This is a genomic window from Paracoccus sp. KR1-242 (genome assembly GCF_049446195.1).
Classification (GTDB): Bacteria; Pseudomonadota; Alphaproteobacteria; order Rhodobacterales; family Rhodobacteraceae; genus Paracoccus; species Paracoccus broussonetiae.
In genome coordinates this window covers 1-220,285 of record NZ_JBMSED010000009.1, presented here as the reverse complement: position 1 = coordinate 220,285, position 220,285 = coordinate 1, and the positions used below count along the sequence as shown (strand labels likewise).

Here is a 220,285-nt window from a genome sequence, read left to right as displayed (position 1 = left end):
CCGCATCGTTCCCCATGTCTGGGGCACGGGCGTTCATATCGCCGCGGCGCTGCAATTCATGGCGGCCCAGGTGCCGGACCCCGTGCGTGTGAACCCGGTCGAGCCGATCATGGAGTTCGACCGCACCCACAACCCCTTCCGCCAAGCCGTGCTGAAGACCCCGATCGAGGCGGTGAAGGGGCTGGTCGCCATCCCCTCGGCACCCGGCCTTGGCATCGAGATCAACCGCGATGCCTTGGCTGAATTCAGGATGAAAGACGCATGATCGCGCGAAAACTGACGGGCCTACCTTCGACCGCTCCCTTTCCCAAGGGGGCGGTTGACACGCAGATGCACATGTATCTTCCGGGCTATCCTGCGTTGCCCGGCGGGCCGGGCCTTCCGCAGGATCCGCTGCCCGATGCCGCGGCTTATCGGCAGGTCATGGAGTGGATGGGCGTCGACCGCGTCATCATCACCCAAGGCAATGCGCATCAGAAAGACAACGGCAACCTGCTGGCCTGTCTGGACGAGATGCGGGATTGCGCCTGGGGCGTCGCGGTCATCGACGGCACGACGGACGACCGGCAGATGGCAGAGCTGTCCGCGCGGCGTGTGGTCGGGGCGCGGATCATGGATCTGCCCGGCGGGGCACTGAACCTGGACCATCTTGAGGAGGTCGATGCCCGCGCCCATGCCGCGGGCTGGATGATGGCGGTTCAGTTCAACGGCTCGGACATCCTGACCCATCTGCCGCGCCTGATGGCACTGAAATCGCGCTGGGTTCTGGACCATCACGGCAAGTTCTTCCGTGGTGCCACGCCCGATGCGCCCCAGATCGACGCCGTGCTGCAACTGATCGACAAGGGCAACTGCTGGTTCAAGTTCGCGGGCGTCTATGAAAGCAGCCAGCAGGGCTGGCCCTTTGCAGATATCGAGGGACTGTCGCGCCGCATTGCCGCCCACGCGCCGGAACGGATCGTCTGGGGCACGAACTGGCCGCACAATGGCATCGCGCGGACTGAGGATTATCCCGACGAGATCGAATTGGCCGAGTTGGTGCTGGACTGGCTGCCCGAAGGGGCGCGAGACCGCGTACTCGTCTCCAATCCAGAGGAGCTTTACCGAATACCGCCCGTTTGAGGCGATAACGAAGCGGACCGGAGGAACGGGTCCGCAAACAAAGGGAGGAAGAAGAATGAAACTGACCCGCACATTGCTGATTTGCGGAACCATCCTTGCGGCCGGCGCCAGCGCCGCCGTCGCGGCCGATTGCGAGGTGACGCTGCGCTCGTCCGACACGCATCCCGACGGCTATCCGACGGTCGAGGGCGTCAAGGCGATGGCGGCCGAGGTCAAGGACAAGACCCAGGGCCGCATCTGCATCGAAGTCTTTCCCTCGTCCCAGCTTGGCGAGGAAAAGGACGCGATCGAACAGACCCAGTTCGGCGTGATCGACATGGTCCGCGCCAGCTTCGGCTCGTTCAACGACATCGTGCCGGTGACGCAGACCGTCTCGCTGCCCTATCTGTATCGCTCGGAAGATCACCTTCACAAGGTTCTGGACGGCCCGATCGGTGACGAGATCGCCAAGGAATTCGAGCCCCATGACCTGGTGCTGCTGGCCTATTACGACGGGGGCGCACGCAGCTTCTACAACTCGAAAAAGGCGATCAAGACGGTCGACGACCTGAAGGGGATGAAGTTCCGCGTCATGCAGAACGACGTCTTCGTGGACATGATGTCGGCCCTGGGCGCGAATGCCACGCCGATGCCCTATGGCGAGGTCTATTCCTCGATCCAGACCGGCGTCATCGACGGGGCCGAGAACAACTTCCCCAGCTATGACAGCTCGGGCCATGCCGAGGTGGCCAAGTTCTTCACGCTTGACCAGCACCTGATCGTGCCGGAACTGGTCGCAATGTCGAAGACCAGTTGGGAAAAGCTATCCCCCGAGGATCAGGCCGTCCTGCGCGATGCGGCGAAGAATTCGGCAACTCTGCAGCGCAAGCTGTGGGCCGACCAGGAAAAGGCCAGCGAGGACAAGGTCATCGCCTCGGGGGCCGAGGTCACGCGTGATGTCGACAAGACCGCCTTCATCGAGGCGATGGTTCCGGTCTATGAGAAATACGTGACCACGCCCGAGGCCAAGGATCTGGTCAAGCGCATCCAGGATACCCAGTGAGCCCAGCGGCCCGCGGCACATGCCGCGGGCCTTTTTTCAAACCCGCAATATGGGGGAAGGAATGGGACAGGGAATTGCCGCATTGTCCCGGCTGAATGCCGTGCTGGCCAGGGGAAGCCTGTGGCTGGCCGGCCTTGGCCTGACCACGATGACGGTCATCGTCTTCGCGCAGGTCTTCATGCGCTATGTCATGAATGACAGTCTGCTTTGGGTCGAGCCGACCGCGATCCTGCTGATGAGCTGGTTCATCTTTCTGGGATCGGCCGTCGGCGTGCATGAGAATTTCCACATGGGCTTCGACGTGCTGATGCATTTCCTGCCCGAAAGCTTCGGCACCTGGCTGCGGCTGGCCTCCGACTTGTCAGTGCTGGTCTTTGGCGTCGGCATGTCGGTCTATGGCTGGCAGCTGATGGCCAAGACCTGGGGCGCTACGCTGCCGGTGATCCGCCTGCCGGGCGGGATGAGCTATATGCCACTGTTCGTCGGGGGCGTTCTCATCACGCTGTTTGTGCTTGAGCAGATCCTGTTGCGCCTGACCGGCAGAAAGCTCGAAACCGAGCCGGATGCCGAAGACGTGCTGATGACCGAGGCATGAGGACGGGCACCTGACATGGAATATCTTATCCTTTTCGGTGTCTTCACCGTACTTATGCTGATCGGCACGCCGATCGCCTTCTGCCTTGGGATATCAAGCCTTGCGACGGTCGGCTATCTCGGGATTCCCGCACTGGTCGTGTTCCAGCGGGTATCAGCGGGCATTTCGGTCTTCACGCTGATGGCCATTCCGTTCTTCATCTTCGCGGGTGACCTGATGGTCAGGGGCGGGATCGCGGCCAAGATCGTGGCCTTCGCGGGTTCGCTGATCGGTCATGTCCGGGGCGGTCTGGGGCAGGTCAACATCGCGGCCTCAACCCTGTTCGGCGGCATTTCAGGTTCGGCCGTGGCCGAGGCGGCGGCGGTCGGCGGCATCATGATCCCGCAGATGAAGGCGCGCGGCTATGGTGCGGATTACGCCGTCAACGTGACGTCGATGGCGGCGCTGATCGCCCTGTTGCTGCCGCCCAGCCACAACATGATCATCTATTCGATCTCGGGCGGCGGCAAGATTTCCATCGCCGACCTGTTCACGGCAGGGATCATCCCGGGCCTGCTGCTGGCGGTGGCGCTGTCGATCACGGCCTATATCGTCGCCCGCAAGCGCGGCTACCCGACCGAGGCCTTTCCGGGCTTTGCCCGCGTCTTCCGCTTCCTGCTGGAATCGCTGCCGGGAATGCTGCTGATCGCGATCATCTTCGGCGGCGTACGCTCGGGCATCTTCACGGCGACGGAAAGCTCGTGCATCGCGGTGATCTATGCCCTGCTTGTCACGGCCTTTGTCTATCGCAGCCTCAGCTGGAGCGATTTCGTCCATGCGACGCAGCAGGCGGTCCGCACCACCGCGATGGTGCTGCTGATCATCGGCATGGCGGGGGCGTTCGGATGGTTGATGGCCTATCTGCATGTCGCACAGATCTCGCTTCAGTGGATGCAGTCGGTTTCGAACAATCCCTTCGTGATCCTGCTGATGATCAACATCGTGCTGCTTGTCCTTGGCACCTTCATGGACATGTCGCCGCTGATCATCATCACGACGCCGATCTTCCTGCCGGTGGTCACGGCCTTCGGTGTCGATCCGGTGCATTTCGGGGTCATCATGATCCTGAACCTTGGGATCGGCCTGAACACGCCGCCGCTAGGGCCGGTGCAATTCGTCGCCGCCGCTGTCGCCCGCATCAGCATATGGGAGGCGATGCGCAGCGTCTGGCCCTTCTATGCCGCGGGACTGGTGGTGCTGATGATGGTCACATACATCCCGGCGCTGTCACTTTGGCTGCCGGCGGTCTTCAGATGACGCGAAAGGCCCGCCACCCGGCGGGCCTTTCAGTTTCCGGCCAGGCGCTCTGCCTGTTCGGGTTCGTCCAGACGCATCAACCCGCCATGGCGGCTTTTCTCGATCCGGCGCATGTGTTCGCGCGGGGAAAGCCCCAGCGTCCTCTTGAACATGCGCGAGAAATAATAGGGATCGGAATAGCCGATCTCGGCGGCGGTCGCTGCGACGCTCAGGCCTGATTCCAGGTGATGCATGGCGCGCTCCATGCGGCGGTATTCTTGGTATTTTCGTGGAGTGCGGCCGACACGGCGCTGGAATTCGCGCAGGAAGTAATCCGGGTTATAGGGCGCGGCCTCTACCGCGCGGACCGCGATCCCCGGATCGATGGGATTGGCCGATATCATGGTAGCGGCCTTCATCACCGCCAGATCCAGCGCATGGGCCCCCTCTGGCAGATAGGTGGCGCTGTCCCGCCAACCGATGAAGGCGTCCTCGATGAAAGCAATCAGCAGCACCATGAACAGGTGATGCTGCCCAAGCGTCACCGATTCCGGCGGTGCGCTTTGCCGGTAATGACGCGCCATCGGCTCAAGCAGCGACCAGCGCGACAGGCGCAGGCGCGGATGCAGGTCCATCTGCCCGATCAGGTCGTGGCGGCCATAGATGTCCAGCGTGAAATGCTGCGCGACCCCCCGATAGGTGCCTGGTCCCTCGTTCCGGCCTTGAAAGCGCTGGCCGCGGCGGATCAGCATCGCGTCGCCCGGCTCCATGATCCTGGTCTCGTCTTCGATGCGATAGATGCCGCGACCCTCAAGGCAGAGGATCAGGTCGTCGACGGGGTTGATCTTGTCGATGGCCCAGGTCGTCGAATGCTCCATCCGGATCGCCGCGCGGGTCAGCGTCAGTGTCAGCGCCGAAGGAGGAATGGCGGCCAGAATGCCGCCTTCGATTTCGTCCATCTTTTTTCCCTCGTTTGTCAATTCAGTCTGCGTGCTGATTGCGGTTAAGTGATCCCCGGAGAACGATCCACGGATCGACATTAACAGGGAGGAGATCGGGACAGCCAGTGCCCGGGCCGCACTTGACGGTCCCGGTCGACAGCACCCGGTCCGGAGGAAACACTTGCACGATTCCGCAACAAGGACAGGCATGTCTGCCCGCCCGGAAAGGGGTCCGGCATGAAGTCGCAGCGCTTTCTGGGGCTGGCCTATCTGGCCCCCTATGTGATCGGGCTTCTGGTCTTCACCGCGATCCCGTTCCTGGCGTCCTTTTATCTCAGCTTCACGCGCTATGACCTGATGACCGAGCCGCGATGGACCGGGCTGGCGAATTACACGAAGCTGTTCACCCGCGACCGCACCTTTGACAAGTCGCTGTGGGTGACGCTGACCTATGTGTTCCTGACCGTTCCGCTGAAGCTGGGCTTCGCGCTTTTCATCGCGGCGATCCTGAATTACCGGCTGCGCTTCATCAATTTCTTCCGCACCGCGTTCTATGTTCCCTCGATCCTGGGCGGATCCATCGCGATCGCGGTGCTGTGGCGCTATATGTTCGCGTCCGAGGGGCTGGTGAACATGATGCTGGCAGGCATCGGACTGGGGCCGGTCGACTGGTTCGGCGATCCGACCAACGCGCTTTTCACCATCACGCTGCTGCGCTGCTGGCAGTTCGGCTCGGCCATGGTGATCTTTTTGGCCGCGCTGCAGTCCATCGACAAATCGCTGTATGAGGCCGCGGCCATCGACGGGGCCAGCAAGACGAGGGTGTTCTTCGCGATCACGCTGCCGCTGCTGACGCCGGTGATCTTCTTCAACCTGATCATGCAGATGGTCCAGGCGTTCCAGGAGTTCAACGGCCCCTATATCATCACGCAGGGCGGTCCGCTGAAATCGACCTATCTGCTGCCGCTGTATATCTACGAAGAGGCGTTCAAGAAGTTCAACATGGGCTACGCCTCTGCCATCGCCTGGGTGCTGTTCGGCATCATCATGGTCCTGACCCTGATCGCCTTCTGGTCGTCGAAAAAGTGGGTCTATTACGCCGGCGACAAAAGGAGCTGACCCATGGACGTCAATGCCATGCTGGATATGGACAGCTTCAACGAGGCCCAGGCCGCCCGTCGCGCCCGGCTTCGGCTGGTCTCGGCCACGATCCGCTATGTCCTGCTGTTCGCGGTCGGGCTGATGATGCTTTACCCGCTGATCTGGCTGGTCGGAGCCAGCTTCAAGACCAATTCCGAGATCTTCTCGGGCGCGGGTTTCCTGCCGCAAAACCCGACGCTCGACGGCTATGTGAAGGGTTGGCAGACCTCGACTCCGTATACCTTCGGCCGGTTCTTCTGGAACTCGTTCCTGATCATCCTGCCCAAGACCATCGGCACGGCGATCAGCTGCACGATGGCGGCCTATGCATTCGCGCGCTTTGACTTCCCGCTGAAGAAGCTGCTGTTCGCGACGGTGATCGGGACGCTTCTGCTGCCGAACGTGGTGACGCGCATCCCGCAATACATCCTGTTCCGCGACCTGGGCTGGCTGGACAGCTTCCTGCCGCTTTGGGTGCCCTCGGCGCTGGCGGGGGATGCGTTCTTCGTCTTCATGCTGGTGCAGTTCCTGCGCTCGCTGCCCTCGGACATGGAGGAGGCGGCGCGGGTCGACGGGGCCAACAGCCTGCAGACGCTGGTCTATATCGTGGTGCCGATGCTGGCCCCGGCGCTGATTTCGGTCTGCCTGTTCCAGTTCATGTGGACCATGAACGATTTCCTTGGGCCGCTGATCTATCTGTCCTCGGTGGACAAATATCCGGTCAGCCTCGCGCTGAAACTGTCAATCGATACAACTGAAGCCTTCGAATGGAACCGCATCCTGGCGATGTCGGTCCTGACCATCGCGCCCGCGCTGATCATCTTCTTCGCCGCGCAGCGCTATTTCATCGAGGGCATTTCCGCAGGGGGGGTTAAGGGCTGATGGCACGCGTCCAGCTTCGCAACGTCGAAAAAGTCTATGGCGGCACGGTCAAGGCCGTCCACGGCATCAACCTTGATATCGAGGACGGAGAGTTCATGGTTTTCGTCGGCCCCTCGGGCTGCGCGAAATCGACCACGTTGCGCATGATCGCCGGACTTGAGGATATCACCGGGGGCGAGGTCGTCATCGGCGGCCAGCGCGTCAACGACCTGCCGCCGGGCAAGCGCTCGATCGCGATGGTCTTCCAGAACTATGCGCTTTACCCGCATATGAAGGTGCGGGGGAACCTGGCCTTCGGGCTGAAGATCGCGGGCAAGTCGAAGCCTGAAATCGCAAGCGCGATCAACGATGTGGCCCGCATTCTTGAGATCGAGCCTTTGCTTGACCGGCTGCCCAAGCAACTGTCGGGTGGACAGGCGCAGCGAGTGGCGCTGGGGCGCGCCCTGATCAAGAAGCCGGGCGTTTTCCTGTTCGACGAGCCGCTGTCGAACCTTGACGCCAAGCTGCGCGCCTCGATGCGGGTCCGCATCACCGAGCTGCACCGGCGTCTGAAGGCCGAAGGGCTGTCCTCGACGGTGATCTATGTCACCCACGACCAGACCGAGGCGATGACGATGGGCGACCGCATCTGCGTCATGCAGGCGGGCCGCATCATGCAGGTCGCCACTCCGAAGGAGCTTTATGCCCACCCGGCGAACCTGTTCGTCGCGGGCTTCATCGGCAGCCCCGAGATGAACCTGCTGGAGGGTCAGCTTCAGGGTGGCGAATTCAGCATCGGTTCGCAGCGGCTGGCGCTGGCCGAGGACGTTCTGGCGCGGCTTGCAAGCCAGCCACGCGACGCGGTGCTGGGCATCCGTCCGCAGCATCTGGCACTGGACCCCGCGGGCTTTCGCGCGCGCCTGACCAACGCAGAGTTCATGGGACACGAGGTTTATCTTCATGCCGAGATGGAGGGGCAGAAGATCGTCGCCGTGGTCGGTGCTGGCGAATTCGAGCAACTGGGCCAAGCCGAGTTCATCGGCCTGAAGCCGGTTCCAGACCATATCCACATCTTCGACAAGGCCGATGGCAGCAACGTGTCGCTGCATCGCCGCAGGCTGGCCGCCTGAGACCGGGGCTACAGAGGAGGAAACACATGAAATCGAACCGCTTTGCGGGGGTGCTGGCCGGCACCGCCCTGGCAACGATCACGCTGGTTCAGGTCGCTTCGGCCGATGAACTGCGCATGTCTTGGTGGGGCGGCGACAGCCGCCATGTCGCGACGCAGAAGGCGCTTGAGGTCTGTGGCGCCAAGCATGGCCACGTCATCAAGGGCGAATTCACCGGCTTCGACGGCTATCTGGAAAAGCTGACCACCCAGATGGCTGGCGGGACCGAGGCCGATATCGTCCAGGTCAACTGGCCGTGGCTGCCGCTGTTCTCGCGCGATGGCACGGGCTTTGCCGACCTGCGCCAACTCAAGGGGCTGGACCTGACGCAATGGAGCGACGCGGATCTGGACTCGGCCTCGGTCAACGGCATTTTGCAGGGGATCTCGGTTTCGACCACCGGGCGCGCCTTCTTCTTCAACGAGACCACCTTCCAGAAGGCGGGCGTCGCCATTCCGACCAGCTGGCCCGAACTTGAGGCCGCGACGAAGACGATCAAGGAAAAGCTGGGCGACGATTACTATACCTTCAACGCGGTAAAAGAGACTGCACAGCTTCTTGTGACGCTGGCCGTGGTGCAGAAGACCGGAAAGGACATGGTCGATCCCAAGACCAACCGCGTCGCCTGGACACCCGAAGAACTGACCCAGGGCATCGCCTTCCTTGGCCATCTGGTCGAGATCGGCGCGCTGCGGTCGCAGAAGGAAGAGGCTTCGGACGGAAACGTGAACCTGTTCGAAAAGCCGGACTGGGCCGCTGGCAAGATCGCGGGATCCTATGAATGGGATTCGACCTATTCGAAATATGCCGACCCTCTGCAAGAGGGTCAGATCCTGAAGCCGGTGCCGATGCTGCATGTCGAGGGCGCGGTGACGGATGGCGTCTATCGCAAGCCGTCGATGCTGCTGTCGATCTCGAAGAACTCGAAACATCCCGAGGCCGCAGCGCAGATCCTGAACTGCCTGCTGAACGAACCGGAAGGGATCGACGCGCTGGGCACATCGCGGGGGCTGCCATCGTCCAAGGTCGCGGCCGAACGTCTGGCTGGGCAGGGTGAGCCGGAGGTACGCGCCGCGAACGAGATCGTGGTCGCGGCCTCGGGGCCGACAGTTTCGCCCTTCAACGAACATCCCGAGATCCGGGGCATCTTCATCGATACGCTCGAAGAATACGCCTATGGCCAGCTTGGCGCCGAAGATGCGGCCCAGCAGATCATCGACGGCGTGAACGACGTCCTGGCCGAATTCGACTGACGCATCCGCCCGCCGCGCCGTGTCGCGTGGCGGGCCTCTGAAAGGCAAGATCGTGAAACCCATCCCCCTCGCCGTGACGGCGCGGGCCGCTGCCTTGCGGCTTCCCGTCAGCGGTGCCTTGTATCATCTGCCCCGTCCGCTGGGCTGGTCCTTGATTGTGCCCGACGGTTCAGATCGCCGGGGCATCGCGGATGTCGCGATCCTGATGCTGGACAGGCTGGAGCCAGACACCCCTTACCGCCTGCGGGTCGCAGGGATGGACGAAATCGAATTTCGCACCCGCGTCTGTGCCGGGATGCATGTCGCGGCAGGCCTGGTCCCGGCGCGGGATCCGGGCGATCTGGATGCCGCGAGGGGAAACGCGTCGCGTCTTGTCGCCGCGATCGCCAATCTGCCGCGGGGCGGCACGCTGGTCGTGCCGCCGGGTGACTGGCTGGCGATGCCGGTCGCGCTTCGTTCGGACATGGTGCTGCACCTGTCACACGGGGCGGTCCTGCGCGCGCCGTCGGACCGGCGCGGCTGGCCGATCCTGCCTGCCCGCGACGGGCAGGGCAGGATGCTGGGAAGCTGGGAAGGACTGCCCGCCGCCTGCTTTGCCGCCCCGTTGCATGCGATCGGGGCCGAGCGCCTGGTGATCGAGGGGCCGGGCATGCTGGATGGCGGCGGTGCACAGGGCGACTGGTGGATATGGCCCAAGGGCACGCGGGACGGAGCGCGGCGCCCGCGCGGGCTGCATCTTGTCGATTGCTACGATGTCACGCTGCTGGGCTTTTCCATCCGCAATGCGCCAAGCTGGACCATCCACCCGCAGGGATGCAGCGATCTGGTCGCCGCCGGATTGCAGGTCGATGCCCCGCCGGACAGTCCGAACACCGATGGGTTCAACCCGGAAATGTGCCGCAACGTGCTGATCGCCGGCATTCGTTTTTCGGTTGGCGACGATTGCATCGCGGTCAAGGCGGGCAAGCGCGGACCCTTGGGCGAAGATGACCATCTACGGGAAACGCGCGGCATCCGCATCCGGCATTGCCTGATGCAGCGCGGGCATGGCGGGCTGGTGATCGGCTCGGAAATGTCGGGCGGCGTCCATGATGTCGCGATCGAGGATTGCGAGATGCGGGGAACCGATCGGGGGCTTCGCATCAAGACCCGCAGGGGACGGGGCGGCGCGGTGTCGGGCATCGCCATGCGCCGGGTGCGGATGGACGGCGTCGGGACCGCGATCTCGGTCAATGCGCATTACCATTGCGATGCCGACGGTCACGCGCATCGGGTGCAGGATCGCGCGCCCGCGCCCGTGGACGCGACCACGCCCCGTATCGACGGCATTCTGGTCGAGGACGTGACCATCCGCGACCTTGCCCATGCGGCCGGATGTTTCCTTGGACTGGCCGAGGCCCCGATCCGGAACATCCGGGTCCGGAACCTGCAGATCGAATCCCTTGATCCCGCGGCGCTGCCCGCGCTGCCCGACATGGCCGATCACATTCGTCCCATGCTTCACGAAACCCTGCTGGCCGAACAGGCCGATCTGGATTGCGACGATCCGGGCCTGATTTCGACCGCACCGATTACCCTGCAAGAGGTGACCCATGTCCCCGACTGAATATTTCGACGCCTTCTGCCAATCCTACCGTGCCTACAAGAAGGGGGCGTGGTGCTATGAGGATGGCTGCGTCTATCGCGGTCTGGACCTGCTGGCCGAGGCGACGGGGGACCGGCGCTGGCGCGGGCATCTTCACCGTCTGGCAGATGCGCAGATCGCGCCGGATGGTGCGCTTGCAGGATATCGGGTCGAGGAATTCAACATCGACAATATCCTGGCGGGGCGCGTGCTGATGCCCATGGCGCGCGAGACGGGGGATCCCCGCTACATGGCGGCGGCGCGGCGGCTGGTCGGGCAGCTGGACCGGCATCCGAGGATCGGCACCGGGAACTATTGGCACAAGCTGCGCTACCATCACCAGGTCTGGCTGGACGGCCTTTACATGGCGCTGCCCTTTCAGGTCGAATACGCGCTTGCAACCAACGAGCAGGCGCGGATCGCGGATGCCCTGTTGCAGTTCCGCACGGCGCTGGATCTGACCGAGACCGCCTCGGGGCTGCATGTCCACGGCTACGACGAAAGCCGCCAGCAGGCATGGGCCGACCCCACGACCGGCCAGTCCCCGGCCGTCTGGGCGCGTGCGATGGGCTGGCTGGCGATGGCGCTGGTCGACGTCCTGGCGATCCTGCCCCCGGGTGACGAGGTGACCGCGCTTCGCCAGCGCAGCTTGCGGATGCTGTTGAAGCTGGCCGATCTACAGGGTCGGAGCGGTCTTTGGCCGCAGGTGCTGGAGGCGCCGGGACTTGTCGGGAATTACGACGAAAGCTCGGCCTCGGCGATGCTGGCCTATGCCTTCCTGCGGGCGGCGCGGACGGGGCAGGCGCAGGGTGCGGATGCACTCCGCCTGCGCGCCGCGGGGCTTGCCGCCCTGCGCGGGCTTGAGACGGGGCGGTTGGTTGCCCATGACGGGGTTACGCGCCTTGAAGGCATCTGCCGGGTGGCCGGGCTGGGCGGGTTCGGCGGCGTCTATCGCGACGGAACGCCCGCCTATTACCTGACCGAAGAGGTGGTGGCCGATGATGCCAAGGGGGTCGGTCCGCTGATGATGGCCCATGCCGAAGGCGTGCTGCTTGCGAAATCGGTTGCCGAGACGGCCGAGACCCGGCAGGCATGACCACGGAACCGGAAATCACCAAGGAGCAAGCCATGACCCGACCCGAATATCCCGTCGCCCATCCTTCGGACGGGGTCGCCCGGCAGGTTCTGGCGGAAGATCCCGACCTGATGGTTGTGTCCTTCCGCTTTCAGGCCGGTGCCGTCGGCGCCTTGCATGACCATCCGCACACCCAATCGACCTATGTCGCCAGCGGCCGTTTCCGCTTTTTCCGCGGCGACGAGGTGCTTGAGCTGGGGCCGGGGGACAGCATCGTCATCGGCTCGGGCCTGCGTCATGGCTGCGAATGCATCGAGACGGGTGAGCTGATCGACTGCTTCACGCCGCGGCGCGACGATTTCCTGTGACCTGCCCGGGACCGCTCCGGTGGCGCGGTCCCTTTACGCGGGAATGATATGGGGCGCGGGCTGGTTGCTGAACCGGCCCCGCGCATCGATGATCAACCGCGCATGGTCGCGCAGCATCGCGTAATCCACATCGCTGTGATCGGTCAGGATCAGCACCGCGTCATACGAGGCGACGGTCTGGGGCGTAAGTTCGACCGAGGCGAGGTCAAAGGAATGTTCGCGCATGACCGGAAAGACCGGCACCTGACCATCCGCGTAATCGATATGCGCGCCCCAGTCGCGCAGCCGCTCCATCACCAGGACCGAGGGGCTTTCGCGCACGTCGTCCACGTCCCGCTTATAGGCGATGCCAAGGACCAGCAGCCGGGCGCGTGACATGACAAGGCCGCGCGCGTTCAGCGCATGCAGCGTCTTGCCGACGACATATTCGGGCATCGAGGCATTGACCTCTCCCGCAAGTTCGATGAACCGGGTGTGGATGCCGTATTCCCGCGCCTTCCACGTCAGGTAGAAGGGATCGACGGGGATGCAATGGCCACCGATGCCCGGTCCGGGATAGAAGGCCTTGAAACCGAAGGGTTTGGTTGCGGCGGCGTCGATCACCTCGAAGATGTCCAGCCCCATGCGCTGGGCGACGATCTTCAATTCGTTCACCAGCCCGATATTCACGGCGCGATAGATGTTCTCCAGCAGCTTGACCATTTCAGCCGCGCGGGACGAACTGACCGGAACCACCGTGTCGATGAAGGTCGAGTAAAGCGCCACGCCCGCGCGTTGCGAGGCTTCGTCATCCGCGCCAACGACCTTCGGGATGCGGCTGGTGTCGAAATCGGGATTGCCGGGATCTTCGCGTTCCGGCGAATAGGCAAGGAAGGCGTCCTGACCGGGGGTCAGCCCGGCCGCGACCAGCTGGGGTGCAAGCACTTCGGCGGTGGTGCCTGGCCAGGTCGTGCTTTCCAGGGCCAGAAGCTGGCCCGCGCGCAGATAAGGCCCAAGGGAATCCATCGTCGAAGTGACGAATTGCAGGTCGGGTTCGCGGTGCTTGTCCAGCGGCGTTGGCACGCAGATCAGCAGCGCGTCGCATTCTGCGGCGCGGCTGTAATCGCAGGTTGCCTCGAACCCGCGCGCGCGCATGGCGCGGATCGCGTCGGCGGGGATGTGGCGGATCGGGCTTTCCCCGGAATGAAGCTGGCGCACGCGCTCGGGCAGGATGTCGAAGCCAAGGACCGGCAGCCCGATCTCGGTGATGCGCATGGCCAGTGGAATGCCGACATATCCCAGCCCGACGATGCCGACGCGTGCCGTCCTGTCCGCGATCTTCTTCAGCAGTTCGTCAAGCATCGGGGCCTCGTTCGCAGCGTCGGACCCGACCTAGCACGGCACGCCTGACCGCACCATAGCGGCGACCGGCAGGCCGGGCGCCGGTGTCACAGGAAGCGCGCACTTTCCGCGTCTTGCAGCGGATAGACGATCAACCCGCTTTCGCGTCCACGCACCTGCACCATCTGCCCGGCCAGGTCGGCCCAGGGACGGTCCTGCGCCTGCATGACCTCTTGCGAGGCGACGATCGGGGCGTGCAGGTCCTTGGACACCCCTTCAAGCCGGCTGGCCACGTTGACCGTATCGCCGATCGCGGTTTCGCTGAGATTGCCGGAAAAACCCATGCTGCCGATGATGGCGGAACCGGCATGGATGCCGATGCCCACGTCGATGCGCACGCCCATATTCCTTATCAGCTCCTCATTCAGGGCGCCGACATTGCGCCGGATCTGGGCGGCGCTGCGCAGCGCCGACTGGCTGGCGACGTTCAGGTCGGTGTCGATCCCGAAGACGGCCATCGCCCCGTCGCCGATGAACTTGTCGACCCTGCCGCCATTCGCCGCGACGGCGTTGCCGACAATGTCGAAATACAGGTTCAGCAGAAAGACCACGTCATAGGGCAGATGCCGCTCGCTCAGCGTGGTGAAGCTGCGCAGGTCGCAGAACAGGACCGCGATTTCATGTTCGCGGGGCGGCATGGCCTGCCCTTCGGCGGCATGGGTCCGGGGCGGCTCGACCAGGCGTGCGACGGTGACGGCGGCGCGGGGGCGCAGCTGGCAGGCCAGTCGCACATCCGGCCCGGCCTGGATCCGCGCCAGCGTCGCGGCCTCAAGCGGGCTGGGCAGCGGCAGGGGCTCGTCGCTGGCCATGATCCGCACCCTGCAGGTCGAACAGCGCCCGTTTCCACCGCAGACCGAATAATGCGCGATGCCATTCGCCCAGCTTGCCTCAAGGATCGACATGCCGGGATTGGCGCGCGCCTGTTCGCCGCCCAGATAGCTGATCTCGATCTGGCCCGACCGTCCCAGGAACGCGCGCAGCTGGCGCAGGATCAGGACCATCGCGATCAGCAGGATCCATCCCGTTCGCAGCCCGGTCGAGATCATCGCGATCCGGTTCGAGCCAAGATAGGCCTCGGGCAAGGGGGGCAGAGGGGGATGCATCGACATTTCTTCTCGCGCGATGCGGTCCACCGTCTCGACCCCCGCCACGCCATAGCCGATCAGCGCCAGCACCGGCAGCAGGACCGCCGCGGCGACGATACCGGTGCGGATGCGCCGGAAGCCGGGATTGGTCGCCAGCACGCGCCCAAGACCATAGCAGCCGTGAACCCAGACGATCACCAGTGCCACGGATTGCTGGATCGACATGATCGGGTTGTCGTGCCACTGCGCTGTCAGCACCATCCGGTAGCTGGGTTCAAGCCCGCGCAGCGGTTCCTGCAGGCGCATCGCCATCGCGTGGTCGATCAGCAGATAAGGGATCAGCAGGCCCAGGATCAGAAGGATCAACTCGCCCAGCGGCATCTGCAGCGTTCGCCGCGAATACAGCGTCCAAAGCGACAGCCCGGCATGGATCAGGCAAGAGCCATAGAACAGCACCGTGCCCGGCAGCGTGCGCCACGGCATGGCCAGCCATTGTCGCGCATCCTCGGCCAGCGGAATCGAGGCGATGAGCAGCGAATGGTTCGTCAGGTGCATGATGACGAAGCACAGGATCACGCTGCCCGAGATCTGCCGCGCCAGAAGCATGGCCGGACCGCTGCGTCCCGGAAAGGCACCGCCCGCGCCATCGGGGGAAACCGCGCTCATGATCGCACCATCCGGCAGGGCCGTCGCGCTGCAGGGGCGGCGCGGCGGGAACGGGCAGCAAGCCGAGATGGCATCACGCTTTGCCGGTCCTTTCCGGATCGGGGGAAGCGAGTGCCCTGGCCGCGATAAGCTGTTCGGTCGTCCATGCCAGACGCTCCGCCAGCACGCGCATCATGTGCACGCATATGCTGCTGTCTTCCGAAAGGATCTTCAGGAAATACTTTGGTTCAATTGAAAGCACGTCAAGGTTCTCGGCGGCGCGCACGGTGGCCGTGCGGCTGCCGCCGCAAAGCAGGGCGATTTCGCCGATGATGTCGCCGACGCCAAGCTCGGCCACCTTGATCGCGCGCCCGTCGTCATCCGACAGCACATCGACCCGGCCAGCGATGATGATATAGGCCGTATCGGCATCGTCGCCCTTGCGAAACAGCACTTCGCCCTTGTCAAAATGCACCCGATGGGACGCGAAGGCCAGTTTCTTCAACCGCCCGATCTCGATGCAGGAGAACAGCGGTGCCTGTCGCAGCGCGTTCACTTCGTCACTCAGCGCCATCTCGGGCCTCATGTAAACACCATCGTGCTGTCCGACTTCTGCGCCGCTTTCAGATCGCAGAAGCTTCCGTCGAACTCGACGCTGCCGCGGTCGAAGATGATGACGCGCTGGAACAGGTGGGCCATGCGCGTGTTCGACAGCACCCAGATCACCGCCGGCTTTTCCTCGTGGCGTTGCAGGGCTTGCAGGGTCGCCCCAACGATAGCCTCGTGCTGGCGAGGGTCAACCGCGGAAAGCGCCTTGTTCAGCACATAATACTCGGATTGCCGGATCAGCGCGCGCGCCAGGCTCAGCCTTTGACGCTGCGCAAGGTTCAGGCGGCGCCCGGAAATGCCAACGTCCTCTCCCAGGCCAAGGCGCAGGATGTCCTGCGAGACGCCCGCCTGGCGCAGGTATCCCACGATCAGGTCGAACAGCTTGCGCTGCGTCTCGGGGTTGTTGCGGGCAAGCTTGCCGAACAGGATGTTCTCGATCACGCGGGCGGCGTCGTTATAGGTGTCGGGCTGATAGGGGGTGATCAGCGCGCGCAGTTCCTTTGGCAGCGCCTCGGCCAGCATGGCGCGGGCCTTGACCACCTTGTCGCTCAGCGCGTCGCTGAGCAGGCCCAGCCGCATCTGCACCTCATTATAGGACAGGCTCAGCGTCAGCATCCGGAACCGGTCGTCGGGCTTTGCATCCACCAGCCTGCCGCGATGGGTGCGGGCGACGAGCTGGCGCAGTTCGGGGATGTCCTGCGGGTTCAGGAAGGGCATCTGCGCGAAAAGCGTTTCGTCCTCGCCCTCGTCGCCGACCAGTTCCAGAATGTTCTCGGCCATTTCGTGGCCAAGGTCGAACAGATCGCCTGCCAGCCCAAGATCGTCCCCGATCTTGCGGGCAGCGTCGCTGCGCAGGATGGTCGTGCCCGCATCGGGCGAGGCAAGCTCGCCGAACAGCAGGTTCTCGCCCAGACTGGCGCGCGAGTTGTAGCGCTGGGTATCGAAATGCTCGATCGGGATCTTGGCGGCCCCGCTGGCCTGATCCGCACGCAAGCGGTGGCGCAGGCTGACGATGACGGATTTCAGATGCTCGTGCTCTCCCGGTGCCAGCCGGGCGCGCAGGCCCATGCCCATGACATCCGGCGCAAGCCCGGTCGTCTCAAGCGCGGAGACGATGGCCGCGTCAAGATCGCGCGCCCCGTCGGCCGTGGGGGGGACCAGCGCCCGATCGATCCAGTCCGCATCCACCGGGAATTCGGCATTGCCCGAGGCGCGAGCTTCGGTCAGTTCCCAGCGAGCCCGCCGGGCGGCCAGCGCATCCGTTGCCTCGGGGACGGAATAGGGCGCGTGGCGCAGGCCATAAAGCAGGTTGTCGTAAAGGCTGCCCTGAAAGAAGTAATCCTGCTGCGTGATATAGGTGATGCGGCGGCCCAGCAGGTATTCGGGCATGTCCTCGATCGGCTCGCCCGCGACGGTCATGCGGCCGCTGGTCGGCCAGACCGCGCGGCCCATGACGGCCGCCATCACCTCGGCCCCCGAGCCGGTATTGTCGATCATTGCTACCGTCTCGCCATGCGCAAAGGACAGCGACACCCGGTCCAGCAGCTTTTCGCCAGCGCCGTCCTCCTGCACCTCAAGCGCCGAGGCGGTCAGCGGGGCTCCAAGCGCCCCCGTTTCCAGGCTGAGGCAATGCAGGCGCTCGTCGATCAGCATGGGGGCACGGAACTGCTCGACCACGGTTTCGCATTTCACGCGCACATCCTGACGGGCCTGGTCCCAGTCGATCAGCTCTTTCAGGGGGCCGGGCAAGTCCTTGTAGGCGTTGATGACGGCGACAAGCTGGCCCACATCCAGCTCTCCCTTGATCGTCAGGTAGCCACCGAACGAATAGAAGACGAAGGGCGTGATCTGTGCCAGGAAGTTGTTCAGGAACTTGACCATGAACTTCCACTGATACAGGTCGTAGCGGATCTTGAAGATCCGGCCCAGCCGGGCGCTGATATCGGCGCGTTCGTAATTGGTCGTGTCCATCGCGTGGATGGTCGAGATCCCGTCCATCAGCTCGCCGATGCGGCCCGAAAGCTCGCGCGCGGTCAATTGCCGCTGGCGTCCCAACTCGATCAGGCGGCGGCGCATGCGGGGAATGATCGCGACCTGGATGCCGGCGATGAAACCCGCGACCGCGCCCAGCCACAGGTTCTGCACGCAGATGAAGATCATCGCCATCAGCGCCTGCCCGGTCAGCATCACCGGCTGCACAAAGGCGTCGCCGGTAAAGCCGCCCAGCGGCTCGACCTCGTCCTTGATCATGCTGGCGGCTTCGGCGGGCTTGATGCGTCGGAACTGCTGGGGCGGAAAGCGCAGGATGCGATCGACCAGCTGATAACGCACCCGGCGCAGCAGGCGTTCGCCCATGCGGCCCTTGAAGGTGTTGATGTAATACTTGAAGAGCCCGTTGATGATGACCAGCGACAGGAAGGTGAAGCTTAGCGCCATCAGCATCGGCATCCGCTCCAGCGGTACGCCTTCGAAAAGCACCACCTGGCCGAAGACCGGCAAGTCAGGGGCGATGCGCATGAAGATCTGGGTCGAGGTGGCGGTTTCGAACCCCTGGCCCTGGATGGGGCCGTTGACGATCTGCTTGGGCAGGTCAAACGAGATGTAATAGGGAATCATCGAGATGACGACGATGAACAGAATCCAGATCTGCGAACGTCGCGTATAGGTCCAGATGAACCGGGTGAGACCTTGTTCCATCGCTATTCCTGCCTGGCGCCCGGTCGCGACGCTGCCGGGACGGCGTCACGAGGGGTCGTTTCGGATCGTTGGCGATTGCGTCCGACGATTGCAAGTGCTTGTGTCGCATGGCTCCTTCGCCGTCCACCCGTTCCCAGCCCGACATGGCCCGACCAGATGAGGATTGCCCTTTACGCCCCGCTGAAATCCCCGGATCATCCGGTTCCTTCCGGGGACCGGACGATGGCGCGCCTGCTGATGCGCGCCTTGGCACTTGCGGGCCACGAAGTGCGGCTGGCATCGGATCTGCGGGTGTTCCTGAAGGCGCCGGATCACGGACTTCTGACCGACGCGCGCAGCGCTGCCGCGGCCGAAATCACGCGGATCGACCGGCTTTGGCGGATGCAGGGCGCGCCGGACCTGTGGCTGTGCTATCACCCCTATTACAAATCCCCCGACCTGATCGGGCCGGTGCTTTGCCGCTGCTTCGGGGTTGCCCATGCCACGGTCGAGGCGTCGTGGTCGCGCCGGCGCAATTTTGGCGACTGGGCCGTGGCGCAGTCCGAGGTCGCGGGGATACTGAAATCCGCTGCGGCGAACGTCTCGCTGACTGCACGGGATGCGGCGGGGCTTGAGGCGCTGGGCGTCGGTGTCCGTCGCCTGCCGCCCTTTATCGATGTCGCGCCCTTCATGGCCGCGCCCCGGCCGGTTGCGGGCCATCTTGTCACCGCAGCCATGATGCGTCCGGGGGATAAGTTGTCCAGCTATTGCGCGCTGGCGCGGGCACTGGGCAGGGTGCCCGGCGACTGGCGGCTGTCGATCGCCGGGGATGGCCCGGCACGCCCCGAGGTTGAAGCAGCCTTCGCGTATCTTGGTCCCCGCGTCGTCTTTCATGGCCAGCTGGACCAGCCGCAACTTGCGGCGCTTCTGGCGCAGGGGTCGCTTTACCTGTGGCCGGGGCATGGCGAGGCCTTTGGCCTTGCCGCGCTTGAGGCGCAGGCGGCTGGTCTGCCGGTCATCAGTGAAAATACCGCTGGTGTTCCCGAGGTGGTGCAGGACGGCGAAACCGGACTGCTGACGCCCGAAGGCGACGTGTCGGCCTATGCCGCTGCGGTGACCGGACTGCTGGCAGATCCTGCCCGCCGCGAGCGGATGGCCGTGGCGGCGCGGCGCTTTGCGCAAGGCGAGCGCAGCCTTGAGCGTGCGGCCGTCCTTCTCGACTCGATCCTTGAAAAGGTGCAGCGATGATCCAGGTATTTCGCCGCGCCCTTGCCGCCGCCTCCGATCAGGGCCGGGTCCTGCGCTTCTGGCTGCGCGACGATGACGCCACCCGGCCCGGACCAAGGCTTGAGCGGCTGATCTCGCTCTGCGAGCGGCATGGGGTTCCCCCGACGCTGGCGGTGGTGCCGGCGGGGCTTGACCCGGCTCTGGGAGGGCTGCTGACGGGGGATGCGCGCGTCGCCCTGCATGGCTGGTCGCACCGGAACCATGCCGGTCCCCGAGAAAAGAAGCAGGAGCTTGGCCCCCATCGTCCCGCGGCCGAGGTGCTGGCGGAACTGGCAGAGGGCAGGGACCTGCTGGGCCGGGTCTTTCCGGGCCGGGTGCTGGACCTGCTTGTGCCGCCGTGGAACCGCATTGCACCCGCCGTGGCCGAGGGGCTGCCGGGCATCGGTATCCGCGCCCTTTCCGCCTATGGCAGGATCAACGCACGGGCGCTGCCGGTCCTGAATGCCGATATCGACCCGATCGACTGGCGTGCGCGGCGCAGTCTGCGTGATCCCGCGCTCTTGTGGCAGAAGCTGGCACTTCGGGCGCAGATCGACCGTCCCATCGGCATCCTGACCCATCACCTGGATCACGACGAAGCGGTGTGGCAGTTTCTTGACCTGCTGATGGGGATGACCGCGGGACCACATTGCCGCTGGATCACCCCCGAGGAGATGATGCCCGACTTGCTCTCCAAAGGCGTTACCAGCTTTTCCAGTCGATCAGCAGACCGGATCGGTCCCTGAACCTTTGAAGTTCGGCCATGGGTGCGCGGCGGGGCAGATGCCCGGCCAGAATGTCATGCGCGGCCATCGACGCGGGGCAAAGCCGGGCGAACAGCGTGAAGATCAGCGGACCCGTCACCCACCACGCAGGCGCGCGGGGCAAGGCCGCCACGGCATCGGGCAGGGTGCGGATCAACGCGCGCAACGCTGGATGGGCCTGCGGAGTCGAGATCAGCGCATTCGTCAGCAGGACCGGCCCGCGCCCGGTGACGCGGGGCGTATCCTCGGCCAGAGAGGACAGGCCGCAGGGGGGCAGGAAGTGATCGAAATCCATGTCATCGCGCGCGGGATAGAAATCTGCATCCAGATAGATGCCCCCTTGGGCATCAAGCACCAGATAGCGGGCGACATCGACGGCACCGGGGTAATCCCCCTCGGCCAGCATTCGGCGATAGACCGGATGGTCGGTGGCGCCGATCCGCTCCAGCGCCGCTTCGTCCCACAGGCAATAGGCGCGCCCCTGTCGTGCACACCATGCCTGCCAGGCGACCAGCGACGGGGGGCGGGGCAGGGAGCCGATCCAGATCTGGTGCAGGATGCGGGGAACGGGTGCCAGGGCCATCTCTGCCGCCTGTCTGCGTTCCATCGGGTCAAGCACCGCCATTGGCAGAAGCGCGTCAAGCGCCGGTCCCTGGCTTGCCTGCCAGCCCAGCTTGTCGATCAGGCGACCCTCGGCCCGTGCAAGGTGCAGAAGTGCCGCATGAAGGCGCCGGGGCAGGCCGGCAAGTGTAAGGGGACCCATGGGTGCATCACCCGTTACAGTCGGTTCTGCCTCAAGCAGCTGGGCCAGGGTGCGCGCATCGTCGAACCGGCCGGTACGGGTCAGCTGCGCCAGCACTTCAAGCTGCGCGTCGAACCAGTGCTTGTCCCTGCCTTCCGCCATGATCCGGATGCCTTTCTGATGTCCCGCGCCATCCCTCGACGGCGCGCATCACGAACCGGCATGGACAGACCCCGGATGCTTGACTAGCATTCCCGCCAAGGATTTACAGCCGAGAACGGCCCGGCCCAGATGACCCAAAGCCGAGATCTATTGCGCATCGAGAACCTCAACGTGGGGTTCTCGTTCTATGGGGGCCGGATCGACGCCGTGCGCGGCGCTTCGCTGCGTGTGCTGCCGGGACGGATCACGACACTGGTGGGGCAGTCAGGCTCGGGCAAATCGGTGATTGGCCGCGCGATCATGGGGCTGCATCCGACCCATGCCGAAACTTCGGGACGCATCCTGTTCGACGATCCGCATCTTCAGGACCATGGGGTGGTCGACCTGGCGACGCTGCCGCCCGATGGTACCCGGATGCGGGCCATCCGGGGAAACCGCATCGGGATGATCTTTCAGGAACCGATGAGTTCCTTTTCCCCCGTCCACACCATCGGCAACCAGATCGACGAGGCGCTGCGCATCCATTCCGTCCTGTCCCCGCGCGAGCGCGCCGAACGGATCGAGCAGATGCTGGCGGATGTCGGCTTCTCGCATCCTCGGCAGGTCGTGGGACGCTATCCCTTCGAGATGTCGGGGGGGATGCGCCAAAGGGCGATGGTCGCGCAGGCGCTGATCTGCGATCCGGCCCTGCTGATCGCCGACGAACCGACGACCGCACTGGACGTGACCATTCAGGGGCAGCTTCTGAACCTGCTGCGCAAACTGCAGGAACAAAGGGGCATGGCGATCCTGCTGATTACCCATGACCTTGGCGTGGTGGCGAACCTCGCCGACGAGGTGGTGGTGATGTATCGCGGAGAGGTCGTGGAATCTGGTCCGACCGAGCCGATCTTCCGCCGTCCCAGCCATCCCTATCTGCAAGCGCTGATGCAGGCGGTTCCGCATTTCGACATGGCGCCGGGGGAAAGGCTGCGACCGCTGGTGCCGGTCAAGGTCGACGGTTCGGCGCTGGGCGTAGCGCGCCCCAAGCAAGGGGATGGACCCCTGCTTGAGGTCAGCGGCCTGACCAAGTCGTTTCGACCCCGCGATGGCGGGATGTTCCGCACGCCCCCTCCGGTCCGCGTGGTGTCGGATGTGGGCTTCACAATCCGGCGCGGGCGCACTCTGGGGCTGGTCGGCGAATCCGGGTCGGGCAAGACCACGGTGGGCAAGCTGATCGTCCGCGCCATCACTCCGGATGCGGGGCAAGTGCTGCTGGACGGACAGGACATGCTGGCCGCCAAGGGGGATGAGTTGATGGCGCTGCGGCGCCGTGTGCAGATGGTTTTTCAGGATCCGGTCTCATCCCTTTCGCCGCATATGACGATCGGCAACATCCTGACCGAACCGCTGGAGGTGCATGGTGTCGGCGACCGCGCCAGCCGCCGCGACCTGGCCCGCGACCTGATCCGTGCCGTCGGCCTGCCCGAGCGCGATCTTGCGCGCTATCCGCACAGCTTCTCGGGCGGGCAGCGCCAAAGGATCGGTATCGCCCGCGCACTGGCGCTGGGCCCCGAACTGATTGTCTGCGACGAGGCGACTTCGGCGCTGGATGTTTCTGTCCAGGCGCAGGTGCTGAACCTGCTCAAGGATCTGCAGCGCGACCTGGGGCTGACCTATCTGTTCATCTCGCATAACCTTGCGGTCGTGAACTACATGTCCGACGACGTGGCGGTGATGCAGGCCGGCCGGATTGTCGAGATCGGCCCGCGCGAGATCATCATGAAGAATCCCGTCCATCCTTATACCCGCGCGCTGCTGGCGGCGGTGCCTTATCCCGACCTGGACCGGCCGCTGGATTTTGCGGCGCTGGGCGCCAACGCCAAGCCCTCGGGCTGGGCACCCGCATTCCACGGACCGGCGCTTGAGCCGATGGACCTGGGATCGGGCCATCTGGTGTTGGTGCGCCCGGACGCGTCGCGGGCGGAGATCATGGCATGACCCGCCTGTCGCGCCGCGAAGCGCTGGCCCTGCTGGCGGCGGGTGCGACCGTGCCCGGCGCGTTGCGGGCCGAGCCGCAGATTTTTCGCGGCCCTCCCTCGCTTCACGCCCGCATTCTGTCGGGCGAGCTGCCCCCGGTCGGGCACCGGCTGCCGATGATCCCCCGCGTCATCCGCCTTGAGGGAGAGGAAAGCGCCCCCGGCCGCTATGGCGGTCGCCTGCGCATGCTGATCGGCGGCGCGCGCGACATCAGGCACGTCCCTGTGATGAGCTATTCGCGGCTGGTGGGCTATGATCGGAACTTCATCATCCAGCCGGATATTCTGGAACGCTTTCACGTCGCGAACGAGCGTATCTTTACCTTCCGCCTGCGGCGTGGGCACCGCTGGTCGGATGGCAGCCCCCTGACGGCCGAGGATTTCCGTTTCGCATGGGAAGATATCGCCCTTCATCCCGAAATGTCGCGCAGCGGTCCCCCGGCCGAGATGCGCGCCGCCGGGGATCCGCCGCGTTTCGAGGTGCTGGACGACCTGACGGTGCGCTATTCCTGGGACAGCCCGAACCCGGCCTTCCTGTCGCGGCTGGCGGCGCCGGTTCCGCCGCGACTGGTGTTGCCGGCGGCCTATCTGCGCCAGTTCCACGCGGATTATCAGACACCCGAGGAACTCAAGCGCCATGTCATCGCCGAACGTGTCGATGACTGGGTGGCCTTGATGCAGAAGATGTCGCGCCAGAACCGCCCCGAGAACCCGGCATTGCCGACGCTTGAGGCATGGATGCCGATGACCGTGCCGCCCGCCGACCAGTTCGTGTTCGACCGCAATCCTTATTTTCACCGCGTCGACCACACCGGGCAGCAATTGCCCTATGTCGACCGGTTGGAGCTGAACGTCAGCTCCTCGGACCTGATTCCGGCCAAGACGGGCGCGGGAGATTCCGATCTTCAGATGCTGGGCCTTGATTTTGCGGATTACACCTATCTCAAGCAGGCCGAGAAGCGGTTCCCGATCCGGCTGGACCTGTGGAAGCGGATCCAGGGCTCGCGCATGGCGCTGGTTCCGAACCTGAACTGCCGCGACCTGCCGTGGCGCGACGCGATGCGCGACCTGCGCTTTCGCCGCGCGCTGTCACTGGGCGTCGACCGGCACGAAATCAACATGGTCGTTTTTTTCGGGCTGGCGGCGGAAGGGGCGAATACCGTCCTGCCCGAAAGCCCGTTCTTTCGCCCCGAGCTTGCGACGCTTTGGGCCACGCATGATCCCGATCAGGCCAACCGCCTGCTGGACGAGGCGGGCTTCGTGCGTGAGGGCCGGGGCCTGCGCCGCCTGTCGGACGGGCGGCCGATGCAGCTGATCGTCGAAACCACCGGCGAAAGCAGCCTGCAGACCGACCTGCTTCAACTGATCGACGGCCATTGGCGCGAGATCGGGATCCAGCTGATCCCTCGTGTCAGCCAGCGTGACCTGTTCCGCAGCCGGGTCATGGCCGGGCAGGTGGTCATGGCCGCGTGGGAGGGGCTGGACAACGGCATCCCGAATGCCGACACGCCGCCCACGGCCTTTGCCCCGGTCTCGGACGACCAGATACAATGGCCGCTGTGGAGCGTCCATCACCTCTCGGGCGGTACTGCGGGCGAGGCGCCGGACCTGCCTGCCGCGCAGGAATTGCTGGCGCTCTACAAGGAATGGCAATCCAGCGCCGAGGTCTTTCGCCGAGAAGATGTCTGGCGGCGGATCCTGGAGCTGTGGGGCGAACAGGTCTTTACCATCGGCACGGTCAACCAGACCCTGCAACCGGTGGTGCGCCGCGCCGATCTGCGCAACATGCCGCAGAAGGCTCTGTATGGCTATGACCCGACTGCGTATCTGGGGATCTACATGCCCGATACATTCTGGCTGGAGAATGAGCCGCGGGAGGGTACGGCATGATCCGCTATCTGATCTGGCGCGTCGCGGTGATGGTCCCGACGCTGGTGCTGATCTCGATGCTGGTCTTTACCATCATCGAGCTGCCCCCCGGCGACTATTTCGAAAGCTATGTGCAGGAACTGCGCGCCATGGGCGAGGAAGCGGACCTGCAGGAGATCGAGGATCTGAAGGCCCGTTACGGCTTCGATCAGCCGATGCCTGTCCGTTACCTGCACTGGGTCACGGGAATGTTGCACGGCGATTTCGGCTATTCCTTCGAATACCGGATGCCGGTCAGCGAGGTGGTGGCCAGCCGCATGTGGCTGACGGTGCTGGTCTCGATGGTGACGATCATCGTGACCTGGGTGATTGCCTTTCCGATCGGCATCTATTCGGCGACGCATCAATACAGCTGGGGCGATTACGGCCTGACCTTCCTAGGCCTGCTGGGTATCGCCATTCCGAATTTCATGCTGGCGCTGATCCTGATGTATTTCGCCAATGTCTGGTTCGGCGTGTCGATCGGCCACCTGATGGACCGAGAATTCGTGAACCAGCCGATGAGCTGGGAAAAGGCGCGCTCGATCATGTCGCATCTTTGGATCCCGGTGCTGATCATCGGGACGGCGGGCACCGCGGGGATGGCGCGGCGGTTGCGCGCGAACCTGCTGGACGAGCTGGGCAAGCAGTATGTCGTCACCGCCCGCGCCAAGGGTCTGCATCCCTTTCGCGTGCTGGTCAAATACCCGCTGCGACTGGCGCTGAACTTCTTCATCTCGGATATCGGCTCGATCCTGCCCGCCATCGTCTCGGGGGCCGAGATCACGGCGATCGTGCTGTCGCTGGAAACCACGGGGCCGCTGCTGATCCGGGCGCTGCAATCGCAGGACATGTATCTGGCGGGGTCGTTCCTGATGTTCCTGGCCTTCCTGACCGTCATCGGCGTCCTCGTCTCGGATATCGCGCTGGCGATCCTTGATCCGCGCATCAGGCTGGCCGGAGGGGCGACCAAGTGATCGGACTTCCCCCACCCGGCGCGCCCCTGCCGCACAGCGTTTCGCAGGCGCCATTCGACCCCGTCGCCGATCAGGCGGCCGAAGGCGGCAAGCTGGCCGAGGCCTCGCAATTGCGGATCATGTGGTGGAAGTTCCGGCGGCACCGGATCGCGCTGCTATCGGCGGTGTTTCTGGTCCTGATCTATCTGTCTGCGATCTTTGCCGAGTTTCTCGCGCCTTACGGCTTGCACAGCCGAGACACCGCCAACATCTATGCGCCGCCCCAGCGCGTCCACCTGTTCCACGAGGGCAGCTTCGTCGGCCCCTTCGTCTATGGCCGCAGCATGACGCTGGACATGGAAAACCTGCGCCGGGTCTATACCGAGGATCGCAGCAACCCGCAGAAGCTGCGCTTTTTCTGCCGGGGCGACGAGTACCTGCTGATGGGGCTGGTTCCGGGCCAGCGGCATCTGGTCTGCCCGCCCGAAAACGGAACCGTGTTCCTGCTCGGCACCGACCGGTTGGGTCGCGACATCCTGTCACGGATCATCCACGGCGCGCGGATCTCGCTGACCATCGGCATTCTGGGCGTCGCGATGAGCTTCGTGCTGGGCATCGTGATCGGCGGGCTTGCGGGCTATTACGGCGGCTGGATCGACGCCATCGTCCAGCGCATGATCGAGGTGCTGCAATCCATCCCCTCGATCCCGCTTTGGATGGCGCTGGCCGCGATCATGCCGGTGACCTGGAGCCCGCTGCTGGTCTATGCCGGGATCACCGTGATCCTGGGAATGCTGGACTGGACCGGCCTTGCCCGCGCCGTCAGATCGAAGCTGCTGGCGCTGCGCGAGGAAGACTATGTCCAGGCCGCGCAGATCCTTGGCGCCAGTCCTGGCCGCATCATCGGGCGGCACCTTGTGCCGGGCTTCATGTCGCACCTGGTCGCTTCGGCCACGCTGACCATTCCGGGAATGATCCTGGGCGAGACCGCGCTGAGCTTTCTTGGCCTTGGCCTGCGCCCCCCCATCACCAGTTGGGGCATCCTTCTGACCGAGGCGCGCAGCGTCAACACGCTGGCGCTGTATCCCTGGCTTCTGTTCCCCGTGATCCCCGTCACGCTTGTCATTCTCGCCTTCAACTTCCTGGGTGACGGATTGCGTGACGCCGCCGACCCCCTGCGCTAAGAGAGCCTCATGACCACTCGCCTCAGGGACGCGCGCGTCCTGCTTTACAGCCACGACACATTTGGACTGGGCCATCTGCGCCGCTGCCGCGCCATCGCGAATGCGCTGGTCGAGGCGTATAGCGGGCTGCAGGTGCTGATCATCTCGGGCGCGCCGATCGCGGGGGCTTTCGACTATCGCGCCCGCGTCGACTTCGTGAAGATCCCCAGCGTCATCAAGCTGCGGAACGGGGAATATACCTCGCTGGCCGAGCATGTGGACCTGTCCGACACGCTGAAGATGCGCCGTGCGATGATCCTGGAAACCGCACGCAGCTTTCGACCCGATGTCTTCATCGTCGACAAGGAGCCGATGGGCCTGCATGGCGAGGTCGAAGAGACCCTGGCCTGGCTCAAGGACGAAGGTTGCAGGCTGGTGCTTGGCCTGCGCGAGGTCATGGACGCGCCCCAGCTTCTGGCGGCCGAGTGGAAGCGCAAGAACCTGATCCCGCGCATCTGCAAGTATTTCGACGATATCTGGGTCTATGGCCCGCGCGGCTTTCACGATCCGCTGGCCGGGGTGGTCGTGCCTGCCGAGTTGCGCGAGCGGATGCGCTATGTCGGCTTTCTCAAGCGGCGGTCGCGGGGGGCGGTTCCGCGGGCGGCGAAGCAGCCCTATGTTCTGGTGACGCCCGGCGGGGGCGGCGACGGGGCCGATCTGGTCCGCGACGTGATCCGGGCCTATCGCCATCATCCCGATTTGCCGCAGCGGGCGCTGATCGTCCTTGGGCCCTATATGCCGGCGGAACAGCGCAGCGAGTTTCGCGATGCGGCCGCCGAGATCCCGACGATCGAGATCATGGATTTCTCGCCGCGGATGGAAGATCTGATGGCCCATGCCGAGGCCGTGGTCTGCATGAGCGGCTATAACACCTGGTGCGAAGTCCTGTCCTTCGACAAGCCGACGCTGATGGTCCCGCGCACCGAACCCCGAGAGGAACAGCTGATCCGCGCCTGCCGCGCCAGCGAGCTGAACGCCGCGACCATGCTGCTGCCGGAAGAGGCGGCGGACCATGTGCAAATGGCGGGAAAGATCCGGGCGCTGTCGACGCAACTGCCGCCCTCGGTCGGTTATCCGCATCCTGATCTGGACGGGTTGCCGAACATCATCCGCATCGTCGGTGAATGGCTGCGGCCCAAGCGGGTCTCCGAGGCGCTCGCGATCTGATGAGCCGGGGAAAGATAGTCGTTCTGCTGAAAGGCTATCCACGCCTTTCGGAAACCTTCATTGCGCAGGAACTGCGTGGGCTGGAAAAGGCCGGGATGCAGCTTCGGCTGGTCTCGATGCGGCATCCGACCGATACCCGCCGTCATCCGATCCATGATGAGATCGAGGCGCCGGTGACATACCTGCCCGAATACCTGCATCACGAACCGCTGCGTGTGCTGCGCGGGATAGCCCGCGTCGCGGGTCGACGCGGCTTCTGGCAGGCGGGGCGACGATTTCTTGCGGACCTCGTCCGTGATCCCAGCCGCAACCGCATCCGCCGCTTTGGGCAGGCCGCTGTGCTGGCGGCGGAATGGCCCGCCGATGCGGAATGGCTGCATGTGCATTTCCTGCACACCCCCGCCTCGGTCGGCAGCTATGCCAGCAGGATCATCGGGACGGGCTGGACGGTCTCGGCCCATGCCAAGGACATCTGGACTTCGCCCGACTGGGATCTGAGCGCCAAGCTGGGCCATGCGGAGTGGTGCGTGACCTGCACGCGCTCGGGGTGGGAGCATCTGCGTTCCCTGGCCCCGGACCCGGCGCGCGTGCATCTCAGCTATCACGGGCTGGATCTTGCGCGTTTCGGCGCGACGGACCGGGCGCATTCGGACCGCGACGGCAGCGATCCCACCGACCCCGTCCGGCTGGTCAGCGTCGGGCGACTGGTGCCAAAAAAGGGATATGACATTCTGATGCGGGCGCTTGCCCAACTGCCCCCCGATCTTGCCTGGCGCTTCGAACATATCGGCGGGGGCCCCGAGGCCGAGCGGCTGAAGCCCCTGGCGCGCGAATTGGGGATCGCGGATCGGATCATCTGGCGCGGCGCGCTGCCCCAACGCGAGGTGCTGGAGCTTTACCGCGACAGCGACCTTTTCGTGCTGCCCTGCCGCATCGCCGCCGACGGCGACCGCGACGGCCTGCCGAATGTGCTGGTAGAGGCCGCAAGCCAGCGCCTGTGCTGTATCGGCAGCGCGATTTCCGGCATTCCCGAACTGTTCAGCGACGGCGAAAACGGCCTGCTGGTCCCGCCCGAGGATGCAGGGGCACTGGCCCATGCGCTGGAGCGGTCGATGCGCGATCCCGCGCTGCGGGCAAGGCTGGGTGCCGCGGCCGAGGCGCGGGTGCGCCGCGATTTCGATTCCGCCGTCAGTGTCCGCGACCTTCGCGCGCTTCTGGGTGCGGCGAAAGAGGGCTGTTCATGCGCGTGATGTTCTATGTCCAGCACTTGCTTGGGATCGGCCATCTGGCCCGGGCAAGCCGCATTGCCGAGGCCTTGGCCGCGGATGGCGCGCAAGTGACGGTGGTAACGGGCGGATTGCCGGTGCCGGGCTTCCCCGCCCCGGGCATCGCCCATCTGGCGTTGCCCGCGATGGCCGTGGGGCAAGAGGGTTTTGGCGATCTGGTCGATGCCGAGGGCAGGGCGGTCGATGACACATTCCGCGAACACCGCCGCGCGCTGCTGCTTGACGCCTTTGCGGCGCTTGACCCGGATGTGCTGCTGATCGAGGCATTTCCGTTCGGCCGCCGCCAGGTCCGGTTCGAGCTTCTTCCCCTGATCCGGGTTGCGCGGGACCGCGCGAATCCGCCCCTGATCCTCAGTTCGGTCCGCGACATCCTGCAGGCCAACCGCAAGCCCGGCCGTGACGAGGAGACGGTCGCCGCGCTAGCCGATTTCGATGCGGTGCTGGTGCATGGCGATCCCGCCTTTTCGCGGATCGAGGAAAGCTTTCCGCTGGCCGCAAGGATTGCTCCGAAGCTGCGATATACCGGGCTTGTGACACCCCCTCCGCCGGCCGCCACGGATGAGCGCCATGACATCGTCCTGTCTGCGGGGGGCGGTGCGGTGGGTGCGGATCTGATCCGCTGCGCGATGCAGGCGCGCGCGCTGCTGCCCTTGGACCTGAACTGGTGCGTCCTGACCGGGCCAAACCTGCCGCAGCCAGAGTTCGAGGCGTTCAGCGCCCTGGCCTCGGACCGGCTTGCTGTCCATCGCTTTCGCGCGAACCTTGCCGGGCTGATGGCCAGCGCCCGCGTCTCGGTCTCGCAGGCGGGCTACAATACCGTGGGCGACGTGCTGCGCGCGGGCTGCGAAGCGGTGCTGGTCCCCTTTGCCTCGGGTGGAGAGACCGAGCAGACCCTGCGCGCCGAAAAGCTGGCCGCGCGTGGGCTGGCGCTGGTCCTGCCCGAACGGGGGCTGACGGCCGAGGCGCTGGCCGACGCGATCCGCATCGCGCTGGGACGTTCGGGGCGCGCACGCCCGGCACTGGACCTCGATGGTGCCAACACCAGCGCCCGCATCCTGCGCGAGATGCAGCAGGCGCGGATCAGCGGATCAATTCGTTCAGGCGCGCCGACGCATCCGGTCCCCTGAACGAGGGGGGACCCAGCGCCACGTTCCGGCAAGGCACTTCTTCGATGATCGCATCGGGCGCGCCATGCGCATGTCCGAACAGCCATTCTCGGGGGCGATGCTTACGCATCAACCACCCCAGATCCGAGGCAAAGCCGCCCGGATGGCGGTAATCCGGGGGCAGCAGCGACGGGTGCGGCAGGTGATGGGTCACGACGGTCGCCCGCCCCTCGCAGGCGGTCAGCCGTTCGTCCAGCCATGCAAGATGGCGTCGATGGACAGCCTGCAGATCACCGATTTGCAGCGGGCCGCCCGCAGGTGATCGGATGCGGCGAAAGTCGTCCATCCCCTTCGGATCCGCGGGCAGCACGAAGTCCGACCACAAGGTTGCGCACAGGAAGAGTTCTCCGGCGATCCGCAACTCGGCCATCTGGGCGAACCCCACGCCATGCTGGCGGCACAGCTCGGCCAGCGCGGGGTCTGCTTCGGGATCCAGGTCATAGTAGTCGTGGTTCCCCGGCATGACATGGACGGTTCCGGGTGGTGCGCACTTTGCCAGTCGGTCAAGGAAGCGCGGCCATTTGCGCATCGCGGCGTTCGACAGATCACCGGCGACGATGACACCGTCCAGCGATTGCCATTCCGTTGCGTCAAGTTGCTCCAGCGGGTCCAGTCCGTCATGTTTCCACTGGTCGAGATGCAGATCCGCGACTATCAGAACGCGGGCATTGCCTGCGGTCCGGCGGCCTGGCTCGGGGATTGCGGTCAAGGTCTTTTCTCCGTCCTGCGCGGCCTTGCGTCGCCACGCCCGGCAGATTGGCGCGATTGCCCCGGGTGGTCGAGTAAGAACCTGTCGTTATGGCGAATTGACGAAAGCCACGTCTTTTTTCACGATGCCGTTACGTCAGATGAAAAGAATCGGCGGGCGCGCGTAAGCTGCCACTTGATCTCTTGGCCGCTTTCGTTTGCATCAGGCGCGAAGAATAACGTCGACATGGGAGGTAATTAAATGTCCATCTTCTCTACCCGGTTCCTCGCCGCATCCGCGCTTGCGCTGATGGCCGCTGCGCCGCTGCATGCAAAGACCTTCGTCTATTGCTCGGAAGGCTCGCCCGAGGGCTTCGATCCGGCACCCTATACCGCCGGCACGACCTTCGATGCCTCGGCCCACGCGATCTACAACCGCCTTGTCCAGTTCAAGCCCGGCACGACCGAAGTCGAACCCGCGCTGGCCGAAAGCTGGGAAGTGTCGGATGACGGGCTGACCTATACCTTCCACCTGCGCAAGGGCGTCAAGTTCCAGTCGAACGACAAGTTCACGCCGTCGCGCGACTTCAATGCCGATGACGTGGTGTTCAGCTTCAACCGCCAGGCCAACGCGGATGATCCGTGGCACGCCTATATCTCGGGCCTGACCTACGAGTATTACAGCTCGATGGAGATGGACAAGCTGATCAAGTCGATCGAGAAGGTCGACGACAACACGGTGAAATTCACCCTGAACCATCCCGAAGCGCCGTTCCTGGCCAACGTCGCGATGCCCTTCGTCTCGATCCTGTCCAAGGAATATGCCGATGCGCTGCAAGCCGCCGGCACGATGGAGGACCTGAACAACGCGCCGATCGGCACCGGGCCGTTCAAGTTCGTGGCCTATCAGAAGGACGCGGTGATCCGTTACCAGAAGAACGCCGATTACTGGGGCGAAGCGCCCAAGATCGACGATCTGGTCTTTGCCATCACGCCCGACGCTTCGGTTCGCCTGCAGAAGCTGAAGGCTGGCGAATGCCACCTGATGCCTTATCCGGCGCCCGCCGACCTGGCCGCGATCAAGGCCGATCCGAACCTGAAGGTGGATGAGCAGGCTGGCCTGAACGTCGGCTATGTCGCCTATAACACCACCGTCGCGCCTTTCGACAAGCCCGAGGTCCGCAAGGCCCTGAACATGGCGATCGACAAGAAGGCGATGATCGACGCGGTCTATCAGGGCAGCGCCGAAGTCGCCAAGAACCCGATCCCGCCGACCATGTGGTCCTATAACGACGCGGTCAAAGACGACGCCTATGATCCCGAAGCCGCGAAGAAGATGCTGGAAGATGCCGGCGTCAAGGATCTGAGCATGGAAGTCTGGGCGATGCCGGTGCAGCGTCCCTATATGCCGAACGCCCGTCGCGCGGCCGAACTGATCCAAAGCGACTTCGCCAAGGTCGGCGTCAAGGTCGATATCGTCAGCTACGAATGGGGCGAATACCTGAAGAAATCCATGGAAGAGGGCCGCAAGGGCGCCGTCATCCTGGGTTGGACCGGTGACAACGGCGATCCGGACAACTTCCTGTCGGTGCTGCTCTCCTGCGCGGCGGCGACGCCGGGCGGTGCGAACCGCGCCTTCTGGTGCAACAAGGAGTTCTCGGACCTCCTTGCCAATGCCAAGAAGACCTCGGACGTCGCCGAGCGCACCAAACTTTACGAAGAGGCTCAGGTGATCTTCAAGGATCAGGCTCCCTGGGCGACGCTGGCCCATTCGGTGCAATATGTGCCGATGGCCAAGAATGTGACCGGTTTCGTGCAGTCGCCCCTGGGTGACTATGCCTTCGATACGGTGGATATCGCCGAGTAAGGCAAAACCGGTTTGTAAGTCATGAGGCCGTGCAGGGGTTTCCCCCCTGCGCGGCCCTTAGGTTAGGGTTCTATGATCAAATTCATATTCTCGAAGCTTCTCTATCTGATCCCGACAATGCTTGGGATCACATTGGTTGCCTTCGGTTTCATCCGGCTGCTGCCGGGCGATCCGGTCCTGCTGATGGCAGGCGAACGCGGCGTCTCGCCCGAACGCTATGCCCAGATCTCTGCCCAGCTTGGCTATGACCAGCCGATCTGGCACCAGTATTTCACCTATCTTGGCGATCTGCTTCATGGCGACCTGGGCCATTCGATCGTGACCAAGAAGCCCGTTCTGGCCGAGTTCCTGACGCTGTTCCCCGCGACGGTCGAGCTTGCCATCGTGGCCATCATCATCGCGACCCTGATCGGCGTCCCCGTGGGCGTCCTGGCCGCGATCAAGCGTGGATCGTGGTTCGACCAGATTTCGATGACCGGCGCCCTTGTCGGTTTTTCCATGCCGATCTTCTGGTGGGGGCTGCTGCTGATCATCTTCTTCTCGGGCATCCTGCAATGGACCCCGGTTTCGGGCCGCATCTCGCTGATGTACTTCTTCCCCCCGGTGACGGGATTCATGCTGATCGACAGCCTGCTGTCGGGGCAGAAGGGGGCATTCCTTTCGGCCGTCAGCCACCTGATCCTGCCATCGATCGTGCTGGCGACGATCCCGCTGGCCGTCATCGCGCGCCAGACCCGTTCGGCCATGCTTGAGGTCATGGGCGAGGATTACGTCCGCACCGCCAAGGCCAAGGGCCTGTCGATGCGCCGCGTCATCGGTGTTCACGCGCTTCGCAACGCGATGATCCCGGTCATCACCACCATCGGCCTTCAGGTCGGCGTGCTGATGGCGGGTGCGATCCTGACCGAGACGATCTTCTCGTGGCCGGGGATCGGCAAGTGGATGATCGATTCGATCTCGCGCCGTGATTATCCGGTGGTCCAGTCGGGCCTGCTGCTGATCGCGGGCATCGTGATGATCGTGAACCTGATCGTGGACCTGACCTATGGTCTCATCAACCCGAGGATCCGCCACAAATGACCGATACCTCCGTCAAAATCTCGGACTCGGCCATCCGTCGCCGGATGTTCAAGGAGTTCTGGTTCTACTTCAGCCAGAACCGCGGGGCCGTCATCGGTCTTGCCGTTTTCGTGTTGCTGGTGCTGACGGCAGTCTTCGCGCCGATTCTGGCGCCGCATGACCCGACCCACCAATATCGCGACGCGCTGCTGGCGCCGCCCTTCTGGCAGACGGGTGGTCGTCCCGAGTTTCTCCTGGGCACTGACGCCGTTGGCCGGGACATGCTGTCTCGCCTGATCTTCGGGGCGCAATATTCGCTGTTCATCGGCATCGTGGTCGTTGCCATCGCGCTGACCGGTGGCATCATCATCGGCCTGCTTGCCGGCTATTTCGGCGGTTGGGTCGATGCCGTCATCATGCGCGTCATGGACGTCGTGCTGGCATTCCCGTCGCTGCTGCTTGCACTGGTGCTGGTCGCGATCCTGGGGCCGGGCCTGACCAATGCGATGATCGCCATCGCCATCGTCTATCAGCCGCATTTCGCGCGTCTGACCCGCGCTGCGGTGATGGGCGAGAAGGCCCGCGAATATGTCACCGCCGCCCGTGTCGCCGGGGCGGGAAACATGCGCCTGATGTTCAAGACTATCCTGCCGAACTGCCTTGCGCCGCTGATCGTCCAGGCGACGCTGAGCTTTTCGTCCGCGGTTCTCGATTCGGCCGCGCTTGGCTTCCTGGGCATGGGCGCGCAGCCCCCGGCCTCGGAATGGGGCACGATGCTGGCCGAAGCGCGGGAGTTCATCCTGCGCGCCTGGTGGGTCGTGACCTTCCCCGGCCTTGCCATCCTGATCTCGGTCCTTGCGATCAACCTGATGGGCGATGGCCTGCGGGATGCGCTTGACCCGAAACTGAAGCGGAGCTGAGGCATGGCACTTCTTACCATTCGCAATCTCACCGTCCGCTTCGCGACCTCGACCGGCAGCTTCACCGCTGTCGACGGGATCGATGTGCGCGTCGACAAGGGCGAAGTTCTGGCGATCGTGGGCGAATCCGGTTCGGGCAAATCCGTCTCGATGCTGGCGGCAATGGGGCTTCTGCCCGACACCGCGATGGTCACCGCCGACGAGATGACTTTCGACGGCAAGGACATGCTGCACATGTCCCCCAAAGAGCGGCGCAAGATCATCGGGCGCGAGATCACCATGATCTTCCAGGAACCGATCGCGTCGCTGAACCCGTCCTTCACCACCGGCTACCAGATCGAGGAAGTCCTGCGCTTCAATGCGGGGCTGTCGAAGAAAGCCGCCCGCGCCCGCGCGCTCGAACTGTTCCGCCAGGTCGGCATTCCCGACCCGGAAGAAAAGCTGAAATCCTATCCGCACCAGATGTCGGGTGGGCAATGCCAGCGCGTGATGATCGCCATGGCCATCGCCACCGGCCCGCGCCTGCTGATCGCGGACGAGCCGACGACTGCGCTGGACGTGACCATCCAGAAGCAGATCCTGGACCTGCTGATGGAACTGCAAGAGGAAACCGGCATGGCGCTGATCCTCATCACCCATGACATGGGCGTGGTGGCCGAGACGGCGGACCGCGTGCAGGTCCAGTACAAGGGCAAGAAGATGGAAGAGGCCGATGTCCTCTCGCTGTTCGAGGCCCCGAAGCATCCCTATACTCGCGCGCTGCTGTCGGCCTTGCCCGAAAACGCGACGGGTGACCGCCTTCCCACGGTCGGTAGCTTCCTTGAAGGCGAGGTGCAGCAATGACCGTGATCGTCGAAGGCAAGAATATCATCCGCGACTATCACGTTCCCGGCTCGCTTTTCCGGCCAGCCCGGACCGTTCGGGCGGTCAAGGGGATCAGCTTTTCGGTCGAGCGGGGAAAGACGCTGGCGATCGTCGGTGAATCCGGCTCTGGCAAGTCGACGCTGGCGCGCATCATTGCGCTGATCGACGAAGCCTCGGGCGGTGAGCTGAAGATCGAGGGCAAGCCCATCGACATCGCCAAGGACAAGCCGACGCGCGAGATGCGCTCCAAGGTCCAGATGGTGTTCCAGAACCCCTATGGCAGTCTGAACCCGCGCCAGAAGATCGGCGACGTGCTGATGGAGCCGCTGCTGCTGAACACCGACGTTCCGGCCGCCGAACGGCGCGAGCGGGCGCGCGACATGCTGGTCAAGGTCGGCTTGCCGGCCGAGCATTTCAACCGCTATCCGCACATGTTCTCGGGCGGTCAGCGCCAGCGGATCGCGATTGCGCGGGCCCTGATGCTGAACCCCACGCTGCTGGTGCTGGACGAGCCGGTCTCGGCGCTGGACCTCTCGGTGCAGGCGCAGGTGCTGAACCTGCTGGCGGACATCCAGTCCGAGTTCAATCTGGCCTATGTCTTCATCAGCCACGATCTGTCCGTCGTGCGTTACATCGCCGATGACGTGCTGGTGATGAACAAGGGCGAGGCGGTCGAGCAGGGCACGCGCGAGGAGGTCTTCGCCAATCCGAAGCACCCTTATACGCGCGAGCTTTTCGCCGCGACCCCGATCACGGATGTCGAGGCGATCCGCGAGAGGGTGGCGCGCCGCAAGGCGATGCGTGCCTCGGCAGTCTGATCTGAAGGGCCCGGTTTTGACCGGGCCTATTCATTTCCTGATCGGTCTTGGGGGCAATGCCGCGGGACATGAGATCCTATTATTCGGGCAGTGGCGGCGGGGCTTCCGTCAAGCCTATTGACGCAAGATCCGCGCGGTAAGAGAAATTCCCCACGTCTGATCGATGGTGCGACCGTCTCGGACGGGATTCTTGTCAAGGCTCCACGAAATATCGTTCAAAAATTAGGTGATACATGCGTCTCATTTCCGTTGCGCTTCTCGCCTGGCTCATGGCCGTGCCCGCTGATGCGCAGAACTTCGACTATCCCGCCGAATTCAAGACCCAGGACATCGCGACCAATGGTGCGACCATCCACGTCCGCGTCGGAGGCGCCGGTCCCGCGGTCATGCTGGTGCATGGCTATGGCGAGACCGGCGACATGTGGGTTCCGATGGCCGAGGATCTGGCCCGCGATCACCTCGTGATCGTGCCGGATTTGCGCGGGCTCGGGCTGTCGTCGAAACCAGCGGGCGGCTTCGACAAGAAGACGCAGGCGGGCGATCTGGCCGGGGTTCTGGACGCGTTCAAGGTCGATCAGACGGCAATCGTTGCCCATGACATCGGCAATATGGTCGCCTACGCCTTTGCGGCACAGTATCCCGACCGCGTTACCAAGCTTGCGGTGATCGACGCACCCATTCCCGGGATCGGGCCGTGGGAGGAGGTGCTGAAGAACCCGCTGCTCTGGCATTTCCGCTTTGGCGGGCCGGATATGGAGCGGCTGGTCGCGGGTCGCGAGCGCATCTACCTCGACCGGTTCTGGAACGAGTTCTCGGCCACGCCCGCGCGCTTCTCGGAGCCCGCGCGCGAACATTACGCTGCGCTCTATGCCATGCCCGGCGCGATGCATTCGGGCTTTGCCCAGTTCGCGGCCTTCGATCAGGACGCGATCGACAATCAGGCCTTCCTCGCCAAGGGCAAGCTCAAGATGCCGGTCCTTGCCGTCGGGGGCGAGAAGTCATTCGGCCCGATGATGGCGACGGTGATGCGCTTCGCGGCCGAGGACGTGCAGGAGGCGGTCGTGCCAGGTTCCGGCCATTGGATCATGGAGGAGAACCCCGAGGCGACCGACCAGATCGTCCGCAGCTTCCTGCAATAGTTCCTAGGCCGAACTCGACGGGTGGCCGTTCACCGGGCCGCCTGCCTCGTCGAGGTCGTGATAGTCGTGGACCCGGCCGCGCCAGTCGCGGATGCGGTATTCGCCCGGCGCGACCTCGTCGACATGGCCAAGGCCCAGGGGCGCCTTGCCGTGTCCCCCCGGCAGATCCAGCACATAGGTCGGCAGGCAAGTCCCCGACAGTCGCCCCCGCAGCGCCGCCATGATCTTTTGCCCCTCGGCGATGGTGGTGCGGAAATGGCTGGTGCCGCGCGCGAGATCGCAATGATGCAGGTAATAGGGCTTCACCCGGTTGCGGATCAGCGCCCGGAACAGGTCGGCCAGCGTCCCAGCATCGGCGTTCACGCCCTTCAGAAGCACCGTCTGGGACAAAAGGGGAATGCCCGCCTGCGACAGGCGCTTGAGGGCGGCGGAGGCGTCCGGCGTCAACTCTTGCGCATGGTTGGTGTGCAGGACGACCCAGACCGCCAGCCGGTCGCTTTGCAGCGCTTCCAGCATGGCCGCGTCGATGCGATGGGGGGCAACGACCGGGATCCGGGTGTGAAAGCGCAGCACGTCCAGATGCGGGATCGCCTCCAAGCGGCGCATCAGCGCCGCGATACGGCGGGCGGACAGCACCATCGGATCGCCCCCGGTCAGAATGACTTCGTGAATGGCAGGGGTGCGGGCGATATAGTCCAGCGCGGCGGCCAGATCGGGCTCGGGCAGGGTGCCTTCCTCGCCCACGACCTCGCGGCGGAAACAGAAGCGGCAATAGACTTCGCAGGTGCGGGTGATGTGCAAAATCACGCGGTCGGGATAGCGATGGGTCAGGCCGGGCGTCGGGCTGAAGGCTTCGTCGCTGATCGGGTCGGCAAGCTCCTCGGTGCGGATGACCAACTCGTGCCGGTCGGGCAGGAATTGGGCCGCGACGGGGTCATTCGGGCCGCTTGTCATTGCCTGCTGCATCTCGGGCGTGACCCGGATGCGAAATTCGCGCGCGACCTTTTCCATCTCCGCGGCTTCGGTGCGAGGAACAAGCCCGGCCTCGACCAGGGCCGAAACGTTCGTCAGCGGGCGGGCGGTCTGGGTCACGGCGGTCCTGCGGCTTTGGAAAGCGCAGGCTTATGCGCTCGTTCGCGTAAAAAGGCAATGGTCACTGCCGATGCAATGTATACATTGATCGCCGCCAAACATCGGAGGACCAGAATTGAGCACGCAACTTTTCGACCTGACCGGCCGCACCGCCCTTGTCACCGGCTCGTCGCGCGGATTGGGCCGCGCCATTGCCGAGGGGCTGGCTGGGGCCGGGGCGCGCATTATCCTGAACGGGGTCAATGCCGATCGGCTTGAGGCGGCAGCGGCCGAGATGCGCGGGCAGGGGCATCAGGTCCTGACCTCTGTTTTCGACGTCACCGACGAATCCGCGGTCACCGCCGCCTTCCAGGTGCTGGACCGCGACGGGGTCGAGGTCGACATTCTGGTCAACAACGCGGGCATCCAGTTCCGCCGCCCGATGCTGGAACTTGAGACTGCGGATTGGCAGCGTGTCATCGATACCAACCTGACCTCGGCCTTCGTCGTGGGACGAGAGGCGGCCAAGCGCATGGCAGCGCGCGGATATGGCAAGGTCATCAATATCGGGTCGCTGACCTCGGAATTGGCGCGTGCGACCGTCGCGCCCTATACGGTGGCCAAGGGCGGCATCAAGATGCTGACCAAGGCGATGGCCGCAGAATGGGGCGCGCTTGGCATCCAGTCGAACGCGATCGGGCCGGGCTATATGGTCACCGACATGAACGAGGCGCTGCTGGCCAATCCCGAGTTCGATTCCTGGGTCAAGGGGCGCGTCCCGATGCGCCGCTGGGGCCAGCCGGAAGAGCTTCAGGGGGTCGCGATCTTCCTGGCGTCGCGTGCGTCGGATTACGTTTCCGGCCAGATCATCTTTGCCGATGGCGGCATGATCTCGGTCCTTTAAGGCCGGGACGGATCAGGTTTTTGGGGTCTGGGCGCGAAACAGCGCCCACTCCTCGACCACGCGGCCGTCGGGCAGGTGGCAATAGCCGACTTCGCCCCCGGCCTCTTTGCGAATCTCGACCTTGCCACCCAGAGTGACGCAATGGGCCGATGCCGGGTTCGGCGTCCCGATCGCCGGAGCATTGGTTCCAATGCCGCACGCGGCCGTCAGGATCGCCAATCCGGGGGCTTGCCTTCTTCATCGGAATTGATCCCGCGCTGCGACCTGCATATGCCGAAAACTTGCGGCATCGTCACATGCCATCAACCGGCTGTCACGCATCTAAGTTTTTGGGATGACACCGAAAGAGTGGTGCCCGGAGGCGGATTCGAACCACCGACACGCGGATTTTCAATCCGCTGCTCTACCAACTGAGCTATCCGGGCGCCTTTGCTTTCGCTTTCGGCAGGGGCGTAACTAGGCTAGCTCAGCCGCCATGTCCAGAGCGAAAAGCGAGAAATTTCACTCTTCTGTTTCATGATTTCCGGCAGGCTCGCCGGGAATGCGGTAATCGCCCCGCAGCCAGCGCGCGAGATCGACATCCGCGCAGCGACGCGAGCAAAAGGGGCGGTATTTTTCAGCGGGCGGCTTGCCGCAAATGGGGCACGCCATCAGCGCGCCTCCATCCCGGCAATGCGGCGCAGCGGCAATCTGTCGCGCTTGCGGCTGATCTCGAAAAGCCCCATCGCGGTCCAGCCGATCAGCACGGTTTCGGACGATTCCGCCTTGAAGGCGGCCCGCAGCACCTGCTCCAGCGTGCCACGGTCGCGCTTCGGCATGGGCGCGAAATCGACGACCACCTGTCCGCCCAGACCACGCAGGCGCAGCTGGCGCGCAAGATCGCGGGCCAACGCGATATTCGCCTTGAGACCTGCGGCGGGGGAATGATCCGACCCGGTATTCACATCGACTGCGACAAGCGCACGCAGCGATTCGATTTCGGCCCAGGCGCCTCCGCCCAGATCGAATCGCGTCGACAGCAGTGATTCGACGGCATCGGTCGCGCCTGTCAGTTCAAAGGCATTCGGACCGTCTTCGACCGAGTCGGGCTCCGGTTCAGCCCAATCGTTCCAGGCGGCGACGGCAGGTTCGGGCGAATCAAGCAGCAGCTCGGGCTGTCCGTCGCGGTCTGCCAGGACATTCTGCGCAAGCTCAAGCAGGCCGTTCAGTTCCTCGGCCACCTCATCGGGATCGGCCGAGGCGGCGGCGCTGCGGAAAACCAGCCCCAGATCTTGCATGCCTTCGGTTGCCGCTGTGCCCAGATCCTGCAGGGTCTGGCGCAGCATCTCGTCCTTGATCCGGCGCGAGACATTGATCCCCGGCATGCCCGGCGTCACGATCACATGGCGACCGCGAAAGCTGATGCGGGACGAGACGGGGATGGCCTTGCCATCCTCGGCGCTGCCGCTGACCTGCACCAGGACCGATTGTCCCTCGCGCAGGCCGCTGCGATCGCGGAGATAGCCGCTTTCGCCCTCGGGCAGGCGCAGGAAGACGCCGCCCTGTCCCTTGACCAGCCTGTCGACGCGCGCACGGCAGACGGCGCCGGGGCCAAGCGGGGTCAGGTGGCCGGTATCGATGATCAGGTCGTCCAACTGGCCGTCCTGCATCAGGGCCGCGGCCTCGCGTCCGAAAACCTCTCCCAGAACGATCTGGCGTCCCTTCATGGATTGCTCTCCCGTATGCCGACATGGGCCAGCAATGTTGCGGTTTCGGCCAAAGGCAAGCCGACGACGCCGGTATAGGATCCCTGGATCCAGGCGACGAACCCTCCGGCCCGGCCCTGGATGCCATAGCCGCCTGCCTTGCCCTGCCATTCGCCAGAACGAACGTAATCCTCGATCTCGGCCGGGGAAAGCGGGCGCAGGCGGATGGTGGTTTCGACCAGCCTTTCGTGCAGGCGGCCAGCATGGGCAAGTGCCACGGCGGTCAGGACGCGATGACGGCGGCCCGACAGCAGGCGCAGGAAGCTGCGCGCCTCGTCGGCGTCGGCGGGCTTGCCAAGGATGCGGCGCCCCGCCGTGACCGAAGTGTCGGCGCAAAGGATGGCGCCATCGGCCTTGGTCGCCAAGGCTGCTGCCTTTTCCCGCGCCATCCGTCGGGTATAGTCGCGGGCGTCTTCCTGCCGGTGCGGGGTCTCGTCGATATCCGCGGGCAGGATCGCATCCGGAATGATGCCGATCTGCGCCAGCAGCTCAAGCCGTCGGGGACTGGCAGAGCCCAACACCAGCCGGGGCCGGATGTGGAAAACCCCGCTGGAGGTCTGCTCCGTGCGGGGATTGTCGTGGTTGGTCATGTCTTTACGCCTGCGCTGATCTTTGGCACGCGAAAGCCCGCAGCCGAAGCCAAGGGCTTACTTGAAGCGGTAGTTGATCCGCCCTTTGGTCAGGTCATAGGTGTTCATTTCCACCTGCACCTTGTCGCCGGCCAGAACCCGGATGCGGTTCTTCCGCATCTTTCCTGCCATATGCGCGATGATCTCATGGCCGTTCTCAAGCTCGACCCGGAATGTCGCATTGGGCAGGAGTTCCTTCACGACGCCGGGGAATTCGAGCATTTCTTCCTTGGCCATGTTCTCTCCTGTAAGGGTTACCCGCAGTGCGGCGGGCGCAAGCTACATGCGACCGGAAGCCCGGATTTTCAAGGGGAATCTGTATCCCGCACCCCCTTGGGGGGCATTTACCGTCGCGACAGGGGCGCTTGCGGCACTATCCTGCGGCCCGGACCGACCCCTGTTTCGCGGCTTCGCTGTCGCGAAACGGATCCTGCCCCCCGACCTCGGTCAACGACTCGGTCGCGGTCCTGATGCGACCGGTTTCCGGAATGTCCAAACGCGCGCCCATGCCCGGACCAAGCCGGATCGCGTGAAAGCCGTCGGCTTCGCCCAGCTTGCCGCGCGCGACAAGCTGACCCGTCACAGTCTCGATCCGGGCATCATCCAGCGCGTTTTGCGGCAGCGGAATAACCGAGCCGGGCACCAGCCCGCGCAGAGCGCGCAAGCTCAGCATCCGGCGACACAGGATCCCGGTCAGGTGGACCGGTGCCCGCTGGACGGAAAGCGCCAGCGAGATTTCGGCGTCAAGCCGGGGTGCTTCGGGCGCTGCTGGCGCATCCGGGGCGTTCAGCAGCGGCGCGCGGGTCGCGGAGATGGCGGGGGCTGCCGGAACAGGCATGGCAACCTGGATCCTTCCCTGCCGCTGCCCCGAGGTGCCGATCCGCAAGTCCAGCGACATGAACGACATCTGGCCATCTCCAAGCATCAGGCCAAGCGGGCGTGGATCGTCCAGATAGGTGACATAGCGAAAGCCGGCAAAGCCGGGCATTTCCTGCTGGCCACGTGCGGCAAGGTGCAGTTCCGCCAGAAGCCCATTGACGAAATCCTCTGAGATCGCCGCGTCGGTCCGGGTTGCGCGGCGCGGTGCCGCGGGACGGGACGTGACCCGGCCAAGCGCCTGCATCTCGATCAGCGAGGTCAGCAGGCCGGGGCAGATCGCGATGACGCCAAGCTGGTCGCGCGGACCCTCGATCACCGCCAGCAAGGCGCGCTCGGGCAAAAGCTCGGGCAGTTCCGGTAGCGACACCTGCGACAGTGCCAGTTTCTCGACAAAGACGGGCAGGCGGTGCGCCCGCTCGGCCGCGCGCGCCAGCGCCGTGGAAATGGCGCGTTCAAGACTGATGGTCCCGGCGGGTTCGGGCATGGGCGGGGCACCCGCGCGAAGACGGCTGCGCTCCGCGATCAATTTCCGCAGCACCCCGTCGCCCGTCTTGTCTCCCGATGCTGCGCTGTCCGTGCTGTCCATGCCCCGTCCGAATCAAGCCTCTCACTGACCCGACAGTTGCAGGATGTGGTTTCGAAAGTGTTTAGCGCGGCAGGTCCAGAGGGCCATCCAGATCCCCGCCGTCGGGATTTCCCGGCCAGCGCGGCAGGCCGATGCGGAACGAGGCGCCGCCTTGCCCGGGCAGATAGCTGATGGTTCCGCCCAGGAACTGCATGATCTCGCGGCAGATCGCCAGCCCCAGGCCCGCGCCGCCCGCCTGCGCCGTGTCCTTGAGACGAGAGAATTTTTCGAAGATCAGCGCTTCGTTTTCCGGCGGGATGCCCGAGCCGTTGTCGGTGATGTCGATTTCGGTTCCGCCATCCTTCAGGCGGCGGGCTTCAATGCGGATGCTGGGGACGTCGGCGTCGCAATATTTCCGGGCATTGGCGATCACGTTGATCAGTACCTGAAGCAGCCGGTCCGCGTCGGTCATGATCATCAGATGCTCGGCCGCGGGTTCGCGCTGCAAGGTGAATTCCCGCCGCGCCTCGGTCGCCTGGGCCGAGGCCAGCGCGCGCTCGATCAGCTCGTGCAGGTTCACGATGCGCGGGGTCAGCCGGGGGCCGCCAGCTTCCAGCACGGTCAGGTCAAGCAGATCCTCGATCAACCGGGTCAGGCGGCTCGCTTCGTCATGGATCACCCCGGCAAAGCGGGTGCGGTCGGCATCGGGCAGTTCCGGCTCCATCAGGATTTCAGAAAAGGCCCGGATCGAGGTCATGGGGGTTCGCAATTCGTGGCTGATCTGGCCAAGGAACGTGTCCTTTTGCGTCGAAAGGACGGTCAGTTTGTCATTGGTCTCGCGCAGCTTGCGGGCGGTGATCTCCAGTTCCTCGGTCGCGGATTCAAGTCGCAGGTTGTCGGCGCGTGCGCGGCTGGCCTCGCCCGCGACGTCCATCAGGTCGGCCACGGTCACGGCCCCGCGTCCGGCCACGCGGCTCATCAGCGCGGCGGCGGTGGCCGCACCCACGGTCCCCGCGATCAGGCGCTCGAATTCGGACAGGAAGCGTGGCGTCAGGTCGGGCAGGTAGCCCGACTTTCCCTGCACGGACGCGGCGCTGCGAAAGATGTCGAGCGCGCGCTCGCCACCCCACAGGCGCCCGGCCAGGGTCAGCAAAGCCTCGGCCCGCGCGCCGCCCGCCATATCGGCGGCGGATCCGTCCGGGGCGACCGCATGGACAAAGGACAGGCCCTGCATCCGTTCGACCGGGTTCGGGAAATCGGCCAGCGACACCAACGTCAGCAGCGACACGTTCAGCCCCAGCGACAGAAGCACCGCCCCCGCAAAGGCATCCAGTCCCCCGGGCATCACGGGGGGCGGGACCAGTCCCAGCGACGGCAGAAAGATCAGGCCCAGCCAGATCAGCGACCCCGAGGCGATCCCCGCCATTGCCCCGCGCCGGGTCGCGCCGCGCCAGACCAGGCCCGAGATCATTGCGGGCAAGACCTGCGCCATCCCCGAAAACGCAACGATCCCCATGACCGCCAGCGCCGACGTGCCCCCCGACAGGTGGTGATAGGTCCAGCCCGCGGCCATGATCGACAGGATCGCGATCCGCCGGGCATTCAGCATCAGGGCACGCAAGTCCTCGCGTGCGGCGCCCGGCAGGCGACGGGCGCGAAAACCGCCATGGCGCAGCCACAGCCACATCGGCACCAGCCAGTGGTTCGCCATCATCGTCGACAGCGCGATCGCACTGACCACCGCCATCGACATGGCTGAAGAAAAGCCGCCGATGAAGGCAAAGGCCGCCAGCGCGTTCTGGCCCTGCGACAGGGGCAGGGCGATGACGTAAAGGTCGGGGTTTGCGCCCGACGGCAGAAGGTCACTGCCCACGACCGCGATTGGAAGCACAAGGAAGGACAGGATGAAGAGGTACAGGGGAAAGGCCCATCCGGCCTGACGCAGGCGGTCGTCGTCATTCGCCTCGACCACCATGACATGGAACATGCGGGGCAGGACCAGAACCGCTGCCCCGGCTAGGGTGATCAGCACCAGCCAGCGTTCGGGCTTGATGACCCAGCCCGCGGCCTCGGGGCGCAGGGCCATGCGGTCGATCCGTGCCAGCACGTCGGCGGGGCCATCGGCCAACCCCCAAACCACATAGCCACCAACAGCCATGAAGGCCGTCAGCTTGACCACCGCCTCAAGCGCGATGGCCATGACGACGCCGTGATGGCGTTCATCCGCAGCAAGATTGCGGGTGCCGAAGAGGATGGTGAAGGCCGCCAGCCCGACCGCCGTCCAAAGCGGGATGTTTCCCGGCATGGGACGGCCTTGCTCGGCAAAGGCGGAGAGCGCCATCGAAACCGACTGAAGCTGAAGCGCGATATAGGGCGTCGCCGCCGTCACTGCGATCAGTGTGACCAGCGCGGCCAGACCCGCCGACTTGCCGAAGCGGCTGGAGATCAGGTCGGCGACCGACGTGATGCGATGCATCCGCGCCACCCGCACCAGATGTCTCAGCCCCCACCAGGCGCCGGCAAAGACGATGCCGGGTCCAAGGTAGATGGTCATGAACTCCAGCCCGGAACGAGTGGCGTAGCCGACCGCGCCATAGAAGGTCCAGGCCGAGCAATAGACCGACAGCGACAGCGTGTAGATGAAGGGCCGGTTCATCCATTGCCAGCGCCCCGCCGCCGCGGCCCTGTCGGCCGCATGGGCCAGAAGGAACATCGCAGCGACATAGAAGATGGCGGCAAGACCCAGCTTTTCAGGAGTCATCGTCCTCGTCCGTGCCGCCGATGGCGTGATGCAGGGCGGCGGTGACAAGGATGGTGGCCATCCAGCCGACCGCCACCCAAATCGTCCCGGTCGCAAAGCTGAACAGCCCCGGCCTCCAGATCGGGGGGATCAGCACCAGCAGGGCGAAGACGACCGGCAGGATCCGGGTCGCATCGATCATCCGCCGCCGGCGATAGGCCCTGCGGCCCAGGAACAGGCGTCGCGCCCGGAACCTCATGACCAGCCCCTCATGCCGGTCCCAGGATGGAAGGCTCGTGGCGCGCGGGGCAAAAGCCTCGGGGGCAGATGCGGCAGGCGGGGCCGACGGGCAGGGCGGGGCGGCCATCCTCATGTGGGGCGGGCAGAAGCAGCATCTGGGCGCGGCTCAGCGGCGGGCCGTCAAATCCCATCGGCAGCAGACGCTCGGCCACGGCCCAGGCAAGGAAGCGGGCGCCGCCGGGCGTCTCGATCAGGCGCATGACCGGCAGTTGCGGCTGCGCCAGCGCCTCGAACAGAGGCCAGAGCGCGCAACCTTCGCCCGGACGGGGCAGGGCGAATCCTGGGGGCGCCTGCCGGAAAAGGGTCGAGCCCGCGCCATCGCAGATGATCAGCCCCGCCTGCGCCCATGTGCCGGGGCGCAGGACGCCCAGCCGACGCAGCACCAGATCAAGCGGCTTGCCGATCTGTCCCGCCAAGACCGCCGGATCAAGGCCGAAGGAGTGCCGCTCGGCCTCGGCCAACTCGGCATCGGGCAGATGGATGCGATCTCGGGCCTGGACCGCCAGCAGATCCCCGGCAAGCTTGCGCGCCGCGTCCGAGACGAGTTCCGACGCCTCTCCCGGCTCTGGCTGGCCGGCGGCGATCCAGCTTTCGACCTCTTCCTGCGGCGACATGGGGACGGCGTCATCCTCGAACGTGTCGAGATAGGCGACCAGCGATTGCGCGGTCCGGGACAGGCGCTGGCTGTCCATGTCCAGCGTGGCGTGAAAGCGGTCGCGCCAGTCGGCCTCGATATCCGGCGTCTCGGCCAGGATCGAGGCGGTCGAGCGCACCGAGGTCACGGCCGATTGCACCTCGTGCAGTGTCGCCAGAAGATAGGGATCGCGGGTCATGCGGTCCGACAACGCGACCAGACGCCGTTCCAGCGCATCAGCACGCCGGGCCGCAGCGGCCAGGATATTGGCCCAACCCGGATAGCGGGCGGCGAATTCGGCGATCTGATCCAGTTCGACGGCGGCGACCCGATCGGGGGCCAGAGCTGCCGCTTCGCGCAGCGCTGTCACAAGACCTTCCTCGCGGTCCAGAGCAAGTTCAGCGACTTCGATCCGAAGGGCCTGGGCCAGCCGCCCCAACAGCGCCTCGCCCACGGGGCGGCGGTTGTGCTCGATCAGGTTGAGGTAGGCCGCCGAGATTTCGGCGCGTTCGGCCACCTCGGTCTGGCGCCAGCCCTGGGACAGGCGGCGTTCGCGGATCTGTGTGCCGATAAGGGCACGCTTGACCTGCGCGCGGTTGGGGATCGCATGTCCATTGGGCGTGTTCGCTGGCGATCGCCCCATCGCTAGATCCTGTCGCCAGTGTCTTCCAGATGACGGATCGCCTTGACGACCAGGTCGGCGAAACTGGTCGCGCGCAGCTTGTCCTTCAGTGTCTGGCTGACATTGGAGACGGTCTTGTAGCTGATGTTCGCCCGCTCGGCGATCTCGCGGTAGGATAGGCCCTCGGCAATCGAACGCAGGATGTCCAGTTCGCGCGGCGTCAGGCGCGGCCGGGACAGCGCGGCACCGGGGCGGTCCATCAGCGCGATCTTGCGCGCAATGTCGGCGGGAACATAATCGCCGCCTCGCGCCACTACCTCCAGCGCCTCGCAGATTTCGTCCGAGGGGGAGTCCTTCATGATGATCCCATTGCATCCGGCCTGCAAAGCCCGCCGCGCGATGATCGGACTGCGGTGCATGGTAAAGACCAGGATCGGCAGCCCCGCCCCGACCGCCCGCAGCCGCTGCACAAGGCGCACACCCGCAAGCTTCGAATCCCCCATCGTCAGGTCGATGACCATGACGTCGGGCTGCCGGGTCCGCCATGCCCGGAAGCCCATTGACGGGCGCGCGGCCGAGATCACTTCGCAATCGATCCGGCCATGGGTGATCCGGTCCCACCCTTCGGCCACGACAGGGTGGTCGTCCACGATGAGGACGCGCAGGGGCTGCGTCTGACTGCGTGCGGGCGCGGGGGACAAGGTCATCATGGGCAGGGGATCCTGAATTCGGTGCATGTGCGGCCATCCAGCCGGGTGGGAGGCGTCCAGCGGGCGCCCAAAGCGGCGGCGCGGTCCCGCATCCCGGCCTGTCCAAGGCCGGTTCGGCCCTGTGCCGGGGGACCGGTGCCATCGTCGCAGACCCGAGCCAGCAGATGATCGCCCTCGACGGTCAGGCTGACCTCGACATGGCCCGGCCGGGCATGGCGCAGGGCGTTCAGCACGCTTTCGCGCACGAAGCGATAGACGGCGATCTGCCCGGCCTCGTCGGGTTCGCAAGGCGCGGCATCGGCATCCAGCGCAAAGGTTGTGTCCCCGGCCATGTCCTCAAACTCGATCAGCAGTTCCTGGATCATGTCGGGCAGCGACACTCCCTCGGTCGGGGTCAGGCGCAGATCGTCGATGGCGCCCCGCACACCTCGGCGGATGGCGTCCGAATGGCGTGCGACGGCGGCCAGCGTCTCGGCCAGCGCGGGATCGGCCTCGGCGCGCGTGGCCTGCCCGACGGCAGCCTGCAGTGCGAAAAGCTGTGGTCCAATCTCGTCATGCAGGTCCGAGGCGATGCGCGCGCGTTCGTTTTCTGCCAGCGTCATCATGCGGGCCTGAAGATGCCGGTTTTCGGCGCGCTCGAGCGCCAGATGCGCGGCCAGCGCGTTTACCCCGTCGGCCAGCGCGTTCACCTCGGCCAGTCCGGTCTGGGGGGCGCGCTGGTCAAGTTCTCCGTCCCGCATCCGGTCCAGCGCGGCCCCAAGCTGGCCAAGGCGGCGTTGCACCAGTCCGGTGACTGCAAGGGTGACGCCGATCGCTGCCAGCGCAGTGACCATCAGCAGCGGCACCAGAACGCGAAGGTCGCGCCAGACTTCGGCAATCTCGTCCTGGGGTTCGGTCCGGATTTCAAGAACGCCAAGCATGTTGGGGTATTGGACGATCGGAAAGACATCGCGCAGGGGTTGTGGCCGCAGCAGCCTTGCCAGCCATTCCGGCGCGGGGTGATCCGGGGCGGCGCGCGGCGGCAGGTCGATGGGTTTGCCGGTCGGGTCGCGCAATTCGGCCGTGACATGGCGCTGGCTGCGAAGCTCGGTCGCGATGCGCGTCGCTTCGGCGAGAATGTCCTTGTGCCCGAACGATGTGGGCAGGCTGACGGTCGCCGCTGCCTTTGCCAGCACAAAGGCCGATTCCGTCTCGTTGCGCACCGAGTCGCGGGCGTTCCAGATCACGACCGAGACGGTGATTGCGAACATCGCGATCCACGCAAGGGTCGAGCCCGCGAACGCGATCGTTGCCAGTCGCAGTTGGCGTCGCCCCAGCATACCACGCGTCCTGCCAATCGCGCCGATCTGGCCCGTTGCGTCCATCGTTCTCCCTTGCCGCCAGCAGGCGGCATTCCCCAGAGAAAGACTAGTTTACCTGCCGGGCTTCGGGCAAGTCCCGTGGCGCGACGGATATTCAGTTGCTGGCGGGTTCGCCCTCGGGGACCTCGCTGCGACCCAGCAGGCGACGGACCAGCACGAAGAATAACGGCACGAACAGCACGCCCAGCAGGGTGGCCGATATCGTCCCACCCAGGACGGTCGCGCCGATGGTGTTGCGTCCATTCGCACCCGCGCCGCTGGACAGGACCAAGGGCAGCACGCCCAGCGAGAACGCGACCGAGGTCATCATGATCGGGCGGAAGCGCTGGCGCGCGGCCTCGACCACGGCGGCGAAAAGGGGCTTGCCGGATTCCTCGGCCTGTTCGCGTGCAAATTCAACGATCAGGATGGCGTTCTTGCCGGTCAGGCCGATCACCGTCAGAAGCCCGACCTGGAAGAACACGCCATTGTCGAAGCCACCCAGCCAGGCCCCGATCAACGCGCCAAGAACGCCGATCGGCATGGCCAGCATGACCGCGAAGGGGATCGACCAGCTTTCGTAAAGCGCGGCAAGGCACAGGAAGACCACGGCCAGCGACAGTGTGTAAAGCAGCGTCGTCTGGCTTCCCGCGTCCTGTTCCTCTTTCGACAGGCCGGTCCAGGCGACGTCGAATCCCTCGGGCAGCTTCGAGGCCAGATCCTCGACCGCGGCCATGCCTTCACCGCTGGAAACGCCGGGGGCAGGGCTGCCCTGGATCTGCATCGCGGGCACACCATTATAGCGGTACAGCCCCTGCGGCCCATAGCTCCACTTGCCCACGGCGAAGTTCGAGAAGGGCACCAGTCCGCCAGAGCTGTTACGGATCCGCCATTTGTCGATGTCGGTCGGCACGGAGCGCGAATCCGGTTGGCCCTGGACATAGACGCGCTTGATCCGGCCGCGGTCCAGGAAGTCGTTGACATAGCTTCCCGCCCAGGCGACCGACAGCAGGCTGCCGACATCGGTCGCGGAAACCCCCATCGCGCCCGCCTTGCGCCAGTCGACGTCCAGGTTGTACTGCGCCGCGTCCTCCAGCCCGTTTGGCCGGGCCGAGGCGATGCGACTGTCCTGCGCGGACATGCCCAGCATCTGGTTGCGCGCCTCAAGCAATTGCTCGTTCGTCTGACCCGCCCGGGCCTGCAGGTAGAAGTCGAATCCCGAGACGTTGCCAAGCTCGATCACCGAGGGCGGCACGATCGGAAAGACCATCGCATCCCGGATCTGGCTAAGTGCCGGGAAGGCACGCCCGGCTATGGCCTGCACGGACTGGTCGGGCCTTGGGCGGTCGGCCCAGTCCTTCAGCCGGACGAAGGCGATGCCCATGTTCTGACCCTGCCCGGCAAAGCTGAAGCCGGATACCCCGAACATGGAATCGACGTTCTCGGCCTCGGCCGTCGTGAAATAATTCTGGATCTGGCCGATCACCGCCTCTGTCCGCTCGGTCGTGGCGCCGGTCGGACCCTGCACCAGCACGAACATGATCCCCTGATCCTCGTCCGGCAGGAAGCCGGTGGGCGTGCGCAGGAAAAGGAAGATCATCGCGGCACCAAGCGCCAGATAGATCAGCATCATCCGCAGCGGGCGCCGGATGATCCAGTTCACCCAGCCGCTGTAGCTGTGCATCGTCCAGTCGAAGCCGCGGTTGAACATGCCGAAGAAGCCGCGGGTCTTGTGGCCGTGTTCGTTGCGCAGGATCGTCGCGCAAAGCGCAGGCGTCAGGGTCAGGGCGACCACGACCGACAGCCCCATGGCCGAGGCGATGGTGATCGCGAACTGCTTGTAGATGACCCCCGTCGAGCCGCCGAAAAAGGCCATCGGCACGAAGACCGCCGACAGGACCAGTGCGATCCCGACCAGTGCACCGGTGATCTGGCCCATGGATTTCTTGGTCGCCTCGCGCGGTTCAAGATCCTCTTGCTCCATGATCCGCTCGACGTTCTCGACGACGACGATGGCGTCGTCGACCAGAAGTCCGATAGCCAGCACAAGCGCCAGCATGGTCAGCGTATTGATGGTGAAACCCAGCGCCGCAAGAATGCCGAACGTGCCCAGGATAACAACCGGAACAGCAAGGGTCGGGATCAGCGTCGCGCGCCAGTTCTGCAGGAACAGCAGCATGACGAAGAAGACCAGAACGATGGCCTCGACCAGCGTCTTGACCACCTCTTCGATCGAGATCAGGACGAAGGGGGTGGTGTCATAGGGGATGACATAGCTGACGCCTTCCGGGAAGAACCGTGCGAACTCTTCCATCCGGGCCTTGATGCGTTCGGACGTGTCCAGCGCGTTGGCGCCGGTTGCCAGACTGATCGCGATCCCGCCCGAGGGCTTGCCGTTGAACCGCGCGCTGGTGGCATAGCTCTCCGAGCCGATCTCGACCCGGGCGACGTCCTTCAGCAGGATCAGCCCGCCATCGGGTTCGGCCCGCAGGACGATCTGTTCGAAATCCGCGGGCGTTGACAGCAGCGACTGCGCGGTGATCGTCGCGTTCAGCATTTGTCCCGCGGGCGAGGGTTGGGTGCCGAAGGCCCCGGCCGAGATCTGAGCGTTTTCGGCCGAAACGGCCGATACGACGTCGCCCGGTGTCAGCTGATAGGCCGCCAGCTTGGACGGATCGAGCCAGATCCGCATCGCGTATTGCGCGCCGAAAACCTGCACCGAACCCACGCCCTCGACCCGGCTGAGATCGTTGACGAGGTTCGAGATCATATAGTCCGACAGGTCGACTTCCTCGAGCGAGCCGTCATCCGAGATCAGCGCGATCACCATCAGGAAGCCGGACGAGGATTTCTGGACTGTCACCCCTTGCCGCTGCACTGCTTCGGGCAGAAGGCTTGTGGCCTGCGACAGCTTGTTCTGGACCTGGACCTGCGCGATGTCCGGATCGGTGCCGGTCGCAAAGGTCAGAGTCGTCGTCGAGGTGCCCGCAGAGCTGGAACTGGACGAGAAATAGCGCATCCCGTCCAGCCCGGTCATCTGCTGTTCGATGATCTGGGTGACGGTATTGGCCACTGTCTCGGCCGACGCGCCCGGATAGGTTGCGCGAATTTCGACCGTTGGGGGCGCGATCTGCGGGTACTGGGCCACCGGCAGTGTCATCACCGACAGGATGCCGATGCCCATGATGAGGATCGAAATCACCCAGGCAAAAACCGGACGGTCGATGAAAAAGCGCGCCATGACAGGCTCCTGTGCGAACTTGCTTGACGCGGCCTATTCCGAGGCGGGTGCGTCTTCCTGTGGCTTCTCGGTGGCGGCCGCGGGCGGGGTCTCGTTCGGGGTCGCCTCGGCAGGTGCGGCGGCGGCGCGTTCCTCGGGGGCGACGGGCATGCCGGGGGCGATGCGCTGCAACCCCTCGACGATCAGCCGGTCGCCGTCGGACAGGCCCTTGCTGACGACCCAGGTGTTCCCCTTGTCCTGCAGGATCGTCAACTCGCGCTGCTCGACCTGGTTCTGGGCATTGACCACCATCGCGATGGGTTGACCCCTGCGGTCGCGCGAGACGCCTTCCTGCGGCGCCAGAATGACTCCGCGCGCCAGGGCCTGCTGGACCACGGCCTGAACATACATGCCGGGCAACAGTATCCGGTCGGGATTGCCGAAGGTCAGCCGCAGTGTGACTACGCCCGTCGTTTCGTTCACATAGGGTTCGGCAGCGGTCAGCGTACCCTTTTGCTGATAGTCGCTGCCATCGGCCAGCCGCAGGGTCACGGTGCGGTCGGGTCCTGCCTGCATCGCCATTTCGCGCCGCCAGCGGATGATTTCGGCGGCGGATTGGGTCACGTCGACATGGACCGGATCGATGGTGCGGATCACGGTCAGGGGCGTCGCCTGGCTTGCAGTCACCAGTGCGCCCTGGCTGACCTGCGCAAGCCCGATCTCGCCATCAAGCTCGGCGCGGACGGTGGTGCGGTCCAGGTCGATGCGGGCGCTTTGCAGCTGGGCCTGCGCGACCTTCACGGCAGCGTCGGCCGCATCGCGGGTAGCAATGGCTGAATCGTTGGTGCTTTCACTGGCGACGTTGCGCTGGCGCAGGGCGCCCAGCCGCTCGGCCTCGCGGCGGGCATTCTCGGCCTGGGCGCGGGCTTGGGCGACGGCGGCCTCAGCCTGGGCGACGGCGGCTTCATAGGTGGTCGCATCGATGCGAAACAGCGGATCGCCGACCTTGACTCGCCGGCCTTCGCCGAACATGCGCTCGACCACGATACCATTGACCTGGGGGCGCACCTCGGCGGTGGCCGAGGCGGTCACGCGGCCGGGCAGGGTGGTCGTCAGGGCCACGTCCTGAGGATGCAGCGTCACCACGGTCACGGGGGTCGGTGGCGCCTCTCCCCCCGCTTGCTGGGCCATGGAAGATGCGGGGACCAGTCCCACTGCGAGCGGCAGGACAAGGGTTCGGGCAATCCGGCGCGCAAGCGCTGACATGTTCGGCTCCGGGAAAGTACTGACCAGTAACGTAATAACGACCAGTTGATCGCGATGATCAATCCCCATTCTGCCAAGCCCGGCGCGATTGTGGCCGCACGCACAAGGGGCGGGCAATGAGCGCGAGTGCTGGCGCACGCGCGCTCACTGGCTGGTCGGGGCCTCGCCTGCCGGCGGAGCCGCCCGGACATGGATCCTGTCAGATTGGGCTTGCGATCCCCGCCGGGCTGATGCTATCCGATGCGGCGACGCGGGTGTATCTCAATGGTAGAGAAGCAGCTTCCCAAGCTGATGACGAGGGTTCGATTCCCTTCACCCGCTCCAAATTCCAGCCACCCGAAATCCATAATTATTAAGATATTTCAGGCGGTAGCTAAGAATTTCTCCAGCAAGCTCAGGACGGCACGCCAGAGTTCTGTGCATCATTTCGCGCCTCTTTTTGGTCATCGCGACCATTGAGATGCTGGAGCGGTTGACACATAGCCGCCGCCATGACCTTGATTTTGCGTGGTTCCACCTGCCATTCAAAGCGCCGTGTCTCGATCCGCTATAGCCGGTTGAAGATCGGCCTTGGGTCGTTGTGTCGCTGAAGCCGGATTCGCGCAGCAGGGCCTAGCCCAAGGCGGCTGAGGTCTGGAACCAGCTGTGCCTTGGCTGGCTTGGCGCACCTCTGGTAAGCCTTTGACTGGGTCTGCCATCGGGTACCATCACCGGGTCCGACGGCGCGTCCGGCGGGTCCCTGTCCCATCTGACCGGAAGCCTCGGGGCCGCGGTCTTCGAAGCGATGCTCACCCGCGTGGTCGCCGGGGGCTTCCAAATGACAAGGCCCCCGACCGTTGGTCGCCTGTCCACTGAAGGTGCTCGCGATCCGCGCCGTCGTCCTGGTGGCGGTCATGTTCATGCACTGAGGGGGCTCAGGCAGCCGGGCGGAATCATGCGCTTACGCCGGCCTGACCGCGACCCGCACGTGGTCGGGCAGCAGCTGTCATCCAGTCCAGGCCCTGCGGCATTAGGGTTCAACCCTTCCAGCCCGATCTGTCACCCCGTCGTCGGGGGGGTGACGCGTTTCGCGAAATCCAGATACGGCATGGCTCGTTGTCTTTGGAAAACCCAACGCCTTTCGCCGCAGCAATCGAACCGCGGGTTCCGGGGGCTAACTCCGATCACGATTCTGTCGTGATCACCTGTCGGGATCCCCGCCGAACCGCCTTTGCCAGTGGCCACAGCGCTAACCGGCTCCCCGTACACGGTGCTGCCGTTGAGGAGCCGGGGAGCGCTCGAGCGGGCTCCGCCTGAAACGACCCAAACTCATTCTAGCACATGCCCGCCGTCGCGCGGGACTTTTTCATTTGGAGACCAGCATGTACCCAGCCGGGATCAAGGGCGCCGCAAGGCCGCTGACTGATATCGGCTCGGCTCGTGTCGGCCGTGTGATCGGCGTCGGCCAGGACGAGATCCGCACCGCGATCGAGGTTGAGACCTCGCGCGGCGAATTCGATAGGAAGGCCAGCCGGAGATGCGGTTCGAGCCGGACGTGTTTTATCGCGAGCTGGGGCAGGGGCCCAAGCGCACCAATCTGGCCTTCACCCTCTGACTGGAGAAGGCAGCGAGCCGGATCGCGAGGTTCATGCGGACTCTCCATCCGCTCTATCCGATCATCTTCGCCCGGCAGCGCGGCACCTTCAGCGGCGCGATACCTCGTCCCTATGCGCTGAACCCGAAGCAGGAGGGCCAGATCGCCAAATTCATCAAAGACTGGAAGTCGGCGTTTGATGCGGGCGTCAAAACTGGCGAACCGCTGAAAGCGAAGTTCTGATTGCAGTTGCCAAAATCGTGGTCTGCGGACTGGCATGACCTCGCATCGACTAACGGGGGACGGGACTTCGGTCCGCCCCCAGGGTGGCTGACGGTAAGATTTCCCTGGGAAACGCTATTTCCTTTGGTCGGGTGGTCGGGCACCATCCCGCAATCCGATTACCATTCCAGAAATTTCGCCGTCGCTTACTTCAACTCTCTGCCAGTGGCGTGCGATTCCTCATTAGGTATGGCCAGAATGAAAGGGCACCTGATTGTCGCAGAAGTTCCCGAGGTTCATAGCTTTCCAAGGACCCACACTTCTCCTCTCCGCAGCCGTCGCTTGCTTTTACACTGGCGTGCAGACGGGGCAGGCCGTGGCGCAGACAGCGCCGGAAGTGCCGGCATCCCTTTCAACGCCAGAGGTTGTCGAGTCGCCGGTCGGCAAGCTGGAATTCAGGGATGGCGTGCCGACAAAGGATACTGCGGAAAAGCTGTACGATAACCTTGACTTCACCTATGCCTACCGCGCCTTCATGGACAACATGCGCGGCGTCAGCATCCGGACCGTGCATAACGAGATGCAAAGGTTGGGGATCAAGGAAAACGAGGTTCTCGTTTTCTCGGACCTCATGGATGCAAAGTCCCTGTTCCTGACGGCCAATGCCGACACGATTTATGTGATGGGCTATCTTGATCTTGCCAAGGGGCCCGTGGTGCTTGAGACGCCGCCGGATTTTCTGGGGGCGGTGCAGGACGCCTGGTTCCGTTGGGTGATCGATATCGGGGTGCCGGGTCCGGATCGTGGCCAGGGCGGCAAATATCTGATCGTCCCGCCCGATTACGACGGACCGCTGCCCGAAGGTGGCTATTACATCTCGCGCGCGAAAACCAACACCGTCCTGTGGTTCGGCCGGTCGTTTCTTGCCAACCACTCAGATCCAAAGCCCGTCGTCGAGACCATCCGCAAATTCACCAAGGTCTACCCCTACGAGGCCGGGGGCGTGGGAACGCCGATCGCGGATTTCCTTTCCGGAACGGCGAAACTCGGGCAGATCAAGCCGCCGCCCGAGACCGTATTCCACGAGGGCAGCGGCAAGGTGATGAACACCGTTCCGCCGAACGATTGGAGCTATTTCGAACTGTTGAACGAAGTGGTCCAGACTGAACCCGCCACATCGCTTGATGCCGAACTGATGGGGCCGTTGGCGTCCATCGGCATCATCAAGGGACAGCAGTTCGCGCCGGATGCGCGCATGAAGAAGATCATGACCGATGCGCTGGCGACCGCCAATGCAACCGCGCGGACGCTGCTTGTCAGCCCGCGTGATCCGAAGTGGTTCTACTACCCCGACTCGTCCTGGTTCAATTTCCTGTTCGATACCGGCTATGAGTTCGAGACGCCCATCCCGAAGATCACCGCGCAAGGCGTCGAGCCATATCCGCCGACCGGCTATCGGACGATGGACGCCCGGACGAACTTCTTCTACGGCATTACCGGCATCACGCCCGCGATGGCGATGCGTCTGCCGGGCATAGGCTCGCAGTATCTGCTTGCCTCGACGGATGCGGACAAGAACCATTTCGACGGTTCCAAGACCTATAAGGTCACGCTTCCGAAAGGCATTCCGGCGGAAAATTTCTGGTCGCTGACCATTTACGACAACATGTCGCGGTCGATGTTGGACACGCCGCAGCGCTTTCCGCGCGCGGGAAGCCAGAGCTATCCATCGGCAGCGGCCGAGACGGAAGCCGATGGCTCGACGACGATCTGGTTCGCGCCGGAGCAGCCGGACGGCGTCGCGCGCGGAAACTGGATTCAAACCGATCCGAAAAAGGGCTGGTTTGTCATCCTTCGCCTCTACAGCCCACTGGAGTCGTTCTTTGACAAATCCTGGCGAGCGGGCGAGATCGAAATGGTGAAGTGAGACGCTATTTTGCAAAACGGGCCACCGGTAATTGGTGCCGTTACGTCAAAGACTATCGTGTTATGACGCGCATTGGTTCCGTCTCTTGCTTTGGTGCCGGGCCGCCGGGTCGGCACCGAAAACTCCCTGAGCTTGCAATTTAGCCATTGCTCGATCGAGTCCGATGCGTGATCAAAACCAGAAGCGATGCCGGGGCGGCGCTGCCGGCCCCGTTCGCGGCCAGCAGCAAAGTCAATTCGGGATAGGAATTGCGATTACTTCTGGCTGACTTGCATCTTCGCCTTGACCTCAGCACCAGACGGCATTTTGACCGTCACGTCTGTCGGCTCAGTATACGCAGATGCGTCGATGTCCTTGAAGATTTCGCACGTGCGCGTTGCGATCTCTTCCGCAGTCATTTCGGTATTCTCTTTCACGATCAACGCTTGATCCGCGCTCATGATCACGTCAGTCGCGCCACAATCGATGCGCAACTCGCGATCTTGGGCTTGGGCAGAAACAACAGATAGGATCGCGATCCCGCTTGCGAGGGTCAGAAGCAGTTTCAGCATTTTCACCTCCCACAATGAATGCCATTCCGACGGGAGTCGGTGGCGCGCGGCATTTTACAGGCCTTCAGTCGGATTGGCTAAAGATTCGTTATTTTCTGCAAAGCCGAACTAGCGTAATTCCCGCACTTTTGCCGCCGACGCTTTGTGGACGTCCGCACGCCCGTAACCGCACGATGGACCTTCTATTGCACGGTCGCGGCGAACGGTCTCAAAGGCTATCTGCTCGGTTCGGCGCGGCGCCGCTAAGCTGATGCGCGGATAAAGCGGAGCTGATCCTAAACCTTCGACAGTTACTCGCGTATGCGGCGTGGCGGAATCGATCACATCTCAATTGAGCCAGCAACAGTCAGATGTAGGCCGTCTCGGCTCATTCATTCGTGGTCGGCAGATGGTGCGGCGGTATGCTCAGCCTGGAAAATCTTGTAGGTGGTGTAATATTTCAAGATGTTCCGAACATAGACAAGTGGTTCCTGACTGATCGTTCGGCCTGCGGCAACCTCGACATTCCCGAACCAGACATTGGGATCGAGGCCCATACTCTCCGCCCGCATGCGCGCTTTGCGAATATTCCCGGGGCCGGCATTATAGGCGGCAAAAGCAAAGCAGGCCTGGTCGAAGGGGGTTATGGCGGGGTCGTTGAAATACACCATTCGGAGATGCCTCAGATACTTGACGCCTGCCTCGACATTCCTCTCGGCCACCTGAATGTCCGGGATGTCGACGTTTGGATCCCGTGCGGTGGCCGGCATGACCTGCATCACCCCGATCGCGCCGGCATCGCTGCGCTTTGACTGGTCCAGGCGCGATTCCTGATAGCCCTGAGCGGCGATGAGGACGGGATCGAAATCGTAAGTCGTGGCGTGCCGCCGGATGTAGCCGATCGTCTCGACGAACTTCGTGTCCTCGCCCGGAGCGATTGCATTCACAAGCCGCGTCGGATCGGCAATCCAGCGACGATACAGGATATTGCCAAGCTCCGTGCCCTTGCGTGCCTTTGCGACAAAAGCATTTGTCGCCTTCATCAACTCGGGAGAGCCCTTGCGGATTGCCCACGCGATTTTGCCGTCCTTGCTGAAGACGAGGTCCTCATGCACGACGAGGTTCTCGAAAATCTGCTTGAAAAGCTCAGCCTTGTGACTGTCAAGGATGACAGCGGGAATGACGCCTACATTGACGAGCTCAGCCAGATCGTAGTCTTCGAGTGCCTCGTCAGCTGCAATAATCGGGATTGGCACCATTCCTGCACCGGATCGGGTCGCATTCAATGCCACGAGGTGCTCGTGGTAGCTGCTCGACGGGCGGACATGCACTCCAATCGTCCCGAGATCGTCGAGCGTCGCGATGTCCGGGGCTGCAGGACCTGTTACCAAAAGCTCGCTTACATCGCGCAGCATTGGATCCGCAAAGTCCACCCGCTCGGATCGGCGTGGTGTCACCGTCAGATTGGCGCTCAGAACGTCCACCCGACCGTCGACAAGCGCATCGATCATTTTGTCTCGCGTCAGCGGCATCAGCGCCACGGTCAGCGTTTGAGCCTTCGGACCGAGCGTCTTGCGCAGGTGAGCCTCGAACTCGCGCCCGAATTCGACAGCGATTCCGCTTTGCTTGGCACCTTCATAGACAAATGTCATCGGTTCCTGGGGCACGCCCATCCGGACAAATCCCCGCTGCACCATGCCATCAAGGTCGCCAGTCCACGGGCGCAACATCGCGGCAATCATCGCGTCTTCGGTGAGTTCCGCGTCAGTGAGAGCTGCGGTGTCCTGATCCTCCAGAACATGCTGAGCAATTGCCTCGGCGCTGCCAAGGCAGACCCAGACCGCAACCAGAACCACAGCGATTCCCCGTGCCATGACGGACCCAGAAAAACGACTCGCGTGTCGAGTTTACCACTTTCCCGAATGCGCTTCGATGTCTCACCATGAAGGGTAGCCGCCACGCGGGGCATGGGTGCGCGCGTGGCAGGACGAGTTCACTGGGCCCCGACCGCGCTTGGTCAGCCGAGAGAGCTGCCAAGCCCGATTTCAGAAGCCTATACCGATGCTCACGCCACCTCGCCTCATGCATCCCCCAGGCGTTAGCCATCGGCTCGAGGTGAAGGGATTGGAGATATCCTCTCCAGCCTTTTCCTTCTTCTCAAGGATATAGCGCATCCGTTGACGCTGGTCGCTGCAGCTCGTTTCAGCCCCGATCTGAACGAGATCCATGCGACTGAATACATGCGGGTTGAGACCCAGGATCGCAGCTTCCTGGATATGTCCGGGGGACAATGGCTTGCTATCCGCGAGGGCCGTTCCCGTCATGGCAGCAAAAGCCAACACGACGAAAGTGAGCTTCCTGATCACCTGACGCCTCCATCTCAGACACGGCTGCCATCGATGTGGTATCTTTGGAGGGAAATAGAAGAGCCGTGAGGAATTCACCCGCTCCATCCCATCCCCGTGCCTGACCGCGATGGCACGCAGGACGCGCTGTCGTTCAGCGCAATCCCATCTCGGCAAGGGCGCGGGCAATTTCCGGGGGTAGGCTGGGCTCTTGGCCGCGCCCGGCGGGCAGGTCCGGTGGCGCGTCCGTTGCGCTGAGATAGCGCCAGCCCTGGAACGGACGACGTGGCACGGCCGCGGTGCGGACAAGGCCCGGACCAAGGATCAGGGCGCAGCGGCGGATGCCGTCCTCTCCCTCCACCTCCTCCAGCCCCAGCAGGGGTTGGCGGGCCTGCATGACGCCTTTGAACACCCAGTAGATCGAGCCGCCGTTCAGCAACTCAGCCTCGCGTTTGGGCCACATCCGGGTCACATGGCGCGCCGGACCGCCGGCCCAGCGGCTTTTCTGCCATTCTTCCAGCTCGACCGGGCTGTCGCAGCCGACGCAAAGCTTCATGAGGTTCAGGGTGCTGGTCATGCGCCAGATATATCCCCCGGCACGGCGGGTGCAACCTTGCGCCCTGTGGATAAGGCAGATACCCCCCGAGGCCTGCCAACATGACAAGAGGTGATCATGTCCGAACCCCTCGCACCCCCGGTCCACAAGCAGCCGTTGCCCGAATTCATCGCGATGCTGGCCGTGATCTTTGCGGTCATCGCCTTCTCGATCGATTCGATGCTGCCGGCGCTGCCCGAGATCGCGGCGGCGCTGACGCCCGAAAACGTCAACCGTGCCCAGCTTGTGCTGACGGCCTTCGTGGCCGGAATGGGGGTCGGCCTGTTCGTGGCCGGGCCGCTGTCGGATGCCTATGGCCGCAAACCGATCATTACGGCGGGATTTGCGCTTTACGCGGTCGCCGCCATCGCTGCCGTCTTTGCCAACTCGCTTGAAATGCTGCTGGTCGCGCGCTTCGTGCAGGGTCTTGGCGCCGCCGGGCCGCGTATCGTCTCGCTCGCGCTGGTCAGGGACCTGTATCAAGGGCGCGAGATGGCGCGGATCACCAGCTTCGTCATGATGATCTTCATCCTGATTCCGGCGGTTGCGCCGTCGGTGGGCGCGGGCATCATCCATTTCGTCGGCTGGCGCGGCGTCTTTGGTTCGTTCGTTCTGCTGGCGTTGCTGGGCAGCCTTTGGATGAACCTGCGGCAAGAGGAAACGCTGCCGCCCGCAAAGCGCCGCCCGATGCGGCTTGGCAGCATGATGGCCTCGGCCCGCGAGGTGCTGGGCAACCGGCAGGTGCAGCTGGTCACGATCGTCATGACCCTGGGATTCGGCCAGATGTTTGCGTTGCTCAGTTCGGCCCAGCAGCTCTTCTCGGAGACCTATGGCCGGGGTGAGGATTTCCCCAAGTGGTTTGCTGCCATGGCGCTGTTGAGCGGGACCGGAACCATGCTGAACGCGCGCTATGTCCTGCGCCTGGGGATGCGGCGCATCGTCAGAAGCGCCTATGCCATGCAGGTCGTCGTATCGACGGTGATGTGCGTGCTGGTCCTTGGCGACCTGCTGCCGCCCGCCCTGCGCTTTCCGGCCTTCTTCATGTGGGCGGTCAGCGTCTTCTTCATGGCGGGCGTGACTTTCGGCAACCTGAACGCGATGGCCCTGCAACGCATGGGACATGTCGCGGGCATGGCGGCGTCGGTCATTGCGGCCGTGTCGACCATCGGTGCGGTCCTGATCGCGGCCCCCGTGGGCCAGCTGTTCGACGGCACTGCCCGGCCGATCATCCTGGCGACGCTGGTCTGTTCGGCGCTCGCGCTGTGGCTGATGCGCTGGGTCGAGGAAGTCTGAGACCGGGGGCGCGCAAGCGCCCCTATCCATCAACGGGCGTCCGAGCAAGGATTTGTTCTGAGGGGATAAAGTGGCAGCCCGTAGGGGAGTCGAACCCCTCTTTTCAGGTTGAAAACCTGACGTCCTAACCGATAGACGAACGGGCCACTTCAGCGTCACCATCTGGCGACGAGAGGGCGTTTAGGCCAGCGCGGCGCGCTCCGCAAGAGGCAGTTTCACTTCTTCTGTGGGTAAACGCTTTTTTTTCGATCGGGCCGCGTCAGGCAGGATACGGACAGAAAAAAACGCCGCCGATCAGCTAGATCGCGGCGCGCATCCCGGTCATCTCAGGAAGAAGTGGCAGCCCGTAGGGGAGTCGAACCCCTCTTTTCAGGTTGAAAACCTGACGTCCTAACCGATAGACGAACGGGCCACTTTCTATCTCCGCAAGGCAGTGCCCTGCGGCGTGGGGCGGTGTTTAGGGCAGGGGCGCGATGCCTGCAAGCGGAAAAATGACCTTCTGGTGAAGTTTTTTACCGCAGCCTTGTTTCCTGCGTCAGACGACCGGCGCAGCATCGTCCAGCCGCAGCCTGACGCGTTCGCGCCCACCCCATTGCGACAGTTCCAGCTTGCCCGCCAGGTGAAAGCGCCGACCCTTGGCGCCCAGCAGGGCGGGACCAAGGGGGCCGGTCATCGCGCCCCAGGCCACTGCCTCGATCGGCTGGCTGCCGGGACTGCGAAAGCGCAGGCGCAGGTGGCTGTCGCCCATTGTCGAGGCGCTGTCGATCAGCTGGTCGGCAAAGGCGAAACGCGGCGCCGGAGCTGCCTGCCCGAAGGGACCGGCTCGTTCCAGCATCTGCATCAGCTCGACAGTCGCGCCCGCAGGGTCGAGCAGGCCCGAAATCCGCAACTCTTCCGCTCCGGCACGCTCGGACATCTCGCGGGCCAGAAGTTCGGACAGGCGTGCCATCGCGGCGGGAATCAGCGCCTCTTCGATGGTCAGACCCGCGGCCATGGCGTGCCCGCCGCCTTTCAGCAGCAGCCCCTCGGTCGCCAGCCGCTGGATCGCCCGGCCAAGATCGACGCCGGGAACCGAGCGGGCCGAGCCCTTGCCGATGCCGCCTTCGATGCCGATCACGACCGAGGGCAGGCCGGTCGCTTCCTTGACGCGCGCGGCGACGATGCCGACGACACCGGGATGCCAGCCCTGATCCGCCGCCCATGCGACCAGCGAGTCGCTGCCCCTGGCTTCGATCTGGGCGAGCGCAGCTTCGCGCACGGCGGCCTCGATGGCGCGACGGTCGCGGTTCAGGTCATCCAGCTGGGCTGCCAGTTGTTCGGCCTGGCGGCTGTCGGTACAGGACAGGCAAAGCGCGCCCAGATCGGCGCGACCGACGCGGCCCCCGGCGTTGATGCGCGGTCCCAGCAGGAACCCCAGGTGGAAGGCGCTGGGGGCGGAATCGAGCCGGGCGACGTCGGAAAGCGCGACCAACCCCGGACGGCCACGCCGCGCCATGATGACCAGCCCCTGACGGACAAAGGCGCGGTTCACCCCCACCAGCGGCGCCACGTCCGCGACTGTGGCCAGCGCCACCAGGTCCAGCAGCCCGATCAGGTCGGGCTGCGCGTGGCCGGCATCGCGCAACAGCCGGTTGCATTGCACCAGGGTCAGGAAGACCACGCCCGCCGCGCACAGGTGACCCAGGGCGCCGTCTTCGTCCACGCGGTTGGGGTTGACCACGGCCAGCACCGGAGGCAGCGTTTCGGCCCCCTGGTGGTGGTCCAGCACGACCACGTCGCGGGGGGCAGCGGCGGCCAGCGCCTCATGGCTGAGCGTACCGCAATCCACGCAGACGATCAGGTCGTGATCCCGCGCCAGCGCCGAGATGGCCGGGACGTTCGGGCCATAGCCTTCGTCGATGCGGTCGGGGATATAAAGCGTGGCCTGCTTGCCCTGCTGACGCAGCCAGTCGATCAGCAATGCCGCGGAAGAGCCGCCGTCGACATCGTAATCGGCAAAGATTGCGATGCGCTGTCCCTTCAGGACGGCCTCGACGATGCGCGCGGCGGCCTTGTCCATGTCGCGCAGGACAAGGGGATCGGGCAGCAGGTCGCGCAGCTTCGGATCAAGAAAGGATTGCGCCTCGGGACCGGAAACCCCGCGCGAGGCGAGGATGCGGGTGACGGGCAGGGGCAACCGGCTTTCCTGCGCCAGCGCCTCGGCGGCCCGGTTAAGCTGGGCGTCGGGGCCGCGCCAGAATCGGCCGGTCAATGAGGATTCGACGGAAAGAAAGGCGGTCATGGGTTGCTTCATCCCCCATGACCGCCCTTCGTTCAAGTGCGCAGCGCGCTGATCACTTGATCGGGTTGCGATAGATCATGCGGCGGACCGATCCGGTTTTCGAACGCATCAGGATGGTTTCGGTCTGCAGGTAATGCGGCTCGCGCTTGACGCCGGCCACGATCGAACCATTGGTGACGCCGGTCGCGGCGAAGATCACGTCGGCGGTGACCAGTTCGTCACGCGAATAGATGCGGTCGAGATCGGTGATCCCGGCCTTGCGCGCGCGGCCCTTTTCATCCTCGTTGCGGAACAGCAGCTTGCCCCACATCTGGCCGCCCATGCATTTCAGCGCCGAAGCTGCCAGCACGCCCTCGGGTGCGCCGCCCGAACCCATGTACATGTCGATGCCGGTCAGTTCGGCCTCGGCGCAGTGGATGACGCCCGCGACGTCGCCATCGGTGATCAGGCGGATCGCGGCACCGGTCGAGCGGACCTCGGCGATCAGGTCCTCATGCCGGGGACGTTCAAGGATGCAGACCGTGATGTCGCCTTCGGTGACGCCGCGCGCCTTGGCCAGCGCCCGCACCCGCTCGGCCGGGGTCATGTCGAGGCTGACGATGTCCTTGGCATAGCCCGGGCCGATCGCCAGCTTTTCCATGTAGACGTCGGGCGCGTGCAGCAGCGTGCCACGCGGGGCCATGGCGATCACGGTCAACGCGTTCGGCATGTCCTTGGCGGTCAGCGTGGTGCCTTCCAGCGGATCCAGCGCGATGTCGACCTCGGGGCCTTCGCCGGTGCCGACTTCCTCGCCGATGTACAGCATCGGAGCCTCGTCCCGCTCGCCCTCGCCGATGACGACCACGCCCTTGATGTCCAGCATGTTCAGCTGCTCGCGCATGGCGTTCACGGCGGCTTGGTCCGCAGCCTTTTCGTCGCCGCGGCCGATCAGACGGGCCGAGGCATGGGCGGCCGCCTCGCTGACGCGGGCCAGCCCCAGAGACAGCATCCGGTCGTTGAAATCCTTGGGCGATGTCATGCTGAAAGTCCTTGTGATTACGCTTTTCAAGGCTTCTACGCGGCCACTTTGCGGGGCCGCAAGGCTGTCTGCGCTAACGGTTCATCTTTCCGCCAGTTCAAGCGCGAGCGCGTGGATTCTGGGCACGATGTCGCCGAGGGTGCTGTGCACCAGGCGGTGGCGGGCAATGTGGGTCAGGCCCACGAAGCGCGGGCTGGCCATGCGGATTCGGAAATGCGTCTCGCCCCCCTCGCGCCAGCCGCCGTGGCCGCGATGCCCCTCGCTTTCGTCCAGCACCTCGAGACGGGTCGGTTCGAGTTGTTCCAGGCGGTTCTTCATCTCGTCGGCAATCATCCGCAATGCCCCTTTCATGTCGCGCGAAATAGCTTAGACTGCGTGTCCCGATCAGGACAAGGCAGGCAAATGAGCAATAGCGACCCGTTCGGCTTCGACATGTCAGCGGCCTCGGACAAGAAAAGACGGTCCAAGGGTCGTAGGGGCATGTCCGGCGCCTTCGAGACTTCGACACGCAGATGCGACAAGGAAGGGTGCAACGAGCCCGGCCAGTATCGTGCGCCGAAATCTCCGCGCAAGCTGGACGACTATTTCTGGTTCTGCAAGGACCACGTGCGCGAATACAACCTGAACTGGAACTACTTCCAGGGTCAATCCGAAGCCGAGTTTCAGGAGTTCCTGGACAACGCGACGGTGTGGGAACGTCCGACCAAGCCGTTTGGCCGTGCGACTCAGGAACAGAAATGGGCGCGCCACGGCATCGACGACCCGCTGGAGATTTTGGGCGCCAACGGCACCAATCCCGAGGTTCGTGCCCGCGCGACCCGCAAGCTGCCCCCGACCGAACGGCGGGCGCTGGAGATCCTTGAGGCCAAGGACAGCTGGACCCGCGCGGAAATCCGCAAGCAATACAAATCACTGGTGAAGGATCTTCACCCCGACATGAATGGCGGCGACCGCTCGGACGAGGAGCGTCTTCAGGAGGTCGTCTGGGCCTGGGATCAAGTCAAGGACAGCCGCAGCTTCAAGGATTGAAGACGGAAGCGGGGGCTATGCCCCCACGCGTCCCGCGCTCCCTCAGGATATTTCGGAAACAGTGAAGGCCGGGGGATGCCCCGGCCTTCGTGATTTCAGAGCCCGCGTTTCAGTGCCTCGGCCAGATCGGTGCGTTCCCACGAGAAGCCGCCATCGGCCTCGGGGGCGCGGCCGAAATGGCCATAGGCGGCCGTGCGGCGATAGATCGGGCGGCACAGATCCAGATGCTCGCGGATGCCGCGGGGCGTCAGGTCCATCGCCTGCGCGATCGCACGCTCGATCTCGGTCTCGGGGATCTCGCTGGTGCCGAAGGTATCGGCATAGATCGACAGGGGCTTTGCCACGCCGATCGCGTAGCTGAGCTGGATGACGCATTTCCGCGCCAGCCCGGCCGCGACCACGTTCTTGGCCAGATAGCGTGCGGCATAGGCGGCCGAACGGTCGACCTTGGTTGGATCCTTGCCCGAGAAGGCGCCGCCACCATGCGGCGCCGCGCCACCATAGGTGTCGACGATGATCTTGCGCCCGGTCAGGCCCGCGTCACCGTCAGGTCCGCCAATGACGAAGGTCCCGGTCGGGTTGACCCACCACTCGGTCTTCTCGGTCAGCCATTCGGCGGGCAGGACTTCGCGGATATAGGGCTCGACAATGGCGCGGATGTCGTCCGAGCTCTGGCTGACATCCTTGTGCTGGTGCGAAAGGACCAGGCTGGTCACCTCGACCGGGCGGCCATTTTCATAGCGCAGGCTGATCTGGGACTTGGCGTCCGGCCCGAGCATGGGTTCGGCACCGGATTTCCGCGCCTCGGCAAGGCGGCGCAGGATGGCGTGGGAATACTGGATCGGCGCGGGCATCAGCTCGGGCGTCTCGTCCACGGCAAAACCGAACATGATGCCTTGGTCGCCGGCGCCGTCGCGATCGACGCCCTGGCTGATATGGGCCGATTGTTCATGCAGATAGTTGTGGACGTGGCAGGTGTTCCAGTGGAACTTTTCCTGCTCGTAGCCGATGTCGCGGATGGTATCGCGGGCGATCTGGCCGATGCGGCCCATATACTCGCCCAGCTTCTTCTGGTCGGTCAGGCCGATTTCGCCGCCGATCACGACCGTGCCGGTGGTGGCGAAGGTCTCGCAGGCGACGCGGGCGGCCGGGTCTTCGGCCAGAAGCGCGTCCAGCACCGCATCGGATACCTGGTCGCACAATTTGTCGGGATGCCCCTCGGACACGGATTCCGAGGTGAACACATAATTCTGTCTGGCCATTAGGAGTGCTCCGTTGGGATGACGCCGCCACGCCAGGAAGCCGTTGTGACGGTCAGAGATGACGGATAATTCAGCCCCTGGTGGCAGTCAACCGCCGACGCAGCGACAAGCCAAGCAGCGTGGCAATCGCGGCCAGCACTGTGGGCCAGTCGCCCCACCGCGTCCAGGGCGTGGGCGGCAGCGCGCCCGGCAGTGTCGCGTCGATCCTGCCAGCAAGGTCGAGGCCCATCGTGGCCCGAACACCGCCTCGCGCGTCGATGACGGCCGAGACGCCAGTATTCGCGGCCCGCATCAAGGGCAGTCCGCTTTCAATCGCGCGAAGTCGTGCCTGTGCCAAGTGCTGCCAGGGCCCGGACAGTTTGCCGAACCAGGCGTCGTTGGTCACCTGCAGCAGCCAAGCGGGGCGATCATCGCCTGCGATCAGGTGGCGCGAGAATACCGCCTCGTAGCAGATGAGCGGCTGGAAGGGCGGCAAGGTGCCAAGCTTCAGCACCTCGGGGCCGGTGCCCGGCGAATAGCCAAAACCGTGCTGGGCGGCAAAGGCGCGGATGCCGAAACGCGCCATGACATCGCCCCAGGGCGTGTATTCTCCGAACGGGACCAGATGGAACTTGTCGTAGATGGGGCCGATCCCGGCCAGCGAAAACTCGGTCAGGCTGTTGAAGTAGCGCTCGCCCTCGGACCGCTGGATGCCCAGCACGACGGGCGCGCCGGCATAGGCCGCGATGTCCTGCGGCGCGCTGCCGGAATTGTCGAGCAGAAAGTTCACCGCCGTTTCCGGCCAGATCACCGCGTCTGGCGCGGGACTATCAGCGTCGCGGACGGCGGACAGTTCAAGCAGGCGGCGGAAGAACACTTCGGACCAATAGGGATCCCATTTCAGCGCCTGGGTGGCGTTGGGCTGTACCAGCCGCAGGTGCAAGCCGGTATCGGGCGGCAGGGGCCGGGCCAGCCGGGCCATGCCGCCGGTCCATGCGGTCGCGATCAGCAGTGTGGACAGCACGGCTCCGGTTAAGGGGGCGCGCAACGGGGGGTGCTCTGGGCGGGCGAATACGCTGGGCATTGCCGCCGCCAGCATGGTCAGCGCGGACAGTCCGATTGATCCGAACGTGGCAGCCATCTGACCTGCCGGGGTCGGGATCCAGACATGCCCGGTCAGCGCCCAGGGCAGTCCGGTGAAGACCCAGCCGCGCATCCAGTCCGACAGGACCATCAGCGCGGCAAAGGCCAGGGCCTGCCGATTGGGACCAGTTGCGATCCTGGCGGAGAGATAGCCCGGCAGGGTCCAGAACAGTGCGCCACCCAAGGCCATGAAGAACAGCGCAAAGGGCGCCATCCAGCCATAGATATCGGGTTCGACCAGAAATGGCTCGACGATCCAGGACAGCGCCAGCGCAAATTGTCCGAATCCGGCCGCCAGCGCGTGCCAGGCGGCGCGACCGGGCGAGCGGGCATGTGCAACGCGCCAGCAAATCAGCGCCAGCGCGATGACGGTCACATACCACAGATCGAAGGGGGCCTGACCCAGCGCGGCCAGCGCGCCAAGGGCAAGGTCAAGGGCCAGCCCGCCAACAGACGGGCGGACCCGGCATTTGTCGGCGGGCATGGCCGGGATCAGGACTCGGCCGTGGTGGCCGGTGCTGCAGGGGCGTGATCGGCCGGTTGCTCGGGGGCAACGGCGTCGGCCTTCCTGACCCGCTTGCGCGGAGCGCGGGGCTTTGCGGGAGCTGCTTCGACGGGCGCGGCCTCGGACGCTTCCGTCGCCACATCATCCGCGGCCTTGGCTTTTGCCTTGGAGCTGCGCGTGGTGGCCGTCTTGCGCGCTGCGGTGCGCCGCTTGGGTTTTTCGGCAGGCTCGGCAGCGGGGGCCTCGGCCGCGACCGGTTGGGCCTCTGGCGCGGGCTGCTCGGCTGCGACTGCTTCGGCTGGGGCTACGGGCGTTTCCGCGACGTCGGGCTTCTTCCGGCTGGTCCGAGGCTTGCGGGTCCGCGCGGGCTTTTCAGCGGTTTCCGCGATCGTCTCCGCGACGGGAGCCTTGGTCTCGACCGGAGCCTCGGTCACGACTTCAGCGGCCGGAGCGGGGACAACCGGAGCGGGTGCTGCCGGAATCTCGGCCACAGTGATGGGGATCTGGCGCGCTTCAACTGCAGGTGCGGTTTCGGCCACAGACTCGATGATCCGCGGGCGGAAGCTGCGCGTCATGAATTCGGGCATGTGGTCGCCCATTCCCATAATGGGCGAACGGTCGCCCCGACGATCCTCACGCCGGTCTTCGCGACGATCGTCGCGCCGGTGGTCGTGCGATTTCTCGGCGCGATGGTCGGCGCGGCTTTCCGGACGCTCACGACGTTCATCGCGGCGCTCTTCACGGCGGTGGTCGTCGCGACGTTCATCGCGGCGTTCTTCCCGCTGGCGGGGTTCACTGACGCTGGCTTCGGTGCGCACGTCTTCGGCATGGCTGCGCTGTTCACTGTCATCACGGCGGCCGCGACGGTCACGGGTGCGTTCGCGGCGCCCGTTCTCGCGTTGCGGGCGGGGTGCGGACTGGGCGGCAGCCGAAAGGGTAAAGCCTTCTGGCACGGCTGCGCGGGGCAGCTCCTGTTTCACCAGCGCTTCGATGGCGGCAAGGTACTTCCCGTCCATCGGAGTACCGATAGAGATTGCCGTACCCTTGCGGCCGGCACGGCCGGTCCGGCCGATGCGGTGGACATAATCCTCGGCATGGCTGGGCAAGTCGAAGTTGATGACATGGCTGACGGCCGGGATGTCCAGTCCACGGGCCGCCACGTCCGAAGCAACCAAGAAGCGCAGCTTGCCGTCGCGGAAATCGTCCAGCGTCGCCATGCGGTGGCGCTGGTCAAGGTCGCCGTGGATCGGCGCGGCATCGAAGCCATGCGACTTCAGCGACTTCGCCACAATATCCACGTCGGTCTTGCGATTGCAGAAGATGATCGCGTTCTTCAACTCGTCACCTTCGGCGCGGATCAGGGCACGCAGCAGCTCTCGCTTCTGCTTGGCGGACTGGTCGCGGCGGGTCGGTTCGATCTCGACCAGCTTCTGCAGGATGGTTTCCGAGGTGGTCGCCTGGCGCGCAACCTCGATCCGTTCCGGCGTATGCAGGAAGGTGTCGGTGATTCGCTCGATCTCGGGCGCCATGGTGGCCGAGAAGAACAGCGTCTGGCGGGTAAAGGGCGTCAGTTGGAAGATGCGCTCGATATCCGGGATGAAGCCCATGTCGAGCATCCGGTCGGCTTCGTCCACGACCATGATCTGCACGCCGGTCAGCAGCAGCTTGCCGCGTTCGAAATGATCGAGCAGACGACCCGGGGTCGCGATCAGAACGTCGACGCCGCGATCGATCAGCTTGTCCTGTTCGTTGAAGCTGACGCCGCCGATCAGCAGCGCCTTGGTCAGCTTGGTGTGCTTGGCATAGATGTCGAAGTTCTCGGCCACCTGGGCGGCCAGCTCGCGCGTCGGGCACAGGACAAGGCTGCGCGGCATGCGCGCCCGCGCCCGGCCACGGCCAAGCAGTGTGATCATCGGCAGCGTGAAGCTGGCGGTCTTGCCGGTCCCGGTCTGGGCGATGCCAAGGACGTCGCGCCCTTCCAGTGCGGGGGGAATCGCGCCCGCCTGGATCGGGGTCGGGGTTTCATACCCCGCCTCGGAAATGGCTTTCAGAACCTTGGGGTCCAGTTTCAGGTCGGAAAATTTTGTCATTCGGGGCTTTCGTCAATGTGCGCGACATTTGCCTGCGCGGGTCTTGCGTCCATGGCCACAGTCAAGCCCTGATCCAGATCGAAGGCCCGAAAACGGCAGGTCGGGACGCTGTCTCCGCACGCCCCTCGCCATGTCTGCCGGATGCAGACCGGTAGGGGCGTAGCCGAAAAAGCGCGCGCCGTCAATCTGATCGCGGATTTTCCTTGACCGGTTCTTGCGAGGCTGGGGTTCCCCTTTCGAATCCCTGCGGAAAAACATATGGTTGGCAGGATGCGGATCGTCAATCCACCGTCCGGGCCACTGCGGTCGCCGACCTGAGCGCCTGAACCCGCCCGGAATGTCGTGCCGTGGCGCCGTGGTTGACTGCCCCCAAGGCCAGACGTTATCCCGCAGCGATCTTATGGATGGAAGCCATGAACCTCTTTTCGGATATCCGCGCGCTGGTGATCGATGCGCTGGCCCAGATGGAACAGGCGGGTGAGCTGCCCGCGGGACTTGAAACCGCCGCCGTGACGGTCGAGCCACCGCGAGACCCCGCCCATGGCGACATGGCGACGAACGCCGCCATGGTGCTGGCCAAGCCCGCCGGAAAGAAACCGCGAGAGATCGCCGAGGCACTGGCCGCGCGACTGGCGGCGGATCCGCGCATCATCGCCGCCGAGGTGGCGGGACCGGGTTTCCTGAACCTGCGCCTTGCCGCGGGCGAATGGCAGCAGGTGCTGCGCGCAGCCCTGACCGAGGGGGGCGACTATGGCCGCTCGACCCTTGGGGCAGGGACCAGGATCAACGTCGAATTCGTCAGCGCCAACCCGACCGGCCCGATGCATGTGGGCCATACGCGGGGCGCGGTCTTTGGCGACGCGTTGGCGTCCCTGCTGGATTTCGCGGGTTATGACGTCACGCGCGAATACTACATCAATGACGGCGGCGCGCAGGTCGATGTGCTGGCGCGCTCCGCCTATGAACGCTACCGCGAGGCAAATGGGCTGGAGCCCGAAATCCGCGAAGGGCTTTATCCGGGCGACTACCTGATCCCGACGGGCGAGGCGCTGAAGGCGAAATACGGCGACAGCCTGCTGGACAAGCCCGAAGCGGATTGGTTGGCCGAGGTGCGAGACTTCGCGACCGAAGCGATGATGGACATGATCCGGCAGGATCTGGCGCTGCTCAACGTCCATATGGACGTCTTCAGCAGCGAGAAGGCGCTTTACGGCACGGGCCGGATCGAGGCTGCCATCGATCGCCTGCGCGCGGCCGGCCTGATCTATGAAGGTGTGCTGGAGCCGCCCAAGGGCAAGACCCCCGAAGATTGGGAGCCGCGCGAACAGACGCTGTTCCGCTCGACCACGCATGGCGACGATGTCGACCGCCCGGTCAAGAAATCCGATGGCAGCTGGACCTATTTCGCGCCCGACATCGCCTATCACTGGGACAAGATCGACCGTGGCTTCGATCAGTTGATCGACGTCTTCGGGGCGGATCACGGGGGCTATGTCAAGCGCATGACCGCTGCCGTTTCAGCGCTGTCGGACGGGCGCGTCCCCCTGGACGTCAAGCTGATCCAGCTGGTCAAGCTGTTCAAGAACGGCGAACCCTTCAAGATGTCGAAGCGGGCAGGGACCTTCGTTACTCTGCGCGACGTGGTCGAGCAGGCGGGCGCGGATGTTACCCGTTTCCACATGCTGACGCGCAAGAACGATGCCGCCTTGGATTTCGACTTCGACAAGGTGCTGGAGCAGTCCAAGGACAACCCGGTCTGGTATGTCCAATATGCCAGCGCGCGGATCAATTCGGTGCTGAAAAGGGCCGCCGAAATGGGGGTCGCGACGGACGACGCTGCGCTTTCCGGGGGCGATTTGTCCTTGCTGGACCACCCGGCCGAACTGGAAATGGCGCGGAAAGTGGCCGAATGGCCACGCACGGTCGAGATTGCGGCGCGCGCCCATGAACCGCACAGGATCGCGTTCTATCTGTATGATATCGCGTCGGAACTGCATTCGCTGTGGAATCGCGGCAATGACGAGACCGCCTTGCGCTTCGTCCAGGACGGCAATCCTGCCGCTACGTCGGTGAAAATCGCACTTGCCCGCTCTGTCGGCGTTGTCATTTCGGCCGGTCTTGGTATCTTGGGTGTGACTCCGGCCAAAGAGATGCGCTGAAAACAGCGTCCTGCCGGGTGTCGAGCAGAGCAACGAGCAGATACCGGGCAAACCGGCAGGCAGGCAGGAATGGCAGTGGTAGACTTCCGCTCTGGCGGCTTTCAAGGCGCGCAGTCCAATCGGAATGCGCATGATTTTCCCTATGGAAACGGCCACGAGGACGAGGACGAGACCTGGCACGCCGATGCCTGGAACGATGGGCGCTATGCCGAGGCCGATCCGAACATCGCGGATGAACCGGTCTCGTTGCTGCAGCGCCTTTCGCGAGTGACGCATTACCTTGGTGCACTGACCTCGGTCGGCCTGATGGTGATTCTGGCCGTCTGGGGCTTCAAGCTAGTGGTCCGCGACGTTTCCGGCGTTCCGGTCATCCGCGCGATCCAGGGCGAGGCCCGCACCGCGCCCGAGGATCCGGGCGGAGAACTGACCGATCGCATCGGGCTGGCGGTCAATTCCGTCGCCGCCGGTGCCAAGACGGCCGAGCCCGAAAAGGTCGCAATCGCGCCGGCTCCGGTCCGGTTGGATGATCAGGACGTGGCGATGGGCCAGCTTGGCGCGACGGCGCAGGCGCCAGCCCGTCCCGTCGATCTGCCGCTCAGTGACGATACCCCACGTGTCATCCCGCTGCCCGATGGCGAAGCCGCTGCGGCCGCCGCCGCCGCTGCCGTCGAATCCACGGTCGAGCCGGATGCGGACGTGACCGAGGGGCTGATTTCGGACGCGCCCGCGACCGAAGCGCCCGTGAACGAGGCGCTGACCGATCTGGCCGGGCAGGAGACGCAGGACGTCGCCATCAACCAGGCTTTGGCCGAGGCGAATGCCAACGCAGCGACGACTGCGGCGGTGCCTTCGGTTGCGCAATCAACCCGGCCTTCGCCGCGGCCGCGCCGCGTGGCTGCCGCCGCTCCGGTGGCAGCCGCTGCGCCGGCCCCTGCGGTTGCGGCAACGCGCCCGGAAACCGCGTCGAAACCCGCACCTGCCCCCGAAGCCGCGCCGGCCAAGGTCGCCTCGGGATCCGCAATGGTGCAGATCGGGGCCTTCGACAGCGACGCGCTGGCCAAGGGCGAATGGGAACGCGTTTCCGGCAAGTTCGGGTCGCTGTTCTCGGGCAAGTCACGCGTGGTGCAAGAGGCCCAAAGCGGTGGCCGGACGTTCTGGCGCCTGCGGGCTGGAGGCTTCGATTCCAAGGACGAGGCTCGGCGTTTCTGTGCTGCGCTGATCGCCCAAGGGGTCGACTGTATCCCCGCGACCGCGAAGTGACCTCATGACCAGCGCGACGATCCTGGGCGGCATCGCCGGCCCCGACCTGACGGACAAGGAGCGCGATTTTTTTCGTGCCGCCAATCCCTGGGGCTTCATTCTGTTCGGGCGTAATATCGACACGCCCGAACGCCTGCGCCGCCTGACCGCAGCACTGCGTGACGCGGTTGGCTGGGATGCGCCGGTGCTGATCGATCAGGAAGGCGGTCGGGTCCAGCGGATGCGCGCGCCGCACTGGACCGAATGGCCTGCGCCTTTGGATCAAGCAGTGAATGGTGACCGCGCGATCTGGCTGCACCACCACCTGATGGCGCGGGAGTTGCGGGACATGGGCATTGATGCCGATTGCGCCCCCGTTCTGGACATTGCCCGCGACGACACCCATCCCTTTCTGCGGAACCGGTGTCTGGGGACGGACGCGGAAAGCGTCATCCGGCGCGGCCGGATTGCCGCCGAGGCGATGTTCGCCGCAGGCGTCCTGCCGGTGGTCAAGCACATGCCGGGTCACGGCCGTGCGCGCGTCGACAGCCACAAGGACTTGCCCATTGTCGAGGCTGGGCTGGAAGAGCTTGAGCGCACGGATTTTGCGCCCTTCCGGGCGCTGGCCGACCTGCCCATGGCGATGACTGCGCATATTCGCTTTACCGCCATCGACGACGCCCCGGCGACGGCCTCGGCCCCGGTCATCTCGGTGATCCGCGACAGGATCGGATTCGATGGGCTGCTGATGTCGGACGATATCGGGATGGAGGCGCTGTCCGGCACCCCGGCCGAGCGCGCCCGCGCGACGATTGCGGCGGGGTGCGACCTGGTCCTGTCCTGCAACGAGACCATTTCCCAGATGGAAAGCATCGTTGCTGCTGCTGGCCTGCTTTCTGCGCAGGGCCAGCGTCGGGGCGATCGTGCACTGTCGCTGAGGACAGCCGCAGGAACGGGGGAAATCGCGGATATGCGGGCCGAACTGCGTGCGCTTGGCGGGCTTGCGGCCTGAGATTGACTTGAATGCCCGCATGACCGATTCTGCCGCGATCCGTTCGGCCTGACTGAAATGACCAAAGTACCCTATCTGACGCCCGTTCCGGTTTCGGAAGACGCGGCCCGACCCCAGGACAGCCAGGGGCCGGAGGAGATGCCGACTGCCGAGCGCTTGGCGGAAGAGGTGCTGGTGGTCGATGTTTCAGGGTTCGAAGGTCCGCTCGACTTGTTGCTGACCCTGTCCCGGACGCAGAAGGTCGACCTGATGCGGGTCTCGGTCCTCCAGCTAGCCGACCAGTATCTGGCCTTTGTCGAACGCGCCCGAGCGTTGAGGATCGAACTGGCCGCGGATTATCTGGTCATGGCGGCATGGCTGGCCTTCCTGAAGTCCCGGCTGCTGCTGCCCCCGGATCCCCAGGCCGAGGGCCCCTCGGCCGAGGACATGGCAGCGCACCTCGCCTTTCAGCTGGAGCGGCTGCAAGCAATGCGCGAGGCGGCGGCAAGCCTGATGGCCCGCGACCGCCTGGGGCAGCAGCGCTTTGCGCGCGGCGCACCCGAGGCTGTCACGCGGTCGCGCCAAGTCGCCTGGCAGGCCGGTCTGATCGACCTGATGCGGGCCTACGCGAGGCTTAGAACCCGCGATGAATTCCGGCCATACGCATTTGACCGGAAAGATATTTTCACGATGGAGCAGGCATTGGACCGGTTTCGGACAATGCTTGGCTATGCCGGAGACTGGACTTCGCTTGCGAGCTTCCTGCCCGACGGCTGGAACGGTGATCCGCAGCGTCGCCGGTCGGCCACCGCGGCCACATTTGCCGCCACCCTGGAACTTGCGCGTCAGGGACGGATCGAGCTTCGGCAATCCGGCACCTTCGCGCCCATCACACTACGCAGCAAGCAACCGGAATGACCGCGAACCCCACCGAGCCCAAGTCGACGATGCCGCCCCGCCCGACCGCCTCTCTTTCGTTGATCGAGCAGGAGCGGATGATTGAAGCCATCCTCTTCGCCAGCGCCGAACCGCTGAGCCTGCGGGCCATCTCAAGCCGTCTGCCCGACGGCTGTGATGTGGCCGAGGCGCTGGAGACGCTGCGCGCCCGTTATCAGGGGCGAGGCGTGCAGCTTGGCCGCGTCGGGGACAGTTGGGCCTTTCGAACCGCGCCGGACCTTGGCTTTCTCATGCAGGAGGCGACCGTGGAGAGCCGCGGCCTGTCCCGCGCAGCGACCGAGACATTGGCGATCATCGCCTATCACCAGCCGGTGACGCGCACCGAGATCGAGGAGATTCGTGGCGTCGCGCTGAGCCGGGGCACGCTGGACCAGTTGATCGAACTGGATTGGGTGCGTGTTGGCCGCCGGCGGCAGACACCCGGCCGCCCCGCAACCTTCATTGTGACCGAAACCTTCCTGGACCATTTCGGGCTGGAAAGTGCGCGCGATTTGCCGGGGCTTGCCGAACTGCGCGCCGCGGGACTGTTGGAATCACGTCCGCCAGCGGCAGCCATGCCCGTGGTGGCAGGGGATGACGATGCCGATGGCATGGTGCTGCCCCAAGACCTTTACGACGATGAGTGAGGCCAAGGGGAGGGCCGCGCCATGAATTTGAACCAGATCTTCAACAGAATGACCCGCATGGCAATGAACCGGCTGGTGAACTGGACCATGAGAAAGGGCATGAAAGGATTGGATAGCGGCCCGCGGCCCAAATCTTCTGGGCCGCAGCGCGAATTGGACAAGAGTGCCCGGCAGGCGGTCAAGCGCGCGCGCCAGGCCGCCCGCGTCACGCGGCGCATCGGCCGCTAGGCGGCCCCGAACTGCTTGGCCAGCTTCAAGCCCTGGCCCTGATAGTTCGATGCGATACCTTCGCCATACAGACGTTCGGGTCGGGCGGACATCCGTTCATAGACGAGGCGGCCCACGACCTGCCCGTGCTCCAGCGCAAAGGGGGCTTCGTGACAGCGAACCTCCAGCACGCCACGCGCGCCATGTCCGCCAGTCCCGTGGCCGAAGCCCGGATCGAAGAAGCCCGCATAATGCACCCGGAATTCGCCGACCATGGCCAGATAGGGGGCCATTTCGGCGGCGTAGTCCGGTGGAATCGCCACGGCTTCGCGGCTGACAAGGATGTAGAAGGCGCCGGGATCCAGAATCAGTTGGCCGTCGCGCGTCCGCAGCTCGTCCCAGAAATCCGAGGCGCGATAGGCGCCAATGCGGTCCAGATCGATGACGCCACTGTGCGGGCGCGCACGATAGCCTACCAGATCGCCCTGATCGGGCCGCAGGTCGACCGAGAAGCCAAGCCCGTCATCGATCAGGGCCTGCCCTGTAACAAGGGGCTGTGCCGCGTGCAGATCGGTCAGTTCGGCATCGCTCAGCACGGATTGCCCCTGCCGCAGGCGGAGCTGGTTCAGCCGCATTCCGGGACGGACGAGGACCGAAAAGCTACGCGGGCAGATCTCGGCATAGATGGGGCCGTCATAGCCTTCGGGCAGGCGGTCGAATTCGGTCCCCTCATCGGTGACAAGCCGCGTCAACAGGTCCAGTCGCCCGGTCGAGCTTTTGGCATTGGCGACGGCATCAAGGCCCGCGGGCAGGGCCAGCCGCTCCATCAGCGGGACCAGATAGACGCAGCCCTTTTCCAGAACCGCACCGCCGCTGAGGTCCATCCGGTGCATCTCGAAATCGGCAAGACGCTCGCTGACCTTCCGGCCGCGACCCGCCAGAAATGATGCGCGCAGGCGCCAGGCGGTCTGTCCGAGGCGCAGATCAAGGCTGGCGGGTTGGACCTGTTCGGGAAGGATCGGACGCTCGGCGGAAATCGCCCCGGTCTCGATCAACTGGCGCAGCGCGCTGTCGGGCAAAACACCGTTCAAGAAAACACCTCTGGAAAAGGGGAAACGCCCACCCCTGGAAAGGAGTGAGCGTTTTCGGAATGGTCGGGCCGGAGAGATTCGAACTCTCGGCCTTCCGCCCCCCAGACGGACGCGCTAACCAGGCTGCGCCACGGCCCGACGGGGGTCATATAGAGCGAAGCAGGCGGGCAGCACAAGGGGGAGTGGGCGGATTTTTCGACATTAACGCAGATAGATTCACCGACACGATCACCATGCGGAAAAGCAGGCGTAATCATGGCCTTAAAGTAGGGCGTGGAGACGGTCCCGCAGGTCCCGCGCACGGGCAGGAGGTGGCGATCCGGCAAATTCGCGTCGCCGCAGTTCGGAGGCAGCAGTGCACAGCCGCAGCAACCACTCAGCCTCTGATCCCGGTTGGGGGTCAGGGAAAAGCGGCAGCAATTCAGCGCCGGTCTGGGACCGGCGACGCTTCGGTGCGGCGGACCGGGAAGGTTCCCCGTTCTGCGGGGCGCTGACGGCTTCGCTTGATTCGGGCAAATGCGATCCGGCGGCAGCTCCGATTTGGGCCGGAGCCTGCTTCGACAGGTCGCGCATGATGTCCCCCAGCCGTTCTGCGCCCAGCCGCCGCAGGCCGGCCCCCCGGTCGGCCGAAATCAGGCGCTTGGCGCCGCGGATGCTGAGCCCTTCCTCGCGCATGACTTGGCAAAGACCGGCGACAAGGCGAACGTCGTCGGGACGGTAATAGCGCCTGCCGTCGCTGCGCTTAACCGGAGACAAATGGGTGAATTGCGTTTCCCAATACCGCAGGACATGCGGCGCGACACCCACGAGGCGCGAGACCTCTCCGATCGAGCGAAAGGCGTCGGGGGACTTGTCCATCAGCTGCCGGGCTTGTTGCCTGCCGCCACCCGATCCTTCATCAGATGCGAGGGGCGGAACGACAGGACGCGGCGCGGCGTGATCGGCACTTCTTCGCCCGTCTTGGGGTTGCGGCCGATGCGTTCGTTCTTGTCCCGGACCGAGAAGGTACCAAAGGACGAGATTTTGACCTGTTCGCCACGCACCAGTGCGTCCGAGATGTGCCCCAGCACACTTTCGACAAGCTGCGCGGATTCGTGACGGGACAGGCCGACTTCACGGAACACGGCCTCTGCCAGATCCATGCGGGTCAGGGTGGAGTCGCTCATCTGGGAAACCTCTCTCTTGTAGCAAGGATGATTTTTTTGCTGCGGGGTGTCAACATGCCGGACCCCGCCATGGTTCCGTCAGACGAATTTTCCCCCGCTTTATTCGGGCGTTACCGGGGTAGATTGGCATTTCTGCGGATTGAAACCGCCATATCGCTGCCTATTTGATACATAATGCGACAGTTGGCGGGGTGTGACATGGCCGGAGGATGGGCACGCGACGACGCGGTGAACGACCAGATCGACGTCTCGACGCAAGAGGCGATCGAGCGGATGCGGGCACGTCAGTCGCATCGTGCGGCGGGGGAAAGCGCGGAATTCTGTGATGAATGCGACGAGCCGATCCCGCAGGCGCGCCGTGACGCCATTCCGGGCGTACGGCTGTGCGTCGCCTGTCAGGGCAAGCACGACCGCAACTGGAAGCCACAGGCAGGCATCAATCGCCGGGGTTCAAAAGACTCGCAACTACGCTGAGTTACCAGCGCAGCACGACCGATCCCCATGCCAGACCGCCGCCGATGGCTTCGGCGACAAGGATCTGGCCGGGCTTGAACTTGCCCTGCTCATCGGCGACCGACAACGCCAATGGGATCGAGGCGGCAGAAGTATTGCCGTGATCAGCGACCGTCAGCACGACCTTTTCCATTGGCAGATGCATCCGTTTGGCCGTCGCCTCGATGATGCGCGAATTGGCCTGGTGGGGCACCAGCCAGTCGACCTGATCGGTGGTCAGCCCGGCCCGTTCAACCGCGCGATGCGCGGTGTCGGCCAGCTTCTCGACTGCGTGACGGAATACCAAGTTGCCCTGCATCCGCAGATGCCCGGCGGTTCCGGTCGACGCGACACCGCCATCGACGTAAAGCAGGTCGCGATACTGGCCGTCACTGTTCAGGTCCACGGCAAGAATGCCGCGATCGGCCGGGGTGCCATCGCCTTCGACAGCCTCCAGAACGACCGCGCCGGCACCGTCTCCGAACAGGACACAGGTGCCGCGGTCGGTCCAGTCCATGATGCGGCTGAAGGTTTCAGCCCCGATCACCAGCACGCGCTCGGCTTGACCTGCGCGAATCATCGCATCGGCGTTTGCCAGCGCAAAGACGAAGCCCGCGCAGACGGCCTGAACGTCATAGGCAAAGCCGCGCTTCATCCCCAGCCCGGCCTGAACCATCGTTGCGACCGAGGGGAAGGTGAAGTCGGGGGTCGATGTAGCGACGATCACCGCATCGATCTGGTCCACCGAAATGCCGGCATGGTCCAGGGCCGCCTTGGCCGCGGCGATGCCGAGGTCGCTGGTGCGCTGATCCTCGGCGGCAAAGTGGCGGCGCTCGATCCCGGTCCGCGAGCGGATCCATTGGTCCGTGGTTTCCAGCTTGTCCTCGAACCAGTTGTTCTCGACCACACGCTCGGGCAGGTAATGCCCCGTGCCCCGGATTACCGCACGCCGCATCAGGACGTTCCCTTTTTATCTGCGCCGGCAAGCCCGGCGATTTCCGGCGACAGCGACTGCGCCACGCGCGCGGCAAGGCGCTCGTGGAAGCCCGACTGCGCCAGTTGGAAGGCAAGCTTGATCGCCGCCGAGATCCCGGTCGCGTCGGCCCCGCCGTGGGATTTCACCACCGTGCCGTTCAGTCCCAGGAAAACCCCGCCGTTCACCCGGCGCGGGTCGATGCGCTTCTGAAGACGCTTCAGCGAGGTCATCGCGAGTAGGGCGGCGAATTTCGACATGACCGAATTGCCGAAGGCATCCTTGAGGAAATCGCCGACCAGCTTTGCAGTACCTTCGCCGGTCTTCAACGCGACATTGCCCGTGAAGCCATCGGTGACGATCACATCCACGCGCGCTGAGGGCAGATCGCCGCCTTCGACGAAGCCGACATAGTCGAAGCTTCCCGCATCGGCGGTCGAAGCGATCAGTTCATGGGCCTGCTTCAGTTCGGCACGGCCCTTGTGCTCTTCGGTCCCAACGTTCAGCAGCCCCACCCGAGGACGGGCGAGGCCAAGGCCGTTGCGGGCATAGGAAGCGCCCATCAGGGCATAGGTCAGAAGATCCTGCGCATCGGCGCGGATATCGGCCCCCACGTCCAGCATGACATTGAAGCCTTGCGGATTGCGGGATGGCCACAAGCAGGCGATCGCCGGACGATTGACGCCCGGCAGCTTGCGGAGCCGCAACATCGACAGCGCCATAAGCGCGCCGGTATTGCCGCAGGACACGGCGACGGTCGCCTCGCCGTTGCGGACGGATTCGATGGTGGACCACATCGAGGTGCCTTCGCCCTTGCGAAGCACCTGGCTGGGTTTGTCCTCCATCGTCACGACGCCTGCGGCATCGCGAACGTCGCAACGTGCGGCAAGACCCTGCCGATGCCCGATCAACTGATCGAGCTCGGCTTTCGGGCCATGGACGATGAACCGGATTTCGGCGTTCTTCTGGGCGCTCTCGGCAATCCCCGCCACCACTGCAGCGGGGCCGCGATCGCCGCCCATCGCGTCAACGGATATCACCACGCCGCCCTTGCATTCCGGGCCGCGCGGGATAGTCGTGCTCTCCGCCGGATTCATGTCCTTGGTCGGTCCGCTTAGGCCGCGTCGTCGTCCAGATCGACTTCGTTGGCCTGGGCCACGACTTCGCGGTTGTCATAGTGACCGCAGGACGGGCAGACGTGATGCGGACGCTTCAGTTCGCCGCAGTTGGTGCATTCGTTCGGGTTTCCTGCGACCAGCGCGTCATGCGAACGACGCATGTTGCGGCGGGAGCGGGTAACTCGGTTCTGAGGGACGGCCATGTCTCAACCTCAAGTGGTTCGGGGGGCGGTCACAGGACAACCCCGGATTCTAATATCGGGTCTGGGCGGGGCATAGGACAATGACGCGTCAGCCGCAAGGCTCGAAACGAGATCTCGCGCACGGGGGCCACGGTCCGGGATATCCCCCGCCGGTCGGATGAACGCGCGAAAATAGCGAAGTTCGCGCGTTTCGCAAGGGAAATCTTGGATAAACCGGATTGCCCCTGCGGCAAGTCCATCGCCCGACCGAATGCGGTTGCACCTTGGCCGGGGCAATGGACACCGCGACCGCCCGTAATGGGGGGCGGCGCGGTCCAGCGGGCTTAGCGGCCCAGCTTGGCGTGGACTTCGTCGATATCGACTTCGCCCTTCGGCAGCTTGTTGTCCGGATTGTCGAAATCGTATCTGAACAGCTGGAAGTCCTTCTTGTAGACCTCCCACACAAGGTGCCGGGACAGGTCGTCGAAATACTCGCTGACCTTGTGGGCGCGCTTGGGGCCGTGGCCCTCGGATTCGTTGAACTTCGGCACGTCGGCCAGGTCCAGCGGCACCTTGGTCGGGGCCGCGTCCAGCACCTTCTGCATGCCGTCGTTGAACTTCTCGGTAAAGAAGATCTGGTCATAGCGGCCACCGTTCACGATGAAGGTCGCGATGTGACCCGACATGGATGACCAGTGGATGTCCGGCTCCATCGGGCGGCGCCAGCGGATGGTGTCCCGCGCGAACAGCAAAAAGCGGCGGAAACTTGCGATCTGGTCGAAATCGAAGTTGTTCTCGGGGGTGCCGACATCGATGCCATAGCGCTGCATCAACTGCGGCACCAGATTCCCGCGATAGCGCTTGCCGTTGCGCTGGATCCCCGCGATCTTGTCGAAAAACGACGACAGAACACGGGCATAGGGGTTTCTAACGCAGGTGAAGGTCATCGACTTGTGCGCCTTGACGCTGTCCTCGATCGGCTTCTGGCTGCCTTCCTGGTTCCACTTGTGAAGGCCGCTTGTAGAATCATGGATATCACCGTCGAAGTAGCGGCCATGATCCGAATAAAACATGATCTGACCGATAGACGAGCAGGCGCATTTCGGGACGACGCGATAGACCATGCTTTCGCTTTCCGTCATCCAGGTTCCGGGGAAGCCCATTCACACATTCCTTATTCGAGGCTGCGGTCGGGTTGCCGACCTTGCCAAAATCGCTAGACACAGAAAGCAAATCACCGGACGAGATTCAACCGGGTGTGGAACCGTTCGACCCAGATGAATGGATTGGTCACATAAATGGCGCGGATTGCCTTCATTCTGCTCTGCCACAAGGATCCCAAGGGAATTATTGCTCAGGCCAAGCGTCTGACGGCCTCTGGGGACTATGTGGCAATTCACTTCGACGCACGGGCAAGCCAGCGGGATTTCGACCAGATCCGCACCGCCCTTGCGGATAATCCAGGTGTTGTTTTTACAGGGCGCAGGCGCAAATGCGGTTGGGGGGAGTGGTCGCTTGTGGCTGCGACCGTGGACGCGGTCAGGGCGGCGGTCGGCACATTTCCGCTGGCAACGCATTTCTACATGCTGTCCGGCGATTGTATGCCGATCAAGTCGGCGGAATATGCCCATGCCTTCCTTGATGCCGAAGATTGCGACTACATCGAGTCCTTCGATTTCTTCAAATCGAACTGGATCAAGACGGGAATGCGCGAAGAGCGGCTGATCTATCGCCACTGGTTCAACGAACGCACACAGCCAAAACGCTTTTATTCCAGCTATGAAATGCAGAAGCGCTTCAAGCTGACCCGACCCATTCCTGCCGATATTCAGGTCATGATCGGATCGCAATGGTGGTGTCTGCGCCGCCAATCTGTCGAGCGTGTGTTGGAGTTTTGTGACAGCCGCCCCGATGTGATGCGGTTCTTTTCCACGACCTGGATCCCGGACGAGACCTTCTTCCAGACCATCGTGCCCCATGTCGTCCCCCGCAAGGAGATCCGGACGAGGACGCTGACCTATCTGGTCTTCACGGATTATGGGATGCCGGTCACCTTCTACAACGACCATTACGATCTGCTGATGGGTCAGAACTATCTGTTCGCCCGCAAGATCAGTCCCGAGGCGCTGCGCCTGCGGGAACGGTTGGGCGCTCTTTGGGCGGCCACCGGGGTGCATTTCCCGATCTCGAACGAGGCAACGGGGCTTTTCAAGTTTCTGACCGGTCGTGGGCGCATAGGCAGGCGCTTCGCCCCGCGCTTCTGGGAGACCGAGGGCAGCCTTGGCCGCGAAAACTCGCTGCGGCTGGTCGTTTCGAAGAAATGGCATGTCGCCAAGCGCCTGACCGATGCAATCCGGGACGTGACCGAGATTCCGGCCGTCGACTATCTGTTCAACGAAACCAAGGCGAATCTGCCGGACCTGGGGGGGGTCGAAACGACGATCGCCAAGCGCGAGCGGCACCGGCGCGCCCTGCTGCGCCTGCTTTTCGAGCAGTTCGAATCTAACAGTCTTGTCATCTGCCTTGACCCTTCGGCCATGCACCTGATTCAGGACCTGATGAACGACAAGGCGGATACCCGCGTGCTGCTGATCGATTCCGAATTCGACGACACCTATGTCCGCGGTCATATCGACCGGGTGGGGCTGGCGGGTTCGGGGACCCCATCGGACGTCATCGACCGGCTGCTGCCCACCGTCCGCGCGGATCTGGAGCACGAGACCGAGCGCCTTCGCGATCTTGCGTTGAGCGGCTTCTATTCGATCGCGCCCTGGCGCAGCGACGAAGAAAACGCGGTTCAGATCTCGCGCTTCCTTGACGTGCTGCCCGATACGGCCGAACGACTGGCCAAGACCAACTATCTGTTCAGCGACTGACAAGGCAGAGGGACCGCATGCCGACCTATGACGAATCAAACATCTTCGCCCGTATCCTGCGCGGCGAGATCCCGAACCAGACTGTTCTGGAAACCGAGCACACGCTTGCCTTCCGCGACATTCGCCCGCAGGCCCCGGTGCATGTTCTAGTGATCCCTAAGGGCGCTTATGTCAGCTACGACGATTTCGCTGCCAATGCCTCGGACGCCGAGATTCTGGATTTCAACCGCGCCGTCGCGCGACTGACCCGCGAACTGGGGGTCGATCTGGACAGCGGGCAGGGGTTCCGGGCGATCACCAATGCCGGCGCGCATGGCGTGCAAGAGGTGCCGCATTTCCACCTGCACATCCTGGGCGGCCGCAATATCGGCCGGATGATCCAGCCCGACTGATCTGGCCTAGGGGCGCGAGGTCAGCCTGACGAAGGCATCCTCAAGATCCGGGGTCTCGACCGTGACATCCCGGATCGGCATTCCCGCTGCGCGCAGGGCATCGATCATCGCATCGGCGGGCAATCGCGACGGCGCATAGCTGAGTGCAAGCCGTCCATCCGCCCGCCGCTCGGCCCGCACGCCTTCGGGCAATTGGGGCAGGGCGCGGGCGTCGCCCGTGTCGATCACCAGCGTCTTCGAATCCGCCCTTCCCAGAATCGCGCTGGTATCGTCGCACAGGATCAATTCGCCGCGGTCGATGATGGCGATGCGGTCGCACATCTCCTCGGCTTCCTCCAGGTAATGGGTCGTCAGGATGATGGTCATCCCTTGTTCGTTTAGGCGGCGGACATTGCGCCACAGCATTTCGCGCAGCTGGATGTCGACGCCCGCCGTCGGCTCGTCCAGGACCAGGATCTGGGGGCGGTGGACCAGTGCCTTGGCCAGCAGCAGCCGACGCTTCATGCCGCCAGAAAGGTGGCGGGAGTAGCTTTCCGCCTGCTCGGTCAGCCCGACCAGCTCCAGCAGATCATCCGTCCAGCGCTCGCGCTTGGGCACCCCGTAAAGTCCGGCCTGAACCTCAAGGCTGGCGCGCGGGCTAAGGAAAGGGTCGATGTTCAGTTCCTGCGGCATGACGCCGATCGCCGCGCGCGACTGGCGCGGGTTCACGTCCTGATCAAAGCCCCAGATCGATACCTTGCCCGCGGTCTTGCGGACCAGCCCGGCCAGGATGTTGATCGTGGTGGACTTGCCCGCCCCGTTCGGACCCAGCAGCCCGAAGATCGAGCCAGCAGGAATGGAAAGGTCCAACCCCTTCAGCGCCTGCTTGGGCGCGGCGCCGCCCGAGGCCGCGTAGGTCTTGGTCAGACCTCTGATTTCGATTGCATTCGCGGCGTCAATGCGGTCTTGGGGGGCTGGCATCGCATCATTCCCATCTTTATGATGCGAGCGGTTTAACCCCGTTTGTCGTCAGAGCTCAAGGAAACGCCATGACTGTTCCGGCCCCCGAAATCCAGACCGTCACCGCTTGGAAGGTGGCCTGCGATGGTGATGAAGCGCGCGGGCTGGGGCATCCGCGGGTCTGGCTGGCCATTCCGCAGGATCTCGGCTGGGTCGAATGCGGATATTGCGACAAGCGCTTCGTGGTCGACCGCGACCACGCGCACGACGACCACTGAAGCGCGCGCGAATTCCGGCACCGGTTTCGATAGAAAGGCCGAAGTTCCTGTAAGGGCTTCGGCCCTGTTCTCATTGTGCGCTGCTGCCTGCGTGCTTCTATGGGGCGCATGGTCTTGGCCCCCGCCCGCCTTCGTGGCAGAAGAAGGCACAGATTGATGCATGACGGGGGCATAGATGACTGAGACTTTCGGCAAGGGCCACCATCTGCACCTGATCGATGGGTCCGCCTTTATCTTCCGGGCCTATCATGCCCTGCCGCCGCTGACCCGCCGTTCCGACGGGCTGCCCATCGGCGCGGTGGCGGGCTTTTGCAACATGCTCTGGAAATACATCCAGGACGGCTCGGGCCCCAATGAGCCGACCCATGTCGCGGTGGTGTTCGACCATTCCTCGAAAACCTTCCGCAACGAGATCTATCCGCTCTACAAGGCCAACCGGCCCGAGCCGCCCCAGGACCTGCGCCCGCAGTTCCCCCTGACCCGAGAGGCGACGCGCGCCTTCAATATCGCCTGCATCGAGACCGAGGGATTCGAGGCTGATGACATCATGGCTTCGCTGGCCTGTCAGGCGCGCGATGCTGGCGGGCGGGTGACGATCATCAGCTCGGACAAGGATCTGATGCAGCTTGTCGGCAACGGGGTCGAGATGATGGACCCGATCAAGAACAAGCCGATCGGGCCCGACGAGGTCCGCGAGAAGTTCGGCGTCGCGCCGGATCGGGTGATCGATGTTCAGGCCCTGGCCGGGGATTCCGTCGATAACGTGCCGGGCGCTCCGGGGATCGGGATCAAGACCGCCGCCCAACTGATCGAGGAGTTTGGTGATCTTGAGACGCTTTTGGCGCGTGCGGGGGAAATCAAGCAACCCAAGCGCCGCCAGACCCTGATCGACAATGCCGATCTGATCCGCATTTCGAAGCGGTTGGTCGAACTTGATTGCCGGATGGATCTGGATTTCGGGCTGGACAGCCTGACGATGCGCGCCCCCGATCCCGATGCGTTGCTGGAATTCCTGACCCGGATGGAGTTCCGGACCTTGACCACCCGCGTGGCCGAGCGCTTCGGGGCTGAGGCGCCGGTGGTATCGGACCAGCCGGTCCTTGCCGCTGCGGTGGCGGAACTGCCACCCATCGACCGCAGCCGCTATGAAACCATCCGGGACGAAGCGGCTTTGAGCGCCTGGGTGGCCGAGATCGCCGAAAAGGGCGTGCTCGCCATCGACACGGAAACCACCGGGCTTGACGAGATGCGCGCCGACCTCGTCGGGATTTCGCTTTCCACTGGTCCGGGCCGTGCAGCCTATATCCCGCTGGCGCATGTCAGCGAAGGCATGGCGGGCGACCTGTTCGGCGGCCCGGTTCTGGCCGAGGGACAGATGCCGCTCGAACGCGCGTTGGCTTTGCTGAAGCCCGTGCTGGAGGACGACGCCGTCCTGAAGATCGGCCAGAACATCAAGTACGACTACAAGATCCTGGCCCGGCAGGGTGTTCACATGGCGCCGATCGACGACACCATGCTGATGTCCTATGCGCTGAACGCCGGAACCCACAACCACGGCATGGATGAACTGGCCGAGCGTTACCTGGGCCATAAATGCATTCCCATCAAAGACCTGATCGGCAGCGGCAAGTCGCAGATCGGCTTCGCGCAGGTGCCGGTCGACAAGGCCAGTCAATATGCCGCCGAGGATGCCGAGGTGACCTGGCGGTTGTGGCATCGCCTGCGCCCTGAACTGTCGCGCAGCAAGGTTGCGACCGCCTACGAACTGCTCGAACGGCCAATGGTCGGCGTGCTGGCCGGTATGGAGACCACCGGTATCCGCATCGACGCCGACCACCTTCGGCGCATGTCCGCCGCCTTTGCGCAGAAGATGGCCCAGCTTGAGGACGAAATTCACGGCCTGGCCGGCGGGCGCTTCAACATCGGAAGCCCGAAGCAACTGGGCGAAATCCTGTTTGACCGCATGGGCCTTGCCGGGGGTAAGCAAGGCAAGACAGGTGCCTATTCGACCAGCGCGGAGGTCCTTGAGGATCTTGCGGCCGAGGGCAATGACCTGCCCGCGCGGGTGCTGGACTGGCGCGCGATCTCGAAGCTGAAATCGACCTATACGGACGCCCTGCCGCTGCATGTGAACCCGGACACCGGGCGCGTCCACACCTCGTATTCTATCGCGGGGGCACAGACCGGGCGTCTTGCATCGACCGATCCGAACCTTCAGAATATCCCCGTCCGCACGGATGAAGGTCGGCGCATCCGCGAAGCCTTTGTCGCGGGGCCGGGAATGCGGATCGTCAGCCTCGACTACAGCCAGATCGAACTGCGCATCCTTGCCCATGTGGCCAGCATTCCCGCGCTGAAGCAGGCGTTCCACGACGGGATCGACATTCACGCCATGACCGCCAGCCAGATGTTCGGCGTCGCGGTCGAAGGCATGGACCCGATGATCCGCCGCCGCGCAAAGGCCATCAACTTTGGCGTGATCTATGGCATTTCGGGCTTCGGTTTGGCACGCAACCTGCGCATTCCCCGGGCCGAGGCGCAAAGCTTCATCGACACCTATTTCGAGCGTTTCCCCGAAATCCGGGCCTATATGGACCGCACCGTGGCCGAGGCGAAGCAGGACGGCTATGTCCGCACCCTGTTCGGGCGGCGCATCAACACGCCGGGCATCAACCAGAACGGCCCCGCCGCCGGAGGCGCGCGCCGCGCTGCGATCAACGCGCCGATTCAGGGCGCTGCGGCCGACATCATCCGCCGCGCCATGATCCGGATGCCAGAGGCCATTCGCGACCTGCCCGCAAAGATGCTGCTGCAGGTTCATGACGAACTGGTCTTCGAGGTCGAGGAAACTGCGGTCAATGCCCTGATCGACGCCGCGCGGCAGGTCATGGAATCGGCGGCCGAGCCTGCCATCCGGCTGGACGTGCCACTGGTGGTGGATGCCGGACAGGGCGCGAACTGGGCCGAGGCCCACTGAAATGCGGGCGGGCACCCTGCCGAAGGCGGGGCCCGCGCATAAGCGACGGTGCCTAAGCGGGCTCCGGCAAGGGTCAGATCGCGGTGGAATGCCCTGCGGGTGACATGGCATAGGCATCGAACATCTGTGCGACCATGCGGGTCAGGGGGCGTCCTTCTGGAAGAATGCGCAAGCCGTCTTCATCCGTGCTGACAAGGTCGCCGAAGCGGTGTGAGACTTCGCCGAACAGCGCGGCCAGCGTCCCGGGTCCAAGGCCGTGGCCGGTCGCGAATTCTTCGGACGAAATGGCGAAGTCGCACATCAGCGCCTCGATCATCCGGGCGCGCCACTTGTCCTCGGCCGAAAATTTGTGACCGCGTGAGATCGAAAAACGACCGTCGCGGATTGCCGAAACATAAGTCGGGGTCGCGGGCGCGTTTTGCGCATAACCTTGGGGCAGGCGCGAGATTGCCGAGGCACCCATACCGATCAGGATTTCGCCCCCGTCATCCGTATAGCCTTGGAAGTTCCGCCGAAGGTGCCCCGCGCGCTGCGCGCGGGCAAGCCCGTCGCCGGGTCGGGCAAAATGGTCGATACCTATTTCGTCATAGCCCTGCGACAGCAGGATCTCGCGCGCGACCTCGAACAGGTGCAGGCGTTCGTGCGGGTCGGGCAGGGATTCGGTCGGGATCATCACCTGACGCTTGGCCATCCACGGCACATGGGCATAGCCGTAAAGCGCGATCCGGTCGGGGGAAAGCTCCAGCAGCCGGTGCACCGTGTTCGCGATCCGGGTCTGGTCCTGATGCGGCAGTCCGAACAGGATATCGGCATTGACGCTGTCGATGCCGGTGGCGCGGATCATGTCGATGGCGCGACGCGTGACCGCAAAGCTTTGATCGCGGCCGATGACCTTCTGGATCTGCGGGTCGAAGTCCTGCACCCCGATCGAGGCGCGGGTCAGTCCGGCCTGCGCCAAGGCCTGCATTCGCGATTCGTCTATCTCGTTCGGATCGATCTCGACCGAAAATTCGGCGCCCTGATCCAGCGGAAATGCGGTCAGGACCGCATCCGCGACGCGGCGCATGGTATCGGCCGGCATCAGCGTCGGGGTTCCGCCCCCCCAATGCAGCCGGGAAAGGCGGATCCCGCGGGGCAGGGCATCGCGCAGCAGCGCCAGTTCTGCCAGCAGATCCTCGGCATAGGCACGCACAGGATCCTCGGACTGGGTGCCCTGCGTCCGGCAGGCGCAGAACCAGCACAGCCTGCGGCAAAACGGGACATGCAGGTAAAGCGAGATGGACGCGCCTTCGGGAATTTCGGCCAGCCACTCGCGATAACGCGACTCGTCCACCTTGGGCGAGAATTGCACGGCGGTCGGATAGCTCGTGTAGCGCGGGACCCGCGCGTCAAAGAGTCCCATGCGTTCGAGTTGCGATTGCTGTTCCATCTTCCTATCTTGCAGGGGACTTCCCCAATTTCCTTGATCCAGATCAAAAATGGCCCTGAACGTAGCGCCCCATTCGCAGCAAGCCTGCGATATCTGTCCCATTCGCCCGCACGCGGTTTGCGCGGGATCCCCGCCTGACCAACTTGTCGTGCTGGAAGGCCTGAAGTTCCGGCGCAGTTTTACTGCCGGGCAGGTGGTTGTCTGGGCTGGAGAGGAAATGGATTTCGTCGCCTCGGTCGTTTCGGGCGTCGCAGAACTTGGCCGCGAGCTTGAGGATGGCCGCCGCCAGATGGTCGGATTGCTGCTGACGGGCGACTTCCTGGGGCGGCCCGGCCGGGCGATTGCCCCCTATACGGTTGTTGCCGCGACGGACATGACATTGTGTTGTTTCCGCCGTGCGCAGTTCGAACAGCTTCTGACCAAGATGCCTGCCCTTGCCAACCGCCTGTTGGAGATGACGCTGGACGAATTGGACGTGGCGCGGGACTGGATGCTGCTTCTGGGGCGCAAATCCGCGCGTGAAAGGATCGCCTCGCTTCTGGTGCTGTTGGCCCGGCGCGAATCGGCGATGATCGGTCAGACTCCCACGGATCGCATCGCGATCGAATTGCCCATGACCCGGGAGGCGATCGCCGATCATTTGGGCCTGACCTTGGAAACCGTCAGCCGACAACTGGCTGCGCTGAAGGCCGACAAGGTGATCGTGCTGGACGGGAAACGGCGCGTGACCGTCCCGTCCTTTGCCGCGCTCGTCGCGGAAAGTGCGGCGGCCTAGCGCGCCATCAGCACCGGCACCTTGGCCTTTTCCAGCATGCTGCGGGTCGCGCCGCCCAGAATCGCCTGGCGGAAGCGCGAATGCCCATAGGCGCCCATAACGACCATATCAGCCCCGATCTCGGTCGCGCGGCGGCTGAGGATCTCGCTGACCAATGGCAATGTTCGGGCGAGGACCGCGATTTCGGCCTTGACCCCGTGGCGGGTCAGCATCTTGCAAAGGGCTGCGCCCGGTTCGGACCGCTCGGGCCCGTGCGGAGAAGGATCGACCACCGTGATCTCGACCGATTCCGCGGCTTGCAGCAGCGGCAGGGCGCGACGGACCGCCACCAGCGCTTCGCTTGACTGGTTCCAGGCGATCAGGACTTTCTTGCCGAAGGGCTCGGTCAGTGTTTCGGGCACGATCAGGACAGGGGCCGAGCCTTCGAACAGCGCAGCTTCGGTGATCGCCTCGGCGTCCTGGGTCGCGCCCTCGCAATAGGGACGGCTCAGCACCACCAGGTCGGCATAGCGCGCGCGCATCCCGACCAATGTCGACAATCCACCGATCTGGGCCACCGCGGATTCCACACCCCAGCGAATATCCTCGGCCTTCAGGCGATCGCGGATCTTGTCCTCAAGCTCGCCCGCGGCGGCGATGGCCTTGTCGATCGATTCCTGGAAGACATAGGCTGAGGCCCCGGCATAGTAATACCCGCTTTGGGTGTGGTCGACGCCAAGACAGAAGACATCCAGATGCCCCTCCTCGCGTCTGGTCATGGCGATGGCCGATTCGAGTTGCTTGTGCTGCCGTTCATCGGTCAGCACGGTCAGGATGGATTTATATGCCATGAACCTCTCCTTTCGCCGCGATCCGCGGTTGCCTGTGGCAGAGGTGGTTCGCCCGGTCTGGATGGGCCACCCCCGATCCGATCTTAGCGGGCCGGGCCTTGGCCCGGATTGATGCATGTCAAAGTGTAACTCTTCGGCCCGCTTCTATAAATCGCCTTGTCGTTCCGACCCATGCATCCGTTTCATCAACGCGAAAGGGCCGGGCTGGGTTGCAACAGATGGCGCAAGACCGGGCAGACCAGAGCAGCGTGCAGGCATGAAAAAGGGCCGCGCGGATCACCGGCGGCCCAATCCTGAAATTTCCGAAACCTCAGCGCGGGATGACGTTGCAGCTTTGCTGGCGAGCCATCAGCCGACCGCAGGCCAGTTCGGCCATGTCGCGCGACATGCCGACGAAGTTCGCCTCATATCCGCGCTTGGTGGTCGTGACTTCGCTGGACGCGTTGCCCAGGGCATGGCTCTCCTGCAAGGCGGCACGCACCAGCAACTGTTGCGCCTCAGCTTGCGAGCGGAAAAGCCCAAGCGTCACGCCAAAGCCCTTGCCAGATGTATCGCGGCTGATGACCTGTGCGGGTTCGTCATCCGTGGTGTCAACGGGATCCAGCGAGGCAAGGATGATTGCGTCGCCCCGCGGGGCAGGGGCGGCAGAGGCGGTCAGCGCCATCGTCGGGGCGGCCACGTCCGCCGCGTCGTCTTCGGTCACGGCCGCAGGGGCAACCGCGCTCAGGACGAAAAGCGAAGCGGCCTTGGGTGCATCCAGGCCGGCTCTTTCGTCGCGGCGTGGCGCCGGAACCGGTCTTTGCGCGGGCAGGGCGGCGTCGGTGGGCGCATCCCCTTCGGGGCGGCTGCTGGGGCGCGGCGACGTGGCGACCATGTCCTGATCACCCTTGGTCGAGGCCGTGGCGACCGGCGCACCCGGCTTGCGATGTGGCCGTGACCCGTCCGAGGCCGAGGCTTCGCGGGCGCGGGACACCGCCGCCGCAATTGCCGCCGGGGTCACGATTCCCGCTGTCGAAGCGCGCGCCGCTGGCCTGTCAGACGAAGAGAGTTGCGGGACGGCGGCCGAATTGGCAGCCGCAGGAACTGGCGCGGCCGGCTCGACACGCGCGACCTGAACGCGCCGTGTTACCTCTTTCTTGACCATCAGCATCTCGGGCGGTGCGGGGCGTGCCTCGCGCGCCGTGCTTGACGCGCTGCCGAAGCCCGCATCCAGAAGCTGCGCCATGACCTGGTTGCGATGCGCGGTCGAGTTGCCGCCCATCACGGTCGCAATGATACGCTTGGAGCCCCGCTTGGCCGAAGCCGTCAGGTTGAAGCCTGCGGCCCGGGTGTAGCCGGTCTTGATCCCGTCCGCGCCCTCATAGCTGTCCAGGAACCGCTTGTTGGTGCTGGATACTTTCGCAATCCCCGCATCCGCCGAGCGGCGCGAGAAGATCGAGTAATATTGCGGGAAATCATAGAACAGGCGGCGGCCCAGCGTGGACAGGTCGCGGGCGGTGGAATAGTGCCCTTCGGTGGTCAGCCCGTTCGCGTTCACGAAATGCGTGTTCCGCATTCCCAGCGCCTTTGCCATGGCGTTCATCTGGGCCGCGAATTGCTGTTCCGAACCGCCCAGCCCCTCGCCGATGGTGGTGGCGGCGTCGTTCGCCGATTTCACCGCCGCGGCGCGGATCAGATAGCGCAGCTCGATCCTTTGACCTGCTTTCAGCCCCAGGCGCGACGGCGGCTGCGAGGCCGCGTGGCTTGATACCAAGAACTTGCTGTCCAGCCGCACCTGACCACGCTCGATGGCGTTGAACGCCAGGTAAAGCGTCATCATCTTCGTCAGCGATGCGGGGTGAAGCCTGGTGTCGGCGTTCTGGGAATAGATTTCCTTGCCCGTTCGCGCATCCATGACGAAAGCGGCAAAAGGCGCCGCGGCGACAGCCATCGGCAGCGCCCACGCAAATAGGATCATTAGTCCGAGGCGGACGTTTTGGGTGATTCTGCTCACTGTCCCGGTCTCTTCTGCCACTGAGGGTCCGTTCAAGGTGCGGACCCTTCATTAATAATTGGACAATATCACGCAAAGCCGGTTTCGAAAACCGTAAGTTTTCTTCCATTCGGCGAGCAAAGGCGGGGCTTTGCCACGCCCCGCGCGAGCGTCGCGATGCGGGGCTTACATCGGGCGCGAAAAATCCTATATTCGATGCCTGACATCAACCCATCCCATTGCAGGACGTGACAGATCCGCTCATGACCAACCGGCCAGATGACCGCGAGGATGTCGATCTCGCGGTCAAGACAAAGCCGCGCACCAAGCGGCCGCCCATGTACAAGGTGCTGCTGCTCAACGACGACTTCACGCCGATGGAGTTCGTCGTTCACGTGCTGGAGCGCCTGTTCAACATGACCCGCGCGCAATCCATCGAGATCATGCTGACCGTGCACCGCAAGGGCATCGCGGTCGTTGGCGTGTTCTCGCACGAGATTGCGGAAACGAAGGTCGCGCAAGTGATGGAACTTGCGCGTCGCCAGCAGCATCCGCTGCAATGCACCATGGAAAAAGAGTAGCAAGTGGCTAGTTCCCGATTGGAGCTGGTTTTCGGCGGGACACCGCCCGAAGGCCGCATTTTGTTGATCGGAGCAGGCGCGGACAGCGACCTGGTCCATTTTGATCCCGCGCGCACGCAGATCGTTCAGCGCATGTTCCCCGACGTGGCCGCGCTGAAGGGTCAGGGCTTTCAGTCCGTGACCGAGGCCGAGGGCGATTTCGACGCCGGTATCGTCTTTCTGCCCCGCGCGCGCGCCGAGGCGCGGGCCCGGATCGCGACGGCCGCAGAGCATCTGCCGCCCGGAGCTTCGCTGTGGATCGACGGCCAAAAGACCGACGGGATCGATTCTGTGCTGAAGGAATTGCGCGGCCTTGCGCCGGTGGACGAGGTCCAGTCGCGCGCGCATGGCAAGATCTTCCGGATGGAACTGCCCGCACCCGGCTGGTTGCCCAAGGACTGGGCCGCTCGGGACCACGAGGCCGCTCCGGGCTTTGTTACCCGGCCGGGCGTCTTTTCTGCCGATGGGCCGGACCCGGCTTCGCAGGCGCTGGCCGCCCATCTGCCGGATAAACTGCCGACCCGGATGGTTGATCTGGGCGCGGGTTGGGGCTGGCTTTCAGCCCAGGTGCTGACCCGGCCGGGGGTCGAGGTCCTGCATCTGGTCGAAGCCGATGCCGTCGCGCTGGACTGCGCGCGCCGCAATGTCACCGATCCCCGCGCGCATTTCCACTGGGCGAACGCGCTGGACTTCCGCCTGTCCGAGCCGGTGAACGGCGTGGTCATGAACCCGCCCTTCCACGAAGGTCGGGCGGCCGACCCCAAGCTGGGCGCCGGTTTCATCCGGGCGGCAGCTTCTCTGCTGACAGGTGCCGGGCGGCTGTGGATGGTGGCGAACCGCCATCTTCCCTATGAGCAGACCTTGCGCGAAGTCTTTGGCGACGTGGCAGAACTGGGCGGTGACAGTCGCTTCAAGATCCTGACCGCGACCGGTGCGAAGCGCGGGGGCGCGCGGGGATCCATTCCGAAAGGACGCAGAAGATGAGCCTGTCCATTCAGGGCAAGACGGCCATCGTTACCGGGGCCGGGCGCGGCATCGGGCTTGCGATCGCGCGCCATTTCGAAAAGGCGGGCGCCAGGGTCATGTTCGCCGACAGCGACGAATCCGCGCTGGATGCCGAACTGGGCGACAGCGCGCAAGGCGACGGTCCGATCCGGTCCTTCGCTGGTGATCTGGGACAAAAGCTGACGTTGGCGAACCTGGTTTCGGCCACGATCGACGCCTTTGACCGCATTGACATTCTGGTCAACGCGCACCGGGCCGTGCAGGCCTGCGATCCCCTGACGGTAAGTGACGAGCTGCTGGGCGACATGATGCGCGAGAACATGATCTCGGGGCTGAAGCTGTCGCAGCTGGTCGCGAAGCGGATGGTGACGCAAGCGGACGAGGATGGGCAGGAAGAAGCCTTGCAAAACGGCGCCATCGTCAACATCGCCTCGCTTGCCGCGGACCGTCCGCAGCCGCAGATGCTGGCCTATTCCATCGCCAGCGCGGCGCAGGCCCAGGCCACGCGTTCGCTGGCAATGGCGCTTGCACCAAAGCGGATCCGGGTGAACGGGGTGGCATTCGGCTCGATCCTGTCGAACCATGTCCAGATGAACCTGCGCGAGGATCCGAACCTGCGCGACCAGCTTGTCGCCGCGACCCCGTTGGGGCGCATCGCCGGACCGGACGAGCTGGGCGACACCGTCCAGTTCCTGGCAAGCGAGGGCGCGGCTTTCATCACCGGGCAGATCATTCGCGTCGATGGCGGGCGCAGTCTGGGTGATCCCTTCGCGCCGGGTGTCTTCTAGGGCTACTTGGTTTCGGGATAGGCAGCCTTGCAAGCCTCGACCGCTTGCCGGGCCGAGGGCGTCAGTGCCTGCTTTCGCGCCTGCAGGTTGTCCCGCTTGCGCGTTTCCGCAGCCGGATCGATCGGCACCCGATAGCGTTCGGTATCGACCACGTCGCGAAGGCAGGGGCGATACCCGACCATCCACGCACCGTCTGCGGCGTAGCGATAGGCGCACTGATCCCATTCGGTGCGCACCGTCTGCCGCTCTTCCCAGGCATAGCCGCGGGCCAGGTTGCCTTCGACCTCGGCCAGCAGGCTTGAAACGGCCCGATACTCGCCGGTATTGCGCCCGATGCAGCGTTCCTGCGGGGTTCCGCAGGCTGCGACAATCAGGACGGGCAAAAGGCCAAGCGCGATATTGCGGGGCATCGGCGGTATCTCTAGTTGTTCATTCCAAGCATATGGCCGGAGGCGATTTCCGGCAATTCACGAATGCAGGGGAACGGCGCATGGAAATGCAGGCAGAGCGTGAACAGGCAGCGGCGTGGTTCAGGGAATTGCGCGACCGGATCGTCGCCGCTTTCGAGACGTTGGAGGATGCGGGCCCCGGCGACGCGCCCGCGGGGCGCTTTGACGTGCGCGAGACCCGCCGCGGCGAGGATGGCGGCGGTGGGCTGATGTCCGTGATGCGGGGCGGCCGGGTTTTCGAGAAGGTCGGCGTGAACTGGTCGGCGGTTCACGGCACCCTTGCCCCTGCGGCGCGGGCTGCCATGGCCGATCGCGGGGTGCCGGGGATCGACCGCGACCCCCGCTTCTGGGCCTCGGGCATCAGCCTTGTCGCGCATATGCAGAACCCGCATGCACCTGCGGTCCACATGAACACGCGGATGTTCTGGACCCCCGGCGCATGGTGGTTCGGGGGTGGAACCGACCTGAACCCTTGCCTGGAATATGCTGAAGACACAGCACATTTCCACGACACCCTGCGTCTGACCTGCGCGCCGCACGGCAGCGATTACTATGCCCGTTTCAAGGCTTGGGCGGACGAGTATTTCTTCATTCCGCATCGCGGTCGCGCGCGCGGCGTCGGCGGCATCTTCTATGACGACCTGAACAGCGGCGACTGGGCCGCGGATTTCGCCTTTACCCGTGCCGTGGGCGAGGCGTTCCTTCCCGCATTTCTGCCGCTGGCGGAACGGCGCATGGCCCAGCCATGGGACACCGAGGCGCGGGACGCGCAGCTTATCCATCGGGGCCTCTATGCAGAATATAATCTCGTCTATGACCGGGGCACGAAATTCGGCCTTGCGACCGGCCATGACCCCGAGGCCGTGCTGATGAGCCTGCCACCGTTGGCCAAATGGCCCTGAGCGTCTGGCCCGACCTGTACCTGCTGCGGCACGGACAGACCGAATGGAATGTCCAAAGCCGCCTGCAGGGCCGGCTCGATTCGCCCCTGACTGCATTGGGGATCGCGCAGGCGCGGCGGCAGGCCGAGATGGTCGCGGATCTGCCTAATGACCTCGCCTGCTTTTCCAGCACGGCCGGACGCGCCTTGCAGACGGCCCATATCGCGCTGGCGGGGCGCGACTTCCGCAAGGACGAACGACTGCTTGAAATTGATGTCGGGGATTTTACCGGCGAACGCGAAGCTGATCTGCGCGCTGCGCATCCCGCGATCTTTTACGGTCATCCCCTGGCCTGGTACGACCTATCACCGGGGGGCGAGGATTTCGCCGCGTTGAAGGCGCGGGTTCTGGACTTCCTCAGCGAGCTGTCGGGGCCATCCGTCATCGTGACCCACGGGATCACCCTGCGGATGATCCGGCAACTAGCGATGGGCATTCCAATGGAGCGGATCGCCGACCTGCCGGTGATGCAGGGCGCCCTTCACTGCATTCGCGGGGGCGCCGAGCAGGTCTTGCGCTAATCGGCCGAAATCTGGCGCGCGGGGTTTCCCGCAACCGTCGCCCCAGCCGGGACATCGCGTGTCACGACGGAGCCTGCCCCGACGATCGCGCCATCCCCGATGGTCACGCCCGGCAAGATGATTGCCCCACCGCCGATCCAGACGTCGTCGCCGACCAAGATCGGGCGGCCATATTCGATACCCTTGGCACGGCTTGCAGCATCGCGCGGATGATCCGGGGTCAGGAACTTCACATGCGGCCCGATCTGGCAGCGAGCACCGATGCGGATCTCGCACACATCCAGGAAGACGCAGCCATAATTGACGAAGCAATCGGGGCCGAAGTGGATGTGCCTGCCGTAATCGACCTGAAAGGGGACGCGGATCACCGTGCCGTTCCAGGTTCCCAGAAGCTGCGTCAAGGTCCGGGCGCGGGTCTTGTCGCCAACTATCGTGGCGTTGTAGTCGCGCATCAAACCTTGGGCGGTCTTGCGCAGGGCGACCAGTTCACCGTCGCCGGGCTCGTAGGGACGGCCGGCCAGCATGTCTTCACGCGCCGTCAAATGAAGCCAAGCTCCAGCCGGGCTTCATCGGACATCATGTCCATACCCCATTGCGGTTGAAACGTCATTTCGACGTCGACCTGCTTGACCCCCGGCAACGGTTCGACCGCGTCGGCAACCCAGCCGGGCATCTCGCCCGCGACGGGGCAGCCCGGTGCGGTCAGCGTCATGATGATGCGGACCACGTTCTCGGCATTGATGTCGATGGTATAGATCAGCCCCAGGTCAAAGATATTGACCGGAATTTCCGGGTCGTAAACCGTCTTGCAGGCCTCGACCACGCTGTCGTAAAGCGGATGTTCTGTTGTGGAAGCGGCGATCAGCGGGTCGCCTTCCTTAAGATTTTCGGTCGTCATGCGGCACGTCCTGTCGATGCTTACGAAGTATATAGGACTCGGGGCCGCCGGGGTCCAGTGCGCAAGCGGGACGTGATCAGAAGCGGAAGTTCAACCGTCGCGCGATGCCCAGGTTGATCTCGGGCTGGTTGCGGTCCTGGACGACGGGGCTGTCGCCTGCATCGTAAAGCAGCCGACCATAGGTGATCTTGCCGAGGATCGAGGTCTTGGGCGTCAGGCTGTAGCGCGCTTCCAGCGCGACATTGGCCGCATAGATCCCGCCCGAGGGGTCATAGCTGCGCAATCCGCTGGCCACCGATTCATCTTCGGTGACGCCGAAATAGGTGTCGGTGAAGCTGTCATCGCCAAGCTGCAGTTCCGCCGTGGTCCACAGCGTCAACTTGTCGTTGATGATAAAGCGGTATTTCGTCCCGATCTCGCCCACCAGGCCATCATGCCCGCCGATTCCCACGCGCGCGGCGGCATAGCTGGTCGAATCGCCCGCGACATAGTTCACGCGCAAGCCGACTTCGCCCGTCCAGTCGATGTCGTCCAGTCCGCGCAGCTCTTCGTGGTCGTCCGCCTTGCGGTCGCCGATATAGCCGAATGAGGGGATCAGCGCGAAGCCCTGCTTTTCCTCACCGTCTTCGGTCCCCAGCGTCAGGTTGCGCATGGTGCCCCAAGGGCCCAGCTCGACGTCGTCGTCACCGAAATAGCCGGGGCCATAGCTGATACCGGCGCCGACGTCGAAAGATGCCTCGCTGATGTTGTTGATCCACTGCGCGTGCGCGGGCATGGCCAAAGCCGAGGTCGACAGAAGGGCAATGGCGAACAGGCAGCGCATCGGGGCATCCGGGGGAGGGGTGGTTGGTCGCAAGCTATTGACGATTCTGTCCCAAATCTCAACCCGGGAACATGCGGAGCGCCCGCATAATTCCCGAGTGTTGCATTCAGGTCCGCTCGGCCTCTTCCAGCCGCTCAAGCGCCTTCATCCACAAGCTCTCGGCGCGCAGCATCGCCTCACTCGCCTCGGCATGCTTCCGGCCGAATTGCTCGACCTTCAGCGCGTCGTCATAGGTCGATGGATCGGCCATGATGGCGTCCAGCTTTTCCAGCATCGCGCTCAGCTTCTCGATCCGTTCCTCAGCCTTGCGTGCCTCGGCCCGCAATTCCAGAATACGGTCGCGCGGGGGGCGCTTCTGCACCGTCTTCCCCTCGGCACGGATCTCGGCCTTGTCGTCGCCCGACAGCAGCATCCGCCGGTAATCGTCCAGGTCGCCCTGCCAAGCAGACACGCCGCCCTGGTCGACCAGCCACAGACGATCCGCAACCAAGTTCAGCAAGTGCATGTCGTGACTGACCAGCACCACCGCCCCGGTATAGTCGTTCAGCGCCTCGGTCAGCGCCTCGCGGCTTTCGATATCCAGGTGGTTGGTCGGTTCGTCCAGGATCAGCAGGTGCGGTGCGTCGATCGTCGCAAGCAGCAGGGAAAGGCGCGCCTTCTGGCCGCCTGACAACTGGCCCACCTTGGTCTGGGCCTGCGCCTCCATCAGCCCGAACCCGGCCAGTCTGGCGCGCAGCCGTGGCGGTGCTTCATCGGGACGCAGCCTGCGGACATGATCCAGCGGTGTGTCGTCCAGTTCCAGTTCGTCGACCTGGTGCTGTGCGAAATAGCCGATCCGCAGCTTGCCCGAACGGGCGATGCGGCCTTCCATGGGCTCAAGCCGGCCGGCCAGCAGCTTCGACAAGGTGGATTTGCCCTGGCCATTGCGGCCCAACAGGGCAATGCGGTCGTCCTGGTCGATGCGCAGATCCAGCTTCTTCAGGACCGCGCGGCCGTCATAACCAACGGACAGCCCGTCCAGAGAAACGATGGGCGGCGAAAGCTGGTCCGGCTGGGGGAAGGTGAAGCGGTGAAACTTCGCCTCTTCCGGGGCGGTGATCGGCTCCATCTTGGCCAGCATCTTGATGCGTGCCTGCGCCTGCACGGCCTTGCTGGCCTTGGCGCGGAAGCGGTCGACAAAGCTTTGCAGATGGGCGCGGCGGGCATCCTGCTTCTTGGCCTCGGCGGCCTGCAGGGCGCGTTTCTCGGCACGGGTCCGCGCGAAGGTATCATATCCCCCGGTGTAAAGCGTCAGCTTGCGGGCTTCGACATGCAGGATGTGGCCGACGGCCCGGTTCAGTAGATCGCGGTCGTGGCTGATGACGATGACGGTATGCGGATAGCGCTGGAGATAGCTTTCCAGCCACAGCGCGCCTTCAAGGTCCAGATAGTTCGTCGGTTCGTCAAGCAGCAGCAGATCCGGTTGCGAGAACAGAACCCCGGCCAGCGCAACGCGCATCCGCCAGCCGCCGGAATAGTCGCTGGTCGGTCTGGCCTGGTCCTCGGTCGAGAAGCCCAATCCGCGCAGGATCGTCGCCGCGCGGGCTTCGGCCGACCAGGCGTCGATATCGGCCAGCCGGGTCTGGATCTCGGCGATGCGGGTGGGATCGGTCGCGTGCTCGGCCTCGGCCAGCAGGCCGGCCCGTTCGGTATCGGCAGCCAGAACGGTGTCCAGTACACTGGTCGCGGTTCCGGGCGCCTCTTGGGCGACGCCGCCGATGCGGGCGCGCGGCGGCAGGGTGATCGTCCCCCCGTCCAGCGTCAATTCGCCCCGGATCAGGCGGAACAACGTCGTCTTGCCTGCCCCGTTCGGGCCGACAAGGCCGACCTTGTGGCCGCCGGGAATGGTTGCCGAGGCCTGCTCGAACAGCGGCCGACCGGCAATGGAATAGGATATGTCATCGATGCGCAGCATGGCGCCCGGCATGGCGCAAGGCGCGCCGGGCGTCAATGCCGCAGCGCCTTTTCAATGCGCGGCGCGCGTGATAACCGGGCGCGGATTTCAGGGCCAATCGGCCCCCAAAACCAAAAGGACATCCGACATGGCGACCGAACGCACCCTTTCGATCATCAAGCCCGACGCCACCAAGCGCAACCTGACCGGCAAGATCAACGCGAAGTTCGAAGATGCGGGCCTGCGCATCGTCGCGCAAAAGCGCATCCAGCTGACTCTGGCGCAAGCCGGCCAATTCTATGCCGAGCACAAGGAACGCCCCTTCTTCGGCGAACTGACCGAGTTCATGATCTCGGAACCGGTCGTCGTTCAAGTTCTGGAAGGCGAAGGCGCCATCCTGAAGAACCGCGAAGTGATGGGCGCGACCAACCCGGCCAATGCCGATGAGGGCACCATCCGCAAGGAATTCGCCCTGTCGGTCGGCGAAAACTCGGTCCACGGTTCGGACAGCCCCGAAGCGGCAGCGCGTGAGATCGCCTTCTTCTTCTCGGGTCTGGAACTGGTCGGCTGATCAGGCGACCCGCCTGACGGTTTTCACCGTTTCACAAATACCCTAAAAAAGGGCCGCCCTTCGGGCGGCCCTTCCTTTTTCCTACTGTCGCTTCGCCGTCAGATCAAAGCGGATGGTGACCGGAAAGCCCACCGTGCTCTCGTCGGCATAGCCCGCGCCGATCCCGAAATCGCGGCGGTCGATCTTCATCTCGCCCTTGGCCTTGGCCTCCTTGCCCGCGATCTCAAGCGAGAAGGGCAGTTCCGCCGGGACGGATTTTCCCGCGATACTCAGTGTTCCGCGCGCGAGATGCGGGCCGCCCTCGGTTGCCGGTGGCAGGATGTCTGCCTTGAACTCGGCCGTGGGGAACTGGGCGGCATTCAGGAAGTCGGGGCCTTTGGCATTGTCGCTGACCGCGCCCAGGGACAGCGAGGTGATGTCGATCTTGACCGCGACATGCCCGCCACGGGCGTCGGGGTCATAGTCGATTGCGGCTTGCCAGGACCCGAACTGGCCGGAAATGGGCGATCCACCCTGCGCGACCTCGATCCCTAGAGCGCCCTGTTCGACGGCCCATCCCGCGGCAGGCTGTGATGTCGCAGCGACGGGCACCGCGGTCTCGGGCCCGCTGGCAGCAATGATTGCGGTGCCGATCCAGATGACAATCGCCGCAATCGCTGCCAACACATGGGGCAGTGTGCTGACCTGGCTTACCGGTGGTTCGGGTGCCTTCGCGGGATCGCCAGCCATCCGCGACAGGGTACCATCCCGGTCGATGAACGCGTGCTTCAAGGCGCCAGCGACATGCAGCACGATCAGCCCCGCCAGCACCCACCAGCCAGTCGAATGGAAATGCGCGAACCGTTCCGACAGCGCGGCATCCTGGGGGACAAAAGGCAGGCGCTGTCCCAGGGGCCACAGGATGCGGGAAAAGCCGCCGGGGGCGGCGGAGTGCAGCAACCAGCCGGTCATGGGCATGATGACCATGCCGATCCACAGGGCCCAATGGACGGCCTCGGCGACGAAAAGTTCTAGCCTGCGGCCGGGATGCAGCGGGCGCGGCTTGCGCTGCGTCAGCGTCCACAGGATACGCAGCAAGGCCAGCAGCAGCGCTGCGACGCCGACGGTCTTATGCCAGGAAAAGGCGGCAAAGATCGCCTGCAACTGTGCCTCGTTTCCCCGCGGCAGGTTGCCCGCGTAGAGTCCCAGGGCAATGGCGGCAAGAATAAGGGCGGCCACGGTCCAGTGGAACAGGCGGGCGATCCCGCCATAAGCGCGGGTCGAGTTTCGGGCGTCCATCAGATTTCTCCCACTGCTTCGCGCCAGTGGCGGCGGCAGAGCGACACATAGGTTTCATTGCCGCCGATCTGGACCTGCGCCCCCTGGCGCAGGACACGGCCCCGGTCATCCTGGCGCACGACCATGGTGGCCTTGCGCCCGCAATGGCAGATTGTGCGGACTTCGCGCATATCGTCGGCCCAGGCCAGCAGGGCGGCCGATCCGGGGAACAACTGGCCGCGGAAGTCGACGCGCAGGCCGTAGCACATCACCGGCAGGCCAAGATCATCCGCGACGCGCGCCAGTTGCCAGACCTGATCCTCGGTCAGGAACTGGGCCTCGTCGACGAAGACGCAGGCGCAATCACGACCCTGCTCCGAGATCAGGGCGAAAAGATCTGTCCTGGGGGTAAAGGCGGTGGCGGGCTCAGCGATGCCGATCCGGCTGGCGATGACACCCGCGCCGGCACGATCGTCAAGCGCGGCGGTCAGCAGCAGCGTCTGCATCCCGCGTTCGCGATAGTTGTAGGACGCCTGCAGCAAAAGCGTGCTCTTGCCTGCATTCATCGTCGAGTAATGGAAATAAAGCTTGGCCATGGCGGGCAGATAGCCTTGGCCGGACAAGGGCCGCAAGCCGCCGCGCACAGGGGCGCGGCGGCTCACGCAATCTTTAGTCGCGCTGAACCGATTTCGGCGCGCGCGAGGGGCGGCGGGCGGGACGCTTGCGCGCGCCCTGGGCATTGTTGTTGCCCGGACGACCGGCGGGGCCGCCACGTTCGCGGATCTTGCTGGCCTCGAACGGCACCTCGCCACCGACGACGGGGATCTGCGACTTCATCGCCTTTTCGATGGCGCGAAGCTCTCCGATCTCGGCCGGGGCGCAGAAGGCGATGGCCCGACCATCACGACCGGCGCGCGCGGTGCGGCCGATGCGGTGGACGTAGTTCTCCGGCACGTTCGGTAAGTCATAGTTGTAGATATGCGCGACCTCGGGGATGTCGATCCCGCGGGCGGCCACGTCGGTCGCGACCAGCACCTTGGTCTCGCCGGCGCGGAAGCCGGACAGCGCCCGTTCACGTTGGCCCTGCGATTTGTTGCCGTGGATCGAGGCGACCTTGAAGCCCCATTTTTCAAGCAGCTTGGACAGCTTTTCGCAGCCATGCTTGGTGCGACCGAAAACAATGGCCAGTTCGTCACGGTGCTTGCCCAGGTATTCGGCCAGCAGCGTCGCCTTGTCACCCTGCGTGACGAAGTGGACGCCCTGATCGATCTTGGCCGCTGCCTGCCCCGGAGGGTTCACCGCGACCTTCAGCGGGTCGCTCAGATAGCTTTCGGCAAGCTCTTCCATCAGCTTCGGCATGGTGGCCGAGAAAAGCAGCGTCTGACGGTCGCGCGGCAACATCTTGGCGATGCGGCGCAGCGCGTGGATGAAGCCGATGTCCAGCATCTGGTCGGCCTCGTCCAGCACCAGATACTTGGTCTGCGACAGATCGACGGCGCCGCGCTCGATCAGGTCGATCAGGCGGCCGGGGGTGGCGATCAGAACGTCGACGCCACGCTCCATGCGCATGGTCTGGACGTTGATCGAGGCACCGCCGACAACGCGGAACTGCCGGATCGCCGTGCCGGCAGCATAGGCGTCGATGTTTTCAGCGATCTGGGTCGCCAGTTCCCGGGTCGGGGCAAGGATCAGCGCGCGGCAGGTTTTGGGCTCGGGCTTGCGGCCGATATTCAGCAGTCGCGTCAGCATCGGCAGGCCGAAGGCCGCCGTCTTTCCAGTGCCGGTCTGGGCAAGGCCCAGCAGGTCACGACCGGCGACGATGCCGGGGATGGATTTTTCCTGGATGGGCGAGGGGGCCTCGATCCCCATCGGGGGCAGGTTCACCGCGACGCGCGCATCAATCCCCATGCGGGTAAAGGGCGTGTCGATATCGGGGATCGCGCGGCGGATGAACTTCTCTTCCGGCTCTTCGCGGTGGCGGCGGTGGTTGGTCGTCGGCTTGGCGTTGCCGCCGCGGAATTGCGGCTTGGCGCCCTGTTCGCCGCGCGGTTTGTGGTCGCCCTGAAAACGGGGCTTGCCCGAACGGTTCGGGCGCGGAGTTTCGTTGGTCATGTCATCTTTCAGCCATATTGCCCGCGTATCGGCGCATATGGCACGGGGCCGCGAGCCGGTTGATCCGGGACTGCGGCGGTTGCGAGGGGCGGGTGCGATACGGAACCCGCATGCCTCCCCGCGTGAATGGGAAACTGGAAAATTGGGCCGGCCTGACGCAATCTGACGTCGGCTGCTCACGCGGCAGCGCCCGGCAACGGTCTGCACATGAGGGCGCGGGCCGTAAAAGTCAAGCGCGGTCGGTGGTATCCATCCAGATCGTCACCGGTCCGTCGTTAACCAGCGACACCTTCATGTCCGCGCCGAAGCTCCCGGTTTCCACGGGCAGGCCAAGCGCGCGCAGGGCATCGGCAAAGCGCAGGTACAGCGCCTCGCCGCGCGCGGGCGCCTCGGCTGTTGAGAAACCGGGGCGGTTGCCGGTGCGGGTATCGGCGGCCAAAGTGAACTGGCTGACGACCAGCGCCGCGCCCCCGATATCCGTGACCGATCGGTTCATCTTGCCAGCTTCGTCGCGGAAGATACGCAGTTTCGCGACACGCGCGGCCAGCTTTTCCGGGGCATCGTCGGGATCGCCCTGCATGGCGCAAACCAGCACCAGCAGCCCGCTTCCGATGCGCCCGATGCTGTCGCCGTCGACCCTGACCTCGGCCTCTTGAACCCTTTGGATCAGCGCGCGCATGTCAATTGCCCAGCGCGATGCCAAGAATGACGAACATCAGCCCGAAGACCGAGGCTGCAAGAGCCGCCATGTTCACGGCGACCACCTTGCGCATGACGCTGCGCATGGCGTCGTCATTGCCCAGCTTTCTGGCGCGCGCCGCGGTCAGGATGCACCAGCACAGCGCGGCCAGCCCTGCCACCGTCAGAACAGTTCCGCCCCAGATCAGCCCGTCCCAGATCGTCATTGGCCCACTCCGTCCTTCATCTGCTCGGGGACTAGCGGCGATTGCACAAGCCTGCAAGACCGCCTAGACCGCAGCCAAAGACAAAGGAGCGGACATGAGTGACGACAACACCTATGGCGTCGCGGCGGGCGAGCTGCGCCAGTTCATCGAGCAATTCGAGCAGCTCGATGCGGAAAAGAAGGACGTGGCCGAGCGCCAGAAAGAGCTGATGGCCGAGGCGAAGGCGCGCGGTTATGACACCAAGGTCATGCGCAAGGTGATCGCGCTGCGCAAGCGCGACAAGGACGACATCGCCGAGGAAGAGGCGATCCTTGAAATGTACAAGGCCGCGCTCGGCATGGTCTGAAGCAGGGGGCGAAGGCCCCCTTTTTCATCAGGGCATGATGAATTCGACGCCTGGCATCGCCGCGATCTCGGCGACATCCTCGTCATAAAGATCGGTGATCTGGTTGACGAGGTCCTGCGTCCAGCCCGGCAGGTTCACCTCGATCTCCATCTGTTCGGGCAAGGCGTGGCGGGCCAGCGCGGCGGCAAAGATGGCGCGACGCTTTTCCACGGTCAGGCGCGTTTCGCGCGACATCTCTTCGCGGATCATTTCGATCCCCTCGGGACGCATGATGTCGCCCAGAACCTGCAGCCCGGCGCGCAGCGGCACATCGCTGGGCATGGTCGCGATGTTTCGCACCACTTCGGGCCAGATCAGCGAGGTGTCTTCGTGGCACCACAGCACCAGCCGCTGGTCGGGCAGCGCAGCCCTGATGCGCCGGATCGCGGGGGCCCAGCGAAGGGACTCGGGCGGGATCGCGGCCATGACCTGCTCATAGGTGCCGGTTGCGTCCTGCGAAAACACAAAGGGCAGAAGCGTGGCCGGGTTCTTCAGCGCCAGATAGATCTCGACATCGGCGCTGGGGAACAGGTTCGCAAGCGCCGCCAGCTTTTCCGCGGCGTTGTAATAAAGACCGTCCACGGAAATCGCGCGCTCTGCCTTGCCCAGGAAGGTCGGCGTGCTGAAGATCAGGCGCCGGGGGTGGTCGGTTTCCAGTATGGCGTCCAGCAGCACCTGCTCGACCTCGGGGGTGGCGGGGCCGCCGTCCAATGCCTTCAGGGCCTCGTTGAAGACGTCGCGGTGCTTGGCGGGGGTCAGGGATTCGACACCATTCGCCAGAAGCCAGTCGCGATTCTGCATGAGCGTCTTGACCATGCGGTACAGATCGGTGCCATGCGCCCCGCAGTGATAGACCACCTGCATGTATCGAGAACTCCTGATCGTCTGGTCGTGTCGGCGCACACTAGCGACCAAATCCGGGCAGGAAAACCACCTGCGCGCAGATGTCGCCGGAACCCGCCAACGCGCATTTCGAGGCGGGCGGGCACCTGCCGGGACTGGCCAAGCGGTGTTCCGCCGTTTCGGTCAAGCCGATCACCGCAGTGTTGATTCGGTCGGTTTTTCCATGAAATGCTGTCTGAAAGTATAGGCTTGCCCGAGAATGGTTGCCCAAAGGGACAACTACCGCCGGCTGAGGATCCATGCGATACGGTAGCCAGTAGGTGGCAAGTATCGTTGTTTCCGTTAAGTGGTTGTTTTGTAACTTGTACTGACTTAGCCGGGCGAGCGTTGTGGTGGCGCTCGCCCGGGTATTCTGATTTTGCCCACCCGATTCTGAAAAATCTGACCGGCACCGTGATTCCGGTGCCGGTAGAGGAGCAACAAGGATGCGATACCCAGGTCGTCCAGGCGGCAATCTGTATTCCGACGCGGTTGAGGCGTTTACCGGACTTCTGTCTCGGCATGGCGCGATTCCCTCGATCGGGATGGTCGAGGATGAACTGGGGATTGATCGGGGCGGCCTGCTCGACCTGTTCCCGGATGAGAATGCACTGCTAGGTGCAATGGCACAGAACGCCCTGATGCGGCTGCATGACCAATTCGTGCGCGTCATGGCGGGCGTCACGGACAGCGACCCGATCACCCAGTTCGAGATGCTGGCCGATGTCTATGTCGAATGGGCCTATCTGCACCCGCGCGAGGCAAGCATCATCGGTTCGATGCCCGACACCGAGTTTCGCCAGAACGGCGAACTCATGCGCTATGAAACCGCGATCCATGAATTGATGCAGCGGATGCTGGGACGCGCCTGCGACATGGGGCTGCTGGACAAGGACGAGGATCTGGAACTGCTGGTGTCGACCGCGCACACCTTTGCCTTTGGCGCGATCACCAAAATGCTGGTGGGCGACCTTGGCCGATGGCTGCCCGGCATGACCGAGCGCGAGGCCGTGCGGAAGATGCTGCACACCTTCGTGCGAAAGATCCTTCGCAAGCAATAACGGTTCGAGGATTTTTGGTGCCGGTTATATGAACCGGGATTGCGTCGCATAGCTATCCATCACGTCTAGCTATCCCCTAATAAACGTTGGATATTCACCAACGAATGTCGCAGAGTGCCTCTGCTGTTATCAGGGCAGCCTGGGGGACGCTGGGGGACCAGTTGGGGGACCAGCTGGGGGACTGGAATGAAGGACAAGCTTACCGCTCTCAAGCTCAAGACCGCTGCTGACGGAAAGCATTTCGATGGTGGTGGCCTCGCGTTGGTGAAGACCGGGTCTACGGGAAAATGGGTCTTCCGATTTTCTCACTTGGGAAAGCGTCGCGAGATGGGGTTAGGGAACTGGCCAACCGTCACGCTGGCAGAGGCGCGCAAGATGCGCGACGCATGGGCAGTTAAGCTTGCGGCCGGGAGCGATCCCATCAGCGCTCGGGAGGCGCAGAGGGCCGCCGAGGCCGCTGAACGCGACAAGAAGGACCCAACATTCGCAGAACTGACGGACACCGTGTTCGACGCCATCAGGGACAGCCTGAAGGGGGATGGCAGGGCAGGCAGGTGGCGCAGTCCCCTCGACACCCACATCATCCCGGCCATAGGCAAGAAGCGGGTGTCGGATGTGACTAGGATCGAGATTGCTGCAGCCCTAAAGCCAATCTGGCGGAAGAAGCACCCGACCGCCGTGAAGGCGTTCAATCGGACCCGCAAGATCTTGAACGAAGGGAAGCTAATGGGCTTTCCGTGCGACGGCTTCGAGGCCGAAGCCGCCAGGCGCATTCTGGGCGACGTGCATCACGTAGAGGTCGCTATCCCCAGCACACCCTGGCAAGACCTTCCGGATTTGTATGCGCGCTTGGGCGACACGCCGATCGATCTTTGTCTGCGCTTCATGATCCTGACCCTCGTGCGAATGGACGGTTGCCAAGGGGTGACGCGGCGCGAAATTGCTGACGGCGTTTGGACCGTGCCAGCCGAACGCGTCAAAGGGCGCAAGCGGACGACCAAGGATTTCCGTGTGCCGCTTTCTGCTGAGGCCCTGGCCGTCGCCGAGCTGGCGAGTGAAGGGGCCACTACTTTTCTGTTCGAAACCGGTCCGGGAAGGCGTCCTTCCAACTCTGGCATTGAGAACAGGTTAACGGCACTGGGGGAGGTCGGCAGGCCGCATGGCTTCCGTACCAGTTTCCGCACTTGGGTGCAGGATACGGACGCGTGCAGTTGGGAAGTTTCAGAAACGATCTTGAACCACATTATCGGCGGCAAGACCGAGCGTGCCTATGCACGCTCGGATCTTCTTGATCGGCGCCGACCTGTCATGGAAGCCTGGGCCGCCTTTGTCACTGGTAAGGCGGCGCAGAATGTTCTCCAGCTCGGCTCCTCCAGAAAGTCGGGGTGACCGACGCATCCGTCAGTTCTGACGCCGGAGGACCATTTCGCGCATAGACCACCCAAGATTGGTGGGCTGTCGCGGCGTAAATATACACGCCAGGGGAGATTGCACCGGTGCTGATCCGCCCACTATCCTGCGATCAAAGGGAGGTGGCATATGCGAGCGATCCAGATATTTGCCGTTGCGGGGCTAGGGGTGTCTCAGGCCGCAGCCGCGACCGTTTCCTGCGACGCTTTGAGCGCGGGTTACCGAATGGGCGTGTTCTGGTCGCTGGCTTTTGAGGAGGTGCAGGCCTCCTGTAATAATCAGCCGGATCAGCCCGCATGCCAGGCGATGGCAAATGCCATGCAGACGGAAAGGGCCATGTTCGACGCGATTAGGAGAGAAGACCTCGGCTCTTTCGAGACCGAGGTCTTCAATCAATGCTCTGCCGAGTTGAAAGATTTGGAGGAAGACTGACGGCTCTCAAAGGAGAAGGCCGGCCCTATTTTGGGCCGACCCCCCTGACGACCGAGGCCATCGTCAATAGTGCATCATCACACACCAGCAGGTTGCACCCGATTTTTGAAACCGCCAACCTGTCGAATTGGTCAGGCCGTTCCGCCCTGGCCGTCGATCAGTTCCAGCGACGGGAATTGCTCGAAGAACTCGGCCGCGAGGATCGGATGCATAAGGTAGACCGCCATGACGTCCCGGATCCCGGCCATGCCCGCGCCATGGATTGCGTAGCCTTCCTGACCTGCATGGTGCAACAGCCACGCATGCATCTCGTCCAGCATCTTCCCGAAACCCGACCCAGGGACATAAATGAGGATGCGCACGGGAAAGGAGCGCTCGTCTTGCTTGGCCCGCGATGTCGTCCTTCTGCTCATGACCGATTGCCGCCCGCGCCTCTGCCGATCAGCGCGCTCAGGATCGGGTCGGCGTCGTCGCCCAGCTGTGTGTTCTCGCAAAGCGATATGAGGGCGGCGAGTGTTTCCGGGCGGGACCAGCCGGCGGCGCAGGCTCGGCCGATCAGTGCCGCCAGTTCATCTTCCAGCGCCTCTTCGCAATCGAGAAGGCGATCAGGATAGGCGTCAAGGCGACGAGGCCCTTTCACGCCACTCCTCTCACGAACACGCCTGCGTCCTCCAAAGCCGCGATGAAGGCATCCCGCGCGTCCTCGGGATCGCCCCGGTCGGCCGAGAGGTCAAGCAGTGCTTGAGCAGCCAGGTTGAAGGTTACGGACCCGGGATCACAGTACTCGATCAGGGCCTTCCCCATTCCATCGGCATCGTTGACAATTCGGAAGGAGCCCACCCTTTCCTCGTAGCTTACGGGACGGATCGTCCAACGGCGGTGCATTACGGGCCAACCTGCTGCAGCGCGCCATCGGGCAATGGACGCTGGAGCGTCCGCGCAATCTCCCACGGCGCGTACATCCAGGCTTCCCATTCGCCCGGTGTCCGCAGGATCACGGGCATGGCCTTGGGATGGATCGCGCCAACCTCGGCATTGGGGGCGCAGGTTAGGAAGCCGAAAAGATCATCGACGGTTTCGCCATCCTTGATCTTGCGGATGCTGGTCCAGCCGCGCGTTTCGATGCCCGCGAAAAACATCGGCGCTCCGTCGACAGGTGCAAACCAGGCCGGGCGCTTGTCCGCGCCCGGCTCGCTGAACCGATCGACCGGCACCAGGCAGCGGTGCTCTGGCCCCAGCCAGCGTCGCCAGTGCGGGCTGGCGACATTGCGGATGTTTGTCACCCCGCTGTCCCGGCCGCTCTTGCTGTGGAACTGCGGCGGCGACGGCATGCCCCAGCGCGCCTTGACCAGATCCCAGCCTTCGCCCTCACCGTGCCGGATGATTGGCGCCAGGCGGTCGGGATAGATGTCCCCCGGTTCCAGGTTCACCGCGCGATCCGAAAGGCGCGAGAACAGCCGGCGCATCAATTCCTGAGGAGTGCTGCTGTGGTAGAGATTGCACATGCGGTCAGGTCTTTTCGTTTTGCCAGATCCATTTCGTAATCTGACGAACCGGGCGCCGGACGGTCAAGCCTTCGGCCAGTTCCTTCGCGCTCGGCAGGCTCCATTGGATGTCGAGATATTCCGAGGTCTTACACTGGCCGCACTTGAAGGGAGGAAGGTGCGCCTGATGATACGGCCCGACCACCTTCATCAGGTCCGTCGCCCAGTACCGCGCCTTGCGCTTGCACATCGTGCATCGGACCGTGAGCAACATCCCTTTCTCCGCCTGCTGATAGAGCATCGGGTTACGGAAGGGGTTCGAGGAAAAACGGTTCGGGGGCATGGGCGAGCAGCGAGAACAAGACAAGAACAAACTAGACCGACGAGGGCCGAGAGTCGATGCCGAGCGATGGGAACCCGGACCACAATTCTGCGTTTTCCGGCCGTCAGCGCGTCGGAGGTATGGGAGGGTTGCCCGATGGACGAGAGTGTATTGGCGTGCGTGCCCGGACTGCTGAAGCACGCGAGGGGGTTTCAGCTTGACGAGGAAAGGGCCGAAGACCTCGTCGCTTCGACTTTGACCTGGGCAATCGATCATGTGGATCAGTTCGATCCTCGGTTCGGCATTGAGAACTGGCTCGTCTTCATCACTGACATGTTGGCCTGCGAGGTGTTGGGCAAAACCCGCACCCTATGATCCAAACGTGAGCTAAAGACATTGGCCAGAGCGACGCTATTCTCACCACCAGGCCAAGCGCCCGACCCGCCCGAGTTGGCGGCAATATCAACAATGCGGCTCGGGGAACGGCACAGTAAGTGAAAAACCTAATCTCGATAGGACTCGCAGGCGCGCCTGCGGCGTTCCATGAAATTTGGACCAGGCGTAACATCAGCCAAGCCAGTGCAGCGTTGGCGTTCATGGCTCTTGGCGCTTGTCGCACGAGCCAGGCGCGAGAACTTCGTTGGGAGAATGTTCAGGGCGATGTAATAGAGTTGCCGCCTTCAAAATTGAACGGGAACCGCCGACAGCTTGTGCCTATCACCAAACCCATGAGGGTTCTGTTGGATCACGAAAGGCGCGCTGAAACAGTGTTTTCCGGAATGAGAGACAAGCCGCTGTCCGCTGAGGCCCTGGCTTCGGCACACAAGCATCTACGCGTCAGCGTCCCCTGCCAAAACTGGCATTCGATTTTCAAAGGCTGGGCCGTGCGCGACCGCTGGCCCCGCTACCTGGTGGATTCGGCTCTTGCGTATCAACCGGGCAAGGCCGATTCAGCAGAGGGTGATCGGAATGCAGACCTGCTCGAGAGCCGACGACCGATGATGGATGCATGGGCGGCATTTCTGCTGCCTGAGTTCGGGCCCTCGGGCAGCCGTCAATAGTGGTCGATGTTTCTTGCCAGAGCCGACTGATGGGCGCCCAAGCCTTGCCAGAGGCGTCTGGTGACGATCTCGGCGGGAATGACTACTTTCGTCCGGAACGAGCTTTGTCTGTGTCCTGTTGATTGCGAGCCGCCGCCCCGGCGGAAGCCTGCGACCGGGCTTTCCTCGATCCAAGCCCGGCCCTGTTCAGGATCCTCTGAACGGCATTTGCAGAGATCTTGATACCCTCGTGGGCCAAAGTCTTTTCGTGACGGTTGCAGCCATGTTCAGGATACATCAACGCTAGCTCCTTGATTCGTTCGACCACAGGTTCCGGCGTGGTCTGGGGATGGGATCTGTGAATTGGGAGACGATCTATCAGCCCCTCAAAACCCTCAGTCCGGTGGCGTGTTCGCCAAGTATAGAAACTTCGGCGGTCTACCCCCAGTTGGCGGCAAGCCTCGCTGATGCTGCCGAGTTTCTCCGCAAGTTGCAGGACATTCAGACGACTTGCGGCCTGTAGCCGATCCGCAAGATTGATAGACGAAACCTTCTTCATAATAACTCTGCTGTTCTGGTCAGGATTCGCGAAGGCGGTATAGAAGATTCTGGTCCGTATCGCGGCATTCAGACAGATTCGAGGTTTGTGGTTGTGCAGCGGAGTGACTCGCAGCTAAGCTGCTGACGACTGGCATGTAGTTTCGCTTTGGTACGCCAAGGTGCTTGTGCGGAGGCAATGGGAACTTTGTCTGCCAGACGTGTTTCGCGAAAGGAAATCCGGGCGGCCGTGGACCGCATCCTGGCTTCCCCAGACTTCGAGACTTCTGAACGCAATCGCCGCTTTCTACGCCACGTCGTCGAAGAGGCGCTGGCCGGGCGGGCCGAACGTATCAAGGCCTACAGCATCGCCACGCTGGTCTTTGGCCGTAGCGAGGATTTCGACCCGATGCAGGACTCGATCGTGCGGATCGAGGCGGGTCGACTTCGGCGCGCCCTGGACAATTATCACCTGAAGCACGGGGAGGGTTCGGACGTCATCATAACAATGCCAAAGGGCAGCTATGTGCCGGTGTTCCAACAGCAGGCGCAGGCCCTGCCGCCCGCGCCGGAGCCCGTGGCGCCCGGGCAGAAGCCCCTGCATGAATATGGCCCGCGGATTCTGGTCGAACCGTTCGAGCAGGAGGGAGACAGCGAGACGCATCAACAGATCGGGCGGACGCTGACCCGTCAGGTCATTTCTGCCCTGACGCGCTTTACTGAGCTTTTCGTCTATGGCTTCGACACCTCCGACCGCTCGGCCCGTTCTGGCAGCGGCAGAGAGACTTCCGAAGGGTTGGAGATCGACTATCGGCTGTCTGGTACCGTTACCATTTCGAAGCACGCGCTGATTGCCGAGATCCTGATGAAGCGAAACGAGGACGGGCGCTTCATCTGGGTGCAGACGCTCCAGCGCGAGATCGAAGGCAGCTGCGACCCATCGCAGGTCGTCAGCCTGTGCGCAGAAGTCGCGGGACAGGTCGCCAGTGTGCTTGCGCTGCGGGACGGGATCATGGACAGCCAGGCAAGGGATTCGTCCGGCAGCGGTCCACGCCACTTTGCGGGCTATCAGAAGCTGCTGGACTTCCACGACTACTGGCGATCCTTGGACCCCAAGCGCTTCGAGCCGCTGCGCCGTGATCTGGAAGCGACGATTGATGCCGATCCCGGCTTCGTCGCGGCTCATGCCTGTCTGTCGATGCTGTATTCGAACGCCGCCCGTTTCAGCTATGATCTTGGGGACGATTGTCCCGATCCGCTGGAACGTGCGCTGGACCTGGCGCGCAAGGCGATCCGCCTGGCCCCAAGCTCCAGCCGCGCCTATCACGCCCGCGCCATAGCGGAATGGTTCATGGGCCGGCAGGTGGACAGCCTGCAGACCCTCGGGGCTGCCCGCGCGCTGAACCCCAATGACCCCGAACTGATGGCCGAACTGGGCTTTCGTCTGGCTTCGCGCAAGAACTGGGACGCCGGCATTCCGTTGCTGGAGGAAGCCTATGCCCGAAGCACGCTGCTGAGCGGACAATTCCGCATGGGCCTGTTCCTTTACCACTTCGCCCATGGCCGTCACGAACAAGCGCTTGAAGAAATCCGGGCGGTCGAGGCGCCAGGCATTGCGCATGTGCAACTGGCCGCAGCCGCGGCGTTGGCGGCTTTGGGACGACTGGCCGAGGCCCGCCAGCGCCTTGCGCTGGCCGACCAGATCGCCCCCGGCCTTGCGAAGCGGATGCCGCAGGACGTGGCCTTCCGCCAATTCCATCCCGACCTGACCGAGTCAATGATGCGGGCGCTTGCCAGTCTGGATCCGAAATGGCCCAACCAGACGAATTCGACACAGACAGGTTGAGATCAGCCGCTCTCACGAATTCGTCGGGGTCGCACTCCTTTTCACCTGCTTCCAGCCACCGTCCCAAGGGGCGATCGGCGAGATAGACTTTACCTGTTCCATTGGCTACTTCTCACTTACGCGTCCCCTCCTAATGCCGTTAGGTGAACCAATGGCACGCTGCCATCGGCGCACCGCTCGCCGACCGAAGGGACGGGGGGGTCGAAGCGGTGTTCGAAGACCTAGTTGCGCAGATCGACGCAGAGCAAAAGACGTCCGAATCCTGAAACGCAAAAAGGCCCCCGCCTCGGGATGACCGAGGCGGGGGCGTTGGTTTCGGATCCTCGACCGACAAGGCGGTGCGAAATCGGAAATCCGATATCGTTATGATCCGGCGGCGCGCTTGAGTGCATCGGCCAACTGGTCGACGCCGACGGTCGTCAGGTTCTTCAGCTTCTCGGCCGCGGCCTGTTCGAGCTTGGCTTGTGCAAGGTCAGTCAGCACCTCGGCCGATGGTTTCAACCCGCCAATGGCATCCGGGACGCTGCGCTTGGCATAGGTGATTATGAGGTCGATGGCGGCCCGGCCGGTCAACTCGTGCTTCAGGGCCAACTGCGCGCCAGTGCTAAGCGCCCAGTGAAGGGCCTCGCGCTGGTTTGCCTCAATCTCGATGCCCCATTTCTTGCTGGCGACCTTGGCGACCACGCCGATGATCGCTGTAAGCGCGAGGCCGATCACCTGGTTAAGGTGCGGCGACGCGGCAGCCATGAACTCGTCGACCGCGCCGGCGAACACAGGCAGCGGCACCACCATCAGCGCCATCAGTAGGGCGGCCAGAAGACGAGCGCCGGGCTCGCGGATCGCCCACCACAGAAGCGCAGCGACGGTAAGGGCCACGAAGGCCAGATAGAAAAGCGTCATCATCATGATCCTCAGATCCTTTTGCGAGGGAAGGGGGTCAGGCCAGCAGTCGGGACCAGGTGTTCGGTCCGACGATCCCGTCGGCCGTCAGCCCTCTGCTGCGCTGGAATTGCTTGACGGCGGCTTCGGTCAGGCGACCGAAGATGCTGTCGGGGGTGATGTCATAGCCATAGGCCTCAAGGCGGCGCTGCATGTCGGTGACCGGACTGCCGACGTCGCCGCGCCGGATCGTGGGCCGGATCGTCGGGGCAGGGGAAAGCTGCCCATCGGGGACCACGATCCCCATCGCGTCCGCGATGCGGTCGCGGATCTCGTCGCCGACCAGAACCGGATCGCCGGGCTTGTCCATGCCGGGCAGCCAAGCGATGTCCCATTTGCCGCGCTGGGCGATCTTCAAGGTGGGTTGGACCTCTGCATGGCTCAGCACCGTGCTGCGGCTGAGCGGGATGCCGTTCTGCTTGCAGAGCTTGGCGCAGAGGTTCGCCAGCGCCTTCAGTTGCGCTTCTTTGATCGGCCATGGCCCGGCCGAGAAGGGCGCCTCGACCGCGCGCGCCATGCCGCAGAGCGAAATGCCGATCGAGCCGGTGTTGCAGTTCAGGGTGTGGGCGGCATAGGAGCCGTCGACCAGCCTGCCCGTGTTGTCTTCGGGCGAGTGGTCGCCCTCGCAGACGACGCCCGAGCCATCGATGATGAAGTGATAATGTTTGCGGTCCAGATCAGACACGGAGTTCGTGCCCGCCGTCCAGTGCAGGATGATGCGATCCATCGCGGATGCTCCATAAAAGGAAAGCCCCGCACGATGGCGGGGCGTCAGGGTTGTTTTGTGCGAGTGGATGTTTAGGTTGCGGGCCAGCCGCAATCCGCGCGTCCGAATGCGGGTGGCGGTTAGGCCGGGCGTGAGAGTAGGAACTCCGCTCGGCCGTCGAGGATTTTGCGCGCGGGAGCGTCTGCGTAATTAATCCGGAAGCGGCGCGGGATCGGGCAGGGGATCGGCACCGGCCCACGGGGTGACATGGATCGATCCGCCGAATCCCGTGCAGGCGTAATCCTCGACCGCGGAACAGGCGATATCGATCAGGGCCACCGCCTCGGGGTCTAGCACGGTCGTGTCGTGCCGTTGGCCGGTCAGCATCACCCAGAAGGCGTGCCCCAGAGCGACCTGGCAGAACTGGCCCGGTGCGGCGTCGGTGTCGTTCTTCAGGTGCAGGCCGTCCTGATAGATGCTCCCCTGTCCCGCGTAGCGGTCGCGGAAGGCCCGCACGATGACCGGCGTCGGGAACCAGTAGACCGGGATCGTGATTTCCGGCCGCGCGGCGAGCCAGCGCGCGTTGAACTCATAGGTTTCCAGCAGCGGCGGATCGAAGCTCGCATCCATGTTCTCGGTCGCCCAGGGCGGATAGAGCACATAGCTTTCCGCGCCGTTCGCCTGCGCGGTCAGGGCGAACCAGTAATGGTATTGCAGCGCCCTGATCCCTTCGGCGCTATTGGGAAGCCATGCCCCGGTGTCAAAGTCGGCGAAGTCCGTCACCCACAGCGTCTTGGTCGGCGCGGCGGTCCGGTCGACGCCTTCGCTGTTCCAGCGTTCTTCGATATTCGAGAACCCGAGATAGTTGACGTGCAGGCCGATCGACCACATCGCGGCGCAATATCCGAGGGGATTGGCAAGCAGGCTGTGGGCCGAGAACGACGCTGGGTCGCCATTCTGAAGGACTGGCCGGGGCGCAGTGGGCGCGCCGCCAGCGCCCGCCGCCAGACCCTCCACGAAAAGATCGTCCAGCAGGAACATCAGAGCCCCCTGACAATCTTCACGCGGGCGTTTCCGGACACGCACCGGATCCGCACGTTCCCGGCGGCGCTGATCTTCACGGCCTTTTTGCTCGTGAGGTCGATCGCGTCATCGTCGGATGCGGGATCGGCGGCGCAGACACGCACGAGGCTGGAGCCGCCGTTCTGGATGATGTCGCCCTCTTGCACGGCGATTTGCGCGGACCAGCTCTCGGTCGCGGTATAGGCGGGCATTGAGATTTCTCCAATTGAAGGGGGTTGAACACGCCCGGCCTTGCGGCGCAGAACGCCGGACATGAAAGCGACGCGCACCGAAACGACCTTCACCATCACCGGCAAATACTGGTCGGGGACATATCCGATGGAAGAACTGCCGAAATGGCTGGCGTTCTATCGGCGCCAGCAGGAGCTGTCGCCAAAGGTGGCGGCCAGCTATGACGACGTCGTTGAGGCGCTTGAAGGGCTGACGCGCTAGCCTGGCGGCGCGTCGTCGAAGGGCTTGGTCATGGCCGAACAGAAGGGGCCATAGCTGCGCCGCCTGTCGCTTTCCGAGCGGATCGAGAAGCGCGAGCACACCCGATAAGGCTCTACCGGCTGTTCGCACCCGATGAAGGCCGACAAGCGCCAGAAGCGCTTGTTCTCGCCAAGCCAGATGTCGGAATGCTCCGTGCTGCAGATGACCGTGCCGTCCTCAGCCTCGGCCGAGGTGAAGCGCAGGCCATGGACCGGCGCATTCGTCTTGGTCTGATCCTCCACCACGATCCCGCCGCCGCTGTTCTGGGCGATGAGCAGGTGGTTGTCGATCCAAGGCTCACCCCGGAAAGTGTCCCAGGCGCGCGGCCCGAAGACGACTGCGGCGCACATGATCAGGACCAAGGATCCGGGGGTGCTTTGGCGTTTGAAGGTCTCGCGAAGGTGGGCAAGGTCACCCATTCTTTCCGCCTCCTAACCGTCTGATGATGATTTCCCGAAGCACCGCCCGGTCGGCAACGACCGAGGTCAGCACGTCGAGGCCAAGGTAGCCGAGCGATGAAAGCAGGATGACGGCGAACGCCTCGTTGGCGCCCGCCCATGCTGCGGCGTCCGGGCCGATCGAATATCCGATCATGCCACTGATCCCCGCCTCGATGACGCGGCTGACCCGCGACTGGTGAGGGGATTTCCGATAGACGTAGAGCACGCCCGCGAAGAGCGCGATCCATACCTCCGGCGATCTCGCGCCCGCTATCGAGCGCCAGAGGTTGGGGTCACCTTCCATGTGGTTGCCTTTGTTAAATCTGCTGCGGGATGCGCCGAAAAAAAAAGCCGCCCAGTGGGCGGCAATGCAGGTTCGTAGGGTGTCACGCAGGTATCACTTCGCCCTGCCTCGGATTTTCAGTATCTCTCGCACCGTGTCCCTAAACCGGGACAGCTCGCTTGGATCGCCCCGAAGATACTTCCCGCGGTAGTCCTCGACCTTCGGGAATAGCCTGTCCCGAGAGGGGAAGTAATCTGCCAGCAGCCCTGCGTTCCTATCCTCTAGAAGTTCGTCCAGGTGCCGCGCTTCATCGGGCAGGAAAACATCACCCTTCCCGAAGAAATCGCCGCTTGAAGACGACTGAAGCGCAATATCAATCCGCCGATGCGCCCATTCGTTGACGCCGCCTTCCTTTGAGGCAAACAGCCCCAGCGCCTCACTCGACACGCGCGACAAGGAAACATTGGACCGCTTTTCCGGCAGCTTGACGGCTTCCAGGGGCACGCCAAGCAGGTTCAGGAAATCGGTAATAATGTCGCCACCGACCAGCTGATCCCTAAGGAAAAGCCTCGGGTGAATGACCGCGTTCGGAATGTCAGCAGCGATCTGCTTCAGCATCAAGGCATAGTTCATGTATTCCGGCCGCGTCTCTGCCGCCTTGATCGCGCTTCGAGCGTAGTGCTCGGCGCTGACAAGATCCCGACCCTTCTTGACCTTCTGCTTATAGTCGGAATCGAGGAAGTCGCTAAACCGTTTCAGGTAGATGACCACATTTACCGGTTCATCAATCCGGCTGAAAATTTTCTCCTGCAACCGCGCAAGTCGTTGACCGTAAAACATCTCTGCGGATATTACGCGCGACTTTCCCGAGAAATTGCGCAGTTCATCGACATATGCATCGAACAGCGACGGGCCGATATTCTTCCAACCAGAATGCATCTGGCGGGCCAGCAGATTGTGAGAAGGCAGAGGCACCTTCCTGTCACCAACGCGGCCGGTCTGCACAAAACGGATATTGCCCTTGTCCAGAACGTCAGTCTCATTTGCAAGGTAGCCTTGCAGTGAAGAACTGCCGGATTTCGGCATCCCAATGTGCAACCAGATCATGATGTATCCCCCGGGTTTTCTGATCAGGTAGCCCACGCATCCGGTGAGATCAACCGCCAGTCCCGGCTCTGCTTCTGGAGGATGCTTTTAGCAACTGCGCGTGGAACTCGGCCAAAAGGACTAGGCCGGTGGCCTTGATCTTCACGGGGCTGGTGGTCATAGGATGAAAAAACCGCATGCTGTTACGCCTTTGTGTTGAGGGGGGATTTTCATGTTTTATCATCTGAAGTCGGAGGCCGAGGATACGATCCTGGTAATGGCGTCTCGCCAATCTGAGGTTGATCTGTATCTCGGCTGGCTGAACAGCGCGCGCAAAGATGCCCCCTATGCGGCCTTTCCGATCCCGGAAGCGGAATGGGACGAAGCAGAAGAACGTTTCGACGTCGATTTGAATGATCCGGAATGGCGAGAGCTACCCGAAAAGGGGATCAGTGCGGAAAGCTTTTGCCGGTGGCTTGACGACATGAAGTCTGCCGGACTGGCTGCCACGGATTACGACTGCGCGCGCGCCCTTGGTCGCAGGGATATTAGCGACCTCAAGCAAGTCGGAGGCGATATGCGCCTTGCCCTGGCTTGTCAGGCCGTTCTGCAAGGCGCGCATCCCTACACCTGAAGGTCACTCCACCCGGGCGGGCTTTCCGGCATATATCGCCAAATGAGCGATCGAGCAGCGCGGCAGGCTGGTGCCCTGCCGTCCGAGGTTTGCGGCCGTCAGCGCACCCATTTCCGGCATGGTCATGTCCACCACCGTCAGCCGGCCATTGACCCACAAAGACAGGCGGCGCGCGATCTTGTCCCAGAGGATCCGAAAATCGAGCTGCAGCGCGGTCTGATAGTCCGAGCGCGGCTTGAGGATCGGGATGACGCGGCTGAACGCAGGCTGCCCAGAGGTCGCCACTGTCTGCGCGACGGCCAATTCCCAAGTGCAGGTGTCCGCCGCCAGCCGCAGGCGGATATAGTTGCCGTTCGCGTCGACCAGGTTCAGCAGGTTGTGGGTCTGCGAATAGAACGCGCGATGCTCGTGCGGAATATACCGGCCGACGATTTCGAGCTTGTCGCGCGAGTTGACGGCCGCGACGGCGCCGGGTGTCAGATCTGCAACCGGCGTGGCAACCGCATTGGTCATGTTCGTTCCGAGCCATTCCGCCCAGGGCAGGGAGCCCAGCTTGTAGCAGATCACACCCGCGCCAAAGGTGAAGTTCAAGGAACGACTGCCACCGGTCAGCCGGATAAGTGCGGGGCGATAGGGACGCGCGATCAGCCCGCGATCATCGACCGCGGCGCAGTCACCGGAAACCGATACCTGCGCCCCGTCGCCGCCGTAGCAGATGAGCGGAACGACATTGTTGTCGTTCCCAGCGGCATAGGTCGTTCCCGAGGTTCCCGGCCCGGTCGGGGCCGATCCGAAGATCGCCCCATTGACTCCGGAGAGGTTCAGGGCCTTGCGGCCGTCCGGGGTGTAAAGGCAGGGCACGTTGACGGCCAAATCGGCCAGCGCCCGCGTCACCGGATGCAGGTAGCGCATGGCGGTGCCGCGGGTATATGCCAGCAGATCGGCGAAGGTTGCGGCAGCCCCATTCAGGGCATAACGCTCGGCCGCGAAGTCTGCGGCGACTAGGGCCTCATTGAAGCGCAGGCGGCTTGCGTCGCCGCGCCCAGAAGGCCCGTTCGTCTTGAGAACAGCAGTCATTTTGTCTCACACGTCGATGATCGGTTTGCGGGCGGATTCGATGTAATGCATCCACCAAGCGCCGCCCGGCGGCTTGAAGGTCGCGAGGCCTTTAATCTGCGCCGTCCCGTCTGCGTAGAGATGGGGGACGAAGCTGTTCTTGTAGGTATTGCCGCCGCTGCCATGGGTCGCCTGAAAGGCCGAGACATTGAAAATGTTCAGCCTGACTTGCTCGAACATCTTCCAGTTTCCGCCCACCGATCGGTGAACGTCGAACCATGAGTTGTTCTTGACACGGCAAGAGAACAGATAGAGGTCGCCGCCCAGAATGCGGGCTTCCTGGTGCCAGGCGGTGATGCCGGTTGTCTCCGGGGTCGACCACGGCTCTGACTGGTCGCGAATATCCCGCTTGGTCCGAACCATCATGGTCGTTCCGGTCGAGGCATACATATACCAGAGGCCGTCATTCGGGTTGAACACCAGAGCCGGGGCAGCCGCGCTGTCGTCGGGATCGGAGATGGTGAACATCACCTGAATTTCCGACCAGGTTTTTCCGTCGAGCGTCGATCGCCACTCATAGGTGGTCGTGGAGGTGGCCCAGACATGCCGTCGCCAAAAGCAGATCAGCTCACCCGTGTAGGGATCATATGCAAACGCGTTGTCCGACAGGAAGTTGGTGCTGTCGCCGAACCGGCTAGGGTCCGAAAGCGGCTGTTCCAGATGGGTCAGCAGATCCCAATTCAGCATGTCGTGCGAACCGAACAGGAAGGGGTTCTCAAGCTGATCGTTCCCGCCCGGATAGGGGTTGATGCACATGACGTATTCGTAGCCAAGCCAGCCGTGCGGGAAGAACCCGACATAGGGATGCACGAATTGCGGGTTCGCGACGTTTTCCTGATATATCGGGTCGATGTTGATGCGGGGCGTATCTCCGGTGATGTAGATCGTTTCCGTCGACAGCCATTGCTTGCCCCAGACCGTTTCGGTCGGCATCTGGTGAGCATAGAGCGGAGCCACCCGCCCGCCGCGCGCAGCCAAGCCTTGCGCCAGCGCGGACTGGCTTGCAGAGGTCAGCGCCATCATTCGGCGCGTGTCCAGGCTGCCATTCTGGCGGGTCGGCGCGACGACTGGCAGCGCCAGCATCTGCAACATGTCCTCGATCGGCTCGTCCAGTCCGGCAAGCCGGGTTCCGTCCTCGTCAACCCGCATCAGTGCTTCGCCGTCGCGGCTTTTCACCTCAAGGCCCGCGTCGGTGTTCTGGGGTTCCTCGCTCCGCATCACGCCGACCGTGGCCGTGTCGATGCTGGATTTGACCCCCGATGCGGTCACATCGCCCGACGCGACCCGCAGGATCGTGTTGCGGCGGCGCAGGATGTATCGGCGACCGATCACGAAGAACGCGGGCGGAAGGGCAATACCGTCAGCATCACGCAAGGGATAGCTCACCCCCGCGATGGTCAGGTTGACGTCGCTGGTCGCATTGGTCGCGACCGGGTGAATTTCGATGCTCGCGGACGCGGAAAGAGCGGTGACAGCGGCCCCGGTCACGGTCGAAGACAGATCCGCGGTCCAGGCATCGCCCGTGCCCGCAAGGTTGATGGTCCGAAGATCGGCATTGCTGCCAACCGCCGCCGACGCATTGGCGTTCGCGGCCTGGAGGGCAAGCATCTTTTCGGTTTCCGCCGACCCCGAAACCAGAACCCAGTTTCCAGAGCGGCGCTCCAAGACCAGGCCGACGCCCGCCGTTACGTCACTCGCCAGAAGGGCATTGTTATTCCGCTCGCGCATCACTGCCCGTTCGGTATCCCCGGCAACCTGCAAGCGCAGCGTGCCAGCGGCGCCGCTCGGCATGATGAGGCGGATCACCGATCCATTGCCGACGACAATGCCAGCGGTGACGGCTGCGGGGGAAACCTCAGCGGTGATGACGGTCGCCCCGCCGGTCGGAGCCGCAGCGACAGCATTGACCAGTGAAATGACGCCAACGGCGTTGTCCGCTGCGACGCGCTTTGTTGTTTCCCCAGAAACGGCTCCGTCCACAGCCTCAGCTGCGTCTTTCGCCTGACCTGCGAATTCCTCCGTCTGGGTCTTCAGGTCGGTCAGCTGGGTGACCACCTGTTGTGCCGCCTCGGTCGAAGCGCCCTCGATGGCTTCGCCCAGTCCAGACGCCGCGATTACCGCCTCGTCGATCTGCTTCCCCAGATCATTCGAAACCTTCACGGTCGCCGCGATGGACTTCAGGCGCTTTTCGCCTTCGACCACGGTCTTCGACGCCTCGACAAGGAGGACGACCACATCAGAGGGGAGCCCCGCCGCGCGGAGTTTAGCTGCATCCAGCATTTTCTTACCTTTGTGGATATGCGCCAAGGGACCGGCGCATCCCGCGCCGGTCAGCTCGTCGTTGTCTCGCTCGCCTGATCGGGGTTGCCGAGTTCGAGCTTGGTCACCCAGCCGCCCGAGCGATCGAGCGCGTGGGTGACACCAAGGATGCGATAGGACTGATCGATGCCCGGCGGAGCGCCCGAGACGACGCAGGCCCCGTCAGGGACCGCATCGGTCGTGCCCTCGATCTGCACCTGGCCGCCGCCAGCCGCCCGCTTGCTGTCGGTTGCCCGCGCGCGTGCCTGCCTGCGCGCGTCGTCCCGATCATCCGCCGGGGGCGAGATGGTCAGGACCGCGGAACCGCCGAGCCCGGTGTCGACCTCGACCTTGTCCCATTGGCCGGTCGTGCGATTGAAGAAGGGGGCCACGACCTTCGCGTAGATCTTGCGGCCGAGCAGCGGCGCGAGGTTCCAGGCATGCAGATTGTCGCCATAGGTCGCGGTCACCGTCGGGGAATAGCTGGCCCCGCGCCGTGCCATTTGCGCGACGTCGCCCTGCACCTGAAAGTCGCCCCCGATGCGCGCGGCCAAGCGGCGGCCCATGTGCAGCAGGCTCTCGTCGTCCATGGCCCAGTATTTCAGGACGATGGCCGCAAGATCCGGATCGACCCGTGCCGATGTGATCCCGGCCGCGCGGGCCGCGTCGCTGACAATGGTCTGGATCGTTGCGTTGTCCCAGTGTCGCCGCTTCTTTGCCTTGGCATTGCCGCCGGCGTCGAAGCCCTTGGCCGAGACGGAGAGGGTCCGACCGCCAGACCGGGTGCATGTGGAAATCGTTTCGTCCACCGTCCCGTCGAAGATCACGCGGCGCGCTTGCCCGGACCAGCCCAGCGATATCTGGATGCGCGCACCGATCGCGGGCATGGCGATCTTGCCGCCCGTGTCGTCCAGCGTCAGGGTCGCCGTGTCACCTTCATCGCCCGCGCGTAAGGATACCGTCGTCGCAGTGAGGATCGGAGCAAGTGTCGAAGAGATATCCTTGCCGTTGATGCTGACGCTGTAATTCGCGCGCTTTGCCATTCCTGTCTCACCATAGCTGGATCCGCGCTTGGGGTTGGGCAGCTTCGGCCTCGACCGGGATCGGCATTCGCACGACCGTCCCGAAGGGCAGGATCGGCCCGAGCGCGGCGAGGCCTTGGTTCAGGTCGAGGATCTGCTCGACCAGCCCCGGCATCGGTTTGCGGAAGCGCCGCCAGACCAGCAGCGAAAGGGTAAGGCCGTCACCCTTCACGGTGACGGCCTCGATGTGGGTGTCGGCCATCTAGAACAATCCCCCGAACAGGCCTTGCAGCCCCTCGAAATAGCCCTGCGCTGTGGGCGCATCCGACCGGCTGACATTGATGTCGATTTCGATCACCTTGCCGACGCCGGACCGATCCAGATAGCTGGAGCGCTCGGTCACCGATGTGACGACCATCCAGCCCATCATCGATCCATCGCCCCGCATCATGTATTGGGGCAGGCCGGATCGGCTCATGATCTTCAGCAAGGTCAGCCCGTCCTCGCCCCCGAAGACCTGGGGGAAGAGGATCGCGCGAAAGGACCACGATTCAGTTTCTTCGCCGGTATATTCGAGGGGCTGTCGCCCCCCGAGGACCGGCTTCTCGACATGGCTCGCGCCATAGCTGTGCGTCGCGTCCGTCAGGTTGAACGGCTGCACCTCGAACAGCAGCGGGCCAAGCAGCATGAGCATAGGGATCACTCCAGTTGCAGGTCGGACAGCGCGCTGCGGAGCGCGAGGCCGAGCTGCTCTTCCATGAGACGCTTCAGGCGCTGCGCCAGCGCTTCCATGTTCTCGCCGGGCTGTTGATGGATGGTGATCGGGGCGTTAACGCTGATGGGCGCACCGCCGCCGCCCGACCCGCTGGGATGGACATAGCCGGACCGGCGCGCCGTGATGACCTCGGGGCCTGCCTCGCCCACCTGATAGGTGTCGCCTCGGCTGATCGGTCCGCCCTTCTTGCGGGCGCCCGAAGGCGGCTCTTCACCATGCCACCACCGATATGCGCCCTCATAGGCCCCCATCATCTGCTTGACGCCTGGGGTGCTGCGAAGGGTCTTGTCCATCGCCTCGTCGTTCTTGCGACGATACTCGCCCAGATCTTTCGCATCGTCCGGCGCACCCATCGCCATGCCCAAGACGCCCGCGCCGAACATCAGCCCGCCGAATTTTACCCGCGCGATGGATTTCGCCATGCGTGCGGTGGCGGCCTCCGTCGCCGTCGCGGCCCGGCTCATGGCCGGTCCGATCAGGCCGATGCGGGCCGCCAAGGCCGAGACAGCGGTGGTGACCCGACCGACGGAGCGAGATAGCGCACCCATGCCGGGCACGGCCTGCACCATGGCCCGTATCCCGACCGCGATCTTCTGGATCGCGGTCAGCCCGGCGCCACCGCCCAACCGGGCGAGAGCTTGCTGCAAGGCGATCGATGCGCGCGCGGCACCAAAGAGCCGACCGCTCAGGCGGCCGACCGTGGACATCCACCCGGCGATCAGGTAGAGCGCGCCGCCTTTACCCAGCAGGCCGACGAAGCGCAGCCCGGCGATAGCCACTCGCAGGGCGACCAGCCCTGCAGTCACTGCCGCGACCGAAGCGACCAGCTTCGGGTTCTGCTGTGCCCAGTCGGCCACCGCCAGCAGGACCGGCGAGATGGTTTCGAGAAGCTGTTTCATCGCGGGCAGCAGCGACTGGCCGATCGAAATGCCGACGTCGCGCAGCTGGTTGTTGAACCGCTGGAGTGCATAACGCCCGGTTTGGGACCGAACCGCGAACTCCTTCTGGACGCTGCCCAGATAATTCGTCTCGTCAGACACCGCCGCGGTCGTCTTGCGGACCTGATCCAGCTGCCCCAGCAGAGGCATCAGCGCGCGGGCCTCGTCACCGAACAGGTCGGACATGGTCGCGATCTGCTCATGCTGGTCGAGGTCGCGGATCTTCTCCAGAACCATGAGGAATTGCCCCATGGCGTCGGTGGGCATCCGCTTCGCCACGTCCTCCGCGTTCAGCCCGAGTTTCTTGAAAGCCCCCGTCTGGCGGTTCGTGGCACTGGCCCCGCGGGTCAGCGCCTTCTGGGCATTCCGCAGCGAGGTCGCTGCCACATCGGATTGCGCACCCATCGCGATCATGGCCGAGCCGAGCGACAAAACCTGTTCGTTCGTGAAGCCAGCGACCGCGCCATCGGCGGCAACCCGGCGGGCGAACTCGATCAGGTCAGGCGCCTCCGATGCGGACGTGTCCGACAGATAGTTGATCGCATCGGCATAGCGGGCGGTCTCGTCGATGGTCATGCCAAGCGCCGACTTGATCTTGGCCAGCGCCTCGCCGGCGTAATCGCCAGAGACGCCCCAGGCGACCGCGGACTTGGCGACCTGGCGCGTGAACGCCTCAAGATCGTTGTCGTTGATGCCCGAGGCCGAGGCCGCCGCGGCCAGTTCCGCCAGTTCCTCGACAGCCATCGGGATTTCGCTGCGCGCGAGTTTGCGCAGCGATCCCTCGAAGGCCTTCAACTGGTCGGCGTTCATGTCCGACACCTTGCCGATGTCAGCCATCTTGTCTTCCAGCGACATGGCCGCGCCGGTGGTGCCCTGAAACGCCTTGGCAAGCGCCCAGGCACCGGCCGCAGCATCGATGACCCCGCCCCGGGCGCGGGCGAGAGCCGCATCGTTGCGCGCTATCGCCGCGTCCAATCGGGTGCGGACGCTGGTCACATCGCCTAGGTCGGACCCCAGCCGGGCGAGGCTGGAGGCGACCTTCTTGGCCGGGCCGGTGACACGATCGAGAAGCTCGACGGCAAGCGTCGAGGTATGGGTCCGCGCCATGACGGTCTCCTAGCTTCGGGCTTTGTGGATGCGGAGCGCCTCGCGGTGCCACGCCAGCACCTCGGACCAATCCATGTCTTCGACGACGGGAAGTGGCGTGCTGAGCATCGCCGAGACATCAGCGACGATGGACCGCCAACTGTTCAGGTGTTCGGCGGCGAAGCCGTCTCCTCGAAAAAATCGGAGAGGCGCTCCATGGCAATCGTCAGGTCGTCCTCGTCCAGCTCCTCAATAACTTCGAGGGGCAGGTCGGTGGAACAACTGAGGGCGATCAGACCTCGCTCGAAATCGTTCTCGCCCTGTCGGACACGGCGAACGTCGCGAGCCTTGCGGCGCCGAAAGGTCAGTTGCGTGATGGTCTCAGGATGACCTTCGATCGTGACCGGGTATTGCAGGATGACAGGATCCATTTGCCCCCCCTTACACGCCGCTGCCGATGCGCAGGATGCGGTTCTCGTCCGCATTCTGCGACACGCCGTCGACCCGCCATTCGGAGGTCCAGAAGTCGAAGTAAAACTTCTCCTTCCCGGCCCACCAGAACTCGTAATGCATGACCTCGTTGATCGCGTAGTCATGCGACTGCATCTCGCCGCGCTGGAAGGTCTCGGGCTCGATGCTGCCCAGACGGCCTTCGATGATCGCCTTCGCCTCCAGCGCCTGCCCGGTCCGCTTGTCGCGGATCACGCCATAGCTGGTGAAGGTGTGCCGGCGCTTGGTGCCGAGGCCGAAAAGCGACAGCACGCCCGGATCGTGCCCGGCCAGCTTGAAGGTCGGCAGCAGCTTTTCGACGCCGACGCTGACCTCGACCTGAAAGAGCGAACCGCCGGGATGGTGGTCCTGGAAGATCTCGGTCAGCGACGGCAGCTGCATCTCGGACAGCGTCAGATGCTTCGACGCGGTCGGATCGTGGTCGCCGCAGAAGAGGTTGGCGGCTTCCATGAGGAAGAAGTTCGGGGCCATGTGCGATCCCTTTCCTTTCGATGATGATGAAAGGCCCACCCTCACTCAGAGGGTGGACCGGGATCAGGCGCTCGCCAGATCGTCGACCAAGGCATTCAGCGCGGGGCGATAGCGCATCGACTGCACGTCGATGCGGCGCAGGACCGGCGCCTCCTCTGCCTGGAAGCCGACGGTGATGCGACCGGCGCGCAGGTTCTCCGGGCTGTTCTGGTCGGGCACGAAGTCGACCCGATAGCCGAGGATATCGCCCGTCGCCTTCAGATCGCGCAGCGCGCCGTTCAGCGTGTTGACGATGGCCTGGATCGTCTGGCCGGTGATGTTGAACTTGCCCAGATAGGTGCGCAGCGTCTTCAGGCACATCAGGTGGATGTAATCCCGGCCGCGCTTGACGTTGTAAAAACGCCAGAGTTCGTCGGACCCGGCATTGTCGGTGCCGATGAAGATGAACCCGCCATCTGCGATGGCACCATCGACCCCCATTTCGCCGCGGGTCAGGATGCCGATGTTCGACGCCAGCAGCAGCTGCCCCTCGCTCGTGTCGTCGGTCAGTGAGAAGCCGATCGGTCGGGACGGGCCGACGATGCCCTGCACCGCCTGGTTCGCCCAGCTGTGGAACGGTCGGCCCGCGAATTCGGCGTCGCGACGGACCGCGATGCCCAGCACCGCAGGTGAGAGCGGAACAACCACAGCCACGCCGGTCGCGTCGGTGACCTTGACTGCGGGCTCGACCGGGATGATCCGGTCGCTGCTGATCGTCTCCCGCCACGCCTGCGCCGCTGCCCGGCTGGTACCGGGTCCGTCCACCACGGCGTGAGCCAGCAGGCGGTTGCAGATCCCGGCAAGGGCGGCGACCACCGCGTTGCCCACCGGGGCGACGGCGGCGGTGACCGACCCACCGGTGCCGCCCGACAGCGCGGAAAGGCTGATGGTCGGGGCCGAGGTGTAGCCGGTGCCGGGGCTGGTGATGTTCACCGCGGTGATGACGCCACCCGCCACCGTGGCCGTCCCCGCGAAGCCCGATCCACCGCCGCCGGTCGCAGTCAGGGGGAAGGTGCCGTTGGCGTAGCCGCTGCCCGCGTTCGCGATGGTCAGGGCGCTGACCCCGGTCGCAGTCTGCGAGGTGAAGCCCGGCGCGGCCAGCAGGCGGGGCGTATAGCCCAGCAGCTGCCCTGACTGCAGGAAGGCACCGACGCCGGTATCGGTCGCATTGCCGACGATATTGGCGATGGTGGCCGCCGTGTCAGCGCCCGCGGTGACCCGCACCACAACGACCAGAGCCGCCGCCTGCAGTTCGCCCAGCTGCGCATTGATCAGCTTCACCGCGTCCGCCAGCGTCCCGGCCGCGCCCAGTGCTTCTAGAGCGTCGGCGTCGGAGGAGCGGATCAGGACAGGCGTGTTGATCGGGAATTGCTCCTCATCGGCGTCGGGCGCGGTGCCGATCAGGCCGATGATGGACATGTCGCCCCAGACGGGCGTGCGCGGCTCGTTGTCGATCGCGGTGATCGTCATGCCGAAGACAGGAGGCATCCTTGTTCTCCATGGTTCTGAAAACGGAAAAGGGCGCCCCTCATGGGCGCCCTTGCTGCGATGTGGCGACGATCAGCCGCGCTATTAAAGATACTGCCCCATGACAGTCCGGGGGCATCCTTACCGGTAGATGATGCCCAAGGCAGTTACCACGTTGGCCGCCTGGCTAACCCCCCCCGTGGCGGAAGTAGCTGCGATTTGGCTTCCGCCTGCGACCTGGATATCGGTGGATGTATCAGATGCTCCGCACCGTGCTGTCGCATTTGCCGCGTTTACCGTGCTGCCCTGGGCGGCCTGAATGGCGCCGTTGTTGCAGCCGGCGAACTTCACTGTACCCGCGCTGACGGTTGATCCGTTCGAGACGATGAGACCGATCGTTCCTGCTCCACGCAGGTCGGCATTGAGCAAGGTCGCGGATGACCCGCCGGCAATGTCCACGTTGGCCGCGCCGGATCCGGATATAATCGCACCATTGGCGGAGAGGCGCGCACCGGTGTTCATGAGGACACCCGTACCCCCCGAGGCCTTGAAGCCTTTCCCAGAGAGAATTGTCGCGCTCCCGTTCTGATAAAGGTGCATGCCAACCCGGCCCGCCGCGGTGCCCGTCGACATCATGGTGAATAGCGCATCGATGGTCGGCAAGTATCCACCATCGAACGCCGCAAAGGCGGGATAGCTTCCTGTCAACGACAGCTGGGTCAGATAGGAGCGATCAATGAGAACTTCCGCGTCAACCGAGGTGATCGTGACCCAGCTCAGGTTGACCGAGCGGACGATCACCTGTTCGCGCATAACAAACCCGGCCAGCAAGCGAAGCTCGGTCGTGAAGCCCCCCGGCAAATAGGCCGGGCGGCGCTTGGACAAGGCAATCAGCGCTTCATTGATCGTGGCGAAGTCGCCGCCCGTTCCCACCGTGACCAGAGACGCAGCCTCAAGACCGAGTAGGTCCAGCCTATCCTTGTGGTGCCGGGTTCGGTTTGCGAGCCTCTGCAGGGGCCAGTTCAGAAGGCCTTCGTCGGCCTCGGGGTTGACCGGGCCGCCTGTCGGGCGCCAGCCATTCTGAAGCTCCGGGATTTCCTCTTCCCATTGCGACGTCTCGGCGATTGCCGGGACCGAAGGAACGTCAACCATTATTCCACCTCGTAGATGTTGCCGATGGCGATGTCGTCGCCGATCAGCCAGAGGCCGTCGCCGATCGTGTAGAAGGCCCCGGACAAGGTGATCGTCCGCAGCCGACAGCGCGCGGGCGCGACGGTGCGCAGGCGCTCGGCCAGACGCGCCGCGTCGCGACCGGGGATCGCGGTCTGCACCTCGATCCAGTAATCCGCCCAGCTGGGGTCGGTTGGACCCAAGACCCATGTCTCGTCGCCGATCTCCCATGTCCCCCCTATGAGGAGACCCTCGCCGCCGATGCGGGGAAGGTCCGCGTCCTCGATAAGGCGGGCATCGCCGTAGCCCATGGCAGCCAGCGCCGCGCGGATCGAAGAGACCGTGCCCTTGTGCCGATGGACATTGACCGAGGCCGCGATGACCGCGCGCTTCCGCTCGTCAGTCCAGTTCTCGTCCCAGTCGTCGACGGACAGCGCCCAGGCGAGCCATGGGAGGATCACGGCTGGCGCGCGCTGAGGGTTCCAGACATCGCCGACCCGGATGTCGAAGTCGAAGCCGGCGACAACCCCGTCGACCAATGCCTTCTCGGCCGGCCCCGAATGGGGCGGCATGATGTCGTTGGATACGGGCATCAGATCACCCCGCGATCGTGATGCTGGTCGACGTGGCGTAGGGCGCGACGTTCGGAGCAGGCACGATGTCGGCGGAAGGGTTTGTAACTGTGACGTTAATTACCCCACTCTGATGTAAAGCCGCATGTATACCCGACAGCGCGACGGTCGCGCCGATCCGGTGGACCGTCGTCAGGTATTCATCCAGCGCGGCCTGCGCTTCGTTCAGGATCACCTCGCTGCCGGGGCCGGGCTGAACATGCAGCTGGGCGACGACGGTGAAGGGGCTGATCGTGGCACCGGCGACGATCACGGTGTCGCAGAGCGGGCGTACCTCTTCATCGTTCAGCGCCGCGGTCACATCGGTCAGTATCTCGGCCGTTGGTGTCCCGTCCCCATTGCGCCCGAGGACGTAGACCTCGACCGTGCCTGCCTCGACGGTCAGGCCCGGCGTGCCGGGTCCTGCGACGAAGACATCCATCACATCGGGATGAGCAGACAGCGCGTGAAATTCATATGCACCGCGCGGTCCCGCCGTGCTGAACCCTTCCAGCGCCAGCTGGATGCGGTCGCGAAATTCGGTATCGTTCTCGTAGACCGCCGGGGTGGTGTCCGTCTCAAGCTCCAGAACCTTCCGCTCGACCCCCAGCAGGGCGCCTAGCTGATCCAGGTCGCTGCCTTCCGCATAGGCCAGAAGCATGCCCTTGGCCGCATCGTTGACGCGCGCGCGGGTCATCATGACGTAGGCGGCGCAGGCCTGCAGCACCTTGACCGCGGGCTCGCTCTCCAGCTGCAGCACCGGCTCGATCGAGGGAAACAGCGTGGCGACGGTAGCCTTCAGATCCGCGAGGATGTCTTCGAAGCTGATCTGTTCGAGGATCGTCGGCGCCGGAAGCGCGCTCAGATCGACTTTCACATAGGCCATGCGATCACCTCACGCTCATGCCATCGGATGTTCCCATATCGACGACGAGGGCGCGTTCGCCCTCGACCGTCATGTCGCCCAACAGCGCGCGCGGCCGGAACTGACCGCGGACCGTGATGACCAGCGCGCCGGTCCGGGCAGAGGAGGCGTCGACCTTCACGTCGACGACGAGAAAGCGCGGCTCCCACTGCTCGATCGCCGACGTGATCGATGCGATCACCGGCAGCATCTCCGCTTGTGTGATGTTCCGTCCCAGAGCCTCGGGCACGAACGATCCGTACCACTCGCGCATGAGGCGCGAGCCGAACCGGGTCAGGAACATGTCGCGCAGCGATTGCAGGACATGGCTCCAGCCGGTCAGGCTCGCGCCACTGTGGGCGTCGATGCCCAGCGAGGGATCGGAAGCTGTGGTGGCCATCTGCCGTCACCTCGTAGCGTCGGGGGTTATTCGGCGGCTTTGGCCGCCTTGGTGGTCTTCTTTGCTTTGGCTGCATCGGCCGCGGCCTTTTCCTCGGCCGCCTTCTCCTCGGCGGCTTTGTCTTCCGCGGCCTTGCGTTCGACCGCTTCGGCCTCTGCCTTTGCTGCGGCTTCCTTTTCGGCCTTGTCGCGGGCCTCTTCTTCAGCCTTTGCCTCTGCCTCACGCCGCTCTGCCTCGGCGGCCTCTTCGGCGGCCTTGCGATCGGCCTCCTCTTTGGCGGCCTTTTCTGCGGCAACACGTTCGGCTTCTTCCCTTTCGGCCTGGCGCTCTGCTTCCTCGCGCTGGGCGCGGGCAATCGCTTCGGGATCGACAAGATGGCCGTCGCGCAGCCCGGCTTCGGCCTGCTTCTCGGTCAGGAACAGCTTGGTGCCGACGCCGGTATTGCGCATGCCGGCGACGTGGGCGCCGGCGGACTCGGTGATGATGTAGTCGCTATACTTGGCCATGGGCCTTTCCTTTCGCTGTGGGGCTCAATGAGGCCCGTCTGAGTTTTCGTCCCCGCGCTCGATGCCGCCGTGGACGTGATCCGATCCGATGTTGGTGCCGTCATGCGTCACCTCACCGCCGTCGATTTCGAGGCCGTCGGCGGTCAGGGTGAGGGTCACGCCGCCGACGCTGGCGCTGATGCCGTCGGCGGTGAGTTCGATGCGCACGCCCCCGAAGGTGATGACGTGCTGATCCGCCGCAGTGGAGGGCGGCGCGTTCCCGGCCCCGAAGGACAGGGCGGTCGCGAAGCCCTGCGATGTCTCGCCGCTGGGCGCGATCATGGCCATCATCTGGCCGGGTGAGGGCGGGCTGTGCACCTTGAGCGCGCCCGCCGTCTGGACATAGGGGATCCATGGGGAAAGCATCCCCTCGCCAAGGTCGAGCCTGACCAGCCCCTCTGCTGCGTCGACCTCGGAGACGACACCCTGCCGGTGGGAAGCAGCGAGTTGCCGCTTCATCTCGGCGACCTCGGCGGCCAACTGGACCAGCTGCCTCATGGGATCACCTCGCCTTCGACCAGTGGAACCGGATCGTCAGCCTCCAGCGGCCCCAGCCCTAGGGCCTCCACCGTGGACAGGTTCACGCCAAGGCGGGCTGCAGCGCGTCGCCAGTCAGTCATAGGCTCGCCCTCCAGCTCGGAGCGCAGGATTTGCGCGGTATTGGACAGCGCAGGATTTCCGTCCATCAGGACCAGTGCGCGCGCCCATGGCCCGGATGGGTCCAGCGCCAGCCCGCGATCCGGATCAATCAGCAGATCGACCGACAGAGTGATCTGCCGGACAGCGAACCGCCCGGCCTGCTCGGCTGACACGCCGCGCCGCGACATGTGCGACCGGATGTCGGCGACGCACAATTCGCGCCACAGGTCTGGCCAAGGGCCGATGCCTGCGACCAGCGCCCGGATAGCCTGGGCCTCCAATAGGTCGAGGATGATTTCCGTCCCGGCGTCGGAGTTTGGCACCGACAGCTGGATGACCTCGTCGTTCTCACCCTCGATCGGCACTGTGATCCGGCTGGCCACGATGCATTCGAGGACCAGGTCGAGACGACCATCCTGCAGGAAGTCGCCCCGGCCCTGACCTTCGTCGCTGCCATGATCATCGGTATAGACCGCGATCATCGGCCGCTTCTCGCGATCCGAAATGCGATTGTCGGTCGGATCGATGACGCTGTCGAAGACCCGATGCTCGGCAAGGGTCGCGCCCGACAGGGCTTCCCGGGTCGCGATCCTCAGAAGCGTTCGCGTGATGCTCATGTCAGGCCTCGTTCAAGAAAAGCTCCAACTCGCCGAGGTCTGTCGGCAGCAGGCGCGAGATGACGAAGGTGGTCGGATAGGGCGGCTGCACGTTCGGCAGCACGATCCGGTCGCCTGGATGCAGTTCGTAGGGCAGGGACCGGATCGTCGCGGCCGAGAGGCCCACGACGACCGTTTGCCCGGAAACCTTGCCCGGACCTCCGAACTCGTTCCGCCCCTGGCCGCCGGCACCCTCGATCCGGGGTGCCGACGATAGGATGCCCACCACAGCGCGCGGCGGGCGATCAGGATCCGGGCCGCCGTCGCCGTAGCCCCCCACATCGGCCCACGGTTCGATCCGAACCGCGATGCCGAAGGCCTGTTCACAGGCAGCGGCCATGGCGTCGTCAAGGGGGGCAAACGGGTTCAGCGGGTCCATCAGACCGCGCGGCCTTCCAGCAGAACGCCGGGGCGGAGACACATCTGCAGCGCGTTCATCTGCGCTTCCATCTCGGCGCGCTTGCCGTTCGATGAAGGCCAGATCTTCGAATACAGGCGACGGGCAAGGGTGTTGACCGTGTCCATGTAGTCGGCGGGAGCGCGATAGGTCTTGAACAGCCCCGGCACGCCGACGGGGAAGAACCGCGCCTCGTCGGGTTCGATGAAGACCTCGGTGCCGACCTGGCCGCGATAGTTTTCCCAGACGATCCCACCGAACTCGAAGACGCCCCAGCTGGCACCCTGCATGCCATGCGTGACCTGCTGCGTGCGAAGCCATTCGGCCTGCGACGTGTTGCGGAAGGTCTCGCGCACTTCAGGCGATGCAAGCAGATCGTCATAGAACTCGTCGCCGACGAGCGCATGGACGCGGCTGAACATGGTTCCACCCAAGGCATTGCCCATCAGGCGGATGATCCCGTTCGCCTGTTTCAGCAGCGTGCCGTCGGCTGCGGAGAAGTCGAAGTCGATCGGGTCGGGCTCGGTGATCCCGAACTCGGTGAAGAGGTTCAGCGCCGGGCGGACGACGTTGCCGTTCTCGTCGGTCGGATAGGTGACGATGCCCTTGATCGCACCCATCCGGCAGTATTCCTCGGTCACGTCGAAGCTGTCGACATGCTCGCCCTGCCGCTCGGCAACCTTGGCCGCCACCGTCTCCAGTTCGGATTCGGTGCCGAAGGCGCGGATGTTCTGCACCTCGTCGGCATTGATTGCGTCATTGATCTGGAAGTGCGGGATTTCCAGCATGCGCAGGTTGCGCCCGCGCTTTTCCAGGGTGACGCCCGGACCACCGCGCGGGGTCGGGGGGACAAGACGCAGCACCCCGGCCTTCTGCTCGATCGAGGCATAGGTCGTGGTCAGGCGGTTGTCGCTGAAGATGCCCATCTGGCCAATGCGCCCGGGCTTGAACGGGATCGCGTTGATCGCGTCGGTCATCTCGACGAGCGAGAACGCGTCCTCATTGAAAATATTCAGATGCATCTGCATCCCTTTCTTGGTTCGCCCGTCGGGCAGGTGTTGGGGTGGATCAGCGGACGATGATGCCGGCAGCTTTCAGCTGCGTGTTCTTCGTTGCCTTGTTGGCCGGGGTCGCCACCGACGGCGCGTAAATCAGCGTCTTGCCGTTGACCTCGCAGTCGCGGGTCAGGCCGGCGACGCGGATGTCGACCGTGGTCGCATCGCCGCCATAGAGGCAGATCGCATTGGCGGTCTGGTTGCCGATGTCCGGGGTTTCAGCCGCCAGCGGCGAAGGCTTGTACTTGCCTTGGTTGGCGCCGCTGGTGATCAGTCCCAGGACAGTGTTCGGGGCGATGATGCCCGAGCCCGCCGCGATGACGATGTTGTCTCGCGAGCGGGTGCCTTCCGCCTCGCTCAGAATGCAGGCGGTCGGGCGATTGCCGTTATCCACAATGGGGGGCATGTCTCTGTCCTTTCAGAGAGAATGATGGGGAAGGGCGGTTAATTGCCCGCGCGGCGCTCCGCGACCTTCGCGGCGGCGTTCTTCATGACGCCGGGTTTGATCGCGTTGGCCGCAGCCTCCGCGCCGCCCGGGCCTTCAGCGCCCGCGCCGGTGCCAGCGGCTGCATGGCGATCCGCAAGCGGCGGCGTCTGCGCCTTCGGCTTTTCGACGGCACCGGCCGCGATGATGGAAGCGGCGGCTTCGGCGCTCATGTCGCTTTCAAAGGCAATGGTCTGGGCGAGGTTCGGACGCTCAGCCGCCGCCTCGCTGGTCATGATCGCCTTGATCCGCGCGCGCTCGGCGGTGGCGCCCTCGGCGCGGGCCGTCGTCACGGCCGCATCGTGGGCCGCTTGGGTGATGCCGGTATCGACCCCCGGCTGGGTGTTGTTGTCGGCGCTCATGCGCGTTCCTTTCGGAGGTTGGCGGCCAGCCGGTCCGGTGCGCCGCGATTGAAGTTCGGCAAGGACGCCTTCGAAGGTTCCGAGCCGGTCGGCCAGACCAGCCGCGATGGCCGCCTGCCCATGGAAGACCCGCGCCTCGGTGGCACGGGCCGCCTCTTCGGAGAGGCGCGCGCCGCGCCCCGCCGCGACCCCTTTGACGAAGCCGTCATAGAGGGTGTCGATTGCTGCCTGGACGTCTGCCCGGACACTGGCGGGGAGCGGACCGAGCGAGTGCCCGTCAACCTTATGCGCCCCGGCATGGATGAAGGTCGCGTCCCAGCCCTTCTGCTGGAGTTCGCCCGCGCGGTTGACGTGCAGCACGACGACGCCGATCGATCCGACCATCGAGGTTTCCGACACGACGATTTCGTCGGCGGCCGAGGCGATCCAGTACCCGCCGCTTGCTGCGGTGTCGTTCACGACTGCGACGACGCGCTTGGACCGCTTCAGGTCGTGGATAGCCGCCGCGACCGCCGTGATACCGCCCGCTTCGCCGCCGCCCGTGTCGATGTCGAGGATGACCGAATGGACGCTGGCATCTATGGCCGCCTCGCGCAGCTGCGTCAGGATGCCTTCATAGCTGACAAGGCCGGAACTCGCCCCGATCCAGCCGCCTCGGTTGACCAGGGTGCCGACGATCGAAACGATGGCAACGCCGCCGGCGATCCGATTGACCGAATAACTGCCGTCGTCCCGCCGGCTGGACCCCATGAAGCGGTTTGCCTCGGGCGACAGCGCGCCAAGCTCCGGCCCCTGAATGCCCAGTCTCCCGGACAAGACATCCATGATGATGGCAGCCTTGTCGGGGTGGATGATCAGGGGGCGATTCAGTGCCCGCTCAGCCAGATGCAGAAGGGGCGCCCGATTGGGCGCCCCGATCACTGTCTCGTTCATGGTTCAGAACCTTCCGCCTGTCGCGATGCCGAAGCGCCTTGGCCTTCGGCCATCGATCAGCGCGCAATCGCTTTCGAATTTCTGGATCAGGGCCAGCAGCCCCGCGGCATTGGCCGAGGTATACTTAACCCTCCGCCGCACCCCGTTCGAGCCGGACTGGTATTCGACCTCACTGACCGCTTGGCCGGCGAGAAGCTGGTAATAGAGCGCCCGTAGCTGGCGGGCCGCGTCGCACGGATCGTCCTCGTCGATGATCAGCGGCATCAGGCGTCGTCCTCTTGTTCATCATCGGGATCGTCATTCCCGATAGGGTTGGCGCCTGTGCCGCCGCCCGCGGCGTTCATGTAGGACGGCTCGGGAAGGCCGTATTCCTTGCGAAGCTCGGCCTCCTGCTCACGCTGGGCATAGACGTCCTCGATGTCGGACCCGAACATCGCATCCGCGATCATGCCTTGGGAGGCCACCCCGGTGCGCTCCAGAATTTCATAAGCCTTGGCCGCTTTCAGGATGTCAGGGATCGGCCTGGGCGATCCCCGCCAGAAGGCCCGGCTCGCCGCCGCGCGATTGGCGACAAAGGCATCGATTCCGCCGGGGAAGGGAATGTCCCCGCGATCGATCTCCTCCTCAAGCCAGGCCTCGTAGCCCATCTGGCAGAAGGGTGCGACTAGGTCGGTCCGCCGCTTCTTCGTCACCTCGAAGATCTCGGTCGTCCCATAGCTCATCGAGTTGTAGGACGCGCCCTGATAGTCGCCGGTGAAGCTCTCGAAGGTCATGCCCAAGGCCCGCGCGATCTCCCGCTTCAGGTCGTTGGCATAGTCTTGGTATTCACCGCTCGGCGCGCCGGGGGTCTTCAGCTCGAACTTGTCGCCGGGCATCAGGTGCCCGACGCGACCATTCTGCCCGACGCTGATCGGTGATGCGTCGTAGAAGCCCGACAGCATGTCGAAATAGGCGTCGATCGGCGCTTCGCCGTTAACCTGCATGAGGGCACGTTCCTTGTCGGTCAGGAAGCCGGTCAGGAACTCCTCGGTGGGCGCGGGGCTTTCGATCACCGCCGCCCAGAGCGTCTTCAGGATCTGCGCTGCAAGGGTGGCATCGGACAGGTCATCGAACTGTCGAACCACCTGCAGCACCGCGACGAGCGGACCGATTCCCCTATGCGAGCCGAGTGGGCCGTCGTGGAAGTGACCCAGCAGCAGCCTGCCGTAAGCGTCGCGCGCCGCTATCCGCTTCTTGGCCCAACCCATGATCGGGCTGCGCTTCTGGGTAAGGTAGGCGATGGGGGCGCCGTCGTCATCGACATAGACGCCGGTGTGCAGGCGCTGCATGTCGTCGCTGTCTCGGCAAAGGCGGTGTGCAGGCATCACCCGCACCTTCGTCCCATATCGGGTCCAGCCGCGTTCCTTCCAGCCGACCTCGCTCAGGATCTCTCCGCTGGCCATCCAGCCCCGGAATGCTGCTGCCTGCAGCTGCCCGAAGGTCCGCTTGCCTTCCGCGTCGCATTCCTCGGGTCGGTTGGCCCAGAGCCCGAAGCGCTGCTCGACCAGCTTGCACCAGGCGCGCGCGTCCGCATTCGACATGCCGAATAGCTCGTTTTCCGGCTGGGCCTTCAGGCGCAGGCCGGTGCCGACGACGTTTGCGACGCATTGCTCCAGCGCACCGGACAGCCAGCCCGAGTTGATGATCGCATCGTTCGCCCGTGCGGCGGCCTTGTCCCAGGCCGCCGCGACATCGTCTTGGGCTTCGCGCAGCCCCGGATGCCACGCGTTCATCGCGACCGACCTGCCACCCCGCATATAGCCGGTGGTATAAGCCTTGGCCGCGCTGCCCGGCAGCTTGTCCGGCGCGGCGGCATGCGGCTTCAACGACGACGACGCGCTAGCCAGCAGCCGCGCCTTTGCCGATTTGTCCGTCTTTGCCATTCATCACCTGTTCATGCGTTGGGAGGCGGCGGCAAAGCGCTCGCGCCGGGAATGCTGCGCCACCGGCGCGGCAGCAGGCGGAGCGGGATCACGACGGCGGGACGCGGCCGCTTCCGGCGGTGCTCCGTCCTCGTCGTCTTCGACATCGCGGCGCACCCCCTCGGGGATGCGCTGCACGTTCAGGGTGTAGCCGATGGCGGCAAGCATGGATTCGCAGTCGAAATAGTGGTTGTCCTTCGACCGCTGCTTCCAGACCGGCTTGCCGTTCTCGATCATCCGCACCTCGGAGGTGACCTGCTTGGCATAGTCCTCCTCGGTATTGGCGTGCAGATAGAACGACCCCGATGCAGGGGGAGGCGTCATCATCCGCGCGGTCACGAGCGACTTGAAGAAGTCGGTGGAGAGCCAGACCAAATCGAGCGAATAGCGCGCTCGCTTGCCGTCAGGCTTCACCTCGATCTTCGACACCCGATACGGCGGGTGCTGAACATCCTTGCCCTTGACTGGGCTGCACAGCCACGACCAGCGCCGACAGAACTCATAGACCTTATGTTCCGGGACCATGTCCTTCCGACCTGGCCGGTATCCGGAGTCAATGAAGACCTTCTCTATCTGCATCCCGGCAATCGGGGTGATCATCAGGTCGGCAAGGTCTTCCCAGACCTCGTCGCCAGCGGTCGGGCCATGCAACTGCCCGTGGTCTACCAGCCACGACGTGCCGCGGGCGCCGAATGCGCGGATGACGTAGTAGAGCATGAAGGCCTGCACGTCGACCGCCATGGCTAGGCGGATACCCCCCGCGGGAATGGTCCCGCGCGCATATGGCAGCCGGTTCGTCTTCAGAAGATGCTCATGATCCGGGGCATCAGCGCCGGACGCCGGATCGTAGCATTCCCCGAAACCGGCGTTCACTGCCGTCTGGATCTTGTCGGCCTCACCCGTGGCAAGTGCCACGAGATAGCGCGCGGCCCGGTCGCCGAAGCTGACGAAGGGACTGCATAGCCCCGAGGTCCAGCACGACCAGGTGTCGCTGTCCGGTTCATTGACGCCTTCGCGCGCCTCTTCGATCGTCTGGCCGGGCGCAATCTGCACGCCCCCGGCGATCATCTCCGGCTTGTGGTGTTCGAGGATCGGGTCTGCGCACCCCTGCGGGCATTGCAGGTACGCCTCGCGTCGCGCTTGCGCCGGGGTCGCGCCCTTCGGCCAGCGCAAATCCTTCAGGCGAGGGATGAAGTATTCGCCGCAGTGGGGGCAGGCCCAGGCAAAGTGGTGGCGCGTGCCCGACTGCCAGAGCTTCCAGATCGGCGACTGGATGTTATCCGGGTCGCCGACTGCCCACATTTCCAGACCGTTGACCGGGTCGGTTTCCGTAGTGACCAGCCCTTGCGAGCAGGTCGAGACGACCGCGGTGACGAAATCGGCATAGGTGTCGCCGCGCGCTTCCGCCAAGCCCAGCGGGTCCCCCTGTCCTTTGATGTTCGACATCATCTCGTCGTACTCGTCCACGAAGCCTAGACCGAACGGGTCTGATTTCAGCGAGGTCGATGATCCGGCATAGGCGAGACGAACACGGCAGCCGCCGACGATCTTCAGCAACTTCTTGTTCCGTTTGCCGCGCGCTACCTTGGCCCTCAGCGTCTTGGCCTGGTCCAGCAGCTCCATCAGGCGCGGCTCGAACTGGTCCGAAACAAAATCCTTTGACGGGCCGACGTAGAGGATCGGGGCAGGGCGCTGATCGATCCGGGCGCCCATGCAGTCAAGGAACGTCTCCGTCTTCCCGGCTTGGGCAGAGGTCACAGCGACGCAGCGCTTATGCGTGCCAGCGTGGATCTTGCGGGCGAAGGGGATCATGTAGGCTGTGATTGACGGGTCCCGCATGCCGGGCTTGCCACTCGTCTCGGGATATTCCCTGTTGGCCGCGCCCCACTCGTCGGGCTCAATCAGCGGCGTCGGGGTCAGTAGGGTCTCGACCCGTCGCAGCAAGAATTCGGGCATCGCGGACCGCGTCTGCGATTTTTTGCTTTGCCTCATTCAGCTTGGCCTCGATGTCCCGGCGCAGGCGCACATCGCGCGTGATCCGCGCCGGCAGGCCGGTGAATTGCTTGTTCACCTCGCCCGCGACAAGGTCGACGACGGCAAGGGCGTCCTCTTGCGGGATCAGGTCACGGCGGCGCTCGGCCAACCGAAGCTCGATCTCCTCGGCGCGGGCATCGGTGACGCGGCTCGCGGCGGCGCTCTTCGAACCCTTCTCGATGATGGCCTCGTAGTGCGAGACCAGCCCGGCCAGCACACTGGCGAGACGGTATTTCCCGCGCCCATCCTTCTCGATCGCCTGATCCTTCGCGAGGTTCTGGACCCAGCGAACGGTGCGACCGGTCATGGCCGCAATCTCGGTGACGCTAAGCGTGATCGGCTGCTGAGGCTGGTCGGTTTTCGGCATGGTCAGCGGCCTTTCAGGCGAAGCGAAGCGCGTTTTCCACAGAACGAAAAACGCTCAAATATCGGGGTGCGGCGGCCCCGCACGCTAAGCCCTTGATTTTCGGTCCCTACCGGGGGTAGGTGGGTCGAATGTTGCATTTTCAACACACATTCGGAGGGGCGCAGGGTGCGCGATCAGGCACGCCCCCTTCGATGAGGGGCGCGGCCGGACGCAGGAGGGAAGGGATCAGCCCTCGATAATCCGCGTGATTTCGTGGACAGCTCGGGCAGGGATTTGATCGGTGGCCTTGTTGAAGGCATTGACGGCCTTCTCGCGCAGCATCTCCTTGGGGAGAGATGGACCCCATAGCATTTCAATGGGCAGGCGCTTCTTGCCTGACCGCTTGAAGACGTGGCCACTGAGGGTCTTAACGATAAAGGCTCCGTCGAACCGCTGGGCTCTATTCCAGGGCTTGGCACGAACGCCATATCTGAATTGACGCGCTGCGAAGTATTTCAGGGGCATTGCTCCGCCGCGGGCAATAATCGCCGATGACAACCTTCGACTGGAAACGCTTGCTCGCTTTCTTTTAACGGCGCTGTTGATGTCGCCGTATTTAATTCCTGTCTCGTCCCGCAATACCCGTTTGACCTGGGTATGTGCTTTGGCCGTCTCGTGATTGATGGCACGGACCATTGCCAATTTGGCCTGCTTACTGTTGGCGCGCTTCACCATTGCCTCGAAGACGATGCGCTCTTTATTCAGTTCGCGGATATGCGCACTGGCCATTGGGAGGATCTTCTCGCTGAGGGATGAAGCGGATGATGCGCGCTTCAAGCGCGCGTCAGCGTCACTGCGCCGATTCGGCTCTAGCTACAGTAACAGTAAGAGATGCTGGTAGAGCTGGTAGAGAAGTAACCGGGGTTGACATGGCCTTGAAGGCCCTGTCACCCCCTTACCCCCTGTAGAGAGGCCGCACGCGTGGCCCCTGTGCGAGGAAATCGGCCAAAACCGGGGTGGATCGCAAGTAACTTCGGTGGCATTGGAAAAATGGCCCCGCGTCGGCGGGAAAGCGAATGGCCAGCGTTTGCTGGTCAGATCGTATGTTGCGCCTTCCGAATCACATCAGCGGCATTGGAAATAACTATGAGACAGACGGTTTCAGGGCGCGGATTGCGTGACGTGACACGGTAGTGACGTGACGGGTCGTCACTGTTCTATGGTAAGCTACTGTTATTTTTCCGGTAACTATTCTTGCTTGCGAACGACAAGTTCGTTCATTAGCTGCGCACGCCCCGCCGGAGTGAGTGACAGGAACTCACAAACTCCACCGCCGACTGCTCCCGCATGTCTAGCTTCAATCAGGCCGAGGGCCTGAAGTTGCAATTTTATGCGGGTCTTCTCTAGGTCGTTAATTTTAAATATTCTCGGCGAAATCTCTGCCATCTCTCCCATTGCTTGGAGGCCCGCAAGGATTACGGAATCTGTTTTCGGCTGTTCTAGGACGCTCGCTATTCCAAGGAAAATGTCCTTCCAGGTAACGGTCCTTTGGTATTCTCGATGCGCGGTCCTGTTGGCATGCCGATCCCAGTAGGCGTTTTCGTAGGTCAATTCGTATTGGTCGCTAAGGTCGGCAATATCCTCAAACCGTGCCTCCACAGCAGATGATTTGGCTAGGAGTTCCGCCCTTAGGCTGGCGTTCTCTTTTAAAAGATTGTTGTTCTGAGTGATTAGATCATCGCTTGCTAACGTATCGGCGCGCACCCATCCAACCTGAGGGTGATTGTTGATGGCGTTCATTAGAGATTTTAGGATGAGAAGTTCCAGTTCAGCCTTCTCCTTCCAAAACCTGACCATTCTGCCTTTGCTGACTTTCTCTCTGAAGGCGACAAGGCGAGCAGCTAGTTCGGGATCTCTATCAGTTTTGGAGCCCGGAATATCATCGGGTGCTCCATGGATGAACGCGATGACAAATTTTCCGGATTCTACCGCGTAATCGTACTCGCGCTCCGTGAAGCTCACACCATCTTGGTCAAGAGAACCGTATCTTCCCCCCAGTATGAGCAGATAGTAATCGCATTCGTCGATCACCTTCTTGATGTAAGCTAGCTGTTCGCTGTCAGTCGCAGGGAAAAGCTCCATCCCGGCAGGAATGTGGTTCATATCGAGGATATGCTTGATCGCGGCTTGTCTTTCCTCGATGAGGTCCTTGAAGGTGGATGAGACAAATATCTGGTACTTCTTCTGGGCCACGGTGTCGGTCATATCCAAGTTGGTGCATCAGGCGGACCGTATTCCCCTGCCTGGTGATTCTGCCAGACGGTTCAGCGGGCAGCCGAGGCCTTGAGCCGCGCGCTGGCCCGCGCCGCATCCTCCGCCATCATCCGCGCGACATGCTGGATCGGATCACCCAGCATCCGGCCCTTGATCAGATCCTCTCGGCCGAGGATCCGCAGCCGCTCCTCCGAAGTCCAGTTGTAGCCCGTCAGGCGGTCATAGAATGCCCGCTCTTCGGGGCTGAGGCCCGCGGCCGGGTTGCGCCGCGGATCGGTGTGATGCTGGGGCCATTCCAGCCCGCGCCGATCGGCCCAGGCATAGGCCGATTCCTTCGTCATGCCGCGGACCCGCGCGGCCTCGGGGCCGGTGAAGCCAGCCTCGAATAGCTGCGCCCAGGTCCAGCCATTGATCGGGATCTTGTTGCGCCTTTCTGCGGCGCGTCTGATGCCCTGAAGCCGCGCCTTGCTGCGTGATATTGCGACCATGTGTTCGCGGCTGGAACCGCGCTTCCGGTTGGTCCACCTGACGCCATTCTTGCGCGCCCAGCGATAGGCGGTGAACTCGCTCATGCCCATCGCCGCGGCGGCCTCGGGCGCGGTCATACCGGCGGCGTGGCATTGCTGCCAGGTGAGGGTTGGGGCTGGGGCGTTCATCACTCGCAACTCCGATATCGGCCGCCCGAATATCGCGGCCAGTCCTCGGCCGCGCCGGCGGCGACCATTTCACAAGCGACATCGCGGCCATCTGGCAGGACGCAGCGCATGACGCGCCGCCCGTATCGATCGACATCGATCAGGTCGCAGGTCAGGCGCTGACCGGCGATCAAGTTGCGGAGGTGGGCGCGGCTGGCCGGGCCGCCCGGTTCGGTCAACTCTGGCGCGTCGATCCCCCAGATGCGGATGCGGTCCTTGCCGCGTCCGATGGTATCTCCGTCGTGCACATGGATGTTGGCGACGAGAGTGACGGCAAGCAGTGTAATCATCGGCCATCCACCAATATCAGTACAGCGGTGCGAGTGAACTCGTCACGGTGCTCATGTGCGAGTAGATCGGAGGATGTCGTAGAGAGAATCGTGGCGTGGGAATCCTGATGGAAATCAAATTTGTTTGCCCGAACTGTCGTGTGCTCCAGGGCGGAAATCTCCGTAGTCTTGTTCCGTTTGATGAGAGCCAAGCGACCGCCTTCGTGACCTGCAATTACTGCAACCGAGGTGCAGTAATCTTTGTTGTGAACCTTAAGATTCGGAAAGAACACGCTGGCTCGGACCTGATCTCCAACTTCCCATGGCAGGAGGCCCAACAACTTGATCTCCGCAATGTGCACCCGTTGCCCCCTCGGCCTCGCGAGGTCCCGAATCTTCCCGAGAATGTGAGGCGAGCATATCTGGACGGCGAGGAGCACCTGGCCACACGGCATTACCGAAGCGCCGTCGCAGCCTATCGGACCTCGCTTGAGAGGTCCTTGCGCAATCTGGATACAGAAGATGCTGCCTCGAAGGGAACTTTGTTCAAGAAAATCGAAGCTTTTGCGAAGAAGTATTCGATCCCCGAGGCCCTGATCCAACTCATGCACAGCGTCCGTGACTTTGGAAACGACATACATGAGGACGTCGACCCCACTGAAGACGAGGCAAAATTGGCCGCGGAATGCGCCACCTTGTTGCTTATTTACATCTTTGATCTCCCGGCACGCGTCGAAGCGGTAAAGGCGAGAAAGCAGAGGGTTGTCGAATAGGCCACCGGGGGTAGCAATTGGTGGCCGATCAGTCATGCTGCACCTCCACGCGCACCGGAACGATCTTGATGTCTGGATATCGCTGGATCACCGCCCGGACGATGCAAGCGCAATCCGGGTCATGGCAGACGAGCATGACGTGAAGCCCTTTCAGATGGGCCGCGTTCACGGCGGCAGCATTCTGGGTTTCGGAAACCGTTCTGATATTCAGTACACCATCAATCACAGCGCCAAAGCCTGACGCGGTTGTCGCGAGGGCGGCCGATATGGTTTCGGGGATGCGTCGTTCAGTGGTCATTTTTAGAACCCCATGAGCGTTTCGTGGAGGGCGGCGCTCTTGCAGCGCCGCCAGATACGATCGATGGCCACCTCCGATTTCCGGCGGCGCTTCACGGTGGAATAGGCACGGCGCATGGCCTTCGGGACGGCGGACCAGTGCCTTTGGCAGATCCATTCCGACCACCCGCGCTTATTCAGACAGGTGCGGCGGCAGCCGGGCATGCAGCAGGCGATGCGATTAACCATCGGCTCGGCCGTCGGGAAAGAGCGCCAGCATCCGCTCTACATTCGTTCGGGCAGGACGATCATCGGTCGGGACTTGGCACCGAACAGTTCGGGGCGAACCGGGATGATCTGGAGGTGACCGTGCGCAGCGAGCACGGCGATGGCCCGCAGGAGGTTGTCATCCACCGCCGCTAGATCATCGGCCGCTTCCTTCAGCTTTTGCAGCGTGTCGGGATCACCGTTCATGCGGCTCTTTCCTTCTGGTCGGATTGAATGGTGGCCTCGATCTGCCGCCGGTGGCGATCGATCCGGGCGAGCAGCAGCTCGTCCTCGTGGTCGAGGCTGTCTTTCACATCGGCGATGATGGCGCCGAAGATGGTGCGGACCTGGTCGATCTTGCGGGTCACGATGCACCGCCTTCCTGACCGTTCCAGCGCGCGACGAGCGCGTCCCGGTATTCGTCAGACATCTCGATTCCGCAGTTGATGCAGAAGATCGACCAGCCGACCGAATAGCTCCCGACATCCAGATGATGGACGGTCTCGCGCAGCTGCACATGCTCGTCTCCTTCGGCTTTGCAGAAGGGGCAGGCGCGGAGGGTCGGGACGGGGTCGGCCGTAATGCGGTGGGCTTCGATCTGGGCCATGTGCTGCAGATCGAACAGGGCGGCGCGGGCATCGCGCATCAGTGCTATGCCGGTGCTGCGATCGGCGACCGGTAAGCACAGTTTACCTGTCCCATCGGGACACCCCCGGTACTCGGCACCGGAGTTCAGGACCCGCGCGATCTTGGCGAGCGCATCCTTCATCTTCTTCTCTCCTCGGAAAGACGCTGGCCGCAGGTCGGACAGACGTCATCGGCGCCCAGTTCGGCGTCGCGCAGCGCGGTCGCCTCCCGGATCGCATCCTCGGACCAGCCGAGATGCTCGTTCTGCAGGACCATGCGCCAGTCGATAGTTTCGGGGGTGGGGTCGGGGCTCTGGCCCATCACAGCCCCTCCGCGATGTTGACCCATCCAGCCTCGCGCGCCTGGCGCGCCGTCGGGGCGATGAAGTCTATCAGGTGGGACGGCCCGAACATCGCGGACCAGTCGAAGTGCAGGAAAAGCCAGACGGCCAAGACCATCAGGATGACCAAGGCCGCCGTGCAGAGCAGCGCGACGTCGCAGCGCCAGCGCGGGCCGACGACGGGTTCGGGATACGCCGAGGATCTTCTTCTTCTCTCGGCCTGAGATTGGATATGCGAAAGTCTTCTCATGGATGCGTGTCCATCAGCGAAGGGTTTCGGATGTGTCGGGGGGCAGGGAGGAAAGGAGGTCCCCGGCGGGGTGTGGTGGAGATGCCGGGGGCCAGGTGCCGCGCTAAGACCGGGGGAACCGGTGGGACAGTGGCGAGGGTAGCGCGGGGGAATTCTTCAGGCGAGGTGATGGGCGGCGACCTGCGGTCTGCCGCGGCATCGGGGGTCTTCTAATGTTCGAAACATGCTCGGCCTCTCGGTTCGTTCGCGAGAGGACTGTGTTTCGCGCCTCTCATGAGTTGGAAATAACCCAACAGCAAATTGGTTTCAAGAGGGCAGTTGGATAAAAACCAACAATTGCTATGCGCGCCAGAGATCCATGCGGATACTATCCAGAGTTGGGGTGATCAGCCTCGTGAAAGGAGGACGCCACGCGTCACTTCGCGTCGATTTCGCGCGTCCATCTTGCTGAGGACCGTGCGGACTTGATTGCGAACGGTGTGCAAGCTGGTGCGTCGTATATCTGCGATTTCGCGGGTTTCGTGACCTTCAGCTATCATGATGGCGATGCTCGCCTCGGCGCGGGACAAGCCATACCTCCTGCACAGTCTCTGCTCTCGAGATACAAATGCTTGGTCTCGCGAGAGAATGAAGGCTATCTGCCGATCCTGACATTTCGAGATGCCATATCCCGCTGGAAAAGCCGGAGAAAGTATCGACCGATCGCTCGTGGGCAGGGCTCGAACCGTCCATGCTTCTCCTCCACTTGTCACCTTTAGTGACGAAGGAATTTTGTCTCCATGCCGACGTCGGATACCCTGAGCAAAATGTGCCGCCCAATTTTCGAGAACAGGATCCCGAAAGGATAGCTTTCCCAGCAGCGTGGTGTTGGCGATGGATGTGGCCTGTCCAAGAATGCCATCTGTTGCCCATGCAACCAAGCGGTCGGCGTCAGTGATAATGACGCCTCCGGCCGCGCCCTCTAAGCAAGGGTCCTCGTCGCTTTGGAAATCAATTAAACGGGCGGAGAGGCCAGCGAGAACTTCATTCACGTGGAAAGCATGAGATATATGCGGCTCAAGCAAACTTAGGAGTTCAACAGCCCTAGTTTCCGCTTGTTCGCGGGTGAGACGCGGCACGGTAACGGAGACTACCAAGCTGCGTGTACCAAATGCTCGGGCTTTCAATCCCCCGCCGCCGAAGAGATCATAAGTTGGTCGCATTAAGTCGTTGTAGAACTCGGACCTTAGCACCAGTTCATCCGGCACTTGCGATGAGAATGGTCGGGCAATTCCTTCTATGGCCCTCAGTGCGAATCCTTCTAAGGGATTGATTGCATAGTAGTAGTCAAAGAATTTTTTCGCTGTCCCAAGGTCGACATCGCCGAACGTTGAGCTAAACATCGTTCCGGTGCTTATCTCTACTCCATGAAGGGATGTGGCGGAGCCTCCCAAGGTCTTGTCGAGCGCCAAAGCAAACTCTCGCCAATGCGTCGGGTCGAGGGCAGAGCAGTGGAGGTTATCGATCAGCGAGTTCAATTTCTCGATGGAATGCCAGGACACGCTGATACCTCTGCTCTGGGCGCTTGGCCAAATTGCTCCGCTGAAAAAAAACTTCGGCTCGAAAGCGAAGATAGCGCAACTGCGTCATGTGTCGGCCTGTGCCAAGCGTGATGATGAGAGTCGCGGAAATCACCGCAGTAACCAGTATATCATTTGATGGAGATTCGAAAATGAGGAAGCATGTAAAGCGCGCATTCGCGATTGCTCTCGTTGTGCCGTTTGCGACCGGACTTGTCACGGAAGCCTATGCCGCAAACTGCCCGTCAGGCTTCACCCATCTTGGCCAAGCGTACAAGGAAGCAAGCGCGAACAATTCAGAAGCTAAGGTGCAGGCTGTCCAGGTGCAGGTCAAATTCCCTCCCCACTACAAGCTCGATCGCAACTATGTGCAGAGTGGTGGCAAATGGGCCGGCGGTGACGCAGGCGCCGTGATGTCCGATGGCGATGTTCCGGAGGGTCTACTGATCCTTGCCGGGGGAACGCAGGGGGGTGCAAAGGGGTGGTCTGTTCACTCCCCTCAACTGGTGGTGATCCAAGAAGATGACGACATGATCATCCAGCGGGCACTGAATATCAAACTCTACTGTCATACCGGAAGTGGGGCTTCGAATATGCTGGGCCACGTCAGCTGCAACGTACACGCTGATATTTGTGGAAAAGATTCCTAGCTTCGGTCCGAGGTACGCACGTGTGGATCGTCGCACGATTGTGCGGCGATCCTGAGGGTTTTGAAGAAACCCAGTTCCTACTGCACGCGATAGCGCAGGGCGATCAGAAGATCCGCCTGACCGTCGATCGTAATGATCCCTTTAGCGGTCGTAATCTCCTCAATGAGCATCGCACGGTATCGATTCTTGATGGTGGGTTGGTCGCAACCCAACTGATCGCACATCACGTCGATTGGGACGCGGCTCGCGAGACTTTCGACCAGGTAAAGGTCGTCACTGGGTTCGAAATCGTCCGGCAGGCGGTTCAGGTGATCGACAAGCCGGTTCTGCCGTCTGGTGAGGGTCGGACCGAAGTCGACAGGGGCAGGGGGATCGATAGGCGCGGGCGGGGCTTCGGGAGCCGGCGGGGCCAGGGGTTCGGGATCGGGTGCGGCCTCGGGGCGGGGTGCGTCCTCCTGTACCGTCTGCGGCTCGTCTATCTGAGTCTGGGCCTCCAGCCGTCTGATGCGGTCTCGGATCGCGCCCGGTGTCCGATTCATCGCGCGGCCGATGGCGATGTTGTCCTTGCCCTGCGCGCGAAGGTGGGCAAGTACGGTTAGATCGTCATCCGACCACGGGCGCGCGCTCGTCTTGTTCTTCGCCTTTTTATCGGCAGCAATTGTCGCCCTCACCACGTCCGGCGTGCAGCCCAGCGTCTTGGCGATGTGGCTCACCGAATACCTCATCATCAGCATCTCGCGGATCTGCACCTGCACTTCCTCTCCTGATCGTTGGGGTTCTGGGGGAGGGACCGGCGTGATCGCGTCGACGGCTGCAGGATTAGGATCAGGTTGCGGTTCGGGTTGCGGTTCTGGCTCGGTCGGGGCTGGCGCGGGCTCTTCGACCAAGGCCGCCAGCTCTTCGGCAGAGGGCGCCTCGTCTTCCTGGGAAACGGGCTCGACCATGGGGAAATCAGCATCGGTGAGTGGCGGCGGCGGATCGAAATCGAGAACGTCGGTGATCGTCTCGACCGAAGGTGGAACGATGGTGGCGTCCGCACGCAGCTGTGCGGCGTCCACCAGCGCGATCTTCTGACCCGTCAGGTTTTCGAGGGCGTGCAGGCCTTGGGCCAGATCTTGCCATAGGCGACCCTGCCGCAACATCTCGGAGGCCATCTTGTGCAACTCATCGTGGAAGATCGGTGTGACGATGTGCAGGTTCATGCTGTCCTCCGAAGCTGAATTCCCGAATGCCCTCTGTGCGATTGAAACTTGAAGGTATTCAACCAATCAGGGCAGTTTGCGTGATGGGTATGGCGACTGAGTGTTCGTCTGCGGCAGGCAATCAGCGGGAGGCGGGCGTGGTCTGGGGGTTCGAGAAGGGGGCGGTCTACAATCGCCGAATTGACATCCACGAGAGATTTGGTGGCCAACGTCAGGGTGGCATCACGACCCCGGCGGATAGGAGCTACCCGATATTCATCGTGACTGGGGAGGAGGGCATCTCCCACGGATACTCTGACCGGATGCGGGAAGACGGTGTATTCGAGTATTCCGGAGAGGGTCAGGTCGGGGATATGCAGATGCTCCGGGGAAACCGTGCAATTCGCGACCATGCGGAAGACGGGCGAGATCTTCTGCTTTTCCGGAAGGTCAGAGGCGGGATTAGGTTCGAGGGTCAGTTCGTCTTCGAGGCCTACCATTATGCCGACGCACCAGACAGCTCCGACACCATGAGGAAGGCCATCGTTTTCGAGCTTCGGCAGATCGATGCTCTCGTAGCAGCTGACGAACAAGCCGAAGTCCCGGCTCAGTTTGATCTGGACGAACTGCGCGACCGTGCGATCCAGGCCGCGAAAGCCGACCCGCTCCGGTCGCAAGTCATCGCCACCGCATTTGAGCGAAGCCGGCTGATATGCACGTATGTGTTCGCCCGTGCCGGTGGTAAATGTGAAAACTGTAACCTGGCTGCGCCATTTACACGCGAAAACGGCTCGCCATACCTTGAGGCGCATCACATCAGGCGGCTGACCGATGGTGGACCTGATGATCCGCGCTTTATGATCGGCCTTTGTCCGAACTGCCATCGCCAGGCGCACCATGGCGCCGGGAGGCAAGTTCTCAACGATGACATGTTGCGTATCGTTCAGAAAAAAGAACCGACGCAATAACAATCGATCTCGGTGTTTCATTCGCAAAGCCCGTATTGAGATGAACAGGACAGGCCGTCATCGGCCTGATCGATGATCCAGTTGAATTGCTTGCCGCCCCGATCCGTGCGCGCCCACTCGGCCACCTTGCGGGCATTCGGCCAGGGCGCGGCGGCGCTGGCAGCATTGCGGGCCTCGCGGTCCTCGATTCTGCTAATGCGCTTGGCGAGGGCCGCACCTTCAGGCGTCACGTCAGCCGCAAAGAAGGTTCCAGCGCCGCGCTTTGACGCCTCAGCGCAGATCGCTTCCCATTCAGCGATGCGGTCGAAAGCCTCGGGAAAGCGCGTGGCGATGGCGCGAAGCTCGGCCTTGCTGGCGTTGATGCAAGGGAAGCACCCGACGCGACCCATGCCCTGCAGATAGAGCGGATTCGGATCGAGGCCGCGGGCTGCAGCATAGGAAAAGACGTTCTGCGCCGACCAATGGATCAGCGGGCGATAGAAGCGCATGGTGTGCAGGCCCGGTGTCCTGACCGTCTGCCACATGGGCGAATTGCGGCGCGCGATGCTTTCGGCTCGGCGCACGCCCAGCCATTGCACCACGGGCCCGGCCCGGCGCGCGGGGTCGATCACCTGCGTCCCGATCACGTCCGATTTCAGGAACTCGGTGCAGAACTGCGCGCGGCGGCTCGGGAAACGCCCCTTCCACAAACACAGGTCGAGGAAGGGGATGCCGGTCGGCTGCAACGCGGCGATTGCGCGCTCGACCGTCGCGGCGGGAATGTCCATCTCGGGCCATTTAGCAGCGACGAACGCGCGCTTCTTTGCCATGCGCTCGGTGAAGTCGGCGCGGTAGATCTCGACCTGCGGCCCGCCGGTGCGCTCGCCCAGGCGGGCGGCATATTCGATCGTGTCGGGATGCTCGTTGCCGGTGTCGGCCATGACGGCGCGGAAGGAGCGCCCGCTGTCGAGTGCCAGAAGGTAGGTCGCCGTGCTGTCCTTGCCGCCTGAGACGTTGACGATGTGCTGGCTCACGGCTCGCCTCCAAAGAGAGGTTTTTGCCGACCGTCAATGCGGTCTAGCCATCTGAAGCCGGGCTCAGCGCGACCAGTGTCGAGCCGGTCCCAGACGAACCATGCGTTGCGCTGCGGCGGGCTACCCTCACCGGTGAAGTCCAGCTTCCAGCGCATCAGGTAGCAGTAGGAAAAGGGCTGCTCATCGAGCAGCTCACCCAGCCCATTGGCTCGTGCCGCAGGCCAGTCCCAAGAGAGAAGTAGGGCGAGATAATCCCAGCCCGGCATGGCGAGCGTGTGCCGCAACCATCGGCCGTGGCCATCCCGGGCGTTGATCAGTTTGTAGGGAGGATTCGTGATGATCGCTCTCGCCCGACTCCGCAGGCATGTGAAATAGTCGGCCAGCCAACTGTCTGGGCAGCCGCGGTCGATCAGATCGGATGCGCTGCATGGGATGCCGGCCTCGCGGATCGGGATGACCAGAGCGCCGTCGCCGCAGGCCGGTTCCCAGACCGAGCCGGACGCGCGGATTCGGTCGCCGTCGCGCGCGAGCAACGCGCGGATCGCCTCCGGCTGGCCTGTGCGGTAGAAGTCTTCCGGTCGACGTCCTTCCTGCGGTCTTCTCGCTTCTGGGAGGTCCGAGAACATGCCCGGGTCCACTTCACGCCGCCCCTGGCCGCTGATCGCGCGAAATAGGCTCTTGCTCATCCGGTCACCAAGGTGAGCCGGTCAGACGCCCGGGTGATCGCCGTATAGAGCCAGCGCTTTGCCTCTTCGCGGAAGGTGCCGCTCTCGTCATAGACGATGACGTCAGGCCACTGGCTGCCCTGCGCCTTGTGGCAAGTCAGCACATAGCCGTAGTCGAACTGCTGGGTGCCCTTGAGTTCCTTCCAGTTGATCTGGTCCGGTTCGCCGTCGAAGAACTCCTTCCGGACCTTCACACTGATCGCGGCCCGGTGGGGGAAATCGTCCGATGCTACCAGCATGGTGATGTGCTTGCCGCGCGCCTTGGCCATGCCGTCGATGACCGTGAACAGACCGCCATTGAAGATGCCGCAGGGCTTGTCGTTGCGCAGGCAGACCAGCCGGTCCCCGACTTCTGGGAAAGACCCGTCTCGGCCGAGAAGGCGTCTGATGCGGGCGTTGTAGCTGCGGCGTGTCGCGTTCTTGCCGACGAGGATCTGGCTTGCGGCCAGAACCTCTTCCTCCTCCAACGTCCCACGCTCGACCACGCGGCTGCGGCCATATTCCCCGTGCTTGATCAGGTCGCCGCATCGCGCCGCGGTCGCCAGCTGGATGATGGGGTTGTCGCGCGCCTGACGATGGATCTCGGTCAGCATCACGTCCGGCTCGGCTTCGGTGAAGAAGCCGGCGCCATTGACCGGCGGCAGCTGGGCGGGATCGCCCAACACGAGGATCGGGACGCGAAAGGCCAGAAGGTCGCGGCCGATCTCCTCGTCAACCATCGAGCATTCGTCGACGACGATCAGCGAGGCATCCTTGGCCGGGCTGTCGAGGTTGCGCGCGAAATAGACCGAGCCGTCTTCCCGCTCGATGACCTGATAGATCAAGCCATGGATGGTCGAGGCATCGGCGCAGCCGTTGCGCTGCATCATCAGCGCCGCCTTGCCGGTGAAGGCGGCATAGCAGGTCACGCCGGAGATGCCGTCGGCGAAATGCCGGGCAAGGGTCGTCTTTCCCGTACCAGCGAAACCGAAGACGCGCATGATGGGGCGGGAAAGGGGGCGGCCGATCTTCAGTTCAGACCAGCACTGCTGGTGCCAGACGGAGACGGATGACAGGGCGGCGGCCTGCTGGGGGGACCAGTGCATCATTTCAGCACCTCGGCCGCCGCGCGAAGACCCTTGCAGGTTTCGCGCCTCTCAGCCGCCTCGGTGGGCGAGAGGCTGGCCCAGCTGTTCATTGTGGCGATGGATTGTTCGATGATCTTGAGCGCATCGGCCCGGGCGCCCGGATCGCGATACAGCCGTCTGGTATCTTCGGCGGTCATCATGGTGGGGTGGCTCCTTGCTATCAGTTGGATTTAATCCAACAGAAGCCAACCGGCAATACGGAAGTTGGATTTAAACCAACAGCGCAACCACGAAATCCACCGGACGCCCGATCAGGACAGTAATCTCACCGGGGGTGTGACCCTTGGCAGCCAGCGCGCGAATGGCCGCACGCACCTTCTTGGCGCGATCGACGACGACAATCCTGCGCCCGCCGCGCAGGTAGACGGTGCGGACGACCATCGCGCCGCCGGTGCGGAATATCTCCCAACCGATATTCATTTCCGGGCCCGCTCTTTCCGTTCGCGCGCTACCTTGGCGCGGACATATTCATCGGCCCCATGCATCCCGAGGATGCGAAGCGTCTTCGCGATGGTCTTCATGTCTTCGGCGTCCTGGGCGGTCAGCCAGATCGGGCAGCCGGCAACCCGATCCTCGTGCTTGGGCTCGACCCATGCCCGCAGGCGGCATTCGATCAACGATGCCTGTTCCGCGAGGGTCATCGGCCGGGGCTCAGCGCTCATGGCGCTCAAAGGGAATGCCAGCCGCAGTGAGACGCTGGGCGATCAGGGAGAAGCCGCGGTCGCGCAGGCGATAGGCGTGTCCCCGGCTGACCTTTTCCCGCTTGATGGCCGCGTCGAAGGCGCGATTGTTCCGGCTGACCGAATGAGCCATCCAGAGACTGACCATCTTGCCCGTGACCGGATGGCCATCGTTGATCAGGAAGATCCCGACCCACGTCAGCGATGCCATGAGAAAGTCCGCCCGCTTGGGATCGATCGGCAATTCGATCGGCTTGGTCCAGTCTTCGTCATCACCCGCGGCTTCGGGGATGCCCCAGCCTTCCTCAAGGTGGTCTTCCAGTGTTGGGTTGAAGTTGGGCATTGAGCCGCGCATCGGCGCCGGGCCGACCGGTCCGGCATGTCTGCGAGCCCATGAAATGGCCTCTGCCAGCGTCTCTTTCACGCGGCTGGGGGTCCAGACATCATCAGGGGTCTGATGCATCAGCCGAAATCCTCCGGATTGAATGGCAGGTTGCTGGGGGTGAAGGACTCATCGGAGGGCACGGCGTCTGGCTTCTTGCGTGAGCGCCTTCTCTTGGCCGCGTCACCCAGGCCGGGGGCTTCCTCGAAGCCTTTGACGTTCTTGCCGGTGAGCCAGAACCAGTTGTCTTTCGTGTCGAGGACACCCTTCTGGTAGAGATGATCCCGCGACCGTTTGATCTGCTGTCGAAGGTTGGCGGCTCTCCGCTTCGCTGCTTCTTCGGGGGTCTCGCCTGGGTTCTGGTCCTCGGGGTCGTCTTCATAAACCTCGCGGACCCGGTTCCAGAGGTCGACCCGGTCAACAGCCATTGCGCCGCGCGATAGGCCCAGATCGACAGGAGCGAGCGTGCCCTTCGCACTGATCGCGTCATAGATGACGCGCAGAAATACGGAGTGGCTGGGCGAGATGGTGATCCCGCTGGGATCATCCGGCTCGACCGCACCGGGTCTGGTCGATGGAGCGGACACGGTGCACGAGGTGATGTCGTCCCCGTCCTCGTCCTTGCCGATCACGATCGAGGGCAGGACGAACTTGCCGTTCACCCCGTCCTCGCCGTCCTTCTGCTTCGACAGCACCCATTCACGGACCTGGCGGTTGTCGTCGTCGGTGCGGTCCGGGCAGCGTCTGACCGTCACCACGTTGTCGACGTTCGCGAACAGGGAGGTGTGGCCGCGCGCCTTGGTGCCGCCCGCGTTCAGGTGGTGGACCAGCATCACATGCGCGCCCGTCGCGCGCTTGACCCGGTCGCAGCGCTCCAGCACCACGCCCATGTCCTTGCCGTCGTTCTCGTTCGCGCCCGGCGTCGCCTTGTTGAAGGTGTCGATGACGATCAGTTCGAGGGGATCGCGGAAGGTCCGCTTCCAGTGCAGGCATTCTTCAATAAAGGCGTCGACTTCCTCGTCGCTGTTGTAGAAGTCGACAGGCTTCTCCAGCAGGACCACGGACAATGGCGAGCCGGAACACTCGAACCGTTGACGATAGGCGGGAAAGCGGCGGCGGCGGACGCCGGCCGCGCTTTCGCCCGCCTGATAGATCACGCCACCACGTCTGACCTTGTGTCCGAACCATTCGACGCCGCGCGCGACCGCCATGGCCATGTCGATCGCGATGAAGCTCTTGCCCGACTGGGATTCGCCGAGAAGGAAGGAAAGCTCGTTCCGGGTTAGCACGCCCTTGATCAGGTATTCGTGCTTCGCGCCGGGGGCGTCGAAGTTCAGCCACTCGACCGCGCCGAACCTGCTGGTGAAGGGCGCTGCCTCGAATGGCTTCGCGACAGCGTCCACCAGGTCGTAAAGCTGCTCGGCGTCGCCACCGGCCGGGATCCAGTCATCGACGCCGCCCTTCAGGGGCAGACCCGGAATTTCCAAGGTTCGGACCCGACGCGCGACATCCGACAGGTTGCGACCGACGAGGTTTGCGTGATCCTGACCCGGGAAAACCGGCCGCCCGTCCGGATGGTTTTTCAGGGAGCCGTCGGGAAGGGTCGATTGCGGATCGTTGTCCGGCAGGATCACAACATCCGCGCCGCGGAAATGCTCTGTGAGTTCTGACGGCCATTTTCCCGCGCCGCCATGGTTGCAGGTCGCAGGCACACCAAGGTCGCGCAGCATGTCGACCTTCTTCTCACCCTCGACGACGAAGACGGTCCGGCCATCGGCCAGATCATCCAGAAGCTCGGGAAGGCGATAGGGCAGGGCCGTCATGCCCTGCGTCTTGTAGGTCCAGCCGTCCTTCTTGCTGCGATCCGGGCGGCGCTGGACGAAGGTCTTCTCGTGGCCCTTTGGATTGACCTCGGGGTCGACGGTCCAGTCGAACCGGCAGACCTGATACGCCACGTCGCCGCGCGCGTCGCGATAATCATAGGTCGCGGTCAGGCGGCCATGATCGGGAACGCGCTGGGGCAGCCAGTTGCCCTTCGGATCGAGACGCTGGGACGGGCGGTCCGCTTGGCGCTGCTGCATTCCGTCGTCTTCGACGTAATAGCCATGGTCACGCAGCCATTGGACTGCCGCGCCGCCCTCGACGGCGGCACCGGTCTGCTGCTGGATAAACCAGAGCACACCGCCACCCTCTTTCTGTTCGTGATTGAAGAAGGCGCCCTTCTCCAGATCCACGCTGACCGACCCGGCCTTGCCGAATCTCAGCTCGTGCTGGCTGGACAGCTGCTTGTTCGGTTCCCCGAGCAATTCCAGCGCCACCGCGCGCGCATGATGTGAAAACTTGTCTCTCTCGGCCGCCACAGCGCCCTCGTCCCTAAAATTGTCGGTCGGTCCGGCCCGGCGGGATCGCCCGCCGGGTAATCAATCAGCCAGCCTTGCGGCGCGATTTGCGCAGCAGGGGCGGGTCCTTCTGATCTTGGACGGCGCATGCATAGAGCCAGCCCGCGATCGCATCGGCCTCGTTGTCGTCCTTCGGCTGGAAGCCCAGGCTTTGGACGTGTGCGATGACCGCCTCTTTCGGGTTCTCCGGACGGCCATCGCCCAGCACCTGCTTGCGGATGCTGCTGGCTGAAGCCTGATAGACGGGGTGTCCGGTCAGATGGCAGACGGCCTCGACGATGGCGCAGAGACCGCCCAGACGTCGTGCGGTCTTGAATTGGGTCTTGCCGGCCATACCCGGGCCGACTGGAGCTTCGAAGACGACGCGGGCGTACCGCTTCTCGCTCAGGCGATCACCGATCCAGGCCATCATGGTGCCGAAGACCTCAGCGTCGGTGGCACCCTTGCGGCCAAGGCGCATCGTGCCACTGACCGGGCGAGCCTCGGGCGCGCCCTCGCACCATCCCATTTGGGTCGCGAGGTCGAGGAACAGGATATCCTCAGACATCGCAGGCCTCATGGATCACGGTGCCGTCGGTATCGCGCAGCGCATCGGGAAGGGGCGTGACCTGCAGGACGATGTCGCGGGACAGGATGACCGGGATCGACCGGCGCACCTTGCGGACGCCCTCACCAGCCGGGCGGGTGTCGTATCTGCGGCCCAGCAGGCAGCCGTCTGCGATCAGCTTCTCATGCAGCGCGCCCAGCGAGGGCGCGTCATGCCCGAAGACGAACCATGCCTCGCCGGGGTCGCCTTCCTTGCTGAAGGTGCGGATCGTCATCTGGTAATGCATGGCGAAAATCTCGGTTGCTCTCATGGAAAGGGGGCGACGCATGATCGACGTCGCCCCCTTCGGGACCGGCGGGAAGGAGGTGCCGGCCCCACATGCCGCGGCCCGCGCGCCACTCCAGCCAGCCTGTGGGCGAGCGGCGGGGCCGGGCGGCAATCAGTGGGCGGTAGCGCCTGCCTCTTCCTGAGCTTTGGCCAGCTTGCGGACGGTCGCCGCACCGGACCCGGCCTTGCCCGCGTCGATCTTGTCGAGGATCTCGCGCATGGCCTTGGTGTGGTCCTGGAACATGTCCGAGCTGTCGAAGAAGCCCATGGCGTGCGCATAGGTGACGACCGCGGCGACGGTGGCCTGGGCGTCAGCGGTCTCCTTGCGGGCGAGGCGCGAGATGAAAGTGAAGGCGGATTTGTCGTAGTTCCGCTTTTCCACGAACTCCTTGGTCAGCGCTCCGGCTTCACCGTTGAATTCTGTGGCCTTTGCCTTGGCGGCATTGACGGACTTGATGTGCTTCTTGAAGGAGGCGGCGTCAAAGGACGCGTCGCCACCCGATCTGCTCAGGTTCTCAGCCATTGTCGTGCTCCATGTTGGAAGACGCCGATTTGGTCAGCCGGTCGGCGATTTCTGCCATGACCTCGGGCTCGACCTCCGACGGGGGCGGGCGCGGGATATCCTCCGGCCACGCAAGGTCTTTCGGCCAGATGGCCGACAGGCGAGCGAAGACCGCGTCAAAGGTACCGACGCGGGGATCGCGGGTGCGATAGTCTCTGGTCCAAGCGCGGTCGCCGCGCGTGACGTCATTCAGGAACGTCTGGGACAGGCCTCGTTGCTGAAGCACAGCCATGAGGCGGTCCATTCTGGAGACCAGGGTCTCTCTGTATGTGGGATCAAAGGCGTTCATGATGCCCAAGCCATAGTTGGGTAAAAACCAACACACAAGACAAAACTATTGGAAGAACCCCAACGCAAGGGCCAACAAGTGTTGGAAATTAGCCAACGATTGTGGTACGCGCGGCCCATAGGGCGGCACATCCGCTCCGGACCGACCGACAAGGGCAGAAAACAAATGGAAAATCCGATGCGTGCCCGCATCCGCGCGCGGCTCGACGCAATACAGAAAAATCCCGGTGAGGTTGCTATCTCTGCAGGCTTCGATCGTATCTATCTGTATGAATTCCTGGAGGGGCGAAAGAAGAACCTTCGGTGGAGCAATGTCCCCAAGATCGCGAAGGTACTTGAATGCGATCCTCGCTACCTCACCGGCGAAATAGACACCCCTTGGCCCGTCGAAGGGCTGACGACGACCATGACATTCGGTGAGGCCACACCCCCAATGCCAATACGTGGTCTGCCGGTGACCGGGGTCATCTCACTGATGGCCTGGTCTGAAGGTGACTTGAAGCCGCCGGCCAAGATCACTGTCGCGCCCGATATTCGCTATCCTGAAGCCGACCAGCGCGCCTACATTGTCATGGGAGATACTTGGAAAAGCGCAGGAATTTCGGACGGATCGATTGTTACCGTTGCCAACATGCCGCCGCGTGAGGGTGATCTGGTCGTGGCTCGCGTGACCCGCGGGAATGGCGAGAGCCGAATTGAGATTGGGCGCAAGTCTGGCGACAAGCTGACCTTGGATTCGGTCGCGGCCGAAGACTGGTCTATCGAAATGCTCGGCGTCGTCGTGATGGAAAGCCGGGTCTTCTAGGCGGCGCTGGGTCGACAAAGAAATTACCGAACACGCTGCAAGGGGGCGGGCACATCAGGTGCCCGCCCCTTTCCCATTCGTTGCTGAAAGTGGGTTAGCGGAACGGCCTGGCTATTCATGGTCTACCGCATCAACGCTCCGCGACATTTCCCCCTAAGAGAGATTCCTTAGTCGCGCGCGTATCGATACCAACCGCACGCGCGAGTGCGCGCAGGAAAGGTTGGCCCCCTCCGTCTTCTCTCCCAAGCCCGTCGAAATGACGCTCGATCACTCGCCTCAGGCTAAGTTGGGTGTGTTGGATTTCGGCTGTTGACTAAACCCAATCCGTTGGATTAAACCCAACTAACGCGACCAACTTAGGCCGCGCCGGACAGACCGACGGATGGACCCATGTCACCCATTGATCCCAGAAGACCGATCGAGTTCACGCGCGGCATTACCAGCTGCGACGCCCCCGACCATACGCGCGCCGCCGTGCACGCGTTCCTGGTCGGCCAAATGGCTTGCTACCTCTGCGACCATCGCATCGACCTCACCAATCGTTCCGCCGCCCGCAGTGCCCTTCAGGGTCATGGTTTCGGCGAGAACAGCGTCACCTTCCTGCTGGACCGCGCCATCGCCGAAGCCTCGCGATCGAAAATGGCCGTTGCCGATCTTGGTGGCCGCCATGTTTGACACGATCAGCCTGGCCAAGCCCACCCGATCTTTCCATGAGACCGTCCGCGCCCAGCTTTGCGCCGGTGCCAAGGTCAAGACCATCGCGCGCCAGCACGGCGTGCCGGTCGTCACCATTCGCTTCATTGCCGCCGCGCTGTCCGTGATGGGAGCGCTGCCCGATCCGGTGCAGGCGCGCATCGAGGCGGGCAAGCAATGACCCCCGCCCCGACGATCGAGAAGCTGAGCCCGCGCGACCGTCGCGCTTGGCTCAAGGCGCGTGGTCAGGACGTGACCGCCTCGGTCGTCGGGGCGCTTTTCGGCGTCCATGATTTCCAGACGTCCTATGGCCTGTGGTGCCTGAAGAGGGGACTGACCCGAGAGGATCCGACCGAGACAGCGCCAATGCGGCGCGGGCGTCTGTTGGAACCGGTCGCGGTCCAGATGATCCGCGAGGATCGGCCCGACTGGGACGTGCATCACAACTCGGCCAACGAATATTGGCGTGACCCGGCCGCCCGGCTCGGCGCGACGCCCGACACCATCGTACAGTGCCCGCGCCGCGGCCTTGGAACCGTCCAGATCAAGACCGTACAGGAATCGGTCTATCGCCGCAAATGGCTGGACGAGGAAGGCAACCCCGAAGCGCCGCTATGGATCGCGCTTCAGGCCACGCTGGAAGCGCATTTGATCGGCGCGCGGTGGGCTGCTATCGCGCCCCTGGTGGTCGGTCATGGCATCGAATGCCCGCTGATCCCGATCGACCTGATGCCTGGCGTCGTCGATGCGATCTATCAGCGCGCGGCTGAGTTCTGGGCTTCTATCGATGCCGACGAGCCGCCGCCTGCCGATTACGAGCGAGACGCCGGCCTGATCGAGGCGATGCATGCCTATGGCGATCCCGCCGAAGAGATTGATCTTTCCGCCGACAACCGAATCCCCGAGCTGCTCTCTGAGGTAGCCGCCGCGAAGGCCGATCGAAAGGCAGCGGACGTGCGAAAGGCAGCAGCAGAGGCCGAGATAAAGGCCAAGCTCGGGGACGCTGTGGTGGCCCATATCGGCCAAGGCCGGCGGATTACGTGGCGGCTGCGCAAGCGCGCCGCGATCACCACACCCGCGACCAGCTTCCGGGTGCTGAACCTTCCCGACCCCAACTAGGAGGCGTGACTGCCCATGAACGCGATCATCCCCGCGCGAAGATCGGTCGTTGACCAGATCTTCGGCGACAATAAGGCACCTCTGACTGAGGTTTTGACCGCCGATTTCACCGAACTGCAGGGCGAGATTGCCGACCTGCTGAACAACGCTGCGGACTTGCCCGCCCGCGTAGAGAGCGACGCGGATCAGGCCAAGGTCGGCAATTGGATCATCGACGCCAAGGACCTGACGCACAAGATCGAGGTCCAGCGCACGACCGAGGGCAAGCCGATCCTCGACGCGCAGCGCGGGATCAATGCCTTCTTCAAGGCGGTGGCCCAGCCCATCAGCGAAACGATGGATGCCCATCAGCGCGAGGCCGACGACTATGTCCGCCGGAAGGCGGCCGAGGAACGCGCAAGGCGCGAGCGCGAGGCTGAAGAGCTACGCCGCAAAGAGGAAGAAGAGCGTCGTCGGCTTGAGACCCTGAAGCGCCCGGATGCTATCGCCCGCGCGGAAGGAAAGGCCGAGGCGCTGGCATCGGAAGCCGAGGCCGCCGAAGAACGGGCGCTCGCCAGCAACGCGGACCTGACCCGGATGCGCGCCGAAGGAGTGACGGGCAGCGCGCGGACGGCCTGGACCTGGGAATTCACCGACAAGGACGCGGCCTATAACAGCCTCGGCCCGCTCGGCCCCTTCTTCACCGAGTCTGCCGTCTCGACCGCAATCAACTCCATGGTTCGCGCCCACAAAGGCCGCACCAGACTTCCCGGCATCCGGGTCTTCGAACAGGCCTCCGCGTCCTTCCGTCGCTGACGCCACCGGCGCGGGCCGGTGCGCGGCCCGCTTGCCCCTTCTCCCACCACCACAGATCCGCGCCCGGGAGGCGCAACCATCATGAACAGACCGACCTTTCTGGTGTTCGACACCGAAACCACGGGGTTGCCGCCTCGCGCACCCCGCGGCACGCCGCCGATCGCGGCCGACGATCCGCGTCAGCCGCGCATGGCCTCCTTCGCGGCGATCGTTGCAGATCAGCACGGCCGCGAAATCACCCGCCACAAGCACTATGTGCACCCGGATGGCTGGAGCATCGACGGAACCGGGGCGGGAAAGATCAACGGCCTGACCGATGAGTTCCTCCGCCGGAACGGTGTCGAAGTGTCGGAAGTGCTGGAGTTCTATTCCCAGCAGATCGGCAATGGCCTGATCGCCGTCGCCTTCAACAAGGTGTTCGACCTGAAGATCATGCGGGGCGAACTGCGCCGGGCCGGGCTGCCCGACCTGTTCGAACAGACCAAGGCGATCTGCTGCATGAACGCGCTCGATCCCTACGCGGCCGAGGGCTTGTGCATGTCGCGGCCGGGCTCGGTGAAGCTGCCCGTCGCTTGCGAGTTCTTCGGCATCCCCTTGGAGAACGCCCACGACGCGATGGCCGACGCCGAAGGCGCAAGGGCGATCCTCGAAATCCTGATCAGGGATAGGCGCTGCCCCGAACCTAGCGTCACCTATTCGAAATACCGGGCGGCGTGATGGCCAGCACGATCGAAGCCCACATCGAAGAGTGCCGGCAGGTCCAAGACCTGCTGGCCGAGGGATCGCAGCTGGCGCTGGGTTCGCGCGAGATGCTGCGCGAGGTCCGCATCACCCTCGAAACCCTCCGGGAATACCAGCACCCCCAGGTGCGCATGGAGCTTCCCTCCCATCTCCGCGTCGATGACGCGCGCGAAGACACCGCCGCTGGCTGCGTCGATCGGCAGATCGCGGCGATCAATGCACTGCTGGGCGACCGTCCAGTGACGGCTACCCCCGAAGAAGGAACCGAAGCATGAGCAACGTTGCAAAATTCGATCCGCAGACGGGCGAGGTCATGTCGACCGACCTCGCATCGTTCGAGGCGGACAACGTGCCTCTGGCCGTGAAGCTGGCGAAGGTCGAACTGGACCAGGCGATCAGCACGGCCAAGGCCTATCCGCGCAGCCTGACCCGCGTGCGGGACAATGTCAGCGCGCTGGTGATGCTGGACGAGGAGACCGCCAAGGAATGCGTCTATGCGCTTCCGCGCGGGGGCAAGCCGATCAAGGGGCCGTCGGTCCGGTTCGCCGAAATCGTCGCTTCTCAGTATGGCAACTGCAAGGTCGGCTCGCGCGTGGTCGATGTCGACCGATTCGAGAAGTTCGTCGAAGCCGAGGGCGTGTTCATCGACCTCGAAACGGGGATGCAGCGCACCGCGCGGATCCGCCGGAAGATCAGCGACAAGACCGGACGCATCTACAACGACGACATGATCGTGGTCACCGGGAACGCCGCCTGCGCGATTGCACTGCGCGAGGCGATCCTGAAGGGCGTCCCCAAGGCCCTCTGGCGCCGAGCCTACGACGAGGCCGAAGGTGTGATTGCAGGTGACATCAAGACGCTTGCCGAGCGGCGCGATGGCGCAATCAAGGCCTTTGCCACCTGGGGCGTTACGCCCGATCAGATCTACGCATCGCTGGAGATCGAGGGGATGGACGAGATCGGCCTTGATGAGATCGGCACCCTGATGGCGATGTTCAAAGGCATCAAGGCGGGTGAACAGCAGGTCGAGGACTTCTTCCCGGCGAAGGCCAAAGCCGCTGACGCGGTCGAGGCCGCGAAGGGAACATCGGGGAAGCTCGCGCAGATCGCTGACGGCGCAAAGGCGAAAGACAAGGAAGCGCAGAAAGAAGCCGATCACAAGGCGGCCGAGGCGAACCGGGAAGACGACCGGGTCCGGCAAGAGATGCAGGACAAACGCGACGCTAAGAAGAACGCGGATACCAAGCCCACCGACGATGCCACAGCCGAAACCGGGGCGACCGAGGCTGACCAGAAGTCCGATCAGCAGGATGAAGGCGGGGTCGAGGACAAGACGACCTCCGAGGAAGCCGAAGGGCAGGGTGACGCTGATTCGGCGGAAGTCGAGAAGGCCCGCAGCCGTGGTATCCGTGCCGGTGGACGCGGCCAGCGCGAAGACTCTATGCCGCCCGACGTGAAGAGGCATCCGCAGATGCGCGAGGCGTGGCTCGCTGGACTGGCTGAAGGCAGCAAGCCCGGGGACTGAAAAAGAAAGGCCGGGTTTAGCCCGGCCTTTTCACTCGAATTATAGGAGCATGAAATGGCTTTGCAGAACGATCCGATTTTTGTCCGTCCCGCGCGCGCCGTTCAGGCATTCGGCGTGCATCGCTCGACCCTCTACCGGTGGGCAAAAGATGGACACATCAAGATCTACAAGCGCGGAGGAGCGACCTTCGTGAAGGTCAGCGAGGTCACCAAGTTCATTATGGGCTTGGGGGACTAGCTGGGGGGCTTGGGTTCGATTTCGGAAATAATTCAACAAAATCAAGATTAATTGGTGCCGGTTATAGGAATCGAACCCACGACCTTCTGATTACAAATCAGCTGCTCTACCTGCTGAGCTAAACCGGCATCAGGTTTCAGTTAGCCGTTGGCGGGCGGCGGTGCAAGGGGTCGCTGCCGGCTCTCAGCGAGCGATTTTTCCATGCTTCGCGATCCGTGCTTGCAATCCTTGGGGAAAGCGACTATCTGGCGCGCACTTCACAGGTGGGGTCGGGCCTTCGAGGGGAGAAATCCTTCGCAGGTCCACCGGTTGGGGCATCCGTCGGGATCCCTGAAAACCCCGCCAAGGCGCAAACCGGAAAGGACCTTGATATGGCGCTTCCTGAATTCTCCATGCGTCAGCTGCTTGAAGCTGGCGTTCACTACGGCCACCAGACCCAACGCTGGAACCCCCGTATGGCCGAGTTCATCTATGGTGAACGTAACGGCATCCACATTTTCGACCTGACCCAGACCGTCCCGATGCTGGACGCCGCTCTGCAGGCCGTCCGCGACACCGTCGCGAAAGGTGGCCGGGTTCTGTTCGTCGGCACCAAGCGCCAGGCCCAGAAAGCCATCGCTGAAGCCGCCGAGAAATCGGCCCAGTACTACATGAACCACCGCTGGCTGGGTGGCACGCTGACCAACTGGAAAACCGTTTCCCAGTCGATCCAGCGCCTGAAAGCCATCGATGAGACCATGGCGGGTGGCGCTGACGGCCTGACCAAGAAAGAGCGTCTCCAGATGGAACGCGAGCAGGCCAAGCTTCAGGCTTCGCTGGGCGGTATCCGCGAAATGGGCGGCCTGCCGGACCTGCTGTTCGTCATCGACGTGAACAAGGAAGACCTGGCCATCGCCGAAGCGAAGAAACTGGGCATCCCGGTTGTCGCCATCGTCGATACCAACTGCTCGCCCAAAGGCGTTGACTATGTCATCCCGGGCAACGACGACGCCGCCCGCGCCATCGCTCTTTACTGCGACCTGGCCTCGCGCGCTGCGCTGGACGGCATGACCGCCCAGATGGGTGCTGCCGGTGTCGATCTCGGCGCGCTGGAAGCCAGCATCGCCGAAGAGCTGGAAGGCGAAGTCGAAGCACCTGCCGCCGAAGCCTGAGCCGGTGACCGGGCGTCCGCCGCGCGGACGCCTGAACGGGTTTCACGGAACATTCATCAGGCGGGGATAAGCCCCGCCTGACGCGTTGAGAGAACAAGGAGACATCGGATGGCTATCACCGCTGCGATGGTGAAAGAGCTGCGCGAAACGACCGGCGCAGGCATGATGGACGCCAAGAAGGCGCTGACCGAAACCGACGGCGACATGGAAGCCGCGGTTGACTGGCTGCGCACCAAGGGCCTGGCGAAAGCCGCCAAGAAGGCCGACCGCGTCGCCGCCGAGGGCCTGGTGGGCGTCTCTGTCGCCGCTGGCCGGGGTGTCGCCGTCGAGGTGAACTCGGAAACCGACTTTGTCGCCAAGAACGCCGACTTCCAGTCGCTGGTGCGCGAGATCACCAACGTCGCTCTGGAAACCGCCACCGACGTCGAAGTGCTGAAAGCCACGCATCTGAACGGCAAGCCCGTTTCGGAAGTCGTGACCGACGCCATCGCCCGCATCGGCGAGAACCTGACCCTGCGCCGTCTGCACGTTCTGGAAGGCGACACCGTTGTGTCCTATGTCCACAACGCCGCGACCGAAGGCATGGGCAAGATCGGCGTGCTGGTCGCGCTGAAAGGCGATGCCGAGAAGGCGCAGGCAATCGGCAAGCAATTCGCGATGCATATCGCGGCGACGAGCCCGGTCTCGCTGTCGGAAGCGACGCTTGACCCGGCGCTTCTGGCCCGCGAACTGGAAGTCCAGACCGCGAAGGCGCTGGAAGAAAACGCCTCTTCTGCCAAGCCCAAGCCCGAGGCCGTGATCCAGAACAACATCATTCCGGGCCGGATGAAGAAGTTCGTCGCCGAGAACACGCTGCTGGGCCAACCCTTCGTGGTGAACCCCGACCTGACCGTCGAGCAGGCTGCGAAAGATGCCGGCGTCGAAATCACCGGCTATGCCCGCGTGATGGTCGGCGAAGGCATCGAGAAGAAAGAAGAGGACTTTGCGGCCGAGGTCGCCAAGACCCGCGGCGGCAACTGATCCGTCCGATCTTTACAGATCTGGAAACGCCGGTCCCTTGGGCCGGCGTTTTCCTTTGGGCGCCATGCTTTTGCGCCTTGACCGGCGGGGCTCGCGACGGTTAGCCCGCGCATGAAAAGCCGCTCGGATCAAGGATGCCCGACATGCCATTCACCATCGCCATCGACGGTCCTGCCGCCTCGGGGAAGGGGACGATCGCGCGCGCCCTTGCTGATCGCTTTGGCTTTGCCCACCTGGATACGGGCCTGCTTTACCGTGCCGTGGGCGCGCTAGGCGGCGATCCTATCGTGGCCGCACGCGGGTTGAGCGCGGGCGACCTTCAGCGCGACGATCTGCGCACGGCGGCGGCCGGGCAGGCGGCAAGCCGCGTCGCGGCCATCCCCGAGGTGCGGGCTGCATTGGTCGATTTTCAGCGCAGGTATGCCCGGACCGAACCCGGCGCCGTGCTGGACGGACGGGATATCGGCACGGTGATCTGCCCCGATGCCGAACTGAAGCTTTACATCACCGCCTCGGATGAGATCAGGGCGCGGCGGCGGGCGCTGGAACTGGGCGCGGATGAGTCCGTCATCCTGGGTGAGTTGCGCGAACGCGACGCCCGGGACGCCGCGCGCGATGTCGCCCCGATGCGGCCGGCCGATGATGCGGTCCTGATCGACACCTCGGCGCTTTCGATCGACGAGGCGGTGGAATTGGCCGTCGGGTTGGCGCAAAAGGCGGGGGCCTGAAGGAGCGGGCAGGGGAAAATGCCGGCTCGGCGTTCGCCCCTCTGGCCCGGAAAGCCTTGCCAGCCTGTGGATTAATCGCTATATCGCCCGCGTTGGGACAAGAGATGGGGCCATGACAGGCCATGTCACTCAGGGGTCGGGCCTTTGCCGCGACCCTTTGTGCTTATCCCGACGCCCAGAACAAGACCGGCGGAGACAACCGCCAGGCCAGAAAACCACGCAAAGGAAACTAGATTTATATGTGCGCTAAAGCGACCATGGAGGAATTCGAGGCCCTCCTGAACGAAAGCCTCGAAATCGACACTCCGGACGAAGGTTCGGTCGTCAAGGGCAAGGTCATCGCCATCGAGGCGGGCCAGGCCATCATCGATGTCGGCTACAAGATGGAAGGCCGCGTCGATCTGAAAGAATTCGCAAATCCCGGCGAAGCCCCGAACATCTCGGTCGGCGACGAAGTCGAGGTCTATCTGGACCGCGTCGAGAACGCCCGTGGCGAAGCCTCGATCTCGCGCGAGAAAGCTCGCCGCGAAGAAGCCTGGGATCGTCTGGAAAAAGCCTACGCTGCTGAAGAGCGCGTCGAAGGCGCCATCTTCGGTCGCGTCAAGGGCGGCTTCACCGTCGACCTGGGCGGCGCTGTTGCCTTCCTTCCGGGTTCGCAAGTCGACGTCCGCCCGGTGCGCGACGCCGGCCCGCTGATGGGTCTGAAGCAGCCGTTCCAGATCCTGAAAATGGACCGCCGCCGTGGCAACATCGTCGTGTCGCGCCGCGCAATCCTGGAAGAAAGCCGCGCCGAACAGCGCGCCGAAGTCATCGCCAACCTGACCGAAGGTCAGACGGTCGAGGGCGTGGTCAAGAACATCACCGAATACGGTGCGTTCGTTGACCTGGGCGGTGTCGACGGCCTGCTGCACGTCACCGACATGGCCTGGCGCCGCGTCAACCACCCGTCCGAGATCCTGTCGATCGGCGAGACCGTCAAGGTCCAGGTCGTCAAGATCAACAAGGAAACCCACCGCATCAGCCTGGGCATGAAGCAGCTTCAGGCCGATCCGTGGGATACCGTCGCCAACAAGTTCCCGATTGGCTCGGTCCATGCTGGCCGCGTGACCAACATCACCGACTACGGCGCGTTCGTCGAGCTGGAAGCCGGTGTCGAAGGTCTGGTCCACGTTTCGGAAATGTCCTGGACCAAGAAGAACGTCCATCCCGGCAAGATCGTCTCGACCTCGCAAGAGGTTGACGTCATGGTCCTGGAAATCGACGAAGCCAAACGCCGCGTTTCGCTGGGTCTCAAGCAGACCATGCGCAACCCGTGGGAAGTCTTCGCCGAGACCCATCCGGTCGGCACCGTCATCGAAGGCGAAGTCAAGAACATCACCGAATTCGGTCTGTTCGTTGGCCTGGACGGCGATATCGACGGCATGGTTCACCTGTCGGACATCTCGTGGGATACCCGTGGCGAAGACGCCATCCAGGACTTCCGCAAGGGCGACGTGGTGAAAGCCGTTGTTCAGGAAGTCGACGTCGAGAAAGAGCGTATCTCGCTCTCGATCAAGGCTCTGGAAAACGACGCCATCGCTGAAGCCGTCGAAGGCGTGAAGCGTGGTTCGGTCATCACCGTCACCGTGACGGCGATCGAAGATGGTGGCATCGAGGTCGAATACAACGGCATGAAGTCCTTCATCCGTCGTTCGGACCTGGCCCGCGACCGTCAGGACCAGCGCCCCGAGCGCTTCCAGATCGGTGACCATGTCGACGTCCGCGTCACCAACATCGACACCAAGACCCGCCGTCTGGGCCTGTCGATCAAGGCACGCGAAATCGCCGAAGAGCGTGAAGCCGTCGAACAGTTCGGCTCGTCCGACTCGGGCGCTTCGCTGGGCGACATCCTGGGCGCCGCGCTGAAGAACAAGGGCTGATCGCCTTTTGTGACAGTCAAGGACGCCTCCGGCCGGTCGGTCGGGGGCGTTTTTCATGCGAGATCCCGCCGAAGTTCGTGATCTCTTTAAAAAATCCGGCAACCTTTTTGGGGCGCGGCACGTTCTGGCATTGAAAGAAACGGGCGCTGATCTAAGATCGTTTGCGCAGGTAGTTGTTGGGCCCTTGCCAAAATCGGGAACCGAGATGATCCGATCCGAACTGATCCAGAAGATTTCAGAAGAGAATCCCCACCTGTTCCAGCGCGATGTCGAGCGGATCGTCAACACCGTGTTCGAAGAGATCATCGGCGCGATGGCGCGGGGTGACCGGGTCGAACTTCGCGGGTTCGGCGCCTTCTCGGTCAAGCAGCGCGACGCCCGACAGGGCAGGAATCCGCGCACCGGAGAGTCTGTCAGCGTCGATCAGAAGCATGTTCCCTTCTTCAAGACCGGGAAGCTGCTGCGCGAACGGTTGAACGACGGCGACGAATAGTCCAGATTGGCGGCCTGTTCGACTCTGGGGTAAGCATGCGCGCGATCCGGCTGTTTTTCATCGTCCTTCTTGCGGCGGTTCTGATCCTTGTAGCCTTGGCCAATCGCGGTGCGATGACGGTCAGCCTGCTTCCTGAAAACCTGACGCGCTTCACGGGCGGGCAGTGGTCGGTGACGATGCCCGCTTTCCTTGCGCTTTTCCTGGCGATGGTCTTTGGACTGCTGATCGGCTTGGTCTGGGAATGGATGCGCGAATCCAGCCAGCGCGCCGAGGCCAAGGCCCGTGCCCGCGAACTGGCGCGGCTTGAGCGTGAGGTGGGCGACCTTCGTCGCACCCATGCAAAGCCCAGGGACGAAGTCCTGGCGATCCTCGACGACGCCTCTGCGCGCCCGGCCTCGGGTGCCGGCGGCGCCAGCGTTCCGGCTCTGCGCTAAGCCATGTCGGTTTCGGTCAAGATCTGCGGCTTGAATGACCCGCAGGCCGTCGATGCGGCGATCAAGGCAGGCGCGCGCTACCTTGGTTTCGTGTTCTTCCCCAAGTCTCCCCGTCATGTGACGCCGCTTCAGGCGGCGTCCCTGGTGGCCGATGTGCCGCTCGGCATTGCGCGGGTGGGACTGTTCGTGAATCCCGATGATGCCACGCTGGAAAGCACGCTGGCCACCGTGCCGCTGGACGTGATCCAACTTCACGGCTCCGAAACGCCGCAGCGCGTGACTGAGGTCAAGGCACTGACCGGGCTGCCGGTGATGAAGGCGGTCGGCGTGGCCGAGCCCGAGGATCTTGAGGCTGTCTGGGACTACGGCCTCGTCGCCGACATGCTTCTGATCGACGCCAAGGCGCCCAAGGATGCGGCGTTGCCTGGCGGGAACGGATTAGCCTTCGACTGGCGGATTCTGGCAGGCCGTCAGATCCTGAAGCCCTGGCTGTTGGCCGGGGGGCTGACGCCGGACAATGTCGCCCAGGCGATCCGCCTGACCCGTGCGCAGGGGGTCGATGTGTCCTCGGGCGTGGAAAGCGCACCGGGCGTCAAGGACGCGGAAAAGATCCGCAACTTCATCGCACGCGCGACCGCGCCGATCCTGTGACCGTCAACTTTCGCCCCGCCAGTCGCGACGATGTGGCGGCCGTCGTAGCCCTGCTGGCTGATGACATGCTGGGCAAGGGCCGCGAGGGAACGGAACTTGCCCCCTACCTGGCCGCGTTCGACTCGATGCAGGGTGAGGGTGCGAACCTTCTGGTCGTCGGGACGGTCGGTGATACCGTCGTCGCCTGCTACCAGATCACCTTCATCTCGGGCCTGTCGCTGACCGCCGCGCGCCGCGCCCAGATCGAGGGGGTGCGCGTCGCCGGTCATCTGCGCGGCCAGCGCATCGGCGAGGCGCTGATCGCGGATGCCGAGGCGCGGGCGCGGGCGGCGGGCTGCACGCTGATGCAGTTCACGACCAACAAAAGTCGCGCCCAAGCCCATCGCTTCTATGACAGGCTCGGCTTTACCCCTTCCCATATCGGTTATAAGAAATCCCTCTGACGGGCTTTCACCGTTTCACAAATACCCAATCGCGACCGCGCACGAGGAGAGCCATGGCCGAGGACCTGATCAACAGCTTCATGAACGGCCCGGACGAACAGGGACGTTTCGGCATTTTCGGCGGACGTTTCGTCAGCGAGACGCTGATGCCGCTGATCCTTGCGCTTGAGGCCGAATACGACCGCGCCAAGTCCGACCCCGGTTTCTGGGCCGAGATGAACGACTTGTGGAAACACTATGTCGGTCGTCCCAGCCCGCTATATTTCGCGCCCCGCCTGACCGAAGAACTGGGTGGCGCGAAAATCTATCTGAAGCGCGAAGAGCTGAACCATACGGGCAGCCACAAGATCAACAACGTGCTGGGCCAGATCCTGCTGGCGCGCCGCATGGGCAAGACCCGCATCATCGCGGAAACCGGTGCTGGCCAGCACGGGGTCGCGACCGCGACCGTCTGTGCGCGCTTCGGGCTGAAATGCGTGGTCTACATGGGCGCGCATGATGTCGAGCGTCAGGCCCCGAACGTCTTCCGCATGCGCCTGCTGGGGGCCGAGGTCGTCCCCGTCACGTCGGGCCGCGGCACGCTGAAGGACGCGATGAACGACGCGCTGCGCGACTGGGTGACCAACGTGCGCGACACCTTCTATTGCATCGGCACGGTCGCGGGACCGCATCCCTATCCGGCTATGGTCCGCGACTTCCAATGCATCATCGGGCGCGAAACCCGCTGGCAGCTTGCCGAGCAGGAGGGTGAAGGCCGTCTGCCCGACAGCGTGATCGCCGCGATCGGCGGCGGGTCGAACGCGATGGGGCTGTTTCACCCGTTCCTTGACGATGCCTCGGTCCGCATCATCGGTGTCGAGGCCGGCGGGAAGGGTGTCGACGAACGGATGATGCATTGCGCCAGCCTGACCGGTGGGCGTCCGGGTGTGCTGCACGGCAACCGGACCTATCTGCTGCAGGATGGCGAAGGCCAGATCCTTGAGGGGCATTCGATCAGCGCGGGCCTCGACTATCCCGGCATCGGTCCAGAGCACGCCTGGCTGAAGGAACAGGGCCGCGCCGAATATGTCAGCGTCACCGACGAAGAGGCGCTTGCGGCCTTCCAGGTCCTGTGCCGGACCGAAGGCATCATCCCCGCGCTGGAACCCAGCCACGCTCTGGCCCATGTCATCAAGATCGCGCCGGACCTGCCGCGCGACCATATCATGGTGATGAACCTGTCGGGCCGGGGCGACAAGGACATCTTCGCGGTCGCGAAGCACCTTGATTTCGACATGAAGATCTGACGCGCAATCACCGCGCGACACAAGCGATGACGAGGACGCGACTGGCGGCAACCGCCGGTCGCGTCCTTGCGTTTCTGGGGCATGATCCACTCTGGCTCAGGAGGCCAAGATGTTCATGAATCCCCTGAAAATCGCATTGATCGCTGCGCTGCCGCTGTTGGCTGCGGGACCGGCGATGGCATCGACATCCGCCCGGACCGCAACCGTGTCGGTGATACGGGACTATTCGGTGAAACAGCCGGCGACTGCCACTGACCATGCCCTGACCGACCAGTTGCAGCGGCAAGGCTTTCAGGATGTAGGCCTGATGCGGGACGGCAACCAGATCCAGGTTTCCGGCACGCGTCATGGCGAGGAACTGACCCTGCTTTATGACGGCATGCATGGTCGCTTGACCCATGTGAACGGCCAGCCCGCCCTCATGCAGCAGATGCAACAGGACGCCCAGACAGGTCGTGGTTCGCCCGGCGACGACAGATGAACAAGAAAGGGCCGGGCCGGGATTTTCCCGGCCTCTGGCTTTCGGAAATACGCTATTTCCCCGCAGCGCGCGCTTCGGCCACCAACTCGGCCAGATCCTCGCGCGGCAGCGCGCCGAAGACGGCGCGATCCCCCGCAACGAAGCTTGGCGTACCAACCAGCCCGATCTGATCGGCAAGCTCCAGTGACTTTTCGATCTGGGCGGTAATCTCGGGTGCCTGCATGTCGCGTTCCAGCCGCGCGACGTCCAGCCCGATATCCCGTGCGATCCGCAGAACCGACGCCTTTTCGGCCTTGCCCTTCATTCCCATCATCGCGCGGTGAAATTCGGGATACTTGCCTTGGTTTCGCGCTGCCAGCGCCGCCATCGCGGCATAGCGCGATCCTTCGCCAAAGATCGGGATCTCATGGACCACAAGTTTGATCCCCGGGTCAGATTCCAGCAATGCGGCGACGTCGGGTGCCGCCTTGCGGCAAAAGCCGCAATTATAGTCAGAAAACTCGACAAGCGTGACATCGCCACTCGGATTGCCCATGACCGGAGAAGCCGGATCGTCGAAGACCGCGGCCTTGATCGCCGCAACCTCGGCTTCTGAAAATTCCTGCGCCTGCGCGGGGAACAGCGGCAGGGCGCAGAACAGCGCGGTGACGAGAGCGACAAGGCTGCGACGCATGGGATGCTCCTGCGGAGTGTTCTATCCTGAAAGCCAGCTTGCTTGGCCTTGGTCAAGCATCTCTACATGACATTTGCGTGGGAGGGGGGCGATGACCCTGGACCTGTTCGGCGAAAGACGCGACGAGGCGATCGGGCCGGGGGCAATGATCCTGCGCGGATTTGCCCCGGGCGACGCATTGTTGGACGGGGTCGAACAGGTCGCGCGGCTTTCGCCCTTTCGTCACATGTTGACGCCCGGCGGACGCCAGATCGGGGTCGAGATGACGAATTGCGGTCCGCTTGGCTGGGTCAGCGACAGGCGCGGTTATCGCTATGAGGCAGTCGATCCGGCGACGGGCAGTCCCTGGCCCGCCATGCCCACGGACTTTGCGGCGCTGGCCAAGGCGGCCGCGGCGCAGGCCGGTTTTGCGGGCTTCCACCCCGACGCATGCCTGGTAAACCGCTATGCGCCGGGGGTGAAGATGGGGCTGCACCAGGACAGGGACGAGGCCGGTTTCGATGCGCCCATCGTCTCGGTCTCGCTGGGATTGCCCGCGACCTTCCAGTTCGGTGGGACGGACCGGAAGGATCCGATCGTCCGTCACGCCGTGGCTCATGGCGATGTCGTCGTCTGGGGCGGTCCATCGCGATTGGCTTGGCATGGCATCCTGACCCTGAAGCCGGGCGAGCATCCGCAATTGGGGCGCTGCCGGATCAACCTGACCTTCCGGCAGGCAGGTCAGAGGTAGCGTCCGCCGCGCTGAAGCACCTCTATCTGATAGCCGTCAGGATCGGCGATGAAGAAGAAGCGTGCAATTACGTCGCCTCCCGGCGCGAAATCTACGATCTTGCGCGGGGAAAGACCGGATTCCGACAGGCGGGCATGTTCCGCTGCGACATCGGCCACCGACACGGCAAGGTGCCCATAGCCGTCGCCAAGGTCATAGGGTTCGGTCCGATCCTTGTTAACGGTCAACTCCAGCTCGAACTCGGTTTCGGGGTTGGACAGGTAGATCAGCGTGAAGCTGTCGAAGTCCAGCCGCTGGGCAACCTTCAGGCCAAAGGCGGTGTCATAGAATGCAAGCGATCGCGCCTCGTCCAACACGCGGATCATCGAGTGAATTGCCTTGGCCATCATCGTCTCCTGTCAGCTCGGGCGCAATCTAACGTCAGGCGGAGGAATGCAAAAGGTGGGTTGATGGGGTAGGTGGCAGCGAGCGAGGCGAAGGGGGATTGCCCTCAGGATCGCCTTCGACCTCAGCTACGCGATGGTCGAAAGTGTGGCGGTTGGTATCTGACCTGCCACGGGGTTCTTCCTCCACCGTCGATTAGATTCCGCCCTAACTTGAGGACGGACAATGAAGCGAACGAGATTCACAGACGAGCAGATCATCGGGAGGTCGGCCGAGCATGAGGCCTGCGCGATATACGCTGATCTGCCGCAGGCACGGTATGTCGGAAGGTATCTTCTACAATTGGAAGGCCAAGCTTGGCGGCATGACGGTGTCGGAGGCAAAGCGGCTGAAGACACTGGAGGACGAGTACGCCAAACTCAAGAGGCTTCTGGCCGACAGGTGCCGGAACTGGCAGCAATGAAATAGCTGGTTTCGAAAAAGTTGTAGGGCAGATGAAGCGCGAAGTGGTTGAGTATCTTCGGGGCGGAGTGGCCTGTCGGAACGGTGGGCCTGTCACATCGTGGGCGCAGATCGAACGATTGTCAGCGGCAACGGCACGGAACTGACCAGTAACGCGACCCTGCAGTGATGTTCCGAGCACCGGTTCGAATGGCAAACATCGCCCCGGGAAAGCGCACGCAGAGCGGTTTGTCGAAAGCTTCAATGGTCGGATGCGCGTCAATCTGGCTTATCTCCTCAGTTGCCTGGAGCAAGGGTCGGTTCAGTGCTGTACATCGAACCCTTCGACCGGGCTGGCGTCCTTCCGCCGGACCGGGTCGCCGGCCGGCTGAGGGCAGCGCGCATTGCGGCGCGATCTGGCTATCGGCAACAGGCTTTGGGTCGGACCGGTGCGCCATGTCACTCTCATGGCCGAGCCCGGGTCAAGGGCGGTCCGTGCCCAACGGTTTTGAAAGCGCGGCCTCCCCGAATTTCAGCCGCGATGCAGCAATCTGGCTCAGACCCGCTGCGTTAATTACTGTAAATTACCTCCCGATGCGAGCCAGGCTACCGCCAAATGTGGCATCCTGACGAGGAGCCGGTTGTCCGGAGGCTAACAGCATTTCCTGACAAATTCGGTGCAAGGAGCAACAGGATATGACCCAATCCGACCCCAAAGCCGCCGTCCCGACTGCGGAGGAGCTGCGTCTGCTGCATCTGCAAAAGGAAATGGAGGAAATGGAGCGCCGCGCCAAGCTTCTCGACGCCGAGCGTCAGGAGCGTGCCCGTGCTGCCGAGGAGTTCCTCAAGGGTGAGATCACCGAGCGTGAGCGCGAACTGATCCGCCGCCTTGTCATGAACGCGGTCGAGAAGGGCCTGTTCGAGGTCATGGTTTACAGTTTCCCCTCGAAGCTTTGCACCGATAAGGGCCGGGCCATCAACAACGCCGAACGCGATTGGCCCGAGACGCTGCAAGGCAAGGCAAGGGACGTCTATGACCGGTTCAAGGCAAATCTGCAGCCCAAGGGCTACAAGCTGAAAGCCATGATCATAAACTTTCCCGATGGCATGCCCGGAGACGTCGGTCTTTACCTGGATTGGGCACCGAAGGCGGTCTGATTGCGGCTTGGGATACTTGCATGCAGGCGAAGCATCGCACAGCAGAGCATCCGGCCAGAAGGGCAGGGCAATCGCCTGCCTTTCATCGTCTGAGCAGGATTGAGTGGCGAGGTCTCAGTGAATGGTAGGCGTCCCACCCAGATTGTCGCCAGAAAACCGGAAGAAAGCCGGACCATCTGCCTGGCTCCGCGTTTTGCCAAGCCTGCAAGGCTATCGACCGGGATGGCTGACCTCTGACGTTTCAGCCGGGCTGGCCATTGCCGCTGTGGGCATTCCCAGCGCCATCGCCTATCCGGCAATTGCCGGGTTGCCCCCTGAGACCGGGATCTATGCCAGCATCGGGTCGGTGATCGGTTATGCGCTGCTCGGCCCCTCGCGTCGGCTGATTGTTGGGCCGGATGCTGCGACCATGGCCGTCATGGCGGCGGTCCTGGCCACAGTGCTGCAGCAAATGCCGGGGTTGCAGCAGGCCGATCTTGTCGGCGCAGCATCGCTTCTGTCGATTGGCGTCGGTCTTATCTGCTTTGCAGCCAGTGCATTGAAGCTGGGTAATATCGCAAGCCTGCTTTCACGGCCCATCCTCGCCGGGTTCTTCATCGGCGTGGCGATCTCGATCATCATCGGCCAGATCGGCCGTGTGACCGGGCTCAAGATTGAATCCGACGGGTTGGTCGGGCCATTGACCGAGTTGATACAGAAGGCGGACAGCATCCACTGGCCTTCGCTTCTGCTTGCCCTCATCATGTTCGTGATCCTGCAATTTGTCAGGATGCGACCGGTGGGCATACCCGGCCCGGTGATTGTCGTCGTCCTGTCCGGACTGCTGTCCGCAATCTTCGATTTCGAGGCCAAGGGGATCAGGATCGTCGGAAATCTGCCGACAGGACTACCGTCCATCGGTTTCCCGATTCATTCAGGGTTGCCCTTTGATGATCTGATGTTGGGCGCGGCTGCGATTTTTGTCGTCAGCTTCGGCGCTGGCATCATAACGGCGCGAAGCTTTGCCGCCCGAACCGGCGAGGACGTGGACCCCAATGCCGAACTGCGCGGTTTTGGCGCAGCAAACATCGTGTCCGGCCTTCTGGGCGGATTTCCGGTCACTTCATCGGATTCCAGAACGGCAGTGAACCTCTCGGTCGGAGGCAAGACCCAGCTTGCCGGGCTGGCGGCCGCGATAGTGCTGGCCATCGCTGTCGCCTTCTTTGCCGGCTATCTGCGGATCCTGCCGATCCCTGCGCTGGGGGCGATCCTGATTGCCGCGGCGCTGAGCGTGATCGACCTCGACGGCTTGCGGCAGATTTGGCGCATCAGCCGGGTCGAGTTCGGCTTTGCCCTGATCGCCATGGCTGGTGCCATCAGTTTTGGCGTGTTGCAAGGGGTCGTCGTGGCGATCATCGCAACCTTTGTCTATGTGATCCTCAAGGAGATCCAGCCAAGGGTGGCACTGCTGGGGAGGATCCCCGGACGGCTGGGGTTTTACAAGCTGCACCGCTCAGCCGACGTGCAGCCTGTTCCTGGGCTTCTGATCTGCTTTGTTCAGGGCAATCTATTGTTTTTCAACACAGATCACGTCGACGATCAGCTTCGTGAGATGATTGCCGAACACTCCCCCGACACACGCTGGCTGATCATTGACGCTTCGGCGATAACTCAGATCGACAGCACCGCGATTGCCATGCTTGAGGAGCTGCATCGGGATCTTGAGGGGCTTGGTATCCGGATGGGACTGAGCGAGGTGCAATCAAGCGTTTGGACGCTGCTTGAGCGCTGCCAATTTAGCTCAAGGCTTGGTCCGACGATGATATTTGACGATTTGGATGATGCATTGCGCGCCTTCAGGGCCGCGACGCCCGAAGCGGCTGACGCAAGGAATGGACCAGCGCCGGAGTAACCGGCAAGACAGGAGAAGGACATGGGCATGAAGAAGGATATCCCCGTCGAAGCAACGTCGACGGATCAGGGTTCCAAGCTTGATCGCAAGACCTATGAGAAGGAGATCGCCCGCCTTCAGGTCGAGCTTGCCCATCTGCAGGCCTGGGTCAAGCACAGCGGGGCGCGCATCGTGGTGATCTTCGAAGGTCGCGATGCGGCAGGCAAGGGTGGCTTGATCAAGCGCATCACGGAAAAGGTCAGTCCGCGGGTGTTCCGTGTCGTGGCCCTGCCGGCGCCGAGCGATCGCGAAAAATCGCAGATATTCATGCAGCGCTATATCAGCCAGCTTCCCGCCGCTGGGGAAATCGTGATTTTCGACCGAAGCTGGTACAATCGCCCTGGCGTCGAGCGAGTGATGGGCTTTACCCCTGAAGCCAAGGTCAAGAACTTCCTGAAAGGCCTGCCTCAACTGGAAGCCTGGCTGGTCGGGTCGGGGGTGATCCTGCTGAAGTACTTCCTCGATGTCTCGGAGGAAGAACAGGAGCGACGCTTCCGTCAGCGCGTCGAGGACCCCGTGCGGCAATGGAAACTCAGCCCGATGGATGTTGAATCCTACCGTCGCTGGTGGGATTACACTGCGGCATATTCCGAGATGATCCGCATGACCGACACCGAGCAGGCACCGTGGTGGGTTATCGATTCAAGCGACAAGAAACGCGCAAGGATCAATGCAATCACACATCTTCTGGCGTCCATCCCCTATAAGAGGGTCAAGTTCAAGAAGCCCGAATTTGGAAAGCGACAGGAGCGGCCGAAAGGCTTCGACAAGGATATCCATTTTCGCAATGTCGTGCCAAACGTGACATGACGCCATGCAGGCCCAACAGGCATGGGCGCCTGCTTGGGTTGGGCTTGAAGCGCCAGTTCCGACCATGACGTGGCGCATTTCGACGTCGCAACATTGGTGTCCCGCCTCATAGGCCACGGTCTTGACCGAATGCGCGCCAGACATGCCGACAATCTGACACGGTTCCGAAGTTGTCCGGCTGGCAACCACGATCACGTCGTCACGCTTCTTGCCGGGGCATGGGATATCGCTCCGCCACGCTTCTTCATCAGCCCGAGACCCCGTAAGAGTTTCGCTATCCGCTGCTGCAAGGGCCTTGTTGCGATAGCGCTTGGCTAGCGTCACTTCCGTACCGAACCAGTCCAGCGGCACGAAAGCCTCCGCAGCACCTCCGAAGGGAAACCCCAGTTCGACTGCCATCAACGTCGAGGTCATAGGCTGACCATTGGGAAGCCCATCCTGGAAACGGGTTTTTCCACCAGTATGATTCATGGAAATCGGGCAGAAAAATGCTCTAGTAAGTACCCTTTGCGCAGATCTCATGGGGCAATTTTTGCGCATCCGAGGCTTGTCAGTAAATACACCGATCATCTGCCGTTTTATCGTCAGGCCCAGATCTACAGCCGCCGAGGCGACGACCCACGGCAACCACCCCTCAGCCCGACTTGCCATCCGGTTGGAACGCTCCGCCGCGATCCTCACCCGTGCCGACGCTTGGCTAGGCCACCACCGCGTCCGCGCTTCCGTCAAGTCGCCATTTGGAGAGGCGTTGGCCCATATCGCCAAATATCGCGACGGCCTCAGCCGCTTCCTGACCGATGGCCACGACAAAATGGACAGCGACACCGTCGAGCGCACGATGGCAGCAACGCTTGCCGCCATCGTCAGAGGCCATAAACGGAGCCATATCGATGATCTGCCGTGGCACTCTACGCCGCCACCCTGTGTTCGGGACGCCGCTTACTCCGAGACCGAGTCTTTGATCAGTGCGCGGCCTAACGTTTAGACTCGGAGCAGGGGCAATAAAGGGTCGGAATATAATCAGAGTTGACGGCGTTGCTCCCTCAACGACAGCGCGAAATCGAACAGTGCGATATCTTGCTTCAGCGTGTTTCGGAGAACGGAAAGTTCTGCTTCCGTTGCACCCTCGGATGCCAAGAAGTCGTTGTTCTTGACGGAGCTGACGTTTCGCGTTTCGAACCCATCCGTGCTCCATCCAAGAGCAGCAGCGCAATCTTGGATGGCCTTGTCGAACTCGTGGAAGAATCCGAAGTAGCCCAGTTGCGCAAGCATCTTTTTGGCAGCAGCCAACATGTCATCGTCACATTCACGGACCCGATCAACTCCAGCGAGCAGCTGGGTCGCCTTGCTGACGGCGGAATAGTAAAACTCGCCTGGAGTGGTGGCGGCGCAGTAGTCGCCGAAACTGACCTCCCCGCTGGCAAAGGCCTCGTGCGCCGGATGGCCAGGAAAGTCGTGCTTAATGAACTTGTACTCCGAGATTGCCCGCTCGACCGGATCCCGAAGGAAAGTGAAGTAGTTGCAGGGACGATCCGTAAAATGGTGAACCACGGTTGGAATGTGCCCATACACCACCTGACAGTCCTTTAGCTTCCTTGTGCGCTCAGGCTCAAGTGCTTCAGACATCCCGACTCCCTGAGGGCGGTAAACGGGAAGGCTGCGGTCTTCCGCGTAGTTGGCCTCAATCAGTGAGCGGATGGAGCTTCCAGCGGCTTTGGGCACGTGGATGAATACGTCAATTTTCTCGGTCATGTCGCTCAGTTGATTTGATTGGCGGTGGGACCATGCGAGCTTACCTGTGCGGTGTCAACGCAGGTCCAGACACGTACACCCTCAGCGCGATGACCAATGTGGCCTGCCCATGGTTCACGACCTCAGTTTGGCCATTACAAGCTTTTGATTGCGGGGGTGATCCCACTCGCGGATGAAGTCGATCGTCCACGGCAGGCCGCGCCCGATGTGGGTCAGGTCGTCTTCGCAAAGGTGGAAGGGGTCCTTATGCGGGTAGGTGGTGATGGGGCCGCGAGACTGCTTTGAGGGGCCATCCGGGGCAGTTCCGGGCTCGGCCTCAAACACGGTGAACAAGAAAATGGCCGACCCTTCTAGATGGTTCGCCAGACGCGCAAGACAGTGGCGTAGGTGGTTGAGGGGCAGATGAGTAAATACTGACTGAGCAATGATGTAATCGAAGCGACGAGGCACGCCCTCGAAGGTAAACTCGGCATCCTGTACGAGGTTGCTACGCGGCAGCCGTTCTTGCAGGCCGAGGGGAATGATTTCTTTCTGATATCCAGCATCCATCAGGGCTTCGACAAGGTCGGTGGCCCAGTAGTTGCCGGGATTTAAATAGGGAACAGCCTTGGTCCCGAGGCGCAAGCTGCCGCACCCGATGTCGAGAAGCTTGTGTTCCGGCTTCAGCCCATGCTTCTGGAGAATGTCCAGCTGCAGTTCGCCCATCTCCTCCCACATGCCACCGATAATTGCGCGATGCTGGCCGTCAGTCGCGAGCTTATTGATCTGCTTATCGTTGTAGTAAACGGAATGCATTTTGCCCTCGTTCGGCAGTCTCGGTCCGTCGATTAACGCAGGCTGGATCCACCATTGCAATGCGGTCAGCGAGTGAAAGCGAGGAGGGCATCGCCACAAACATCCAGCGAAGTGATGATCAACGAACATCTTCCTTGCTGGATGCACGCTTGGAAGATCGCGTTTTGTATCTGCCGTTTTCCAGTTGCGCGCTTGGAAGGCACGCTTTCGACTGCCAGAGCGATCCTATGGGATGGGTGAGCCGAAGACGGATGGCAGCTTTTGCGTGATGCGCGCGCGCTGTGTCGCAAGCACTTCCCTCCACTTTCCTTCTCAGAACCAACGCACGGCCACCTCGCTGTGCGCTGCTTAAGTGACCGCTTTTCCGATTTCGCGGCGACCGCCATGCCGCGGTGCCGTCAGTTGGCTCTTCCCTTCAGGTCGATCGAAGCTCTTGGCATAGAGGTTGGGAGGCAAGCGCAGCGAACGGGGGGGTTGTCCGCACCGCAGCCGCTCATCTTCTCGAAATGCCGCGCCCCGTGAGGAATGAGCTTAAGGAAATCCGGCCGCGCAACATTCTTGAGCGCCGACCGGCCGGTAAGGGCCTGATGCTTATACTTGGTGTGGGTCAACCGGACGCTATGACCCCAGGTGCCCACACGCTCAGATAGCCTGCCCCTGACCACCGACCGCCGGAACGCTTATTTCGCTAGACCGCGCGAAAGCGCCGGACGTGGTCGATCATCGCACGGAGCTTTGGGGCAAGGTTTCGGCGACTGGGAAAGAACAGATAGAAGCCCGCAAAGGGTGGCAGGAAGTCGTCGAGTAGCGAGACGAACTCACCGCTATCGATCCACGGTCGGAATGTCTCCTCCATCCCGAAGGTAATTCCACCTCCGGCAAGGGCCGTGCGGATCATAAGCTGCATGTCATTTGTCGTGATATGCGGGGGCGCCGCCACGGAAAAGGCGCGACCGCCCTCCTCGAATTCCCAGCGATAGGGCTCGACGGAGGGATCCGGGCGCCAGCCGATACAACGATGGGCGATCAGGTCGCGCGGGTGCGCTGGCGTGCCATGCGCGGCAAGATAGCCGGGTGTTGCCACGCAGACCTGCCGTTGCGGGCCGGTCACCGGCACGGCGATCATGTCCTGCGCGATGACCTCGCCCAAACGCACGCCTGCGTCGAACCCGCCAGCGACGATGTCTGTCTCTGCATCGGTCACCGTCACGTCCAGCGCGATCTGGGGATGGGCGTCGACAAAGCTTGCGAGCAGCGGGCCGGACAGGAACCGCTCGGCGATCGAGGCAACGGCAATGCGTAGCGTGCCCCGCGGCGTATCGCCCAGCATTTCCAGCGCCCCGACGATCTCGGCCAGCGGCCCGGACAGCGTGGATTGAAGCGCCGCCCCGGCCTCGGTCAGGCGCACGCTTCGGGTCGTGCGGTGAAACAGCGCGGTGCCATAAGTATCCTCCAGCCGCCGCACACCTTGGCTGACGGCCGAGCGGGTGACGCCAAGGCGGTCGGCCGCCTCGCGGAAATTCCCGGCCTCGCCCACCGTGACGAACATTCGCAGGAGATTGAGATCATCCATTGGTTAGCCTAGCTGGACACTGCAGTCAGGACGCGACAAATACCGTCGACAGCACGCGCCGTCTATCCTTGGTCTCACACAGACAAGGAGACGAAGATGGACAAGGTCATTCTGATTACCGGCGCATCCAGCGGCATTGGCGAAGGCATTGCCCGCGAACTGGCGGCAACCGGCGCCAAGCTGATGATCGGCGCACGGCGCATCGACCGGCTGGCCGCATTGGCGGCAGAGCTTGGCGGTAACGTGCGATACCGCGCGCTTGACGTTACCAGCCGCGAAGATGTGGCGGCCTTCGCCGATGCCGCCCGGAACGATTGGGGTCATGTCGATGCGATCGTGAACAATGCCGGCGTGATGCCGCTTTCGCTGATGGCGTCGATGAAGGTCGAGGAATGGGACCGGATGATCGAGGTCAACATCAAGGGCGTCCTTTACGGCATCGCTGCGGTTCTGCCCGATATGGTTTCGCGGAAATCTGGGCATATCATCAACATCGGCTCGGTCGGCGCGCTGTCCGTCGTGCCCACCGCGGCGGTCTATTGCGCAACGAAATATGCGGTGCGCGCGATTTCGGACGGCTTGCGGCAGGAACATGCGGATCTGCGGGTGACCTGCATCCATCCGGGCGTCGTGGAAAGCGAGCTGGCCGACACGATCACCGATCCGATCGCAGCCGAAGGGATGAAGACCTATCGCGCGATTGCGCTGCACCCCTCGGCGATCGCCGGTGCGGTGCGCTTTGCGCTTGAGCAACCCGAAGATGTCGATGTGAACGAGATCGTGGTGCGCCCGACCCGGACGCCGGTAGGGGTCGCATGAGGGCTTTGACATTAACGAAAGCCAAGGCGGCAACCGCCCATGAGCTGCTAGACGAAGCGCCGATATGTCGAGACACGAGATCTTTCAAAGATTTGTGCAGCACTCCTGCCGAGTAACTCGTCGTGAAAGCCGATGGCGGCCTCGTCCGCGCCGTTGCGATAACAGGCATATGCGCAGGTAAGCCGTGCAAGGGGACTAGTCCCGCGGCGAAGACATCCCTGACTTCGGCCGATCCGACGAAGCCGAGGGTATCGCAAACTGGTCGAGGTCAGGGCTCTGGCTGGAAGATGTCCTCGATTTTCAAGGAAAACAGCTTCGAGATACTGAATGCGAGAGGGAGGCTTGGATCGTAACGCCCCCTTTCGAGAGCGTTGACTGTCTGTCGCGATACGCCGAGATGAAGCGCTAGATCCTGTTGCGACCACCCTTGCAGCTGGCGCAATTCCTGAATGCGGTTGTTCATCGGTGGCGCAAAAGCCCTACCATTACTCCAGTGAACCACAACGCTGACATAAGCGGCCAAACTGCGAACATCGAGAGCTTAGGCAACCCGTTGCCTTCCAAAAAGCCGTAGCCGAACGTGATCAAGGCCGTCCCGGCAAACGCTACAGCCAACGCCTCGAGTTGCAGCTTCCGCTGCATCTCGTCCAGGTTGCGGATGGCCTGGACCACGACCCCGCAAATGAAGACGGCCGGGATGATCGGTGTCACCGCCAGAAGCGTGGTTATTGTGCTGTCTGGTCCGATACTGGCAAGCATTCGTTGCGACACGATGAGCACCACAACATAGGCGGTCAGTCCGAAGACAAAGAAGGTAAGACTGCGCATCAACAGGTTCCAAAAGTAAAGCTACCTTTACATTTGCCAGAACCTCACCGATGTCAAGCTTGCTTTACAATCTTTCAGGCTAAACAATTGGAACGCCCCGCCTGGATGCCATACCCGAGGCTCGTCGCGGACAGCCCTCCGCCTAGCCGATCTGTCGAACCTGCGCCGCTCCTTCAGTATTCCATTCGAACAGGACGAGGTGCCAAAGGCCCGGAGCTTTCCTCGATGGATCGACAAGGCCCTTTGCACCCAGGCGGACAAGACGGTCCCTAACGTTCCATGATGGTGGCCTTTTGCCTTCGGCCACAAGTTCCTGCCAGGGGGCGGTGGCATCCTGCAGGGTAACGCCAGCCAGAAAGCGGGCACGCTCGTCGCGCAGGTCCAGAATGCGATGCGCGCTTACCGAAACCTGGATGAGTTGACGCTGGTGGTCGTGGTCCGACCCATGTGCCATCATGGCCGCTTCCACACCTTCGGGCGAAGAGCTGAGGTAAAGGGTCGGCTGATCTGCCCTTGAATAACGACCCGCCCGCCTGGACCCGGACAGGCCGGTGGCGAGGTAATTCGCGTCAACGGCGCGGAAAAACACACCCTTCACATTACGAAACATCTCGTCGTGGTCCGCTATCATGGATTGGCCCCAGTTTTTGCGCGCGAGATGGCAGTACGGACGCACTTGCCCTACCTTCGCGCCAAAAGGAAAGGGCCCCCGAAGGGGCCCCGTTTCAACGCCACAGAGGTGCGTGGCGGTTCACGTCCTTGTAGAGCAGATAGCGGAAGTTGCCGGGGCCGCCGGCATAGCAGCATTGCGGGCAGAAGGCGCGCAACCACATGAAATCGCCGGGACCGACCTCGACCCAATCGCGGTTCAGGCGATAGACGGCCTTGCCTTCGATCACGAACAGCCCGTGTTCCATCACATGCGTTTCCGCAAAGGGGATCGAGCCGCCGGGGGTCAGCGTGACGATGGTGATATGCATGTCGTGGCGCATATCGGTGGGGTCCATGAAGCGGGTCGTGGCCCAGCTTCCGCCGGTGTCGGGCATCGCAATCGGGGCGATGTCGCGTTCGTTGGTGACGATGACCTCGGGCTTCTCCAGCCCCTCGACCTCTTGCCAGCGCTTCCTCCACCAGTGGAAACGCGACACGCCGGTGCCGTTCTCGACCGACCAGTCCATGCCGGCGGGGATATAGGCGAAGCCGCCGGGTTCAAGATCATGGACCTGCCCGCCGATGGTCAGCCGCAGCCCGCCATCGGTGACGAAGATCGCGGCCTGCACGCCCTCGTCCAGTTCGGGGCGGCTGGATCCGCCGCCGGGCTGAAGCTCGACGATATACTGGCTGAAGGTTTCGGCAAAGCCGGACAGGGGGCGCGCGATCACCCACATCCGCATGCCCGTCCAGCCCGGCAGGAAGCTGGTGACGATGTCGCGCATCGTGCTGGCGGGGATGACGGCATAGGCCTCGGTGAAGACGGCAGTGTCGGTCGACAGGTCGCTTTGCGGCGGCAGTCCGGCGAAGGGCCCGGCATAGCTGGGCTTCGGTCTCGGGGAATGGTGGTTCATCTCGCTCATCCTTTCAAGGCGTCGATCAGCCGCAGTTCGGCGATCCGCATGACCTGACGCTCGGCAGTGCCGCGCTCGGTCGGGGTGTCATTGGCAAGGCGGGCCTGCATCGCCGCCATGATGCCGGCCTTGTCGTGGTCGCGCACCGCGATGATGAAGGGGAAGCCGTGCTTCTCGACATAGGCGGTGTTGACGCGCTGGAACTCTTCGCGCTCTGCGTCGGTCAGCGCGTCAAGTCCGGCCGAGGCCTGCTCGGACGTGCTTTCCGCCGTCAGCCGCTTGGCCAGCGCCAGCTTGCCCGCAAGGTCGGGGTGCGCGTTCAGGACACCCAGCCGCTCGGCATCACTGGCGCCGCGGAAGACTTGCGCCATGCGCGCCGCCAGCCCGCGCGGGGTGTCGTGGATCGCACCCATCTCGCCGTCAAAAACGCGCTCGGCGATAAAGGGCGAATGTTCGTAGATGCCGCCGAATTTCGCCAGGAACGCGTCGCGGTCCATCTGCGACGGGCGAAGCCGGGGCTGGAACGGATGCTCCTTGGCCCAATGGCGCGCGATGTCGAGGCGGCTGGCGAACCACACGCCCTCATGCTTCATCGCGTGTTCCAGGAATTTCTGCACCGCTATGGCGCGGCCGGGGCGGCCGGCAAGGCGGCAATGCAGGCCGATGGACATCATCTTGGGCGCACCGGCCTGGCCTTCGGCATAAAGCACGTCGAAGCTGTCGCGCAGATAGTCGAAGAACTCGACCCCGGTGCCGAAGCCTTGCCCCGAGGAGAAGCGCATGTCGTTGGCGTCCATCGTATAGGGCACCATCAGCTGCGGCTTGCCATTGTGGACCTGCCAATAGGGCAGGTCGTCCGCGATGGTGTCGGCCAGGTACTCGAACCCGCCTTCCTCGCAGCCCAGCTCGACGGTGTTCATCGAAGTGCGGCCCTGATAGAAGCCGCGCGGACGCTCGCCAGTGACGCGGGTGTGCAGCTCGACCGCCTTGGCGATATGCTCGGCCTCGACCTCGCGGGGGATGTCGCGATAGTCGATCCATTTCAGCCCGTGGGTCGCTATCTCCCATCCGGCGGCCTGCATGGCGGCGACCTGCTCGGGCGCGCGCTCAAGTGCGGTCGCGACGCCGTAGACGGTAAGGGGAATATCCTTCAGCATGCGGTGAAGCCGCCAGAACCCGGCGCGCGCGCCGTAGTCATAGATCGACTCCATGTTCCAGTGACGTTTGCCCGGCCAGGGCTGGGCGCCGATGATCTCGGACAGGAAGGCCTCGGACGCGGCATCGCCATGCTCGATGCTGTTTTCGCCGCCCTCTTCATAGTTCATGACGATCTGGACCGCGATCTTCGCTCCGCCGGGCCAGCGGGGGTCCGGGGCGTTCTCGCCATATCCGATCATGTCGCGGCTATATCGCATCACTGGCTTCCTTCTGGTATTCCGATCTCAGCGCAGTCACCATTCCCGGAGGGCATCCGGCAAGAGTGCATTTCATATAAACAACCCCGAGATTCGGTTGAAAATGGTGTTTTTGTATATATTGCATTGAAACTCTGTCGTCAGAGCCTGCATTCCCGTGATAATCCGCTGAACCTAAGGTGCCCGCATGGCGGGCGAACCGCCGGTGGGAGGATACATGCTTGAAAACCAGTTTGGCCTGTCGGCCAAGGGGACCAATGTCAGGACAGAGGTGATCGCCGGGATCACCACGTTCCTGACCATGGCCTATATCATATTCGTCAACCCCGACATCCTGTCAACGACCGGCATGGATCGGAATGCTGTCTTTGTCGCGACCTGTCTTGCGGCCGCGCTCGGCTCGACCGTGATGGCGCTTTGGGCCAACTGGCCGATCGGGATGGCGCCCGGCATGGGGTTGAACGCGTTCTTCGCCTTTACCGTCGTCGGGACGCTGGGCTTTACCTGGCAGCAGGCGCTGGGGGCGGTCTTCATTTCGGGCCTGGTATTCCTGTTCCTGTCGGTCACGGGCATCCGGCGCTGGCTGATCGCAGGGATCCCGGCATCGATGCGCAGCGCCATCGCGGCGGGCATCGGCATGTTCCTAGGGCTGATCGCGCTGAAGACGGCGGGTTTCGTCGTCGACAACCCGGCGACGCTGGTCGGGCTGGGCGACCTGACCCAGACGCCGACGCTGCTGGCCGCGGCGGGCTTCTTCATCATTGCCGCGCTTGACACGCTGAAGGTGCGCGGCGCGATCCTGATCGGGATTCTGATCATCACCGTCGTTTCCATCGCAATCGGCGCCAGCCCGTTCGGCGGGATCATCTCGATGCCGCCGTCGATCCTGCCGACCTTCTTGCAACTTGATATCGGGGGCGCGCTGACCGTCGGGATCTTCCACGTGATCCTGGTCATGGTGCTGGTCGAGGTCTTCGACGCCACCGGCACGCTGATCGGCGTCGCCAAGCGCGCTGGCCTGCTGTCCGAGGGGCCGACCCATACCAGCCCGAACCTGGGTCGCGCGCTGATGGCGGATTCGACCGCGATCCTGGCCGGATCGGTTCTGGGGACCAGCTCGACCACTGCCTATGTCGAAAGCGCGTCTGGCGTGCAGGCGGGCGGGCGCACGGGTCTGACCGCGCTGGTCGTCGCGGGCCTGTTCCTGCTGGCGATCTTCTTCGCCCCGCTTGCAGGCTCTGTCCCCGCCTATGCTACCGCGCCGGCACTGCTTTACGTCGCCTGCCTGATGGTGCGTGAGTTCGAAGAGATCGAGTGGCACGACATCACTGAATCCGCGCCCGCCGTTCTGACGGCGCTGATGATGCCCTTCACCTACTCGATTGCGAACGGGCTGGCCCTTGGCTTTGTCAGCTATGCAGTCATCAAGCTGCTGACCGGGCGTGTCCGGGACGTTCACATGGCCACCTGGATTGTCGCGGGCCTGTTCGTGATCCGCTTCGCCTTCTTCATGGAGTGACGCGAGAACCGAGGCTCTGCACGTCCCGCTGCGATGCAGAGCCGCGGATCACACTGCCAGAAAGCCGAAAAGGCCCGCCGTGATGGCGGGCCTTTTTGTGATGGCATTATGAGCCAAAGAAAGCAAATGAGTGCGCAAGAACTCTGCGGCACCCGATTCGTAGCTTTTGAAACTTGTTTCCAATCAACATGTTGGCAAGCCTAGTTGAGGCTCGGAAAAGGTAAAGCTTACGCAGAAAAGCAATAACGTGCGCAGGCGTAGAGAATTGAATTAAAGTGAAATAATCGGGAAAGATGGTGGACGATCGACGCGCAGACTGACCGTTTGGGCCGCTGGCTACGGGTTTGGGTGTGATTTCGCGCTCGAAAGCGCGATCTCCCCAACGCGTGCTTTATAGATGCCATGGAACCACCGAGCGCTCTCACCCACGCCAACGGATGACAGCCGCTCTTGTCCATTGCATGAACTGCATTGCGTCGGCCGGTCTACTGACCGCCGATTGATGTTGGTAAATATCTCTTGCTTTGTAACGGATCTGTGAAAGCAGTTTGTTACTCACCTCCTAACCGCAATTTCAGTTTCTTGTTTAGGGCGAAGCGCGCCACCCGCGCATGAGCTTGTTGTTTCGGGGTTTCGCCGCGCGCACCCGGTTCCTGACCAGCGATATGTTGGAACTGTTCGACGTTACACGTTGGGCACCGCAAGCGGCCGGGCAGGCGGCAACGTCCCTTTGCGCACCTCGAAGTATCCCTCGGCAAGGTTGATCACGGACGCCGGGAGCGACTGCTCAAGCATTTCTCTGGTTTTGGGCGAATACAAACTCGGGCAATACGACCTCCCACGCGTCCCGTCTGATGCTGCCCTGAAACTCCTCGCCATTGTCGCACTTGCGCCAGCGAATGATTGCCGCTGCTGATCCTCGGACGAACATTAGGTCTCTTGGCGGCTGGTAGCTCCTTGCCATCCGCCCGATGAATATTCCGGCTGCATTCGTCATCATCCAGCGGCCGTCGTAATCGACAAGATCCACGAGGTCGCCCGTGCACATTTCTGAAAGCGCCCGGAGCGCTGGATGGCTGTCCGACAATCTTCCTGCCCAAGACAGATCCACGTCTTTCGGTTCGATGCACTGATATCTCAATCCGGCGAGGGTCTCGCTATTTGAGTTGCGTTGGATCGACCGGGGTAACAGGGTGGCCGCGACCTCCCGAAGGATCGGATGGTGATCTTGCTCCGACATGATGGCCAGACTGCGCTTGGCCCTCGTCATGGCAACGTAGAACAGCCGCCGGGGTGCATCGCGATCCTCCCCTTTTGACGTGCGGTCCCAGCCGCCGTCGAGGATCACAACATGGTCAAACTCCAACCCTTTGGCGCGGTGCGCGGTCAACAAAAGCAACCCATGCTGGTCCTGCCGCGCGTCCCGCATCCAGTCCGCAAGCCATTCGATGATATCGGTGACGGGCGCGGGCTTGTCGGCAAGCTCTATACCTATGGCAGTCACCGCCTCGAAGATCAGATCCCACCACCGGTTCGGTGACTGTGTCCGGACGAAGTCCAGCATGGCTTTCACCGTTAGCATTCTTGTCGGTTCCGTTCGCAGGAAGGCGACGAGGACTTGAACCTCGCGTAGCCGCCAGAAGGGTGGCCTTGCCTCGCTGGCGAGTTGGACCGGGATGCCCTTGGCCTCGCAATAGCTTCGCACTGGTTCGAGGTGTCGCCACTCGCGGGCAATGATCGCCGCCTTTGCCCAGGACCAGTCCGGGATGAGACTGGAATACCGGATCAGCTCATCAACGGCGGCGATGGCTTGGGCGTCTAGCCCCGTTGCTGCCTGAAGAAATTGAACACGACCTTGCGCGACCGGATCGATTGTTTGCATTGTGCCGCCGGCTGCAGCCTTCGCCCTCGACCGGTCGATGACGATGTCATGCCCGGCTTTCATCCGGTCAGCGGCCGGTTCGATCACGCGGTTCGCCGCTTCGATGATTGCCGCAGTGGAGCGGTAGTTCTCGGTCAGATAGCCCGGTTTCGCCGAATAATCCGCCTCGAAGCGCCGGATGAAATCGACCGAAGCTCCGGCGAAGGCGTAGATGTTCTGATCGTCGTCACCGACTGCGAAAAGGCTGAGGCGCTGTTCGGGGTCTTCGATGGACCGACCGGCGACAGCCGCAATCAATGCATATTCTTCTGGTCCGATGTCTTGGTATTCGTCGACCAGAATCCAGCGGTAACCTTGTATCAGTGTTTCACGCAGCGCCTCGGCATCGGTTTTGGACAGCCCATCGCCCCTCAACAGATTGACGGCCTCCAGCACGATCTTGTCGAAATCCCGCGGGACTGAGGCATCCTCCGCCTGCCCGGCAAAGCTTGCGCCGACGAGGCGCATCGCGAGGGCGTGGCAGGTGGAAATGGTGACCCGGCTTGCCTCGTCACCGATCAGCGACTTCAACCTTTCGCGCACTTCGACCGCGGCGTGACGGTTGTAGGTCAAAACCAGAATGCCGTTCGGATCCTCGCGCCGCACCCGGATCAGATAGGCGATCCGGTGCACCAATACCCGCGTCTTACCGGAACCCGGCCCGGCAAGCACCAGCACATTGGTTTGCTCGCGATCATCGGAAACGATTTTGGACTGCGCCGGATTGCCGAGACTTTCGACGATCTGGCGCCAGCTTTCCGGTGTTGTCTGACGCCGAAGCTCCCCGGCTCGATCTGGCATCCAGCGCTTGAGGAAGCTTTCCTTGTCGAGCTGGAAATAGTCATGAGCGAGCCCCTCGGCCTCGATCATCGAACTCAGGCCGCGTTGAGCATAGGCTGCCATGATATGGGTCTGGACGGTCTGCTCCGCGTAATGCTCTTCCAGGGGAAGGAAGTCCTTTTGCGTGAACTGCCCTCCACCGGGATTGAGGTGAACCGTGATCGCCGGACGGAAAATGGTCAGGCCGCGCCCAAGCGTCACCGTGCCTTGTTCGTGCAGCCACATCAGCGCTCGGCCCATCAGCTTGTTCGGGTCGCGAATGGCACCTCGCAGGAGCACATCCCCGGTGATCGCGGCCTGAAGCTTACCCATGGTGGATTCGACACGGATATCCTTGCCCCGTGCCCCCTTGCTCACCAGGCCTTCGAGATGCTGCAGCAGAAGCTCCGCGCCCCGACGCCGCAGCTCGGCTGTAAGCGAGAGCATATCCCACGACCGCTGCAGACGGACCAGGCAGGTGTTGCGGTTCACCTTCCGGAGATGGATGTTGCCGCGACCGCCATCCTCGTCCCGCCCGTCTTGGGCAAAGCTGCGCAAATGTGCCTCGACAAGATGAGGCCGGACCCCCTCGTGCCCTTCATCGCGCAACGCCTGACAGGTCGCAGCGAGGTTCAGGGGTTGTGGATCACCGTCCTCGGCATCGGGTGCTGCCTCGCGCATGGCTGATATCAGCGCGGTCTCCAGCGCGGACGACCGCCTGAAACGCAGCCTCGAGGAATCCTCGCCGCCGACATGAACGAAGACGGTGAGCTTCGTGTCGTCGGTGGCGATCCCCAGTGCCTCGAGATCGGACAATGCCTTGCGCAGCGCCCCCCCCTTCAGTCCGCTGACACCCGAAAGTTCGTCTGTCGAGACCCCGGCTTCCGGTGAAGCATTCATCAGATGCCGCACCAGATCCAAAAGCTGCTTGCGGCGAGAATTGGCGATCCCGGCCTTTGCGAGGATCGCTTCAGCCTCCGCCATGCTGTGGATCCGCAGCGAGGATGGAAAGACCGATACCCGGTTCTCCTCGCGGGTCAGCAGGACCGATTCCTCGAGCCAGGCTACAGCGGTCTTGACCCGGGTGTCGTCGGTCGTCATGTCACGCTCGAACTCCCTTTCGGTTTCCTCGCGGACGATCTCCCCGGTGGTGGCGACCACTGCACCGCTTTGCTTGCCGCGCGTATCGAGACGACGCAGAGCCTTGAGGATGGCGCCGATCTCATGCCGGGCCAGCCTCGATCGGGCCGACAGCGAAAACTGCCGCTCGACGTCTTCGTGGCTGAAGAGCAGGACGCAGACAGCCGGGTCGCGGTCCCGTCCGGCGCGCCCCGCTTCCTGCAGGTAGTTTTCCAACGAACCCGGTATATCGCAATGGACCACGAGCCGGATGTCGGGCTTGTCGATCCCCATGCCGAAGGCATTGGTCGCGGCAATGACGCGCAAGTCGCCAATGCGAAAGCGTTCCTGCACCTCCTGCTTGCGTTCGGGCGTCAGCCCGGCGTGGAAATAATCCGCGTCCAGACCCTGCTGCCGAAGGAACTCGGCCACGCGCTCAGTTGTGGGGCGGGTGGCGCAATAGACCACTGCGCCGGATACACCTTCCTTCGGAAGCGCGCCTTCGATCGTGTCGAGGATGTCTGCGAGCTTGCGGCTGCTATGGGTCTCATGGACCTCGAAAAGCAGGTTGTGTCGGGTGGCGCCGCCATCGAGTAACAGCAGGTCCACCCCAAGGCGCGACTGGAAATGATCGCGAATGTCACGCACGACCTCAGGCTTGGCGGTTGCGGTCAGGCAGATCACAGGCGCCGGATCCTGATCGCCCGAGAACTCGCGGATGAAGCGCGAGACATAGCGATAGTCCGGGCGGAAATCATGGCCCCATTTCGAGACGCAATGCGCCTCGTCCAGAATCCAGTAGCCGATCTCTCGCTGCGCCAAAACCGAGCGAACCGATGGTGTGCGAAGTTGCTCGGGTGAAATCAGCAGCATAGAGGCGTCACCCATGCGCACTTGGTCCAGTGCTGCCTGTCGCTCTGGCATCGACAGAAGGCCGTTGATGGTGACGCATCCGCTGATGCCATGCCGGACGAGCCCCTGCACCTGATCCGCCATCAGGGCGACAAGCGGCGAGATCACCACCGAGAGCGAGCCGATCTTATCGAACCGCGAGAGCGCGGGAATCTGATAGCAGACAGACTTGCCGGTCCCGGTCGGCAGGATGCCAAGGACCGATTTCCCGGCCATGGCCTCGGCGACGATGCGTTCCTGAAGCGGAACGCCGGCATCATCCTTTGGTTCGGGCCGGAAACCGTCGAAGCCAAACCAGCGGGACAGAGCGTGCTTCGGGTCGCTCATCTCGCGGCACCAATGGCAGGCCGGATCGGCGCAGGCGCGGTCGCGAAGATGGCGTACGATCATCGAGGCTTCACGAAACTGGGCCCGGACCCAGGGCGGCATGACGGAATCCCCCCCAGCCACCGAAATCCAGGACAGGGCATAGGCCATCGGCCAACCAAGTTGCGGCGATGACAGCCGGTTGATCGTCTGCAAGGAGCGGAACGAGCACGCCTTGCCTTCGAGAAGTTCGCCGATGGCATTCTCTGCTTGGACGGCGTGAGGACGAGGCGCCTGCCGAATTTCGGTGAACAGCGCATCGAAGCCGCTGCTGTCCGGCGAACACGTGGACAGAAAGTGATACGCTGCCAAGGCGGAAGGGTTTTCGCGGTTGAGGGCGCCAAATGCCGCGATCTGGTTCCCCAGCACCGTCAACACCAGCCGCGCGTCAAGCTCCGGGTCATTGACATGTCCAGCCTGCAAGCGGCCGTCATGATGGTGCTTGACGAGGTGATGATAGGGGTTTCGCGGGAACGCGAGGGGATTGAGCCAGAGCGTATCGATAGGCCTTTGTGCCAGTTTGGCCAAGCGCGGGCGCATCGCTACCAGATGCGGCAGATCGTGGCGGATGATGTTGTGGCCAAGCAGAAAGTCCGCTTCGGTTGCCAGAAATTCAAACCGATCTAGCGCCGCTTCCCGGTCACCTTTCTTGAACAGGATTTTCTGATCGTCCGAGTGACGCACTGCGGCAAATGCAAATGTCTGCGCGCGGGTCGGATCGACTTCCAGGTCAACAGACAGGCATCGCTCGATGAGCGGTATGGATCTTTGATCGCGCCCGGCATCGTTCATGTCGAAGTTCTTCATTGAGAACGAAAACTTACCGATTTGCGATCATAGGCATGGCTCGCCGCACTTTACCAGCCTCGAGGCCGAGGCTGCCTCCGCTCACCGTCATACTGATTCACGTGCCTTCTCATCTGGGAGAAGACCCGCGCCTGTGCGGACTATTTTCGCTGTTCGACCTGAGCGTCCTCAGCTGGCCCTGGAGCGGACTTGAGGTGTAGCGGTAACTGGTTGTTAGAATCTCCGCTTTAGCCCCGAAGCGGACAGTCACTGTAATCGCGGCAGCCACTCTATGGCCATCCATGCAACGCTGCAGGCGATGACAATGGTCAGAAGAATGTATCGGACGGCCCGCACCCGCACATGTTTCCGAATACAGTCCCCAATTGCATCCAAGAATAAATCCATGACGTAGCTTTCCGAGCGCAGAGCACCGCGATAGAGTAACGAAAGTGCAAGTAATCTTAATGTCCTGCATAGTGGCAAGATCGACGTTGTGGAGCCCTGAGCAGTCCTACGGGCCCTATGGTCTGATCTCTGTAGAACAGGACGAAGTGACTTTCCAATCCGGTCCAACTTGTATCGATGTATCGTCCCATTTCACTTCGCCGGGGCGTCGGTTTTTCCGAAGGCAAATTGCGTCGGTAAGCATGAGCGCAGTGAGGTAAGTCGCTTCCTGGGAAAGGTTCGAAGATCGGATCGCCAAAACAAAGAAATCCGGTGTTTCGGCCTGCGCGTAGGCCGCATGGAATGACTTCCCAAGAATTTCACCATCAAATTCATCTACTGGCGCATTCTCGAAGACTGGACTTACCATCTTGAAGGATGACATGACGGCTACTACGTCGACTTTGCCATTTGGAAGGCGAGGCACATCGTCTCCCTGAGCAAAGGCAGGAGAGGCGCAGCAAAGTAGCAGAACCAAGAAACGCAGCATCCATTCCTCGCAGATGTTGGTCATCGCCAGATACGACGCAAGTTGACCACTTTTTTGGTAGTAATCAACGGAATTGCCCGGATGTCTCAGGCGTCGGTTCGCCGGACCCCGCGGTCTGCGACAAACTTCGCGATGGCGATCAGCGAGAAAGTAATCGTGGGGCTTATCGATACGGTCGAGAGTGGATTGCTGCCTGAGTAGAGCCGTCCCAATTGCGCCATCTTCGGCCCCAGAAACAAGTGAAGGAGTCCCAGATACGGCATGAATAGAATAGTAAGTCCCGCGCATATTAATTCAATTCGGTGAACGCGGGGACCACGCTCTTGGAACAGGACCGCCAGTAGGATCGCCACCCCAATGGACAGTAGCCAGATGTAGAAACACAGGCCGGGTATAATCGCAGCCTCGTCATTTTCGATCAATTGGAAACCCTCCCGTTTCAAACCCGGCAGATCGAAGCACTAGCGTATCAGCACATTCAAATCCCGCAACAGGCGCATGTCACCACAGTCACTAAGTGACTGCTTCGTCCGCACCGCAGCAGCTTGTTTCTTCCCGATCCAGTCTCTGCCGCCCATGACATCTTCGGGGGCGCTCGAGGACGGGACCAGCAAGCCATAACTTGACGCCGCCTTGCCGTGGAGAGGGCGGCGTAGGCCGCCCTTCAGCTATCTTCAGGTCACCTGAACCGGGCGGCGTCCAGCCTACAACGTCACGATGATCACTACGCAGAGGATGATCGAGGCGATATTCAGAGCTATCCATTTTGCGAGGCCACGGCGCGGCCCTCCGAAGAGCTCATGAGGCGTGATGATCCTGCGCTTCGCCATAAGATCGGTGCTCCGGGACATCAGTTCGATCGTCAGGGCAAAAAAAACCGCGATGTTCACGAAAAGGAGGACGACCGCGGCCTTCCGTATCAAATCCTGCATTCCGTATCCCGTATCCCGTATCCCCCAACCGCGCCGCTTTCATCGATAGTGTCATATTCCTCGGCTGGCCTGCAACGCTGCTCACCAAAGCGGTGGACGCTAAGGAGCGAGACCCACTCTGCTGCGACAACGAACGTCCGCTCCGTCCGCTTCGCAGCTGCTCTCGATCCGATTCCCTGCGAGAGCGCTTGGCCGATCGACTAACGCAGCGGTAAATCCGTTAGCAAACATTGGCATCTGCAGCCAGGAGCACCATTTTCGCGGGACTGCCACGCCGCATTCGGAGACTTCTGTGACGGACCCCATCATTTATGTTGAAGACCCTTCCGATGAAGACAGGCAGGCCATTCTTGAGCAGCTCATCAAAAGCAATCTGCACCGGGGACCCTCGCCTGACCTGCACCGCTTTGCTTTTGAGCTTAAGAGCGCCTGTGGCACCACCATTGGCGGTCTTATGGGACGGACGGCTTATGATTGGGCAGTGATAGAGTTGCTTTACATTCCTGACAGCATGCGTGGCACCGGCATTGGACGGCGCTTGGTTGGCAAGGCCGAGGAACTGGCCCGCAATCGACGGTGCATCGGCATTTGGCTCGACACCTTCAGCTTTCAGGCGCCAGGCTTCTATCAACAGCTTGGATATGAGGTTTTCGGAGAGCTTTCGGACAACCCAGTGGGGCAGAGCCGATACTTTCTGCGGAAGCTGCTCACCTGAGTGAACGCCTGTTTCGTCCGCATCGTTGCCCGGGCCGGCCGGGCCACACCGTTGGCGGGTTCGGAAGGCCCGGTCGACGCACGGAGCCCATTGCGGACGGTCGCAAGATCCACTGATATGATTGCGTGAGGCTAGCTACGATAGGATCGCAATGCTCAATGCCAGTGAAGACCGAGTTGAGTATGTGCTGTCCAACATGATCGAGGCTAAACGCCGCCAGCCCAGCCAGCGCATATCTTCTTGTCAGGTGAAGAACTGGGCGGGTGGCTCAACCAACGATCGGTTCTTTAATCTGCTTGGACTGAAGATCGCGGAGCGTTATGCAGCCCAAACACTTAGCTATGACGTTGCTGATGCGATCATAAACGACCTGTGGGCAGCGTGGCTTGAGGGTATGGATAGCCACGCTGGGGAAATCCCCGATCCATTCTACGATATCTATTTGGCGTTTGATGCAGGGGAGGGGCTTCGATCGTCCGACAGGGATCCTGTGAGGGAAGTCACTGATCCTTGGATCGCAAGCATTTTATCGGAGCAGCGGCTTTAATCTCAATTTGATGGCGACTACCTGACCGTCCGCTCCGTCCGCATCGCTGCCCTGTCTGGCCAGGTCTCACTGGCGGGTCGCGGCTGCCCACCTGGCGCAAAGAGCCCATTGCGGACATTGCTGAGGATGCTCCAAAGCTCTACCGTTTCAGGATGGATAAGCACGAAGCATCAATCATCATCTGCCAAAATTCAGTTGTCAGCCCTCACTACTCAAGCAGTTCGTTCATAGGTCGGCTGCACGAAGAGGGGGTTTGGGATCATTCCCCTTTTCCGCAGGCTATCCGACGCGGCCAACGTCCTTGCAGTCGGGGAAGCAAGCCAAGATCTCAGGAGGATGGCCTTTGACATTTACTCATACATCGTCGGCGTAAGTCTACTGGCACACGTCAATCCTGATGACGGCTATAAGATCAGCAACATCAGCATGAGCCAGTTCTACGAGGTTAGGGACGACGTTGAGGTGGCCTTCCAGCGGCTCTTAGGCTCTCGGCAGTTTGCACGAACGGGTGAGTGACCGCATTGTCCGCGTCGCTGCTACCTCGGTGCAGTCCAGGGCGAGGGTGCCGGGCCGGTTGGCGAGCGCGACGCGAAGAGCCCATTGCGGACGGTCTCGGGTCGCCCGGCCTCTATATGGGTCGATCATCCCATTCGGGATCCTTCCAGTGGCGTGACGCGCAACTCGACCACATCAATGCCCGCAGCGATCAATTCCCTGGCCACCTCGATTTGGGGTGGGGAAGGTTTGTCGTTGGGTGATTTCACTTCAACGAAGGAAAATCTTTCAGCGTTGAAGCGCATCAGGTCCGGCCATCCGTTGAGCTTGTTGTCGACCGCTCTGCGAAGCGAGCGGGCCAAGGCGATATCCATGATGCCATCGGCTCCGAGGATGTCGAAGATCATCATGCTGGCCTTGGCCAGATCCTTGCCTTCCAGCGGCGCGCCCAGTGCAGAAGCTGCATGTTGCGCTGGACCGGTTTTCGGAAGCCGCGCTACGCGCCTGCTGTCATCTGCGAGACGAAACGCGGTGCGAATGGCCTTGTCCAGATTTCCCGAAACTTCTCCCTCGACCTTCCGCGCATCTCCGCAATGACAACTTCGAGCGCGGCGTCCTGGCCTTCGAAATCACTGTGCTCCATCGTCTGAAAGCCCGGGGTGCGTGCGAGAAGCCGGTTGCGCTTGTCACGATCCACAGCTGCAGAGGCTGCGCTCTTGATGCCTTCCAGAAGGAGGAACTTCGCGATCTCCTTGTGAGCCATATCCGTGGCGACGAAGCGATCAAACCTCAAGGACAGGAGTAGGGCATTCAGGATCGGCCAATAACGCGCGCCGCAGAGCCAGCCCTGCGCGACGAAGGTCTTCGCTACTGCCTCCTCGATCCAGTCGTCTGATTCCATCCCCTCTACCAGCCATTTGGTCCTGGAACCGACAAAACCTGAATACCGGAGTTGCATGGTTTCTATCCGCATTCTCGGCTCGCCGCTCTATGGAGTTGGAAGTCGTCGCCCATCTAAAGCGGAACATACGCCGGTATCCAGATGTAAGGTTCGTCCCGGCCCAAAAAGCAATCCGAAGGGACGAGTTCGGCAATGTCCACATAGCTGCCATGGCTGGCCAGGTCTACATCGCCCGCGGGTCGCGGCTGTCCGCCTGACGCACAGAGCCCAAAGCTGACGGTCATTTGCAGCTAAGAAACGCACCCTGGTGTTGCCCGTGTTGGTGTTCTTGTGACCAGCGCGAGGATCTCGGTTGCAGCATGCGAACCCTCATTGATCGCATGATCAAGTGCTGTCCAGCTCTCAGCCCACTTCAGCCTACATCGTCTTTCCGGGTTCGCTCCTGCTTGCAGAAGTAGCGCAATCACCTTTGGCAGATTTTTGCGGGCTGCTAACATAAGAACACTCTGTTTGTCATTAACAGGAAGCTCGACGTCGGCTCCGCTCGCGATCAGGACTTTCACGATTTCTGACGCCATTTCGTCAGATTCAGTGTGTGTGGCAAAACTCAACGGGGTCGCCCCATCGCTGTGGCGAACAAAATTTGGCGATGCGCCTAAATCCAGCAATAGCTTGACTGTATCCAGGTCCCCACAAGAAGCAGCCGACATTAGTGGGCTGATCCTTATGCTGTTTGCGTGGTCCACATCAGCACCGAGATCAATCAAAAGCTTAACGGCCTCAAGATTTCCTTCCTGAATAGCCAAGAATAAAGGGGTCTGATTGGCTGAGGCACCCATGATAGTCGATTTCTCAGTATCAACTGGAACTTTCTTTTCAGAAATTAGGCGCCTGATTTTCTTCAGATCACCCTCAAATGCAGCTATATGTAAGGCATCTGCAGGGTCACGCGGCTTCAAGCGACCATGCATGAAGTCAACTAGCATTCCCATCTTTCCACGCATCGCACCCTCTAAATTCACACTTGTAAGCTTTGACTAACGTAGCCTGCCGCGAGTGCTGTGTCAGTCGGCTTCGTCCGCATCGCTGCCCTGTCTGGCCAGGTCTCACTGGCGGGTCGCGGCTGCCCTCCTGGCGCAAAGAGCCCTTATCGTTCATTTCTGCTGTTGTCCGGTTGTCGCAGCAGATCACACCAAAGCGTCATGCCTGCAATCGCGACGATCCCGATTTCCAGCAGGAAGGTCCAATGCAAGACGAAGTTCCAGACCCACCAGCCGTATCTGGCGGGAACCTGAACAAGGTTCACCTCATACGCCGAGAATGGCTTGAGCCATGCGATTTCGGCAGCTACCGAATCCAGAACCATGTGAAGGAGAATAGCCAAGAGCGCCACCCATATGAACGGCTCGGCTTTTCGGCAACGTGTAAGGCGCGTGATGATGAAGGCTAATATCCCCATGAAAATCCAGAAGAGTGGTGCATGAAAAAGGTAAGCATGATGGGCAGTCTGCCTGCCATCGATCAAGTAGAACCAGAGCAAGTCCAAGTCTGGCAGGATCGAGGCACAAAGGCCCGTCAAAATAAGCAATCTTCTATGAGGACGCTTTATCGCAAAGTGTCGGGTCATCAAGTAGCCTGCGGGCAGATGGGCTATGAACATAATGTCCTTTGGTGAAAGTGATGCGTCGCCTGCGCAGGGTCGCATCTATCCAGCGTGAGGGAAAGAGCGTCTCCTCGAACGTCCGCAATGTCCGCATCGCTGCCCTGTCTGGCCAGGTCTACATCGCCCGCTGGTCGCGGCTGTCCGCCTGACGCAAAGAGCCCCGAGCGGACGATACCCATCGGGTTAAATGTAGTCTAGTTCGACCCGATAATCCCTCTGGATCATATCGATCAAAAGGGGTGCGCTTGGAAGAGAGGGGCCCCTAGGATGCCTCTTTTCGGCCTCAGTCAGTGGGCGCTGGACACGCCATTGTTCTGTCCCATTCCAAAAGAACCAGAGCGTATCATCTCCCTTTAGATTGTTCGTTGACCTGAATGTGGGAAAATCGTGCAGGTGATCAGGCACATCAACGTGGGCAACCAGAGAGAAAAGGCCAGCGCGGACGGCGTCTTGTATCAGAAATGCTGTGGTGATCTGTGGAGTGCCCGCAACGACCACGCCGAAATCTTTAGGTTCCTTACCGTAAAAATCCCGGAACACCGAAACGACAAAACTCCACTTCGCATGGGTATGAGTCACCAGTCCATAGCAAACTCCTTCTGACGTCAAAATCTGAAAGACGTCGCCCACCTTTACAGTCCGCCTACCGAGAACTGGCATGCTTCAACTCCATTGTCTGCGGGTCCGATGAATAGCCCTGAACGTCCGCATAGGTGCCATGGCCGGCCAGGTCTACATCGCTCGCGGGTCGCGGCTGCCCGCTTGACGCACGGAGCCCAATGCGGGCGCTAGTGAGCGGGAAGAAAAGCTCATTCCGCCCTCTTGAACTCGCGGTTCGGGTCGTGTCGGAGAACCACCACATCGCGGCACTGGTTAAATGATCTGCCCAGATCTGTAACCACCTGCAGCGAGCACTGCATCTGGCCGGAAGCAACCATCTCGACGGTCAGCCGTGCATGTTGAACCCAGTCTTGTTTCAGTTGACGGCTCGACACATGCTTGCGGAGCATCGTCGAATATCGCTCGGACAATCCAAGGCATTCTGGATCTTGTTGAACATGATTCTCGCCCGTTAATGCCATGACCATGCGGTCAGCGCGGCGGCATTCCATGGTATTTCGCAACTGGCCGAGTGCCCAATATCCGTGAAGATCATTATTGCGGCTGATGAATACGGATAGGATGTCGTGGCTGATACCCAGAAGCTCGATATGTCTTGCCATGCTGCATCTCGTTGAGAGGGCTTTCGGTCTCTCTGCACGGGTGGGGGAATTCAGTCAATGGCAGGTTGATCTGCACCGCTGCCCTGTCTGGCCCGGTCGACACCGTTCTCGGGTTCGGAAGGCCAGATCTATGCATAGAGACCTTTGCGGAAGGTCATCCCAGCGTTAATGTCTCGCGGGCGCGAACAAAGGAAGTCCTATGAAACACGGTCAACTCAGATCCGTTGCCCATAACCTTGCTGACTCGTTGGCAAGCGGGGTAAGCCTGATTACGGGTTTCTGCGATCTTCACGTCTACGAAGATGCAATGCGGTCCGAAGGCGGAGTCCTGACCATCGATCTGCTGAACGGCCAGGTGATCACCGGGACGCCGTCCCCTGATCTCGCAGCGGCTGTCCTGCGCATTCCCGAAGAATTTGACCGCCTCAGCCGCGGCAAATGCCTCTCCCGCGGTGAATGTCGAAGTGCGTTGGCTCATTTCCACGCGAACCAGGTAATGCATGGATTTACGCTGGTCGTCGAGGATAGCTCAGGACGAGTTACAGAAACTGACTTTCAAGGTGTTCCGGCCCGCCGTGTGAGTGAACTCGATCACCTCGGAAGAGTGAGACGTAGCGCAATTCGCCATCGGTGAGAACCCCGAAAACGGCATCAATGTCCGCATAGGTGCCATGGCTGGCCAGGCCTACATCGCTCGCGGGTCGCGGCTGCCCGCCTGACGCACAGAGCCCATTGCGGACGGTCACCCGTTGCGAAGTAGCGGTATCACCGTCTTCCAGAATCGTTCAAACCAAGCTCACGTGTCGTGGATTCTGCGGGCGGTGATGATGTATGCATTGAAACGTGGCGCAATGCTTTCGAATGACCTGAGTGCTGCTAGATTATTTCTTTGCAATAACTCTCTCGGAACGAAGCCATTCTCGAAGTCAATGCGTTGTTTGTCGGTTAAGAGATTCGAATTGCTTACCCACCCTTCATTCGAGTCTTCTTCATAGCCATGCTCGGAGACCATGCCTACATCGATCCCAAGAACGTAGATCGATAGCTCCGTTGCCCTCTCGCAAACCTGTCGCGCAGCGCGGCGATTAAGCTTGATCTCGGGCGGCTGACCTAAATTTTTAAAAAAAATGCAAACATCGCTCTCTACAATGACTTTCAAAACCCACTCTCGCTGCTTTTTCCCACTTCATATACGACGGCGAGAATGTCGCCAATGCCCTCCGCAGTGGAACTGATCGGCGGAAGCTGGATGACCGCTTCGTCCGCATCGCTGCCCTGGCCGGCCAGACCACACCGTTGGCGGGTTCGGAAGGCCAGGTCGACGCACAGAGCCCTTTGCGGACGATGGAAGCCTGCTCTACGGGAAAAGGAAGCAGTCGTTCCAATCAATTTCTGGAAGATCTGGTATTAATACCCTGTCATACTCTGACACCGGGAAACAAAAGAGAGGATAATTTTTAAAGAAATAATCGAGAAGCGATTGATCTTGGAGTTCAACGAGAGGCCAATACTGTCTGAAGTAATGAACAACCTCATCTGCCTCGGCTATCCAGTAGTCCTCGCGCTGTCCAGTAATAATGTTTCCGATCAACTTCGTTCCGATGAGAGGATTGACAACATGCGGAGGTCGCAGAACGTAAAGTTCTTTCTTCTCAATAGCACGATGCAGTGCGCATAGGAACATTTCGGTCGCGACGGCATACTCTATCTTCGGATATTTCTGGCGGAACCACTCCCAGTTCAAGGCAGGGAAATAACCCTGACGCACTATAATCTCCATATTTTCTTCACTTGGAGTCCCAATACCCCAAATTTCTTCAGTGGCCATATTCCTCTCTGTGCTCAGCAAATTTACCCACTCCAATGTGCAACTGATAGCATTGATGTTGAACTCTTTGGTCTTTATTTCACACCCATGATACAGCGCGTTCATGCAATATCCAGTTGACAAGTGCGGACGTCCGCATCGTTGCCCTGGCCGGCCGGGCCACACCGTTGGTGGGTTCGGAAGGCCAGGTCGACGCACAGAGGCCTAAGCTGCTGTTCGTCTGTTGTGGGCCCACAGCGCGATTCGCGGGGCCCAAAACATGCCCAGCAGGGAAATGGCAGAAATCGGTATGCCTATATTATCGAAGTTGCGCCCGAACCCGGATGCCACAAGCGCAAACAATCCGCTTGCCAAAGCGGTCGTCAGGATAGCAGCAAGCTGAATTGCCCGATGTCTACCGAACCTATGTTCGAGCTGTTTGACGGTGGTCATGAAGGTAAGCGCGGATGGAACCAATAGAGCGAGGCCAGCAATAGGGATAAGCACAATGAGACAGATCCCTCCGAACACCAAAATCACAGGGATTACCAGTGGCGCGCTTTGAATTATCCCCGTCAATATCGCGATCGCCATCAGATCAAAGAGTGCGGTGCCAATGAGCATTACAGCGTAAAATGTCCTGAACGCGCTGTCTCCTATCAGCAAACCACGCAACACTGGCTCCTTCTGCAGCAAATTGTTTAAGAGCGATATGAACTATTGCCGTCAACTGCAAGCGCTTGTGGTCGTGGCCGACCGCTTCGTCCGCATCGATGGCCCTGGCCGCCGGGCCACACCGTTGGCGGGTTCGGAAGGCCGGGTCGACGCACGGAGCTCTTAGCGGGCAATCGGGCGTTCGTAGAACTACCGGGCGACGATACGTCTGAACACATCATTAAGGTAGGCTTGGTCATCGATACGGAAGTGCGTCGTCCCGACCATTTCGAAACCCTGTTTCAAGTAGAAGGCTATCGCTGGGATGTTCTCGGAATTGGTGGTCAACCAGACCGATGGGGCATCGACAGACTTTGCATAAAGCAAACCCTGCTCTAACAGCGCCCTTCCTAGTCCTCTTCCGTGGTGGCGCGGCTGAACGTAAAGGGTCGAGATCTCCAATGTTGAGCAGCCCGTTACAGGGGCTACCTTGCCGTGGGTGATGCGAATGAACCCGTCTAGTCCGTCCTTGTTCTCTGATACGATCACATGTTCGCTCGGATCTTCGAGAATGGCGGTAAGCTTGGGCGCTGTGAACTCGTTCAGGGCGAATTCCGCGAAAAATGCATTTACGCCCTGCCGGATATAGGTTCCTAGCCAAACCTCGATTGAAATTGCGGCAAGGATAGGCGCGTCAGATGGGCGCGCTAAGCGAAGGCTCATGCATCGTGTTCCGACATCATTGATGTTCCTCGGAGTCTAGGGCTGTTGGTTAGCGGCAGCAATGACCGCATCTCTGCATAGGATCTGGATACCTGACCCGGCTTTCGACCTGCAGGCCGCGAATGCGGGAAAACTCCCCCGTATTGTCAGTCACGAGGACGGCGCCGGCGGCAGGGGCATGAGCCGGGATCAACAGATCCTTCGGACTAACAGCCATTCGGAGAACAGCGTCACCCGGGCGGTCGAAGCCTCTCTCCTGGCTTGGGAATTGCGCGAAGCCGCGGCGGGACGTAGCGTCGGTGGGGACAGCAAGGAGAGCGCCCTTGTTCCGAGTCGATCGCAACCTGAACCGCATCTCCCCCCTTTCCCGGAAGCGCTTTGGCGAGCTTGGCTTCCGCGAGCGGGAGCATCTGCAGGAATGGCTCGTCCATCAGCCGGATGCGCTCGGCGAGGATCTCCTGATCATCCAGAAGGAGTTCGACGGTTTCGACGAGACGCGGGAGCGCCTCGATCTCCTGGCACTGGACAGGGATGGCAACCTCGTCATCATCGAGAACAAGCTCGACGATTCCGGGCGCGACGTGACCTGGCAGGCGTTGAAATACACGGCCTATGTCTCGGCCCTGAAGACCAGGCAGCTGGTCGACATCTACCAGCAATATCTCGACAGATATGAAGGCGGCGGGTCCGCGGCGCAACGGATCTGCGAGTTCCTCGAGGTCGAGGACATCAGCGATGCCGAGCTCAACCGCAGGAACACCGAGCGCCTGATCTTCATTGCGGCCAACTTCCGCAAGGAGGTGACGGCGACCGTGCTCTGGCTGATCGGGCGCGGGGTCAACGCCAAATGCTTCCGGGTCCAACCGTTCAGCTTCGGGGAAGAGATCCTTCTCGACCTGCAACAGATCATTCCGCCACGCGAGGCCGCCGAATACATGGTCAACCTCGCGGCCAAGGAGGTCGAGGAGAGTGCCAATGCGGAAGGCCAGATGCGGCGCCACGACATGCGCATGGGCTATTGGACGCTGGCGCTCCAAAGAATGCGCGATGACCGCCTTGCGATCTTCTCCAATCTGAGCCCGAGCAAGAACAACTGGCTCTGGGGAAGCACCGGAGTGTCGAAAGTCCATTTCCTGCTGTCCTTCACGCAGCAGGAGGCGCGGGTGGGCCTGACCATGGTCAACAAGGACCAGGCAGAGAACAAGCGCCTCTTTGATGCGCTTCACGCCCGCAAGGAGGAGATCGAGGGCAAGTTCGGCGGCCCTCTTCTCTGGCTGAGGAAGGATGATGGCATCCAGAGCATGATCGCGGCATCGCAGAATTTCTCCGGATTCGATCCGGGCGAGTGGCCCGCCATGGCTGCCTGGATGTCAGAGACATTTCAGAAGTTCGGTCCCGCTCTCAAGCCGGCCTTGCTCGAAGTCGCCGCTGGATTGTCGTTTGCGGGGGAGAGCGAGGACGATGCCTAGACCGCCGCTGCACCGCGCGGCTACCGATGAGCGACGAGATGAGGGGTAGGATTGCCCCGCTGTCCCTGCAGTTTATCGAAGGCGAACAACGGCCGTCGCATGGGGTGCAGTGGACACTGCCTTGTTGTCTTTTCCATCATCGCCTTAATGAAACAACCTAATTTTCTGTCTGCCGAAGCTGGATCATGGCCACCCAAAGGAAATTTCTGGAAACCTCATGCAGGGCGCTTTGGCGGTCATCAGCGACATCCACGGCAACGTTGTTGCCCTCCGGGCAGTTCTGGAGGATATCCGGGAGCAGCGCAGAAGCCCGGAGGCTCCAGCTTAAGGCGGGCCAGAAAACGTAGGCAGAGCAAAGGGCCACCGGATTCGAGTCGCAACTGGATCCCACGGCAGGTCAGCATCTGCAGCCACGGAAGGCATGCATACGAAAGGCCGAGTGGGTGACCCGACCTTCCAAGATCTTCGACATCGAAGGGTAGCTATACAGTTCTATGAAAAATCCCGCTTAGTCTTGCGGAGGCGGGCCGCGTAGAAGTTGAACAGATCCTCTGCCAGCGCTTTTGCTGGCTCTATGGGAAGATCCGATCTGTCTCTGGCGGAGGTCCGGGATGGGAATGCCGCTGCGCTCGAGCGATTGGCCGCGCTCGGCGACATCCCGGCAGGGGACCTGAACTTCTGGACGCCCCAGCATGTCGATGCCCGGACCACATCCTGGTGCGACCACCACCTGACCCGTTCCCGCCTCGGCGGAAATGAGATGAGGGTCTGTCCCGCATGCTTGCGCGAAGATGCCGAACGCGCAGCGTCCAGACCGGACTTGGCGATGTATCTGCGCGCGGAATGGTCGCATGAATTCCGTTTCACCTGCCTCCGCCATAGCGTTTGGCTGACGCCTCTCCAGTCGTGGCAGGATGCGCACGACAACCTGCCGGAAATACCAGCCGATCATCGCCTTGAGGTGAAAGTTGAACCAAGTCCCTTCGATCGCTGGTTTGGCGGGCGGCTAAGCGGGCGGGTGTCATCCACCTGGCTTGACCAGTTCGATCTGCAGGCCAGCCTCGATTTCTGCGACCTGCTCGGGCGCAGGCTGGCGCGCGACCGGTTCCCGCAACTCGTCGACATGTCGCGACGGGACCGCTGGCAGGCGATCTCCACCGGCTTCGAGATCGCGGCTGCGGGCGAGGAGGCACTCCGGACGAAATTCGCGGAAATGCAGCAGGTCGAAGGCGCTCCACAGGATGGCCCGCAGAAGCGCTTCGGAATCCTCTATGGCAATCTCAATCGCTATCACACCGGTGCGGCTTACCATCCCTTCCGCAGTATCCTGCGCGACCACATCATCGCGACCTGGCCGATCGCCGCCGGCGTGCAGGTCCTTGGCGAAGTGCTTCCCGAGCGCCGGCTGCACTCGGTCCTGACCGCGGCAAGGGAGACGGGCTACTCGCCCGAGCGCGTGCGCGCGATCCTTGCCGCGCATGGCCATGTGCCCGAGAAATGCGTGGGCAAGATCAACGCCTGGGAGGTCTTTCCCGCTGGTCCGGCGATGGATCTTCTGCGACGTGTCGGTTGCGGTGTCACCGTAAAGGCCGTGCAGAAGGCGCTGAACATGACCCCTTCCCAGATCAGCACCCTGCGCATGTCGGGTTATCTCGAACCCAGCGTCTCGGGCGATGGCCACCGCCCGCTCTGGGATCTCGCGGCCGCGGAAGCCTTTCTCGACAAGCTCTTGCTCGGAGCCGTGCCCGTGGCAGCGAATGAGCCGGAATGGGGCGAGATCGGCGCGGTTGCCCTTCGCTTCCGCGTCCCGCCGGGCGATATCATCCGAATGCGGTTCGAGGGCCGGCTGCCCTCAATCGGAACGAGACAGGGCATTCCCGGCTATCGCGGCATCGTGGTCCGGTCCTCCGAAGTTGCGCCAAATCTGGTGCGCGCCCCTGCTGGCCACCTGAATATGGAGGGTTTCGCCAAGCGGATCGGCTTGCCCCGGCCGCAGGTGCGGCGGCTTGTCATGGCCGGGCTGACGCCATCCACCATCCTGCGCAATCCCGCATCCGGGGCGATGCAGCACTATGTCTCGCCACAGGATCTTGATGCATTCCACGCCCGCTTCGTCACCCTTCTGACGCTGGCCGAGGAGATGGACCTGCATTGGCAGAAGCTGTCTGGACCGGTCAGGAAGAGCGGCCTCGCCAAATTCCTCCATGAAGGCCGAGATTTCGGGCAGCTCTACGAGCGCAAGGACGTCCCGACCGGCTGGTTTCAACGGGTCCATCCATGACCAGCCTTGCCCTCAGCGTGCGGCACATCGCGGGCGAGACCGCGTTTTCGTTGGCCTCGCGTCTCGCGGCGAGAAACGGCGTCGAATTTTCCGAGTTCCTTCGGGACATGGGAATACCCCTTCGCGCATTGAACGAGGGGAGTGACAGCATGGTCCATCGCCTCGCGGGTCTGGCAAGCGCCGATGCCACCGAGCTGCGGCGGAACACGCCGAGCTTCGATGGTCGTGGCCACGCCAGCCTGCGCGGACATGCCTTCCCGGCCTCGGCCCTGCGCGGACCGACAATCCGAGGCTGCTTGGAATGCCTCAAGGAAGATCTGGGGCAGGGTGGATCCGACGGTGCCGCGATCCGGGGCGTCTGGCTTCTGTCGCATGTCACCATCTGTTCCCGTCACGGCCGTCCTCTCGAACAGCTCTGGGCTGAGGCGCAGCCGATCCGGCGCCATGACAGCTCGGCTCGGCTGCTCGAGGGCAGCGCGGATTCATGGAAGGACGGAACGGCTCCCGAGAAGCGGGAGGCCACGGCCTTTGAAAACTGGCTGCAGGATCGCCTCGATGGAACGATGCGAGAAACCAACTGGCTCGACGGGTTTTCGCTGCATGCAGCAAGCATCTTCTGCGCCGAGCTGGGCCGGGCGGCAATCCCGACCAAGCTGCCGAAATGGCGAAAGCTCGGGTCGGAGCTGCACTGGTGGCCGAGCGCCGTCGGATTCGATCTCTGCAATCGCGGCGAGTCTGCCCTATTGGTCGCCTTGGCCGACCTGCAGCAGATGATGGGTAAACCCCAGGACGGGCCGAAGAAGATCTTCGGGAATCTGCACGAGATTTTGGCGGCCGATCCGTTGCCGGACGATCTCGTTCCGTTCCGGAACATCCTGCGCCGTCACATGGAGGAAACCTGGCCGCTAGGGCCGGGCGAGGAGCTGCTGGGCGAGCCGGTGCTGAAACGCCGCCTGCATTCGGTCCTGACCGCCTCGCGTTCGACAGGGCGGTCATCCGACGAGAGCCGAAAGGCCTTGGTCGAGGCGGGGCATATCCCTGACGCGCATATGAAAGTTCCGGATGCCTGGGCGGTCTTCGATGCGCGCGAGGCCGCGGCTTCCCTAGAGCAGCTCGCTGCGGACCTGCCGGATGAAGAATTTTGCCGGGTATTCTGCTTGATGCGTGATGTGCTCGATTCCGTCAGGGATTCAACCCTGTTTGCTGGCGCAAAGCACGCCAACGGATCGTGGAATCCGGTTCGGGGGCAGGCCTTACTGGACGATCTGCTGCGTGGAGCCGAGACGGTTTATGTCGCGATGCATGGCTGGGCGGATATCCCGGCAGCTGCGCGGCGCCTGAATTGCCAAGCCGCCGAGATCATCGAGATGATCCGCGATGGCCGATTGCGCCGCATCGGCCGCTACGTCCAGCGCCATGGCTTCGCGTCGATCCTAGTCGATCTGGCGAGCATGGCAGAGGGCAAGAACCCACTCTCGGCCGAGCATTTCGCCGTGTCTCAGGGCATTCCGAAAGACGAGATGCTGAGCTTCCTGAAGTGCGAGACCTCACCTTCGAAGGTTACGGGCTCGCCTCGCGGAAAAGGTGAGCGCCGCGTGCTGGGCCCGGAGGATCTCGCTGCCTTTCACCGAGACTTCATCAGCCACCGCAAACTGGCCCTAATGGCCGGCCTCAGCTGGGCCGAACTCGACGGACAGCTTGAGCGGCAGGCCATCGGACCTGTGCCAGGCTTCCGGCGGATTTACCGGTGCGCTGACCTGCCCGCCCTCATCGCCCTGACCTAAACCGCCCTGCGAGCCGATCAGGGCTTGACAGGCCTTGCGCACGCTTCTGCTTTCCTTTGCGCACTCATCTGCTTTCTTTGGCTATGTGAAACCTGTGGCCTAGAGCATCGGTTTTCCCGCGACATAGGTCTGCGCGATGGCGCGGTCGTCGCCCATGATCTGCAGGATGAACAGTTCCTCGGCCAGCGTGGTCGCGCGTTCCATCCGCAAGGTCATTGCCGGGGTCGCGCGGCTGTTCAGAACCACCAGGTCGGCGTCGGTGCCAGCGGCGAGGGTGCCGATACGGTCCTCCATCCCCAGAACCAGTGCGTTGCCGCGCGTCGCCCAATGGAACGCGGCAAAGGGATGCAGCTTCTGGCCCCGCAGTTGCAGGATCTTGTAGCCCTCGTTCATCGTCTGCAGCATCGAATAGCTGGTGCCGCCGCCGATATCTGTCGCGATCCCGGCGCGGATGCCACGGGCACGCAGACCGCCTTCGTCGAACAGTCCCGATCCCAGGAACAGGTTCGAAGTCGGGCAAAAGACCGGGTGGCTGCCCGTCTCGGCCATGCGCGCGATCTCGCGCTCTTCCAGGTGGATCGAGTGGCCGAGCAGGATCTTGTCGCCCAGCAGCCCGTAGGTTTCATAGATGTCCAGGTAATCCCGCGCCTTGGGGTAAAGGCTCAGGGTAAAGGCGATCTCGTCCAGGTTCTCGCTCAGATGCGTCTGGATGTGGCAGTCGGGATGTTCACGGGCAAGCTGGCCCGCCATCTCCATCTGCTGGGGGGTCGAGGTGATCGCGAAGCGCGGGGTGATCGCATAGCGTTGCCGCCCGCGGCCGTGCCACTTTTCGATCAACGCCTTGCTGTCGTCATAGCCCTGCTGGGGCGTGTCCAGCACGGCCTCGGGCGCGTTGCGGTCCATCATCACCTTGCCGGCAATCATGGCCATGTTCCGCGCCTCGGCGGCCGAGAAGAGCGCCTCGGCCGATTGCGGATGGACCGAGCAGAAGGCGACCGCCGTCGTGGTGCCATGCTGGACCAGCAGGTCCAGAAACTTCTCGGCCATGGCGGGTGCGTGTCCCTGCTGGGAAAAGCGCGCCTCCTCGGGGAAAGTATAGGTGTTCAGCCAGTCCAGAAGCTGCGCGCCCCAGCTTGCCACCACCTGCACCTGCGGGAAATGGATATGGGTGTCGATGAAGCCCGGCAGGATCAGGTTCGGCCGGTGGTCGATCTCGGGCAGGCCATCGGCCCGCAGCGTGGCATAATCGCCCGTCGCGACGATCTTGCCGTCTTCGACAAGGACCGCACCATCCTCATGATAGGTGAACGCGTTCTCGACCTCGACCGGGTCGGCGTGGAAAGAGAGCGTTCGCCCCCGGATCAGTTGTCGCATGAGTGTTTGTGGAACTCGGGTATGGTTTGGGTCAGGCGGCCGATGATCTCGGCTGCGGTGAAGGCGGCGATGACCTCGGGGCGCTTGTCGCGCGAATGGCCGGCACCGATGGGGCAGGTCAGTCGGTCCGTGTCGAGGCCCTGGGCGCGCGCGAAGCGGCGGAACTGCGCGAGCTTCGTCTGGCTGCCGATCATGCCGATATAGGGCGCGTCCATGCGCCTCAGCGCCTCGGAGGCGAGAAGAAAGTCGAGCGCGTGGTCATGGGTCAGCACGATGAAGGAGGTACCGAAAGGCGCATTGCGGATCTCGGTCTCGGGCAGGGGGGTCAGGATGGTCTCGCCGCGCGCAAGGGCAAGCTCTTCCGCGCGCTGGTCGATCAGGATCGGGCGCAGCGGCAGCAGCGCCAATGCACGCGAGAGCGCCCGCCCGACATGGCCCGCGCCGAAGATCTGGACCACGGGATGCTCGGGGGCGGCGGGCGCCTCGGTGATGCGGCTCAGGGCGAGTTCGACCCGTCCGCCGCAGCATTGTCCGATTTCGGGCCCGAGGGGGACGTCCATCCGCGCCTGCGTCTCTCCTCGTGCGAGCATTTGCCGTGCGCGGTCGATTGCCATGTATTCGAGCTGCCCGCCGCCGATGGTTCCTTGGATGGCTTTGGGCGTCACGATCATGATGGCGCCGGTTTCGCGCGGGGCTGAGCCGCGCGTGCGGGTGATCTCGACCC

Annotated in this window: 230 protein-coding genes, 6 tRNA genes, 4 pseudogenes and 1 riboswitch (1 of these 241 cut by a window edge); of the genes and pseudogenes, 97 read left to right on the top strand and 143 right to left on the bottom strand. The window is 63.1% G+C overall.

Annotated elements, in window-relative coordinates:
• From ACO2Q4_RS15100 to ACO2Q4_RS15080, 5 genes are all read left to right on the top strand, one after another.
• Positions 1–265 carry the 3' portion of a mandelate racemase/muconate lactonizing enzyme family protein gene (locus ACO2Q4_RS15100; RefSeq protein ID WP_311760716.1) on the top strand. 872 nt of this gene lie to the left of the window's left edge, so only the last 265 of its 1,137 coding nucleotides appear in the window; its start codon lies off the left edge, out of view; the stop codon is at positions 263–265.
• On the top strand, positions 262–1,122 hold the full coding sequence (locus tag ACO2Q4_RS15095) for an amidohydrolase family protein (RefSeq protein ID WP_423320283.1): 861 nt from the start codon (positions 262–264) through the stop codon (positions 1,120–1,122). The genes ACO2Q4_RS15100 and ACO2Q4_RS15095 overlap by 4 nt, the downstream gene beginning before the upstream one ends.
• Before the next feature lie 55 nt (positions 1,123–1,177).
• Complete coding sequence (locus tag ACO2Q4_RS15090; protein WP_390908593.1) at positions 1,178–2,164, top strand: TRAP transporter substrate-binding protein; 987 nt, start codon at positions 1,178–1,180, stop codon at positions 2,162–2,164.
• A gap of 61 nt (positions 2,165–2,225) precedes the next feature.
• Positions 2,226–2,759 carry a TRAP transporter small permease gene (locus tag ACO2Q4_RS15085; RefSeq protein WP_311760718.1) on the top strand — a complete coding sequence of 178 codons (534 nt, stop codon included), beginning with the start codon at positions 2,226–2,228 and terminating at the stop codon, positions 2,757–2,759.
• A gap of 15 nt (positions 2,760–2,774) precedes the next feature.
• Positions 2,775–4,055, top strand: a complete 1,281-nt coding sequence (locus ACO2Q4_RS15080; protein WP_311760719.1) for a TRAP transporter large permease — start codon at positions 2,775–2,777, stop codon at positions 4,053–4,055.
• A gap of 29 nt (positions 4,056–4,084) precedes the next feature.
• Here the strand turns inward: ACO2Q4_RS15080 and ACO2Q4_RS15075 are convergent, their stop codons facing one another.
• Complete coding sequence (locus ACO2Q4_RS15075; RefSeq protein WP_311760720.1) at positions 4,085–4,993, bottom strand: AraC family transcriptional regulator; 909 nt, start codon at positions 4,991–4,993, stop codon at positions 4,085–4,087.
• Between the two features lie 219 nt (positions 4,994–5,212).
• Here ACO2Q4_RS15075 and ACO2Q4_RS15070 point away from each other — a divergent pair, with 219 nt between their 5' ends.
• From ACO2Q4_RS15070 to ACO2Q4_RS15040, 7 genes are read left to right on the top strand one after another with little or no spacing between them, the layout of a single operon-like run.
• Complete coding sequence (locus ACO2Q4_RS15070) at positions 5,213–6,094, top strand: carbohydrate ABC transporter permease (protein WP_311760721.1); 882 nt, start codon at positions 5,213–5,215, stop codon at positions 6,092–6,094.
• A 27-nt stretch (positions 6,095–6,121) separates the two neighbouring features.
• Positions 6,122–6,997 carry a carbohydrate ABC transporter permease gene (locus tag ACO2Q4_RS15065; protein WP_395135179.1) on the top strand — a complete coding sequence of 292 codons (876 nt, stop codon included), beginning with the start codon at positions 6,122–6,124 and terminating at the stop codon, positions 6,995–6,997.
• Positions 6,997–8,106: an ABC transporter ATP-binding protein gene (locus ACO2Q4_RS15060; protein ID WP_423320279.1), complete on the top strand. Its 1,110-nt coding sequence runs from the start codon at positions 6,997–6,999 to the stop codon at positions 8,104–8,106. The genes ACO2Q4_RS15065 and ACO2Q4_RS15060 overlap by 1 nt, the downstream gene beginning before the upstream one ends.
• A gap of 26 nt (positions 8,107–8,132) precedes the next feature.
• Positions 8,133–9,398 (top strand): ABC transporter substrate-binding protein, encoded by a 1,266-nt coding sequence (locus ACO2Q4_RS15055; protein ID WP_423320277.1) that lies wholly within the window; start codon positions 8,133–8,135, stop codon positions 9,396–9,398.
• Positions 9,399–9,450: 52 nt separating this feature from the next.
• Positions 9,451–11,004: a glycoside hydrolase family 28 protein gene (locus ACO2Q4_RS15050; RefSeq protein WP_423320275.1), complete on the top strand. Its 1,554-nt coding sequence runs from the start codon at positions 9,451–9,453 to the stop codon at positions 11,002–11,004.
• Positions 10,991–12,118: a glycoside hydrolase family 88/105 protein gene (locus tag ACO2Q4_RS15045; protein WP_423320273.1), complete on the top strand. Its 1,128-nt coding sequence runs from the start codon at positions 10,991–10,993 to the stop codon at positions 12,116–12,118. The genes ACO2Q4_RS15050 and ACO2Q4_RS15045 overlap by 14 nt, the downstream gene beginning before the upstream one ends.
• Positions 12,119–12,150: 32 nt before the next feature.
• Positions 12,151–12,465, top strand: coding sequence for a cupin domain-containing protein (locus tag ACO2Q4_RS15040; RefSeq protein WP_395135107.1), 315 nt, complete (start codon positions 12,151–12,153; stop codon positions 12,463–12,465).
• A 33-nt stretch (positions 12,466–12,498) separates the two neighbouring features.
• Here ACO2Q4_RS15040 and ACO2Q4_RS15035 read toward each other — a convergent pair whose 3' ends face one another.
• The 4 genes from ACO2Q4_RS15035 to ACO2Q4_RS15020 form a co-directional block, all read right to left on the bottom strand.
• Positions 12,499–13,806: a nucleotide sugar dehydrogenase gene (locus tag ACO2Q4_RS15035; protein ID WP_423320271.1), complete on the bottom strand. Its 1,308-nt coding sequence runs from the start codon at positions 13,804–13,806 to the stop codon at positions 12,499–12,501.
• Positions 13,807–13,892: 86 nt separating this feature from the next.
• The gene (locus tag ACO2Q4_RS15030; RefSeq protein WP_423320269.1) at positions 13,893–15,596 is read right to left on the bottom strand and encodes an adenylate/guanylate cyclase domain-containing protein; all 1,704 of its coding nucleotides are present in this window, start codon (positions 15,594–15,596) and stop codon (positions 13,893–13,895) included.
• A 73-nt stretch (positions 15,597–15,669) separates the two neighbouring features.
• Positions 15,670–16,161, bottom strand: coding sequence for a cyclic nucleotide-binding domain-containing protein (locus tag ACO2Q4_RS15025; RefSeq protein ID WP_311760730.1), 492 nt, complete (start codon positions 16,159–16,161; stop codon positions 15,670–15,672).
• Entirely contained in the window at positions 16,158–18,881 is a 2,724-nt protein-coding gene (locus ACO2Q4_RS15020) for an ABC transporter transmembrane domain-containing protein (protein ID WP_311760731.1), read from the bottom strand. The genes ACO2Q4_RS15025 and ACO2Q4_RS15020 overlap by 4 nt, the downstream gene beginning before the upstream one ends.
• A gap of 156 nt (positions 18,882–19,037) precedes the next feature.
• On the opposite strand from ACO2Q4_RS15020, the gene ACO2Q4_RS15015 reads away from it, so the two are divergent.
• Entirely contained in the window at positions 19,038–20,108 is a 1,071-nt protein-coding gene (locus ACO2Q4_RS15015) for a glycosyltransferase family 4 protein (RefSeq protein ID WP_423320266.1), read from the top strand.
• Positions 20,105–20,872 carry a polysaccharide deacetylase family protein gene (locus tag ACO2Q4_RS15010; protein WP_423320264.1) on the top strand — a complete coding sequence of 256 codons (768 nt, stop codon included), beginning with the start codon at positions 20,105–20,107 and terminating at the stop codon, positions 20,870–20,872. Before ACO2Q4_RS15015 ends, ACO2Q4_RS15010 begins: the two co-directional genes overlap by 4 nt.
• Here ACO2Q4_RS15010 and ACO2Q4_RS15005 read toward each other — a convergent pair.
• A complete protein-coding gene (locus ACO2Q4_RS15005; protein WP_423320262.1) occupies positions 20,829–21,794 on the bottom strand; it encodes a glycosyltransferase in 966 nt (321 codons plus the stop codon). The genes ACO2Q4_RS15010 and ACO2Q4_RS15005 overlap by 44 nt on opposite strands.
• 129 nt (positions 21,795–21,923) lie before the next feature.
• Here ACO2Q4_RS15005 and ACO2Q4_RS15000 point away from each other — a divergent pair, with 129 nt between their 5' ends.
• From ACO2Q4_RS15000 to ACO2Q4_RS14970, 7 genes are read left to right on the top strand one after another with little or no spacing between them, the layout of a single operon-like run.
• The gene (locus tag ACO2Q4_RS15000) at positions 21,924–23,774 is read left to right on the top strand and encodes an ABC transporter ATP-binding protein (RefSeq protein WP_423320260.1); all 1,851 of its coding nucleotides are present in this window, start codon (positions 21,924–21,926) and stop codon (positions 23,772–23,774) included.
• Positions 23,771–25,702 carry an ABC transporter substrate-binding protein gene (locus tag ACO2Q4_RS14995; RefSeq protein WP_423320258.1) on the top strand — a complete coding sequence of 644 codons (1,932 nt, stop codon included), beginning with the start codon at positions 23,771–23,773 and terminating at the stop codon, positions 25,700–25,702. Before ACO2Q4_RS15000 ends, ACO2Q4_RS14995 begins: the two co-directional genes overlap by 4 nt.
• Positions 25,699–26,697 carry an ABC transporter permease gene (locus ACO2Q4_RS14990; RefSeq protein ID WP_311760737.1) on the top strand — a complete coding sequence of 333 codons (999 nt, stop codon included), beginning with the start codon at positions 25,699–25,701 and terminating at the stop codon, positions 26,695–26,697. Before ACO2Q4_RS14995 ends, ACO2Q4_RS14990 begins: the two co-directional genes overlap by 4 nt.
• Positions 26,694–27,860, top strand: coding sequence for an ABC transporter permease (locus ACO2Q4_RS14985; RefSeq protein WP_395135114.1), 1,167 nt, complete (start codon positions 26,694–26,696; stop codon positions 27,858–27,860). The genes ACO2Q4_RS14990 and ACO2Q4_RS14985 overlap by 4 nt, the downstream gene beginning before the upstream one ends.
• 9 nt (positions 27,861–27,869) lie before the next feature.
• Entirely contained in the window at positions 27,870–29,066 is a 1,197-nt protein-coding gene (locus ACO2Q4_RS14980; RefSeq protein WP_311760739.1) for a glycosyltransferase family protein, read from the top strand.
• On the top strand, positions 29,066–30,316 hold the full coding sequence (locus ACO2Q4_RS14975) for a glycosyltransferase (RefSeq protein ID WP_423320255.1): 1,251 nt from the start codon (positions 29,066–29,068) through the stop codon (positions 30,314–30,316). The genes ACO2Q4_RS14980 and ACO2Q4_RS14975 overlap by 1 nt, the downstream gene beginning before the upstream one ends.
• Positions 30,307–31,479, top strand: a complete 1,173-nt coding sequence (locus tag ACO2Q4_RS14970) for a glycosyltransferase family protein (protein ID WP_423320253.1) — start codon at positions 30,307–30,309, stop codon at positions 31,477–31,479. The genes ACO2Q4_RS14975 and ACO2Q4_RS14970 overlap by 10 nt, the downstream gene beginning before the upstream one ends.
• Here ACO2Q4_RS14970 and ACO2Q4_RS14965 read toward each other — a convergent pair.
• Positions 31,433–32,227 carry a metallophosphoesterase family protein gene (locus ACO2Q4_RS14965; RefSeq protein ID WP_423320251.1) on the bottom strand — a complete coding sequence of 265 codons (795 nt, stop codon included), beginning with the start codon at positions 32,225–32,227 and terminating at the stop codon, positions 31,433–31,435. The genes ACO2Q4_RS14970 and ACO2Q4_RS14965 overlap by 47 nt on opposite strands.
• Before the next feature lie 240 nt (positions 32,228–32,467).
• Here ACO2Q4_RS14965 and ACO2Q4_RS14960 point away from each other — a divergent pair, with 240 nt between their 5' ends.
• The 6 genes from ACO2Q4_RS14960 (at position 32,468) to ACO2Q4_RS14935 (ending at position 38,872) form a co-directional block, all read left to right on the top strand.
• The gene (locus ACO2Q4_RS14960) at positions 32,468–34,072 is read left to right on the top strand and encodes an ABC transporter substrate-binding protein (RefSeq protein WP_311760743.1); all 1,605 of its coding nucleotides are present in this window, start codon (positions 32,468–32,470) and stop codon (positions 34,070–34,072) included.
• A gap of 72 nt (positions 34,073–34,144) precedes the next feature.
• The gene (locus ACO2Q4_RS14955; RefSeq protein WP_395135118.1) at positions 34,145–35,152 is read left to right on the top strand and encodes an ABC transporter permease subunit; all 1,008 of its coding nucleotides are present in this window, start codon (positions 34,145–34,147) and stop codon (positions 35,150–35,152) included.
• Positions 35,149–36,051, top strand: coding sequence for an ABC transporter permease subunit (locus ACO2Q4_RS14950; RefSeq protein ID WP_395135119.1), 903 nt, complete (start codon positions 35,149–35,151; stop codon positions 36,049–36,051). The genes ACO2Q4_RS14955 and ACO2Q4_RS14950 overlap by 4 nt, the downstream gene beginning before the upstream one ends.
• Positions 36,052–36,054: 3 nt before the next feature.
• Complete coding sequence (locus ACO2Q4_RS14945; protein ID WP_395135120.1) at positions 36,055–36,894, top strand: ABC transporter ATP-binding protein; 840 nt, start codon at positions 36,055–36,057, stop codon at positions 36,892–36,894.
• The gene (locus tag ACO2Q4_RS14940; RefSeq protein WP_423320247.1) at positions 36,891–37,733 is read left to right on the top strand and encodes an ABC transporter ATP-binding protein; all 843 of its coding nucleotides are present in this window, start codon (positions 36,891–36,893) and stop codon (positions 37,731–37,733) included. Before ACO2Q4_RS14945 ends, ACO2Q4_RS14940 begins: the two co-directional genes overlap by 4 nt.
• 233 nt (positions 37,734–37,966) lie before the next feature.
• Complete coding sequence (locus tag ACO2Q4_RS14935) at positions 37,967–38,872, top strand: alpha/beta fold hydrolase (protein ID WP_423320245.1); 906 nt, start codon at positions 37,967–37,969, stop codon at positions 38,870–38,872.
• Between the two features lie 3 nt (positions 38,873–38,875).
• Here ACO2Q4_RS14935 and ACO2Q4_RS14930 read toward each other — a convergent pair whose 3' ends face one another.
• On the bottom strand, positions 38,876–39,964 hold the full coding sequence (locus ACO2Q4_RS14930; protein ID WP_423320243.1) for a lysine-2,3-aminomutase-like protein: 1,089 nt from the start codon (positions 39,962–39,964) through the stop codon (positions 38,876–38,878).
• 115 nt (positions 39,965–40,079) lie between these two features.
• Here ACO2Q4_RS14930 and ACO2Q4_RS14925 point away from each other — a divergent pair, with 115 nt between their 5' ends.
• Entirely contained in the window at positions 40,080–40,847 is a 768-nt protein-coding gene (locus ACO2Q4_RS14925) for an SDR family oxidoreductase (protein WP_395135124.1), read from the top strand.
• Positions 40,848–40,859: 12 nt separating this feature from the next.
• On the opposite strand, the gene ACO2Q4_RS14920 is transcribed toward ACO2Q4_RS14925, so the two are convergent.
• The 14 genes from ACO2Q4_RS14920 to ACO2Q4_RS14855 all read right to left on the bottom strand — a co-directional run bounded on the left by ACO2Q4_RS14920 (position 40,860) and on the right by ACO2Q4_RS14855 (position 55,497).
• Positions 40,860–41,066: a DUF333 domain-containing protein gene (locus ACO2Q4_RS14920; protein ID WP_423320240.1), complete on the bottom strand. Its 207-nt coding sequence runs from the start codon at positions 41,064–41,066 to the stop codon at positions 40,860–40,862.
• 130 nt (positions 41,067–41,196) lie between these two features.
• Positions 41,197–41,272, bottom strand: a tRNA-Phe gene (locus ACO2Q4_RS14915).
• A gap of 76 nt (positions 41,273–41,348) precedes the next feature.
• Positions 41,349–41,498 carry a DNA gyrase inhibitor YacG gene (locus tag ACO2Q4_RS14910; protein ID WP_311760752.1) on the bottom strand — a complete coding sequence of 50 codons (150 nt, stop codon included), beginning with the start codon at positions 41,496–41,498 and terminating at the stop codon, positions 41,349–41,351.
• On the bottom strand, positions 41,498–42,553 hold the full coding sequence (locus ACO2Q4_RS14905) for a ribonuclease E/G (RefSeq protein WP_423320237.1): 1,056 nt from the start codon (positions 42,551–42,553) through the stop codon (positions 41,498–41,500). Before ACO2Q4_RS14905 ends, ACO2Q4_RS14910 begins: the two co-directional genes overlap by 1 nt.
• Entirely contained in the window at positions 42,550–43,182 is a 633-nt protein-coding gene (locus ACO2Q4_RS14900) for a Maf family protein (protein WP_311760754.1), read from the bottom strand. Before ACO2Q4_RS14900 ends, ACO2Q4_RS14905 begins: the two co-directional genes overlap by 4 nt.
• Positions 43,183–43,239: 57 nt before the next feature.
• Entirely contained in the window at positions 43,240–43,458 is a 219-nt protein-coding gene (gene infA, locus ACO2Q4_RS14895; RefSeq protein ID WP_010397442.1) for a translation initiation factor IF-1, read from the bottom strand.
• A 136-nt stretch (positions 43,459–43,594) separates the two neighbouring features.
• The gene (locus ACO2Q4_RS14890; protein WP_423320233.1) at positions 43,595–44,686 is read right to left on the bottom strand and encodes a FliM/FliN family flagellar motor C-terminal domain-containing protein; all 1,092 of its coding nucleotides are present in this window, start codon (positions 44,684–44,686) and stop codon (positions 43,595–43,597) included.
• A 61-nt stretch (positions 44,687–44,747) separates the two neighbouring features.
• Positions 44,748–47,426, bottom strand: coding sequence for an ATP-binding protein (locus ACO2Q4_RS14885; RefSeq protein WP_423320231.1), 2,679 nt, complete (start codon positions 47,424–47,426; stop codon positions 44,748–44,750).
• Positions 47,416–47,664, bottom strand: coding sequence for a hypothetical protein (locus ACO2Q4_RS14880; protein ID WP_423320229.1), 249 nt, complete (start codon positions 47,662–47,664; stop codon positions 47,416–47,418). Before ACO2Q4_RS14880 ends, ACO2Q4_RS14885 begins: the two co-directional genes overlap by 11 nt.
• A 10-nt stretch (positions 47,665–47,674) precedes the next feature.
• Positions 47,675–48,982 (bottom strand): short-chain fatty acyl-CoA regulator family protein, encoded by a 1,308-nt coding sequence (locus ACO2Q4_RS14875; protein WP_311760758.1) that lies wholly within the window; start codon positions 48,980–48,982, stop codon positions 47,675–47,677.
• A 2-nt stretch (positions 48,983–48,984) separates the two neighbouring features.
• Positions 48,985–49,671: a response regulator transcription factor gene (locus ACO2Q4_RS14870; RefSeq protein ID WP_311760759.1), complete on the bottom strand. Its 687-nt coding sequence runs from the start codon at positions 49,669–49,671 to the stop codon at positions 48,985–48,987.
• Positions 49,668–51,035, bottom strand: coding sequence for a LapD/MoxY N-terminal periplasmic domain-containing protein (locus tag ACO2Q4_RS14865; protein WP_423320226.1), 1,368 nt, complete (start codon positions 51,033–51,035; stop codon positions 49,668–49,670). Before ACO2Q4_RS14865 ends, ACO2Q4_RS14870 begins: the two co-directional genes overlap by 4 nt.
• 91 nt (positions 51,036–51,126) lie before the next feature.
• Entirely contained in the window at positions 51,127–54,252 is a 3,126-nt protein-coding gene (locus ACO2Q4_RS14860; RefSeq protein WP_423320224.1) for an efflux RND transporter permease subunit, read from the bottom strand.
• Between the two features lie 33 nt (positions 54,253–54,285).
• Positions 54,286–55,497, bottom strand: coding sequence for an efflux RND transporter periplasmic adaptor subunit (locus tag ACO2Q4_RS14855; protein WP_311760762.1), 1,212 nt, complete (start codon positions 55,495–55,497; stop codon positions 54,286–54,288).
• Positions 55,498–55,747: 250 nt separating this feature from the next.
• On the opposite strand from ACO2Q4_RS14855, the gene ACO2Q4_RS14850 reads away from it, so the two are divergent.
• The 3 genes from ACO2Q4_RS14850 to ACO2Q4_RS14840 all read left to right on the top strand — a co-directional run bounded on the left by ACO2Q4_RS14850 (position 55,748) and on the right by ACO2Q4_RS14840 (position 59,219).
• Positions 55,748–55,821, top strand: a tRNA-Gly gene (locus tag ACO2Q4_RS14850).
• Positions 55,822–57,124: 1,303 nt separating this feature from the next.
• The gene (locus ACO2Q4_RS14845) at positions 57,125–57,313 is read left to right on the top strand and encodes a hypothetical protein (protein WP_423320222.1); all 189 of its coding nucleotides are present in this window, start codon (positions 57,125–57,127) and stop codon (positions 57,311–57,313) included.
• 355 nt (positions 57,314–57,668) lie between these two features.
• Entirely contained in the window at positions 57,669–59,219 is a 1,551-nt protein-coding gene (locus tag ACO2Q4_RS14840) for a DUF1254 domain-containing protein (RefSeq protein WP_423320220.1), read from the top strand.
• 254 nt (positions 59,220–59,473) lie between these two features.
• Here ACO2Q4_RS14840 and ACO2Q4_RS14835 read toward each other — a convergent pair whose 3' ends face one another.
• The 4 genes from ACO2Q4_RS14835 to ACO2Q4_RS14820 form a co-directional block, all read right to left on the bottom strand.
• Complete coding sequence (locus ACO2Q4_RS14835) at positions 59,474–59,770, bottom strand: hypothetical protein (RefSeq protein ID WP_395135134.1); 297 nt, start codon at positions 59,768–59,770, stop codon at positions 59,474–59,476.
• Positions 59,771–60,141: 371 nt separating this feature from the next.
• Positions 60,142–61,623, bottom strand: a complete 1,482-nt coding sequence (locus ACO2Q4_RS14830) for a transglycosylase SLT domain-containing protein (RefSeq protein WP_423320218.1) — start codon at positions 61,621–61,623, stop codon at positions 60,142–60,144.
• 171 nt (positions 61,624–61,794) lie between these two features.
• On the bottom strand, positions 61,795–62,115 hold the full coding sequence (locus tag ACO2Q4_RS14825) for a hypothetical protein (RefSeq protein ID WP_423320216.1): 321 nt from the start codon (positions 62,113–62,115) through the stop codon (positions 61,795–61,797).
• Between the two features lie 133 nt (positions 62,116–62,248).
• A complete protein-coding gene (locus ACO2Q4_RS14820; protein WP_423320214.1) occupies positions 62,249–62,671 on the bottom strand; it encodes a DUF1489 family protein in 423 nt (140 codons plus the stop codon).
• Positions 62,672–62,767: 96 nt separating this feature from the next.
• On the opposite strand from ACO2Q4_RS14820, the gene ACO2Q4_RS14815 reads away from it, so the two are divergent.
• Positions 62,768–63,982, top strand: a complete 1,215-nt coding sequence (locus tag ACO2Q4_RS14815; RefSeq protein WP_423320212.1) for a multidrug effflux MFS transporter — start codon at positions 62,768–62,770, stop codon at positions 63,980–63,982.
• A 71-nt stretch (positions 63,983–64,053) separates the two neighbouring features.
• Here ACO2Q4_RS14815 and ACO2Q4_RS14810 read toward each other — a convergent pair.
• The 5 genes from ACO2Q4_RS14810 to ACO2Q4_RS14790 all read right to left on the bottom strand — a co-directional run bounded on the left by ACO2Q4_RS14810 (position 64,054) and on the right by ACO2Q4_RS14790 (position 67,614).
• Positions 64,054–64,128: transfer RNA gene (locus tag ACO2Q4_RS14810), tRNA-Glu, on the bottom strand.
• A 191-nt stretch (positions 64,129–64,319) separates the two neighbouring features.
• Positions 64,320–64,394: transfer RNA gene (locus ACO2Q4_RS14805), tRNA-Glu, on the bottom strand.
• 123 nt (positions 64,395–64,517) lie between these two features.
• Positions 64,518–66,263 (bottom strand): single-stranded-DNA-specific exonuclease RecJ, encoded by a 1,746-nt coding sequence (recJ, locus tag ACO2Q4_RS14800; RefSeq protein WP_423320210.1) that lies wholly within the window; start codon positions 66,261–66,263, stop codon positions 64,518–64,520.
• A 52-nt stretch (positions 66,264–66,315) separates the two neighbouring features.
• Positions 66,316–67,281, bottom strand: a complete 966-nt coding sequence (gene glpX / locus ACO2Q4_RS14795) for a class II fructose-bisphosphatase (RefSeq protein ID WP_395135139.1) — start codon at positions 67,279–67,281, stop codon at positions 66,316–66,318.
• 81 nt (positions 67,282–67,362) lie between these two features.
• Complete coding sequence (locus tag ACO2Q4_RS14790; protein ID WP_311760773.1) at positions 67,363–67,614, bottom strand: BolA family protein; 252 nt, start codon at positions 67,612–67,614, stop codon at positions 67,363–67,365.
• Between the two features lie 69 nt (positions 67,615–67,683).
• Here ACO2Q4_RS14790 and ACO2Q4_RS14785 point away from each other — a divergent pair, with 69 nt between their 5' ends.
• The gene (locus ACO2Q4_RS14785) at positions 67,684–68,310 is read left to right on the top strand and encodes a J domain-containing protein (protein WP_311760774.1); all 627 of its coding nucleotides are present in this window, start codon (positions 67,684–67,686) and stop codon (positions 68,308–68,310) included.
• 95 nt (positions 68,311–68,405) lie between these two features.
• Here ACO2Q4_RS14785 and metK read toward each other — a convergent pair whose 3' ends face one another.
• From metK to ACO2Q4_RS14770, 3 genes and pseudogenes are all read right to left on the bottom strand, one after another.
• Positions 68,406–69,572: a methionine adenosyltransferase gene (gene metK, locus ACO2Q4_RS14780; protein WP_423320208.1), complete on the bottom strand. Its 1,167-nt coding sequence runs from the start codon at positions 69,570–69,572 to the stop codon at positions 68,406–68,408.
• Between the two features lie 6 nt (positions 69,573–69,578).
• Positions 69,579–69,627: riboswitch (SAM-SAH riboswitch) on the bottom strand.
• A 15-nt stretch (positions 69,628–69,642) separates the two neighbouring features.
• A complete protein-coding gene (gene lnt / locus ACO2Q4_RS14775) occupies positions 69,643–71,178 on the bottom strand; it encodes an apolipoprotein N-acyltransferase (RefSeq protein ID WP_423320206.1) in 1,536 nt (511 codons plus the stop codon).
• Positions 71,179–71,702: 524 nt separating this feature from the next.
• A pseudogene (locus ACO2Q4_RS14770) lies at positions 71,703–73,289 on the bottom strand (DEAD/DEAH box helicase); the annotation flags it as partial.
• Positions 73,290–73,702: 413 nt separating this feature from the next.
• Here ACO2Q4_RS14770 and argS point away from each other — a divergent pair.
• From argS to ACO2Q4_RS14740, 6 genes are all read left to right on the top strand, one after another.
• Positions 73,703–75,448, top strand: a complete 1,746-nt coding sequence (gene argS, locus ACO2Q4_RS14765) for an arginine--tRNA ligase (protein ID WP_423320204.1) — start codon at positions 73,703–73,705, stop codon at positions 75,446–75,448.
• Between the two features lie 69 nt (positions 75,449–75,517).
• Positions 75,518–76,708, top strand: a complete 1,191-nt coding sequence (locus tag ACO2Q4_RS14760) for an SPOR domain-containing protein (protein WP_423320202.1) — start codon at positions 75,518–75,520, stop codon at positions 76,706–76,708.
• 4 nt (positions 76,709–76,712) lie between these two features.
• Positions 76,713–77,699: a glycoside hydrolase family 3 N-terminal domain-containing protein gene (locus ACO2Q4_RS14755; RefSeq protein WP_423320201.1), complete on the top strand. Its 987-nt coding sequence runs from the start codon at positions 76,713–76,715 to the stop codon at positions 77,697–77,699.
• A gap of 57 nt (positions 77,700–77,756) precedes the next feature.
• Positions 77,757–78,596: a segregation and condensation protein A gene (locus ACO2Q4_RS14750; protein WP_423320199.1), complete on the top strand. Its 840-nt coding sequence runs from the start codon at positions 77,757–77,759 to the stop codon at positions 78,594–78,596.
• Positions 78,593–79,261: an SMC-Scp complex subunit ScpB gene (gene scpB, locus ACO2Q4_RS14745; protein WP_423320197.1), complete on the top strand. Its 669-nt coding sequence runs from the start codon at positions 78,593–78,595 to the stop codon at positions 79,259–79,261. The genes ACO2Q4_RS14750 and scpB overlap by 4 nt, the downstream gene beginning before the upstream one ends.
• Positions 79,262–79,288: 27 nt before the next feature.
• Positions 79,289–79,489 (top strand): hypothetical protein, encoded by a 201-nt coding sequence (locus ACO2Q4_RS14740; protein WP_423320195.1) that lies wholly within the window; start codon positions 79,289–79,291, stop codon positions 79,487–79,489.
• Here the strand turns inward: ACO2Q4_RS14740 and ACO2Q4_RS14735 are convergent.
• The 4 genes from ACO2Q4_RS14735 to ihfA all read right to left on the bottom strand — a co-directional run bounded on the left by ACO2Q4_RS14735 (position 79,486) and on the right by ihfA (position 81,725).
• Positions 79,486–80,559, bottom strand: coding sequence for a 2'-deoxycytidine 5'-triphosphate deaminase (locus ACO2Q4_RS14735; protein ID WP_423320193.1), 1,074 nt, complete (start codon positions 80,557–80,559; stop codon positions 79,486–79,488). The genes ACO2Q4_RS14740 and ACO2Q4_RS14735 overlap by 4 nt on opposite strands.
• A gap of 60 nt (positions 80,560–80,619) precedes the next feature.
• A tRNA-Pro gene (locus tag ACO2Q4_RS14730) sits at positions 80,620–80,697 on the bottom strand.
• A gap of 123 nt (positions 80,698–80,820) precedes the next feature.
• The gene (locus ACO2Q4_RS14725) at positions 80,821–81,417 is read right to left on the bottom strand and encodes a MerR family transcriptional regulator (protein WP_423320192.1); all 597 of its coding nucleotides are present in this window, start codon (positions 81,415–81,417) and stop codon (positions 80,821–80,823) included.
• On the bottom strand, positions 81,417–81,725 hold the full coding sequence (gene ihfA / locus ACO2Q4_RS14720) for an integration host factor subunit alpha (protein ID WP_311760784.1): 309 nt from the start codon (positions 81,723–81,725) through the stop codon (positions 81,417–81,419). Before ihfA ends, ACO2Q4_RS14725 begins: the two co-directional genes overlap by 1 nt.
• Positions 81,726–81,923: 198 nt before the next feature.
• On the opposite strand from ihfA, the gene ACO2Q4_RS14715 reads away from it, so the two are divergent.
• Positions 81,924–82,199, top strand: a complete 276-nt coding sequence (locus ACO2Q4_RS14715; RefSeq protein ID WP_311760785.1) for a DksA/TraR family C4-type zinc finger protein — start codon at positions 81,924–81,926, stop codon at positions 82,197–82,199.
• A 1-nt stretch (position 82,200) separates the two neighbouring features.
• Here ACO2Q4_RS14715 and ACO2Q4_RS14710 read toward each other — a convergent pair whose 3' ends face one another.
• The 4 genes from ACO2Q4_RS14710 to ACO2Q4_RS14695 all read right to left on the bottom strand — a co-directional run bounded on the left by ACO2Q4_RS14710 (position 82,201) and on the right by ACO2Q4_RS14695 (position 85,653).
• A complete protein-coding gene (locus tag ACO2Q4_RS14710) occupies positions 82,201–83,172 on the bottom strand; it encodes a beta-ketoacyl-ACP synthase III (protein WP_423320189.1) in 972 nt (323 codons plus the stop codon).
• Positions 83,172–84,287 carry a phosphate acyltransferase PlsX gene (gene plsX / locus ACO2Q4_RS14705; protein ID WP_311760787.1) on the bottom strand — a complete coding sequence of 372 codons (1,116 nt, stop codon included), beginning with the start codon at positions 84,285–84,287 and terminating at the stop codon, positions 83,172–83,174. The genes ACO2Q4_RS14710 and plsX overlap by 1 nt, the downstream gene beginning before the upstream one ends.
• Positions 84,288–84,304: 17 nt before the next feature.
• The gene (gene rpmF, locus ACO2Q4_RS14700) at positions 84,305–84,511 is read right to left on the bottom strand and encodes a 50S ribosomal protein L32 (RefSeq protein WP_311760788.1); all 207 of its coding nucleotides are present in this window, start codon (positions 84,509–84,511) and stop codon (positions 84,305–84,307) included.
• 323 nt (positions 84,512–84,834) lie between these two features.
• A complete protein-coding gene (locus ACO2Q4_RS14695; protein ID WP_311760789.1) occupies positions 84,835–85,653 on the bottom strand; it encodes a sulfotransferase family protein in 819 nt (272 codons plus the stop codon).
• A 135-nt stretch (positions 85,654–85,788) separates the two neighbouring features.
• On the opposite strand from ACO2Q4_RS14695, the gene ACO2Q4_RS14690 reads away from it, so the two are divergent.
• Together ACO2Q4_RS14690 and ACO2Q4_RS14685 are read left to right on the top strand one after the other, a co-directional pair.
• Positions 85,789–87,366 carry a DUF5928 domain-containing protein gene (locus ACO2Q4_RS14690; RefSeq protein WP_423320186.1) on the top strand — a complete coding sequence of 526 codons (1,578 nt, stop codon included), beginning with the start codon at positions 85,789–85,791 and terminating at the stop codon, positions 87,364–87,366.
• Positions 87,367–87,383: 17 nt separating this feature from the next.
• A complete protein-coding gene (locus ACO2Q4_RS14685; RefSeq protein WP_311760791.1) occupies positions 87,384–87,758 on the top strand; it encodes a histidine triad nucleotide-binding protein in 375 nt (124 codons plus the stop codon).
• A gap of 6 nt (positions 87,759–87,764) precedes the next feature.
• Here ACO2Q4_RS14685 and ACO2Q4_RS14680 read toward each other — a convergent pair whose 3' ends face one another.
• Positions 87,765–88,718, bottom strand: coding sequence for an ABC transporter ATP-binding protein (locus ACO2Q4_RS14680; protein ID WP_395135151.1), 954 nt, complete (start codon positions 88,716–88,718; stop codon positions 87,765–87,767).
• Between the two features lie 68 nt (positions 88,719–88,786).
• Here ACO2Q4_RS14680 and ACO2Q4_RS14675 point away from each other — a divergent pair, with 68 nt between their 5' ends.
• Together ACO2Q4_RS14675 and polA are read left to right on the top strand one after the other, a co-directional pair.
• Positions 88,787–88,975, top strand: coding sequence for a zinc-finger domain-containing protein (locus ACO2Q4_RS14675; RefSeq protein WP_311760793.1), 189 nt, complete (start codon positions 88,787–88,789; stop codon positions 88,973–88,975).
• A gap of 175 nt (positions 88,976–89,150) precedes the next feature.
• Positions 89,151–91,952 (top strand): DNA polymerase I, encoded by a 2,802-nt coding sequence (polA, locus tag ACO2Q4_RS14670; RefSeq protein WP_423320183.1) that lies wholly within the window; start codon positions 89,151–89,153, stop codon positions 91,950–91,952.
• 73 nt (positions 91,953–92,025) lie between these two features.
• On the opposite strand, the gene hemN is transcribed toward polA, so the two are convergent.
• Complete coding sequence (gene hemN / locus ACO2Q4_RS14665) at positions 92,026–93,381, bottom strand: oxygen-independent coproporphyrinogen III oxidase (protein WP_423320181.1); 1,356 nt, start codon at positions 93,379–93,381, stop codon at positions 92,026–92,028.
• Positions 93,382–93,430: 49 nt separating this feature from the next.
• Here hemN and fnrL point away from each other — a divergent pair, with 49 nt between their 5' ends.
• Complete coding sequence (fnrL, locus tag ACO2Q4_RS14660) at positions 93,431–94,156, top strand: transcriptional regulator FnrL (RefSeq protein ID WP_423320179.1); 726 nt, start codon at positions 93,431–93,433, stop codon at positions 94,154–94,156.
• On the opposite strand, the gene ACO2Q4_RS14655 is transcribed toward fnrL, so the two are convergent.
• Together ACO2Q4_RS14655 and ACO2Q4_RS14650 are read right to left on the bottom strand one after the other, a co-directional pair.
• Entirely contained in the window at positions 94,153–94,986 is an 834-nt protein-coding gene (locus ACO2Q4_RS14655) for a universal stress protein (protein ID WP_311760797.1), read from the bottom strand. The genes fnrL and ACO2Q4_RS14655 overlap by 4 nt on opposite strands.
• A gap of 310 nt (positions 94,987–95,296) precedes the next feature.
• Positions 95,297–96,916 carry a serine hydrolase gene (locus ACO2Q4_RS14650; RefSeq protein ID WP_423320177.1) on the bottom strand — a complete coding sequence of 540 codons (1,620 nt, stop codon included), beginning with the start codon at positions 96,914–96,916 and terminating at the stop codon, positions 95,297–95,299.
• Between the two features lie 305 nt (positions 96,917–97,221).
• Between ACO2Q4_RS14650 and clpS the strand changes: the two genes are divergently transcribed.
• From clpS to ACO2Q4_RS14635, 3 genes are read left to right on the top strand one after another with little or no spacing between them, the layout of a single operon-like run.
• On the top strand, positions 97,222–97,539 hold the full coding sequence (clpS, locus tag ACO2Q4_RS14645) for an ATP-dependent Clp protease adapter ClpS (RefSeq protein ID WP_311760853.1): 318 nt from the start codon (positions 97,222–97,224) through the stop codon (positions 97,537–97,539).
• Between the two features lie 3 nt (positions 97,540–97,542).
• Positions 97,543–98,562 carry a methyltransferase gene (locus tag ACO2Q4_RS14640; RefSeq protein ID WP_423320175.1) on the top strand — a complete coding sequence of 340 codons (1,020 nt, stop codon included), beginning with the start codon at positions 97,543–97,545 and terminating at the stop codon, positions 98,560–98,562.
• The gene (locus tag ACO2Q4_RS14635) at positions 98,559–99,371 is read left to right on the top strand and encodes an SDR family NAD(P)-dependent oxidoreductase (protein WP_423320173.1); all 813 of its coding nucleotides are present in this window, start codon (positions 98,559–98,561) and stop codon (positions 99,369–99,371) included. Before ACO2Q4_RS14640 ends, ACO2Q4_RS14635 begins: the two co-directional genes overlap by 4 nt.
• 2 nt (positions 99,372–99,373) lie before the next feature.
• On the opposite strand, the gene ACO2Q4_RS14630 is transcribed toward ACO2Q4_RS14635, so the two are convergent.
• Positions 99,374–99,781: a hypothetical protein gene (locus ACO2Q4_RS14630; RefSeq protein WP_311760801.1), complete on the bottom strand. Its 408-nt coding sequence runs from the start codon at positions 99,779–99,781 to the stop codon at positions 99,374–99,376.
• An 80-nt stretch (positions 99,782–99,861) separates the two neighbouring features.
• On the opposite strand from ACO2Q4_RS14630, the gene hemF reads away from it, so the two are divergent.
• Together hemF and ACO2Q4_RS14620 are read left to right on the top strand one after the other, a co-directional pair.
• A complete protein-coding gene (gene hemF, locus ACO2Q4_RS14625) occupies positions 99,862–100,722 on the top strand; it encodes an oxygen-dependent coproporphyrinogen oxidase (protein ID WP_395135159.1) in 861 nt (286 codons plus the stop codon).
• Complete coding sequence (locus ACO2Q4_RS14620) at positions 100,713–101,282, top strand: histidine phosphatase family protein (protein WP_423320170.1); 570 nt, start codon at positions 100,713–100,715, stop codon at positions 101,280–101,282. The genes hemF and ACO2Q4_RS14620 overlap by 10 nt, the downstream gene beginning before the upstream one ends.
• Here the strand turns inward: ACO2Q4_RS14620 and ACO2Q4_RS14615 are convergent.
• The 4 genes from ACO2Q4_RS14615 to ACO2Q4_RS14600 all read right to left on the bottom strand — a co-directional run bounded on the left by ACO2Q4_RS14615 (position 101,279) and on the right by ACO2Q4_RS14600 (position 104,957).
• Positions 101,279–101,824, bottom strand: coding sequence for a sugar O-acetyltransferase (locus ACO2Q4_RS14615; RefSeq protein ID WP_395135161.1), 546 nt, complete (start codon positions 101,822–101,824; stop codon positions 101,279–101,281). The two genes, ACO2Q4_RS14620 and ACO2Q4_RS14615, sit on opposite strands and share 4 nt — an antisense overlap.
• Entirely contained in the window at positions 101,821–102,180 is a 360-nt protein-coding gene (locus ACO2Q4_RS14610; protein WP_311760805.1) for an SUF system Fe-S cluster assembly protein, read from the bottom strand. Before ACO2Q4_RS14610 ends, ACO2Q4_RS14615 begins: the two co-directional genes overlap by 4 nt.
• A 76-nt stretch (positions 102,181–102,256) precedes the next feature.
• Complete coding sequence (locus tag ACO2Q4_RS14605; protein WP_311760806.1) at positions 102,257–103,003, bottom strand: MipA/OmpV family protein; 747 nt, start codon at positions 103,001–103,003, stop codon at positions 102,257–102,259.
• A 106-nt stretch (positions 103,004–103,109) separates the two neighbouring features.
• Entirely contained in the window at positions 103,110–104,957 is a 1,848-nt protein-coding gene (locus ACO2Q4_RS14600; protein WP_395135162.1) for an ABC-F family ATP-binding cassette domain-containing protein, read from the bottom strand.
• A gap of 127 nt (positions 104,958–105,084) precedes the next feature.
• On the opposite strand from ACO2Q4_RS14600, the gene ndk reads away from it, so the two are divergent.
• A complete protein-coding gene (gene ndk, locus ACO2Q4_RS14595) occupies positions 105,085–105,507 on the top strand; it encodes a nucleoside-diphosphate kinase (protein WP_311760808.1) in 423 nt (140 codons plus the stop codon).
• 81 nt (positions 105,508–105,588) lie between these two features.
• On the opposite strand, the gene ACO2Q4_RS14590 is transcribed toward ndk, so the two are convergent.
• The 5 genes from ACO2Q4_RS14590 to ACO2Q4_RS14570 form a co-directional block, all read right to left on the bottom strand.
• Positions 105,589–106,785, bottom strand: a complete 1,197-nt coding sequence (locus tag ACO2Q4_RS14590; RefSeq protein WP_423320167.1) for a cytochrome b/b6 domain-containing protein — start codon at positions 106,783–106,785, stop codon at positions 105,589–105,591.
• Positions 106,785–107,360 carry a thymidine kinase gene (locus ACO2Q4_RS14585; RefSeq protein WP_423320315.1) on the bottom strand — a complete coding sequence of 192 codons (576 nt, stop codon included), beginning with the start codon at positions 107,358–107,360 and terminating at the stop codon, positions 106,785–106,787. The genes ACO2Q4_RS14590 and ACO2Q4_RS14585 overlap by 1 nt, the downstream gene beginning before the upstream one ends.
• Positions 107,361–107,433: 73 nt before the next feature.
• A complete protein-coding gene (locus tag ACO2Q4_RS14580; RefSeq protein WP_390908622.1) occupies positions 107,434–108,876 on the bottom strand; it encodes a DEAD/DEAH box helicase in 1,443 nt (480 codons plus the stop codon).
• 229 nt (positions 108,877–109,105) lie between these two features.
• Positions 109,106–109,555, bottom strand: coding sequence for a D-aminoacyl-tRNA deacylase (dtd, locus tag ACO2Q4_RS14575; RefSeq protein WP_395135164.1), 450 nt, complete (start codon positions 109,553–109,555; stop codon positions 109,106–109,108).
• 1 nt (position 109,556) lies between these two features.
• A complete protein-coding gene (locus tag ACO2Q4_RS14570; protein WP_423320164.1) occupies positions 109,557–109,781 on the bottom strand; it encodes a hypothetical protein in 225 nt (74 codons plus the stop codon).
• A gap of 94 nt (positions 109,782–109,875) precedes the next feature.
• Here ACO2Q4_RS14570 and ACO2Q4_RS14565 point away from each other — a divergent pair, with 94 nt between their 5' ends.
• Entirely contained in the window at positions 109,876–110,127 is a 252-nt protein-coding gene (locus tag ACO2Q4_RS14565) for a DUF2312 domain-containing protein (protein WP_311760813.1), read from the top strand.
• A 27-nt stretch (positions 110,128–110,154) separates the two neighbouring features.
• Here the strand turns inward: ACO2Q4_RS14565 and ACO2Q4_RS14560 are convergent, their stop codons facing one another.
• The gene (locus ACO2Q4_RS14560; protein WP_311760814.1) at positions 110,155–111,030 is read right to left on the bottom strand and encodes a hypothetical protein; all 876 of its coding nucleotides are present in this window, start codon (positions 111,028–111,030) and stop codon (positions 110,155–110,157) included.
• Between the two features lie 464 nt (positions 111,031–111,494).
• On the opposite strand from ACO2Q4_RS14560, the gene ACO2Q4_RS14555 reads away from it, so the two are divergent.
• The 3 genes from ACO2Q4_RS14555 to ACO2Q4_RS14545 all read left to right on the top strand — a co-directional run bounded on the left by ACO2Q4_RS14555 (position 111,495) and on the right by ACO2Q4_RS14545 (position 113,951).
• Positions 111,495–112,109, top strand: coding sequence for a TetR/AcrR family transcriptional regulator (locus ACO2Q4_RS14555; protein ID WP_423320159.1), 615 nt, complete (start codon positions 111,495–111,497; stop codon positions 112,107–112,109).
• 186 nt (positions 112,110–112,295) lie between these two features.
• Complete coding sequence (locus tag ACO2Q4_RS14550) at positions 112,296–113,498, top strand: tyrosine-type recombinase/integrase (RefSeq protein WP_423320156.1); 1,203 nt, start codon at positions 112,296–112,298, stop codon at positions 113,496–113,498.
• A gap of 150 nt (positions 113,499–113,648) precedes the next feature.
• Positions 113,649–113,951, top strand: coding sequence for a hypothetical protein (locus ACO2Q4_RS14545; protein ID WP_423320154.1), 303 nt, complete (start codon positions 113,649–113,651; stop codon positions 113,949–113,951).
• A gap of 131 nt (positions 113,952–114,082) precedes the next feature.
• Here ACO2Q4_RS14545 and ACO2Q4_RS14540 read toward each other — a convergent pair whose 3' ends face one another.
• The 5 genes from ACO2Q4_RS14540 to ACO2Q4_RS14520 all read right to left on the bottom strand — a co-directional run bounded on the left by ACO2Q4_RS14540 (position 114,083) and on the right by ACO2Q4_RS14520 (position 115,778).
• Positions 114,083–114,271, bottom strand: a complete 189-nt coding sequence (locus ACO2Q4_RS14540; RefSeq protein ID WP_423320152.1) for a hypothetical protein — start codon at positions 114,269–114,271, stop codon at positions 114,083–114,085.
• An 89-nt stretch (positions 114,272–114,360) separates the two neighbouring features.
• Complete coding sequence (locus tag ACO2Q4_RS14535) at positions 114,361–114,591, bottom strand: hypothetical protein (RefSeq protein WP_423320149.1); 231 nt, start codon at positions 114,589–114,591, stop codon at positions 114,361–114,363.
• Positions 114,588–114,836 carry a hypothetical protein gene (locus ACO2Q4_RS14530; RefSeq protein WP_423320146.1) on the bottom strand — a complete coding sequence of 83 codons (249 nt, stop codon included), beginning with the start codon at positions 114,834–114,836 and terminating at the stop codon, positions 114,588–114,590. Before ACO2Q4_RS14530 ends, ACO2Q4_RS14535 begins: the two co-directional genes overlap by 4 nt.
• On the bottom strand, positions 114,836–115,417 hold the full coding sequence (locus tag ACO2Q4_RS14525; RefSeq protein ID WP_423320143.1) for an SOS response-associated peptidase: 582 nt from the start codon (positions 115,415–115,417) through the stop codon (positions 114,836–114,838). Before ACO2Q4_RS14525 ends, ACO2Q4_RS14530 begins: the two co-directional genes overlap by 1 nt.
• Before the next feature lie 43 nt (positions 115,418–115,460).
• Entirely contained in the window at positions 115,461–115,778 is a 318-nt protein-coding gene (locus ACO2Q4_RS14520) for a hypothetical protein (RefSeq protein WP_423320141.1), read from the bottom strand.
• A 135-nt stretch (positions 115,779–115,913) separates the two neighbouring features.
• Between ACO2Q4_RS14520 and ACO2Q4_RS14515 the strand changes: the two genes are divergently transcribed.
• Together ACO2Q4_RS14515 and ACO2Q4_RS14510 are read left to right on the top strand one after the other, a co-directional pair.
• Positions 115,914–116,132: a sigma factor gene (locus ACO2Q4_RS14515; protein ID WP_423320139.1), complete on the top strand. Its 219-nt coding sequence runs from the start codon at positions 115,914–115,916 to the stop codon at positions 116,130–116,132.
• 365 nt (positions 116,133–116,497) lie between these two features.
• Positions 116,498–116,818 carry a hypothetical protein gene (locus ACO2Q4_RS14510; protein WP_423320137.1) on the top strand — a complete coding sequence of 107 codons (321 nt, stop codon included), beginning with the start codon at positions 116,498–116,500 and terminating at the stop codon, positions 116,816–116,818.
• An 82-nt stretch (positions 116,819–116,900) separates the two neighbouring features.
• Here the strand turns inward: ACO2Q4_RS14510 and ACO2Q4_RS14505 are convergent, their stop codons facing one another.
• Positions 116,901–117,356 carry a helix-turn-helix domain-containing protein gene (locus ACO2Q4_RS14505; RefSeq protein WP_423320135.1) on the bottom strand — a complete coding sequence of 152 codons (456 nt, stop codon included), beginning with the start codon at positions 117,354–117,356 and terminating at the stop codon, positions 116,901–116,903.
• Between the two features lie 228 nt (positions 117,357–117,584).
• On the opposite strand from ACO2Q4_RS14505, the gene ACO2Q4_RS14500 reads away from it, so the two are divergent.
• Positions 117,585–119,180 carry a hypothetical protein gene (locus ACO2Q4_RS14500; protein WP_423320133.1) on the top strand — a complete coding sequence of 532 codons (1,596 nt, stop codon included), beginning with the start codon at positions 117,585–117,587 and terminating at the stop codon, positions 119,178–119,180.
• 363 nt (positions 119,181–119,543) lie between these two features.
• Here the strand turns inward: ACO2Q4_RS14500 and ACO2Q4_RS14495 are convergent, their stop codons facing one another.
• The 4 genes from ACO2Q4_RS14495 to ACO2Q4_RS14480 all read right to left on the bottom strand — a co-directional run bounded on the left by ACO2Q4_RS14495 (position 119,544) and on the right by ACO2Q4_RS14480 (position 122,099).
• Positions 119,544–120,086 carry a hypothetical protein gene (locus tag ACO2Q4_RS14495; protein WP_423320131.1) on the bottom strand — a complete coding sequence of 181 codons (543 nt, stop codon included), beginning with the start codon at positions 120,084–120,086 and terminating at the stop codon, positions 119,544–119,546.
• A gap of 31 nt (positions 120,087–120,117) precedes the next feature.
• Positions 120,118–120,846, bottom strand: coding sequence for a peptidoglycan recognition protein family protein (locus ACO2Q4_RS14490; protein WP_423320129.1), 729 nt, complete (start codon positions 120,844–120,846; stop codon positions 120,118–120,120).
• 189 nt (positions 120,847–121,035) lie between these two features.
• The gene (locus tag ACO2Q4_RS14485) at positions 121,036–121,866 is read right to left on the bottom strand and encodes a hypothetical protein (RefSeq protein ID WP_423320127.1); all 831 of its coding nucleotides are present in this window, start codon (positions 121,864–121,866) and stop codon (positions 121,036–121,038) included.
• On the bottom strand, positions 121,866–122,099 hold the full coding sequence (locus ACO2Q4_RS14480; protein ID WP_423320125.1) for a hypothetical protein: 234 nt from the start codon (positions 122,097–122,099) through the stop codon (positions 121,866–121,868). Before ACO2Q4_RS14480 ends, ACO2Q4_RS14485 begins: the two co-directional genes overlap by 1 nt.
• A gap of 61 nt (positions 122,100–122,160) precedes the next feature.
• Between ACO2Q4_RS14480 and ACO2Q4_RS14475 the strand changes: the two genes are divergently transcribed.
• Positions 122,161–122,340, top strand: coding sequence for a hypothetical protein (locus ACO2Q4_RS14475; protein WP_423320123.1), 180 nt, complete (start codon positions 122,161–122,163; stop codon positions 122,338–122,340).
• Here the strand turns inward: ACO2Q4_RS14475 and ACO2Q4_RS14470 are convergent.
• The 3 genes from ACO2Q4_RS14470 to ACO2Q4_RS14460 all read right to left on the bottom strand — a co-directional run bounded on the left by ACO2Q4_RS14470 (position 122,337) and on the right by ACO2Q4_RS14460 (position 124,209).
• Positions 122,337–122,798, bottom strand: coding sequence for a hypothetical protein (locus ACO2Q4_RS14470; RefSeq protein WP_423320121.1), 462 nt, complete (start codon positions 122,796–122,798; stop codon positions 122,337–122,339). The genes ACO2Q4_RS14475 and ACO2Q4_RS14470 overlap by 4 nt on opposite strands.
• Positions 122,791–123,123 carry a hypothetical protein gene (locus tag ACO2Q4_RS14465; RefSeq protein WP_423320119.1) on the bottom strand — a complete coding sequence of 111 codons (333 nt, stop codon included), beginning with the start codon at positions 123,121–123,123 and terminating at the stop codon, positions 122,791–122,793. Before ACO2Q4_RS14465 ends, ACO2Q4_RS14470 begins: the two co-directional genes overlap by 8 nt.
• Positions 123,124–123,216: 93 nt before the next feature.
• On the bottom strand, positions 123,217–124,209 hold the full coding sequence (locus ACO2Q4_RS14460) for a hypothetical protein (RefSeq protein WP_423320117.1): 993 nt from the start codon (positions 124,207–124,209) through the stop codon (positions 123,217–123,219).
• Positions 124,210–124,420: 211 nt separating this feature from the next.
• Between ACO2Q4_RS14460 and ACO2Q4_RS14455 the strand changes: the two genes are divergently transcribed.
• Complete coding sequence (locus ACO2Q4_RS14455; RefSeq protein ID WP_423320116.1) at positions 124,421–124,822, top strand: hypothetical protein; 402 nt, start codon at positions 124,421–124,423, stop codon at positions 124,820–124,822.
• 3 nt (positions 124,823–124,825) lie between these two features.
• Here ACO2Q4_RS14455 and ACO2Q4_RS14450 read toward each other — a convergent pair whose 3' ends face one another.
• The 28 genes from ACO2Q4_RS14450 to ACO2Q4_RS14315 form a co-directional block, all read right to left on the bottom strand.
• Positions 124,826–125,899 carry a hypothetical protein gene (locus ACO2Q4_RS14450; RefSeq protein WP_423320114.1) on the bottom strand — a complete coding sequence of 358 codons (1,074 nt, stop codon included), beginning with the start codon at positions 125,897–125,899 and terminating at the stop codon, positions 124,826–124,828.
• Positions 125,900–125,905: 6 nt separating this feature from the next.
• Positions 125,906–128,218: a hypothetical protein gene (locus ACO2Q4_RS14445; RefSeq protein WP_423320112.1), complete on the bottom strand. Its 2,313-nt coding sequence runs from the start codon at positions 128,216–128,218 to the stop codon at positions 125,906–125,908.
• A 50-nt stretch (positions 128,219–128,268) separates the two neighbouring features.
• On the bottom strand, positions 128,269–129,279 hold the full coding sequence (locus tag ACO2Q4_RS14440) for a phage late control D family protein (protein WP_423320110.1): 1,011 nt from the start codon (positions 129,277–129,279) through the stop codon (positions 128,269–128,271).
• Between the two features lie 7 nt (positions 129,280–129,286).
• Positions 129,287–129,520 carry a tail protein X gene (locus tag ACO2Q4_RS14435; RefSeq protein ID WP_423320108.1) on the bottom strand — a complete coding sequence of 78 codons (234 nt, stop codon included), beginning with the start codon at positions 129,518–129,520 and terminating at the stop codon, positions 129,287–129,289.
• Positions 129,521–129,952 carry a phage tail protein gene (locus ACO2Q4_RS14430; RefSeq protein ID WP_423320105.1) on the bottom strand — a complete coding sequence of 144 codons (432 nt, stop codon included), beginning with the start codon at positions 129,950–129,952 and terminating at the stop codon, positions 129,521–129,523. It lies immediately after the preceding gene.
• 5 nt (positions 129,953–129,957) lie between these two features.
• Complete coding sequence (locus ACO2Q4_RS14425; protein ID WP_423320103.1) at positions 129,958–132,078, bottom strand: phage tail tape measure protein; 2,121 nt, start codon at positions 132,076–132,078, stop codon at positions 129,958–129,960.
• A gap of 143 nt (positions 132,079–132,221) precedes the next feature.
• A complete protein-coding gene (locus ACO2Q4_RS14420; protein WP_423320099.1) occupies positions 132,222–132,488 on the bottom strand; it encodes a phage tail assembly protein in 267 nt (88 codons plus the stop codon).
• A 10-nt stretch (positions 132,489–132,498) separates the two neighbouring features.
• A complete protein-coding gene (locus ACO2Q4_RS14415) occupies positions 132,499–133,038 on the bottom strand; it encodes a phage major tail tube protein (RefSeq protein ID WP_423320095.1) in 540 nt (179 codons plus the stop codon).
• 63 nt (positions 133,039–133,101) lie between these two features.
• Complete coding sequence (locus tag ACO2Q4_RS14410) at positions 133,102–134,565, bottom strand: phage tail sheath family protein (RefSeq protein WP_423320093.1); 1,464 nt, start codon at positions 134,563–134,565, stop codon at positions 133,102–133,104.
• A 120-nt stretch (positions 134,566–134,685) separates the two neighbouring features.
• A complete protein-coding gene (locus ACO2Q4_RS14405) occupies positions 134,686–135,696 on the bottom strand; it encodes a hypothetical protein (protein ID WP_423320092.1) in 1,011 nt (336 codons plus the stop codon).
• Positions 135,696–136,307 (bottom strand): phage tail protein I, encoded by a 612-nt coding sequence (locus tag ACO2Q4_RS14400; protein WP_423320091.1) that lies wholly within the window; start codon positions 136,305–136,307, stop codon positions 135,696–135,698. Before ACO2Q4_RS14400 ends, ACO2Q4_RS14405 begins: the two co-directional genes overlap by 1 nt.
• A 4-nt stretch (positions 136,308–136,311) precedes the next feature.
• Entirely contained in the window at positions 136,312–137,211 is a 900-nt protein-coding gene (locus ACO2Q4_RS14395) for a baseplate assembly protein (protein WP_423320089.1), read from the bottom strand.
• 4 nt (positions 137,212–137,215) lie between these two features.
• Entirely contained in the window at positions 137,216–137,629 is a 414-nt protein-coding gene (locus tag ACO2Q4_RS14390; RefSeq protein ID WP_423320087.1) for a GPW/gp25 family protein, read from the bottom strand.
• Positions 137,630–137,655: 26 nt separating this feature from the next.
• Positions 137,656–138,135, bottom strand: coding sequence for a hypothetical protein (locus tag ACO2Q4_RS14385; protein WP_423320085.1), 480 nt, complete (start codon positions 138,133–138,135; stop codon positions 137,656–137,658).
• A 24-nt stretch (positions 138,136–138,159) separates the two neighbouring features.
• Entirely contained in the window at positions 138,160–138,672 is a 513-nt protein-coding gene (locus tag ACO2Q4_RS14380; protein WP_423320083.1) for a hypothetical protein, read from the bottom strand.
• Positions 138,669–139,430, bottom strand: a complete 762-nt coding sequence (locus ACO2Q4_RS14375; protein ID WP_423320081.1) for a hypothetical protein — start codon at positions 139,428–139,430, stop codon at positions 138,669–138,671. Before ACO2Q4_RS14375 ends, ACO2Q4_RS14380 begins: the two co-directional genes overlap by 4 nt.
• 1 nt (position 139,431) lies before the next feature.
• A complete protein-coding gene (locus ACO2Q4_RS14370; RefSeq protein ID WP_423320079.1) occupies positions 139,432–139,848 on the bottom strand; it encodes a hypothetical protein in 417 nt (138 codons plus the stop codon).
• Positions 139,848–140,888: a major capsid protein gene (locus ACO2Q4_RS14365; protein WP_423320077.1), complete on the bottom strand. Its 1,041-nt coding sequence runs from the start codon at positions 140,886–140,888 to the stop codon at positions 139,848–139,850. Before ACO2Q4_RS14365 ends, ACO2Q4_RS14370 begins: the two co-directional genes overlap by 1 nt.
• A 46-nt stretch (positions 140,889–140,934) precedes the next feature.
• Complete coding sequence (locus ACO2Q4_RS14360; RefSeq protein WP_423320075.1) at positions 140,935–141,327, bottom strand: head decoration protein; 393 nt, start codon at positions 141,325–141,327, stop codon at positions 140,935–140,937.
• Positions 141,328–141,365: 38 nt separating this feature from the next.
• A complete protein-coding gene (locus ACO2Q4_RS14355) occupies positions 141,366–142,700 on the bottom strand; it encodes a S49 family peptidase (RefSeq protein WP_423320074.1) in 1,335 nt (444 codons plus the stop codon).
• Between the two features lie 3 nt (positions 142,701–142,703).
• Positions 142,704–142,964, bottom strand: a complete 261-nt coding sequence (gene gpW, locus ACO2Q4_RS14350; protein ID WP_423320072.1) for a gpW family head-tail joining protein — start codon at positions 142,962–142,964, stop codon at positions 142,704–142,706.
• Positions 142,964–144,622: a phage portal protein gene (locus ACO2Q4_RS14345; protein WP_423320070.1), complete on the bottom strand. Its 1,659-nt coding sequence runs from the start codon at positions 144,620–144,622 to the stop codon at positions 142,964–142,966. The genes gpW and ACO2Q4_RS14345 overlap by 1 nt, the downstream gene beginning before the upstream one ends.
• A 3-nt stretch (positions 144,623–144,625) precedes the next feature.
• Complete coding sequence (locus ACO2Q4_RS14340) at positions 144,626–146,617, bottom strand: terminase gpA endonuclease subunit (RefSeq protein ID WP_423320068.1); 1,992 nt, start codon at positions 146,615–146,617, stop codon at positions 144,626–144,628.
• Complete coding sequence (locus ACO2Q4_RS14335) at positions 146,559–147,062, bottom strand: hypothetical protein (protein WP_423320066.1); 504 nt, start codon at positions 147,060–147,062, stop codon at positions 146,559–146,561. Before ACO2Q4_RS14335 ends, ACO2Q4_RS14340 begins: the two co-directional genes overlap by 59 nt.
• A 225-nt stretch (positions 147,063–147,287) precedes the next feature.
• Complete coding sequence (locus tag ACO2Q4_RS14330; protein ID WP_423320064.1) at positions 147,288–147,830, bottom strand: phage tail protein; 543 nt, start codon at positions 147,828–147,830, stop codon at positions 147,288–147,290.
• A gap of 459 nt (positions 147,831–148,289) precedes the next feature.
• Positions 148,290–149,306, bottom strand: a complete 1,017-nt coding sequence (locus tag ACO2Q4_RS14325; RefSeq protein ID WP_423320062.1) for a DUF4062 domain-containing protein — start codon at positions 149,304–149,306, stop codon at positions 148,290–148,292.
• A gap of 59 nt (positions 149,307–149,365) precedes the next feature.
• The gene (locus ACO2Q4_RS14320) at positions 149,366–149,971 is read right to left on the bottom strand and encodes a hypothetical protein (RefSeq protein WP_423320060.1); all 606 of its coding nucleotides are present in this window, start codon (positions 149,969–149,971) and stop codon (positions 149,366–149,368) included.
• Entirely contained in the window at positions 149,971–150,300 is a 330-nt protein-coding gene (locus ACO2Q4_RS14315; RefSeq protein WP_423320058.1) for a thermonuclease family protein, read from the bottom strand. The genes ACO2Q4_RS14320 and ACO2Q4_RS14315 overlap by 1 nt, the downstream gene beginning before the upstream one ends.
• Before the next feature lie 107 nt (positions 150,301–150,407).
• On the opposite strand from ACO2Q4_RS14315, the gene ACO2Q4_RS14310 reads away from it, so the two are divergent.
• A complete protein-coding gene (locus ACO2Q4_RS14310) occupies positions 150,408–151,052 on the top strand; it encodes a DUF4145 domain-containing protein (RefSeq protein WP_423320056.1) in 645 nt (214 codons plus the stop codon).
• Positions 151,053–151,080: 28 nt separating this feature from the next.
• Here the strand turns inward: ACO2Q4_RS14310 and ACO2Q4_RS14305 are convergent, their stop codons facing one another.
• The 7 genes from ACO2Q4_RS14305 to ACO2Q4_RS14275 form a co-directional block, all read right to left on the bottom strand.
• Positions 151,081–151,506, bottom strand: a complete 426-nt coding sequence (locus ACO2Q4_RS14305; RefSeq protein ID WP_423320054.1) for a hypothetical protein — start codon at positions 151,504–151,506, stop codon at positions 151,081–151,083.
• 107 nt (positions 151,507–151,613) lie between these two features.
• On the bottom strand, positions 151,614–151,802 hold the full coding sequence (locus tag ACO2Q4_RS14300) for a hypothetical protein (protein WP_423320052.1): 189 nt from the start codon (positions 151,800–151,802) through the stop codon (positions 151,614–151,616).
• A complete protein-coding gene (locus ACO2Q4_RS14295; RefSeq protein WP_423320050.1) occupies positions 151,799–151,963 on the bottom strand; it encodes a hypothetical protein in 165 nt (54 codons plus the stop codon). The genes ACO2Q4_RS14300 and ACO2Q4_RS14295 overlap by 4 nt, the downstream gene beginning before the upstream one ends.
• Positions 151,960–152,364, bottom strand: a complete 405-nt coding sequence (locus ACO2Q4_RS14290; RefSeq protein ID WP_423320048.1) for a hypothetical protein — start codon at positions 152,362–152,364, stop codon at positions 151,960–151,962. Before ACO2Q4_RS14290 ends, ACO2Q4_RS14295 begins: the two co-directional genes overlap by 4 nt.
• A complete protein-coding gene (locus tag ACO2Q4_RS14285; protein WP_423320046.1) occupies positions 152,361–152,543 on the bottom strand; it encodes a hypothetical protein in 183 nt (60 codons plus the stop codon). Before ACO2Q4_RS14285 ends, ACO2Q4_RS14290 begins: the two co-directional genes overlap by 4 nt.
• Entirely contained in the window at positions 152,543–152,812 is a 270-nt protein-coding gene (locus ACO2Q4_RS14280) for a hypothetical protein (protein WP_423320044.1), read from the bottom strand. Before ACO2Q4_RS14280 ends, ACO2Q4_RS14285 begins: the two co-directional genes overlap by 1 nt.
• Before the next feature lie 386 nt (positions 152,813–153,198).
• Positions 153,199–154,353, bottom strand: a complete 1,155-nt coding sequence (locus tag ACO2Q4_RS14275; RefSeq protein WP_423320042.1) for a helix-turn-helix transcriptional regulator — start codon at positions 154,351–154,353, stop codon at positions 153,199–153,201.
• Positions 154,354–154,523: 170 nt separating this feature from the next.
• Here ACO2Q4_RS14275 and ACO2Q4_RS14270 point away from each other — a divergent pair, with 170 nt between their 5' ends.
• Entirely contained in the window at positions 154,524–155,021 is a 498-nt protein-coding gene (locus ACO2Q4_RS14270; protein ID WP_423320040.1) for a hypothetical protein, read from the top strand.
• 77 nt (positions 155,022–155,098) lie between these two features.
• Here ACO2Q4_RS14270 and ACO2Q4_RS14265 read toward each other — a convergent pair whose 3' ends face one another.
• Positions 155,099–156,223, bottom strand: coding sequence for a hypothetical protein (locus ACO2Q4_RS14265; protein WP_423320038.1), 1,125 nt, complete (start codon positions 156,221–156,223; stop codon positions 155,099–155,101).
• Positions 156,224–156,249: 26 nt separating this feature from the next.
• Between ACO2Q4_RS14265 and ACO2Q4_RS14260 the strand changes: the two genes are divergently transcribed.
• A complete protein-coding gene (locus ACO2Q4_RS14260; protein WP_423320036.1) occupies positions 156,250–157,170 on the top strand; it encodes an HNH endonuclease in 921 nt (306 codons plus the stop codon).
• A gap of 17 nt (positions 157,171–157,187) precedes the next feature.
• Here ACO2Q4_RS14260 and ACO2Q4_RS14255 read toward each other — a convergent pair whose 3' ends face one another.
• The 12 genes from ACO2Q4_RS14255 to ACO2Q4_RS14200 form a co-directional block, all read right to left on the bottom strand.
• A complete protein-coding gene (locus ACO2Q4_RS14255; RefSeq protein ID WP_423320034.1) occupies positions 157,188–158,183 on the bottom strand; it encodes a phosphoadenosine phosphosulfate reductase family protein in 996 nt (331 codons plus the stop codon).
• A complete protein-coding gene (locus ACO2Q4_RS14250; RefSeq protein ID WP_423320033.1) occupies positions 158,180–158,869 on the bottom strand; it encodes a hypothetical protein in 690 nt (229 codons plus the stop codon). Before ACO2Q4_RS14250 ends, ACO2Q4_RS14255 begins: the two co-directional genes overlap by 4 nt.
• A complete protein-coding gene (locus tag ACO2Q4_RS14245) occupies positions 158,866–159,996 on the bottom strand; it encodes an ATP-dependent DNA helicase (protein ID WP_423320031.1) in 1,131 nt (376 codons plus the stop codon). Before ACO2Q4_RS14245 ends, ACO2Q4_RS14250 begins: the two co-directional genes overlap by 4 nt.
• Positions 159,993–160,175 carry a hypothetical protein gene (locus ACO2Q4_RS14240; protein ID WP_423320029.1) on the bottom strand — a complete coding sequence of 61 codons (183 nt, stop codon included), beginning with the start codon at positions 160,173–160,175 and terminating at the stop codon, positions 159,993–159,995. Before ACO2Q4_RS14240 ends, ACO2Q4_RS14245 begins: the two co-directional genes overlap by 4 nt.
• Before the next feature lie 70 nt (positions 160,176–160,245).
• Positions 160,246–160,455, bottom strand: coding sequence for a hypothetical protein (locus ACO2Q4_RS14235; protein ID WP_423320028.1), 210 nt, complete (start codon positions 160,453–160,455; stop codon positions 160,246–160,248).
• Entirely contained in the window at positions 160,452–160,697 is a 246-nt protein-coding gene (locus tag ACO2Q4_RS14230; protein ID WP_423320027.1) for a hypothetical protein, read from the bottom strand. The genes ACO2Q4_RS14235 and ACO2Q4_RS14230 overlap by 4 nt, the downstream gene beginning before the upstream one ends.
• The gene (locus ACO2Q4_RS14225; RefSeq protein WP_423320025.1) at positions 160,687–161,178 is read right to left on the bottom strand and encodes a hypothetical protein; all 492 of its coding nucleotides are present in this window, start codon (positions 161,176–161,178) and stop codon (positions 160,687–160,689) included. Before ACO2Q4_RS14225 ends, ACO2Q4_RS14230 begins: the two co-directional genes overlap by 11 nt.
• Entirely contained in the window at positions 161,178–163,457 is a 2,280-nt protein-coding gene (locus tag ACO2Q4_RS14220) for an AAA family ATPase (protein ID WP_423320023.1), read from the bottom strand. Before ACO2Q4_RS14220 ends, ACO2Q4_RS14225 begins: the two co-directional genes overlap by 1 nt.
• Before the next feature lie 64 nt (positions 163,458–163,521).
• Positions 163,522–164,043, bottom strand: a complete 522-nt coding sequence (locus ACO2Q4_RS14215; protein WP_423320021.1) for a hypothetical protein — start codon at positions 164,041–164,043, stop codon at positions 163,522–163,524.
• On the bottom strand, positions 164,036–164,371 hold the full coding sequence (locus tag ACO2Q4_RS14210; protein ID WP_423320019.1) for a hypothetical protein: 336 nt from the start codon (positions 164,369–164,371) through the stop codon (positions 164,036–164,038). Before ACO2Q4_RS14210 ends, ACO2Q4_RS14215 begins: the two co-directional genes overlap by 8 nt.
• Positions 164,372–164,482: 111 nt before the next feature.
• On the bottom strand, positions 164,483–164,893 hold the full coding sequence (locus ACO2Q4_RS14205) for a hypothetical protein (RefSeq protein WP_423320017.1): 411 nt from the start codon (positions 164,891–164,893) through the stop codon (positions 164,483–164,485).
• Positions 164,886–165,164, bottom strand: coding sequence for a hypothetical protein (locus ACO2Q4_RS14200; RefSeq protein ID WP_423320015.1), 279 nt, complete (start codon positions 165,162–165,164; stop codon positions 164,886–164,888). Before ACO2Q4_RS14200 ends, ACO2Q4_RS14205 begins: the two co-directional genes overlap by 8 nt.
• A gap of 105 nt (positions 165,165–165,269) precedes the next feature.
• Here ACO2Q4_RS14200 and ACO2Q4_RS14195 point away from each other — a divergent pair, with 105 nt between their 5' ends.
• The 9 genes from ACO2Q4_RS14195 (at position 165,270) to ACO2Q4_RS14155 (ending at position 171,135) form a co-directional block, all read left to right on the top strand.
• On the top strand, positions 165,270–166,025 hold the full coding sequence (locus ACO2Q4_RS14195) for a hypothetical protein (RefSeq protein WP_423320012.1): 756 nt from the start codon (positions 165,270–165,272) through the stop codon (positions 166,023–166,025).
• A 390-nt stretch (positions 166,026–166,415) separates the two neighbouring features.
• Positions 166,416–166,700, top strand: coding sequence for a hypothetical protein (locus ACO2Q4_RS14190; RefSeq protein WP_423320010.1), 285 nt, complete (start codon positions 166,416–166,418; stop codon positions 166,698–166,700).
• Positions 166,693–166,899 carry a hypothetical protein gene (locus ACO2Q4_RS14185; RefSeq protein WP_423320009.1) on the top strand — a complete coding sequence of 69 codons (207 nt, stop codon included), beginning with the start codon at positions 166,693–166,695 and terminating at the stop codon, positions 166,897–166,899. Before ACO2Q4_RS14190 ends, ACO2Q4_RS14185 begins: the two co-directional genes overlap by 8 nt.
• Positions 166,896–167,837 carry a YqaJ viral recombinase family protein gene (locus ACO2Q4_RS14180; protein WP_423320007.1) on the top strand — a complete coding sequence of 314 codons (942 nt, stop codon included), beginning with the start codon at positions 166,896–166,898 and terminating at the stop codon, positions 167,835–167,837. The genes ACO2Q4_RS14185 and ACO2Q4_RS14180 overlap by 4 nt, the downstream gene beginning before the upstream one ends.
• A gap of 15 nt (positions 167,838–167,852) precedes the next feature.
• Positions 167,853–168,632 carry a hypothetical protein gene (locus ACO2Q4_RS14175; RefSeq protein ID WP_423320005.1) on the top strand — a complete coding sequence of 260 codons (780 nt, stop codon included), beginning with the start codon at positions 167,853–167,855 and terminating at the stop codon, positions 168,630–168,632.
• 18 nt (positions 168,633–168,650) lie between these two features.
• Positions 168,651–169,349 carry an exonuclease domain-containing protein gene (locus ACO2Q4_RS14170; protein WP_423320003.1) on the top strand — a complete coding sequence of 233 codons (699 nt, stop codon included), beginning with the start codon at positions 168,651–168,653 and terminating at the stop codon, positions 169,347–169,349.
• Positions 169,349–169,648, top strand: coding sequence for a hypothetical protein (locus ACO2Q4_RS14165; protein WP_423320001.1), 300 nt, complete (start codon positions 169,349–169,351; stop codon positions 169,646–169,648). Before ACO2Q4_RS14170 ends, ACO2Q4_RS14165 begins: the two co-directional genes overlap by 1 nt.
• A complete protein-coding gene (locus ACO2Q4_RS14160) occupies positions 169,645–170,898 on the top strand; it encodes a hypothetical protein (protein WP_423319999.1) in 1,254 nt (417 codons plus the stop codon). The genes ACO2Q4_RS14165 and ACO2Q4_RS14160 overlap by 4 nt, the downstream gene beginning before the upstream one ends.
• Positions 170,899–170,952: 54 nt before the next feature.
• Positions 170,953–171,135 carry a helix-turn-helix domain-containing protein gene (locus tag ACO2Q4_RS14155; protein ID WP_423319997.1) on the top strand — a complete coding sequence of 61 codons (183 nt, stop codon included), beginning with the start codon at positions 170,953–170,955 and terminating at the stop codon, positions 171,133–171,135.
• A 52-nt stretch (positions 171,136–171,187) separates the two neighbouring features.
• Here ACO2Q4_RS14155 and ACO2Q4_RS14150 read toward each other — a convergent pair.
• Positions 171,188–171,263: transfer RNA gene (locus ACO2Q4_RS14150), tRNA-Thr, on the bottom strand.
• 243 nt (positions 171,264–171,506) lie between these two features.
• Between ACO2Q4_RS14150 and rpsB the strand changes: the two genes are divergently transcribed.
• The 10 genes from rpsB to ACO2Q4_RS14100 all read left to right on the top strand — a co-directional run bounded on the left by rpsB (position 171,507) and on the right by ACO2Q4_RS14100 (position 179,741).
• Entirely contained in the window at positions 171,507–172,286 is a 780-nt protein-coding gene (rpsB, locus tag ACO2Q4_RS14145; RefSeq protein ID WP_311760816.1) for a 30S ribosomal protein S2, read from the top strand.
• A 108-nt stretch (positions 172,287–172,394) separates the two neighbouring features.
• Positions 172,395–173,306, top strand: coding sequence for a translation elongation factor Ts (gene tsf, locus ACO2Q4_RS14140; RefSeq protein WP_311760817.1), 912 nt, complete (start codon positions 172,395–172,397; stop codon positions 173,304–173,306).
• Between the two features lie 143 nt (positions 173,307–173,449).
• On the top strand, positions 173,450–174,034 hold the full coding sequence (locus tag ACO2Q4_RS14135) for a (d)CMP kinase (RefSeq protein ID WP_423319995.1): 585 nt from the start codon (positions 173,450–173,452) through the stop codon (positions 174,032–174,034).
• Positions 174,035–174,273: 239 nt separating this feature from the next.
• Positions 174,274–175,953, top strand: a complete 1,680-nt coding sequence (gene rpsA / locus ACO2Q4_RS14130) for a 30S ribosomal protein S1 (RefSeq protein ID WP_311760819.1) — start codon at positions 174,274–174,276, stop codon at positions 175,951–175,953.
• A gap of 205 nt (positions 175,954–176,158) precedes the next feature.
• Positions 176,159–176,446, top strand: a complete 288-nt coding sequence (ihfB, locus tag ACO2Q4_RS14125) for an integration host factor subunit beta (RefSeq protein WP_311760855.1) — start codon at positions 176,159–176,161, stop codon at positions 176,444–176,446.
• Between the two features lie 35 nt (positions 176,447–176,481).
• Positions 176,482–176,880, top strand: a complete 399-nt coding sequence (locus ACO2Q4_RS14120) for a LapA family protein (RefSeq protein ID WP_311760820.1) — start codon at positions 176,482–176,484, stop codon at positions 176,878–176,880.
• A 3-nt stretch (positions 176,881–176,883) separates the two neighbouring features.
• A complete protein-coding gene (locus ACO2Q4_RS14115) occupies positions 176,884–177,531 on the top strand; it encodes a phosphoribosylanthranilate isomerase (protein ID WP_311760821.1) in 648 nt (215 codons plus the stop codon).
• A complete protein-coding gene (locus ACO2Q4_RS14110; protein ID WP_423319992.1) occupies positions 177,528–177,974 on the top strand; it encodes a GNAT family N-acetyltransferase in 447 nt (148 codons plus the stop codon). The genes ACO2Q4_RS14115 and ACO2Q4_RS14110 overlap by 4 nt, the downstream gene beginning before the upstream one ends.
• Positions 177,975–178,027: 53 nt before the next feature.
• Positions 178,028–179,260 carry a tryptophan synthase subunit beta gene (gene trpB, locus ACO2Q4_RS14105; RefSeq protein WP_311760823.1) on the top strand — a complete coding sequence of 411 codons (1,233 nt, stop codon included), beginning with the start codon at positions 178,028–178,030 and terminating at the stop codon, positions 179,258–179,260.
• Positions 179,261–179,369: 109 nt separating this feature from the next.
• Positions 179,370–179,741 carry a hypothetical protein gene (locus tag ACO2Q4_RS14100; RefSeq protein WP_423319990.1) on the top strand — a complete coding sequence of 124 codons (372 nt, stop codon included), beginning with the start codon at positions 179,370–179,372 and terminating at the stop codon, positions 179,739–179,741.
• Between the two features lie 52 nt (positions 179,742–179,793).
• Here the strand turns inward: ACO2Q4_RS14100 and ACO2Q4_RS14095 are convergent, their stop codons facing one another.
• On the bottom strand, positions 179,794–180,414 hold the full coding sequence (locus ACO2Q4_RS14095; protein WP_423319988.1) for a DsbA family protein: 621 nt from the start codon (positions 180,412–180,414) through the stop codon (positions 179,794–179,796).
• A gap of 91 nt (positions 180,415–180,505) precedes the next feature.
• Here ACO2Q4_RS14095 and alkB point away from each other — a divergent pair, with 91 nt between their 5' ends.
• Positions 180,506–181,144: a DNA oxidative demethylase AlkB gene (gene alkB, locus ACO2Q4_RS14090; protein WP_311760826.1), complete on the top strand. Its 639-nt coding sequence runs from the start codon at positions 180,506–180,508 to the stop codon at positions 181,142–181,144.
• Here alkB and ACO2Q4_RS14085 read toward each other — a convergent pair.
• Positions 181,135–181,530 (bottom strand): VOC family protein, encoded by a 396-nt coding sequence (locus tag ACO2Q4_RS14085; protein ID WP_423319986.1) that lies wholly within the window; start codon positions 181,528–181,530, stop codon positions 181,135–181,137. The two genes, alkB and ACO2Q4_RS14085, sit on opposite strands and share 10 nt — an antisense overlap.
• Before the next feature lie 223 nt (positions 181,531–181,753).
• On the opposite strand from ACO2Q4_RS14085, the pseudogene ACO2Q4_RS14080 reads away from it, so the two are divergent.
• The 5 genes and pseudogenes from ACO2Q4_RS14080 to ACO2Q4_RS14060 form a co-directional block, all read left to right on the top strand.
• Positions 181,754–181,967 (top strand): annotated as a pseudogene (locus tag ACO2Q4_RS14080) (transposase); the annotation flags it as partial.
• Between the two features lie 698 nt (positions 181,968–182,665).
• A complete protein-coding gene (locus ACO2Q4_RS14075) occupies positions 182,666–183,127 on the top strand; it encodes a hypothetical protein (protein WP_311760828.1) in 462 nt (153 codons plus the stop codon).
• 142 nt (positions 183,128–183,269) lie between these two features.
• A complete protein-coding gene (locus ACO2Q4_RS14070; RefSeq protein WP_423319982.1) occupies positions 183,270–185,018 on the top strand; it encodes a SulP family inorganic anion transporter in 1,749 nt (582 codons plus the stop codon).
• A gap of 27 nt (positions 185,019–185,045) precedes the next feature.
• The gene (gene ppk2 / locus ACO2Q4_RS14065) at positions 185,046–185,867 is read left to right on the top strand and encodes a polyphosphate kinase 2 (RefSeq protein ID WP_423319979.1); all 822 of its coding nucleotides are present in this window, start codon (positions 185,046–185,048) and stop codon (positions 185,865–185,867) included.
• A 607-nt stretch (positions 185,868–186,474) separates the two neighbouring features.
• Positions 186,475–186,774: pseudogene (locus ACO2Q4_RS14060) on the top strand (IS66 family transposase); the annotation flags it as partial.
• Positions 186,775–186,887: 113 nt separating this feature from the next.
• On the opposite strand, the gene ACO2Q4_RS14055 reads toward ACO2Q4_RS14060, so the two are convergent.
• From ACO2Q4_RS14055 to ACO2Q4_RS14045, 3 genes are all read right to left on the bottom strand, one after another.
• The gene (locus tag ACO2Q4_RS14055) at positions 186,888–187,619 is read right to left on the bottom strand and encodes a sulfotransferase family 2 domain-containing protein (protein WP_311760831.1); all 732 of its coding nucleotides are present in this window, start codon (positions 187,617–187,619) and stop codon (positions 186,888–186,890) included.
• A gap of 114 nt (positions 187,620–187,733) precedes the next feature.
• Positions 187,734–188,414: a methyltransferase gene (locus ACO2Q4_RS14050; protein ID WP_423319974.1), complete on the bottom strand. Its 681-nt coding sequence runs from the start codon at positions 188,412–188,414 to the stop codon at positions 187,734–187,736.
• A gap of 688 nt (positions 188,415–189,102) precedes the next feature.
• A complete protein-coding gene (locus ACO2Q4_RS14045; protein WP_311760833.1) occupies positions 189,103–189,987 on the bottom strand; it encodes a LysR family transcriptional regulator in 885 nt (294 codons plus the stop codon).
• A 96-nt stretch (positions 189,988–190,083) separates the two neighbouring features.
• On the opposite strand from ACO2Q4_RS14045, the gene ACO2Q4_RS14040 reads away from it, so the two are divergent.
• A complete protein-coding gene (locus ACO2Q4_RS14040; RefSeq protein WP_311760834.1) occupies positions 190,084–190,806 on the top strand; it encodes an SDR family oxidoreductase in 723 nt (240 codons plus the stop codon).
• 268 nt (positions 190,807–191,074) lie between these two features.
• Here ACO2Q4_RS14040 and ACO2Q4_RS14035 read toward each other — a convergent pair whose 3' ends face one another.
• The 5 genes from ACO2Q4_RS14035 to puuE all read right to left on the bottom strand — a co-directional run bounded on the left by ACO2Q4_RS14035 (position 191,075) and on the right by puuE (position 194,614).
• Positions 191,075–191,269, bottom strand: coding sequence for a helix-turn-helix transcriptional regulator (locus ACO2Q4_RS14035; protein ID WP_311760835.1), 195 nt, complete (start codon positions 191,267–191,269; stop codon positions 191,075–191,077).
• On the bottom strand, positions 191,266–191,634 hold the full coding sequence (locus ACO2Q4_RS14030; protein WP_423319968.1) for a hypothetical protein: 369 nt from the start codon (positions 191,632–191,634) through the stop codon (positions 191,266–191,268). Before ACO2Q4_RS14030 ends, ACO2Q4_RS14035 begins: the two co-directional genes overlap by 4 nt.
• Positions 191,635–191,776: 142 nt before the next feature.
• Positions 191,777–192,310, bottom strand: coding sequence for an RES family NAD+ phosphorylase (locus ACO2Q4_RS14025; protein ID WP_423319965.1), 534 nt, complete (start codon positions 192,308–192,310; stop codon positions 191,777–191,779).
• 49 nt (positions 192,311–192,359) lie between these two features.
• Positions 192,360–193,199, bottom strand: a complete 840-nt coding sequence (locus tag ACO2Q4_RS14020) for a bifunctional allantoicase/(S)-ureidoglycine aminohydrolase (RefSeq protein WP_423319963.1) — start codon at positions 193,197–193,199, stop codon at positions 192,360–192,362.
• Between the two features lie 5 nt (positions 193,200–193,204).
• Positions 193,205–194,614: an allantoinase PuuE gene (gene puuE, locus ACO2Q4_RS14015; protein WP_423319961.1), complete on the bottom strand. Its 1,410-nt coding sequence runs from the start codon at positions 194,612–194,614 to the stop codon at positions 193,205–193,207.
• A 217-nt stretch (positions 194,615–194,831) separates the two neighbouring features.
• On the opposite strand from puuE, the gene ACO2Q4_RS14010 reads away from it, so the two are divergent.
• Positions 194,832–196,133 (top strand): NCS2 family permease, encoded by a 1,302-nt coding sequence (locus tag ACO2Q4_RS14010; protein WP_311760840.1) that lies wholly within the window; start codon positions 194,832–194,834, stop codon positions 196,131–196,133.
• A 787-nt stretch (positions 196,134–196,920) separates the two neighbouring features.
• Here the strand turns inward: ACO2Q4_RS14010 and ACO2Q4_RS14005 are convergent.
• The 3 genes from ACO2Q4_RS14005 to ACO2Q4_RS13995 all read right to left on the bottom strand — a co-directional run bounded on the left by ACO2Q4_RS14005 (position 196,921) and on the right by ACO2Q4_RS13995 (position 203,925).
• Entirely contained in the window at positions 196,921–202,077 is a 5,157-nt protein-coding gene (locus ACO2Q4_RS14005; protein WP_423319959.1) for a RecQ family ATP-dependent DNA helicase, read from the bottom strand.
• 502 nt (positions 202,078–202,579) lie between these two features.
• Complete coding sequence (locus ACO2Q4_RS14000; RefSeq protein ID WP_423319957.1) at positions 202,580–203,281, bottom strand: hypothetical protein; 702 nt, start codon at positions 203,279–203,281, stop codon at positions 202,580–202,582.
• Positions 203,282–203,697: 416 nt separating this feature from the next.
• Complete coding sequence (locus ACO2Q4_RS13995; RefSeq protein ID WP_423319955.1) at positions 203,698–203,925, bottom strand: hypothetical protein; 228 nt, start codon at positions 203,923–203,925, stop codon at positions 203,698–203,700.
• A gap of 292 nt (positions 203,926–204,217) precedes the next feature.
• Between ACO2Q4_RS13995 and ACO2Q4_RS13990 the strand changes: the two genes are divergently transcribed.
• On the top strand, positions 204,218–204,640 hold the full coding sequence (locus ACO2Q4_RS13990) for a GNAT family N-acetyltransferase (RefSeq protein ID WP_423319953.1): 423 nt from the start codon (positions 204,218–204,220) through the stop codon (positions 204,638–204,640).
• Between the two features lie 151 nt (positions 204,641–204,791).
• Positions 204,792–205,187 carry a hypothetical protein gene (locus tag ACO2Q4_RS13985; RefSeq protein ID WP_423319951.1) on the top strand — a complete coding sequence of 132 codons (396 nt, stop codon included), beginning with the start codon at positions 204,792–204,794 and terminating at the stop codon, positions 205,185–205,187.
• A gap of 641 nt (positions 205,188–205,828) precedes the next feature.
• On the opposite strand, the gene ACO2Q4_RS13980 is transcribed toward ACO2Q4_RS13985, so the two are convergent.
• The 5 genes from ACO2Q4_RS13980 to ACO2Q4_RS13960 all read right to left on the bottom strand — a co-directional run bounded on the left by ACO2Q4_RS13980 (position 205,829) and on the right by ACO2Q4_RS13960 (position 209,469).
• On the bottom strand, positions 205,829–206,089 hold the full coding sequence (locus ACO2Q4_RS13980) for a VRR-NUC domain-containing protein (RefSeq protein ID WP_423319950.1): 261 nt from the start codon (positions 206,087–206,089) through the stop codon (positions 205,829–205,831).
• 89 nt (positions 206,090–206,178) lie between these two features.
• A complete protein-coding gene (locus ACO2Q4_RS13975; protein ID WP_423319948.1) occupies positions 206,179–206,583 on the bottom strand; it encodes a hypothetical protein in 405 nt (134 codons plus the stop codon).
• Positions 206,584–206,873: 290 nt separating this feature from the next.
• On the bottom strand, positions 206,874–207,569 hold the full coding sequence (locus ACO2Q4_RS13970; protein ID WP_423319946.1) for an ankyrin repeat domain-containing protein: 696 nt from the start codon (positions 207,567–207,569) through the stop codon (positions 206,874–206,876).
• 161 nt (positions 207,570–207,730) lie between these two features.
• Positions 207,731–208,243 carry a metal-dependent hydrolase gene (locus ACO2Q4_RS13965; RefSeq protein WP_423319944.1) on the bottom strand — a complete coding sequence of 171 codons (513 nt, stop codon included), beginning with the start codon at positions 208,241–208,243 and terminating at the stop codon, positions 207,731–207,733.
• An 812-nt stretch (positions 208,244–209,055) separates the two neighbouring features.
• Complete coding sequence (locus ACO2Q4_RS13960; RefSeq protein WP_423319942.1) at positions 209,056–209,469, bottom strand: hypothetical protein; 414 nt, start codon at positions 209,467–209,469, stop codon at positions 209,056–209,058.
• Positions 209,470–209,668: 199 nt separating this feature from the next.
• On the opposite strand from ACO2Q4_RS13960, the gene ACO2Q4_RS13955 reads away from it, so the two are divergent.
• Positions 209,669–210,103, top strand: coding sequence for a hypothetical protein (locus ACO2Q4_RS13955; protein WP_423319940.1), 435 nt, complete (start codon positions 209,669–209,671; stop codon positions 210,101–210,103).
• A gap of 162 nt (positions 210,104–210,265) precedes the next feature.
• On the opposite strand, the gene ACO2Q4_RS13950 is transcribed toward ACO2Q4_RS13955, so the two are convergent.
• From ACO2Q4_RS13950 to ACO2Q4_RS13935, 4 genes are all read right to left on the bottom strand, one after another.
• Entirely contained in the window at positions 210,266–210,628 is a 363-nt protein-coding gene (locus ACO2Q4_RS13950) for a hypothetical protein (protein ID WP_423319938.1), read from the bottom strand.
• 198 nt (positions 210,629–210,826) lie between these two features.
• Positions 210,827–211,402, bottom strand: coding sequence for a hypothetical protein (locus ACO2Q4_RS13945; RefSeq protein ID WP_423319936.1), 576 nt, complete (start codon positions 211,400–211,402; stop codon positions 210,827–210,829).
• 99 nt (positions 211,403–211,501) lie between these two features.
• Positions 211,502–211,951 carry a hypothetical protein gene (locus tag ACO2Q4_RS13940; RefSeq protein WP_423319934.1) on the bottom strand — a complete coding sequence of 150 codons (450 nt, stop codon included), beginning with the start codon at positions 211,949–211,951 and terminating at the stop codon, positions 211,502–211,504.
• Between the two features lie 189 nt (positions 211,952–212,140).
• Positions 212,141–212,653 (bottom strand): GNAT family N-acetyltransferase, encoded by a 513-nt coding sequence (locus ACO2Q4_RS13935; RefSeq protein WP_423319932.1) that lies wholly within the window; start codon positions 212,651–212,653, stop codon positions 212,141–212,143.
• A gap of 323 nt (positions 212,654–212,976) precedes the next feature.
• Between ACO2Q4_RS13935 and ACO2Q4_RS13930 the strand changes: the two genes are divergently transcribed.
• The 4 genes and pseudogenes from ACO2Q4_RS13930 (at position 212,977) to ACO2Q4_RS13915 (ending at position 218,187) form a co-directional block, all read left to right on the top strand.
• Positions 212,977–214,122: a DUF4268 domain-containing protein gene (locus ACO2Q4_RS13930; protein ID WP_423319930.1), complete on the top strand. Its 1,146-nt coding sequence runs from the start codon at positions 212,977–212,979 to the stop codon at positions 214,120–214,122.
• Between the two features lie 574 nt (positions 214,123–214,696).
• A pseudogene (locus tag ACO2Q4_RS13925) lies at positions 214,697–214,996 on the top strand (TniQ family protein); the annotation flags it as partial.
• Between the two features lie 144 nt (positions 214,997–215,140).
• Positions 215,141–216,403, top strand: coding sequence for a hypothetical protein (locus tag ACO2Q4_RS13920; protein WP_423320317.1), 1,263 nt, complete (start codon positions 215,141–215,143; stop codon positions 216,401–216,403).
• Complete coding sequence (locus tag ACO2Q4_RS13915; protein WP_423319928.1) at positions 216,400–218,187, top strand: TniQ family protein; 1,788 nt, start codon at positions 216,400–216,402, stop codon at positions 218,185–218,187. Before ACO2Q4_RS13920 ends, ACO2Q4_RS13915 begins: the two co-directional genes overlap by 4 nt.
• 99 nt (positions 218,188–218,286) lie before the next feature.
• On the opposite strand, the gene guaD is transcribed toward ACO2Q4_RS13915, so the two are convergent.
• Both guaD and xdhC read right to left on the bottom strand, forming a co-directional pair.
• On the bottom strand, positions 218,287–219,561 hold the full coding sequence (guaD, locus tag ACO2Q4_RS13910; protein WP_423319926.1) for a guanine deaminase: 1,275 nt from the start codon (positions 219,559–219,561) through the stop codon (positions 218,287–218,289).
• Positions 219,549–220,285 (bottom strand): xanthine dehydrogenase accessory protein XdhC (xdhC, locus tag ACO2Q4_RS13905; RefSeq protein WP_423319924.1); only part of this gene is annotated, 737 nt, incomplete at its 5' end. The genes guaD and xdhC, both read right to left, overlap by 13 nt.

Excerpts from the sequence above, each read along its gene's own strand:
- ihfA (WP_311760784.1), bottom strand. The coding sequence starts at position 81,725 with ATGAGCGACTCCACCCTGACCCGCATGGATCTGGCAGAGGCCGTGTTC.
- ACO2Q4_RS14360 (WP_423320075.1), bottom strand. The coding sequence starts at position 141,327 with ATGCCCCCCATTGTGGATAACGGCAATCGCCCGACCGCCTGCATTCTG.
- rpsB (WP_311760816.1), top strand. The coding sequence starts at position 171,507 with ATGGCGCTTCCTGAATTCTCCATGCGTCAGCTGCTTGAAGCTGGCGTT.
- ACO2Q4_RS14305 (WP_423320054.1), bottom strand. The coding sequence starts at position 151,506 with ATGGATCTGCCAAAGGCACTGGTCCGCCGTCCCGAAGGCCATGCGCCG.
- lnt (WP_423320206.1), bottom strand. The coding sequence starts at position 71,178 with ATGCCCGCCGACAAATGCCGGGTCCGCCCGTCTGTTGGCGGGCTGGCC.
- ACO2Q4_RS14175 (WP_423320005.1), top strand. The coding sequence starts at position 167,853 with ATGAACGCGATCATCCCCGCGCGAAGATCGGTCGTTGACCAGATCTTC.
- ACO2Q4_RS14050 (WP_423319974.1), bottom strand. The coding sequence starts at position 188,414 with ATGCATTCCGTTTACTACAACGATAAGCAGATCAATAAGCTCGCGACT.
- ACO2Q4_RS14055 (WP_311760831.1), bottom strand. The coding sequence starts at position 187,619 with ATGACCGAGAAAATTGACGTATTCATCCACGTGCCCAAAGCCGCTGGA.
- ACO2Q4_RS14970 (WP_423320253.1), top strand. The coding sequence starts at position 30,307 with ATGCGCGTGATGTTCTATGTCCAGCACTTGCTTGGGATCGGCCATCTG.
- ACO2Q4_RS14580 (WP_390908622.1), bottom strand. The coding sequence starts at position 108,876 with ATGACCAACGAAACTCCGCGCCCGAACCGTTCGGGCAAGCCCCGTTTT.
- ACO2Q4_RS14585 (WP_423320315.1), bottom strand. The coding sequence starts at position 107,360 with ATGGCCAAGCTTTATTTCCATTACTCGACGATGAATGCAGGCAAGAGC.
- ACO2Q4_RS15040 (WP_395135107.1), top strand. The coding sequence starts at position 12,151 with ATGACCCGACCCGAATATCCCGTCGCCCATCCTTCGGACGGGGTCGCC.
- ACO2Q4_RS14890 (WP_423320233.1), bottom strand. The coding sequence starts at position 44,686 with ATGGACAGCACGGACAGCGCAGCATCGGGAGACAAGACGGGCGACGGG.
- ACO2Q4_RS13915 (WP_423319928.1), top strand. The coding sequence starts at position 216,400 with ATGACCAGCCTTGCCCTCAGCGTGCGGCACATCGCGGGCGAGACCGCG.
- ACO2Q4_RS14650 (WP_423320177.1), bottom strand. The coding sequence starts at position 96,916 with ATGGCTGTCGCCGCGGCGCCTTTTGCCGCTTTCGTCATGGATGCGCGA.
- ACO2Q4_RS14030 (WP_423319968.1), bottom strand. The coding sequence starts at position 191,634 with ATGCGCAGTCTTACCTTCTTTGTCTTCGGACTGACCGCCTATGTTGTG.
- ACO2Q4_RS14680 (WP_395135151.1), bottom strand. The coding sequence starts at position 88,718 with ATGCCAGCCCCCCAAGACCGCATTGACGCCGCGAATGCAATCGAAATC.
- ACO2Q4_RS14385 (WP_423320085.1), bottom strand. The coding sequence starts at position 138,135 with ATGGCCAAGTATAGCGACTACATCATCACCGAGTCCGCCGGCGCCCAC.
- ACO2Q4_RS14785 (WP_311760774.1), top strand. The coding sequence starts at position 67,684 with ATGAGCAATAGCGACCCGTTCGGCTTCGACATGTCAGCGGCCTCGGAC.
- ACO2Q4_RS14870 (WP_311760759.1), bottom strand. The coding sequence starts at position 49,671 with ATGATGACCTTGTCCCCCGCGCCCGCACGCAGTCAGACGCAGCCCCTG.
- ACO2Q4_RS14465 (WP_423320119.1), bottom strand. The coding sequence starts at position 123,123 with ATGGAAGGTGACCCCAACCTCTGGCGCTCGATAGCGGGCGCGAGATCG.
- ACO2Q4_RS15030 (WP_423320269.1), bottom strand. The coding sequence starts at position 15,596 with ATGAGCGCGGTTTCCCCCGATGGCGCGGGCGGTGCCTTTCCGGGACGC.
- ACO2Q4_RS14460 (WP_423320117.1), bottom strand. The coding sequence starts at position 124,209 with ATGATCTGGTTGCACATTGGGATGCCGAAATCCGGCAGTTCTTCACTG.
- ACO2Q4_RS15035 (WP_423320271.1), bottom strand. The coding sequence starts at position 13,806 with ATGCTTGACGAACTGCTGAAGAAGATCGCGGACAGGACGGCACGCGTC.
- ACO2Q4_RS14000 (WP_423319957.1), bottom strand. The coding sequence starts at position 203,281 with ATGCGCGGGACTTACTATTCTATTCATGCCGTATCTGGGACTCCTTCA.
- ACO2Q4_RS14325 (WP_423320062.1), bottom strand. The coding sequence starts at position 149,306 with ATGACCGACACCGTGGCCCAGAAGAAGTACCAGATATTTGTCTCATCC.
- ACO2Q4_RS14425 (WP_423320103.1), bottom strand. The coding sequence starts at position 132,078 with ATGGCGCGGACCCATACCTCGACGCTTGCCGTCGAGCTTCTCGATCGT.
- ACO2Q4_RS14760 (WP_423320202.1), top strand. The coding sequence starts at position 75,518 with ATGGCAGTGGTAGACTTCCGCTCTGGCGGCTTTCAAGGCGCGCAGTCC.
- ACO2Q4_RS15085 (WP_311760718.1), top strand. The coding sequence starts at position 2,226 with ATGGGACAGGGAATTGCCGCATTGTCCCGGCTGAATGCCGTGCTGGCC.
- ACO2Q4_RS15025 (WP_311760730.1), bottom strand. The coding sequence starts at position 16,161 with ATGAGGCCCGAGATGGCGCTGAGTGACGAAGTGAACGCGCTGCGACAG.
- ACO2Q4_RS14675 (WP_311760793.1), top strand. The coding sequence starts at position 88,787 with ATGACTGTTCCGGCCCCCGAAATCCAGACCGTCACCGCTTGGAAGGTG.
- ACO2Q4_RS14630 (WP_311760801.1), bottom strand. The coding sequence starts at position 99,781 with ATGCCCCGCAATATCGCGCTTGGCCTTTTGCCCGTCCTGATTGTCGCA.
- metK (WP_423320208.1), bottom strand. The coding sequence starts at position 69,572 with ATGGCCAGACAGAATTATGTGTTCACCTCGGAATCCGTGTCCGAGGGG.
- ACO2Q4_RS14370 (WP_423320079.1), bottom strand. The coding sequence starts at position 139,848 with ATGGACCCGCTGAACCCGTTTGCCCCCCTTGACGACGCCATGGCCGCT.
- ACO2Q4_RS15015 (WP_423320266.1), top strand. The coding sequence starts at position 19,038 with ATGAGGATTGCCCTTTACGCCCCGCTGAAATCCCCGGATCATCCGGTT.
- ACO2Q4_RS14855 (WP_311760762.1), bottom strand. The coding sequence starts at position 55,497 with ATGTCAGCGCTTGCGCGCCGGATTGCCCGAACCCTTGTCCTGCCGCTC.
- ACO2Q4_RS15005 (WP_423320262.1), bottom strand. The coding sequence starts at position 21,794 with ATGGCGGAAGGCAGGGACAAGCACTGGTTCGACGCGCAGCTTGAAGTG.
- ACO2Q4_RS14620 (WP_423320170.1), top strand. The coding sequence starts at position 100,713 with ATGGCCCTGAGCGTCTGGCCCGACCTGTACCTGCTGCGGCACGGACAG.
- ACO2Q4_RS14410 (WP_423320093.1), bottom strand. The coding sequence starts at position 134,565 with ATGCCTCCTGTCTTCGGCATGACGATCACCGCGATCGACAACGAGCCG.
- ACO2Q4_RS14485 (WP_423320127.1), bottom strand. The coding sequence starts at position 121,866 with ATGTTCCTGCTGGACGATCTTTTCGTGGAGGGTCTGGCGGCGGGCGCT.
- ACO2Q4_RS13995 (WP_423319955.1), bottom strand. The coding sequence starts at position 203,925 with ATGCAGGATTTGATACGGAAGGCCGCGGTCGTCCTCCTTTTCGTGAAC.
- ACO2Q4_RS14955 (WP_395135118.1), top strand. The coding sequence starts at position 34,145 with ATGATCAAATTCATATTCTCGAAGCTTCTCTATCTGATCCCGACAATG.
- ndk (WP_311760808.1), top strand. The coding sequence starts at position 105,085 with ATGGCGACCGAACGCACCCTTTCGATCATCAAGCCCGACGCCACCAAG.
- ACO2Q4_RS14725 (WP_423320192.1), bottom strand. The coding sequence starts at position 81,417 with ATGGACAAGTCCCCCGACGCCTTTCGCTCGATCGGAGAGGTCTCGCGC.
- ACO2Q4_RS14940 (WP_423320247.1), top strand. The coding sequence starts at position 36,891 with ATGACCGTGATCGTCGAAGGCAAGAATATCATCCGCGACTATCACGTT.
- ACO2Q4_RS14190 (WP_423320010.1), top strand. The coding sequence starts at position 166,416 with ATGTCACCCATTGATCCCAGAAGACCGATCGAGTTCACGCGCGGCATT.
- ACO2Q4_RS14290 (WP_423320048.1), bottom strand. The coding sequence starts at position 152,364 with ATGAAGGATGCGCTCGCCAAGATCGCGCGGGTCCTGAACTCCGGTGCC.
- ACO2Q4_RS14115 (WP_311760821.1), top strand. The coding sequence starts at position 176,884 with ATGTCGGTTTCGGTCAAGATCTGCGGCTTGAATGACCCGCAGGCCGTC.
- ACO2Q4_RS14555 (WP_423320159.1), top strand. The coding sequence starts at position 111,495 with ATGCGATACCCAGGTCGTCCAGGCGGCAATCTGTATTCCGACGCGGTT.
- ACO2Q4_RS14010 (WP_311760840.1), top strand. The coding sequence starts at position 194,832 with ATGCTTGAAAACCAGTTTGGCCTGTCGGCCAAGGGGACCAATGTCAGG.
- ACO2Q4_RS15075 (WP_311760720.1), bottom strand. The coding sequence starts at position 4,993 with ATGGACGAAATCGAAGGCGGCATTCTGGCCGCCATTCCTCCTTCGGCG.
- ACO2Q4_RS14435 (WP_423320108.1), bottom strand. The coding sequence starts at position 129,520 with ATGGCCGACACCCACATCGAGGCCGTCACCGTGAAGGGTGACGGCCTT.
- ACO2Q4_RS14395 (WP_423320089.1), bottom strand. The coding sequence starts at position 137,211 with ATGGCCTATGTGAAAGTCGATCTGAGCGCGCTTCCGGCGCCGACGATC.
- ACO2Q4_RS13970 (WP_423319946.1), bottom strand. The coding sequence starts at position 207,569 with ATGCTAGTTGACTTCATGCATGGTCGCTTGAAGCCGCGTGACCCTGCA.
- ACO2Q4_RS15070 (WP_311760721.1), top strand. The coding sequence starts at position 5,213 with ATGAAGTCGCAGCGCTTTCTGGGGCTGGCCTATCTGGCCCCCTATGTG.
- ACO2Q4_RS14400 (WP_423320091.1), bottom strand. The coding sequence starts at position 136,307 with ATGCCCGTATCCAACGACATCATGCCGCCCCATTCGGGGCCGGCCGAG.
- gpW (WP_423320072.1), bottom strand. The coding sequence starts at position 142,964 with ATGCCGCTGATCATCGACGAGGACGATCCGTGCGACGCGGCCCGCCAG.
- ACO2Q4_RS14245 (WP_423320031.1), bottom strand. The coding sequence starts at position 159,996 with ATGATGCACTGGTCCCCCCAGCAGGCCGCCGCCCTGTCATCCGTCTCC.
- ACO2Q4_RS14845 (WP_423320222.1), top strand. The coding sequence starts at position 57,125 with ATGCGGACTCTCCATCCGCTCTATCCGATCATCTTCGCCCGGCAGCGC.
- ACO2Q4_RS14005 (WP_423319959.1), bottom strand. The coding sequence starts at position 202,077 with ATGAAGAACTTCGACATGAACGATGCCGGGCGCGATCAAAGATCCATA.
- ACO2Q4_RS14330 (WP_423320064.1), bottom strand. The coding sequence starts at position 147,830 with ATGGCCAGTGCGCATATCCGCGAACTGAATAAAGAGCGCATCGTCTTC.
- ACO2Q4_RS14540 (WP_423320152.1), bottom strand. The coding sequence starts at position 114,271 with ATGCTGGACGAGATGCATGCGTGGCTGTTGCACCATGCAGGTCAGGAA.
- ACO2Q4_RS14300 (WP_423320052.1), bottom strand. The coding sequence starts at position 151,802 with ATGAACGGTGATCCCGACACGCTGCAAAAGCTGAAGGAAGCGGCCGAT.
- ACO2Q4_RS14270 (WP_423320040.1), top strand. The coding sequence starts at position 154,524 with ATGAGGAAGCATGTAAAGCGCGCATTCGCGATTGCTCTCGTTGTGCCG.
- recJ (WP_423320210.1), bottom strand. The coding sequence starts at position 66,263 with ATGACCGCCTTTCTTTCCGTCGAATCCTCATTGACCGGCCGATTCTGG.
- ACO2Q4_RS14265 (WP_423320038.1), bottom strand. The coding sequence starts at position 156,223 with ATGAACCTGCACATCGTCACACCGATCTTCCACGATGAGTTGCACAAG.
- ACO2Q4_RS14085 (WP_423319986.1), bottom strand. The coding sequence starts at position 181,530 with ATGGCCAAGGCAATTCACTCGATGATCCGCGTGTTGGACGAGGCGCGA.
- trpB (WP_311760823.1), top strand. The coding sequence starts at position 178,028 with ATGGCCGAGGACCTGATCAACAGCTTCATGAACGGCCCGGACGAACAG.
- ACO2Q4_RS13960 (WP_423319942.1), bottom strand. The coding sequence starts at position 209,469 with ATGGCAAGACATATCGAGCTTCTGGGTATCAGCCACGACATCCTATCC.
- ACO2Q4_RS14480 (WP_423320125.1), bottom strand. The coding sequence starts at position 122,099 with ATGCCCGCCTATACCGCGACCGAGAGCTGGTCCGCGCAAATCGCCGTG.
- ACO2Q4_RS14980 (WP_311760739.1), top strand. The coding sequence starts at position 27,870 with ATGACCACTCGCCTCAGGGACGCGCGCGTCCTGCTTTACAGCCACGAC.
- ACO2Q4_RS14515 (WP_423320139.1), top strand. The coding sequence starts at position 115,914 with ATGGACGAGAGTGTATTGGCGTGCGTGCCCGGACTGCTGAAGCACGCG.
- ACO2Q4_RS14685 (WP_311760791.1), top strand. The coding sequence starts at position 87,384 with ATGCCGACCTATGACGAATCAAACATCTTCGCCCGTATCCTGCGCGGC.
- ACO2Q4_RS15010 (WP_423320264.1), top strand. The coding sequence starts at position 20,105 with ATGATCCAGGTATTTCGCCGCGCCCTTGCCGCCGCCTCCGATCAGGGC.
- ACO2Q4_RS14230 (WP_423320027.1), bottom strand. The coding sequence starts at position 160,697 with ATGAGCGCTGAGCCCCGGCCGATGACCCTCGCGGAACAGGCATCGTTG.
- ACO2Q4_RS14830 (WP_423320218.1), bottom strand. The coding sequence starts at position 61,623 with ATGGCACGGGGAATCGCTGTGGTTCTGGTTGCGGTCTGGGTCTGCCTT.
- ACO2Q4_RS14420 (WP_423320099.1), bottom strand. The coding sequence starts at position 132,488 with ATGGATCCTGTCATCCTGCAATACCCGGTCACGATCGAAGGTCATCCT.
- ACO2Q4_RS14045 (WP_311760833.1), bottom strand. The coding sequence starts at position 189,987 with ATGGATGATCTCAATCTCCTGCGAATGTTCGTCACGGTGGGCGAGGCC.
- ACO2Q4_RS14790 (WP_311760773.1), bottom strand. The coding sequence starts at position 67,614 with ATGATTGCCGACGAGATGAAGAACCGCCTGGAACAACTCGAACCGACC.
- ACO2Q4_RS14095 (WP_423319988.1), bottom strand. The coding sequence starts at position 180,414 with ATGCGTCGCAGCCTTGTCGCTCTCGTCACCGCGCTGTTCTGCGCCCTG.
- ACO2Q4_RS14755 (WP_423320201.1), top strand. The coding sequence starts at position 76,713 with ATGACCAGCGCGACGATCCTGGGCGGCATCGCCGGCCCCGACCTGACG.
- ACO2Q4_RS14390 (WP_423320087.1), bottom strand. The coding sequence starts at position 137,629 with ATGGCCACCACAGCTTCCGATCCCTCGCTGGGCATCGACGCCCACAGT.
- polA (WP_423320183.1), top strand. The coding sequence starts at position 89,151 with ATGACTGAGACTTTCGGCAAGGGCCACCATCTGCACCTGATCGATGGG.
- ACO2Q4_RS15000 (WP_423320260.1), top strand. The coding sequence starts at position 21,924 with ATGACCCAAAGCCGAGATCTATTGCGCATCGAGAACCTCAACGTGGGG.
- ACO2Q4_RS15055 (WP_423320277.1), top strand. The coding sequence starts at position 8,133 with ATGAAATCGAACCGCTTTGCGGGGGTGCTGGCCGGCACCGCCCTGGCA.
- ACO2Q4_RS15065 (WP_395135179.1), top strand. The coding sequence starts at position 6,122 with ATGGACAGCTTCAACGAGGCCCAGGCCGCCCGTCGCGCCCGGCTTCGG.
- ACO2Q4_RS14100 (WP_423319990.1), top strand. The coding sequence starts at position 179,370 with ATGTTCATGAATCCCCTGAAAATCGCATTGATCGCTGCGCTGCCGCTG.
- ACO2Q4_RS14820 (WP_423320214.1), bottom strand. The coding sequence starts at position 62,671 with ATGACCAGCACCCTGAACCTCATGAAGCTTTGCGTCGGCTGCGACAGC.
- rpsA (WP_311760819.1), top strand. The coding sequence starts at position 174,274 with ATGTGCGCTAAAGCGACCATGGAGGAATTCGAGGCCCTCCTGAACGAA.
- ACO2Q4_RS14975 (WP_423320255.1), top strand. The coding sequence starts at position 29,066 with ATGAGCCGGGGAAAGATAGTCGTTCTGCTGAAAGGCTATCCACGCCTT.
- glpX (WP_395135139.1), bottom strand. The coding sequence starts at position 67,281 with ATGACATCGCCCAAGGATTTCAACGACCGGATGCTGTCTCTGGGGCTG.
- ACO2Q4_RS13980 (WP_423319950.1), bottom strand. The coding sequence starts at position 206,089 with ATGATCTTCGACATCCTCGGAGCCGATGGCATCATGGATATCGCCTTG.
- ACO2Q4_RS15095 (WP_423320283.1), top strand. The coding sequence starts at position 262 with ATGATCGCGCGAAAACTGACGGGCCTACCTTCGACCGCTCCCTTTCCC.
- ACO2Q4_RS14990 (WP_311760737.1), top strand. The coding sequence starts at position 25,699 with ATGATCCGCTATCTGATCTGGCGCGTCGCGGTGATGGTCCCGACGCTG.
- ACO2Q4_RS14340 (WP_423320068.1), bottom strand. The coding sequence starts at position 146,617 with ATGCCCGAATTCTTGCTGCGACGGGTCGAGACCCTACTGACCCCGACG.
- ACO2Q4_RS14860 (WP_423320224.1), bottom strand. The coding sequence starts at position 54,252 with ATGGCGCGCTTTTTCATCGACCGTCCGGTTTTTGCCTGGGTGATTTCG.
- ACO2Q4_RS14880 (WP_423320229.1), bottom strand. The coding sequence starts at position 47,664 with ATGAGGTTCCGGGCGCGACGCCTGTTCCTGGGCCGCAGGGCCTATCGC.
- ACO2Q4_RS14635 (WP_423320173.1), top strand. The coding sequence starts at position 98,559 with ATGAGCCTGTCCATTCAGGGCAAGACGGCCATCGTTACCGGGGCCGGG.
- guaD (WP_423319926.1), bottom strand. The coding sequence starts at position 219,561 with ATGCGACAACTGATCCGGGGGCGAACGCTCTCTTTCCACGCCGACCCG.
- ACO2Q4_RS14835 (WP_395135134.1), bottom strand. The coding sequence starts at position 59,770 with ATGCTGAAACTGCTTCTGACCCTCGCAAGCGGGATCGCGATCCTATCT.
- ACO2Q4_RS14075 (WP_311760828.1), top strand. The coding sequence starts at position 182,666 with ATGACCCAATCCGACCCCAAAGCCGCCGTCCCGACTGCGGAGGAGCTG.
- ACO2Q4_RS14455 (WP_423320116.1), top strand. The coding sequence starts at position 124,421 with ATGTTTTATCATCTGAAGTCGGAGGCCGAGGATACGATCCTGGTAATG.
- ACO2Q4_RS15080 (WP_311760719.1), top strand. The coding sequence starts at position 2,775 with ATGGAATATCTTATCCTTTTCGGTGTCTTCACCGTACTTATGCTGATC.
- ACO2Q4_RS14495 (WP_423320131.1), bottom strand. The coding sequence starts at position 120,086 with ATGATGATGACGCTTTTCTATCTGGCCTTCGTGGCCCTTACCGTCGCT.
- ACO2Q4_RS14250 (WP_423320033.1), bottom strand. The coding sequence starts at position 158,869 with ATGAGCAAGAGCCTATTTCGCGCGATCAGCGGCCAGGGGCGGCGTGAA.
- ACO2Q4_RS14160 (WP_423319999.1), top strand. The coding sequence starts at position 169,645 with ATGAGCAACGTTGCAAAATTCGATCCGCAGACGGGCGAGGTCATGTCG.
- ACO2Q4_RS13965 (WP_423319944.1), bottom strand. The coding sequence starts at position 208,243 with ATGTTCATAGCCCATCTGCCCGCAGGCTACTTGATGACCCGACACTTT.
- hemF (WP_395135159.1), top strand. The coding sequence starts at position 99,862 with ATGGAAATGCAGGCAGAGCGTGAACAGGCAGCGGCGTGGTTCAGGGAA.
- puuE (WP_423319961.1), bottom strand. The coding sequence starts at position 194,614 with ATGCGATATAGCCGCGACATGATCGGATATGGCGAGAACGCCCCGGAC.
- hemN (WP_423320181.1), bottom strand. The coding sequence starts at position 93,381 with ATGGAACAGCAATCGCAACTCGAACGCATGGGACTCTTTGACGCGCGG.
- ACO2Q4_RS14910 (WP_311760752.1), bottom strand. The coding sequence starts at position 41,498 with ATGGCGTGCCCCATTTGCGGCAAGCCGCCCGCTGAAAAATACCGCCCC.
- ACO2Q4_RS14600 (WP_395135162.1), bottom strand. The coding sequence starts at position 104,957 with ATGCTGCGCATCGATGACATATCCTATTCCATTGCCGGTCGGCCGCTG.
- ACO2Q4_RS14355 (WP_423320074.1), bottom strand. The coding sequence starts at position 142,700 with ATGAACGAGACAGTGATCGGGGCGCCCAATCGGGCGCCCCTTCTGCAT.
- ACO2Q4_RS15020 (WP_311760731.1), bottom strand. The coding sequence starts at position 18,881 with ATGGAACAAGGTCTCACCCGGTTCATCTGGACCTATACGCGACGTTCG.
- ACO2Q4_RS14185 (WP_423320009.1), top strand. The coding sequence starts at position 166,693 with ATGTTTGACACGATCAGCCTGGCCAAGCCCACCCGATCTTTCCATGAG.
- ACO2Q4_RS13945 (WP_423319936.1), bottom strand. The coding sequence starts at position 211,402 with ATGAACGCGCTGTATCATGGGTGTGAAATAAAGACCAAAGAGTTCAAC.
- ACO2Q4_RS14215 (WP_423320021.1), bottom strand. The coding sequence starts at position 164,043 with ATGTCTGAGGATATCCTGTTCCTCGACCTCGCGACCCAAATGGGATGG.
- ACO2Q4_RS14885 (WP_423320231.1), bottom strand. The coding sequence starts at position 47,426 with ATGACTCCTGAAAAGCTGGGTCTTGCCGCCATCTTCTATGTCGCTGCG.
- ACO2Q4_RS14335 (WP_423320066.1), bottom strand. The coding sequence starts at position 147,062 with ATGCCGAAAACCGACCAGCCTCAGCAGCCGATCACGCTTAGCGTCACC.
- scpB (WP_423320197.1), top strand. The coding sequence starts at position 78,593 with ATGACCGCGAACCCCACCGAGCCCAAGTCGACGATGCCGCCCCGCCCG.
- argS (WP_423320204.1), top strand. The coding sequence starts at position 73,703 with ATGAACCTCTTTTCGGATATCCGCGCGCTGGTGATCGATGCGCTGGCC.
- ACO2Q4_RS14565 (WP_311760813.1), top strand. The coding sequence starts at position 109,876 with ATGAGTGACGACAACACCTATGGCGTCGCGGCGGGCGAGCTGCGCCAG.
- ACO2Q4_RS14490 (WP_423320129.1), bottom strand. The coding sequence starts at position 120,846 with ATGGATCGCATCATCCTGCACTGGACGGCGGGCACGAACTCCGTGTCT.
- ACO2Q4_RS14945 (WP_395135120.1), top strand. The coding sequence starts at position 36,055 with ATGGCACTTCTTACCATTCGCAATCTCACCGTCCGCTTCGCGACCTCG.
- ACO2Q4_RS14865 (WP_423320226.1), bottom strand. The coding sequence starts at position 51,035 with ATGGACGCAACGGGCCAGATCGGCGCGATTGGCAGGACGCGTGGTATG.
- ACO2Q4_RS14695 (WP_311760789.1), bottom strand. The coding sequence starts at position 85,653 with ATGGGCTTCCCCGGAACCTGGATGACGGAAAGCGAAAGCATGGTCTAT.
- ACO2Q4_RS14935 (WP_423320245.1), top strand. The coding sequence starts at position 37,967 with ATGCGTCTCATTTCCGTTGCGCTTCTCGCCTGGCTCATGGCCGTGCCC.
- ACO2Q4_RS14375 (WP_423320081.1), bottom strand. The coding sequence starts at position 139,430 with ATGAGCATCACGCGAACGCTTCTGAGGATCGCGACCCGGGAAGCCCTG.
- ACO2Q4_RS14310 (WP_423320056.1), top strand. The coding sequence starts at position 150,408 with ATGGAAATCAAATTTGTTTGCCCGAACTGTCGTGTGCTCCAGGGCGGA.
- ACO2Q4_RS14430 (WP_423320105.1), bottom strand. The coding sequence starts at position 129,952 with ATGCTCATGCTGCTTGGCCCGCTGCTGTTCGAGGTGCAGCCGTTCAAC.
- ACO2Q4_RS14560 (WP_311760814.1), bottom strand. The coding sequence starts at position 111,030 with ATGCAGGTGGTCTATCACTGCGGGGCGCATGGCACCGATCTGTACCGC.
- ACO2Q4_RS14200 (WP_423320015.1), bottom strand. The coding sequence starts at position 165,164 with ATGGCTGTGCTTCAGCAACGAGGCCTGTCCCAGACGTTCCTGAATGAC.
- ACO2Q4_RS14020 (WP_423319963.1), bottom strand. The coding sequence starts at position 193,199 with ATGAACCACCATTCCCCGAGACCGAAGCCCAGCTATGCCGGGCCCTTC.
- ACO2Q4_RS14155 (WP_423319997.1), top strand. The coding sequence starts at position 170,953 with ATGGCTTTGCAGAACGATCCGATTTTTGTCCGTCCCGCGCGCGCCGTT.
- infA (WP_010397442.1), bottom strand. The coding sequence starts at position 43,458 with ATGGCCAAGGAAGAAATGCTCGAATTCCCCGGCGTCGTGAAGGAACTC.
- ACO2Q4_RS14950 (WP_395135119.1), top strand. The coding sequence starts at position 35,149 with ATGACCGATACCTCCGTCAAAATCTCGGACTCGGCCATCCGTCGCCGG.
- ACO2Q4_RS14995 (WP_423320258.1), top strand. The coding sequence starts at position 23,771 with ATGACCCGCCTGTCGCGCCGCGAAGCGCTGGCCCTGCTGGCGGCGGGT.
- ACO2Q4_RS13955 (WP_423319940.1), top strand. The coding sequence starts at position 209,669 with ATGAAACACGGTCAACTCAGATCCGTTGCCCATAACCTTGCTGACTCG.
- ACO2Q4_RS14210 (WP_423320019.1), bottom strand. The coding sequence starts at position 164,371 with ATGCGTCGCCCCCTTTCCATGAGAGCAACCGAGATTTTCGCCATGCAT.
- ACO2Q4_RS15045 (WP_423320273.1), top strand. The coding sequence starts at position 10,991 with ATGTCCCCGACTGAATATTTCGACGCCTTCTGCCAATCCTACCGTGCC.
- ACO2Q4_RS14285 (WP_423320046.1), bottom strand. The coding sequence starts at position 152,543 with ATGGGCCAGAGCCCCGACCCCACCCCCGAAACTATCGACTGGCGCATG.
- ACO2Q4_RS14655 (WP_311760797.1), bottom strand. The coding sequence starts at position 94,986 with ATGGCATATAAATCCATCCTGACCGTGCTGACCGATGAACGGCAGCAC.
- ACO2Q4_RS14165 (WP_423320001.1), top strand. The coding sequence starts at position 169,349 with ATGGCCAGCACGATCGAAGCCCACATCGAAGAGTGCCGGCAGGTCCAA.
- ACO2Q4_RS14900 (WP_311760754.1), bottom strand. The coding sequence starts at position 43,182 with ATGACCAACCACGACAATCCCCGCACGGAGCAGACCTCCAGCGGGGTT.
- ACO2Q4_RS14610 (WP_311760805.1), bottom strand. The coding sequence starts at position 102,180 with ATGACGACCGAAAATCTTAAGGAAGGCGACCCGCTGATCGCCGCTTCC.
- ACO2Q4_RS14450 (WP_423320114.1), bottom strand. The coding sequence starts at position 125,899 with ATGACTGCTGTTCTCAAGACGAACGGGCCTTCTGGGCGCGGCGACGCA.
- ACO2Q4_RS14875 (WP_311760758.1), bottom strand. The coding sequence starts at position 48,982 with ATGGGGCGATCGCCAGCGAACACGCCCAATGGACATGCGATCCCCAAC.
- ACO2Q4_RS14505 (WP_423320135.1), bottom strand. The coding sequence starts at position 117,356 with ATGAAGAAGGTTTCGTCTATCAATCTTGCGGATCGGCTACAGGCCGCA.
- ACO2Q4_RS15060 (WP_423320279.1), top strand. The coding sequence starts at position 6,997 with ATGGCACGCGTCCAGCTTCGCAACGTCGAAAAAGTCTATGGCGGCACG.
- plsX (WP_311760787.1), bottom strand. The coding sequence starts at position 84,287 with ATGAATCCGGCGGAGAGCACGACTATCCCGCGCGGCCCGGAATGCAAG.
- ACO2Q4_RS14180 (WP_423320007.1), top strand. The coding sequence starts at position 166,896 with ATGACCCCCGCCCCGACGATCGAGAAGCTGAGCCCGCGCGACCGTCGC.
- ACO2Q4_RS14715 (WP_311760785.1), top strand. The coding sequence starts at position 81,924 with ATGGCCGGAGGATGGGCACGCGACGACGCGGTGAACGACCAGATCGAC.
- ihfB (WP_311760855.1), top strand. The coding sequence starts at position 176,159 with ATGATCCGATCCGAACTGATCCAGAAGATTTCAGAAGAGAATCCCCAC.
- ACO2Q4_RS14905 (WP_423320237.1), bottom strand. The coding sequence starts at position 42,553 with ATGAAGGGACGCCAGATCGTTCTGGGAGAGGTTTTCGGACGCGAGGCC.
- ACO2Q4_RS14315 (WP_423320058.1), bottom strand. The coding sequence starts at position 150,300 with ATGATTACACTGCTTGCCGTCACTCTCGTCGCCAACATCCATGTGCAC.
- ACO2Q4_RS14550 (WP_423320156.1), top strand. The coding sequence starts at position 112,296 with ATGAAGGACAAGCTTACCGCTCTCAAGCTCAAGACCGCTGCTGACGGA.
- ACO2Q4_RS14710 (WP_423320189.1), bottom strand. The coding sequence starts at position 83,172 with ATGCGGCGTGCGGTAATCCGGGGCACGGGGCATTACCTGCCCGAGCGT.
- ACO2Q4_RS14240 (WP_423320029.1), bottom strand. The coding sequence starts at position 160,175 with ATGATGACCGCCGAAGATACCAGACGGCTGTATCGCGATCCGGGCGCC.
- ACO2Q4_RS14260 (WP_423320036.1), top strand. The coding sequence starts at position 156,250 with ATGCCCTCTGTGCGATTGAAACTTGAAGGTATTCAACCAATCAGGGCA.
- ACO2Q4_RS14320 (WP_423320060.1), bottom strand. The coding sequence starts at position 149,971 with ATGAACGCCCCAGCCCCAACCCTCACCTGGCAGCAATGCCACGCCGCC.
- ACO2Q4_RS14225 (WP_423320025.1), bottom strand. The coding sequence starts at position 161,178 with ATGCATCAGACCCCTGATGATGTCTGGACCCCCAGCCGCGTGAAAGAG.
- ACO2Q4_RS15090 (WP_390908593.1), top strand. The coding sequence starts at position 1,178 with ATGAAACTGACCCGCACATTGCTGATTTGCGGAACCATCCTTGCGGCC.
- ACO2Q4_RS13975 (WP_423319948.1), bottom strand. The coding sequence starts at position 206,583 with ATGGAATCAGACGACTGGATCGAGGAGGCAGTAGCGAAGACCTTCGTC.
- ACO2Q4_RS14205 (WP_423320017.1), bottom strand. The coding sequence starts at position 164,893 with ATGGCTGAGAACCTGAGCAGATCGGGTGGCGACGCGTCCTTTGACGCC.
- ACO2Q4_RS13985 (WP_423319951.1), top strand. The coding sequence starts at position 204,792 with ATGCTCAATGCCAGTGAAGACCGAGTTGAGTATGTGCTGTCCAACATG.
- ACO2Q4_RS14040 (WP_311760834.1), top strand. The coding sequence starts at position 190,084 with ATGGACAAGGTCATTCTGATTACCGGCGCATCCAGCGGCATTGGCGAA.
- ACO2Q4_RS14135 (WP_423319995.1), top strand. The coding sequence starts at position 173,450 with ATGCCATTCACCATCGCCATCGACGGTCCTGCCGCCTCGGGGAAGGGG.
- ACO2Q4_RS14280 (WP_423320044.1), bottom strand. The coding sequence starts at position 152,812 with ATGAGAAGACTTTCGCATATCCAATCTCAGGCCGAGAGAAGAAGAAGA.
- rpmF (WP_311760788.1), bottom strand. The coding sequence starts at position 84,511 with ATGGCCGTCCCTCAGAACCGAGTTACCCGCTCCCGCCGCAACATGCGT.
- ACO2Q4_RS14750 (WP_423320199.1), top strand. The coding sequence starts at position 77,757 with ATGACCAAAGTACCCTATCTGACGCCCGTTCCGGTTTCGGAAGACGCG.
- ACO2Q4_RS14525 (WP_423320143.1), bottom strand. The coding sequence starts at position 115,417 with ATGCGCCGGCTGTTCTCGCGCCTTTCGGATCGCGCGGTGAACCTGGAA.
- fnrL (WP_423320179.1), top strand. The coding sequence starts at position 93,431 with ATGGCCCTGAACGTAGCGCCCCATTCGCAGCAAGCCTGCGATATCTGT.
- ACO2Q4_RS14440 (WP_423320110.1), bottom strand. The coding sequence starts at position 129,279 with ATGGCAAAGCGCGCGAATTACAGCGTCAGCATCAACGGCAAGGATATC.
- ACO2Q4_RS14520 (WP_423320141.1), bottom strand. The coding sequence starts at position 115,778 with ATGCCCCCGAACCGTTTTTCCTCGAACCCCTTCCGTAACCCGATGCTC.
- ACO2Q4_RS14405 (WP_423320092.1), bottom strand. The coding sequence starts at position 135,696 with ATGGTTGACGTTCCTTCGGTCCCGGCAATCGCCGAGACGTCGCAATGG.
- dtd (WP_395135164.1), bottom strand. The coding sequence starts at position 109,555 with ATGCGCGCGCTGATCCAAAGGGTTCAAGAGGCCGAGGTCAGGGTCGAC.
- tsf (WP_311760817.1), top strand. The coding sequence starts at position 172,395 with ATGGCTATCACCGCTGCGATGGTGAAAGAGCTGCGCGAAACGACCGGC.
- ACO2Q4_RS13935 (WP_423319932.1), bottom strand. The coding sequence starts at position 212,653 with ATGAGCCTTCGCTTAGCGCGCCCATCTGACGCGCCTATCCTTGCCGCA.
- ACO2Q4_RS14235 (WP_423320028.1), bottom strand. The coding sequence starts at position 160,455 with ATGAATATCGGTTGGGAGATATTCCGCACCGGCGGCGCGATGGTCGTC.
- ACO2Q4_RS14470 (WP_423320121.1), bottom strand. The coding sequence starts at position 122,798 with ATGGGTGACCTTGCCCACCTTCGCGAGACCTTCAAACGCCAAAGCACC.
- ACO2Q4_RS14035 (WP_311760835.1), bottom strand. The coding sequence starts at position 191,269 with ATGAACAACCGCATTCAGGAATTGCGCCAGCTGCAAGGGTGGTCGCAA.
- ACO2Q4_RS14475 (WP_423320123.1), top strand. The coding sequence starts at position 122,161 with ATGAAAGCGACGCGCACCGAAACGACCTTCACCATCACCGGCAAATAC.
- ACO2Q4_RS14380 (WP_423320083.1), bottom strand. The coding sequence starts at position 138,672 with ATGAGGCAGCTGGTCCAGTTGGCCGCCGAGGTCGCCGAGATGAAGCGG.
- ACO2Q4_RS14605 (WP_311760806.1), bottom strand. The coding sequence starts at position 103,003 with ATGCGCTGCCTGTTCGCCATTGCCCTTCTGTCGACCTCGGCTTTGGCC.
- ACO2Q4_RS14590 (WP_423320167.1), bottom strand. The coding sequence starts at position 106,785 with ATGGACGCCCGAAACTCGACCCGCGCTTATGGCGGGATCGCCCGCCTG.
- ACO2Q4_RS14415 (WP_423320095.1), bottom strand. The coding sequence starts at position 133,038 with ATGGCCCCGAACTTCTTCCTCATGGAAGCCGCCAACCTCTTCTGCGGC.
- ACO2Q4_RS14365 (WP_423320077.1), bottom strand. The coding sequence starts at position 140,888 with ATGCATCTGAATATTTTCAATGAGGACGCGTTCTCGCTCGTCGAGATG.
- ACO2Q4_RS14120 (WP_311760820.1), top strand. The coding sequence starts at position 176,482 with ATGCGCGCGATCCGGCTGTTTTTCATCGTCCTTCTTGCGGCGGTTCTG.
- ACO2Q4_RS14815 (WP_423320212.1), top strand. The coding sequence starts at position 62,768 with ATGTCCGAACCCCTCGCACCCCCGGTCCACAAGCAGCCGTTGCCCGAA.
- ACO2Q4_RS14960 (WP_311760743.1), top strand. The coding sequence starts at position 32,468 with ATGTCCATCTTCTCTACCCGGTTCCTCGCCGCATCCGCGCTTGCGCTG.
- clpS (WP_311760853.1), top strand. The coding sequence starts at position 97,222 with ATGACCAACCGGCCAGATGACCGCGAGGATGTCGATCTCGCGGTCAAG.
- ACO2Q4_RS14530 (WP_423320146.1), bottom strand. The coding sequence starts at position 114,836 with ATGCACCGCCGTTGGACGATCCGTCCCGTAAGCTACGAGGAAAGGGTG.
- ACO2Q4_RS14445 (WP_423320112.1), bottom strand. The coding sequence starts at position 128,218 with ATGCTGGATGCAGCTAAACTCCGCGCGGCGGGGCTCCCCTCTGATGTG.
- alkB (WP_311760826.1), top strand. The coding sequence starts at position 180,506 with ATGACCCTGGACCTGTTCGGCGAAAGACGCGACGAGGCGATCGGGCCG.
- ppk2 (WP_423319979.1), top strand. The coding sequence starts at position 185,046 with ATGAAGAAGGATATCCCCGTCGAAGCAACGTCGACGGATCAGGGTTCC.
- ACO2Q4_RS14570 (WP_423320164.1), bottom strand. The coding sequence starts at position 109,781 with ATGACGATCTGGGACGGGCTGATCTGGGGCGGAACTGTTCTGACGGTG.
- ACO2Q4_RS14545 (WP_423320154.1), top strand. The coding sequence starts at position 113,649 with ATGCGAGCGATCCAGATATTTGCCGTTGCGGGGCTAGGGGTGTCTCAG.
- ACO2Q4_RS14345 (WP_423320070.1), bottom strand. The coding sequence starts at position 144,622 with ATGGCAAAGACGGACAAATCGGCAAAGGCGCGGCTGCTGGCTAGCGCG.
- ACO2Q4_RS14690 (WP_423320186.1), top strand. The coding sequence starts at position 85,789 with ATGGCGCGGATTGCCTTCATTCTGCTCTGCCACAAGGATCCCAAGGGA.